Source organism: Bacillus australimaris (genome assembly GCF_001307105.1).
GTDB classification, from domain to species: Bacteria; Bacillota; Bacilli; order Bacillales; family Bacillaceae; genus Bacillus; species Bacillus australimaris.
Genome location: NZ_LGYN01000023.1, coordinates 1 through 230686, shown reverse-complemented (window position 1 = coordinate 230686; position 230686 = coordinate 1). Strand labels below are relative to the sequence as shown.

Sequence of the window (230686 nt, the reverse complement as noted above, 5' to 3'; positions counted from 1 at the left end):
ATTCAGGCCGAGGTTCACTTAGATGGTGCGCATCCGCTTATTATCCCAATCGCTTCGATCCAACAACAAAAGGGAGATGAATCAAACATGATCATTGTAAACAACCAGGTTAGAGTAGAAAAAGGCAGTGCAGACCACCTCGTCAAGCGTTTTAACAAACAGGGACAAGTAGAATTCATGGAAGGATTTTTAGGCATGGAAGTATGGGTCACACAGCAGACAACCGATTATGATGAAGTGACCATTCATACCCGCTGGAATCGAAAAGAAGACTTTGTGAACTGGACAAAATCTCAGGCGTTTGGTGATGCGCATGCTCATGGAAAAGCAAAACCTGAAGGCCTATTAAAAAACAAAATTACGTATTATGAAGTACAAGTCACAAGACCCGCATTACAGAAAAAAGCCTAAAACATGCACTCAGCGCTGCGACCCACATGCAGCGCTCTTTTTTTGCGATATTTTATTTTACGTCACATATTGTTGACAAAGTATTCAAATAACCGACACAATACCATCCAATTTTTAGGTAAAATTTACTTTATTTTTGAAGCGTATGGGTGTAAAGTACAGGTATAAATAACTAACCGAATGAAAATCAAGAGTAAAATTTCACCGAGTGAACCATTTCAAATGGGCTGTTATTTGTGAATCGTTGAACAAATAGTGAACATTTTGTGAAATGGTGAGCATGAATCGTTCGGCATGTGAAAGTAAGGGAGGATGTAAGGCTGTGAGTGAGCTGTTTTTAGCAAGATTTCAATTTGCTTCAACGACATTATTTCATTTTATTTTTGTTCCTATGTCAATAGGTTTGGTGTTTATCGTCGCATTGATGCAGACCCTTTATGTCGTCAAGAAAAAAGATATCTATAAAAAGATGGCGAAGTTTTGGGGTCATCTGTTCTTACTCAACTTTGCAGTAGGTGTAGTGACAGGGATTCTGCAGGAATTCCAGTTTGGGATGAACTGGTCAGATTATTCAAGGTTTGTCGGTGATGTCTTTGGTGCACCGCTTGCCATTGAAGCGCTTTTGGCCTTTTTCCTTGAATCTACATTTATTGGACTTTGGATATTCGGCTGGGATCGTTTGCCGAAGAAGATTCATTTACTATGCATTTGGCTTGTTTCCCTTGGTACGATCTTTTCGGCGTTTTGGATTCTACTCGCCAACTCATTTATGCAGGAGCCAGTCGGATTTGTCATGAAGAATGGCCGTGCAGAAATGAATGATTTTGGTGCTCTTGTGACGAACCCGCAGCTTTGGGTTGAGTTCCCGCACGTTCTGTTTGGTGCGCTAGCAACGGGTGCTTTCTTTATTGCAGGAGTTAGTGCTTATAAAATGATCAAAAAACAAGAAATCACCTTTTTCAAAAAATCATTCCAGATTGCCATGATCCTCGCTTTAATTGCTGGTTTAGGTGTGGCGTTCTCTGGGCATGATCAAGCGAAGCACTTAATGAAATCACAGCCGATGAAGATGGCAGCAAGTGAAGCCCTTTGGAAGGATAGTGGGGATCCAGCGGCTTGGACACTATTTGCCAACATTGACACAGATAAAAAAGAAAACTCTGCGGAGATCAATATTCCGTTTGCCTTAAGTTATTTGGCTTATTCGAAGTTCAGTGGAGATGTTCCAGGTATGCTGACACTTCAAAAAGAATATGAAGCCAAGTTTGGCCCTGGAGACTACATTCCGCCAGTGAAAACAACATTCTGGAGCTTTAGAATCATGGTCGGTGCCGGAATGCTGATGATTTTTGCTAGTATGCTTGGCTTGTACTTGAGCTTTAAAAAGAAACTCGAAACGAACAAATGGTATTTACGCTTTATGGTATGGATGATTGCGTTCCCGTTTATTGCGAACTCAGCAGGCTGGATCATGACGGAGATCGGGCGTCAGCCATGGACCGTCTTTGGCATGATGACGACGGCTCAATCGATTTCACCGAACGTATCGTATGGCATGCTATTATTCTCAGTCATTAGCTTTACGACGATGTATCTGATTCTTGCCATTGTGCTTGCCTACTTATTCATTCGAGAAATAAAAAAAGGTGCACATTCTGAAGAAAATACAGATCAAAAGGATGAAACGGACCTGTCTACAGATCCATTTGATGGAGGCGCATATCATGGCATATCTTAACGAGATTTGGTTTATTCTTGTCGCAGTATTGTTTGTTGGATTTTTCTTCTTAGAAGGATTTGATTTTGGTGTCGGGATGTCCATGCAGCTGCTCGGAAAGGATGCACACGAGCGCCGCATTTTGATTAATACGATTGGCCCTTTCTGGGATGCAAATGAGGTCTGGCTGATTACAGCTGGGGGCGCTATTTTCGCTGCATTTCCGAACTGGTATGCAACGATGTTCAGTGGATACTATATTCCGTTTGCGGTTCTTCTATTAGCGCTCATTGGGCGCGGAGTCGCCTTTGAATTTCGAGGGAAGGTTGAGAAAGCCTCTTGGATCAAGGTTTGGGACTGGATTATCTTCTTTGGCAGTCTGCTTCCACCGTTTTTGCTCGGTGTATTATTCACGAGTATTTTACGCGGGATGCCAATTGATCAAAGCATGAATATGTACGCTGGTTTTACGGACTTTGTCAATCTTTATTCAGTTATCGGCGGGGTAGCTGTGACGGTTCTTTGCCTTTTGCACGGATTGATTTTTATCACACTTCGTACAGAGGGTGAATTAAGAGATCGTGCAAGAAAGCTTGGGCAGCGTGTTCTGCTCATTGCATTGCCTGTTCTTGTTCTATTTGTCGGTGTGTCCATCATTGAAACAGACATTTATACCGTACGCCCGGTAATCACCATTCCGTTAACTGTGCTGATTGTCGTTTGTTATGTTGCAGCTCTTGTCTTGATGAGAAAAGAACGTGATGGCTGGACATTCTTATTCACTGGCGCAGGCATCATGGTGACGGTAGCCATGCTTTTCACTGCATTGTTCCCGCGCGTCATGATTAGTTCAATCAACCATGCGTTTGATCTCACGATTCAAAACGCTGCATCCGGTTCTTATTCATTAACGGTCATGACGATTGTTGCTATATCTTTGCTGCCCTTTGTGCTTGGGTATCAAATTTGGAGCTATTACGTCTTCCGTAAACGTGTAAGTGGCAAGGAGCCAATGACCTACTAATGGATAAACGTTTGCTTCAATTAAAAGGAATGAGAGGGCTTCTTGCCCTCTTAGGTATTGTGTCACTCATCCAAGGAGCAAGTATCATTTTCCAAGCACAGTGGCTGGCACATGCCATTACAACGCTGTTTGACGGGAAAAGCCTCTCGCAGGCAACGCCTTATGTCCTGCTGTTTCTTGCTGCCTTTTTGGTGCGGCACGGTCTTACCTTGATTCGGGAGAAGGTCATGTTTACCTACTCCTCCCGAATTGGAGCAGACGTCAGAAAGCAGCTGTTAGACCAACTCTTTCGTTTAGGTCCAGCGTTTACAAAGAAAAAAGGAACAGGAAAGCTTGTCACATTGGCGATGGAAGGAATTGCTCAATATCGGCAGTATTTACAGCTGTTTTTACCGAAAATGGTGAACATGGCGGTAATTCCAGCAATGGTCCTTATCTATGTTTGGACATTAGATGAAACATCTGCCGTCATTTTAATCGTGACACTGCCAATTTTAATTGTTTTTATGATTTTGCTCGGCCTTGTTGCTCAGCGTAAAGCGGCCAAACAATGGAGATCGTATGAGAAATTATCCAATCATTTTACTGACTCTCTCCGCGGGCTTGAGACGCTTCGTTACTTAGGTATCAGCAAAAAACATTCCCGAAACATTGCGGAGGTGTCAAAGCGATATCGAAAGGCGACCATGAGTACACTGAAGGTCGCATTTCTTTCATCGTTTGCCCTCGATTTCTTTTCCATGCTGTCGATTGCAGTCGTCGCTGTCTTTCTTGGCTTGAGATTAATTGAAGGAGAGCTTCTGTTATTGCCGGCTTTGACGGCGCTGATGCTGGCGCCGGAATATTTCCTGTCGGTACGTGAAGTGGGAAATGATTATCATGCGACGTTAAACGGAAAAGAAGCGAATGAAGCCATGCAGGTCATTTTAGAAGAAAAGGGCTTCCGCAAGCAGGAGACTCAATCTGTGCAGCTGAACGAGTGGGATGATCAAGCTGTGCTCACATTGCAAGATGTTTCTGTCCTGCATGATGAACATGCCCCATATTCCATTCAGGATGTAGACCTCACTGTCACTGGGAAGAAAAAAATTGGCATCATTGGTGCCAGTGGTTCGGGGAAATCGACGTTAACGGATGTCCTCGGCGGCTTTGTTGAACCGTCTTCAGGTCAAATCACGCTAAACGGCCAGCCGCTTGTTCATTTACAGATGAAGGAATGGCAAAAGGAAGTCGTCTATATGCCGCAGCATCCATATTTATTTCACATGACATTGAGAGAAAACATTCGTTTTTATGAACCGCATGCAACAGACGCAGAAGTTGAAAAAGCTGTACATGAGGCTGGTTTAACTCAGCTTGTCACGCAGCTGCCAAATGGTTTGGATGAGGTCATTGGAGAACAGGGAAGAGGGCTAAGCGGTGGACAGGCGCAAAGAATTGCGCTTGCTCGAACTGTGCTGGGACAGCGGTCCATTATGCTGTTAGATGAACCAACGGCGCATCTCGATATTGAAACAGAGTATGAATTGAAAAAAACAATGCTTCCGCTGTTTGAAGATAAACTCGTGTTCTTAGCGACACACAGGCTTCATTGGATGCCGGACATGGATGAAATCATTGTCATGGATCAAGGAACCATCGCCGAAATGGGGACACATGAATCATTAATGCAAAGAAAAGGCGTATATTATCAACTGGTACAGGAGCAAATGGGGGCGGTCACACATGGTCAATAAAGGCTGGTTTATACCTTATATTAAGGAGAATCAAAAGCTGTTTGCCTTGGTTTTATTTTTAGGAGCCATTGCGGTGTTCTCCGCTTCTATGCTGATGTATACGTCGGGATTTCTCATTTCAAAAGCCGCGACAAGACCTGAAAATATTTTGATGGTCTACGTTCCGATTGTGGCTGTACGAACCTTTGGTATTTCGCGCTCGGCCGCCCGCTATGCAGAAAGATTAGCGAGTCATCAGCTCATTTTGACAATGATTGAAAAAATGCGTGTGCGCCTGTATGACATGGCTGAACGCAGTGCCAAACAAACAAAACTGGGGACAGGTGAAATGCTTGGTCTCTTGTCAGATGATGTAGAGAGACTGCAGGACGCCTATTTAAAAACAATCTTTCCAGCCATCGGTGCACTGCTTTTATATGCCGCATCTATTGGGGCACTTGGTCTTTTCTCATGGCCTTTTGCGGGTCTGATGCTGCTTTATATGGCACTTCTCGTATTTGTTTTCCCATACGTCACAGTGCTCGTGAACCGTGCGAGACAAATTCAAATGAAAAAAGGCAGAAATGAACTGTACAGCCATTTAACAGATGCAGTCATGGGTGTTAGTGACTGGTTGTTTAGCGGCAGGCAGAAAGATTTTGTTGATGGCTATGAACAGAAAGAAGCGCAGCTGTTAGCGCTTGAAGCAGCCAAGCACCGATTTATCCGTCTGCGCCAATTTTTTGCACAGCTTATTATTGGAGGAGCTGTCGTGCTTGTCGTGTATTGGAGCGGCTCGGTCGTGCAGTCAGGGTCAATGTCACACACTCTGATTGCAGCCTTTGTGCTTGTACTGTTTCCGTTAACAGAAGCCTTTCTTCCGCTCTCAGATGCGGCAGGTGATATTCCAGTTTATCAGCATGCTGTCAGTAGATTAAATCATTATGAAAAGCTTTCATATGAAGAAGAATCTGAGAGCAAGACAGTGGATCAGTCAGCTGTTTCTCAAGGAGAAGCGGTCTGTTTTGACCATGTGTCCTTTCATTATGACGCGCATCACCATGTACTTCAAGATCTGTCGTTTTCTCTGAAGCAAGGGGAATCACTCGCGCTCTTAGGAAAAAGCGGTGCAGGAAAATCAACCATTTTGAAATTGCTAGAAGGGGCAGTCGTTCCAAATCAAGGGGCTGTCACCATTCAGGGAAAACCTGTTCAAAGCATTCAAGAAAAGGTGTCGGCCTATGTGTCTGTACTCAATCAACAGCCTTATTTATTCGATACATCTGTTTTAAACAATATCCGTTTAGGATCTCCAGAGGCAACAGAAGAGCAGGTAAAAGAAGCAGCAAGACAAGTGCAGCTGCATGAGTACATCGAATCTTTGCCAGAAGGTTATCACACAGGTGTTCAGGAGACAGGAGGACGTTTCTCAGGTGGAGAAAGGCAGCGTATGGCGTTAGCCCGGATTTTGCTGCAAGATACGCCAATTGTTGTGTTAGATGAGCCGACTGTCGGACTTGATCCGCGGACAGAGCGTGAATTGCTTGAAACCATCTTCCGTGTCTTAAAGGGAAAAACAGTCATATGGATTACCCATCATTTGACTGGCTGTGAGGCATGTGACCGCATCATGTTTATTGAGGATGGACGCATTGAGATGCACGGTCAGCATCAGGATTTACTAAGAGAAAACAAGCGTTATCAAAAGCTGTATGAGATGGATCGCCCGTTTTCTACAATATAAAGTAAAAGGAATGACAAGAACGTTCGGACAGAAAATTGCTGCCCGAACGTTTTGTGGTTTAAGGATTTACTTTCCCGACACCTGCATTTGAGATCACTTCTGATTTCACATTGTTCACGTTAAGCAAAGAGTAGTTATAAGGAGGGTTATACGTACCTGTTGAAGACGTTGGCAGACTGCCTGTGCTGTTAACGAAAGAGTTGTTGATGACATGCCATGTACCAACTTGACTGCTATCCCAGCTTCCAATGGCATTTTTGGTGTTTTCAAATACGTTGTGTTCAATTCTCATCTTCGCGCCCATACGTGAGTTAATCGCTGTTGCCAGGATGCCATTGTAATAGTTGTTATAGACGTGGCCTTGCCCGAAGCGCATCGACGGTACACGAGAGTTTAGGTTTTCAAAGCGGTTGTTGTGGAACGTAATTTTCCGATTGTAGTTATCGCTATCGGAGCTGCCCATAAGCATTGTTTTCCAGCTGTCATGGACGTAGTTCCACGAGAAGGTAATGTAATCAGAGTCATTCTTTACATCAAATAAACCATCATAGTCATCCTTCCCAGAATTCAATGTGTTGTAAAGTTCATTATGATCGACCCATATGTTTTTAGCGCCGCCTTCAACTCCGATGGCATCCTTATCACCAATTTTGCTATGATGGATTTTTAGGTTGCGGATAATCACGTTATTGGCCCGCCATACTTTAATGCCAATTCCATTGAATTCGCCGTTCGTACCTTTACCGACAATAGAAACATTGTTTGTATCTTTCACATCAATTTTATTGGCAGATGTATTAGAAGGGGTAATGGTCCCATCTACAACAATTTTTAATTTTTCATCCTTTCCTTTATTTTTGAGGGCGGCTAATAGTTCATTTCCAGTTTTGACGGTTACGGTTCTACCGCCTTCACCGCCCGTTGTGCCACCATTTAATGTGGAGAAGCCTTGTTGATTAAAGTTGGCCATAATAGAAGGGCTTTCTGGTAATTTGGCAGCTGCTTTTGCCTCCCCGTTTGGTGCGAATAATGAAGTCACGAGACCAACAGCTAACACACCGGCTAACATTGGAACTTTCTTCTTCAAAGTCAACATCTCCATTCCATTTAGTTTTAATGAAAACGTTTCCAAAATAAGCTGCGATTCAACCAATCCTCCTTCCTTCACAAGCATCGCCTCATTCGGAATGTAGGAAGAGCATAGCATGCAAAAAGGTATCATCGGCTAAGAATAGGCACAGTGTATTCCGTGATTTTCTAGGAAACTAAGGCAATGATTATTTCATTTTCTTCTTCATGAGATAAGGACCATTGACGATGGGTATGAGGATGACATCATGATTATGGAGGGGAGGCTCTCTGTTTGATAGAAAATCAAGATGATTACGAACATATTATTTTGTTAGAGAAGAAGGAATGCCATAATCATTACATAAGAAAAAAATGGATATCATGACCGGATCAACCGAAGAGAAAAGGAGACATGTTAAAAAATAAGGTCTATTTTGAACGATGTTGTCACCCGTGTCGTCTCATGAATGAGAGAAGAAAGAAAGGAGGGGCGTGTTTGGAGCAAAAAGAAGAGACCTCATTGATTCAGCGGGCAAAACAGGGCGATGATGCCGCATTTACAGCCCTTTATCGGTATCACTATTCCTTTCTTTACCGATATATAATGAAGCTGACGATGCAACAAGAGCTGACAGAAGAAATCATGCAAGAGACGATGCTGAAAGCATACATGAAACTTTCTTCATTTAGAGGAGATTCTTTATTTTCAACCTGGCTCATTTCAATTGCATCTCGACAATTTTTAGATCACCAGAAGAAAAGAAAACGTGAACAAATGAGAGAAGAAAAAGCAAATCAAGAGGCCATTCGCCGCTTCAAATGGGACGTTCAGCAAAAGGGCCATACATGGCATGAGATGTGGGATGTGTTAAATGAATTAAAGGCTCAGGAAAGAGCCCCATTGATTCTGCATTATTATTATGGCTTTACCTATCCAGAAATTGCTTCAATGCTTGGAATGAGAGAAGGTACTGTCAAATCGAGGGTTCATCATGGACTAAAGAAAATTCGAAAGGAGTGGCATTGATGAAGGATGATCGCTTTACCGAACGTTTAAAAGAAGAATTGCAGCAGTTAGATGAACAAATTGAAGTGGAAAAGCCAAGTGAGCATTCTGTTATGCTGATGCTGAAGCAGGCGAAGGAACAAGAGAAAAGGCGTTTTAAACAAGAAGTGCTGGCATACATTCTGATCAGTCTAACCATTCTTGCACTCTTTGCAGCTGCCATTACCCGTTTGCCTATCATCTTCATTCTTCTCCAAGCAGTGAGCGTGCCGATCTGCTTTGTTGTTGGCTACAAGGAATATCAGCACATCAAAGGGGGGTCTTCCTTATGAATCAGACGGAAATGATCATCTTATTATGCGCATTGCCGTTACTGTTTGCACAGGGCTTTCTTTTATTTATAGATGCAAAAAAAAGAGGGCGTTACAAGTGGTTCTGGGGCATTGTCGGTTTAATTAACTTTCCATCGTCCTCTATTTTATATTGGCTTTGTGTCGTGTTGCCTGATCGAAAAAGAGGCGATAAGCTCCGAAAAGATTGAGTGAACCCCATCAAACTTTCGACCCTTTTTTCGATGAGAAACCAGCTAGAAATTCATCATCATTCATGTGTTTGTCAAAGAAAGCGGGATGAGAGTAAAGTTCTGTTGTTTATTTCTAGCACATTAGTCATTGCTTGAGCGCTTATTTTGAAAGAAAATCGCTGCGGCTGCTTGATCTATCTCAATTCGGCATCATTTTCATCTGTTATCAATATTGATCAATTTTTACAATTGGTGTTAAATTAATCTCAATATGCGTTAGAAAATCTAACAATTAAATGTGTGAGATATATAGAAGGAGGCAGATGAGACATGTTGACCTTAGATCGAGCAGCACAAACAGCACAAAGCTATATCCACCGCGTGTTAGAAGAGGTGGAAAAACGAAATCCTGGTGAGGAGGAGTTCCAGCAAGCCGTAAAAGAAATTTTGGAATCACTCGTCCCAGTTTTTGCGAAGCATCCAGAGTATGAAAAACAGGGCATTTTAGAACGGCTTATTGAGCCTGAGCGGCTTGTGACATTCCGTGTACCATGGGTAGACGATGAGGGCAAAGTCCAAGTCAATCGAGGGTTTAGGGTTCAATTCAACAGTGCCATCGGTCCTTATAAAGGGGGCATTCGTTTCCATCCAACCGTCAATGCAAGCATTATCAAGTTTTTAGGATTTGAACAAATCTTCAAAAATGCACTGACTGGTATGCCGATCGGCGGAGGAAAAGGTGGATCAGATTTTGATCCTAAAGGGAAGTCTGATGGAGAAATCATGCGTTTCGTTCAAAGCTTTATGAGTGAACTCAGCCGATATATTGGTCCTGATCAAGATGTGCCAGCAGGTGATATTGGTGTAGGGGCACGTGAAATTGGCTATATGTTCGGACAGTACAAAAAAATGCGCGGTGCATATGAAGCTGGTGTGCTCACGGGGAAAAGCCCTGGGTTCGGAGGCAGCTTAGCGAGAAAAGAGGCAACAGGCTACGGACTGGTGTACTTCATGGAAGAAATGCTGAAAGCGCATGGACTCCAGTTTGAAGGGCGTTCAGTTGTGGTGTCGGGCTCAGGAAATGTGTCTATTTATGCAATGGAAAAGGTGATGGAGCTAGGCGGCAAGGTTGTGGCTTGCAGTGATTCAAGCGGAGCCATTTATGATCCTCAAGGGATTTCACTTGAGACGATAAAACAGCTGAAGGAAGTCGACAATCAGCGGATTGGGGCATATATAGATATTCACCCGCATGCTGAATTAATTGAAGATTGCGAACAAATTTGGTCTGTTCCATGTGATATTGCCCTGCCATGTGCGACACAAAATGAAATATCAGAGGCGCATGCAAAGCAGCTTGTGGCAAATGGTGTCATCGCTGTAGGAGAAGGAGCCAATATGCCATCTACTCTTCATGCAGTCAAAGTATTTGAACAGAATCGTATTTTGTTTGCACCTGCAAAAGCGGCGAATGCTGGTGGAGTAGGAGTCTCAGCATTGGAAATGGCGCAAAACAGCGCAAGAATGTCTTGGACATTTGAAGAAGTAGATAATCAGCTGAAACAAATGATGCAAACTATTTATCGTCAGTGCACAGAGACTGCAGATGAATATGGACACTCAGGGAACATCATAGTTGGAGCAAATATTGCAGGATTTCGTAAGGTGGCAGATGCCATGATCGCCCAAGGCGTGATTTAACTCCTGCTCTCCCGCACCTGTTTATTTCATAACAAGATGGGGAATTGTCCTGTAAGAATGACAATAAGGAGGCGCGGGAGAAATGAAAAAATGGCTGAAGCAAATAGTCAAATGGGCACCTGTGATTTATCCAGTCGTGAGAAAAATTTATAAAGAGCGAAAAGCTTCCAAACGTCGTAACGTATCAGCCGGATAATCCGGCTTTTTTTTATGAGATCAATCAAGCAAAAAAATATGCTGATCGAATGATCCAATTTAGATCTCTTTCCGTTTAGTACATAACAAACGGAAAGAGGAGGCACAACAAATGAAAATGAAAAAAGCTTTTTTAACCATCCCGCTTAGTGCAGCGTTATTACTTCCAACAGCTCAAATGGCAAGTGCACACGAAGGACATATGCATGGAGAGACAAAAAAATCTTCGGCATCTCAAGAAGTGTCAAATAAAGCAACAGATCTTCGGGCAGCACTAGATCAGCTGTTTTCAGAGCATGCTTATTTAGCAGTGATCACGATGCAAAAAGGGATTGACGGCAGTAAAGACTTTGATCAAGCAGCGGCGGCGTTAAATGACAACACGAATGATTTATCAGATGCCATCGCCTCCGTATACGGAAAAAAAGCAGGAAAACAATTCAAAGACATTTGGTCTAGTCATATCGGCTACTTTGTTGATTATGTACAAGCAACGGCAAAGAAAGATGAAGCAGGTAAAAAGAAGGCAGTCAAGCAGCTTGACCAATATCGCATGAAACAAGCCAATATGCTTGATCAAGCAACAGATGGAAGATTGAAAGCAAGTGAGCTTGAAGAAGGCTTAAAAATGCATGTCAATGAATTGCTGAAAGCTTTTAATAGCTATACAGAAAAGGATTTTGATACGACCTATGAAACCGTTAGAAAATCTATTCATCATATGTTTGAGGTAGGAAAAGGCGTGTCTTGGGCGATCACAGATCAATTTCCTGGGAAATTTGATCACAAATCTGTGGATACACCAGCCGCAGATCTTCGAGAGGACTTAAACTACTTATTCTCAGAGCATTTGGCACTCGCAGTAGTGGCCATGCAAAAAGGAAACGATGGCAGCAAGGACTTTGATCAAGCAGCAGCTGCCTTAAATGAAAATACAAATGATTTATCAGATGCGATTGCTTCTGTTTACGGAAAAGATGCAGGTAAACAATTCAAAGACATTTGGTCAAGCCATATTGGTTACTTAGTTGATTATGTGAAAGCAGATGCATCTGGAGACAAAGAAGCGAAAGATAAGGCTGTTAAAAACTTAGATGCGTATCGGATGAAGCAAGCGAAATTTTTAGATCAAGCGACAGATGGACGTTTGAAGGCAGCTGACTTAGAGGCTGGATTGAAAACACATATTGATGAGTTGATCAAAACTTATACGTCCTACCATCATGGTGATTATAATCAGCTTTATCCGACAGTGAGAGAGGCTTATGGTCATATGTTCATGGTTGGTCAGGATGTCGCAGCAGCGATTGTTGATCAGCATCCTGAGCTGTTCAAATCCAACATGCCTAATGAAATGCCGAAAACAGGTATGGGAGGCACAGCTGGTCCTTTAGGTATGTCCTATGAAGCATTTGCAGGAATGATTGCAAGTTTGATCCTTGCAGGTGGCGCAGTAGGTACGTTCTTCCTCATTCGCCGTAAGGCTTCAAATTAAGCGCGGATAAAGACAAGATGGGAACGTGCACAATCGTGCCGTTCCTTTCTTTAAAAGGAGGCAGACTAATTTGAAAAAATGGTTGTTTGGTCTTCTGATGCTTCTCATCATCACCGGCTGCGCATCAAAATCGCTGGATGAATCGTCATCCTCAAAAACCATCCCAGCATCTATGACCACAAATCAAGCCGAGAAACAAAGTCACTCACACGGAACATTAAAAGACGAGTCTTCTGGTATTGTTCCAGCTGAAATCGAGATTCCTGCTATTGATGTCAAAGCAAAAGTGGAGAAAACCGCTTTGTTAAAGGATGGCAGTATGGGCGTCCCCAAAAATACTGATCACACAGCGTGGTTTAAAGATGGTCCAAAGCCGGGAGATAAAGGGAATGCTGTCATGAATGGTCATGTAGATAATAAATGGGGTCCATCTGTTTTTTATCGATTAAAGGAGCTGAAAAAGGGAGACAAGGTGATCGTAACGTCCTCATCAGGAAAAAAACGAATCTTTGAGGTCATGAAAGTTCGAAGCTATCCGCGTGAAGAGAAGCCCAACGCGTTTTTCGGGTACGCCTTTACACGGAATCTCAATTTAATTACCTGTACCGGGACATTTGATCATGCAGCAGGTACGCATGAAAAAAGATTGGTTGTCTTTACTCAGCTCATCTCCTCATAAAGAAGGCGGATACACGAAGGTGTAGCGCCTTTTTTTCATGATTTGTGCAAGTATCTTCCAAGGAGAATCATAGGTCATTAGATATGGTTGGTTGTATAAATAGGGGCATTTGTCATATAAATGAGTTGGCAATTTTTATTTCTTTTCAGTAGAATATGAGTAATGAAGAGAACTGCAAGCGCTTACAACTTGTCCAGACAAGGCAGATTCTCCACTCTTACATAAGGAGGCCGATCTGATGCTGAGTAAAAGACTGGCGCATATTTTAAGTCAGCTCATGGCAGCTGAAACCCCGCTCACAAGCGCTGCGCTATCCGTCAGCTTGCAAGTCACAAGCCGCACCATTCGTACAGACATCAAGGAACTGAACGACCGTCTTGCCCCTTATCAAGCGGCTGTAACAGCTGTTAGAGGTGCTGGCTATGAGCTGTTAATCAACGATGAAAATGCCTTTCGCCGTTTTATGAAAGAGGAGGTCGAACAGGAAGAACCGCTGGCTGTTCTGCCGGAGGAGCGTGTGCGGTTTATTTTAAAAAGGCTCCTGCTTGCAGAGTCTTATGTGAAACTTGAGGACTTACAGGAGCAGCTGTTTATTAGTAAATCGACGATGAGTAACGATATGAAATGGGTCAAACGAAAGCTCGGGCCCTTTGATCTGCGGCTGGAAGCAAGGCCGAGTAAAGGCTGCCGGATAAAAGGATCGGAAATGAAAATCCGTTATTGTATGTCGGAATATTTATTCAATGAACGCCGTTCCTACCAAACGATGCTGAACACAGCCGTCACTATTTTGCCAAAGCATGAACTCGAATGGATTCAGAAAACAATGATAGATTATATCCATGAGGAGGGCATGAATCTATCAGACATCTGCATGAATAATTTAATCGTTCATGTCGCTATTGCCTGCAAACGAATTAGACACGGAAACTATGTATCTGTTCTTCCAGAGGAAATCAATGAAATTCCACGGGCAAAGGAATACAAGGTAGCTAAAAAAATGGTGGAGCGTCTTGAAGGGCTGCTGGATGTCTCATTTCCACAAGAGGAAATCGTCTATATCGCCATTCATTTACTAGGAACAGCCAAAATGGTACAGTCCTTATCTTCGAGCGGTCAAAAGCAAATTGTAGATGATGACACGAGTCGTCTTGTGCAGCTCATGCTAAAAGCCATTGATCAAAAATTACAGCTAGATTTAGCCGGCGATGCGGAACTCATGATTGGGCTGAGTCTGCACTTAAAGCCTGCCATGAATCGATGTAAATATGGCATGAACCTAAGAAATCCGATGCTTGATGAAATTAAAGCGGGGTATCCACTTGCCTTTGAAGCAGGAATTATCGCCAGCAGGGTCATTGAAGAAGAGAAGGGCCTAAGTATTCACGAGAATGAAATCGGATATATGGCGCTTCATTTTGGTGCGGCTTTAGAGCGGAGAAAAATGGAAATTCCGCCGAAGCGATGTCTCATTGTTTGTGCATCTGGTGCAGGTAGTGCAAGGCTGCTGCAGGATCGTTTGCGGTCACAATTTGGGTCAAAGCTGACCATTTTAGGAACAGCAGAGCTTTATTCGCTTCCACATGTCTCTTTGCATGCCTTGGATTTGATTATTACAACGATCCCGATTCATATGGAATTACCGATTCCAGTCATTCAAGTGAACACCATTTTGGGTGGCGGTGACTTTTTAAAAATTGAAGAAGCTCTGACGAATGAAACAAGAGTGACATTGGCCTCTCAATATATGAAAAAGGAATTAGTCTTTACAAAACAAGCCTTTCAATCAAAGGAAGAGGTCATCACCTTCCTCACGAAAAAAGTCATCGATATGGGATTAGCACCAGCTGAGCTCACAGCATCTGTCATGGAAAGAGAAGAGGCGGCACCTACCTCTTTCGGACATTATACAGCGATCCCGCACCCGATGACGCCGCTGACAGATGAGACGTTTTGGGCGATATGTACATTAGAAAAACCGATTCATTGGGGAGAGAAAAAGGTTCAATTTGTCTGCTTGCTGTGTGTCGAAAAAGAGAATGCCAAAGATTTAAGAGGGATGTACCGCCTGCTGGGTGAGCTTGTCCATAATGTGAAATTCATTCAGCACCTCATCACCTGTGATACATTTGAAGACATGCTGGATATCATGTACAAAAAGGCTCCTTCGTATAAGAACTAATTGTGTGATCTTAACTTTTTCCGCTTCCTAAAGGAAAAAGTATAGGTGTTTATGAAAGCGGTTTCATAATATGATGAATGTGTAAAGAGTAGCTTCACACTTTGAAAAGGGGGCGTTTACACATGAACATTTTATTGGTTTGCGCAGCAGGTATGTCAACAAGCTTACTTGTTACAAAAATGGAGAAAAGCGCACAAGAGCAAGGAAAAGAATATCGTATTTGGGCAGTATCTGGAGATTCTGCAAAAAATCATATTGATCAAGCCGATGTGCTTTTATTAGGACCCCAGGTTCGCTATTTATTACCACAAATGAAAAAGCTCGGAGAAGAAAAAGGGATTCCAGTAGACGTGATTAATACCGTGCATTATGGCATATGTAATGGCGCCGAGGTTTTAAAATCTGCTGAACAATTAGTGAACGGATAAAGGGGGCGGAGGGGATGAATGGATTCAACCGATTTCTAGAAGAGAAGGTCATGCCGTTTGCAGGGAAGATTGCCGCTCAAAGACATTTACAAGCATTGCGTGACGGAATTGTTTTAACCATGCCTCTCATTATTGTTGGTTCACTGTTTCTCATTTTAGCCAACCTTCCGATCCCAGGGTACAGCGATTTTATGGCAAGTATCTTCGGAGACGAATGGGCCACGAAACTATCCTATCCTGTTAATGCAACCTTTGACATTATGGCACTTGTTGCAACCTTTGGGATTGCCTACAGGCTAGCTGAAAAGTATGCCGTTGATGCACTATCATCTGGTGCGATCGCTGTTGCGGCTTTCCTTTTAGCTACACCCTATCAAGTCCCTTTCACACCTGAAGGCTCAACAGAAGCCATCCTAGTAGGCGGGGGGATTCCTGTCACACTGATGGGCAGTAAAGGTTTATTCGTTGCCATGATTATTGCCATGCTTTCAACCGAAATTTACCGCTTTATTGTACAGCGAAACATCGTCATCAAAATGCCTGATGGTGTACCGCCAGCGGTTAGTAAATCGTTTATCGCACTTATTCCAGGTTTTGTGGTCATCACGCTGATCTGGGTCGCTAGACTTTTAATTGAGATGACACCTTTTGAGAGTATTCATAATATCATCACGGTCTTAATTGGCACACCGCTTTCCATTCTTGGTGGAAGCTTAGGCGGCAGTATCGTTGCTATGGGTGTACAGATGCTCCTCTGGGCTTGTGGTATTCACGGAGCAACCATTGTCGGCGGTGTCATGGGTCCAATTTGGCTAGGGGCAATGGATGAGAACCGTCTTGCGTTCCAAGCAGGAGAAGTGCTGCCGAATATTTTCACAGCGCAGTTCTTTGAAATCTTCATCAATGTCGGCGGAAGCGGTGCAACACTTGCTTTGGTGCTGACCATGATCTTACGTGCTAGAAGTAAACAGATGAAACAGCTTGGCCGCCTTGCGATAGGGCCAGCCATCTTTAACATCAACGAACCGATCATTTTTGGAATGCCGATTGTGATGAACCCAATGCTTCTTATTCCGTTTATCCTTACGCCAATTATGATGATCATCACCACATATATCGGAATGAGTACAGGGCTTGTGGCAAAGCCAGCGGGGATCGCTGTCCCATGGACAATGCCGCCAATCATTTCAGGCTATCTCGCCACAGGAGGTAAAATCTCTGGTGCTGTCATGCAGCTGATTAACCTTGCGTTATCATTTGCTCTATACTACCCATTCTTTAGAATGTGGGATAAGCAGAAATTGAAAGAAGAAAATGAGCTTGAAACAAAAGCATCAACTGATGAAAATGTCGTCAGCATGTAATAGAGGGAACAAGGGGGATGCGGCCGATGGAAATGGAACAAATTGTGTTTCAACTCATCCTGCACGGCGGGAATGGCAGAAGCTCAGCAATGGAGGCCATCACATGTGCAAAGCAAGGTCACTTTGATGAGGCGAAGCAAAAATTGCAGGAAGCACAAGACGCGTTAAATGAGGCGCATCACGCACAGACAGAGCTGATCCAAGGAGAAATCAGGGGAGAAAAGACGGACATCAGTCTCTTAATGATTCATGCACAGGATCATCTCATGAACGCAATGACCGTCAAGGAGCTCGCAGCGGAAATCATCGAGCTCCATGAAAAAATGAAGAAACTCGGAGGTGTGAATTCATGAAAGACGGAATCAAAATTGTCACAATAGGCGGTGGGTCGAGCTATACGCCTGAGCTCGTCGAAGGGTTCATCAAACGATATCATGAATTGCCTGTAAAAGAATTATGGCTTGTGGACATTGAAGCAGGGCAGGAAAAGCTAAACATCGTGGGCGCTCTGGCGAAACGAATGGTCGAGAAAGCTGGTCTGCCGATTGAGGTACACCTCACTCTTGACCGCCGGGAAGCCTTGAAGGACGCCGATTTTGTGACGACACAATTTCGTGTAGGACTGCTGGAAGCACGTGCAAAGGATGAGAGAATACCGCTTAAGTACGGCGTTATCGGTCAGGAAACGAACGGACCAGGTGGTTTATTTAAAGGACTGCGGACCATTCCAGTCATTCTAGACATTGTGAAGGATATGGAAGAGCTTTGTCCGAATGCATGGCTTGTGAACTTTACAAATCCAGCCGGCATGGTCACAGAAGCTGTTTTACGCTACACGAATCTAAAAAAAGTGGTCGGTCTATGCAATGTGCCAATTGGGATCAAAATGGGGATTGCCAAGGCGCTTGAAGTGGATGTCGAACGCATTGAGGTGCAGTTTGCCGGCCTTAATCACATGGTCTATGGATTAGATGTGTATTTAGATGGGGTCAGCATTATGGACCAAGTGCTTGATGAACTAGGAAATCCGAATAGCCAATGGTCGATGAAGAACATTGAAGCGAAAAACTGGGAGCCTTCTTTTGTAAAAGGCTTAGGGGTTATTCCATGTCCATATCACCGCTATTACTATAAAACGAAAGATATGCTGGAAGAAGAGCAAAAGGCAGCTCAAGAAAAAGGAACACGAGCGGAGGTTGTACAGCAGGTCGAGCAGGAATTATTTGAGCTCTATAAAGATCCTGATTTATCAATTAAACCACCGCAACTCGAAAAAAGAGGCGGGGCCTATTACAGCGATGCGGCATGTAACTTAATCAGCTCCATCTATAATGATAAACATGACATTCAACCAGTTAATACAGTGAACAGAGGAGCGATTGCCAGCATTCCGGCTGAATCAGCGGTTGAAGTGAACTGTATCATTACGAAGGACGGACCAAAACCAATCGCGACAGGTGACCTGCCTGTAGCTGTGAGAGGACTCGTTCAACAAATCAAATCATTCGAGCGTGTGGCAGCTGAAGCGGCCGTGACAGGAAATTACGAGACGGCTCTTGTTGCGATGACGATCAATCCGCTCGTCCCTTCTGACGAAATTGCAAAGCAAATTTTAGATGAAATGCTCGAAGCGCACCGTGAGTATTTACCGCAATTCTTCAAATCAGTAAATGCATAAGCATAATGGCCCCTTTATGGGGTCATTTTTTATGATTACCCCATATGGAAACTGGAGAAAGAAGTGTATGATAGAAAAAACAGCATGTATGGCTTCAAAGAAAGGACTGTTGAAATATGGTTGCTATCGGTTTAATGCTTTACGGCTTTGTCGTTCAACCTCTGTTGAGTTATGGCACAGTGGTCTTGTTTTTGTATGGAATCATCGCTTCATTTATTGGTCTTATTCGTCATAGACAGTATGTGTGGATTTATATTCTTCGTCTGCTTGTTTGTTTCACCATTCCAGTGACCAACCTGTTGATGTATTTTGCAACCATCGGAGGAGATGAAAGAGATTTTGATTTTCAGCCGATGCCGCTTGCTTACAACCTCGTCTTTATATTAGAAATCATCATCATCTTGTTACCGGAGATCTTTTTATTGATCGAAAGAAAGCGGAGCGTGAAAGGGAAACTGTGGATATATGCAGGGGGCATTGTGGGTGTATCGATCTTGTTTTGGTGCACGATTTGATGAGAGGCTGACGGATCTTTCTTTCGGCTGACCTAAAAAAAGAACCCTTCATAAAATGAAAGGTTCTTCAGCGTGTAGACAAACCCTCGCATTCGGTGTCAGTCCTGCGCGCCGGTGCTCACGAATGTCAAATTCGCTCCGCGCCAGTGCTCGTCCTTCCTAGACTGCAAAGGTTTTCTATCACGCTGAAAAGAAGACAAAGGGCTAAAATAAAGATCATTTTAGCCCTTTGTCAACAATCTAAAGAACCCTTCATGAAATGAAAGGTTCTTTTACATGCTTATGCCTGCTTGACGACTGAGTCAACTTCAACTGTCCAGCCGAAGATGTCTGGCTGAGTCCCTTTTTGGATGCCAGTAATGGCTTCGTACAATTTCTTCGACACTTCACCTGTTTGACCATTTTGGATCACGTATGGCTGATCATGATAAATTAATTCCCCGACAGGAGAGATTACGGCCGCCGTTCCAGTTCCAAAGATTTCTTCAAGCTCGCCAGATTGATGTGCTTCAATTAACTCATCAATTGAAATTTTGCGCTCTGTCACTGGAATTTCCCAATGCTTTAACAGCTCAAGTACAGAGTTACGTGTGATGCCTTCTAAAATGCTTCCGTTCAACTCAGGCGTCACGATTTCACCGTTGATTTTAAAGAAGATATTCATGCTGCCGACTTCTTCAATGTACTTTTTCTCGATCCCGTCTAGCCAAAGAACCTGTGAAAATCCTTTCGTTTCAGCAACTTGCTGTGCTTTGAGGCTTGAGGCATAGTTTCCAGCTGTTTTGGCATTTCCTGTTCCACCCTTAACGGCACGGACAAACTCGTTTTCAACTGCAATTTTGACTGGATGGATGCCTTCTTTATAGTATGATCCCACTGGAGATAAGATAATGATCAGCTTATACGTGCTTGACGGTGCAACGCCTAAATACGGCTCAGTGGAAATAATGAATGGACGAATATACAAGGAAGTGCCCTCTGCATCAGGTACCCAATCCTTATCAATGCGAATGAGTTCATTTAACCCCTCTAACACTGTTTCTGAATCAATTTGCGGGATACACAGACGGTCATTGGATCTGTTTAAGCGTTCCATGTTCTTTTCCGGACGGAATAAGAGAATTTTTTGATCCTCAGAAACATAAGCCTTTAAGCCTTCAAAAACAGATTGACCATAGTGGTAGACCATCGAAGCTGGGTCCATAGGAATCGCCTGATAAGGAATAATTCTTGGATCATACCAGCCTTTATCAATTGAATAATCCATCACAAACATGTGATCTGTGAAGATTTTTCCGAATTCAAGTTGATCAGATTGAGGTTTTTGTTTTTTTGTTGAACTAAGTTCAACGCGGATGGGTTGTTTTGGCATTGTAAATCTCCTTGCTGTTTGATTATTTGAAAATTCTAATAATATGAAATAATTATGATTCTATTCTATACCTTCACAAAATATTAGCAATAGGTTTTCTGGAATTCAGACAAGAAAAATCTGTTAAAGCGCTTTCCTGCTCTCTGCCGTCAGTTTGGCCTATGTCACCCCTTTTTAAAAATAGAAATAAAATCCAATTTACCTAAATGACTGATTAATCTGACAATTTAAAAGCGGATGGTTTTCTTGTAAGATATTCTTTCAACCATACACCTTTTGACTAGTACATTGCAAGGGACATCGTCATATTTTAATCCTCTTTTTTTTAACCGATAAAGGAAGAAGAGAAGGGAAAGGAGCAAACAATAAGATGAAACGAGCGATACCAGGCATTTTACTTATTTTATTCATGACCGTGATCAGCTTCGGCTGTCAAGCAATGACAGAGGAGGCTGGCGCTAAGCAAAGTACAGCCTATTACGTAGCGGTAAACGGGAACGACAAAAACCCGGGAACGAAGCAAAAACCTTTCCGTACGCTGAAAAAAGCGGCCAGTATGGCTAAAGCCGGGACAACCATTTACATGAGAAGCGGTACATACAAAGAAAAATTGATTGTCCGCCATTCCGGAACAAAGAAAGCACCCGTAGTTTTTCAAGCTTACGGAAAAGAAAAGCCTGTGATTAGTGGGGCTTCCCTTAAAGGAAATCAAGCAGATGGGGGTCTTGTCACGATCAATCAAAAGAGCTATATCACCCTCAAAGGCCTGACGGTAGGACATCTTAAGACGAATAAAGAAGATTTGACACCAGTCGGTATATTCATTAAAGGGAGTGGCAAAGGCGTCAAGCTGCTCAATAACCGAGTGTATGACATTCAGACGAAACATAAAGATGGGAATGCACATGGAATTGCTGTTTATGGGACAAAAGCTCCTGAGGCTATTGAAGACATTGAAATCAAAGGAAATACCGTTGAAAAATTAAAGCTGGGCTTTAGTGAAGCCCTTGTGCTAAATGGGAACGTCAAAAAATTCCGTGTGACCCATAACACGGTCCGTCACACTGATAATATTGGCATAGATTTAATTGGGTTTGAAAACGTAGCCCCTTCCAAAAAGTATGATCAAGTCAGAAATGGCGTCGTCTCTAGAAACAAAGTATATGAGATTACTAGTGCAGGGAATCCAGCCTACGGCACCGACATCTCAGCTGGTGGAATTTATGTTGATGGCGGAAAAGACATTGTGATCGATCATAACATCACACATCACAATGACCTTGGGATTGAAGTCACGAGTGAACATAAAGGGAAAATGGCGGATCGCATTCGCATCGAACACAATCAAGTGTATTTGAACCGTTATACAGGCATATCAATTGGCGGTTATGATAAGAAGCGGGGCGGTACAACAAATACGACGATCTCACATAATATTTTGTACAAAAATGACACAGCCGGCTTAGAAGGCGGTCAATTGCTGATGCAATATCAAGCGGTGAACAATCGAATCACGAATAATATCATGACAGCTAGTGCCTCGCATTACTTAGTCGTAAACCTGTATCAAGTGAACCAAAAGAATACATTTCAGAAGAACGTTTATGATGACCGCAAAGGTGCGAAAGCATCACAGTGGGTATGGCGCGGAAAATGGCTGGAAGGATACAAAACGTATCTTTCTAAAAGCGGTCAAGATAAAGGATCAGCCCATCTCAATCCACAATTTGTGAATGAGAAAAAATATGATTTCCGTCTGAAAACATCATCACCTGCTAAGAAAATCATTGGAAGTTAATCATGTGCTGAAGCAAAAACACGTTATTTTAGAAATTTTCAAAAAAGTCATTGACATTGATGTGACAGCACATTAAAGTAAAGAAGACATTTCAACAAAAACAAATTTCATAACGGATCTCTTATCAAGAGAGGCAGAGGGACTGGCCCTGTGACGCCCGGCAACCGTTTCTATTTTAGAAATTGGTGCTAATTCCTGCAAAGCTGTGACAGCTTTGACAGATAAGAGAGGAAGACTTCCCGATACATGTTTCATGCAACGGTGATCAAGCCTCTCTTTCCAAGAGAGGCTTTTTTTCGTCTCTTTTTCGAATCAAATGATTTTTTTACAGGTATATTCCCACTTTTTTACCCAGTTTTCCGATGTGAAAAATAAAAACAACTTGAGGAGGAACAGCAATGAAGAGAAAGCATTTTACATCATTTCTTGTCTTATTAACTGCATTAACCGTTCTATTAACCGGCTGCGGCACTGGATCAAGTGCAGGATCAAAGGGAAATACGAACGAAAAGGTCTCCTTTGACAATGTACCGAAGCGATTTGCAAAGGGACAGGGAGCGAAAATTAAAGTCATCCGCAAAATTGGAGGAGACGATCATACAGCTCAGTTTTTAGCTGGGACCAAGGCTGAAGGTGAAGCGCTGGGCTTTAAAGTAGATGTCTACACGGCAAATGGAGATACAGCGAAGTTCCATGATGCCATCTCTCAGGCGCTTGAAGAAAATTATGATGGCTTTATCATCTCTCACGGGGACGATGAGGCTACAGTCGCTGATGTGAAAAAGATCACAGCGAAAGGCATACCAGTTGTAGCGTTTGATTCAAATCCTAAGCTGAAGGACATCAAAGGGGTGACAGTGACGTCTCAAGATGACGAACAATTGGCGAAAAAATCATTAGACGCGCTCGTATCTGATTTTAAAGGAAAAGCAAATATTGCATACCTGTGGGTAGATGGCTTCCCGCCAATGGTGAGACGCAACAAGGTCTATCAAGAAACACTCAAACAGCATTCAGGAATCAAGGAGCTTGACCGCTTTGGTGTTGCCTCCTCTGATACGTCTGTTCAAACGCAAAATGCAGTGGCAGCCATGCTGAATAAGTATCCAAAGGGTAAGCTGGACGCTATTTTTGCCACATGGGATGCCTTTGCCATTGGGGCAGCAAGAGCGTTAAAGGAAGCAGGAAGAACAGAAGTGAAGATTTACGGAATTGATGTATCAAATGCTGATCTTCAAGAAATGTCAGCGAAGGACAGTCCGTGGAAGTACACATCAGCGGTTGATCCGAAGCTCATCGGTGCAGTCGACGTGAGGATTCTTGCGAAGAAAATAGCTGGTGAGAAAACACCATCTTCCTATGACCTTGAGGCCTCACTCATCTCGCAAAAGCAGCTTCAACAAGCAGGAAAAGCCATTAATATGGTCAACCTTGCAGACGAGGTGAAGGGATTCGGTTCATCAACGGCCTTTGAGGAAGATTGGATGAAGACCTTGAAGAAACACTATACAAAATAAACGACGTGCACTCTCTTTCCATAGAGGGTGTTTCGTTTTTCAGATGATGATCGAGAGAAGGAGGACATCTATGACAGAGCCGCTTGTTCATATGAAGAATATTTCGATTGAATTCCCAGGGGTTAAAGCGTTAGATCAAGTGAATTTCACATTAAAAAAGGGAACGGTCCATGCACTGATTGGAGCGAATGGCGCTGGGAAGTCAACGTTAATGAAAGTTCTTTCTGGCGCTCATTCACACTTTGAAGGAACCATCTATATGAATGGCCAGACGACATCCATTCAAACCCCAAAAGATGCTTCCTCATATGGTGTGCAGACAGTCCATCAAGAAGTGGATACGGCGCTTGTTCCATACTTAAGTGTGGGCGAGAATATGATGATGCATGAGATTGAGAAAAAAACATTTGTCGGCTGGAAAGAGCTGCATCGCAAGGCAGCTCAACTATTAGAAGAAATGGATATCGACATCTCCACAAAACGCCTAGTCAGTGATCTGACCCTTGCCGAAAAACAGATGGTCCTCATTGCAAAGGCCGTTTCGATTCAATGCAGCATTTTAATTTTAGATGAACCAACAGCTCCGCTTAGTCATGCAGAAACAAGTAAATTATTCTCAATGATTGATCGGCTGAAACAGAATGGGACGGGGATCGTGTTTATCTCCCACCGCATGCCTGAAATTTTCACCATCTGTGATGAACTGACTGTGATGAGAAATGGAACCGATGTTGCAGCTCACCTTGTCAAAGACACAAATCCACAGCAGGTCATTGAAGAAATGTTAGGTGCGCCATTAGAGGAACAATTCCCGTCTCGCAAACCCTTGAAGGATGCACCAATTGTGCTAGAAGTGAAAGAGCTAAACGATCAGCATAAATTAAGCAATATTCATCTTCATGTGAAAAAAGGGGAGATTCTTGGGATCGCAGGACTTGTCGGTGCTGGTAAAACAGAATTGTGCAAAGCCCTTTTCGGTGCTTCAGAAAATAAGACAGGTACCGTGAAGCTGCATGGTCAAACCATTCGCATCACATCGCCTCATCAAGCTGTGAGAGCTGGCATTGCCCTTGTGCCGGAAGAGCGGAGAAAAGAGGGAATTCTCACAGAAGAGAGCGTGGGGTGGAACTTAACAGCAGCAAGTCTTCGTTCATTCTCACGGATATTCAGCTTCTTACATCGTTCGAAGGAAAAGCGGGAAGCAGGCGAAATCGTCAAACGACTTGGGGTGAAAACGCCATCTCTTGACGCAAAGGTGAAGCATCTATCTGGTGGAAACCAGCAGAAGGTTGCCATCGGAAAATGGCTGCTGGCTGAGGCGGATGTGTATCTCTTTGATGAACCAACTAAAGGTGTAGACGTTGGAGCGAAAAAAGATATTTTCACTCTCATTGCAGAGCTTGCTGCCCGCGGAAAATCTGTGATTTATGCGTCAAGTGAGCTGTCGGAAATTGCAGGTATCGCAGACCGCGTATACGTGCTATATGATGGGAGCATTACCCGGGAAATGACCGCTCCGACGACTGAAGAGGAGCTTTTATATCATTCAACAGGAGGACAATCATGAGTGAACAACAAATTCCAGCCCCTGTGCAGCAAATCAAAAAACAGAGGCCATCCTTACATCTGTTTGATTTCTTTTATCGATATGGCACGATTCTAACAATTGTCGTATTGATTGTCGTATTTGCGGCAGCAAATCCGGCATTTTTGCAATCAGGGAATATCATCAATATTTTACGGTCTATCTCCATTGTGACCATCATTGCAGTAGGTCTAACTATCTCACTGGCAGTAAACGGCTTTGATTTATCAGTCGGATCAGTCGCTACGCTATCAAATGCGATTGTCATTTCTATGTTTGTATGGTTCTCGCAAAACCCATTGATTGCAATTCTCTCAGCCCTGGCGGCTTCTCTCATTGTTGGTTTGTTAAATGCATGGATGATCGTCAAAATGAAAATTCCAGATATGCTCATGACCTTAGCCATGATGTTTATCATTCAAGGGCTGGCTCAAACGTATACGAAAGGGGCGACCATTTCTGAAAATATGGTGCTGCCTGATGGTACGTTCTCAACAGGAACAATCCCTGCCTTTTTCAGCAAAATCGGACAGGTGCCTTATATCATTCTCATTATGGCCGCCATTGTACTATTCGCGCATGTTTTCATGACCTACACAAAGCACGGCCGTTTCATGTACATCATCGGTGGAAATAAGGAAGCGGCTCGATTGTCTGGTATTCATGTGAACAAATACAAAATCGCGGCATATCTGCTCTCAGCTTTATTTGCAGCGATCGGTGGTATCGTGCTCGCATCAAGGGTGATGACAGCAGAAATTAATGCTGGTGCACCTTATTTAATGGATGGAGTAGCGGCTGCCTTTATCGGCTTTTCCGTCATGGGAGCAGGCAAGCCAAATGCATTTGGTACCTTTATTGGGGCTGTGCTCATTGGTATTTTGCAAAATGGACTTGTGATGATGTCTGTCCCTTATTATGCAATGGATATTGTCAAAGGATCTGTGCTGGCCCTTGCGCTAGCGCTGACATATTACAAACAACGAAGCTAACTGCGTCATTTTTAAAACCATTTGAGTTCTCTCTCCGTCTAGTAAACGGAAAGCGGTGCAGCCACCGTTTCCCAAAAGGAGATGACAAAGAGAATGAACATGTCAGCAACTCATGTAGAAGATTTGAAAAATGTCATGGAAGACTGGAAAAATGAACTATTAGTATATAAATTTGCATTAGATGAAATGGATACAAAGTTTTCGATTATCAGCCAGGAATATAATTTAATCCACGGACATAACCCAATAGAGCATACAAAATCACGGATCAAATCTTTTGAAAGTATTGTAAATAAACTCACAAGAAAAGGATGCGACATCACGACACAATGTGCCAAGGAGCATATCCATGATATTGCAGGTGTCCGCATCATCTGTTCTTTTATTCAAGATATCTATAACATTATGGATGTATTGAGGCAAAGAGAGGATTTGAAGATTCTTGAAGTGAAGGATTACATTCAACATCCGAAGCCAAATGGCTACAGAAGCCTTCATTTAATTGTGGAGATCCCTGTCTACTTAACGAATTGTGTGGAGCATGTGAAGGTTGAAATCCAAGTGCGGACCATTGCGATGGATTTTTGGGCGAGCCTTGAGCATAAAATCTATTATAAACTGCAAAACGATGTTCCTCATCAACTGACTGATGAACTAAAGGAAGCAGCAGATATTGCCCATTACTTAGATGAGAAAATGCAAAATATCAAACGAGAAATTGATTAGCACGTAAAAAAGCAGCTGTTTTGATCCCAGCTGCTTTTTTCATGTTAAGGGTTGGTTCCGCGGTCCCTCTTTTGCATGATGTCTTGAGATTGATTGTCTTTTTGAATGGAAGTACCAATAGAAACACCTGTTATCAAGAGCGTCAAAATCGCACTTGTGATGAACCATTTTTTCATCATAAATCACTCCATATTCTTAAGAAGTTTTTAAGGATAATGCCTTGTTCCTAAAATAAGAGGATTCTTCATGAAGCCCAAGATCCGTTAAGTAAGCTGCTGCATCCTGACAAATAGCTTCAAGGTCCACAAGGAAATTCATTGATTCTAACTGATCACAATAAGACTTGATTTGCTCAATCATGTTGTCTGGCTGAAGCATAAGTGTTTCTAAAATGGATAATTTAAGAGAAATGTTTCGTTGTTTTAAATTTTCTGCTTTTTGTAGTGAAAGCTGTACATAATAGTGGAACAAACCAGGCTTTTTTAGCTTAAATAGCGCTTTTGTGTAGGCATACATAGCAAGTAAATAGCCGCCTGGAGATGAAGTTTCGAATGTCTCTATCAATAAAGCCTTTTCTAAGAGCGGCACAGCTTCACTGTATTCATTTCTTAGACTTTTAATAAAGGCTGCATTGCAATATGCGTGACCAAGTAAATCTGGATCTTCCATCTTTTCTAGTGAATGAATCACTTCTTCAAATAACGATTCTGCCTCATCATATTTCGACTGATCCGCATAATTCAAAGCAAGCATCATTTGACAGCTGATTGATTTTTTCACATAACATGGATCTGCGTCATAAATAGATGAAGCCATCTTTAAGTGGTGGATGGAGAGAAGTGTGGACCTAATATTATAGTAAAGACACCCTGTTTTATAATGAAATTCTGCTTTTTCAATATCATCGTGCACGAGATCTAATTTATCCTCGGCCAATTTTAAATGATGAAATGCCGTTTCCTGATTGCCTCTGCGCATTTCATACATCCCTTTAAAGAAATAGAAATAATAGCTGAGCATGTCATCCGTACGGATCGCATTTTCATCAACGAAGAGACTATGATCTAACGAAGCTGTATCTTCTATAAGATCTTTAAAGCGGTACTCTAGCAGTTGATAGTAAAGTAAGACGTCTTGATTTTCTTCCATTCGATCAAATGCTTGAAGAATGTCTTCTTTTAATTGGATTGCACCCTGTATTTCTCTTTTTTTCATCATGACATACCAATCATTTAGCATATTCGCTACATCAACGGACGACAAAACAACTGTTTCTGCCAATTCATATCCTCCTTTCTTCATCTATCAAGATCCGTTCTTAAAATCAACTTTCCATATTCCATTATCTTCTTATATTTTAAGCTCTCCCTCGCGGTTTGTAAAACATGTTTTTTGATGTAAATTCAACCAGTAGTGAAAGAAAAAGGGATTCGATATCTATTTGTATACGCTTACATATTTTTAGGTAAAAAGAGGGTTTTTGAAAAGATATATTAAAATATCAATAATGAGAGGAAGGTAATTGTTGAATATGTATTCGTATACCGGAAAGAACCAGCGGTTTTCAAGGGGCTGATGCATTTTTTCGTAAGATTATCTCACATCATAATTGTGAATCCTGTTTCTTTTAGAATAAAATGAGTTATTCGCAAAAAAGTAAAATTTAAAGAGACTATTGATCTAGTATTGTATGGATCTTTGGTATTGATAAAAAACATCACACATCATAGCTTTAGCATGGTATAGTATGGTTATTATTGCGAATATTTAGACAAAACTGACAATAGGGGGTCGTATTTTATGAAAAAATCGATGTTATTGATCATGGGACTAATCGTTGTGCTTGTCATGGCAGCCTGTGGATCAAAATCTGACAGTGGTTCGGGAGAAGGCAAAGGGACATATAAAATTGGGATAGATACAACTTATCCGCCATTTGAATTTGAAAAGGGCGGTAAATATCAAGGGATAGACGTTGATTTAATTAACGCAATCGCGAAAGATCAAGATTTCAAAGTAAAGCTTGAAGCCATGGACTTCTCAGGTATCATTCCAGCAATGCAGGCAGGTCAGCTTGATGTTGGAATGGGCGGGATGAGTATTACAGATGAGCGTAAGAAGAAAGTAGATTTTTCAGATCCTTACTTCGATGCTGGTCTGACAGTTGTTGTGAAAAAGGACAGCAGCATCAAATCAATTAATGATTTAAAGGGGAAAAAGCTAGCTGTTAAAAATGGGACAACAGGTGCGAAATTTGCATCTGATAACGCAGATAAATATGGGTATGAAGTCGTTCAATTTAATGACAGCCCATCTATGTTCCAAGAAGTATCAAACGGAAATGCAGATGCCTTGATCGAGGATTATCCTGTCATTACGTATGCGATCGCACAACAAGATTTAAACTTGAAAACCGTTGGAGACCGCTTGAATGGAGACCAATATGGTATCTCTGTGATGAAGGGGAAAAATCAGGACTTATTGAAGAAGATCAATAAAGGACTGGAGAATCTAAAGAAAAACGGTGAATATGACAAAATTATCGATAAATATTTGAAGTCATAACACAAGCGAGGCGCGCTCCGAGCGCGCTTTCTTTATGTGTCAGCCGTATGTGAATTAGGGAGGGAGAAACATGGATACAATTATTAATGCATTTCCGTATTTAATGGATGGTTTGCAAACCACTTTATATATCTTTGTTGTTGCCATCATTTTAGGGTTTATCATCGGTTTAATTGTTGCATTATTCCGTCTGTCACCATTTAAAATCTTAAATTTCATCGCACTCGTCTTTGTCAATGCCATCCGAGGCACACCATTTATTGTACAGCTATTCTTCATTTATTTTGGTTTGAATACACTAGAATTCATTTCGCTAGATCGAGTGCCGGCAGGGATTATTACAGTAGCGATTAATGCAGGGGCTTATTTCTCAGAAATTATTCGTGCAGGAATTCAGTCCATTGATAAAGGACAAACAGAAGCTGCACGCTCTTTAGGCTTTACAGGGGGGCAAAACATGCGCTTTATCGTCCTTCCGCAGGCATTCCGCCGCATGCTCCCAGCAATTACAAACCAAGCCATCATCAGCTTGAAGGATACCTCTCTCTTATCTATTATCGGGATCGCCGATATTATGCAGCGAGGACAAGTTCAAGCATCGGCCACATTTGATCCTTTAAATGTCTGGCTCATTGTCGGTATCATTTATTTCGTGATCATTTATTTACTTTCTCTACTGGCTAGCTATGCAGAAAGGAGATTTGATATCAAATGAGTATGATTACGGTGAAAAACTTAAAAAAATCCTTTGGCGATCACGAAGTGTTAAAGGATATTAATGCAGTCATCGAGGAAAAGGAAGTCGTGTGTGTTATCGGTCCTTCTGGATCAGGGAAAAGTACGTTTCTAAGATGCCTCAATAAATTAGAAGATATCACAGCTGGAGAAGTCGTTGTCCACGGACATACGATTACAGACCCGAAGGTGAATATCAATAAAGTACGACAAGAAGTAGGCATGGTGTTTCAGCACTTTAATTTATTCCCTCATAAAACCGTTTTAGAAAACATCACGATCGCACCGATAAAGGTAAAAGGTATCGAGAAAAAGGCAGCGGCCGAAAAAGCGTTAGACTTGCTTGAAAAAGTGGGCTTAAAAGACAAAGCCCAAAGCTACCCTAACCAATTATCTGGTGGACAAAAACAGCGTGTCGCCATTGCAAGAGCGCTGGCAATGGACCCGAAAGTGTTATTGTTCGATGAGCCGACATCGGCTCTTGACCCTGAGGTCGTAGGGGATGTATTGGCTGTAATGAAACAATTAGCCGTCGAAGGCATGACAATGATTGTCGTCACACATGAAATGGGCTTTGCCAGAGAAGTGGGAGACCGTGTCATCTTTATGGATGGCGGATATATTGTCGAGGAAGACAAACCGGAAGCTCTCTTTGGAAACCCGCAGCATGAGCGTACAAAATCATTTCTTAGTAAGGTGTTATAAAAAGGAGTAAGGGCTATACATGCCCTTACTCTTCAGCGTGTTGAATTCTTTGTCAGGTCTGCGCTCCGGTACTCACCCTTCCTAGACTTCAAAGGTTTTCAAACACGCTGAAAAGAAAACAAGGGGCTAAAATAAAACCTTTGCCCAAAATCTAAAACGTCAGCAGTTGCTGACGTTTTTCTTTATGAATGAGTACATCGCTCCGCGGCCCCATTTCCTAGGAAATATTAGCGCTGGAAAAATTCAATCCATTCCTGGTCTGGTCCTCTGAAAAAGAAGTAGCAATATCCATTCGGTAATGTCGTGATTTCTTCATCAATTAATTCAATTTGCAGCTTTTGAATTCGGTTGAATTCAGCATGAATATTGTCTGTTGTGAAAGCGAGATGATGGACCTTTCCTTCAGATGGCAGGTCACTGCTGTAGCCTTGGATGAGCTCAATTTCCGTTTCTGTTTCATCTTTAAAACCGAGAAATGCAAGCTCAATGACCCCGTTTGTATGAGTGATGCGATCCTTTAATTTCATGCCCACCACTTTTTCATAAAAATCAATGGACTGATCAATATTCGAAACCATAATACCTGTATGATCTAAGCGTAATGTCGTCAAATGAAGTGCCTCCTATGTGTCATGTTGATATTTTTCTCCTCATCTTATCATAATAGAAGTAACGTATACATTCATATGGTAGGATAGAGAGAGTCAATTTAGGATAAGGATGACACAAATGAAAAAAATCTCATTAAAACAAACATTTGCAGAACAAGTGAAAAAGGGATATCCGCTCATATCCAAAGATGCAGTATCGCGTGTGAACGGTGTACGTGAAGGCGAGCTCATTGAATGGGTGGATGAGCGAGGCGCTTTTTTAGGAAAGGGCTATTATGGTGTCCAAAATAAAGGAATCGGCTGGGTACTGACCTTTGATGCAAACGAAAAAATAGATCAAGCCTTTTTCGTCTCTAAGCTTGAGCAGGCAGCAAAAAACAGAACGCATTTATTTCGTGATGCGCAGACGACTGCTTTCCGTGTGTTCAACGGAGAGGGTGATGGAATTGGCGGCTTTACGATTGATCATTATGACGGATTCTATCTCATCCAATGGTACAGCGAAGGAGTTTATACATTTAAGAAGGATGTATTGGCTGCACTTGAGCACGTATATCCAGATTACAAAGGTATTTATGAAAAGAAACGATTTGATACGTCTGGACAATATATTGAAGATGATGATTTTGTAAAGGGAGAGAAGGGTGAATTTCCTCTCATCGTAAAAGAAAACGGCATGAACGTGGCGGTTTACTTAAATGATGGCGCGATGACGGGTATTTTCCTTGATCAGCGTCATGTAAGAAAAGCGATTCGAGATCGTTATGCAAAGGGAAAGACCGTGCTCAACACGTTTTCTTACACAGGCGCTTTCTCAGTGGCAGCAGCGCTTGGTGGAGCGAGCCGCACGACAAGTGTAGATGTTGCAAACCGCAGCTTGAAAAAAACATCTGAGCAGTTTGAAATCAACGATATTGATGTGGACGCGCAGGATATCAAGGTCATGGATGTCTTTAAATATTTTCCGTTTGCAGCGAAGAAAGGATGGACCTACGATCTCGTCATCTTAGACCCGCCTTCCTTTGCACGAACGAAAAAGCATACATTCAGTGCGGCGAAGGACTATAAGAAACTATTAAAAGAAGCCATACAAATCACAGCTGAGAACGGCGTCATTGTGGCATCGACGAATAGCAGTGCATTTGGCATGAAGAAGTTCAAAGGATTTATTGCGCAGGCCTTTAAAGAATCAGGGAAAACCTATCGGATTCTTGAAGAATATACACTTCCTGAGGATTTTCGTACAACGAAGAGTTATCCCGAAGGAAACTATTTAAAGGTTGTCTTCATACAAGCATAAGAAAAAAAGCTATTTCCGATAAGGGAAATAGCTTTTTTCTATAAGGCAAACGATATGAGGATAGGTGCTGCACATAATGTAATAATGGCTGAAATAATCATTGATACACTTGAGATCGTGCCTGAGACGGAGCTCATTTCAAAGGCCTTTGATGTTCCTGCCCCGTGTGCACCTGTTCCAAGCAAGACGCCCATGGCAATATCATTATCAATGCGGAAATAACGGATCACCATTGGACCGATGATCGACCCAAACAGTGCGGTTAAAATGACAAACACAGCCGTAACGGACGGCATGCCGCCGATCATTTCTGACACACTCATTGCCACTGGGGTTGTGACCGATCTTGGGACAAGGCTCTCGATAAGGCCTGTGTCCAAATGAAACAACTTGGCGATAAATGCCGTTGATAGGATCGCGATGACAGAGCCGCAAGCCACATTCAAAAGAATTTCGACTGCATGCTTCTTCAGGATATGAAAATACTTATATAAAGGAATGGCAAAAGCAACAGTCGCAGGCTGAAGCATATTCGTGAGCCATTTCCCGCCCTGATTGTAAACATCGTAAGGAATGTTGACAATTAACAGCAGGACGACAAGGACAAGTGGAGTTACAAGTAATGGAGAGACATAGACCTTCGGATGCCGTTTGTACACCGCTTTTGATCCGAGATATAAAAGAACCGTTAAGATCAGAAATAGTCCGCCAACTAACATAGCTTTTTTCGCTCCTTTCGTTTCGCAATCATTTGCGTCATGATACCAGTTGAGAGCATGACCACAAACGTGCTAATTAACACAACAAGAACAATACTTGTGCCAGATTGAGAAAGTAATTTTCCGTAATCAATGACACCCACTGCTGATGGTATAAAGAAAAGCAGCAGTTCTCCGAGCAGCCATACGGCGCCAAGTTCTATCCATTTTAATTGAATGATCTTAAAATGAAGTAATAAGAAAATGACAAGAATGCCTAAGATCGTGCCCGGAATTCTTAAGTGCAAAAAGGCCGCCAGCACATTCATCAATTTCGCAAAAATAAACAAGGCCATAATCTGAAGGGCAGCAATCAGCGGCTTTTTGAGCAATTTCATTTTCTGTTCACTCCTTTTTCTATATAAATTGTTCACTGTTTCACAAAAACATGACAACGTTCCAGTTGATTAGCTTACTTTAAAGTGTACAGCACGTTTGATTATAGGTAAAATACATATATCGAATAGTTATTATTCCTTTTGTCTATAGGAAGGGTGAAGCATGTGGACATCAGACATTTAACATATTTTTTAGAAGTGGCGAGATTAAAAAGCTTCACGAAAGCATCCCAATCCCTTTATGTGTCACAGCCGACCATTTCCAAGATGGTCAAAAACCTAGAGGATGAGCTAGGGGTGCAGTTATTTTATCGAAATGGCCGGCAGGTCGAAATGACGGATGCTGGACAAACCATGTATACACAGGCGAGTGAAATCACACAATCATTTCAGAATTTAACGAGCGAACTAAATGATTTAATGAATGTGAAAAAAGGGCATATTCGAATTGGACTGCCGCCGATGATTGGGTCAAGTTTTTTCCCGAATGTCATGGGAGAATTCCGCCAGCAGTATCCAGATGTCACATTTCAATTGGTTGAGCACGGCTCCATTAAAGTCGAGGAAGGGGTCGAGGACGGGTCGCTTGATATTGGTGTCATTGTTCTGCCTGCAAATGATAAAATTTTTCATACGTACACCATTATTAAAGAGGACATGAAGCTTGTGACGCATCCATCCCATCCGATGGCTGGTCGCGAGGAGGTACATTTAGCTGATTTAAGGGAAGAGTCTTTTATATTCTTTAGAGAAGATTTTGTTCTGCATAGCCGGATTTTGAATGAATGTATGAATGCAGGATTCAGGCCGAATGTCATTTATGAAACGTCTCAATGGGATTTTATTAGTGAAATGGTCGCCGAAAATTTAGGGATTGGTCTTCTGCCAGAACGAATCTGCCGTGATCTTGATCCTGAAAAGGTAAAGGTCATTTCCTTAAACCCTTCAATTCCGTGGCATTTAGGTGTCATTTGGCGAAAGGACCGGTATTTGTCGTTTGCGGCAAGAGAATGGTTAAAGCATACTAAATCCTATGTATGGGATGCAGAGTAAAAGGAGGACGATACGGATGAAAACAAGCTACGCATCTTATTTATTGGAGAAGGTTCGAGCGGAAAATCCACTCGTTCATAATATCACCAATCAAGTCGTGACGAATTTTACAGCGAATGGACTGCTTGCTTTAGGCGCTTCACCAGTCATGGCAAATGCCAAAGAAGAAGTAGCTGAAATGGCGCAATTAGCGGATGCGCTTGTGCTGAATATTGGCACACTGACCAAGGAGACGGTGGAAGCCATGATCCTCGCTGGACAAGCCGCCAATGAAAAAGGTGTACCTGTTTTATTAGATCCTGTCGGCGTCGGTGCGACAACGTTTCGAAAGAACGCAGCGAAACAGCTGTTAGAGCAAGTGAACATATCGGTTGTCAGAGGAAATGCGGCTGAAGTGGCTCATTTACTTGGAGTGGATGGCTGGGAGTCCAAGGGCGTTGATGCAAAAGCGGCGAATGGGGATGCAGCGGCATTAGCCAAACAAGCGTCAATTGCACTTCAGACCGTAGTGGTGATCACAGGAAAGGTCGATGTGGTGTCAGATGGAGGTGAGGTGCTGTCCATTCATAATGGACATGAATGGCTCACCAAGGTGACGGGAACCGGCTGTTTGCTGACGTCTGTCATCGGGGCATTTTGTGCAGTAGGTGAACAGCCGCTCCATGCGTCTGCAGCTGCTTTGTTGTTTTATGGAGTTGCAGCTGAAAGGGCAGCTCAGCACACAAAGAATAAAGGACCGGGCACCTTTCAAATAGAATTGTTAAACGCACTATCACATACAAATGGTGATGATGTGGTGACACTAGGGAAAATAGGGGGAATTTCACATGACAAAGGCTGATCAACAGCAAATCAAACAGCAATTATCGGTTTATTTTATTATGGGAACAGCGAATACAACAAGACCGTCGCTTGATGTTGTGAAAGAGGCCATTCAAGGTGGAATCACCATGTTTCAATTTCGTGAAAAGGGAGAAGGAGCCTTGCAAGGTGAAGAGAAGAAACGCTTGGCTCGTCAAATTCAAGCGCTTTGCCAAGAAGCAAATGTGCCTTTTATTGTGAATGATGATGTACAGCTTGCGATAGACCTTGATGCAGATGGTGTTCATGTTGGACAGGAAGACACAAACGCACAGGACGTCAGACAAAGGATCGGCAATAAAATATTAGGCGTGTCGACACATAATCTTGATGAAGTGAAACAAGCCATGAAGGACGGAGCAGATTATGTTGGGATGGGCCCAGTCTACCCAACAGAAACAAAAAAGGATACACGCAGTGTCCAAGGGGTGTCTTTAATCACTGAAGTGCGTCGTCATGGTCTTCAAATTCCGATTGTTGGCATTGGGGGGATCACATACGACAATGCTGCACCAGTTATAAAAGCGGGGGCAGATGGCATTAGCATCATTAGCGCCATTAGCCAAAGCGCTGATCCAAAAAAAGCAGCAGAAGAACTGAAATCACTCATTGTATCAGAAAAAGCATCTCTTTGATTTAAGAAGACATGGATTGGCTCAATTCATGTCTTTTCTGTTGTCGGAGAAAATAGACAGGAGAGAAACAATTGTGTACAATCAAATAGTTCGAGTTTTTTCGAAATGACAGGTAAATAAAGGAGAATGAACATGGAAGTTCTCGATACATATTTCCGCCGATACGATGAAGCGGGAAAAGGACAGGAGCAAATGGATGAATTACTGGCATTGTTTTCTGATGATGTCATGATTGTCTTAAACGGCGACCAAAAGCCTGGCATCCAAGCGTTCACACAATTCTTGAATACATTTTTCCACGTACATGAAGACATTAAGCATATGTGGGATGGATGGATCAAAAGAGAAGACGGAAAGTATGAAACAAACTGGGCCGTTTGCGGAAAGCTATCGGATGGCCGTGTCTATACAGCAGAAGGAATTGATATTGCAGAGCTGGACGACAAAGGGAAGATCGTTTATTTAGAAAACGTTCCGAAAAACCCAGAGTTATTCCAGCGCTATTAAAAAGCCGGCTGAGAAGCCGGCTTTTCTTGATCAATCAGTATCCATATGCATGCCTGTATGTGCCTTTACTTGAATTTCCGTAAAGGTGTCTTCATCTGCTTTTTCAGACGAGAATATCGTGCCTAAGTAAGCGGCAAGGAATCCGAGTGGAATCGAGATAATCCCAGGGTTCGACAGTGGAATGAGCGGCTCCCCTGTGAAGATGGCTGCTCCCGATGGGTCCCAGACGCTTGGGCTGAGCGAGACAATGATTAATGCACTCAGAAGGCCTGTTAAGCTTCCTGCTATGGCACCCGTGGAGTTAAATCGTTTCCAAAAAACAGTGAAGATAATCAAAGGTAAATTCGCACTTGCTGCCACTGCGAAGGCAAGTGATACAAGAAAAGCGACGTTTAAGGACTGGGCAAATAATGCAAGAACGATGGAGAGAATCGCCACGCCGATTGAAGCAAAGCGTGCTGCCTTCACCTGTTCCCGTTCACTCGCTTTCCCTTTTCGGATAATTTGACTATAAAAGTCATGGGCAAATGCAGATGCAGCGGATAAAACAAGACCGGTCACTACTGCCAATATGGTCGCAAAGGCGATAGCGGAAACAAAGGCAAATAATAAATCTCCTCCAAGGGCTTGTGCGAGAAGTGGTGCGGCCATATTTCCAGCTGCATCTGCCGCTGTGATCGCTTCTGTTCCTACAAAGGCAGCAGCACCGAAGCCAAGGAAAACCGTCATTAAATAAAAAATCCCGATGATCCAAGTAGCGGAAAGAACCGATTTCCGCGCAGAAATCGCATCCTTGACTGTATAAAACCGGATTAAAATATGTGGCAAACCTGCTGTTCCAAGCACTAAGGCGAGATTGAGAGACAGGGTTTCTAAAGGTACATCATATTTATTTCCTGGCTGAAGGAATGATTCACCGAGCGGCGTCGCTGTTTTCATCTGTTCAAACATATTCAACAGACTAAAATCAAACTTTGCAAACACAAGCAGTGAAATAATTAACGTTCCAAGCATCAAAAGCACAGCCTTTGTAATCTGTACCCAGCTGGTCGCAATCATACCGCCAAATACTACATAAATGGTCATCAAGACACCTACGAGCAGCACCGCGATCCAGTAATCAATGCCAAGAAGCAGCTTAATTAATGCACCTGCTCCGACGAGCTGTGCGATCATATAAAAGGTGGAGACTGTGATTGTGTTAAAGGCAGCAACCCCTCGAATGGCAGGGCGCTTAAATCGCGCAGCAATCATATCGGCCATTGTATATTTTCCAAGATTTCGAAGCGGTTCAGCTACAACGTAAAGAACGACAAGATACGCGACTAGAAAGCCAATGCTATAGAAAAAGCCGTCAAATCCATTTAATGCGATCATTCCAGCGATCCCTAAAAATGACGCAGCAGACATATAGTCCCCAGCAATGGCAAGACCGTTTTGAAACCCAGTCAGACCTCCGCCTGCTGTGTAAAAATCACTCGCGTTGCTTGTTTTTTTCGCAGCAAAATATGTGATGACCAATGTGAGACCTACGATCGCTACGAACAAAATAAAAGCGGTCATGCTCATTCGTCATCACCTCTTGATTCAGTTTTTAAAGCGCTTACATAATTGTCGAACTTAGCTGCTTTTTTCGCATAAAGTCCACATAACACCCATGTCATGACAAATTGTGTGAGGGCGAATAACCAAGCCCATGAAACCGAGCCAATTGCTGGCGTGTTCAAAAAGGTGAAGTAGGATGTAGCAACCGGAAGTGAAAAGTAAAAGAGAAAAAAGAAAATCGTCATCGGTACGATAAATCTGCGTTTTTCCTCAAGAAGTTTTCGAAAATCCTCTGAAGCGGCAACCTTCTTATAATGAACTTTTTTGTCTGCCATTGTTTCCTCCTTTGTACGAAATAGGGACAAGGTACTCCAATGCATATGAGACGATCTGGTTGTTTATGACAGTATATCATAAAAAAGGCACCCGAAAAGGGTGCTTTTTATCGATAATTTTCAAGAAATGTTTCTCTCGCTGTTTCATATGCTTCTGCGTCGAAATGATCACCGCATTTATGAAGACACCAAGGCTCTTCTTGTCTTGCAATTCCGACCTCATAGCCCTTTTGCACAAATTCAAAGGACTGCGAGACATCATAAAAATGAAAGCCATCAAAGAGATCCTCACGCCACCTCACATCATACTGAGTCGCCATGAAAAGACCATCAATGGCCGAAGCCTTGATATAATCTTTCGCTTCAGATTGTGGACGGTCTTTTTCAAACGAAAGTAGCTGATAGGTGTCGTGGCGATATTCAATCACTTTCCCTCTGCAATCAGTACTCTCCCACCAAATCCCATTGTCAGGTACGCTTTCTGCTCCTATCACGCCAACCATGCCAAGTGATGGATTTTGTAAAAAAAGCGGGATGAGCTCAAGCAGCATATGCTGTTTGACAATCAAGGTATCCTGATGAAGGTAAATTTTAAACTGAGCTGGATGAGTGAGGGCTTCATTGTATGCGGAGGTCATGCTTGATGCATGTCTAATCGGTAAGACATCCACGTGATATCCATGAGGAGCCGGAAGTGAAGCGAGCTGCCGGAAGCATGCCTGAAACATGGACTCATCATTCACGCATAAAACAAATAGGATGGCAGGGTTACTCATTGAATGGAACCGCCTCAACCACATATTGATAAGCTGTAGCGGCCTCGTGAAAATCAGAACGAATGCCGTGTTTCATCAGTAATGCATGTAGGTCATTCAATACGTTTGTGTAGGATGGGTGCTGGACGCGAATGGCCTCGAGGCTGCGAATACGAAAACCTGCTGAATGAAAGAGTGCATGTATTTCATGAAGGGTAAAGAAACGTAAATGAGTTTGATCCATTAACCCTGCATCCGTATAAGTAAATCTGCCGGCCAGTAATTCTAAAACCGTTGAAATATGGCCGATATTTGGAATAGATGACAGAATAGCACCCTCTTTTTTGAGGAAGGGTTTCACCTTTTTTAAAACGGCCCACGGGTCTAATAAATGTTCGAGGACATCCCCGAAAATGATACAGTCAAATTGTTCATGTTCATAAGGAAGAGCCATCTGTTCAATATTTCCGAAGAGAACATGATCTAGTTCTTGCTCCGCCTCTTTTGCTGCATCCTCAAATGATTCAATGCCACAGATGGTCCGGCCATTTTGTTTCAGGACTTTGCCAAGCTTGCCTGTGCCGCATCCGATATCCAATAAAGACGTCCATTCCTCACGAATAAGGCTGACGATGACCGGGTTTACCCCATGATAATACTGATCCTTTTTTTGGTGATAATATGAAAGGGAATCTGAACTCACGCTCTACCCACCTTTCTGTTTTCTCGTTGTCTCATGCTTAATATATGGGGTGGCAGCTTGGTTTTATAACGAGAGAAGGACAATTTTCATGAATGGCAGCTAAAAAGGAATCGTATAAAGAACGGGAAACGGACTGTCCTCCTAATATAGAAAGACAGAACCCCATTGGTGGAAGGGATTGGTATGGAGAGGTGTGCATTTATTGTAGCGTATCGTCATGAAAGGATTTTCAAAAGGTCAATTGACAGGTTAGAACTTTTAGCCAAAGCAGTCTGAAAGACAAAGGATAACGGCGTTGATTTACGGTTTGTTTATCATCTTCTGATCACCGTTGGATGTTAAAAAAGCTTGTATTTCTTCGATGCCTAGTCCAATTTTTTTCGCTTCCTGAATCAAATAAACCCACTCTTCGTCAACTCTTCTTTTCACTTGCGTATCCATAATATCCTCCAGTTCAATAAGACATATTCACTGCAACCAATGACTTGAACAAACCGTCTAGTAACTGTACGTGTGGTTGAAAACAGCGCAAAATAGATTTTTGTCGAAAAATGATGACATTTAACCTATTTTGTAAAATCTATTACCTACCACGTCCCTAAAAAAATGACTAAAAAACCCAAAAATATTGATTTCGTCCTTCTAATAATAAACAATTGTAAAGTCAGTTGAAAGATTATAAATTAAAATAATGATAAAGACCTAAATCTTTTGACTTATATAAACCAATTAGGTTGACATCTGCCATCGAGTAGAACAAATTTCATCTTTGCAGGACATACATATTGTTCGTTTGGGAAGTTCTTCTCAAGATGGTATTCTAAAAGAAATAGAAATCAACAAGAAGGAATGAAGAAAGACATGTATAGCCTTTTTCAAAAGTACCGAGAAGTTGTCATGTATCTTGTGATGGGTGTGTGTACAACCATTGTCAACATCGTCAGCTTCTATATATTCGTTGAGATATTTTCCATGGATTACAAAATAGCTACGGTTGTTTCATGGGTATTTGCTGTTCTCTTTGCTTATATCACCAATAAGAAGTATGTCTTCAAGCAAAAGGCTCGTGATACAAAAAGCCTCATGCGTGAGCTTTCTTCATTTTTTAGTGTCCGTCTCATGTCTCTAGGTGTAGATCTGGGGCTGATGATTTTATTTGTGAGCCAAATGGCGCTCGATGAAACTGTCGCAAAAATTCTCGTCAACTTTGTGATAGTAGTGGTCAATTATGTCGCCAGTAAGTGGTTCGTCTTCAAGAAAACAAAAGAAGATGCGATTTAACACATTAAAAAGATAGGTGATGTGAAATGAGCAGCAGGCCAGACGACTTATATGATGCCATATATCAACAAACAGAAAAGCAGCATGAACAAGTGCTGAGGCTAGTCAAAGAAATGACCGCACATCCAGAAGCGTTTTCAGAACAAGAAAAGGAAAAGGTCAACAGAATGGACATTGCACTTCAAACAGCAACGGACATTTTAGAAAACTTAATGACCCCTGACACGCAAATGACCATTGTTTTAAGACAAGGGAGAATTCATGTTGACCTGACGAAAGCGTAAAAGAAGCAGCCGATGATGAAGCGGCTGCTTTTTATTATGCATCGCTTGTTTCCCGCAGTTGCTTTGGAGACATGCCGATTTTTTTTCGAAAGACTTTATTCAAGTAATTCGCATTTCGGTAGCCGCACTGTATGGCGATTTCTTCAATCGAATATTTCGTTGTTTTCAGTAACGTTTCCGCCTTTTCTAACCGAATATTGGTTAAATAGTGAATCGGTGTGAAGCCAGTGGCCTTTTTGAATTCCCTCGTAAAATGACTTTTGGATAAACGTGCCGCAGCTGCCATATCGTCTGGGCCGATTTCCTCGTGAAAATGATGGCTGGCAAACAAGGCCGCTTGGACGATAGGCTCAGGCCATTTCTCCATTTGTCCCTCAAGCTTTGGCAAATATGAATACAGTTCCATGACAAATTGATAAGCAAGGCTAGACCCCTCAAATGGATTGGTAATCCGTCTTTCACTGGCTTCATCATAAATTTTCTTCAGCAGGCGGATCGGTTTGGAATTTGGATGAAAACGCATGACCTGCTTGCCTTGATCTATAAATTGGTCAAAGCAAAGATCACAGGCTTCCCCATAAAGCGTCAAATAGAGAAATTCCCAATGCTCACTGTCCTCTGGAAAATAGTATTGATAGGCACTTGGACTTTTCACAAGAAAGGCTTGCCCCGGCAATACTTTGAACCTCTTCTGTCCGATTTCAATCATGCCATGCCCAGACAGTGTGAGCTGAAAGATGCACTTGCCCTGATCCTTCCGCTCCACACCATTCCAGCTGTATAACGAAGATGATTGAACTTCCCAGCCAACAGACCATATTTGTGCCGGCAATGTAACATCAGAATGGTGAAAACGAAATGCAAATGCTTCCTTCTTCAAATTGGACATCCTCCTTCACAGCAAAAAACAACCTTTTTCTATTTTGAATCATGGTAAACCTCATATCACATCGTACCATTCACAGCAAAAAAAGGGTATTTTTTAACGATTTTTTTACCATTGAACTTCCGTTATTTCGGCAACTAAAATAAGAGTATCAGAAGAGAAAAGGAGAATGGATATGATCGATACGTTACGCGCGGCATTTCACCAGCAGTTTGGAGTTAAAGAAGAACTTCGTTATTTTTTTGCACCAGGAAGAGTGAACTTGATTGGTGAACATACAGATTACAATGGAGGTCATGTTTTCCCTTGTGCGCTCACGCTCGGTACATATGCTGTATGTGCAAAGCGGTCAGATGGCCGCGTGAGAATGTATTCCTTAAATTTTGCTGACGATGGTGTGAAAGAATTTGACCTTTTTGAAATCGCTTACGTAGAATCAGACGGCTGGTCGAATTATCCGAAGGGTGTGTTCCATCAGTTTATAGAAGCAGGAATGAAGATAGAAGAAGGCTTTGACATTGTATATGGCGGCAATATTCCCAATGGTGCCGGTCTGTCTTCTTCAGCTTCGATCGAGCTTGTCACTGCCGTCTTCATCAATGAATGGCTTTCATTTGGCGTATCAAATGTCGATCTTGCCCTCCTTTCACAGCGTGCAGAAAATGAGTTTATTGGCGTCAATTGCGGCATCATGGATCAGTTTTCGATTGCTCTTGGAAAAGAAGATCATGCCATTTTGCTCAACTGCGACACCCTTGATTTTGAATACAGCCCATTTCGGCAAGAGGGGCTGGCGCTTGTTATTGCCAATACAAACAAAAAGCGGACACTGGCAGATTCCAAATACAATGAACGCCGGTCCGAGTGTCAATCAGCATTAAACGATTTACGAAAAGAAATTGACATTGCCCATTTATGTGAGCTCACTGCGGATGAATTTGCCGAGCATGCCCACTTGATTGAGGATGAAACATGCCGCAGACGTGCAAGACACGTGGTGACAGAAAATGAACGGACGATGAAAGCAGTCAATTATCTGAAAGATGATAGAATGGAAGAAATAGGTGCGCTTATGAAGGCTTCTCACCTTTCTTTAAAGAATGATTATGAAGTGACTGGATTTGAACTAGATACATTGGCAGAAGCCGCTTGGCTCCATCCTGGGACAATTGGTTCCCGTATGACTGGTGCTGGTTTTGGCGGCTGTACAATCAGCATTGTGAGAGAAAACCAGCTGGCTTCATTTATAGAAGAAACGGGTGCGATTTATCAAGAGAAGACGGGCATTCAAGCCTCCTTTTATACAGCTGGAATTGGAGGCGGCGCAAGAGAACTCACGAAGGAGGAAGTATGATGACCATTTTAGTGTGTGGAGGAGCAGGGTACATTGGCAGTCATGCGGTAGCGGCTCTTTTAGCGAAAGGTGAACAAGTGGTGGTAGTTGATAATTTGCAGACAGGCCACAAAGAAGCTGTTTTGGAAGGAGCAGTCTTAGAAGAGGGAGACTTACGAGATCAAGCCTTTTTAAGACAGGTATTTAAAACGCATCCGATAGAAGCGGTCATGCACTTTGCCGCAGATTCACTTGTCGGTGAGAGTGTGACAGACCCGCTGAAGTACTATGATAATAACGTTGGAGGAGCAACAGCTTTACTTCAGGTTATGAATGAATTTGATGTGAAACATATCGTCTTCTCTTCAACTGCAGCTGCGTATGGTGAACCAAAGCGTGTGCCGATTGTTGAAACGGATGAGACGAATCCAACGAATCCTTATGGAGAAACGAAACTGGCGATTGAAAAAATACTGAAATGGTCTGAGCAAGCATATGGCATAGAATACGTGGTGCTTCGCTACTTTAATGTAGCTGGCGCTCATACAGAAGGACTTGTCGGAGAGGATCATCAGCCTGAGACGCATCTTATTCCAATCATTTTACAAGTCGCTTTAGGGAAAAGGGATCAAATCATGATCTATGGTGATGATTATGAGACAGAGGACGGCACGTGTATTAGAGATTACATTCATGTCGTGGACTTAGTAGAGGCACACATCTTAGCTGTGGAAAGGCTACGCGCTGGAAAAGGAAGCGCAACATATAACTTAGGAAATGGAACAGGATTCTCCGTAAAGCAGGTAGTAGATGCTGTCAGAAACGTCACGGGGCATACCATCCCAGCACAGGTGGCTAAAAGACGTGCAGGAGATCCAGCAAAGCTGATTGCTTCATCTGAAAAAGCGCTGCAAGAATTAGGATGGACACCTCAATATGCTGACCTTCACACCATCATTCAAAGTGCGTGGGATTGGTTTCAGAAGCATCCAGATGGCTACCAGAGTAAATAACGCGTAACAGGCAGGCAAGAGAGGGGACAGAGGGAATGGCGATTGATATTTTTGAAAAGCTGGAACAGCTGATTCAATACGGAATCACACAAGAGCTGATCACATCACTAGATATCGATTATACGAGGAATCGACTGCTTGAGGTGCTTGGGCTCGATGACGCTGAAGCAAGAGTGGTTTCAGGTGGCGACGATCTTGAAGACATCTTAATGCCGATGCTGGATTGGGCAGTAGAAACTGGTCTTATTCCTGAGGGGACGGATACGTATCGTGATTTACTAGATGCGAAAATCATGGGCTGCTTGGTGGCGCCTCCAAGTGTCATCTATGCGAAGTTTGAAGAGAAACGACAGCATGAGGGACCTGAGGCGGCGACAAGCTGGTTCTATGAGATGCAGCAGCATGCACACTATATTCATACAGGCAGAATCGCCAAAAATGTACAGTGGTTTACACCAACAGATGATGGTGTACTGGAGATCACAATTAATCTATCGAAACCGGAAAAGGATCCAAAAGCAATTGCTGAAGCCAAGAAGCTTACTGAAAAGCAATATCCTCTTTGTCTCCTTTGTAAAGAAAACGTTGGGTTTGGGGGGCGGATCAACCATCCAGCAAGACAGAATCACCGGATCATTCCTGTGACACTCACAGATGAATCGTGGTTTCTACAATTTTCACCTTATGTGTATTACAACGAGCATTGCATTGTGTTTAAGGGTGAACATGAGCCGATGAGCATCACCAAAAAGACCTTTGAACGACTGCTTTCTTTCATATTTATATATCCGCACTATTTCATCGGATCCAATGCCGACCTTCCGATTGTCGGGGGCAGTATATTAAGTCATGACCATTTCCAGGGCGGTGCGCATGAATTTCCGATGGCGAAAGCAGAGATGGAAGATGTCTTTTCTCTTAAAGCCTTTCCGAATGTCAGGGCTGGCATTGTAAAATGGCCGATGTCTGTCATCCGCCTTCGCAGCAGCGACAGGCAGATGCTTGCAGACGCCGCAGACTTTATTTTAAACGAGTGGAAAGTGTATTCAGACGAAGAAGTAGGGTTGATCGCTCATACAGGAGAGACGCCGCATAATACGATTACACCAATTGCACGCCGCCATGGAGAAGACTATGAATTAGATCTAGTGCTTCGTAATAATCGTACAAACAAGCAGCACCCAGACGGAATTTTCCACCCGCACGAAGAAGTCCATCATATTAAAAAAGAGAATATCGGATTAATTGAAGTGATGGGTCTCGCGGTTCTTCCTGGTAGATTAGCAGAGGAATTAAGCCTATTAAAAGAAGCGCTTCTATCTAAAAACCCTCTTGAAGAAATCAAAGCCCGCCCTGCTATCACGAAACACGAAACTTGGGCAAAGCGTCTGCTTGAAGAGAACACCTTTACAGAGGACAATACAGAAGTCATTTTACAAAAAGAAATTGGCTTGATTTTTTCTCGTATTCTCTCACAGGCGGGTGTGTTTAAAAGAACTGAGCAAGGGAAAACAGCTTTTAAACGTTTCATTCAAACACTCCATATAGGCAGGTGATTAGATGATTGAACAAGTAAGAACCTTAATGGAAGAAAAACAGCTAGACGGTGTCTTGATTCAAAAGCGAAATAACTTCTCCTGGCTGACAGGCGGAAGAAGAAATCACATTGTGTTAAACACGCCAGAGGGCGTGTGCAAGCTGCTCGTGTTAAAAGATGATATCGTCCTCATTGTGAATCAAATGGAAGAAAAGCGGATCATTGAAGAAGAAATGGCGTATATCGATCACCCCTTTCAAGTGGTGACAATGGATTGGTTTGAGGATGATACGGCATACATTCAAACATTTACAAAGAACAAACGAATGGGGTCAGACATTCAAATGGAAGGGTTCGAATGGATCGAGCCAGATTTGTCGCATGCCCGATCGATTCTTCCCGCATCACAGCTCAGCCAATACGAAACGCTTTGTCATGAAACAGCGGTCATTGTAGAGAGTGTCTGTAAAGAAATCGTTCCGGGACAGACGGAGCACGAAATCGCTTCGCTTGTGGCTCAAAAAGCGATCGCGCAGGGAATGACAATAGAAGTGCTGCTTGTGGCGACAGATGACCGCATTCATCAGTACCGTCATCCGATTCCAACAGAAAAAGCACTTCAAAAGCACGCACTTGTTGTCCTTTGTGCTGAACGGCATGGACTCGTGGCGAATGTCACAAGGTCTGTTTACTTCGGTCAGCTTCCAAAGGAGCTTGAAGAGAACAAAGAGCGGCTTGCACGGATTGACACGGTCATGAATGCTGCCACGCGTCCAGGTAAGACATTGGGAGATGTACTGCAAGCAGGTATTGCTCAGTATGAAAAAGAAGGCTTCCCTGATAGCTGGAAAAAGCTTCATCAAGGGGGAAAGACAGGCTTTGTATCTAGAGAAATCATTGCTGTTCCTTCATCGAAGGAAGAAATTCAGCTTCATCAAGTGTTTACATGGAATCCATCATTGCCTGGATTGAAGTCAGAGGATACGATGGTCGTAGAGAAAGAGGGGACCCGCTTTTTAACTTATACAGGCAAGTGGACATACATTGACATTGAACATGAAGGGGAAATCTATAGACGACCAGATATTTTGGTTAGAAGTGAATAAATGCAGAATGCCGGCGCTGAGCCGGTTTTTTGCTGGAAGTCATTAGCGGGATTCCACATAATTCATCATGATTACCAATTCTTACAGCGCATAGACTGAGGATCGACACTTTCTTTTCTTGTCAACTTGCGTTAAAATAAGTAAGGTTTTTGTTAAATGTAGGGATACCTATTTTAAAATTGTTTACCTAGATAAAATTTCATTAAGTTAAATTGAAATTTGACCAAACTTTTTTATTGTGGTAAACCTAAATTTGACAAAGTTCTTGATTGTTTGTCCTTTGCCTTCAACTCTCAACTTTTCAAAATCCTAGAAATTTATTGTGTGTGCAATAATATAAATTTATGTCGAATTTATGACATTTTAAAAGAAATCTGTTGAAAAATAAATGAACTTTTGAAAAAAGGGAAGCTAACTCTAACAGATTTTGATAGCATTACAAAGGGAAGAAAAGTTTTCGAAGGCAGATGGCTTTTCACAATTATTCAGCAATTTATACATTAATAAAGGAAGGATGGTGATCTTCTTGTTCAGAGTAATTAAACCTATGCTTTTATTAGCGATGCTCGTGAGTGTTTTTGTATTAGGAGGTTGCAGCAATATCGCTGTTTTAGATCCTAAAGGACCAGTTGCAGCACAACAAAAAGACTTAATCCTTTTATCTATCGGATTTATGCTCTTTATCGTTGGTGCGGTATTTGTACTGTTTACCATCATTTTGGTTAAATACCGTGAGCGCAAGGACGTTGGAAACGCCTCTTATAACCCAGAGCTACACGGGAATACGCTTCTAGAAGTTATCTGGACAGTGATCCCAATATTAATCGTTGCTGCCCTTTCGATTCCAACTGTAAAAACAATTTACTCTTTGGAAGAGGCACCTCAAGCAACAAGCCATAAAGATCCACTTGTCGTTTATGCGACAGCTGTTGATTGGAAATGGATCTTCAGCTATCCAGAAGAAAATATTGAGACAGTGAACTACTTAAACATTCCAAAAGATCAGCCAGTTTTATTCAAAATCACTTCCGCTGATACAATGGCATCACTATGGATTCCTCAGCTAGGCGGGGAGAAGTATGCGATGGCGGGAATGGAAATGGAACAATATCTTCAAGCTGATCAAGTAGGCACATATCAAGGAAGAAACGCCAACTTTACAGGCGAGGGCTTTGCTCAGCAAAAATTCAAAGTCAATGCGATGACGCAGTCTGACTATGATAAATGGGTAAACAAAACAAAGAAAGAAGCACCAAAGTTAACGAAGAAAACGTATGACTATTTGATGCTTCCTGATGCTGCAGATGTGCAGACATTCTCATCAACACATTTATCCTTTGCGAAGCACGGAGAGGATTCTGAATACGCACTCCAAGCACGCAAACGTTTAGGTTATCAAGCAGTTTCTCCGCATTCCAAGACAGATCCTTTCGAGAATGTGAAGAACTATAAAAGAAAACTAGAAGCAGAATAAACTGACTAAGGAAAGGAGGAGGCCGTTATGCATTTAAAATGGGATGAGTTTTTTGTAACTGGAGACCCATTAATTCTTGGTGCGCAGATTTCTATCGCTCTTACTTCCATTGCCATCGTGTTTGTTTTAACCTACTTTAAAAAGTGGAAATGGCTCTGGAAAGAATGGCTGACATCAGTTGATCATAAGAAGCTTGGGATCATGTATATCCTTGCTGCTGTGATTATGTTCTTCCGCGGTGGGGTAGACGGACTGATGATGCGCGCGCAGCTGGCGCTTCCTAATAATACGTTTTTAGATTCAAACCACTATAATGAAATCTTTACAACGCATGGTACGATCATGATTCTATTCATGGCGATGCCGTTTTTAATTGGTTTAATCAACGTCGTTGTTCCTCTTCAAATTGGTGCACGTGACGTTGCATTCCCTTATTTGAACAACCTTAGCTTCTGGACATTCATGGTCGGAGCAATGCTGTTCAACATTTCCTTCGTTATTGGAGGATCACCAAATGCAGGCTGGACGAGTTACATGCCGCTCGCCGGAAATGATTTCTCACCAGGCCCTGGACAGAACTACTACTTGCTCGGGCTCCAAATTGCAGGTATTGGTACACTTATGACAGGTATTAACTTCATGGTGACCATCTTAAAAATGCGTACAAAAGGTATGACGCTTATGCGTATGCCAATGTTTACATGGACAACATTGATCACGTCTGTCATCATCGTATTCGCATTCCCTGTATTAACAGTTGCTTTAGCACTTATGACATTTGATCGTTTATTCGGTTCTGCATTCTTTACACTCGAAGCAGGCGGTATGCCAATGCTTTGGGCGAACCTTTTCTGGATTTGGGGACATCCTGAGGTATATATCGTTATCCTGCCGGCTTTCGGTATTTTCTCAGAAATCTTTGCGACGTTCTCAAGAAAGCAGTTGTTTGGTTACAAAGCGATGGTTGTATCGATTGTGGCAATTTCTGTTCTTAGTTTCCTTGTGTGGGTTCACCACTTCTTTACAATGGGGAACAGTGCAGCAGTTAACTCATTCTTCTCGATTACAACAATGGCGATTTCTGTACCAACAGGTGTGAAAATCTTTAACTGGCTCTTTACGATGTATCGAGGCCGTATCAGCTTTACATCACCAATGCTTTGGGCACTTGGTTTCATCCCGAACTTCGTAATCGGTGGTGTAACTGGGGTTATGCTTGCGATGGCAGCTGCGGATTACCAGTACCATAACACGTACTTCCTTGTATCCCACTTCCACTATGTATTAATCGCAGGTACTGTATTTGCTTGTTTTGCTGGTCTTGTTTTCTGGTATCCAAAAATGTTTGGTTACAAGTTAAACGAAAGAATCGGCAAATGGTTCTTCTGGGTATTCATGATCGGATTTAACATCTGTTTCTTCCCGCAGTACTTCTTAGGACTGCAAGGAATGCCAAGACGTATTTATACGTATGGACCAGAAGATGGCTGGACTGCACTAAACTTTATTTCAACAATTGGTGCATTTATGATGGGTGTCGGATTCATCATCCTTTGCTACAACATTTACTACAGCTGGAGACACGCGAAGCGTGAAGTGTCTGGAGACAGCTGGGGAGTAGGACGTACACTTGACTGGGCGACATCTTCTACAATTCCGCCGCATTATAACTTTGCAGCACTTCCAGAAGTGACAACACCAGATGCATTCCATCATTGGAAGCAAAACAATGTGGACGTTCATCCTGAAAAAGAATTCAAGAAAATTCACATGCCGCACAATTCAGGCAGACCGCTTATCATGTCTGCATTCTTCGGACTTGGTGCATTCGGTCTTGTATTTGAATGGTACTGGATTGGCGTTATTGGCTTAATTGGTGTATTCGCAACGATGATTTTACGTTCATTCGAATATGACAATGGCTACTATATTCCTGTTGAAGAAGTCATTGAAACAGAGAAAAAGAATAAGGAGGCGCAGAAGTAATGGGACATAATGATAGCAGCTATGCAAATGCACCGCTTGAATATCAGTCTGAAACCGGACGTTTAAACATCCTTGGTTTCTGGATATTCCTTGGCGCGGAAATCGTGTTATTCTCAACACTTTTTGCGACCTACTTTGTTCTTCATGGCAGAACAGCTGGCGGCGTTTTACCAGCTGATCTCTTTGATATGAAGCTTGTATTGATCATGACATTCCTGCTATTAGTTAGTTCATTTACATGCGGGATTGCCGTTCATGAAATGCGCCGTGGAAGTACAAAAGGGGTTGTCATTTGGACGATTCTCACACTGCTTCTAGGTGCAGGCTTCGTTGGATTTGAGATTTTCGAGTTCTTCCATTATGTACATGAGGGTGCCAGCATCCATACAAGTGCGTATTGGTCTGCATTCTTTGTACTCTTAGGAACTCACGGACTTCACGTATCGATCGGTATCTTCTGGATTACCGGGATCTTGTTCCAAATTAAAAAACGTGGATTAACTCCACAAACAGCAGCGAAGATATTCATCTCAAGTCTATACTGGCATTTCCTTGATGTTGTATGGATTTTCATCTTCACAGCTGTTTACTTGATCGGATTAGGGGGGCTTTTGTGATATGGCTGGAAAAACACATTCCTCAGCAGAGCACGAACACTTCCCTTGGAAACACGTAGTTGGCTTCATCCTATCTATTGTGCTGACAATCTTAGCATTCTGGATTGCCATTGGAGCTGAAATTGGCAGTTCCGCAAAACTATGGATTATCTTTGGTTTTGCATTCATTCAAGCATTCTTGCAGCTGTTCATGTTTATGCACATGACAGAGAGTGAGAACGGAACTGTTCAAGTCGGAAATACTTTGTTTGGTTTGTTCTGTGCGATTATCTTCGTCATTGGATCTGTATGGATCTTTGCGGCTCACTACAGCCACGGAGAGAACAGTAAAGACGGTTATTCACCGTCTGCGCCAAAGCAGTCTGAGCATTCAGAGAAATAATAAAAAACCACTCATCTCTCGAAGGTGAGTGGTTTTTATCATGATGGTGATAACGCTTCCAATAGTTGGGCGATATTTATCTGCTGCTGAATCTTTTGCGAATGAATGGAAGTCCGTAGATGAGGAACGCTGCAATGTGTGCCAAAATCACGTTAATGGCAAAGAATGCGATCATGAAGGTATGTCCTGCTGGAGATAAACTGCTTGTCATGTAAAGACCGAAGAAAATCCACATAATCATAATTGGTGGAATAGAAGCTAATGCAATTTTTCTGTTTTCCAGCCATAAAAACAGGGGTGTAGCCGTTGCAATACATAGGTACGCAAAGAACATATCCATCGTATCCAACTCCTTTGTAAGTTGATGTTCAAATCAAATAAGAGGTCAGGATGCAATTGTGTCTGTTTTTAGGAGATATTGTGAACATTTTGTTACAAGTATTATACCACAATTGACTTTGAAGTAAACGCAATAATTGGAAATTGGGTCTTATTCCATAGAAAATGGTTTTTTTCCTCATTCCTCCATGCAGCTTATGCTAGTCTGATGATTACTTGTCATATTGCCACATAGGTCATTGAATTTTCCCCTTAATATCTGTAAAATAATCTTTTTAAAGAACTTGAGATCGGTGAATGGTAAGAGAGTAGAGGAATTTTTTCCTATTGTTAGAATGAAAAGTATTTCATTTTTTGAAAAATGAATGGAACCTTTCGGATGTATTTTCCGTCATATTTAAGGTGAGTTGATTTTGTGAAAATTTCAATCTAATATTAATAAGGGCTTTTATGTTTTGTAATAAGGGTGGTTAGTTCATGAACAAGCAGAATACATCTCCTTACTATCAGGGAGATTTGATTTTTATATTTTTAGCTTTCTTTGCCATCAGTGTCATTTCTATATATGCTGCTGGTCAGTTTGGGCAGTACGGAACTGGTGCTTGGACCAGACAGATTATTTACTACATGGTCGGAGTTATATGTATTGTAGCCATTAATTACTTTGATTTGGAGCAATTAGAGAAGCTGAGCTTATATATATTTATAGGCGGCATTATACTGTTAATTCTTCTAAAAGTCGCTCCTGCACAGATCGGGGGACATCCTTTTGCCCCAACTATCAATGGTGCAAAAAGTTGGTTTGTTCTGCCGGGTGTTGGAACATTCCAGCCTTCAGAGTTTATGAAAATAGGTCTGATCATGATGTTGGCTTCGGTGATTGGCAAATCAACACCTAAAGAAAGACGGCGATTAGAAGACGATATTTATCTACTATTAAAAATTGCTGGAGTTTCAATAGTCCCAGTAGGATTAATTTTCTTGCAGGATGCAGGTACTGCTGCTGTATGTATGTTTATTGTAATGGTAATGGTATTTTTGTCTGGGGTTAATTGGAAGATAATCTCGTTGATTGGTTCTGTTGTTGTACTCTTAATAATCACGGTTCTTTCTGTAGTTTTATTATTTCCGGATTTTGCTAAAGAAAGTCTGGGTGTTAAGCAATATCAAATCAATAGGATTACTGCTTGGATTCCAGATAACTCTGCAAATTCTGAACAAACTAAATTACAAGATGCTACAAGTAGTGACAAGTTTCAGGTTGATCGCGCCATTATGGCCATTGGTGCAGGACAGATTTTTGGGAATGGCATTAAGAACTTAAAGGTCTATGTCCCAGAAGCACAAACAGATATGATTTTCTCGATTATAGGAGAAGCCTTTGGCTTTATTGGCTGTGCGTTTGTTGTGATCATGTTCTTCTTCTTGATCTACCGGCTGGTCGTACTGATTGACCGTATCCATCCGTATAGCCGGTTTGCGTCATTCTTTTGTGTGGGATATACAGCTCTCATTGTGATCCATACGTTCCAGAACATTGGGATGAACATAGGCGTGATGCCTGTAACAGGGATTCCGCTCTTATTTATCAGCTTCGGAGGAAGCTCTGTCTTGTCTGTTCTCATTGGATTCGGGATCGCGTATAACGCAAGTGTTCAATTAACGAAATATCAAAGTTATTTATTTAAATAAAACGGGTAAGGGCAGTCTAAGGATAGGCTGTCTTTTTTGATGCGAGTGATAATTTTTGAAAAGCCCTATGTCTTTGCCTTATGATAGTAGAAGTGAAGGAGGTCTTCGAGTTGAATAAAACGATAGAAACCATGTTAAATCATCGGTCGATCCGTTCGTTTACAGACGAGCGTTTGACAGAAGAAGAGGTACTGACACTGATCAAAAGTGCACAGGCTGCTTCGACATCAAGCTATGTACAAGCATACAGTATCATTGGTGTAACAGATCAGGAGAAGAAGGCCAAGCTTGCTGAACTGGCTGGAAATCAGCCATACGTTGAAAAAAACGGGCATTTCTTTGTCTTCTGTGCAGACTTGAAACGCCATGATCATATTGCAAAAAAAGCAGGGAAGAATCATCAAGAAGCGCTAGAGAATACAGAAGCCTTTCTCATTAGTGTGATTGATGCGGCTTTGGCTGCGCAAAATGTCAGTGTTGCTGCAGAATCAATGGGACTTGGGATCTGCTATATTGGCGGTCTGCGTAACCAGCTGAGAGAAGTCTCTGAATTGCTTGAAACGCCATCTTATGTGCTGCCGTTATTCGGTCTGGCTGTTGGACATCCCGCTAACCAGTCGTCGCAAAAAGAACGGCTGCCAGTTGAACTGATTTATCATGAAAATTCATATCAGCAAGATGAAGCGCATGTGGATCGTTATTTAAAAGAATACGATGATCGTATTTCAGCATATTATGAAGAACGAACAAATGGTGAGAGAAAAGATACTTGGTCTGAGCAGATGCTGCGAGGATTTAGTCAGCCAAAGCGTACCTTCCTCGGAGAATTTGTTAAAGAGAAGGGCTTTAATCGAAAATAAATAAGACATCCCCCTTTCGATTGAGAGAGGGGGATTTCTGTAAGAGGTGCAGCATGATGAAATTAAGTATACTGGATCAATCTCCTTTGATTGGAGGCGCAACGCCTGCTGAGGCACTGAAGCAGACGGTAGAACTGGCGAAGCAGGCAGAAAAGTGGGGCTATCACCGATTTTGGGTATCAGAGCACCATTTTTCAAACCGGCTGGCAGGATCGAGTCCAGAGGTGCTTCTCGGCCATTTATCAGCCGTCACGTCACACATACGCATTGGCTCAGGCGGCGTTATGCTTCCCCACTACAGTGCTTATAAAGTAGCAGAGAACTTCAGGGTGCTCGAAGCATTGGCTCCTGGCAGAATCGATCTTGGAATTGGACGTGCCCCGGGTGGTATGCCCATTTCTTCTATTGCCCTTCATCATGGTGAACGAAAACGTCTAGGTGATCAATATCCTGAGCAGGTAGAAGAATTGAAGGTCTATTTACATGATCTAGCCGATGAATTTTACCCGCTGCCTCATTTGACTGCTTCTCCGAAGGTAGAGACCGCGCCAGAAGTATGGATGCTCGGTTCCTCTGGAGGAAGTGCAAGGCTTGCGGCGAAAGCAGGTACAGGCTATACGTTTGCTCTTTTTATTAATGGTGAAGGCGGAGAAGATTCTGTCGAGCAATATATCAACCGGTTTGAGCCTTCAGCATTCGGTGATCAGCCGCGTGTCAGTCTGGCGGTCTTCGTTTTATGCGCCGAAACAGAGGAGCAGGCAGAAAAACTGGCTGTCAGCTTGGATTTATCTTTACTCGCTAATGAACAGGGTCTGAATCTTGGCAGCTTTCCTTCATATGAACAGGCGCAGGCGTATTCTTACAGTCCATATGAACAAAAACGAGTGACTGCCAATCGTCAAAGAATGGTTGTTGGAACGCCATCTTCTGTGAAAAAGCAGCTTACAGCACTAGCGAAGGCTTACCGTACAGATGAATTGATCGCTGTGACCATCACACATCACATGCAAGACCGGCTGACGTCGTATCGCTTATTAAAAGAAGCCTTTGATGCATAACGTATGTATATTTACCGTTAATCAAAAAGCCTTGATGAGCTTATCCGCTCATACAAGGCTTTTTTTGTGATTCTTGTTTATTCAGGATAAATCTCGAAAGGTTCCTTCGTTTGGACGGTGTCTGATTTCCCTTTCTGGCTCGCATATGCAAGCATTGTATACTCTCCAGCCTCAAGCTTTTGACCTTGATTGATCGTTCCATTCCATTTCACGCGATGTTCCCCTTTATCAACATGTTGATAAACACCTGCTTCACCTAAATACTCTCCATCTGTCGAGTAGACGAGGAAGGCGAGGTTCTCAGCACCGCCAGGCAGATAGCTGCTAATGACATAGCTTCCAGCACGGTTGTCAGGTTCTACAGAAACTGAAGTGACGCGCGGGTAATCCGGCTCTTTCACAATCAATAAAGTAGGGATTTCCGTGACCTTTCTGCCATTTTCACGAATGGTAATGCTTCCTTGGTATGTGCCTTTTTTGGTTTTTCCGTAATTCACCTGTACCGCTGAAGTAAAGGATCCAGTGGAATTCCCTTTGACGGTGATTTTTTTCGTTCCGTTTGTACTAATCCCATTGCCATTGAATTTGTAATCAATGGTATAGGTTTTCGGTGCTTTTGAAAGGTTCTCTACCTTGAATTTCTTTGTTTTGATTTGAATGCCTTTTTCTTTTAAGAAAGTGCCGTACGAATAGCTCGCATCAGAAACAATAGAAGATGCTTGGAGTGATTCGATGATTCGAACACTGCCTGTTCCCTGTGTGTTGTGAGGGAATGGATTTCCATTTACGTCAAAAAGCTTTTCTGCTGTATTCATCAGCAATGCTTTGATCTGCTCTGTAGAATAGGAGGGTTTTGCTTGTTTGATAATCGCTGCAGCTCCTGCAACATGCGGAGATGCCATACTTGTTCCTTGCTTAGAACCATACCCGTAAGGCTCTGCAGGATCATGCGTCGGAATTGTACTGATAATACTCACACCCGGTGCTGATAGATCAGGTTTGATCATCCATGTATCCACAACAGGTCCGCGAGATGAGAAGTCAGCTACTTGCTCACTAAGCTCTTTCACAAATTGAATAGAGAAAGTTGTTGTATTGTTTCCAGCCTCAATGTCCTTCACAAGCGCTGTTCCTTCAGCTTTTGACAGCTTAATTGTTGGAAGCGCGAGACCTGGTACATCGACTGGAATTTCCCCATCGGTATTGTTGTACATCACAACGCCGATTGCACCAGCGGCTTTTGCATTATCGACTTTATCAACAAAGGCAATGGCTCCTCGTTCAATTACGGCAACCTTCCCTTTCACATCAATGTCTTCAAATGCCTTTTCATCGCCGATTCCTGCTTGGACGAGTGTGACTTGTTGTTGGTCAATTGCTTTTAAATCGCTTTCTTGGTAATAGCCCATGATTTTTGCAGTAGAATAGTTCGGGAATTTCACATTGTATAGACTGTACGGGAGCTGAGTTGCTCCGACAGAAATGGCATCTCTTGACGTGCCGGGAGAACCAACTGTCCAGCTGTTCGGGCCGCTGTTTCCATTGGATGTAACAGCCACAACGCCTTCAGACATGGCCCAATCAAGTGCGGTGCTCGTTGCGTAATCAGGGTTATTGACACTGTTTCCAAGAGAGAGGTTCATGACATCTGCTCCGTCAGTAACAGCCCGGTCGATGCCTGCAAGAACGTTCTCAGTTGTTCCAGATCCACCTGGTCCAAGTACACGGTACGCAAGGAGTGTAGCATCCTTTGCGACACCTTTTATTTGCCCATTTGCCGCAATCGTTCCTGCGACGTGTGTACCGTGATCAGTGGATTCACCTCTAGGGTCTCCTTTAGGTGTCTCTTGCGGAGAATAATCATTATCAACAAAATCATAGCCTTTGTATAAACCGAAGTTTCCTTTTAAATCAGGGTGTGTATAGTCTACACCAGTATCAATAACTGCGACTTTGACTCCTTTTCCAGAATAGCCGGCATCCCATGCTTTTGGTGCACCGATAAATGGAGCGCTTTTATCCATAAGCGGGGAGACATCTTCATTTGGAAGCTGAACGCTTTCCTTTTTCACTTCATCTGTTTTATATGTAACATCCGGATAAACGGCTTTTACTCCGTCAACTGCGAGCAGCTTTGGAATTTCGTTTGCAGGAAGTTTCATAGAGAAACCAGAGAAGACTTTTTCATATTCTTGACGAACACTCGCTTTATCTAACTTTTTGAGTGCTGCGTTCTTTACTTTTGTTCGAGATTTTTTGAGGGAGGCTTTCGTTTGTGCTTCGCCTTCTTGCTTGGCTTCAACTAAGGATTTTTCCTTTAATTCAACAATGACAGTCGTTTGTTTTCCCGAGTTGACATTGATTTCGCCAAAGATTTCTGCTTTGTCTAGCTCTACCTTTTTGTTAGATGGAGCGGCAGCAGCCTGTTGACCTGTAAAGAATGTGGATAAAATAAAAATAGTGGAGAACAATAGAACAGAAGAACGAGAGATTACTTTTTTCATTAATTTTCCCCTTTCTAGCTGTGTTTTTAGGGAGATAGCCTTTCGTTGTGTGGATAAATAGGAAAGATTCACTGCCCGTTATTAAGTATTCAATACGTTGAAAACAATTCCTTTACTAAAATGGTCTTATTTTACATAGTGAAAAAGAACTATTTTGTTTATAAAGTCGCACTTATGCACAAAGGGTTGTTGATAACTCAATTTTTTAGATATATATATGGAAAATAAAAAATTCACATACACAAAATCTAGTAAGGGGATGTTGATATGTGGATAAAACCTGTTGATAAGATGTGCTTATCTTTGGGATAGTGTGTGAATAAAATTTTCATTGAAACTTCTAGTCACATGATCTTCTTCTGCACTTTTCAACAAAACTTCTGAAAACTAGTTTGTTTTTTCACCCAGATTGTGACAAACCTCTCTATTTTCTCGGGATATGATAGGAGCAGTTGTTTTGCTAGAACTGCTAGATTCTAAGAAAAGCGGAGGGATGTTCAGTGAAGACATTAAAAAACTGGTTAAGTGTATGGTTTGGTTTCATGATGAATGTGCTTGTGAATCCTGGTGTGATGATGAAGAAGCAAGGATTTCAGGCTGCCGCAGTGGATGCTGGTTTCTTTCAAGCAGTGGAAGAGAGAGAGCTAGAGAAGCTGGCAGAATTAAATAAGAAGAAACGCAGGACAGAGAAACAGTTTCAGCAAAGTCTGATGATGCTGAGTAAGAAGAAGACGAGAGAGGCGCGAGCGGGTCCGTACTTACCTTTACAGAAGCAGTGAAACAGGGTAAAATCCCACATAAGAAACGTTATCTGGTGGGAGAGGATACCCCGTGAAGATATATAAAATATTGAATAACAATGCAGTGGTTGTGAAGGAGGGTGATCAGGAGAAAATTGTGATGGGTCCCGGAATTGCTTTTCAGAAGGGGAAAAATGACGTCATTCCCGTTCATAAAATAGAGAAAATCTTTGTTGTGCGTGAAGAAAATGAGAAATTCAAACAAATTCTTGCCACATTGCCAGAAGCGCATATTGAGGTGGCCGAGCATATCATCAGTTATGCAGAGGGTGAACTGATGATGCCTCTCAGTGATCATATCCACATATCACTGACTGACCATCTGTCCTTCGCCATTGAACGCCTTCAAAAAGGCATTGTGTTATATAATAAATTGCTTGGTGAGATCAAAGTCTTATATAAGCAGGAATATGAGATCGGAAAGTATGCCATTCGTTATGTAAAGGAGCGGCTTGGGGTTGAACTGCCGGACGATGAGGCAGGATATGTGGCACTTCATATTCATACGGCCAAAATGAATACGGAGTCCATGAAAAAAACCGTAAAATATACAACGATGATCAAAGAAATGATCGAGCATATTGAAACCTATTTTCAACATTCAATTGATGAGAATAGTATTTCCTATCAGCGACTTGTGACACATTTGAGGTATGCATTAGGCAGGTTGGAATCGAATGAAGCATTTCAAGTGATGGACGATGACATGCTGATTTTTATCCAAACAAAGTATGATACGGCTTACCAGTGTGCACTTGGACTCGCTGATTTGTTAAAAGCTGAATATGGACTTCATCTCCCTGACTCGGAGATCGGCTACATCACGCTGCATGTCCAGCGTCTGCAGGAGGCCGAATTGGTTTAATGGTGATGCCTGCATGCAGGCTTTTTTTATGCACACTACTCGTACTAGTGTATATGGGTCATTGGATTCGAAAAAAGAGGTTGACGCATGTCACAGTCTTATACTATGATGAAAGCGTCATCAAAATTTGATATCGCGGGATTGTGACTGTCAGGCAGGCAAGACCTAAAATTTGCGTAACGAGGGGACGTGTATGTCCTTTGATCGTTGGTGAATTTTAGGTCTTTTTTGTTTTAAAAAAGGAGGAGACAACATCATGGATTATCAAAGAACAGCCAAAGAATTAACAAAACGATTAGGCGGCAAGGAAAATGTCATCAGTGCCACGCATTGTGCAACAAGACTCAGATTGGTGGTGAAAGATGAGGATTTGATTGACAAAGATGCCATTGAAGAACTTGAAGGAGTGAAAGGGGCATTCTCAAGTTCAGGACAATTTCAGATCATTTTAGGAACGGGATCTGTCAACAAGGTGTATGAGCCATTTGCCAGTGAGATCGGTCTTGAGGCAGACGACGAGAAACAAAAGCCTGTCAGCCATGATGAAGCAGTGAAACAAAAAATGAATCCACTTGCCCGTTTTGCTAAAACGTTATCGAATATTTTTGTACCGATCATTCCGGCAATTGTAGCAAGCGGTTTATTAATGGGCCTGTTAGGCATGATGAAAGCCTTCAAATGGGTAGACCCAAGCTCTGCGATCTTCCAAATGCTTGATATGTTCTCAAGTGCAGCCTTTATCATTTTGCCGATATTAATTGGGGTCAGTGCAGCAAAAGAGTTTGGTGGAAACCCGTATTTAGGAGCCGTTATTGGGGGGATTATGATTCACCCAAGTCTGCTCAATCCGTGGGGACTGACGGATGCGAAACCAGAGTATATGCATTTATTCAATTTTGATATTGCCCTTCTGGGTTATCAAGGAACCGTCATTCCAGTCTTACTGACAGTCTATATCATGTGTCTTGTTGAGAAGAATTTAAGAAAAGTGGTTCCGAATAGTATTGATTTACTTGTGACCCCGTTTGTGACGGTGATCGTGACTGGATTTGTGACGTTTATTGCAGTTGGACCGCTTGGAAGAATGCTCGGTACAGGAATTTCGAATGCACTGACATTTATTTATGACCATGCAGGGTTCTTAGCAGGACTCATTTTCGGCGGTGCCTATTCTTTAATTGTGCTCACAGGGGTTCATCATAGCTTCCATGCGATTGAAGCAGGCTTGCTGAATGATATTGGACGTAACTATTTGCTGCCAATCTGGGCAATGTCCAACGTCGCGCAAGGCGGAGCAGGGCTTGCTGTCTTTTTCTTAGCCAAACGTGCAAAAACAAAAGAAATTGCACTCCCTGCTGCTTTCTCGGCTTTCTTAGGAATTACCGAGCCTGTCATATTCGGAGTCAACCTCCGCTATCGTAAACCTTTTATTGCGGCGATGATTGGTGGCGCATTAGGCGGGGCATTCGTTGTCTTCACGAAGGTAGCCGCCAACGCTTACGGTTTAACAGGTATTCCGATGATTGCGATTGCAGCACCATTCGGTTTACAGAATGTGGTGAATTATATGATTGGTATGTTAATAGCTGTCGCTGTTTCATTTATTCTCACCATTATCTTTAAAGTAAAAGAAGTCGAAAAATAATCAAGGAGTGGTCACAATTATGACAACAATTGACGCAGTACTTCGTCAAAAGGTAGCAGAACGTATTCGAAACTATGAGCATTTGGTAAAAAAAGATGTGTACCGGCAGCATTTTCATTTGATGCCGCCAGTTGGTCTTTTAAATGACCCAAATGGGTTGATCCAGTGGAAAGGCATTTACCACGTCTTTTATCAGTGGCAGCCATTCAAAACGGGACACGGTTCAAAATTTTGGGGGCATTACACATCAACAGATCTAGTCAATTGGAAGCATGAAGAAGCTGCCCTTGCTCCAAGTGATTGGTTTGATCAAAACGGCTGTTATTCTGGCAGTGCATTTATAGACGACGGACACATGTATGTGATGTACACTGGAAACGTTCGGGATGAACAAGGAAACCGTGAGACGTATCAATGTTTAGCTGTTTCAGAGGATGGCATTCACTTTCAGAAAAAAGGTGTCGTGGCGACGCTGCCGGAAGGATTCACCGCCCATTTTCGTGATCCGAAGGTATGGAAGCGAAATGGCCAGTGGTACATGGTCCTTGGTGCACAAAGCTTAGACCTGAAAGGACATCTGGTCTTGTTTACCTCTGATACATTAGACAATTGGACATTTCAAGGCACGATTGCAGGCAGTGGAAAAAATGGGTTAGACAATTTCGGCTATATGTGGGAATGCCCAGATCTATTTGAATTAGACGGCCGGGATGTATTGATTGTGTCGCCGCAAGGACTCAAGCCTGATGGCTTAAAATATCACAATACACATCAATCAGGCTATTTTGTTGGCACATTGGATGATCGTTCTTATCAATATACACACGGAGCGTTTGAGGAGCTCGATCGCGGCTTTGATTTCTATGCGCAGCAAACCTTTCAAGACGAATCAGGCAGACGCCTTTTAATCGGATGGATGGGTGTTCCCGATCAAGGAGATGAGCATCATCCGACGATTTCTTATCAATGGATACATTGTTTGACGATTCCGAGAGAGCTCCATTTGGATGATGACGGACATCTGATTCAAAAACCAGTCACTGAGCTTCAAGCAATGCGGACGAATGAACAAGAGCATGTTTTTCATATCAAACGCTCTGTTCAATCCATCCCTGTAGATGATATTACGAGCGCAGAGATATACATTGATCAAATTGACACACAAAAGGGATTTGAATGCTGTATTCGAGCGGCTGCCCGGATCATTTATGATAAAGATGAGGGAAGACTGACTTTAGAGCGGGATCGATTCGAAGATCGATCAAAGGAAATTCGAGAAGTAGCAATACAAGAATTACACGACCTTCATATCTTTATTGATGCGTCGTCGATTGAGATTTTTGTAAACGGAGGCCGAGAAGTCTTTACTGCACGTTACTTTCCTTCCCCGGGAAATAAATCAATCTCCATCAGTGGAAGAAATGAAACAAAGCTGAAATTGAAGACATGGCATTTACAAAGAGAAGATTGATAGAGAAGGTGTGTTGTAGCATTTCTCCATCAGATAATTGAGGTGCGGGATATTGGGTACTCCATTACCGCACCTCGTTTTTCTTTAGCCCCATCACTTCACGGGCACGTCCTGTTAAAGCACCTTCCCCATGATTCATCGCTGTTTCGACATTATGAGCTGCTTCAGCCAAAGAAAGTCTTACTTCTTCAATAAGTGCAGTGCCATAGAACATTCCACTGATCATAAGTGGAATGTTTATTTTCATTGTTTTTTTGCTCTTGAACCAATGGTAACCAACGTCTACATCTTCCTCGCCATCAATTCCACCATTTGCTTAACTTTTCGTTTTCATTTAACTGCTTTTCTTTATTAAAAAGGTTTACTTTATTAATTATGAGTGATAATATACATTTAAATTATTGGTAATAAATATGACTATTATATAAAAAATAGTAATTTTTATTACGTGAGATAAATTTTAATTGAGGTTCTGTCTCTAGAATGAAAGTTGTTACAAATGATTGATCAATATCTCGGAGATAGAGGTTGCGTCATTCATTAATTTCAATTTTGAAAGCGCTATCTTATTGGTTTGTGTATGGCAGTGAATAAATTAAAAATTCTACTGAGTTGATTGTTTCCACTATCCAAAAAGAAGGGGTGTATTTACATGGGAGTATGGAATTTTAAAGGCGGTTCTATTTGGTCAGAAAAGGGGTTCATTCCAAATAAGTCTACAAGAATATCAGTTACTCAAGAGGATGATCGGGATATTCATTTATCTGAATCTAGCGTAATCGTACCGGGGTTAGTCGATTTTCATTGTCATTTATGGGCACCTGGAGCAGAAATCGGTGTGACAGATAAACAATATCTCTCCTCAGGAGTAACTACAGTTGGGGACGCAGGTACTTTTGGCTATGACGGATGGGAGGAAGCAAATCGTTATTGGGCAAACAGCCCGTTAACAGTACGTTCTTGGTTATCAGCCTTACCAGAAGGGCTAACCAATCACCCTAACCCTAACCCAACCAAGCCAGAAAATATTTCATTGGATCGAATTGTTGAAGTTGCTTCTTTAGCTGATGATCGTTTATTAGGAATTAAGATTCGCTTAGGTCAGGTGGACATAACGACTGACCGGTCTTTATTACGTTTAGCAAGAGAAGCAGCCGATCGAACTGATTTACGAATGATGGTTCATTTAACTGAAACTAAACTAGATATTGAAGAGGTAACACAATATTTTAATAAAGGGGACATTCTTACTCATCCATTTCAAGGAAGGGATGGGAACGTGTTAAATACTGGCGGAAAAGTAAAGAAAGAATTTATAGCTGCAGTGGAAAGAGGAATAGTATTAGATATCGGTCACGGTAGAAAACACTTTAATTGGAATGTTTTTTATAAATGCTTAGCTGAGGGAATAAAACCAGATACTATCAGTACAGATTTAACAAGCGCGTCATGGAGAAAATACCCTGTTTATAACATGAGCTACATCATTTCTAAAATGATTGTAGGTGGACTGTCTCGAGATGAAGCTTTTAGAACAGTTCTGGTAACAGCTCCTAAATTGTTAGGAATTGACGATTTTACTTTTACTCCAAATAATCTTGTGGTTCTAGATTCTACTTCTACTGAGACTGCTTTTCCCGATGTAGATGGAGAAACGGTGTTAGGTAACATTCATTATCAACCGAAACACTTAATATTTAACGGTATACCAGACATTGAGAGCGTTTCTAGTTGGAAATAAACGTTTTTAACACGATGAAAGAAAGTTTTATGACCAGATTTGATGTATTTAATTTTGTTCGCTGTCTTGAGGAAACAACAGAAGGGTAAATGGAGATACTCTTACACATCTTACAGAATCGTAAGAGTATCTCTTTATTTTTTAAATAAATGTAAGCGTTATCAAAATTTCTTTTTATTATTTTAAAAGGAGGAATTTGATTGGAAAATGCTCATTTGAATTTCGAAAAGAAGACAATTCGAAAGGTGACACGAAGAATAATCCCGTTACTATTTTTACTCTATATTATTTCTTATCTAGACAGGGCAAATGTGGGATATGCAGCATTGGAAATGAATGAAGCACTAGGACTAACAAGTAAAATGTTTGGTCTTGTGACAGGTATTTTTTTTATTGGTTATTTTCTCTTTGAAGTACCAAGTAATATTTTAATGCAAAAATTTGGGGCAAGAGTTTGGATTACTAGGATACTCTTTACTTGGGGAATTATCTCTATGGCAACTGGGTTTGCTCAGAATGCTACCCAGCTCTATATCATTAGATTCCTTCTTGGAATAGCAGAGGCAGGTCTATTTCCAGGAATTATTCTATACCTGACTTATTGGTTCCGAGCTAAAGAAAGAGCAAGTACAATTGCGATGTTTATGACGGCAATCGCTGTTTCTTATATTATAGGAGCTCCCGTTTCTACCTTGATTATTGATCATATTCATTGGATGAATGTACCTGGATGGCGTTGGATGTTTATTATCGAAGGCGCCCCTGCTGTTATTTTAGGGTTTGTAACGTATTTCTACTTAACAGACAGGCCTGAACAAGCAAAGTGGTTAACAGCCGAAGAAAAAAATTGGTTGATTTCAGAATTAAGAAAGGATGAGGAGCTAAGAGAAAAGCAAGGCCAACAAACCTCTAGTCATAAGACGGCTTTGACTGATCCTAAACTGTGGTACCTCTCCTTAATTTACTTTGTATATACTGCAGGTACACTGGGTGTTGGTTATTGGATGCCTCAAATTATTAAAGGATTATCTAGCTATTTAACAAACACCCAGATCGGCTTCATTGCTACAATCCCTTATATTATTGCTTCAATCGTCATGAATTACTGGTCAAGACGTTCAGATCGAACTGGTGAAAGACGTATTCACACAGCTTTGCCGTTACTCGTATCTGGTTTAACGTTACTTAGTGTAGGAATGGTGTCCAATCCATTTATTGCAATGATTTTCATCACCATTTCATTGGCAGCCATGTATTGTTTTAAAGGTCCTTTTTGGTCATTACCCACTATGATATTGAGTCCAGCCACAGTAGCTGTTGGGATTGCAGTCATTAATTCAATTGGAAGTCTAGGAGGTTTTGTTGGCCCTTATGCAGTCGGATGGCTAAAAGATGCTACAGGAAAAATGCAAGCCGGTTTGATTTTCTTAAGTATTATTTTAATGATCGCTTTTATATTAGTATTAGCAATGAAATTTGAGCAAAAAAGAACTGGCTTAAAGAGTCAGAAGGAAATAGGGGAAATCGGGCTTGAAAAATAATTTCTCTACAATCTGAGCAGATCCATGATCTGCTTTTTTCTAGTGAGATCAGCCTGTATCTAAGAGCCTATAGCGTGTATATACAAGGTTGGCCTGAAGCGGTTTGATGACGTTTTACATATATGATAATAGATGGAATTATGGTATCATTTTAAAATATATACAGCTGAGGCTGACGTTTATCCAAATGCGGTAGGACAAAAAAGGGGTTGTTTACTTGAATTCAAAACAGCAGCCGACGACTAGAAAACGCTTGGAGACAATGGCAGATCATGTTGAAGATAAACGTGAAGAATATAAAGAATTGCTCATTCAAGTTCAATCTATTCTCGGTGAACCTTCTTTAGAGCAGGAAGAAGTAAAAGAGAAGCTGTCAGATACGTATAAACAAATGAAAGAATATGCTTTATTTGTTGAGTCCATTGAAGCCTTTATTCGAAAAATGGCGCAAGAGTCCGATCAGCAAAAATAGGCATTCATGTATGAATAAAAGAGTGTACCTGCGTGCGGGTACGCTTTTTTGTTTCGGTCAGATGATGTAGAAATTAAAATGAAAGCGTTGACATTTCTATTGTCATGATAAATAATAAATAAAAAATTCATCTGAGCATGTACAGGAGGCACGATATGAACCATACAACCAAGAAATGCCTGATCACCTTTATTATTGTCCTATTGTTTATGAGTTTTCTTTTTCCTTCCGTTTCTTCTGCCCGAAATCATACGTCGTATTTTGCATCAACTGCTTCAGTCCCATCTGGTCAATATTATCGTTCACAAGAGGTTGCTCTGCATTCTCACGTTCAAAAAGCTTCTCTATATTACACAACAGATGGCAGCCAGCCGACAACTCAAAGTCAGTTATACAAAAAGCCCATTCATATTGAAACTGATACGACTTTAAAAGTAAGCGTTTACAAGAAAAACTATCGTCTTTCCACGTCTACGTACAGTTATCGCTTTGTTACACGAGAGGACATTGCATCATCTTTTTTATCTTTCGAATACCAAGGCATGCCTTATCGGCTGTATATTCCAAAAAACCGTAAGCGGGGTAAAGCCTATCCTCTAGTCCTGTTCTTACATGGAGGCGGGGAGAGGGGAACAGACAATCAAAAGCAATTGCTTGCGAATGATGGTGCAGCTTTATGGGCTTCCCCTGAAGTCCAAAAGAAACATCCTTCGTACGTACTTGCACCTCAAGCGCGAAATGCTGTGGATGGAGGCTTTGCATTAACAAGAAATTTGCAAAATGAAATCGATCTGACAAACGTGTTTCAATTTTCACCAGATTTACACAAAGCTTATGATGTCCTTCAGCATGTGTTAGCTTCTTATCAGATCGATCAAAAGAGGATTTATGCGACGGGCTTATCACAAGGTGGCTTTGGCACGTACCAGTTGAACATCACATATCCTCGTTTGTTTGCAGCGATGATTCCAATTGCGGGAGGTGCAGATCCAAGCAAGGCAAGAATTTTAGCACACAAACCAATATGGGCATTTCATGCAGAAGATGATTCCATTATCCCTATCAGTTATGCGAGAAATACAATTCAAGCTATTCAAAAAGCTGGCGGCCAGCCGCTTTATACGGAGTACGCAAGCAAGTATGGATATGACCATGCATCATGGACGCCTGCTTATGAGACGCCGGGCTTAACAGATTGGCTGTTTGCACAGAGACGCAGCTTTCGATAAACAAAAACCGATTCACCTACTAACAAGGCGAATCGGTTTTTTCTGTTCTATTTGTCAAAACGATGAGCAGAATGTTTTGTTGGTCCGATGTATTCGTTTAGCTGGAAAGAGCCTTTGATGGCAGCTGTGATGAATTCTTTTGCTGCGTAAATGGCTTCTTTCACGTCTGAACCATTCGCGAGTTCAGCTGTAACTGCTGCTGAGAATGTGCAGCCTGCACCATGTGTGTATTCTGTGTCGATTTTATCTGTTTCAAGGCGTTCGAAGGTTTGTCCATCATAAAGCAAATCGATGGCTTTATCTTCGCTTAGCTTACCGCCTCCAGTGATGACCACATACTTCGCACCAAGTTCGTGAATGCGTTTTGCTGCTTCTTCCATTTGTTCGATTGTTTTGATCTCGCCAATTCCACTTAATTGACCTGCTTCGAAAAGGTTAGGCGTGATGACGGTTGCCAGTGGCGTGAGCTTTTCGCGCAATGCTTCCGCGTGCTCTGGGTAAAGGACTTCATTCGCACCCTTACAAACCATAACAGGATCAATGACGACATTTTTTAGGTCGTATGTTTTGATGGTGTCAGCTGCAAGTTCAATCACGTCGACTGTAGGGAGCATACCTGTTTTCAGCGCATCTACACCAATGCCTTCTACAATGGTAGAAAGCTGCGCACGAATGGTCGCCGTATCAATTGGAAACACCTGATGATCCCAATGATTATGAGGGTCCATTGCAACGACAACGGTTAAAGCTGTCATCCCGTAGACGTTTTTTTCTTGAAACGTTTTTAAATCTGCTTGGATACCTGCACCGCCGCTTGAATCCGAGCCTGCGATGGTGAGTGCTTTATTCATAGACATAGTTGCTGAACCTCCAATGTGATGTGTAACAGTTACTGTTCTATCCCTTATTATAATCAGCTTTTCCATTTATCACAATGAAACGGCATAAAAAAGCGTTCTTCTCTTCGGAACGCCTCCATTCTATCCCTTTTACAAATAAAAATTCCCATTTTCCCGTTACATCAAACCGCCTTTTATATCATGAGAAGAAAGCCAATTTATGTTTTAATGGAAAAAGACGAATCTATTAAAGGAGTAAGCTGCATATGAAGATTTCCTTATTAATTGTGACACATAACCGGCTCAGCGCACTGTGTGAGCTGCTTGAATCCATTACAAGACAAACCGTACAGCCCTTTGAAATTGTTGTCGTCAATGATGCAGGAGAGCGAGTTGACATCATTCAGGAGCTCTATTCTGAGCTTCCGATCCGCTTAATTCATTTAGATGAGAACGTCCAGCACGTGAATGCCAGGAATGTGGGCTTGCGGGAGCTGACAGGCGACGTCATCATGCTGAGTGATGACGATGATTACTTTACACCTTGTCATATTGAACGTATGAGCAAGGCGCTGGAGGACGCCGATTTTGTTTTTTCTGATGCAGAAATTGTATCATTTGAAGAAAAAGGCGCGACCCGTTTCCCAGTGTCGAGACGTTTGTTTGCTTATACAGCGGCTATTGAAGATATGCGTGTCTTTTCTACATATGTTCCTTCCGGCAGTATGTACAAACGCTGTTTACACGATGAGATTGGCTGCTTTGATCCAGCGATGCATCATTATTGGGACTGGGACTTCTTCTTGCGTGTTTCACAGCATGCCAGAGTCAAACGGGTGCCAGCTGCCAGCGTGATCTATGCGTTCTTTGACGGCGGTGGAAATCAGTCTAGTGATCTTGGTGAAACAAGGAAGAACTATTTAGATGATCTTAGTGAAAAGCATGAACTGGGCGACCTGCCGACAGCCAACTTTGCTATATTATTAGAAGAACCAGCGATGAAAAAACGAGAATCAGAGAGTGAGATTGTGTGGGACGGAAAACCGATGATCTCCAGACTGGTACAGCAAATAGAAGGAGGACAACCACAATGAAGCCATTTTTAAATGATAGCTGGTGGGCTGTGATGAAAAGTGAATTTGAACAGCCGTATTATCAGGAATTACGTGAATGGATGAAGGAAGAATATCGTACACAGATTGTTTTTCCTAAACCAGATGACGTTTATCGTGCGCTGCATTTGACATCATATGAAAAGGTCAAAGTGGTGATTTTGGGACAAGACCCTTATCATGGCCCAGGGCAGGCACATGGATTAAGCTTTTCTGTTCAGCCTGGCGTGAAACATCCGCCATCGTTGAGAAATATTTTTCAGGAGCTCACGGATGATCTTGGCTGTCCTGTTCCAAACCATGGCTCACTTGTCAGCTGGGCAGAGCAGGGTGTGCTGCTCTTAAACACTGTGCTGACCGTGAGAAAGGGCGAGGCGAATTCGCATAAAGGCAAGGGCTGGGAACGTGTGACAGACCGTGTGATTGTTGTGCTAAATGAGCGTGATCAGCCCGTCGTTTTTGTATTATGGGGAAGACATGCTCAAAACAAGAAAGAGCGCATTGATCAAAACAAACATTACATCATTGAGTCACCTCATCCAAGTCCTTTTTCTGCAAGAAACGGCTTTTTTGGCAGTCGGCCTTTTTCAAAGGTAAACGCGTATTTAAAGCAATTAGGAATGGAAGAAATCAACTGGTGTATCAAGGATATCGAGTGAAAATAGGACGAGGGGAGAGCCCCTTCGTCCTGTTTATTTTAAAAATTTGCGGATCAAGTCGAGTCCGTTTTTTGCATTTGGATAACGGAAGGAAAAATCGAAACGGTTGGTTTGGCGCAGAACGCTTTTTTCATGGGTAAACGTAAAGAAGCTTTCCTTCCCATGATATCGACCCATGCCGCTTTCACCGACGCCTCCGAATGGCAGGTAAGGAGTAGCGACATGCATAAGCGTGTCATTGATACACCCTCCGCCAAAAGAGAGATTGTCTAGAATATAGGATTCGGTTTCTTTACTTGTTGTAAATAAGTAAAGCGCAAGCGGCTTCGGTCTTGCTTTGATTATATGCGCTGCCTCATGCAGAGAATCAAAGGTCATGACAGGCAGGATCGGCCCGAAAATTTCCTCCTGCATGACGGGATCTTCCCAAGTGATGTCGTCTAAAATGGTCGGAGCGATTTTGAGCTCCTGCTCATTACGCTGTCCACCGGTGACGATCGTTCCATTTGAGAGAAATTGTGTGAGCCTGTCAAAATGACGCTGGCTGACATTTTTCCCAAAGTGCGGATGTGTTTCGGGATGTTCACCATAAAATTCACGGATACAGGCTGTCATCTCTCTCAAAAGTTTCTCTTTGACGGATTCATGAACGAGCAAATAGTCTGGCGCAATGCAGGTTTGCCCTGCATTGGTGAATTTTCCAAAGGTGATTCGCTTCGCTGCCAGCTTGATGTCTGCATCCGGCATAACGATGCAAGGGCTTTTTCCGCCAAGCTCAAGTGTGACAGGGGTCAAATGCTTTGCGGCAGCTTCCATCACAACTTTGCCGACAGCTACACTTCCAGTAAAGAAGATATAATCGAATGGCAGCTTTAGCAGCTCTGTACTAACATCGACGCCGCCTTCGACGACAGCCGCATGGTCTTCTTGGAATACACGCTCCACAATAGTGCTGATCACTTGTGCAACTGCCGGCGTCAGCTCAGACGGTTTTAAGATCACGGCATTTCCTGCAGAAATCGCGCCGACTAATGGAGAAAGAGCCAATTGGAAAGGATAGTTCCAAGGGGCAATGATGAGCACACATCCATAAGGTTCCTTGATGATCATGCTTTTTGATCCGATATGAGTCAGAGGTGTTTTCGCTCGTGTTGGCCTTGCCCATTTGTGAAGATACTTGATGGTATGATTGATTTCTTCATACACCATCCCGATCTCTGTTGTATAGGCTTCCTGTTCGGATTTATGTAAATCATGGGCTAAGGCCTGTAAAATATCCTTTTCATGCTGTTTGATTTCTACTTTTAAGTCTTGAAGGATGCGGATGCGTTCTTGCACCGACGGCTTTTGAAAGACTTTTTGTTTCTGAAAAAGAGCAGTGAGCTTGTTCATTATTCAATCCTTTCATAGACGATTGTGTTTCTTTTATTATGTGTGAATGAGAATGAAGGGTCAAATAAGAGAGGCGGAGCGCACTGCTTTGAAAAAATGAACCCATTTGGTTTGTTCATTTGGTAAAATAATGTTGAAAACGAATTTTTAGATTGGAGGGTCTACCCTTGAATATTCATATATCAAGCCTGCTTCAAAAAATGGAGGAAGCGGTTCAAAAAGCAAAACAAAGTGGAAATGATGAAGAGGTGAAACGTCAAGTAGCAGCGATTTCTTCACTATGTGATGTCATTCTCGACGCACCATCACAGGCGCAGTTGCCGCAGTCGCCGGTTATCTCACCACCTCCATCGATACATACACCTTCAGCGCCATCTGTGTCTACAGATCAAGCCATGCTTGAGAAACTGATGGGTACAAGCGGTGCAAAGAAATTTCAACAAAATGATGAGGGGCAAAAGGAGAAGGACGGAAACGGCGACTCTATTTTTGATTTTTAATGGTCTTGTCACGACAAAGGGAAGGTGATCGGTTTGAAACTATTTTTGGGCGCCATTCAGTGGATGGCATTTTTTATCGCAGCTTCTATTGCCGTACCCATTGCAATTGCACAAGCATTTGAATTGAATCAAGTACAATCGGCGGAGCTGATTCAAAGTACATTCTTTTCACTTGGACTTGTCGCAATGGTGCAGTGTTTATGCGGTCATATGCTGCCAATCAATGAAAGTCCAGCAGGGCTTTGGTGGGGTGTGTATACTCTTTATGCCGGCATGACGGGAACAATTTTTGCGACGTATCCTGAAACCCTGCAAGCATTACAAGGGGCTTTAATTTTTAGTGCCGTTTTCTTTTTTATTTTTAGTTTATTTAAAATCATTAATTGGCTCGCGTCTTTATTTACGCCAGTCGTCACAGGCATATACTTGCTGCTGCTTGTTGTGCAGTTAAGTCAGCCGATCATGAAAGGGCTGATGGGCATCGGCTATCGGGGAAATCAGGTGGACGGGTTTGTCTTTTGCTTATCCATCTTGATCATTGTTCTTACCTTCATGATCAGCCGCTCAAAGTGGCATTATTTAAGACAATTTTCTGTATTATTCGCACTTGCAGGCGGATGGTTGTTATTCGCTCTACTCGGATTGGCGAAGCCGGTTCGAATTCCAGATCAGATCATTGAGTTCCCTAAGCTCTTTCCATTCGGTATGCCGGTCTTTGACAGTGGATTACTTGTCACGTCCTTTTTTATAACGATTTTACTCATTGTGAACATGCTGGCAAGTATTCGAATTGTGGAAAGCTCAGTGAAGGCATTTGGTGAACTGCGTGAGCGGCAGAGAGCACGTCCTGCCGGTTTTGTTGCAGCATTTGGTCATTTACTGAGCGGGCTGATTGGTGCGATTGCGCCTGTACCTATTTCAGGGGCAGCAGGATTTATACAGACAACCAAAATTCCATCGAGAAAGCCATTTTTCATCGGAAGTCTGCTTATTGTTCTCATTAGTTTGTTCCCGTTACTTATGAGCTTTTTCTCTGCCTTGCCATCACCTGTGGGGCTTGCTGTGAACTTTGTGGTGTTCTCTTCTATGATTGGGATTGCAATGTCAGAGTTTGATCAGTATGAGAAAGAAGAAATTCCCCGGATTCGTTTTGTCCTTGGAATTGCTGTTTTAGCAGGCGTGGGGGCAATGTTTGTGCCGCAGGAAGCCTTGAAAGGCATGCATCCGGTGCTCATTTCATTATTAAGCAACGGGCTTGTACTAGGCACGCTTATTGCGATCGTGGTCGATCAAGTCCTGTTACGAAAGAAAAAGAAATCCGACAATCTCGTGTCAACGTAAAGGGAAAGTTGAATGTCGTCTGTTACCCGCGCTATGATAAACATAATTGATGAGATAAGGAGAATGACGAATGAAACTATTTTTCATTTTAGGTGCCATTAACGCCATGCTTGCTGTTGGACTTGGAGCCTTCGGTGCACATGGTCTGGAAGGGAAAATCCCTGAAAGGTATATAGAGATATGGAATAAAGGTGTTCAATATCAGATGTTCCATGCCATTGGTTTATTTATTGTCGCCTTTCTTGCAGATAAGCTGTCAGGTGTCTCCTTGGTTCCTGCCGCTGGCTGGGTGATGCTTGCAGGCATCCTTTTCTTCTCAGGAAGCCTTTATGTGCTGGCATTGACGCAGGTGAAGATTCTAGGTGCCATCACCCCTATTGGCGGGTTGGCGTTTATCGCTTCTTGGATCATGCTGGTCATTGCAGCAGCAAAAAATTTATAAGCCAAAAAACCGATGCTCTCATAGAGGCATCGGTTTTTTTCTTAACTCCAGTAAGGGGTATAGTTGGGCGGTGCTTGATAATAAGGAACGTAGTGAGAAGGAGGGACAGGGTGCGTTTGGGCCTCTTCCTCCCTGTGGCAAAATGGTCCGATAAATATGCTTGGTTTCACAGGCTTTGTCGCCTGCTTCCACTGTGTTTCGTTCATGCAATAAGTATGTGCCATGATGTGAGAAGGCGTGAGCGTGAGAAGGTCTGAGCCTAGGATCACTTCAGGCGTAGATGCGTTAAAAATGGCTAACAAATGAGTTCTGTCCTGAAGAGCAACTTCATAATGCCACCAGCCTTGAGGCACGTTTGCCACCTGTCCAGGTGTGATGGTGTAGGTGTGCAGTTTTTTTGTAAATGGATTCAGCATTGATACGGCAGCAGAACCGGCTATACAATAAACGAGCTCTGCAGCATTTTGATGGTAATGGGGCTCTACGACTTTGCTTTTACTCAAATATATATCCAGCAAGGATACTTGATCCAACGAGTTTAATTGTTTTTTCCCTAACACATTAATCAGGTTATGCTGATCGTATTTCACAAGGGGGCTTTGATTCAGATCGTATGAAAATTTCACATTTGGTGATGTATAATCCAGCTCAACAGTCATTGATGTCACCTCTAGGCTTTTGATAAAAACTACTAGGCATCTTATGAGCAGCGCCCCAGAGGTGTGACAAAAACCTAGTCAAAAGAAAAAAGCAAGGGCGTCTGTGCCTTGCTTTTGCCATGCTTGACGTTATCTTGGAGAATATGTTGACATCGAATATGGATAGTCGTACTGAATTTCCCCATCAAATGTAATGTAATCAAGGTAGATTGTTAATAGTAAGTATCGTGTTCCTGTTTTGTTATCACTAATGATAATGTGGTCACGTCCTGCCGCTTCAATGACTCCTCTAAAAATCTTCGAATTCCATTCCTTACTCGCTTCAAACGTCATATAAATCGTGGCTACCTTGCCGCGGTTCAATCGTAAAATATTTTCAATATAGGACTGCTCAAGAGGCAGCTGTCCAGTGACATTCTGCTGATAAATCGGTCCAGAAGGAATTTGATACGGCTGCCCGCCGCTCTGCGTTCCTTGGCCTCCTTGTGAAGGACTAGTAGACGGCATTGGCGAAAACCCCTGTTGCATTTGACCCTGCGTTTGGGGAGGGACTGAATAACCCATCTGCTGCGCAGGATACGGATTTGCTCCATATTGTTGCTGGCGAAAATCTTGACCTTCGAAACCCGAACCTTGCCCAAATTGATTTTTCAATTTCATAACGTTCCTCCTCTTTTCTCATGTTGTTCTAAACAGAAGGCGTTTATACGCCTGTTGTTTCCATAGCATTCTTTCTCTCTTTCACACTATGAGACAGGAGAGGGGAATATGTACATTGAACGAAAAAAAGGAACTGCTCAACAGTTCCTAAAGCTTGTAGACAAACCCTCGCATTCACCCTAGTGCTCGTCCTTTTTACATAATCCAGTTGACAGCGCGCTGGACATCAAACAAAAGGGTCATGATGAGAAAAAACGCGGCGAGCGGTGTGATCACAATGATAAAGGCTTGCCATAATCTTAGCTTCATCACAGCGACAATGCCTAATACAGCCATTCCGAATATCCACGTCTTTGCATATGCATCCATAAGTGTCAAAAGATCGAGATAATACCATACTTCAAAATGCTGATCTAAATATGGTGAGATTTTGACAAATGTATACGGACCGAGCATTCCCACAGTAGAAATCCAAGTGAGTGCAAATAAAGCAGAAGGGAAAAAGACCGTCAAAGTGCAGGCCTTGAGTAAATTCCTATACGCCGTTTGACAGCCGAATAAGAGCCGGCCTAACCACTTGAGAATGAGTACACCGAAAAATAGAATCATATTGCCTGCCAAAATACCATATCCCGCTCCTTGTAACAGAATAAAAGGGAATGGAATATGATTGCCCATATACTCGCTAAAATACCCTTCGTAGATCCAGCCTGTACCGGCGATACTTGCAAGGAGCATCATCAGCCAAATTGGAATTTTGGAATGCCGGTATGAGCGAATAATCGTTTTTGTTGCGATGAAAATTTTAAAGAATCGAAAAAATCCAGTTGCTTCTACTTCTTGGGAGTGATCATTCTTCATAGCTTCCAATGTTCTTTACTCCTTTAATACACACAAATGATTACTTATATTACCAAAAAGTTCGCATTTTTCAAAGATAGATCAATAAAAAAATACAATTTTATAAAAAATAGGTCACTCTACAGTCTCTTTAAGAGGAGACACATATGATAAACATAGTTTGAAAGAGACTGAGGTGAAAACTTTGACAAAAGTAACTGTCATTTTGACAAGCTACAACAAGGCGGCTTATGTCGGAAGATCGATTAAAGCGGTCCTGCAGCAAACGCTGTCAGACTTTGAACTTTTTATTATGGATGATGGCTCAAACGAAAAAACCCTTGCTGCTATTGAACCGTTTCGCAAAGATCCCCGTGTTCACTTTATCCAAAGCGGTGTGAAAACGCTGGAAGAGAGAACAGCGAAAACCCGTTACGCCGTGCTGATTAATCAAGCATTGGAACTGGCAAAGGGCGAGTATATTTCATATGCCACAGATGATAATGTCTACGCTCCGGATCGTTTAGAGAAGCTGACTCGTTATCTCGATGCCCGCCCAGATGAAGATATTGTCTACTCTAGTTCTAAAGTTATCTATTTAAATAGCAAAAAAGAGCCAGTGAAAGAAACGATTCGGCCTGCGCATACGGTGCAATGGAATGCCCCTTGTGCCATTGATCATTGCTCGATCGTACATCGTGCATCCATTTTATCAAAAATTCATGCTGAATTTGGGTCCTACTGGGACGAGAGTCCGCATTTTTATCGAATAGGGGATGCCCGCTTCTTTTTTCGATTAAATCATTTTTATCCGTTTTATCCCTTTGACGAAATATTAGATACAAATTACATTACAGAACAGTCGATTCATTATCAGCTGGCAGCAGAAGAGAAAAGTGCCTTTATTCAAGCACTTCCCGAGCAGTCTACCTGTTGGGATCTCCGCAGCATATTAAAACAAAAATATGGGAGGTGACCTGAAATGTCGCACTATATTCATCATTATTGGCAGGTGTACTTTGAGTATGTGAATCTGATGAAGGATTTGTCCTACAAGCAGATTCCTCTTGGGTTGGTCAGTAATTTCTATCAATATATCAGTCCTGAATTGAGAGAACGGATGGAAGATGAAGCGTTCGGTCAAGAACTAACAACCGCTTGTCCAACGCCAAAAGAGATTCAGCCATTTTTTGATCAGCATAAGCAGCAGATGAAGCGTCTCACTTATCGTCCGGCGAATGGAAAGGTATTGCTTCACTTTGAACATTTGCGATTTACTGAACAAAATTATACGCGGTTCCATCCAGACCAAACGGTGGTGTTCGCTCGCTGGAAGAAGGCGGATTATTTCGGATTACCCGTCATCAGCAAGCCAGAATTAGCCGGAGAGGTTAATAAAGAAGCCCATGCTGAATATATTGAAAAAGCAAATGCTCTCCTTAAACCTTACGCACAACATCCTGTCTTTGGCAATGTCTTTTTTAGAGAAAAACTTCGCAAGGACATTGTGCAATTTATTGATGTGATTGACCAAACAGAAGTGCTATTTCACATGCAGCCGATTACAGCTGTCATTGTGGGAACGACAGAGGATGTATACAGCCGCGTACTCGCTTTACAAACAGTGAAACGCCAGCTTACGAGTATCTGTCTTCAGCACGGTGCGCTGATGGGAGATGAAGCCTTTTTACCAATTTTCACGACCTGCCACGGGGTGTTTGGAAAGTATGAAAAGGATTGGTATGTAGACAAAGGCTGTCAGCCGGAACAGATAGTAATCACAGGTCATCCGAGGTTTGATTTGGTAAAGGAGCGAACGCCGCTTCAACAGGAACTCATCTTTCGTAAATTGAACTTCAATCCGGCCAAAAAGACCGTGCTTGTGGCAACGCAGCCGTTTTCTGAGGCCTTCTACGGTGATGTTCTTAAAACGATTGCAAAGCGGAAAGACATTCAGCTGATCATGAAACCGCATCCGTGGGAAATAGCTCGAAATCGATTAAATGAGTATGTGTCCATTGAAAAAGCGGGAAATCATGTGAGATTGATTAAAAAAGAAATTGACCTGTATGACTTGCTGCCATATATGGATATGGTGATTACACTCACATCAACAGTCGGTCTTGAAGCCATGCTTTTTGAAAAGAGTGTGCTGATCGGGAAAATGACAGAAGGCAGAAGATACCCATATTACGAGTCGCTTGGCAGCTATCATATGGAAAACCCTGTTGAACTAGCTGAGAAAGCCATTCGTATTTTGTCGGATGAACAAGAGATGAAGCTGGCAAAACAGCAAGGAGCTCAGTTCATTAAACAACATTATCCACATGCGCGATCGACCGATGTTCTGCTTTCTCTGCTCAAAACAAAAACTGGTGTTGACTTTCAGAGATGAAGATAGGGGTGTGCAAGCGATATGGGAAAAAAGAGAGCACAATTTCTTCCTTATGCCCTGCCTTTCATTGCGCAGGAAGAAATTGATGAGGTCATTGGAACATTAAAATCCGGCTGGCTGTCAACTGGACCAAAGGTGAGACAGTTTGAAGAGGAATTTCAGCAGTTGACCGGTGCAAAACATGCGATTGCTGTCAATTCATGTACGGCTGCTTTATTTTTGGCCTTAAAGGCAAGAGGGATTGGGGCTGGGGATGAGGTGATTACAACGCCTCTGACATTCTGCGCAACAGCTAATACGATCATCCATACGGGAGCAGCGCCTGTATTTGTCGATATTGATCCAGCGACACTCAATCTGGATGCAGAGAAAGTAGAAGCGGCCATTACACCACATACAAAAGCGATCGTCCCGGTTCACTTTGCTGGTCAATCGTGCGATATGGACCGGATTTTAGCGATTGCGAAAAAGTATGAGCTGTTTGTACTTGAGGATGCCGCCCATGCTCTATACACAACGTATCACGGTCAGCCTATTGGATCGATAGGGGATGCGACCGCCTTTAGCTTTTATGCAACGAAAAACCTAGCCACTGGGGAAGGCGGCATGCTGACGACAAATGATGATGCACTTGCGGCTCGAATCAGAAGACTAGCGCTCCATGGGATGAGCAAGGGAGCGTGGAATCGTTACGGAGAAAAAGGTACGTGGTATTACGAGGTCGAGGAACCTGGCTATAAAATGAACATGTTTGACGTGCAGGCATCGTTAGGACTTGTTCAGCTAAGCCGTCTGGATGACATGCAGGCACGGAGAGAACAGATTGCGAAAGCATACAATCAGGCCTTTCAAAAAGAAGCGGGTCTAATCCTGCCGCCTGTCCATCAAGAAGGAAGACATGCATGGCATTTGTATGTACTTCAAGTGAATCCAAAAGAAGCATTTATCTCGCGTGATGAACTGATTGAACAGCTGCAAAAGGAGTATAAAATCGGCACGAGTGTTCATTTCATCCCTGTTCACTTGCATCCATACTATCAACATACGTATCACTATTCACCAGAGGATTTCCCTGAGTCACTCGCATACTACAAGCAGACTCTTTCACTGCCTCTTTATCCAAGTATGACAGATGAAGATGTGCAGGATGTCGTCACAGCGGTGTTATCTATTTTAAAAGAACAGAAGGCGTCTTTATGAAGGTTGTGCATGCAATAGATGATCAGGTGCTTGCCGATTGGCTTGAGAAACACGGCCAGCAAGCAGAACAAATGAACGGCTTCAAGCAGTTTGCCCTTGTCAGCGGCGCCCAGCTCAAAGCGGTGCTGTTATACGACTGGTCAAAATGGGAAAGCGGCATTTTTGATCAGCATATTTTCCATGTGAAGTATGTGGAAGCGGAGTCAGCGTCTGCTTTTCAAGAATTGATGGAGCGTTTCATCAATTGGATGAGAACAGAAAAATGCGATTTTTTCTTTTTACGTCTTGAAGTGTCTGATCTTGAAAAAAACCGTATCGTCCAAAGGCTGTCACATGTGTACTATGTGGGTGGTCTCACTCGTCTTGAAGCGCCGCCTGTTGAAATGGAATTGCCATCAACAGGTGAAGATGTGGTCATCAGTTCGCCGGATAAAAGGGAATACGATGAGGCCGTGTCACTTGCTCATCAGGCTTTTGTGAAAAGCCGGTATGCGCTTGATCCTTTTTTAGATCAGAATGTCGTTCAGCATTTCTATCAGGAATGGATGAGAAACAATTTGCATGGACGTGCAGATATGAATCTCGTGGCAAAGGTGAACAATGAAGTCGTTGGTTTGATTCAAGGGATGACAAAGGGCGATGAAATGGCGCTTGAGCTATTTGCAATAAGACCGGATATACAAGGAAAAGGGATTGGGAAAAAGCTGTTTATGGCGATGATGAATGCCTCTAATGAGAGAGGTCATCGTTTGATTTCTGCCGGAACACAGATGCATAACACGACTGCCATTCAGCTGTACGAAAAGATGGGCTTTAAAACGATAAATGCCTTCTTGTATTACCATGTGTGGCCGAAAAAAGGAGAGAGGTAAGATGGCGCATTTCTATATTGGAGATCGCAAAGTGGGGGATGGTGCGCCTGTCTTTATCATTGCAGAGGCAGGCATCAACCATGATGGAAAACTGGACCAGGCGCTTGCTTTAATTGATGTGGCAAAAGAAGCAGGTGCTGATGCGGTGAAGTTTCAAATGTTTCAAGCTGATCGGATGTATCAAAAGGAACCGGGATTGTACGAAACAGCCAAGGGGGAAGAGGTATCCATTTTTTCTTTAGTGGAACAAATGGAGCTGCCGTCAGAATGGCTGCCGGCGTTATTAACACGCTGTGAGGAAAAAGGGCTGATGTTTTTAAGCACAGTATGTGACGAAGAATCTGCGGATCTATTGAATCAAACCGATCCGCCGGCTTTTAAGCTGGCATCCTATGAAATCAATCATTTGCCTCTTTTGCGTCACACGGCTTCTTTTCAAAAACCCATCATTTTCTCTACAGCCGGGGCAACGATTGCAGATGTCCATGAAGCGTATGAGGTGATGACAAGCGAGAAAAATCATCAGATCGCCATTATGCATTGTGTGGCAAAGTATCCAGCACCTAGAGAATACACGAACCTGCGTGTGCTTCAAACTTTGGCTGCAGCTTTTCCTGAGGCAGTCATTGGTTTTTCTGATCATAGTGAACATCCAACTGAAGCCCCTGTTGCCGCAGTGAAGCTTGGAGCAGCGATCATTGAAAAGCATTTTACAATAGATAAAACGTTACCTGGGGCCGATCATTCCTTTGCTCTTGATCCTGAAGAATTGAAGGAAATGGTTCAGCATATTCGAGCGGCGGAAAAGCAACGGAATCAAACAGAAGCAGGCCCGCATTCTGTGCCAGAGGAGCTCCTTGGCAGTTCTTATAAAACGACCACAGCCATTGAAGGTCAGATTCGTGAATTTGCGTATCGAGGCATTTTTACGACAAAAGGCATTGCAAAGGGCGAAATATTGACCAGAGAAAATCTAGCCGTGCTGCGTCCAGGACAAAAAAGCCAAGGTTTGCATCCGCGATATATGGAGATATTACTTGGCGCTAAGGCTGTCAGAGATATTCCAGCCCATACAGGGGTTTCGTGGAAAGATGTGCTCATGCAGGAGTCTCCAAATGAGCAATGATGTACTCTTTGTCATACAGGCTAGAATGGGCTCCACAAGACTGCCAAAAAAGGTAATGAAACCGATCGGCGGTATGGCGCTGATCGACCTGATTGTTGAACGAGTAAAGCAATCAGATCATTACAATCACAAAACGCAGAACCTCATGATTGCTACAACAGTAGAGGCAGAAGATGATCTGTTGGCTCATTATTGTTTATCGAAGGGCTATAAGGTATTTCGCGGCAGTGAGGCAGATGTTCTGCAGCGATTTGCGCAGATTGTCCGTCATTTTGAACCGCAAACCATTGTGCGTTTAACGGGAGATAACCCTTTTATAGATCCGGCCCTTTTGTCGAAAATGCTTGAAAAACATAAACAAGAGAAGGCTGATTACACGTATACGAACGGAACACCACTCGGTATTTCCGGGGAAATGATCAACGCACCTATTTTAAGTGAGATCGACAATTTTCTCCTTACGCAGCCGGAGCGTGAGCATGTCACGCTCTATATCAGAAAGCATCCAGAGCAATTTCACCTGCAATTATTCACACCGCCCAAAGAACTTGCATATCCTGCTTATCGATTCACGATTGATACAGAAGAAGATTATGAGTTTGCCACCCGTTTACTAGAGAAAGCAGGGGGTTCGATTGCTGTACCTACAGCAGAACTCATCGCCATTTGCGAACAAGAGCCTGATATTGTTCGATTGAATCAATCTGTGAGACAGAAGGATGCTGAATGAATAAGAAAATCATGATTGTTGTGTACGGTGGTTTTTTTAGAGGGATGGGGCATGTCGTCAGAATGAAACGGATGGCAAACGAACTGTTTCAGGAAGGAAACGATTTATATTTCTATACAAATGAACAGGTTTGTGTAGAAATGCTCTCAGAACCACAATGGTACGTTCATATGGTGCAGGAGTCGATGGCATTCCTTCAAATAAAGCAGGACATAAAAAAACTGAATCCTGATCTTCTGCTGATTGATGTGCTTCATTGTGACCTCCAGTTTCTGCGATCTGTCAAAGCGTTCTCTGGCTCTGCAAGGCTGGTCTTATTCGAGGAAGAAAGAGAAGAAGCCTGTGAGCTTGCCGATGCTGTCGTGAACGGCATTTATGGGGGCTTTGACGAAAAGCACTTGCAGGTACATGGGACGGAATACTTTTATGGAGCACCTTATCTATTGTTAGATCACGAGATCAGTCGATTAAAAGACACATATGAGGTTCGAAAAGAATGCAAAAAGGTGGTTATAAGCTTTGGAGGCAGTGATCCGCGCGGATTGTTATTAAAGGCTGTATCAGCACTCCGCGAAGCTGGTCATTTACACATTTTAGCGGTGACAGGAAAAGCCTCCCGCATTGAAGAACAAATTGAAGCTGAGCATATTCAATTCATTCGTCATACAGATCAATTACCTGCACGTCTTGCGGAAGCCGATTTGGCGATTGTTGCTGGCGGAATGACGTTATATGAGGCAGTTTGTATCGGGGTGCCCAGCATTGTCCTTTCGCAAGTAGACCACCAAGCAGTGACAGCCACTCGTTTTGCGCAAAAGGGAGCCTGTCATCATCTTGGATTAGGTGACCTTGTGGATGAAAAAGATATTCGGTGTGCTGTTGAAAGACTAGCCAGCAGTTACTTTCTCCGCAGAAGCATCCATCTCAATGGACGTACACTCATTGATGGAAAAGGTACTGAACGAGTGAAAAACATTCTTATACACCTCATGAATCATCACCAAAAAGAACATAAGGATGTGTAGATGTGAAGGGAGTTATTTTAGCAGGTGGAAAGGGATCACGACTGGCACCTTTAACGAAGATTTTCAATAAACATTTATTGCCGGTTGGTCCATATCCGATGATTTATTGGTCATTGTTCAAACTGAAAGAAGCAGGGATTTTAGATGTGATGGTCATTTCACAAGAAGATCAAATCCCGCTGTTTCAAAAGCTTCTTGAAAACGATCAGGAACTTGGGATGAACATCGTGTATCAAGTACAGCCTGAAGCGTCCGGCATTTCGGACGGTTTATCCTATGCAAAGCCCTTTGTAGAAGAGGAGAAGTTTGTGCTCATGCTTGGTGATAATGTCTTTGAGGATTCGCTAAGTCCTTTTGTTGAAGCCTTTCAGCAGCAGGAAAGCGGAGCCAAGGTTCTTTTGAAAGAAGTGGCAGATCCAAAGCGATTTGGTATTGCAGAAATTGATGCCACCTGCCACCGGATTTTATCAATAGAAGAAAAGCCTGAGCATCCGCGTTCGTCCTACTGCGTCACTGGTATTTATTTTTATGACCAAGAAGTCTTTGAATATATTGAGAGAATCTCGCCGTCAGATCGAGGCGAATTAGAGATTACAGACGTGAATAATCTCTATATCTCAAATAGCCAGCTGACCTATGATATGTTAAAAGGGTGGTGGATTGATGCAGGAACACATGAATCTCTCCACCAAGCATCTGTGAAAATGTTTGAAACGATGAAGAAAAAAGAGGGATCCGAATGACAAAGTCTTATTTCATTACAGGCGGAGCGGGATTTATCGGACTGAATTTTGTGAAGCTGCTGCTTCAGGACACTGATGTCCGCATCACCGTTTTTGATAAATTAACGTATGCCAGCCATCCAGAGGAGATGGATGAATTATTAAAGTTGTCTCAATTTCGATTTATTCAAGGGGATATTACCCTTCAGCATGAGCTGGATCAAGCATTTGATGAAGTCTATGATGCCATCATTCATTTTGCGGCAGAATCGCATGTTGATCGCAGTATTGAATCAGCAGAACCTTTTATTCAAACTAATGTCCTCGGAACCTATCGTATGCTGGAAGCGGTCTTAAAGGGAAAGGCGAAAAAGATCATTCATATTTCAACAGACGAAGTATATGGAGATTTGGAACCGGATGATCCTGCTTTCACAGAACAAACACCACTTTCACCAAATAATCCTTATTCAGCAAGCAAGGCGAGTTCAGACCTGCTTGTGAAATCCTATATCCACACTCACCAATTACCCGCCATAATTACACGATGCAGCAACAATTACGGACCGTATCAGCATGAGGAAAAATTAATACCGACCATTATTAGAAAAGCGGTCAACGGAGAGAAGATCCCGATTTATGGAGACGGGCAGCAGATTCGCGATTGGCTGTATGTAGAGGATCATGCGAGAGCTGTGAAGCAGGTACTCGAAAGCGGTACAGCTGGGCAGGTCTACAATATTGGCGGCGGCAATGAGAAAACGAATCTCGATTTGACCAAAACCATTCTAACGCAGCTAGGGATCAGTCATGACCACATTTCGTTTATTCAAGACCGAAAAGGGCATGACAGACGCTATGCCATTGATGCCAGTAAGCTGAAAGGGGAGCTTGGCTGGACACAGAAGACGTCATTTGAAGAAGGTATTGAAAAAACGATCAATTGGTATCGAACCAAATACGATCAGAGCGAAGAAGGGTGACGGATGAAAGTTTTAATCACCGGTGCAGGCGGTCAATTAGGGAAAGAATTGAGCAGACAGCTCAAGGAAAAAGACTTGACCGTCATTGCCTTAACGAGGAGCATGCTCAATATCGCAGATCAGCAAGCAGTCAGACACGCGATGAGACACTTTCAGCCTGATATTGTTGTCAGTGCGGCAGCCTACACATCTGTTGATCAATGTGAAACAGAAACGGAAAAGGCGTATCTTGTGAATGGCATTGGCGCTTACTATACAGCACTCGAAGCAAAGCGCGCAGGGGCAGATGTGTTACATGTCAGTACAGATTATGTGTTTGACGGGCAAGCGGATTCCCCTTACAAAGTCGATGCACAAGCAGATCCTCAAACCATTTATGGAAAGAGTAAAAAGCTTGGTGAGGAATTGATTCAGCTTGTGTCAGACGAAGTGAAAATCATCCGTACATCGTGGCTCTACGGACATGGGGGACATAACTTTGTAAATACCATTCTTCGGCTCGCTGAAACGAAGGATCATTTACGCATTGTCAACGATCAAATAGGGTCTCCAACCTATACTAAGGATGTGGCAGATGCCTTGATTCATTTATTTGATCAGGAAGCAGGTATATATCATGTCAGTAACCGAGAAAGCTGTTCGTGGTTTGATTTTGCGTCAGAAATTGTGGCGAAAAGCGGCCTGTCCACCACCATTGAGCCGATTTCCACGGAAGAGTACGGCTTCCAAACACCTCGCCCCGCCTATTCTGTGTTAGACCTTCAAGCGATTGAAGCCACAGGCTGGCAGCCGAGACATTGGAAGGATGCACTTCACGAATATTTGCAGAAAGAAGGGAGATGGCATCAGCATGATTGATGGCGTTCAAACGAAAAAACTCATGAAACATTGTGATGACCGCGGCTTTTTTGCTGAACTCATTCGAGATGATGAACCGATGCTGAAACGCTTTGGGCAGGCGTCATGGTCGAAAAGCTTTCCGGGCGTGATCAAAGCCTTTCATTATCATGAAAAACAAGACGACGTTTGGTTCTTCCCAGCAGGTCATGCACAGGTCGTTTTATACGATATGCGTGAGGATTCTCCCACAAAGGGTCAAACCGATGTGTATTACATGGGAGAAGACAATCCTATGCTGCTTCTCATCCCAAAGGGTGTCGCGCATGGCTATCGTGTACTAGGTGAGACGCCGCTGCAAATTGTGTATTTTACAACAGAATCCTATGACCCGAAAAATCCAGATGAAAAGAGAATCGCTTGGAATGACGAGGCGATCGGATTTAATTGGGAAACGACATTTAAATAGAGAACGAGGGCCTTTCGCAGGAGAAAGGTCTTTTTTTGTTGAAATACATTCTATATGTGTCATTTTATGTATATGTACTAAGTTGATAAGAAAAGGGATGTGGATGAGTTTGTCTAAAAGAATTGCATTTGTAACAGGAGCAAGTACAGGGATTGGAAAGGCCATCGCTATCAAGCTTGCCGCTCAGGATCATGTAAAGGTCATCATCAATTCTAGAAATCAATCCTCACTAGAAGATGCAGAGCAGCACATTGGGCGTATGGCAGAAACAAAGGAGCCGGTGGCTCTTTTCTGTGGCGATATGTCACATGAAGAGGTAAGGGCGGAGGCTTTTATGAAAATAGAAAAAGAGTTTGGCAGACTGGATGTGTTGATTAATAATATTCCAGGAGGAAAACCAGATACTTTTGATTCATGTGATAGTGAGCAGATGCTGACCGCATTTTCTCAAAAAGCCATTGCGTACATAGATACGATGAAGCGTGCGGCAGCGATGATGAAAAGACATGAATATGGCCGGATCATTCAAATTGTCGGGAACCTATGGAAGGAACCTGGTGACCAAATGTTTACGAACAGTATGATGAATGCAGCGATTATCAATGCTAGTAAAAATGCAGCCACACAGCTTGCGCCTTCAGGGATTACAGTGAATTGTTTAAATCCGGGCTTTATTGCTACAGATCGATATGAACAATTTATCGGAAACATGATGCGTAAACAGGCAATATCACGGGAAGAGGCTGTACAGGCTGTAGCGTCAGGAATTCCAATGCAAAGAGTGGGCTCGGCAAGTGAAATGGCTTCATTGGCCGCCTTTGTCGCATCAGAGGAAGCCTCCTATCTTACAGGACAACAAATATCCGTCGATGGTGGTTCGATGAAAAGTATATAACATGAAAAAACCCGCTATATGCGGGTTTTTTGATTAAAGCGAATCGGAAGGATGCGAAGCCGGTCGATAAACAGGGCAAGCTGTTCAATTGGCGCAACCATTGAGATGCGGACGTGGCGTCTTCCGTGTGTTCCAAACACACCCCCAGGCGTGACAACGACATCTGAATGTTCGAGTAAATAATCGGCAAATGCATGAGAATCAACGAAATCATCAGGAATTGGAGCCCATAAATAAAAAGCGCCTGCTGGACGTTCAATAGACCATCCCAGCTGTTTTTCCGCCTGACGGATGAAGAAGTTTATTCGTTCAAGATAGACTTCTTTTAATGATTGAATGTGACGGTCATCACTTTGCAAGGCGACGGTTGCGGCTTGTTGAAACCCGCCATACATACTGACAAACACATGATCTTGGAAGGCGTTAATGGCTTGGATGATGTCCTCATTTCCCACAGCAAAAGCAACTCTCCATCCTGCCATATTAAATGTTTTGGATAGAGAATATAATTCTACTCCTACACTTTTTCCAAGAGGAGCATTCAGAAAACTTACTGGTTTTTGCTCATAATGAAATGAGCCATAGGCAAAATCATGAATCACATGCAGTCCGTGAGCTGAGGCAAAATCAGCAGCCTTTTCAAAAAAGGCTTCATTGGCCACAGCACCTGTTGGGTTATTTGGATAATTTAAGAAAAGAACCTTTGCCTTTTGTAGCACCTCCGGATCAATCGAAGAGAGATCTGGTAAATAGCCATTTTTCGATTCAAGTTTGATGCAGTAGGGCTTTGCGTCTGCCATCAAAATCCCTGAATGGTATTCTGGGTATCCTGGATCGGGGACGAGGGCAACGTCCCCAGGGTCAAGCAGACACTGACTCATGATATATAGGCCTGTTTTCCCTCCGTTGAAAAGGGCAACTTCTTTCTGCGGGTCAATCTCAGTGCCGAATTCTTTTTTGTAGAAATCTGCAATGGCTTGCTTGAAAAAATCGAAGCCTCTAAATGGTGCATATTGCTGGAACTCTAAAGTGCCTGCTGCTTCTTGAAGGGCGCTCACGATATGTTCAGGAGTCGGAAGATCAGGATTTCCCTGACCAAGGTTTATGATGTTCGCTCCGTTTTGTGCTTTATGCGCAATTTTCTCAAATACGGTTCCAAATTTCTGTTCTGGCAGCCGTTCAATTACGTTAGATGGTAAGATCTTCACCACGTTACCCTCTCTTTCTATCCCTTCACTAATTCATCCATTAACTGAATGGCAGCTTGCTTCTGTAAGTTGCGGATGGATGCGGCAACATCCTGTGAGGATGACCCTTTTAATTCAAGTGATACGATGCCGTTAAAGGCTTCAAATAAAGAGAGATCCACAAAGGTGCCTTTGGGTGGGACGGACTCACTAACGATCACAGTATCTCCAACTAAAGCGTCCTGCGGAATATGGACATGATCAATGGTGATATGTGCGGCCTCTGCCGGTATGTGTCCGCTCTCTTTGAAATGCTGAGGGTATAAATGGCAGTCTGCTATGTAATGCGTATGTCCAGAAAGCAGCTCTTTTGGCAGATCCGCTTGTTTTCCATCGACTAATACATCGATCAGCAGCTTGGCCATGTCCACCCCAAACACTTTTTTGATATTCGGAATCATGTTCCAGCCAGCAAACCTAGCTGCTGATTCGATCAGTCCCGTTTCTCGATTTTTCATGAGCTTAATCTCTGTATGGGTCGCACAGTTTTCAAGGCCAAGCCCTTCATTGGCCTTCTTTGCTGCCTCAATGATGATTTGCTGGGCTTCATTGTCTAGGATCGACGGCGTAATATGAGCCGTTTCTGTAAAACCGATTTGAGGGGTCTTATCATGAATGACAAAAGGGATATATTCTCCCTCCACGACTAACCCTTCTACACTGACATAATCAGAATAGCCTTCCTCTTGATACCAATCCTTGTAAGCACCCTCTAAGTACGTTTCTGCGACAAATGGTGCTTCATATGTTACAGCGTTTGGGACAGGAATCGTTTGCAAGTAGGATTGTACGTTTAAAAAGAGATCATCACTGCCGGCTTGGTCATGAAAAAGAGTCACGCCAATAGAGCTTGCTAAATATGTAGGCTTTAAAATAAGCGGTGTCCCGATATACTCAATAGCTTGCTGGAAATCAGCTAAAGTCGTGACAGGCTGAGTTTTCACCGATTTGACACCAGCAGCGTTGAAGGCCGCCCTCATTTGGCTTTTATCACGCGCCATTTCAGCTGCCTTTACCCCAGCGCCGCGCAGCCCAAGACGCTCAGCGGCTTTTGCCATTGGTGCAATGAATAATTCGTTATTGGTGGTGATGGCATCAGCTTTGAAAAAGGAAGCCACACGGACTAGGTCAGCTACCACCGCTTCCTCTGATTTTAGATAGTCATCATGTGCCCAGTAAATAGAATCAGGGTGTTCAAAAGAAGGATGTGTTTCAAAATAATCACGATCTTTGATGACGGCAATGGAGTATTTTTCTATTAGCTCAGCGTGTCCCTTTGTAATGGCAAAGGGTCTTGGGATATAAGAAACGATATGATAAGATGCAGCCACGCTTTCATAAAACATATGGGGCGGGCATCCTCCTAAGTCAGCAATGACAAGTACGGTTTTTTTACTCAATGAAAGCACTCCTTTTTATCTAGCGGTGTATCCGCCATCTGCTGTGACAACACTTCCAGTCATATAGCTGGATAGATCAGAGGCGAGAAACAGCATCACGCCTGCAATTTCTTCGGGTTTTCCGAGACGAAGCAATGGGTTCACCTTTGCTTTTTCCTTTTTGACAACCTCAAGACTTTCTGAATGATTGTCTAAAAAGGATTTTTCATTTAATGGCGTATCAATAATGCCTGGGGCGATACAATTCACCCTGATTTGATGAGCGGCATAGTCGATTGCCATCGATTTGGTGAGCTGGATGACACCGCCTTTTGTTGCATTGTATGCAGGAATGTCAGGCCATCCAACGAGACCTCCGACAGATCCGGTATTAATAATACTTCCGCTTTTCTTTTCAAGCATATGCGGCAATGTATGCTTACTCATGAGAAATACACCAGTCAGGTTGACCTGTAGAATGCGGTTCCAATCCTCCAGTGACATCTCGTGAATAGGTGAGACAATTTCGATGCCTGCATTGTTAATCAACACATCAATTGTCCCGAATTGGCTCAGCACGGACTGAACGGTTTTTTGACAGTCAGACTCATTCGTAATATCTGTTTTGAAAAAAGCAGCATGTTCATGAGGCAATGACTCAATGAGTTGTTTGCCGCTCTGTTCATTGATGTCAGCCACTGCTACTTTTGCCCCATGCTCAAGGAAAAGCTTGACCGCGGCAAGCCCAATCCCGGATGCACCTCCTGTAATGAGGACGACTTTTCCGGCAATGTTCATTTCTTCACCTTAGACGCTTTTGGCTTTAAGCGATTATAGCGTGGAGGGAAGAAGAGATTAATAGACTTTGATGCTTCTGGCTTTGGATTTATGGCGCCGTGATCTTCTTTTGGATCACAGAAATAGGTGGTTCCAAATTCCATCTTTTCTGTAAAGCCTTCAATCGTCATATCGTACCCACCGCTAATGCAAATCCCGATTTGTTCATTGCGGTGCTTATGAAAAGGCATTTCCCCGCCATTTCCCGGAATGTTGGCAATCATGAGCTCCATCCAATCTTCCACAAAAAAGGTCACTTCCATGCCAGGCAGTAAATCGCGTGTTTTGAAAATATCTAAGAAATAAGTAGGAGGAGCCGTATATTCTTCGCCATCTTTTAATCTCTTAATATCAATGGCGATCACTTCTTCATCTGTCAGATTCGATGCGCCGTGAGGGACAAATGGTGGTGCGATATAGGCTGATTCTAATGGGGTGAGCAATTGGGTCGATTGGCCGACCGTCATTTGAAGCTCGCCTTTTAATACGATGCCAATTTGTGCTTCTGGATGCTCGTGAGGTTCGATGATCGTATGAGCTGGGACGTATGAAATTAATACTTCTGTATCGCCTCTGACAGTCGAATATTGAATGACACCATTATCCCATTCTCGTTTTTTCGCTTGAGGAAAATATAATTCTTGCGCCTTTTGTTCAGTTTTCATGTTAAATCTCTCCTTTTCCAAATATAGACCAGCTCATAGGAATGCTTTTAAATGTTCGAATGAAGGTGAGGCCATATGTCGCTCTAGCCACCTCATTGGTTAAAGCGAAATCAAATTCGCCGTCTCTTACTTTTTGTGCGGCTGTACTTGTGGAATTGACAAGCTCAAATTCAGCATTTTGATGAATAAAATACTGAATCAAATTGACAGGTGCAGGATGAGAAACAATTTTTAATTGGTTGAGCATTTGCTCTTGAAATGGGAAATCTGGTCTGACAGCCAAACCATACATAGGCGTGTCACATCTGAATATTTGTAAAAGCTGCAGGTCAGGCCTCATGTAGAAGTGTTTGATTCCTTCGTATGCGTGTGGAACGAGAGTGTATTGGAGTGCGTTAGAGAGAGTATGTTCAATGCAAGTTTCGAATGTGTCATAAAGGGATAGTTTCGTATGAGTGCCGAGTGTAGTGGTGGAATGAGAGATGAAATGTTTTGCTGCATATTCACTGCTTGTCCCCTTAGGGCCTAGTGTATTGACTGTAAACATCTTAGGTGAAACGATGGGCTCTTCTTTGAAATGAAAAACATCATTCTTTAAGATCATGTTTACCATCCAATCTTTTTCAAATTTTTACTAGATTATAAGAAATAAAATTGGTAATTGTCAACAAAATTTATAAAAAATGTATTTTATGATAATATTAAAAATTGATCTAAAAAACTGCACATATCGAGATGTGCAGTGAAATGAGCTCACGTTTCAAATGTGTTTTTATGTTTTTGCTGTAAGGTTTTTTCACGTTTATAGCTGACGAAGCTAATGAGAAAACCAACAAGCGTAATAAGCGCACATACAAGTCCTACCGTATGATAGCCGAAATGGACATAAACAGGTCCCATCAGAGCAGACCCAAGCATAACGGCAAGATTAGAAGCAAGGCTGTAAAAAGCCATCACTTTGCCTCGGTGGGTTTGGGAGCAGTCGCTCAGGACAGTACTCAAAAGCGTGACGGATAAACTTTGCATGGCACCCCAAATAAATAAAGCGAAAATGAGCAATGTCCATGAGAATGGTGCATAAGGAAGTAAGGCAAGAACGAGCGTAATGCCGCCCAACACAAAGAAAAGAGATCGTGTTTTGCCAAACCAATCTGCTAATTTCCCGGTAAATATACTCATGGAAAAGCCAACGCCATAAGCCATGATTAGAAGTCCAGCCGTCGATTGTCCACCGGAAAATAGACTTTGTAAGTAAGCTCCTAAAAATGAATACATGCCATAAAATCCAAGCATGTTACAAAATGTCACGGTCAAATAGGCAGGGACTCGGTCGATTTTCAAAGCCCCCCATAAAGAGCCTGATTTCTCCCTAGCTTGAGGTGCCTTTGTATCAGCTGTGGCGACTTGTTTTCGAGATTCCAGTATGACGAGCAGCAGGACAACGAGACTCATCATGGCGAAAATCCAAAATGTCCAGCGCCAGTTTAAACTTTGACCGATAAAGGCGCCAATAGGCACACCAAGGACAAGAGAAAGAGACCAGCTCGATACAATGAGCCCCATCACTTTGCCGCGATATTCGTATGGAACCCGGTCGCCCACAAGAGCATAGGCTGTTGGCACAAATACTCCGGTCGCCAGCCCAGAAATAGCACGGCCTGCAAAAAAAACTGCCAAATTTGGGGCAGCAGCACACATCACAGTTCCAATCAAAAAGAAAGACAGCCCAATCATCAAACACAGCTCTCTTGAATACCGGTCCCCTAAAGGAACGAGCAGCGGTGCGCCAACCAGCACAGCTAACCCATAAATGCTGATGGAAAGTGCGAGAACATCAAGAGAGTGCTGAAAGGAGTTTGATAAATCAGGCAGCAGTGGTGAAATCACCAGTTCCTCTGATCCCGCCGCAAAAACGCCAAGTGTGAGTGCAATGGCAAGTGTGATGGGAAATGTTTTAGAAGCCTGGCTGTCTAAAGATTCTTTCATCAAGTGATCCCTCCATACTTGCTTTTTCATTCAATTCCGTTAAAATAAATTCTACCATTATTTAGTTTTATTTTACATTTCGCATCATAAGTATTATCATCAAATACTTTTCAAATGGAACGATTTTTGGATAGGAGAGGTACGAATGAAAATCACCGATGTAGATGTGCATATTTTAAATGAATTGAGAGAAGATGCCCGCTTATCCATGAGGGAATTGTCCAAACGAGTGAATTTATCAGCACCTGCAGTAGCAGAAAGAGTGCGTAAATTAGAAGATGCAGGGATTATCGAAGGGTATTCTGTTCAGGTCAATTACAAAAAATTAGGACTTCTGATTGACTGCCTGCTGGAAGTGACGGTGCTCAACGGGGAGTATCAGCGATTTGTGGCTTTTATGAATCAGCATCCACGCGCCTTTTTTGCTTATCGAGTGGCAGGGCAATCTTGCTTTTTCATTAAGCTGTCTGTTGCTTCTCTTGAAGAAATTGAAGCCTTTATTCAAGAAGTGTCTGGATTTACAAAAACCGTATCTCATATTGTCTTGTCAGAGCACTCTTTTTCCCATCCAGTTCAGGAACGTGTAAAACAAATAGAAGAGCCAGAAATGACTGTGGTGAAATAAAAAAGGACCTTCTTAGGTCCTTTTTACTCGCTTATCCGACTGATAGCTCATGATCGTAATGATGAGGCCAATCAATGTTACAGCTGCAGCAAATAACGGAACAAGCTGTAAATGTGTGATTTCGATAGCAAGACCGCCAAGTGCTGCACCGCCGGCATTCCCAATATTAAAGGCGGAATGACTGAGCGTTGATGCGAGTGTCGGTGCTTCATGTGCCATGTTCATCGTGCGGTATTGCAAGGTAGGAACAAGAATAAATGAAATGATTCCCCAAACAAAAATGGTCAGCACGGCAGGCACTTTGAATTCGGAAGTGATTGTAAACAATAACAGGACAGCGATCAGAAGAATTAGTGTCACCATAATACTCGGCATCAGCTTCCAGTCAGCAAGCTTTCCGCCAACTAAATTTCCAATAGTGACCCCAAGCCCAAAAAGGACAAGGATGAGCGTCACCCCATTTTCCTGAAAGCCAGTGACTTGCAGCAGGATCGGGCTGATATACGTAAAGGCTGTAAACACACCTGCAAACCCAAAGATGGTCATTGCAAAGGAAACGAGTACCTGTGGTTTTTTCAAAACGGATACTTCATTTCGAATATCCAATACTTCTTCCTTTGATTGATTCGGAACTAAGCTGATGATCCCGATTAAGGAAATGAGACCAATGACGGCAATGACTAGAAAAGACATACGCCAGCCGAATTGATTCCCGATAAAGGTACCGAACGGCACACCGAGTACATTTGCTACCGTCAGTCCTGTAAACATGAAGCTGATCGCACTGGCACTTTTCTCTTTAGGCACAAGCCGCGCAGCCATAATAGCTCCGACGCCAAAGAAGGTTCCATGAGCAAATGACGTTAAAATGCGGGCAGCCATTAACAGACCATAAGAAGTCGATACAGCGGCAGCAGCATTTCCTGCCACGAAAAGAATCATTAACAGAATGAGGAGGCGTTTCCTCGACATTTTCCCAGTCGATAACGTTAATATAGGTCCACCAACTGCGACACCAAGTGCGTATCCAGTAATCAACTGCCCAGAAGCAGAGATCGATACATGAAGATCGTTTGCGACGTTTGGCAAAAGTCCCATGATGACAAATTCAGTCATGCCAATCGAAAACGCACCTAGTGTTAATGCAAAAATAGCGATGGGGAAGTTTTTCATGATGTGATCACCTTTCTAAACAAATACATAAAAAAGCTTCGGAGAGATCCGAAGCCTTAAGAGTTTATCATACATGGAAATAAGACGCCAGCTGCTCGTTTGCTAATCGGTTTCCGACAAAGAAGGAACCAAATTCGCCATAGCGTGCACTGACTTCATCAAAGCGCATTTCATAAACCAATTTTTTAAATTGAAGCACATCATCAGAGAAAAGGGTAACGCCCCACTCATAATCATCAAAACCAACAGAACCTGTAATGATCTGTTTTACTTTCCCAGCATAGCTTCTGCCAATTAAGCCGTGGCTTCTCATGAGGGATTTACGCTCATCCATGGAGAGCATGTACCAGTTGTCATTGCCGGAACGTCTTTTATCCATCGGATAGAAGCACACGTATTGAGAAGAAGGAAGCTCTGGGTATAAACGTGCACGTACATGCGGGTTCTCGTAAGGGTCTCCGCCATCTCCGCCTCCTGCTAAGTAGTTGCTGAGCTCAACAACTGAAACGTACGAATAAGCTGGAATCGTAAACTCTGCTAGTCGTGTCTTATTGAATTCAAGTTCAATTTCACCGAGTTCTGCCATTGTCGGACGTAAAATCATGAGCATAATATCTGCTTTTTGGCCGACAATACTATAGATTGTTTGGGTTCCAGCCTTATCTTGCTCAGCTGTTTTCCATTTTTCCAATAGACCTGTGAACTCATGAATAATTGCTTGGCGCTCATCACTTGTCAGCAGCTTCCAAGCTGTCCAGTCGATCGTTCTAAAATCATGCAGCGCATACCAGCCATCTAGTGTTTGAGCTGCTTCATTTGTTGTATGTTGTTCGCTCATTTCTTTCACTCCTATTTACAGTTTTCCATCTGTTCCAACTATAACATAGTTTGTCCAAATGGAGATGTGATCAAAACTTGAACGAAGAAAACAGCTAATCAAAATTGATTAAATTAGTTTGAAAAATAAGAATTTAATTTGTAAGCGCTATAATATAAGTTGGTAGTTTGAATTTAGGTAGAAGAAGAGTATGCTTAAAAGAGAACGCTTTTTTTGTAAAATCAAGGAGGGTATTGTAGTGGCAGATATTTTTTCAACAGTTCAGGAAAAGGTTGCAGGTAAAGGAGTAAAGATCGTTTTTCCTGAGGGAATGGACGAACGCATTCTAACAGCCGTTCAAAAACTAGCAGATGGCAAAGTATTGCAGCCAATTGTTGTAGGTAAAAAACAAGAAGTTGAAGCAAAAGCAAAAGAATTAGGTCTTACACTTGATGGTGTTGACGTGTATGATCCTCATACATATGAAGGTTTTGAAGAGCTTGTACAAGCTTTCGTAGAAAGACGTAAAGGCAAAGCAACCGAAGAGCAAGCAAGAAAAGCATTACTAGATGAAAACTACTTCGGTACAATGCTTGTATATAAAGGTCTTGCAGACGGACTTGTGAGCGGTGCGGCACACTCAACTGCTGATACAGTACGTCCAGCACTTCAAATCATTAAAACAAAAGAAGGCGTAAAGAAAACATCTGGCGTCTTCATCATGGCTCGCGGCGAAGAGCAGTATGTGTTTGCTGATTGTGCAATCAACATTGCTCCAGACAGCCAAGATCTAGCTGAAATTGCGATCGAAAGTGCAAACACAGCAAAAATGTTTGATATCGAACCACGTGTGGCAATGCTTAGCTTCTCTACTAAAGGCTCAGCTAAATCAGACGAAACAGAAAAAGTATCTGAAGCAGTTCGCATTGCAAAAGAAAAGGCACCTGAGCTTGTACTTGATGGAGAATTCCAATTCGATGCAGCTTTCGTTCCTTCAGTAGCAGCGAAAAAAGCTCCAGATTCCGTTATCAAAGGCGATGCTAGCGTATTTGTTTTCCCTAGCCTCGAAGCTGGAAACATCGGCTACAAAATTGCACAGCGTTTAGGTAACTTTGAAGCTGTAGGCCCAATCCTGCAAGGCTTAAACCAGCCAGTAAACGATCTTTCTAGAGGCTGTAATGCCGAAGACGTTTACAATCTTGCGCTGATCACAGCAGCTCAAGCACTATAATTTGATGTGAAGACAGCCAGTACGCTAGATTCGTGCTGGCTGTTTTTTTGATCACAAATGTGTACAATATAGGGGGAAGAAAAACAATCTGATCGTAGATAAAGCCGATAGAATGGGCAGGTGCTATAATGGAAGATTTAATACATAAGCTTCAGCATAAGGTCGTGGGATTAACAGAGGCACAGAGGAGAATTGCAGATTATATCGTCCAAAACCCAATGGAGGTCGCTTTTTTAACTGTAGATAAATTGGCGTCAAAAGTAGGGACGAGTACAGCTACCATCATGAGATTCTCTGCTGCTGTAGGGTATTCCGGATTTTCTGAGCTTCAAAAAGAGCTTCAATCCAATATGAAGCATAAAGCTGCCCCGCAAACGAGACTTGAAGCGAACTTAAAGCATTCAAATAAGAGTAAGCTCCTGCATAACCATGTCGAACTGCAATTTCAAAATATCCAGTATGCATTAGACAATATCACGGAAGAAACTTTTCAGCATATTGTTGAAAAAATAGCCGGATCCCGCCAGGTTCTGTGTACAAGTGTCCGAAGTGGCAGACCTGTTGGCGAGTATCTGTCACTCGGAATCAATCGGCTATTGGGGAACTGTCAATATATTGATGCTGACAAAAGCGACTGGGTAGATGACCTCGTGCATTTTCATTCTGATGATTTTATTATAGCGGTCAGCTATCCTCGTTATGCAAAGCGTTTGAAGGACTTGCTGGAGGCAGCGAAGTCATATGGGGTGGAAGTGCTTTTAATTACAGACAGCTATAGCTCTCCACTAACCAAGTATGCACAATATGTATTACCATGTTCCTCAGCAAGTGTTGGTTCTCATAACTCTGTCGTATCTGCTATCTTTATCGTAGATTACATTTTAAGTGCCTTAGCCATCAATGATCCTGAAAGGACAAAACCACGTTTAGATCAAATTAATCATATGTTAACGAAAATGAGTTACCACACAACACATTAGTCGTGTGGTGACTCATTTTTTTATTTTAATTTTTTTGAAAGCGCTTTACTAAATAAAAACGAGGTGGTATGATCGTAACACGAAGGTAATATATATTACTTTTAATAAACTAAATGTCATGAATATAACTCGAAGGGGATGATGGGAAAATGAGTACTGTTCATTACGTGTCAAATGAGCTCATTGATCGAGCAAAAAAACTGAACTCGACCTTGCTGTCAGATGTGATGGGATGCACCGGAGCGATGGATCATCAAATTAAACCTGTTGCAAGAGGCATGAATATAGTAGGGACAGCTTTTACCGTAAGCTTACGGCCAGGGGATAATTTATTTCTTCATCAAGCGATCTACTCTGCTAAAGAAGGAGATGTACTCATTGTTGATGGAAAAGACCATAAGGGTCATGCATATTTAGGGGAATTGATGGCCCATTCAGCGAAGGCGGTAGGAATTGAAGGAATCGTAATTGACGGGCTTGTTCGCGACAAACTCTCTTTAGAGGAGCTGGCTTTTCCAATATACAGTAAGGGATTTATGCCAAACGGACCTTTTAAAGATGGTCCTGGGGAATTGAATCAAACCATCTCGTGCGGCGGTGTCAAAGTAGCACCAGGTGATTTAGTCATTGCTGACGATGATGGAGTCGTCATCGTTCCAAAGGAAAAGGCGGAACATCTGCTGACACTAGCGGAAGAGAAACAAGCGTATGAAAATCAGAGATTAAAAACGATTCAACAGTATGTGGACGAAGGAAAGCAAGACATCAGTCTTTTAGCACCGGCATGGCTGGATGGCAGAATGAAAAAATTTCAGGGATAGGGGAGAATCGGTGATGAAGATAGGCTTTATCGGTTATGGAGAAGCAGCATATGAGCTATCAACGGGATTGAAAACAGAAGGATTAGATCAATTTTACGCGTATGATGTACTATTACAGAATGAGAAATTAGCTGGCGCGTTGAAAGAGAAAGCATCGCAGACAGGAGTTCAATTAACCAGCAGTATCAGCGAAGTCATTGAGAAATCTGATATTGTGATTGCAGCTGTGCCAGCGAATAAAACCTTAGAAGTGGCACAATCTGTAACGGGAAGTTTGAAAAAGAATCAACTATATGTGGATGTGTCGGCATCAACACCAGACATCAAAAAACAAGTGGCAAACGAAATTGAAAAGCAAGAAGCTCTATTTGTAGATGCCGCCATGCTAGGGCCTCTTCCAGTCAACAAACACAAGGTTCCGATCACGGCAAGCGGCAGTGGAACTGACCAATTCATGAAAGTAATGAATGCTTATGGCATGAATATCACAAAAATCAGTGACCAGCCAGGAGATGCTTCGGCTTTAAAGCTGATCAGAAGCATTTATATGAAGGGGATCGTTGGTCTCATGATTGAATTTTTGGAAATTTCCAAAAAATATAATGTGGAGCATAAAGTGATTTCTTCACTAAGCAATACAATGGATAGCAAAAGTTTTGAAGAGACCATGAATCGTCTTGTAACAGGGAGTGCATTGCATGCGAAAAGACGAGCGGTTGAGCTTCTTGGCTCTATTGAAATGCTGGATTCAGCTCATATTGATGCAAGCATGTCTCGGGCAGCACAACAGAAGCTAGAGAGATTAGCAGAGTTTCAATTCGTGGAACGGTTTAATGGGAAAAAACCAGCCAGCTGGGAAGAAGTCATTGACGTGATGCATCAAGGGTAAAATGTAAGCGTTTTATTTAACAAAGGGGAGGCGAAGAAACGATATGGGTTTTATTGCATTGATTGTATTCATAGCTGTCATCATTATATGGAATGTCGTCGTGAAACGGAACATGGGAGAAGCCATGCTATTAGGCTTTATTGCGACCACATTATTTGGCGGATTGGATGCGTTAAGACTTTTCTGGGATGGTTTAATATTTGCATCCACATATGAGGTGCTTTATGCAGCCGTTGCATTTGTATTCATGGCCTATTTAATCGAAAAGTTGGAATTAATTCATGCACTCTTACGAATCCTGAATTCGGTTGTTGGCAAACTTCCTGGTGGAGCGGCTTATATGAGTACGTTAGGTTCAGCAGTCTTAGGTGCTCTTTCGGGTTCAAATTCGGCAAACACAGCCGCTACTGGTTCTATCACAGCCTCTTGGATGATTAAATCCGGGTGGAGCCGAACCCATACGGCCACGATTTTAGCAGGGAATGGAGGACTTGGGGCGGCACTGCCTCCGAACTCTTCAATGTTTATCATGCTCGGGTTTGCACCAATTGCAGCCCTTGTATCTGAGGGAGATTTATATATTGCGCTTCTAATAGGAGGGCTGTATCAAGTCGTATACCGATTTATTCTTGTGTATATTCTGGTGAAAAAGAATAAAATTCAGGCCATGCCGCCAGATGATATTCTTCCTTTTAGGGAAGCTGTGAAACAAGGATGGAAGTCGATCTTTATTTTTTTCGGTGCCTTGATTCCTATCATTATTACAATAGGTCCGCTGGCAAACTACTTAAAAAGTAATCCAAACATCGGACCGGAGGCAATGGATCAAATTTCTTTAATTACGTGGATTCCAATTCTTATGATGTTAATTAGTTTAACAATTGGGAGAAAAAAGGCATCTGCACTTGATTGGTCTCAGTTTTTCAAGTCGGCCATTCCTAAGTTTACAACGATCGGTGCCTTGATGCTGTTTGCTGTTGCGGCTAGTCAGGTGCTTGCTGAATTAGGATTGGCAGAAGATTTGACGCAAATCACGTCAGTACTTACCATTCCGAAGTGGCTCATGGTGCTCATTGTTGGTGTTCTTGTCACGCTGGTGGCTGGCCCATTATCTTCAACAGCCACATTAACAGCTGTTGGACTTGTCTCATTTTCAGCTCTAGTCTCAGTAGGTGTGGACCCAGTTGTGGCTGTTGTTGCCATTCTTGCTTTTTCGTCAACAGAAGGCGCTTCCCCTCCTGCATCAGGATCAATCTTCATTGCTTCTGGTCTTGCAGGAGCCAGACCGGAGAAAACATTTATACCGCTGATTCTCTACTATATGCTGCCGATCGTGGGAATTGGCTGGCTCATCGGAATGGGAATACTTCCAGTATAGAAAGGAGAAACACATGAGAGCATTAATGGAATTATTATTTAAAGTGCTGCTTGTCCTGTTCTTAACATCAGGAGCCCTGTTGGTATTCGGTCAAATACTAGGGATTCTGTTGCAAAAGGGAGATATGATTATTGCGAGTACGAATCTATTCAAAAACCCAACACTGGTGTTAAGTGCCTGTTTTAGTCTTGTTGGTTTCTCTCTCAATTATATTCCTGAAAAGAAAGACACCTCATTTAGCGATCATCCATCAGCATCAGCGGGTGATTCGCTTAAATAAGTATGAGAAGCTGGATTCAGTTACTGGATTCAGCTTTTTTGTGTGAAATAGGTATTAAAACCCAATACATAGGATTCATTTTTTGTCAATTCATTTTCAATCATATGCCTCTCGTTCTAGTAAATGGTAACATAACGGAGGACTAACTAAGGAATAGAGGTGTTTGACCATATCTGGAGCAATCATCGGTTATAAAGCAGCCTTGTATTCGTTAAAGGCAGATATATCTATAAAAAAAGAACAAATCATCGAACTCAACATGTGCCGCAAAGAAATCAAAGAGGCAAAATCAACCCTGTCAGATGCCAGCAAGAAAATCACTCATCCCAACCTGACATCACACACATGGTTTGGCCATTTGGCAGACACGTTTGATGATATTCGAGACGAAATGGCCTCCGCCAGTCAAGAGATCAAAGGTGTACAGCTAGCCAATTTATTAAATCGAATTGATGAGAAAATCAGTGACCTAACATCAGAGATCCATTCGTTAGAACATGAAATTCATTCGGTTGAAAGAAAAATAGAGAAAGAAAAACAGAAACAACTGGAAGAAAAAAGAGGGTAGTCACATGAGTAGAGAAATTAAAATAGATGTCAGTCAGGTCAAACGAGTATTAAAGCATGCAAAACAATCAGGTGCTCAAATGAATACAACACTTCCAACATCGATCAAAGGAAGAAATCAGCTCCCGACTGCAAACACATTAGAAAAAATCAATCAACAGCTGAACGAATTAAGTACGTCCTATATAGACATCCTTCAGAAACAGCTTGTACAAACTGAACGAGCGGTGAACACCATGATTGAAACGGACAAGGCGCTTGCTTCCAGCAGTAAAAGAAAATAAAGGAGAACGCAATGAAAACCCTTGACGCCTTTGCACTAATAAACGGAATTGATCAAACGCTGAATATGTTAAAGCAGAAGTCAGAGCAAATCCGCTCCATAGAAAAACAAATCAATCACATCATTTCACTCGATGGCGCTCTAAAGGGAGAGGCGGGACAAGCCATCCGTGCTTTTTATACAGACTGTCATATTCCCTTCCTGCAATTCTTTCAAGTCGTCATGGAGGAATACAGCGCTGCACTGAAAAACACAAAGCAGGCTCTTCACGCGCTAGAATCAAATGAGCACGGCTTTATATCACAAGCATTTATCGAACACGAGCTTGATCAAGGGTTAAAGAAAGCCGAACGTACGATTTCTGACATCGTATCAGATGTGAACCACGCCATCGGCAGAGTTGGTCATATTGTTCATTTGCCAAGTGTAGACGAATCAGCGTTTCAGCAAAACTATCAAAAAGCATGGCTCGAATCCTCAAGAACCATTGGTCTGCTTCATGCATTTGACAGAGAGCAAACAAGTGCTTTACATGAAACCAAAAGCTCCCTTCAAACAATGAAGCAATACATAGACACCTTGAGCACCATGTTCACCGGCCCAAAAATCGACATCACAAGCTATCAAAAAGGATCTATTTTCAAAGATGGAAAAGAAGAAAAATTAAGCAGCACCATCAGTGGATTGAATGACAAAATAGACAACCCGAAAGACAATCCAATGATGATCATGCTGAAGAAACTGAGAGAGCAAGAACAGGCAAATGTGGAGACGGTGGTTCGGAATGACACCTATAAAAACATCAGTAAACAAGTCACAGCAAACGATCCATCGCTTACGATATTGCAAAGGGAAGCCGTGAACGGGAAAAACAAAATTCATAGAGACATTAGGGTTGTAAATGGTAAACTATACAACATCAAAGGCATTAAAAAGTTAAAAGAAATCGATATTGCAGATGAAGTCGTCATGGACCCGTCAGATATTGATTTTATTGGCGGACGATACACTATTTACGCCAATAAACAAATCATCCGAACGTATATCGCAAACGGCAAAGTAAGAATAGAAGAAGTCGATAAAATTCCAGAAAGTCGCAGCCGGGGCAACGCTAAACGCATCTTAGATGGTGAAGTCGTCTCAACCACCGAAAACATCATTCTAGAATACAGCGGCATCTACGACGGCTACCGGGCTGTTACTGGCAAAGACCCAGAAACCAGCCAAAACATCAGCAGCACAGACCAAGCCCTATCCGCAGCCTCTATCATCCCAATCACGAAAATAGTGAAGGTTGGGAGATATGTTTTTAAGGTGGATCAAGGGAAGAATGTGAAGAGAATTGAGAAGACGGTTAAAAGTTCGAGTGAATTTAATAAAGGTTTAGCAAAAGCATATCTTAGAGATATAGAGGCTAAAACAGGACGTAAGGTTAATAAAGATCAGATTCATCTTATAAAAGAGGCCATGAGGAACAAAAAATACGAAAAATTAACGCCAAAAGAGACTGCTAAGCATAGAAGCAAATTTACATCGAGCTTGAAAGATAAATTGATTTCAGAGTGGGAAGAAAAAACCAAACAAAAGTGGCCAAGATATACAGAAGAAGTACTTGATAAGAATGGAGAGGTTGCTCGGAGTATTGGTCAACCGTATGATGCGCATCATATCATAGAGAACAATTTTGGCGGTGCTCATGAGTGGTGGAATATTCATCCAGCTAAGTATCCTAATGAACATCAAGCAGGGGTACATGGAAAAGGAGCTCCATCAGGTAAACTATTTCCAAGGAGGTAAAATAGCAAATGGCAGATTTTAATTTTATTAGTGAACTAGAAAATAAAACTTATAAGGTATCTGAAGATGATATTTTAAAAGCTGAACAAAGAATGGATATAAGTTTTCCAAATGATTTAAAACAGTTATATTTAGAAATTGGCTATGGTTTTATTAAAGGTCAAAGTGCTAATGCAATAAATAGAATAATGGGACCAGGGGCTGTAGCAGATATTAGATTAAGAGAAGGAATTTTTGAATTTGATCCAGATTTAGACGAATTTTTTGAGGATGAAAATAAACTTATTTTTTTTGAAGTAAACGAGGGTGTTTATATTTCATTAGATTTACAATTAATTAATAATCCAGTATATTTTTTTGATACTAAAATTGCTGAATCATTAGAGGATTTTTTCAAAAAGTTTCTCAATAATAATGAATATTACCTAGATTTACTTGAGGATTAGGTCTGTTGGATATCATTACCAAAATTTAATTAAGCTTTACTGGATATGAATTTCCTTTTAAGGTTTTTATCCAAGTAGGAGTCGAGCTAATTTGATTGGCCAAGAAGCATTTATTAAGATATAACTGATAAATGCATAAAAACAATGAAGTTGAAGACTTTTTGAATTGTATAATATCAGCCCTCTAATAAGAGGGCCTATTATATATTCAAGCAATAACGAAGCGATATTCACCTATGCTTATCTCTCCTGAAAAGGAATGACTATATGAACAAAAAACAACAACTAACAAAACAAATTCAAACGGTCATCAACATCCTAGAAAAAGACTATTCCCAAGAAATCAACCAGGGTATCCTCCAATTAATATACAAAAGATATAAGGATGCACAAAGGATCATCCAGAACAATGAAGATCTCCAAAAGATTTTGATCATTGGCGGGGTGAGAGCTTATTTGGATAGTTACAATGACTATTTAAACCCCTTTCTAGATGAATTACATAAAGCAGAAAGTTTGCTAAAAGAAATGTTGTAATAGATAGAATGGCTGTCTATAGTTTCGTAAATTGTTATAGGAACAGCTTTAATGAGAGGAGTTTCTTTCTCGGACGCTGATTATCGCGGTTTCCCTATTGATAGGCTAGTTCGGCACGGACATTATGCTTTTGAATTTCTAGTGTGGGGTTTTATCTTCGATGTGGCCATTTTCTATTTTCTTTTAAAGATGCCTTTTCGAATGTATAAAAGGGTCATGAAAAAATCAGCAGCTTAACATAGAGGAGGCTCTTAAAATGCTCAATTTACCTCAAATTCCAAATCTGCACGTGAACGAACCAGCAAGTGATATACATATTAAAGAGGCAGAATCTCAACTAAATATGGTGCTGCCCTATGCATATAAAACCTTGCTGAAACAGACAAATGGATGTTCTATTGGCGGCGATGTTCTGTTATACGGGACGGAGGACATGGTGGAACGCAATGCAACGTGGGAGGTTCAGCAATATGCAAGCGGCTATGTGGCGATTGGCGACGATGGCGGCGGACAAGTATTTCTCATGCGGCTGGCTGAAGAGGAGCAAAAAGTGTGGATTGTGGATGCTGGTGTAATGGATCCTCAGCATGCAGAGCTCCTGACCGAAAACTTGCTTAAATGGATAAGTGAAGGCTGTAACATAGAAGCGTAATCCAATAAAGGAGATGATCACATTGCCTTGGAACACATTCATCGCTGCCGGCATTATTATTGGGATACCTGTTATTTTGTTCGTTGCTGTTTATTTCTTCGTGAAGGGTAAGAATAAGAAAATCAAATCATCCAGCTGAAACGCTCTGTGACGCCAAATGTCATGGAGCTTTTTTAATGATCTCTCGTCATTCATCCCTTGCTCCTTCCATGGTATAATATACACAGTTTATGAACGAGAGGATATGCAGGAGATGAAAAATGAACCTATTGAGTTACTGACACAGCCGACATGGCGGATTATTGATCAGTCGAGCGTTGGTCTCTATGTAGACCCGAAGCAATCCTTTGCGATGGATGATACGCTTTGCGCGTCGGTGGGGAAGGGCCTTTCACCAGCGACAGCCCGTTCTTGGGTGCATCACAATACGATTGTGCTTGGGATTCAGGATACAAGACTTCCATTTCTTCAAGATGGCGTAAAGCTGCTTGAGGAAGAGGGATATCGTGTGATTGTGCGCAACTCAGGCGGTCTTGCTGTGGTGCTGGATGAAGGTGTACTGAATGTGTCTTTGATCTTTGCGGAACAAAAGAAGGGCATTGATATAGACCGCGGATATGATGCGATGGTGGACTTGATCCGCCGGATGCTGTCGATGTATGAGGTAGACATTGAAGCCTATGAAATTGTCGGCTCCTATTGTCCGGGCAGCTACGATTTAAGTATCAATGGAAAGAAATTTGCAGGCATTTCCCAGCGTAGATTACGTGGTGGGGTCGCTGTGCAAATTTATTTGTGTGCCGATGGAAGCGGACGGGAACGTGCCGACTTGATCCGCCGTTTTTATCACGCCGCTTTAAAGGATAAGAGGCAAGAAGTGAAGGCAGTGTTTCCTGATATAAAGCCGGATACGATGGCATCTTTATCAGAATTAATTGGTGAATCTATTGATTGTACGCTTCTTATGCGTCTATTACTAGAGGAGCTTCAAAAGCTTAGTGATCAGCTGACAGCATCAGGACTGAACGCAGAAGAACAGCTGGAATTTGAGAAAAACATGACGCGGATGATTGAGCGGAATGAAAAGGTGTTTTCGTAAACATCAGTCTTTTAATCTTGAAAAGCATAGAGGTGAAGTGATGGAAACAAAGCTTGTGAAAGCCATTGAACTTCGGAAAAGTGGACACCTTCTAGAATCAAATGAAATGCTCACTCACCTTGTGGTGGAGTATCCAGACGATGCCTCCACTCATTATCAATGTGCCTGGAGTTATGACCTGTTAGGAGAGGAAAGGCAGGCTGTCTTTTTTTATGAAAGGGCCATTGAGTTAGGATTGTCTTCTGAAGAACTAGAAGACGCTTTACTAGGATTAGGAAGTACGTACAGAACGCTAGGAGAATATGAAAAGTCAAAACGCATCTTCCTAAAAGGGATGGAAACTTATCCGGATAACAAAGCCCTTCAAACGTTCTATGCCATGACTTTGTATAATTTGAAAGAACATAGCAAGGCGATGGAAATATTACTGAACTGTTTAACTGAAACGACAAAAGATCCTGCTATTTTGAGTTATCGAAAAGCAATTGATTTTTATTCAAATCAGTTAGATACATTGTGGAAATAATCAGTTGATTTGGTTACTTAAATAGGTACGGAGGGGCAATGCAATGGAAGAATCCCCTCCTTTGATTTGAAATTTTATATGTGATGGTCATTTATGGCGTAAGAAAGAAGGGAAATTTGTTGTCATCATTCACCACGTATTACCCGCTATTCATGCTTTGCATTTTGTCTGTGTTGTATATGATGTATCGTATTCAGCCAATCGCTTCTACTGTGAAAAAAATCACCATTGTGCTTTGTGTGTTAACAAATGCCGCATATATTTGCTGGCGTCTCTTCTTTACACTGCCGCATGAAGGTACATTTAATATTGTGATGGGGATTTTGCTTGTGGCCTGTGAATGCATTGGATTTTTACAGCTGCTTGTGTTTTACACACTTGTTTGGAAGCCTTCAAATCGGAAACAAGTCATGATCAGTGATCTTGAAAGGCTGCCAACAGTTGATATTTTCATAGCTACATATAATGAACCGATTGAGGTGCTGAAACGAACGGTTGCAGGTTGTTTGAATCTCTCTTATCCAAAGGAAAGCGTCAAGATTTATTTATGCGATGATGGCAAGAGGGAGGCTGTAGAGCAGCTTGCTTCTGAGCTTGGTGTTCATTATCTGACAAGAACAGATAACAAGTTTGCTAAGGCAGGTAACTTAAACCATGCGATGTCTCAAACGAATGGGGAACTGATTCTTACTCTTGATGCAGATATGGTCCCTCTGCCAGCTTTTTTAGAAAAAACAGTGCCTTACTTTCATGATGGAGCGACTGCGTTTGTTCAAGTTCCGCAGGCGTTTTATAATGAAGATCCTTTCCAATATAATATGTTCTCTAAGGATCGAATTCCAAATGAGCAGGACTTCTTCATGCAAACCCTCCAAGCTGGTAAGGATCGGTTTAATGCCGTCATGTATGTCGGGAGTAATACTGTATTTAGACGAACGGCCTTAGATGAAATTGGTGGATTTGCTACTGGGGTGATTACAGAAGACATGGCGACAGGAATGCTTCTTCAAGGGAAGTTCAAATCTGTGTCTGTCGGAGAGGTATTAGCCGTCGGTCTGGCACCTGAAAGCTGGCTTGATCTGTTAAAGCAGCGAGACCGGTGGTCGAGAGGAAATATTCAGTGTGCCCGTAAGTTTAATCCTTTGAAGGTTCAAGGCTTAACACTGATGCAGCGCGTTCTTTATTTAGACGGTATTGTGTATTGGTTTAACGGTTTGTTTAAAATGATTTACATTCTTACACCGATTTTGTTTTTATTGTTTGGTATTCAAAGTTTCTGGGCGGATTTCCAGTCCATTTTCATGTTTTGGCTGCCGGCATTCTTCAGTTCGTATTTAGCGTTTAAACTTGTGTCGAATCGAAAAAGAAGTATGTTTTGGAGTCATATTTACGAAAGCTCTATGGCATTCCACCTAGCTGGTGTGGCTTTAAGTGAGCTGTTTCTAAAGAAGAGAGTTGAATTTCTTGTCACACCGAAGGGAATTCAAACGGACAAAAGACATTTTCATTTGAAAACGATGATTCCTCATTTGATCTTCTTGCTGCTCTCATTGCTTGTCCTTGTGAAAATAGGATACGAAGTGAAGGTAGAGGGGACGATGAATGCGGATCTGACGTTGATTAATATATTTTGGGTGCTTTATAACGGTGCAGGTCTATTTATGGCGCTGATTGTGGCGTTTGATCGTCCGCGTTATCGGAAATCAGAGCGATTTATCATTGAAAAAGAGGGGCATCTTCGTTCTGATCATCAAGATCAGTCGATTGCTTGTTTTCTGCTAGATATGAGTGATTCAGGTGCGCGTCTATCCATTCCATTGGATCAAGCTTCTTTTCTAAATCAAGGAAAAATGCAATTAATCTTTTCAGAGGATGAAAGTGTGGCATGTGACGTGGTCTGGAGTCATCAAGAGGGAGACCAGCTGATGGTTGGTGTTGCTTTTACTGACACACAAAAATCAGAGTATCTATCACTGATCCGCTTCTTATTCACACGAGAGCATGTAGCGATTACAGATCGTGAGAAAAAATCCTATGCTGTTCGGACGTTTCTCCGCTTTTTAAGAGAAACGGAGAAAGTGCCAAAGGCTTTGCAGCGCAAATGGATGAGAAGACCTTTGCAAGGTGTGACAGGAACGTTTTCCTATGAGGGCAATTTAGAAGAGAAGGTGCCAGTGATCATACATGATATCAGTTTATCTGGGTGCAAGATGGAATCTGAAGCTTCCATTGAATTACATGAGAAAGTGCTGATCACCATTGACTCTGAATCTCTGACCGATCAGCCGGCGATCGCGGTCTGGACATCACGAAAACGCGGCCGTACAATGGTTGGACTCAAGTTTGTTCAGCCTGAAATCAAGCAGATAGAAGAAAGAGAGGGAGTGGTTTCTTGAAATCCAAAAACGGCGGTTACCTCTATTTACTATGGCTTCCTGTCATCATAGGAGCCGGCTATGGCATTTCTCTTTTAGTGCCGTTTCTTCAGCCTGTACTGACACTTGGCATCGCCGGTCTTTATATTTTTATGTTTGGTGATTTTCAGGTGAGGCAGGTCAGGTATATCTTTATGTTCGTGTTTTTGATCAATGTTCTTTTTAGTGTGATGCTATTTTTGGATATTTAAAAAAGTGCTTCCCGCAGGTGGGGAGCACTTTTTGTTATTCTGCCATTTTTTCAAGGTTGCCGTTCCGGTCCATTTTAAAGGTTGGTGCGGCATTATCGTCCTCTTCAAACAAAACTAGTTTTCTTGCACGGTTCATGATCTTGACGAGTGTTTCATAATCTTCTTGAATCGTGAGCTGATCCTTTTCAAGCTTTTTCACTTCAGCTTCTAGCTGCGAAACTTGATGAGAAAGCTCGTTGTTTTCTCGTCTTAAGCGGCTGTTTTCCATACGTAAGGCAGTGGATTGCTGTCCATCGCCTTCATAGCGGCGTAAGAAATCAATGATATCTTCGATGGTTAGCTCCTGACGCTGCTGAAATGGATTGTCTTCTGGCTTTTTCTCTGCGGTATTTGCGGCATGAGAAGCCTGTGACAATAAATGTGATAAACTAGTTAACTCTTCATTGTAGCTTTTATCCACAAACTGAAGCTGTTCAGCTGTTTCAGCTGCGGAAGCAAAGGTCTCTTCCTGTGATGGCTCCAGTTCCTGTGAGAATTCCTCCTGTGGAATCGTATCTTCTACTTGCGGTTGATAGAGTAATCGTTTTTTTGCAGGCTGTCCATTGCCGAGTGCGCGCATCCGCTGTTTTCGTTGTTTTTTGGCTAGTGCCAACGCTTTTTCATATTGATGCCTCACGACAGCGTTCCATCTAAATCCGCATGCTGCGGAGGTACGATTCAGCTTGTCTCCAACTTCTTCAAACGCATTTAGCTGCGTGCTGCCTTCTCTGACGTGACGTAAGACGGTTTCTGCCAAGAGGAGATCATTTTCCTCTGACCAAGCATCTTGTCTTTGTTTTGACATGTGTTTAAACCCCCATATGATTTGATGGTATTAGATTAGCCAAGTTCAAGAAGGTTTATACAAGTTTGCTAAAAGGATAGTGGAAAATACTAGGTTTTATGTAAACGTGTCTCTGCATTGACGATGCATCTTGCAACTCCAGCCGCTTCGATGTACAATGTTGGGTGGTATATTATTCACGATTGGTTGTCCAGCTATTCATATAGAATGAAGTATCATCATTGAAAGGAAGCGTAAGACCATGGCTAATGAGTTTCGCGTATGTGACGATTGTGATGCGACGAACCTAAAGACGTTATTGCCTCGACTCAAATCGGTTGATCCTGATGCAAAAATTGAGATCGGCTGTCAATCGTATTGTGGTCCAGGACGAAAAAAGGCTTTTGCGTTTGTGAACAATCGCCCATTATCCGCACCAACAGAAGATGAATTACTCGAAAAGGTTCAAAAAAAAGTCAAATAAATGTCACTGAATATGTTCAGTCGACCTAAAAAGAGGTCCGTCCCTGTCAGGTCGGGCTTTTTACGTCCATGCAATCTTTGAGAACACATTCACCAGCAAATTCAAGAATGTTTTCGGGAAAAGTTACCCGATATAATAGAAACACGTCTTAAAAAAAGAGGGACGAAACGATGGCGTATCCAAAAGGGAAATTATCTGAGGAAAAGGTATTTAAAGATCCTGTGCACCGCTATGTTCACGTACGGGATGCATTAATATGGGATTTAATAGGAACAAGAGAATTTCAGCGCCTGCGACGAATTAAACAGCTAGGAACAACTTATTTAACGTTTCATGGGGCAGAACACAGCCGATTCAATCATTCGCTCGGTGTATACGAGATTGTGAGACGAATTGTGGATGATGTGTTTAAAGGGCGGCCTGAATGGGATGAAGGAGAGCGTGAGCTTGTACTTAGTGCTGCCTTGCTTCACGACCTCGGGCATGGTCCATTTTCTCATTCCTTTGAAAAGGTTTTCCACTTAGATCATGAATCTTTTACAAGAGATATTATTTTAGGGCAGACCGAAGTCAATGAAGTGCTCCGCCGGGTAAGTGATGATTTCCCGAAGCATGTGGCTGAAGTCATTGCCAAAACGTATCAAAACAAACAGGTAGTCAGTTTGATCTCAAGTCAAATTGATGCCGACCGAATGGACTATTTGCAGCGTGATGCTTATTATACAGGCGTCAGCTACGGCCACTTTGATATGGAACGTATTTTACGCGTGATGCGTCCGAGAGAAGATCAAATTGTGATGAAGCAGAGCGGGATGCATGCGGTTGAGGATTATATTATGAGCCGCTATCAAATGTATTGGCAAGTCTATTTCCACCCGGTGACACGCAGTGCGGAAGTCATTTTAACAAAAATCCTTCATCGTGCAAAAGAGCTGCATGAAACGGGTTATATTTTTACACATGCCCCTGTTCATTTTTATTCAATTTTTGAGGGGAATGTCACCACAGAGGACTATATTAAGCTGGATGAATCTATTGTCTTATTTTATTTTCAGGCGTGGGAAGATGAAGAAGATCACGTGCTGGCTGATTTGTGCCGCCGTTTTATGAACCGCCGATTGTTCCAATATACAGAGTTTAATCCGAATGAAGAAATGACGAAATATTTCAAGCTGACCGCCTTGTTCAAGGAGGCAGGAATTGATCCTGACTATTATTTAGTGGTCGACTCATCCTCTGACTTGCCCTATGACTTCTACAGACCAGGGGAGGAAGAAGAGAGGCTGCCAATCCACCTTTTGACGCAAAGTGGTCATATAAAAGAATTGTCGAGACAGTCAGATATTGTTGACGCCATTTCCGGTAAACGAAGAACCGATCATAAACTTTATTTCCCGATGGACTTAATTGTAGATATGTCGGAAAAAGCTGAAGAAAAGAAGGCGATCATGAAGCTGCTTGGATTGGGATAAGGAAGTACTGAAAAAGGAGATGTCGGGAATTTGTTGAAAGAGCATGCAAAGTTGATGAAGGTATTCTCTGAATCAGGGGAAATCGTTGGTCGGAAGAAGCTGCAAAAGATGATTTACATAGCAAAAAAGCTAGACTTGCCTTTTTACGAGAAATACGATTTTCATTTTTATGGCCCCTATTCAGAGGAACTGACGCTCAGAATTGAAGAGTTGTGTAACCTTGGATTCTTGGATGAAATGAAGGAAAAAAAGGGCGGATACTATCAATATCGCTATTCGCTGACGGACAATGGGAAAGAGTTTCTCGATCAGTGTGAAGTGGACATGCCTGACCTTAAAGTGCTGACGCAGCAGATGAACGAGCAATCGTCTCGTTTTCTAGAGCTCGTCTCAACGATTTTATACTTTGATGACCTGCCAGAAGATGAGGTAAAGGAAAAGGTCTTCACCATTAAAAGCAAACAGCGCTATACGGACGAAGAATTTGAAGCTGCACTTGCTTATATTGATCAGTTGAAGGAATTGAATTAACGAGAGGAACCAGTGTGTGATAGCTAATAGGCTAGAACAGACTGGTTTTTATTTTTGCACAAAAACAAGCCGACCGTATGGATCGACTTGTTTGTCATGATTGATGATAAGAAAATCTCGCTAAAAATTGTTTTGTCCGTTCTTCTTTCGTCTGTTCAAAGACTTCTTCTGGTGTACCGGATTCAACGATGACTCCATCCTCCATAAAAATCACCCTGTCAGCAATATCATAGGCAAAGCTCATCTCGTGCGTGACGATGATCATCGTGACCCCGGTTTGTGCCACCTGTTTAATGACATCAAGCGTTTCTCCTACAAGCTCAGGATCTAATGCGGAGGTCGGTTCGTCGAACAAAATGACTTCTGGATTCAATGCCAGTGCCCGTGCAATGCCAACTCGCTGCTGCTGCCCGCCAGATAATTGATGCGGATAGGCATCCTTTTTCTCTAGCAATCCAACCTTTGTCAGCAATTGGAGAGCTATGTCATAGGCTTGATCTTTCGGATGTTTACGGGCAATGACTAACCCTTCCATGACGTTCTCAATGGCTGTTTTATGAATAAATAGATCATATTGCTGAAAGACCATAGCTGTTTTTCTGCGAAGTGCCAGAATGTCTTTAGGTTTGGCTTGGTTGAACGTGACGGTCGTATGGTCAATGCTGATTTCTCCTTGATCCGCACGCTCAAGAAAATTTAAGCATCTCAGAAAGGTCGACTTCCCAGAGCCGCTTGGACCTAAAATGACAACGACTTCGCCTTTTTCCACCGTTAAATCAATTCCCTTTAGAATGTGGTTCTGACCGAATGCTTTGTGCACTTGTTTGATTTGAATCATGCCAATCGTCTCCTTTTGTTTTTGTGTCCATATTTCTCATATCCGGCTGTAATCGCTTCAATAGAAGCGCACAATGCCCAGTAAATGAGGGCAACGGCGATGTATGCTTCAAGATAACGATAGTTCACATTAGCCTTGATTAACGCGCCGTTTAAAATATCGACCACAGATACCATAGAGACGAGAGACGAGGCCTTGATTAAACTGATCAGCATGTTGTTCAGCAGTGGAAGGGCGATGGGAAAGACTTGCGGTATGATGACCCTTCGTAAGACCTGTCTGCTGGTGAAACCAACGGATAATGCCGCATCGAATTGACCCTTTGGAATAGCTGCAAGAGAGCTGCGGAATATTTCAGATAACCCGCTTACGGCATATAAAGTAAGGGAGAAAATAGCAATCCATCTTCTATCCAAATCACTGAACCGAATCGGAAGAGAAAGTGATGCAGCCAAGTGATCTAGCGAATCGGAAAAAAGAAGATAGGATACGAGCAAAATAAGGACAACTGGGATTGCTTTAAAAATCGCCACAAACCATTTAAACAATGGAGACAATACAGGCACTTGATAAAAACGGATAAGAGCTATGCCAAATCCAAAGACAGAGCCAAATAATAGCGGAAGAAAGCCTAATAGCAGTGTTGTCGGCAAATAATGAAGTGCGGCTATAAAGGCTTGCAGCATAAAGGCGACATCAAAATCCACTCAGATCGCTCCTTTCTTAAGATGTAGTAAAGTCTCCGCCCAATATTTTTTTAGACAGTTCAGCGAGTTTGCCGTTATCAATCAGCTTTTGTAAAGCTTGATCAATGTCTTTTTGAAGTTTCGTATTGTTTTTTTGATAAAGATAGTACGTTTTAGATACGTTCACAGGCTTTCCAGACGTCACAAGGTTGGCATTGAATTGTTTGTTTAGCTTATTGACGTCATATTTTGTGAGTAAGGCAGCATCGACCGTTCCATTCTGAAGGTTTTTGACTAAAATTTCGTTCCCGCCATCTCCGTAGACAATGTCAATCTTTCGATCATGCTTTTGATTATATTGTTCTAGTAAATAAGCGAAATTACTGCCAGTAGAGGCGTGCACTTTGTGTCCAGCTAAATCGTCCAAGCTCTGAAAGTCATGACCGGATGCTTTATCAACAACGACATAGCTTGTATAATCCGTGTAGCCAACTTTTCCATATAGGTATTTCTTCTGACGTTCATCATTGATTTCATATTGATGGGCGGCGAGATCTACTTTACCGGCATCTAAAGCAGGAAGAATATTTTTAAATTCAAAGGATTCATATTTAAATTGATATTGTGGAAGAAGTTGATCGACTTCATCTAATACTGCCTTCTCATAGCCAGTTAATTTGCCGTTTTCATCTAAGTAAACGAAAGGCTGGTAAGCGTTCCCTGTGCCAACGATAATTTCTTTCGCATCTGGGTCATTATTCGCTGCTTCCGCTTTGCTTCCACTCGATTGTTCTGCATTTCCGCAGGCAGCAAGCAGCAGTGAGCCGAGTGTAAGCAGACCGATAATGTGATATTTTTTGAATTGTTTGTTATTTTTCATGTGAATTCCCCCTCCGATTATTTTGCACGTTTTTCCACAGTGAAGACCGCTTCGGTTCTTTTTAAGGGAAGCAATGCTGTCTGACGCTGTTTTCTTGTTTTCGGCGTATTGATCCGCTTTTCCAATAGGTCAAACGCTTTTTCTAATACCATACTTAAAATGATAAATATAACGGCAGCAATAAAGTATCCTTCTAAAACGCGATAGTATAAAGCCCCTAATGTTTGAACCTTTCCTATAATGTCCATCACACCTAAAGTAAAGGCGAGGGAGGTGTTTTGTAATAAGTTGACAATGGCGACGCCAATATTCGGGAGTGCGATTCTCCCTGCTTGAGGAATGAGTGTCCTTCTATAAATCTGCCATTTCGTCATTCCAATCGAGGCAGCCGCTTCATATTGAGATGCTGGGACACTTGATAGGGCAGATCGGAATATTTCTGAAAAGTATCCAGCTGTATTAAGTCCATATGTAATATAAAGAAAGATCAATTTGTTCCACATGGAGATATCAAGGCCAATGGTTGCAAGCACTGCTGGCAGGCCGTAAAAGACAATAAACATTTGAACAAGTATAGGTGTTCCGCGAATAAATGAGACGTAGATTGCACTGAGCTGATGCAGGACAGGAATGCGCTCAATTCGAAAATAAGCAAGGATGAATCCAAGAAAGCTGCCAATCAAAGTGGCAAATAAAACAATCAGTAAGGTTGTTGGAAGGGCCGATAATACTTTAGGAAAGAGTGTGACCACGTACTCCCATTTGAAAAACTCACCCATGTTGATTCCCTCCTATGTAGAAGCCGTTTCGACTTTTTCTTCTTCGGGTGGTGTGCCTAAAATAGCGGCATCGAACCGTTCAGGGATGAGCACTTTATACATCAATACACCTAAATCGCCATTTTCGGTCTCACGTTCAATATATTTTGTATATCCTTTACGTTCGTACATTTCTAAAAGCCAAGGATGTTTCCGGCCAGAAGTGCCGAGTGTATATGCAGGCGCTTTATATGTCTGCCGAAGTAAGGTGTTTTCTACATAATCGAGCAGTTTATTACCAATCCCTTGACCAGCTAAATCAGGAGCTGTCGCAAACCACCAAACAAATGGATAGCCTGAGACCGGTTGAGTACTCTCCCAAGGAAATCGTATGGTGATGGTTGATATGAGCCGGCCGTCTCGTTCTAATACAACGGCAACGGACTGTGTAATGTTTTCTGTGACCATTTCAAGGGTGGCGTTCGTTGATGGCCAATCAATGCCCATATCCCCAAGTGGTTTAAATGCACTGGACAGCAATTCTAAAAAAGCTGGCGCATCTTCTTCGGTAGCGATGCGAAAAATATCTCGACTCATGACAAACCTCCATTCAAAATGTCGTTGTATAAAGTTAGCTTAACGCTTTGCGTAAAGTATCGATATCTGGGTTTAGCAATGCTTGATATACGTTGGAATCATGACTGATTTCCACTACAGGCACATAACGGACGCCGTATTTTTCCTCTAAAATGTTTCTGTAATCATCATGTTCTGTGACATCAATCGTTGAAAAAGGAATGTGCTGTTCGTTGAAGTAGGACTGAATGTCCTTGCAATAACTACACCCATTTTTGCTCCATAAAATGATTTTTTGATTGTTTGACATTAGACGATCACCTCTCGATTGATTTTTGTTGCTGCTGTTTGTTCATGGTTAAACGCATCTTTTAATGATGTGATAGACGCAATTCGTGCATCAATGTCTACTATCGGAGTTAGCACGATGAATTCATGAAGATCATATGTTTCGGCCAGTTCAGTCAGCCGGTGACGAACGGTTTCTTTTGTGCCAGCGGTATAGCCGGTTTTTTGAACGTGAATGCTGTAATGTTCCTTCTCCATTCCTTTCACCAGCTTTTCTGCTTCCTCTATTGATAGGACATTAAGCTTTCTTCCATCGGAAAAGGAGACCTTTATTGTTTCTTTTTGTTTGATGTGTGAGAGAGCTTGTTCTTGATCTTCGGCTACCGAAACGGTGATGGCGAGAAGGAACTGCTGGCGAGTGCCGGCTTTTTGATATCTTTGGAATGTCTCTCTTGCTTCTTTTAATAAGGCTTCATCTCCATTAATAAAGAAGGCAAACACAAAGGAGATTCCGAGTTTTGCTGCGAATTCAGCGCTCTCCGTACTTCCACCTAAAAGAAAGATGTCGGGTGACAAACGCGGGATGGGCTGAGCGTTCAATTCATTTGATTGTTCCGTCAGATAGGTTTTGAGATCCACTAATTTTTGAGAAAAATCCTTCCGCGACGGTTGATAATCCTCCTGTAGTGCTTGTGTCGAGAGGTTCAGACCTCCTGGCGCTTTCCCAACACCTAAATCGACTCTGCCAGGCGCTAATGATGCCAGTACATGAAATGTTTCAGCCACCTTAAACGGGCTGTAATGCTGAAGCATGACACCGCCAGATCCTATTCGTAAATTGCTCGTTTTTGCTAAAAGATAACCAGCAAGAGCTTCAGGGGATGAACCTGCTACTTGAGGGTTATTGTGGTGTTCAGACACCCAAAATCTGTGATAGCCAAGCTGGTCTGCTGCTTCAGCCAATCTGACAGTATGCTGAATACCCGTCTCTGCGTTCTCATTTTCACCGACAAGGCTTTGATCAAGAATACTAAGGGTGATTGACATTTGCTGTTCCTCCTATCAGATTTTGATATTGAGATAATGCGAGATTTAACCTATTTATAGCATCTGGATCAAGTAAATAATCACCTGATTCCTGCTTTGTGACCTGTTGATCCACGATATATACGCCAGGTTGAACAACCGTTGCGCCAAGTTGATGAATAATCGGTTTAAGAGCATATTCAATGACGAGCAGGTGACCATAAGTTCCTCCTAAAACGAGCGGAAGGACGGGTTTCCCTTGTAATGCTTTCTGAGGAAGTAAATCTAAAAACGTTTTTAAAATACCGGAAAATGACGCTTTGTAGACAGGCGTTAACACAATGACACCGTCACTTTCATTCACGATTTCAATCGCCTTGACAATCTCTTCGTTTGAAAAATCGGCGCCTATTAGTGCGCTGCTGGGCAGCTGGTGTACTTGAATGATTTGTACATCCAATCCATTGAATGTTAAATGCTGCTGAACATGCTGCAGGACACCGGTTAAACGAGATTGGACGGAATGACCTCCTGCTATAATCGTTACTTTCGTCAATTCGTCACCTCCACTTCATATAATTCCTTTTAAACAACTTGGAATAGTCAATAATATAAATTATAATAAGGCAAACCAATAGAAAAGTATAATTAGTAATCATAAATACACGATTCAGATATTTAAAATACAGGAAAAAGAGGGGTTTTCATGGAGATTCGAGCGATACGCACCTTTGCCACCATTGTGAAATACGGCAATTTTTTAAAAGCAGCAGAAGCGCTGAATTATTCTCAGCCAACCATCACTTTGCACATCAAACATTTAGAAGAGGAAATTGGAGAGAAGCTTTTAGAACGAGGGAAGACCCTAAAGTTAACAGCATCAGGACAGCTTTTTTATGAAAGAGCCAATTCTTTACTCAATGAATATGAGAAACTGACGAAAACGCTCCAAGACTTAGAGGTGGGCATTGCGGGATTAATTCGCATCGGTGTTTCTGAGCCCACAGCCAGTTTAGAGTTCCCGGCGCTCCTTGCAGAATTCAAGGAAAGGTTTCCGAATGTAGAATTTTCTGTGCAAGTAGCCGATGCAAATACACTGAGTTCCTTGCTTTCTCATGATGAGATTGATTTTGCGATTTGCGGCGCACCAGAGGCTTCGATGGAAAATAGCTATAAGCCGCTTTTTCAAGATGATATTGTTTTGCTTGTCCCGTCTTCTCATCCATTGGCGGAAAAAGATACAGTGGAGGTAACAGATTTAGAAAATGAGACCATATTATTCACGCCCCATAATTGCCCCATCCGTATCCAAATTGAACAACAAATCGTTGACGCTATTGGGACCAATTACAATAAGTTAGAGATTACGAGTAGCATGTCCCATAAACACTATGTTCAGGCTGGATTAGGAGTGTCTCTTTTTACACGAACGGCTCATTCTTTTACACTCCCAGGTACGAAGGTATTAGAAATAAAGGGCATTCAAGTTTCCCCGCCAGTTGGCCTATTAAGGAAAACAAATGATACGCCTGGAAGAGCTGTACTCCAGTTTATTGATCTTATTGAAAATCGATTGCATCGAACTTCATGAAAAGGGGCTAGCCATTGTGCTAACCCCTTTTCATGTTTATTTCACTGTTTGTTTCAGAAACTGATTCTTCTTAATAGGCAGACCCAAATTTTCGCGAAGGGTGTGAGCAGGATAATTTGGATCGTAATATCCTCTTTCAATTAATATCGGGATGACGTACTCCGTCCATTCGGATAAACCACTAGCTAAAATTGGAGCGCCAAAAATAAACCCATCGGCGGCGTCCTCTTCAATCCATTGAATCAATTGGTCTGCCACTTGTTCGTAAGTACCGAAAAAGGCACTTTTTGGGGTGGTCACTTGTAAAGCGACTTCTCTTAAGGTCAAATGTTGTTCTTTAGCCCTCTTTTTAATGGATTCTGTTGTAGATTGGAAGCTGTTTGAACCAGCGTCACCGATATCAGGGAAAGGTTCATCAAGCGGGAATTGACTGAAATCCAAATGATCAAAGAACCTGCCCAGGTAATGCAAGGCTTCTTCAATAGAGACCAAATGTTTTATGGCTTCATACTTTTCTTCAGCTTCTTCGACTGTTTTCCCTGTAATCGGGTGAATGCCAGGGAATATTTTAATATCAGATGGTTTTCGGCCAAACGCTTCGGCTCTATTTTTCACGTCGCGGTAATAGGCTTTTGCCTTTTCAAGTGAATCGGCATTTGTAAATACAGCGTCTGCTTCTTTTGCGGCTAAATCTTTTCCCGCCTCTGAAGCGCCTGCCTGGAAAATCACGGGCTGACCTTGTTCAGAGCGCTCAATATTTAAAGGGCCTTTGACAGAAAAGTGCTTGCCATGATGGTTTAATGTGTGCAATTTCTCTCGATCGAAGAACACACCTGTTGATCGATCTCTTATAAAAGCATCTTCTTCCCAAGAGCTCCAAAGCCCATTCACTACATGTAAGTACTCTTCTGCAATTTCGTATCGAAGCGAGTGGCTAGGATGCGAACGGATGATGTGATTTTCAGCAGAACCTTCTAATGGTGAAGTCACAACATTCCACCCTGCCCGGCCTTTACTTAATTTATCCAAAGAGGCAAATTGTCTGGCAATGGTAAAGGGCTCGCTGTAGGAAGTGGATACAGTGCCCACAAGTCCAATTTGTTTAGTAACCGCAGCAAGAGCAGATAAAATGGTTAATGGTTCAAATCGGTTCAAGAAATGAGGAATCGAATGTTCGTGAATATATAAGCCATCAGCGACAAAGACAAAACGGAAACCCGCTGCTTCTGCTTTTTTTGCCATCGCTTGATAATAATCAATGTTAACACTTGCATCTGCTGGAACTGATTCATCCTTCCATGCATTCATGTGACCTCCTGGACCATGTAACATTAATCCAAATTGTATGTGCTTTTTTTCAGACATGCAGATCGTCCCTTCTGTTTTGAAATAGCCATGTTTTATGTTCTTCATCATAAGGGAGAATCGCAAAGAAGTATAATTCGTATCAGTAAAGTGTGAATTTATCTTTTCTAATATCATTTTTTGTTTCTTTCAGATATGTCACTGGGTCTATGCCATCATTTCTTAAAACATGGGTGTTTACTAGGTAAATGGCCTAGACCAAAAGCGCTATTTTTCGATGAAATGTGTGTCAAAATATCCGAAAAATTAGTGAAAATGACGTAATTCGACTTTCTTCTTGTGCATCCAATTCCCTGTTTTTGACTGAAGAGAAGGAAAATGGTGAATTTTCAGTGAATATATAACTTTGTGAAAAACAAAGGAGGGATAGGAATGAAAAAGCGTTCAGTCTTTTTATCATTTTTATTGGTAGGTAGTTTGATACCGGGGGTAAGTTCAGCTTCAGCACCAGTCACGAGTGAAGGTCATGGGCATGATCATGGTCATGCGCCGTTCGAAACCCACATTGGTGAGGGGTTGCCAAAAGCAAACAGTTTTAAAGATTTGACGACAGCACCTTCAATTGAACAAGATGTGACAACAAAGGTATTAGATGAGTCTGGTAAGCAGGTAGGGTCTAGAACCTTTAAAGCAAATACAGGAGATTCTATTTCAACAAAAGCTAGTACAGGCAGTCAGAAAGTGACGGTCTATGCAGTAGCTGATGCGCAGTATCGTGCGAAATATAGTGACTGGCAAACACGGATTGTCAACATCATCGAGCAAGCAGATGTCACGTTTAACCGTGATCATGATGTGGACTTTGTCGTACAAGCAGTAGGATCTTGGACGTCTTCGGGATCAAATTCATCACAAATTCTTTCCAACCTTGCGCGCAGCTTTGATGGCAGAGGATACGATTTTGTCACTGGATTTACAGCAAATCCAAACTTTGATGCTGGCGGAATCGCTTATGTCTACAATAGTGCACCAAGTGGAAGTGCATTCGCCGTTAATCTTGACCAAGGAACAGCGAATACAGCAAAAGCGGCTACACATGAATACGGTCATAACTTTGGTTTGCCTCATGACCCTCAAGGCAGCGGCATTGTCTGCTTAATGAATTATGATTATTCCTACACAGTTGACTACTTTGATGCAGCTCATAAAAATCAAGTGAACCGTAATAAAGCTTGGTACAGATAAGGTAAGAGACAAAAGGACAAACACCGAAAAAGTGTTTGTCCTTTTTTTATGCTTACAGGTCGCTCATTCGCTTTCCTGCTACGGCATAGTGTTCTTTTTTCATTTCTTCAATAATGACAGAGACTTTTTCTGCACCTGCGCCTGTTGTTTCCACAACGGCATTAGTGACTTTCTCCACAAGGGCTCTTTTCTGCTCGTCTGTTCTTCCTTCAAGCATTTGAACGGTGATGATCGGCAATGTAATAACCTCCTTTTTCCTTTCATGCTACGCTTCCCTTTAGTTTAAGGGACTTCTTATAGTATACTGAATGAAGTAAATCATTGTATAGAAAGAAAGAGGGATTCATGCCTTTGAACCAATTTCTTGTTTATCCATTAGAACTTATTCCATATGTCGCTATTACGCTTGTTGTCGCATTTACGATGCACGAGCTGGCGCATGCATATGTTGCGTACCGTTTCGGAGACCCAACAGCCAAAAATCAAGGGAGACTCACGTTAAATCCACTGAAGCATTTGGATATATTCGGGACGATTTTGATCTTTGTGGCCGGGTTTGGCTGGGCGAGACCGGTACCGGTGAATCGTTATCATTTTAAAAACCCGCGCTTAGCAGGGATTTGTGTCTCCATTGCTGGACCTTTAAGCAATTTGATTTTAGCGTTTTTGGGCTTTTTGGTGTATGTGCTTCTTCAGAAGTTTGGCGGGGAATGGATCATGCGCTTTGAGCCGGGAGTCGATTATTTCTTCCAGATCTTTATTAACTTGAACGTCATCTTGTTCCTATTCAACTTATTGCCGCTTCCGCCGCTGGATGGATATCGTATCATTGAGGACGTGGTCAGTCCTGGTATTCGTGCAAAAATGACGCAATTTGAGCAATATGGGATCATCATTTTTCTCATTTTTGTGATCACGCCGCTAGGACAATTTGTTTTTGGTCCATTGATCGGAATGCGTGATCAAATCATACACTGGTTTAATCTTATTTTGAAGCCGCTGCTTTAGGAGGTTTAATGAATGGAAGGTAAAAAGAAGAAACCAATTGGTTTTAACATCATTAAAAAAACAGATGCAACCGACGGACATGGAGGCTTTGGGGCAGGTGCACTCAGCCTTGATAATATCTCGCCAGTCATCATTGATGTAGAGGAAAAGGAAGCTGTCATTGATATTGGTGCGATGCATGCAAGAAGTGCCGTCGAAAAAGGAATTAAATTCTTGAAAACAAAAGAAGAGGTGCCGAACGGAAAACCGTATTGGCTCGTATGGGTGACGATTGACCGCAGAGAAGAAGGTCCTTATTATGCTGGCGTGACGGCATGCGAAATGACCGTTGACCGTTCGATCCGCCGCGGGTATAAGTCACTCCCTGAGCATGTGAATCTTATGGATAAATCAATGAAGCGAAAAATCGTTGTCAGTCATATGGATGACGTATCGAAAAAGGTGCTTGCTGATTTCTTGAAGGGTCACAATGAAGCGCTATGGGAAGCATCCACAGATGAATTAAAAGAAGGTTTGGCTGTCCCTGAATAATTGTGAAATTTTTATGAAGAATGGCAGGTTTCTACCAAATCCATCCGTTTTTTGAGTAAACTAGTGTTAAAGCTAGGACATGGAGAATCCCGAGATGCAAATCTCGGGGTTTTTCATGTCCTTTTTAACGTTTCAGCCACTTTTCCCACCATTTCTTTGGCTGTTGATCTTGAACCGGGTCCTGCTCAGAGGCTTTGTCTTCAGCACCATAGCAGACACCTGTCGGCTCTGTTCCTTCTATAAAATAGGTGAATACTTTAGATTCACATCCTGGACCTGCGAGGTCGCCAGTTTTTGGATTTATATACACACCTTTTACACCGTCTGGCGGCATGAAGGAGGAGGCTGGCTGCTTCGAGAGGGCTGATTCCATAAAGGAAGCCCATAGTTTTTTTGCATAGGCGGTTTCTTCAACCGAGTCAATGGTGCGCCCTTTATCATAGCCCGTCCATACACCTGTGACGAGCTGAGGAGAGAAGCCGATCATCCAGCTGTCGGCTCCTGTCGTCCCCGATTTTCCACCATATGTTCGCGTAAGATCCTTCATAATGGTGCGGCCAGTGACACTTGTATAGCCGTTTAATTGATCATTGAACATGCCTGACATCATGTCGGTGGTGACAAAAGCTGCTTTTTCATCTAGGACTTGCTCTCGTTTTTGTTTCTCTTCAAAAAGCACGTTGCCTTTTGCATCGGTTACTTTCGTTATAAAGGTTGGTTTGACGCGTTTTCCTCCATTGACCAGCATGGCGTAAGCATTGGTCATTTCAATTGGTTTAACAGGAGATGTACCTAGGGCAAGAGATGGCACTTGATCTAGTTTTTCGTTGATTCCAAATGTCTTGCCAGCACGTACAAGCTGATCCATTCCTAAAAATAGATGGGTTTTTACTGCATAAATATTATCAGACAGTGCTAAGGCTTGAAGCATTGTAATGCCGTCATTGGCGTAATAGCCGTGATAATTGCTAGGCGAATAAGCAGCGCCGTTTCCTTGATCATCCAGCTCAAACACCGTTTCCTCACTGCGCATGACGGTTGCGGGTGTAAATCCATTTTGCAAGGCAATGTAATAGAGAAGAGGTTTCATGGTTGAACCTGGCTGTCTTTTTGCTTGTGTCACCCGATTGAATGGACTTTTCTCATAATCTCTTCCCCCAATGAGGGCAAGTACATGCCCTGTTTGGGGATGGATAGCAGTAAATCCGACTTGAATATCTGATTTGGCATTCATCGTGTTTTTTAGCGTTTTCTCGGCGATTTTCTGTAATTCTGGATTTAACGTCGTTTGGATGTGAAGTCCATAGGTTTCGATCTGTTCCTCTGTTAACCCTAAGCTTTGTTTCAACTCTCGAATCACATCGTCATAAAAATACGGAGCTTGCTTTGCTTTTAGCTGCTTCTGCTGCAAAGGGCGATAGGATAGTTTTTCTTTTGCAGCGTCAGCGGCTGCTTTTTTTGTAATCATGCCATCCTCTTGCATTTGCCTCAGAATCATATTCTTTCTTGCACCGGCTTTCTCTTCATTTACATAAGGGGAATAGAGAGAAGGACCCTTAGGGATACCGGCAAGCAGGGCAGATTCGGCGAGGGTTAAGTTCTTCGCTTTTTTCCCGAAATACAGACGGGAAGCCGCTTCCACGCCATACGCTCCGTGACCATAATAAATGGTGTTCAAGTATCCTTCTAAAATTTCATCTTTTGTATAGTTTTGCTCTAAACGGATCGTGTAAAAGGCTTCATTCCACTTCCGTTTCCACGTTTTATCGTGATCTAAATAAAGATTTCGTGCATATTGCTGGGTGATTGTACTGGCACCTTGTACCTTTGCCATGGCGCGAATATCGGCGACCGCAGCACCTGCCATCCGCTTTATATCAAAGCCATGATGCTCATAAAAGGTTTTATCCTCAACAGCTACAGCCGCCTGCCTGATATGAGGGGACATGTCCTTCAGTGGCACCCAATATCTCTTTTCTCCAAAGTTTGATTCTCCAAGCTTTGATCCATCGGCTGCATAAATCGTCGTGGATTGGGGAACTTGAACAGAAGGGGCACCTTGCCATTTAGCTATTAATAGAATCGTCAAAAAGACAGTGCCTGCAAATAGAAAAGCGAGCAAGCCGATAAAAAAACAGGCTCGAATCGTTTTCACGGTCATGCGGATTTTTTTATTACTCATGATTGTGTCCATGCAAAGCCCCCATTTTGACGGTTTTTTATCAGTATGGAACAAAGAAAACCGTTTTAAACAAGTGATTGCAGGGAGCGTGCATTAAAAATGAAGAGAACTCATGCGGTTCTTTACAATTTGATACGAATCCACTATACTTTTTTCTTGGACAATCGATATAGTCATAGCCGATAAAAGGCGCTAACAATAGATGTTTGTTTATTATTGGATGAGAGGAAGATGGACAATGAGCGAACTTTGGTATACAGAGAAGCAAACGAAGAATTTTGGTATTACATTGAAGGTGAACAAAACCCTTCACACAGAACAAACAGACTTTCAGCATTTAGAAATGGTGGAAACAGAAGAGTTTGGCAATATGCTGTTTTTAGACGGCATGGTGATGACATCTGAGAAAGACGAGTTTGTATACCACGAAATGGTAGCACATGTTCCTCTTTTCACTCATCCAAACCCGGAAAATGTTCTTGTCGTAGGTGGAGGAGACGGCGGTGTTATTCGTGAAATTCTCAAACACCCAAGTGTGAAAAAAGCGACACTTGTGGATATTGACGGAAAGGTCATTGAATACTCGAAGAAATTCCTTCCTTCTATTGCTGGGAAACTAGACGATCCTCGTGTAGATGTCAAAGTCGGAGACGGCTTTATGCACATTGCTGAAGCTGACAATGAGTATGATGTCATCATGGTTGACTCAACTGAGCCAGTTGGACCAGCTGTGAACCTGTTCTCTAAAGGATTTTATGCAGGAATCTCTAAAGCATTGAAAGAAGACGGTATTTTCGTTGCGCAAACAGACAACCCTTGGTTCACACCTGAGCTGATTACAAATGTTCAGCGTGATGTAAAAGAAATTTTCCCGATTACTAAGCTTTACACAGCGAATATTCCAACGTATCCAAGCGGTCTTTGGACATTTACAATTGGCTCTAAAAAATATGATCCACTTGCTTTAGAAGACAGCCGTTTCTTTGATATTGACACAAAATATTACACAAAAGAATTGCACAAAGCGGCATTTGTTCTGCCGAAATTTGTGAGCGACTTAATCAAATAAATGAAGCGAAATGAGAATGCGCAAATGACAGTTTGCGCATTTTTTGAAGCGTAAAAGGAGGAATCTTGCATGAGATTCGATGAGGCTTATTCAGGAAAAGTGTTTATTGGAAGTCAACCGACATGGGAGGATGCTAAGGTCATTTTATACGGCATGCCGATGGACTGGACCGTCAGTTACCGCCCAGGCTCACGTTTTGGGCCGAACCGTATTCGTGAGGTATCGATTGGTTTAGAGGAATACAGTCCTTATTTAGATCGTGAACTGCACGAGGTCCCATTCTTTGATGCTGGTGACATCCCGCTTCCTTTTGGAAATGCACAAAAAAGCTTAGATTTAATTGAAGAGTATGTCGACAGTATTTTAGAAAAAGGGAAGTTCCCATTAGGAATGGGCGGCGAGCATCTTGTGTCTTGGCCGGTTTTCCGTGCGATGCATAAGAAATACCCTGATTTAGCCATTATCCATATGGACGCACATACGGATCTTCGTGAGGAATATGAGGGTGAGCCGCTTTCCCATTCGACACCGATTCGTAAAGTGGCAGGACTTATTGGACCTGAAAATGTATACTCTTTCGGCATCCGTTCTGGGATGAAAGAAGAATTTGAATGGGCAAAAGAAGCGGGGATGCATATTTCTAAATTTGAAGTGCTGGAGCCATTGAAGCAAATATTGCCAAAGCTGAAGGGGCGTCCAGTGTATGTGACGATCGACATTGATGTGCTAGACCCAGCTCATGCACCTGGTACTGGAACGGTGGATGCTGGCGGTATTACATCAAAAGAGCTGCTTGCATCCATCCATGCGATTGCAGGATCTGATGTCCAAGTAGTCGGCGCAGACCTAGTCGAGGTAGCACCTGTATATGATCACTCTGACCAAACAGCGAATACAGCGAGCAAGCTGTTACGCGAAATGCTGCTTGGGTTTGTGAAATAATCAGTTGATAGAGGAGCTTGTCATCTCATGTGGACAAGCTCTTTTTTTACATTGGTCAAAAAATACAGGAGGCAGCTCATGTTTTCTTCAATATTGATGGTGTTCCTCGCTTTATGCGTGTTAGCGGCAGGCTTTCTCACACTGAAACGAGAGCTCGCAGCTGATCCGCCTGTCTTTGCTTCGAAAAAGGAAGCAAAGGAAGAGTTAGTTGGTTTATTTCAGGATCGAGGTTTTTTCTATCTGACGGCCATTGCGTTATTCATGCAGGTGGTATTTAAAAAGGATCAAATCGCACCATTTGATTTTTTTCAGGCATTTTTGGCAAGTTCAGGCATACAGGCTCTTTTTTATTTATTGAAAAGAAAAGACTTAGGCGTAAAGGCTGGACATGTGATATTGGTCAGTTTTATTTTTCTTTTTTTCTAAAGGAATGGCTGAAGATCAAAAACGGAGTTTAATCGTTGTGAAGAAGAGAAATGATGGTATGATAGGCGATCATGAATATGGTATACTATTTTAGTTAAACGGGTCTTAGCAAAGGAAGTGCAAAATGACACAAAACCAAATTTCAATTCATGTAAAGTCAGTGATGAAACCAGAGACGGAACCGGCTGAAACGATCGAATTCCGCACGACTGGAACGTATCAAGAGAAGAATGACAAAACGTATCTCACTTACCATGAAGAACATGAAATGGGTCAAGTAAAAACCGTTGTGAAAATGAGTGAAAAAGAAATTTTTGTCATGAGATCAGGGGCTATTCAAATGAAGCAGCGCTTTCTCATTGGAGAAACGACCGTCACCCACTACACGATGCCATTCGGTACACTTCAGCTTGATGTGCACACACATGGCATTGATTTCGATGTGGACAAGGGACTGCTGCACATTACGTACGATATGCTGACAGGGGAAGATCAAAAGCATTTACATACATTATCCATTTCGTATAAGGAGGATTTACGTTCATGAATATCGCAGAACAGGTCAAAGATGCGTTAAAAGAAGAAATTATTGCGGCAGTCGTCAAAGCAGGACTTGCTGATGAAAGCCAGGTGCCAGATGTCCTTTTAGAAGTGCCGAAAGACAAAACTCATGGTGATTACTCCACCAACATGGCAATGCAGCTTGCCCGCATTGCGAAAAAAGCACCTCGTCAAATCGCAGAGGACATCGTCAATTCATTTGATAAAGGGAAAGCTTCCATTGAAAAACTGGATATCGCAGGTCCAGGATTCATTAACTTTTATATGAACAATCAGTATTTAACAAAGCTGATTCCAGCTGTCCTTGAAGCAAAAGAAGCATATGGCGAAACGAATACAGGCGGCGGTCAAAAGGTGCAAGTCGAATTCGTCTCAGCCAACCCAACAGGTGACCTTCACCTTGGACATGCCCGCGGAGCAGCTGTAGGGGATTCTCTTTGCAACATCCTTGATAAAGCAGGGTTCGATGTGAGCCGTGAATACTATATCAATGATGCAGGAAATCAAATCAATAACCTCGCTTTATCTGTAGAAGTACGTTACTTTGAGGCGCTCGGTCTTGAAAAAGAAATGCCTGAAGACGGCTACAGAGGAGAAGACATCAAAGGCATCGGACAAAAGCTTGCGGATGAATTTGGTGACCGTTTCGTGCATGAATCGGAAGAAGAGCGGATGAAGTTCTTCCGTGAATACGGCTTGAAATACGAATTAGAGAAATTACGTGTAGACCTCGAGAATTTCCGTGTCCCATTTGATGTATGGTATTCAGAAACTTCATTATATGAAAACGGAAAAATCGAACCAGCGCTGGAAACACTTCGTGAAAAAGGCTATGTCTTTGAAGAAGACGGCGCAACGTGGTTACGTTCAACGGATTTTGGCGATGACAAGGACCGTGTCCTGATTAAAAAAGACGGCAGCTTCACTTACCTGCTTCCAGACATCGCATATCATAAAGACAAACTAGACAGAGGATTTGACCAGCTCATTAACATTTGGGGCGCTGACCATCACGGCTATATCCCTCGAATGAAAGCAGCCATCCAAGCACTTGGATATCCAGCTGGCAAGCTTGAAGTAGAAATCATTCAGCTTGTGCACCTTTACAAAAACGGTGAAAAGATGAAGATGAGTAAGCGTACAGGGAAAGCTGTCACAATGCGTGATCTAATTGAAGAAGTAGGCTTAGACGCCACTCGTTACTTCTTTGCGATGAGAAGTGCAGCGACACATATGGACTTTGACCTAGACTTAGCGATTTCTACGTCTAACGAAAACCCTGTGTACTACGCACAATATGCGCATGCGAGAATTTGCAGCATGCTGCGTCAAGGAGAAGAAAAAGGCTACGAACCAAACCTTGAAAAAGCCGATTTCTCTCACATTCAATCGGAAAAAGAATACGATCTTCTGAAAATCATTGGCAGCTTCCCAGAAGTTGTAGCAGAAGCAGCTGAAAAGCGTATTCCGCACCGCGTGACGAACTATATTTATGACCTTGCATCAGCCCTTCACAGCTTCTACAATGCTGAGAAAGTCATTGATGTAGAAAACGAAACAAAAACAACAGCACGTCTATCACTCATGAAAGCAACACAAATCACGCTTGCTAATGCATTAAAACTAATTGGTGTATCGGCTCCGGAAAAGATGTAAGAACACGCAGAAACCCACTCGGAACAGGAGCGGGTTTTTTGTCATTCAACGTTTAGATCATTTTTATTTCTCTGGAAAATCTCAATTTCATAATCCTCTAATGCTTGTTTAGGAAGTTTCTTTTCTAATACAGACTGCAAACCTGCTATATCCTTTGAAGTATTGATGCCGATGGAAATTGTGGGATCTGTCTTAACGATTTGATAATGTAACAAGCCATGCTCTTTCCATAACGAGTCTAATACTTGTATGACCTTTTTATCTAATTCTTCTTCAGAAAGAGTGAGATGATTTGGAGTGGAATTTAATACAAGAATACAAAGGGTAATAAAAAACAAACCAATCAAACGTTTTTTCATGATATCTCCTTCTATAGTTAAATTATTCCTTTTAATAGATTGTAACATCCAATTGGGTTTGTTTAAATATCTTACAGATAGATGCTCATAAAAGGCCTATTTTAAATTGACGATATTGAACATGTAAAAACCCGCTATCCTCAAGAGACAGCGGGTTTTTTACATTATCCAAGCGTATTAATCATGTTAGAAATAGAATCGAATAATTGGCTAAGTACATCAGAGAACATAGAGCGTATCCTCCCTTCAGAAAGCATGTAGTATGTGTGCGTTAAATGGAATTACCCAAGTGTATTGATGATGTTAGAGATAGAATCGAATAGTTGGCTTAGTACATCAGAGAACATGTTTTTGCCTCCTCTCTTTTCTTTTTACATCTACTTAACGAAGGAGGTGGAGGGTTGGATCACTTTTTCTAAAAAATTTAAAAAAGATTTTGCATAGAAAAAGCACCGCGTATTCGGGTGCTTTTTTGCCTTTAGTTATGCAAGAATACGCAGCTTCACGTCTCCATTTGTACACGCTAGCTGAGCGTTTCCGCCAATCGGTAAGGTGAAGACTGGCTGTGTATGTCCGATATCGACATCGTAGATCACTGGAATGTGTTGAAGCATTGGGTGCTTATCGAGAATGAACCTCAAATGTTCCTCTGTCATTTGGGATTTCTTTTGAAAGCGTCCGATGATCAGCCCTTTAATTGATTGTGCATGCTGCAAGAGGGAAGTAAGGTCTCTGGCGAACATTTCAGGGAACACCAGCTCATCATCCTCCACAAATAAGATGGCATCCTTGATTTGAGGCATAAACGAAGTCCCTTGCAGTAAGTTCAGTGTACAAAGGTTTCCGCCATACAAGGTGCCCTCAGCTGTTCCTTCCTGATAAATCCCCCATGTTGTCGGATGAAATTGCCTGTTTGCTTGATCAAGATACCACGTATCATCACTCCATTTTGTCGATGGAATCACATCAAATGGCTCACCGCCGTTCATCAAGCAGGCCTGAAACATCGCAGACTGCTCCTCCTGTCCCTGCTCCATTTGTAAGCTGGAGAAATGGGGGCCTGAATATGTCACCATATCACACTTAGCTGTAATGGCGTTTGCGAGTGCGGTGATATCACTATAGCCGCATAGAACCTTGGGATGCTGACGGATTAAGTCGTAATTAATATAAGGCAAAAGTTCATTGCAGTTGAAGCCTCCAATGGCTGTCAAAATACCATCGACTTCATCATCTGTGAACGCCTCATGTAGATCCGATAAACGGTGTTCAATAGAAGAAGAGGAATGCAGATCACATTCAAACACGTGTTTTCCGAAAGAAACAGTAAACCCTAATGATTCTAAACGTTTTTTGGCCTGAGCCATTCCTTCTTCTGATAAAATGCTGGCACTTCGGCTTGGAGCAATCACCCGAATGTGGCTCCCCTTTTTTAAAGCAGATGGTGTACGCATAAGTAATTCGTCCTTTCCTTCACATATTTTCCATTATATCGGATCAAAACGCTCTAGTCTGTAAAAGCTAAAAGAAAGCAGCCAACCGTGCGTTTCATACAAGCTGTGCAAAGGGTATGGAAGAGAAAAAGACAGAATGAATGAGGGCGGAGAATGTGAAAAAGAGGAGACTGGAATTTTTATTTTTATATTTTATGATATTCGGGGCATATATGGTGTATTGGTGGCCTGTACCGGCGTGGAGCGTTCAGCTGTACGCAGTGATTTATATCGCCATTATTTTATTTAGTATCATCTCACTCATGCTTGAGAACCGTACATCACAGCACACGTTGTTATGGATGTATGTGCTGATTTTTTTCCCGATCATCGGCTATATGTTCTATCTGTTCTCAGGGCAGCTCTATGTTAAAGGGCATTTATTCAAATCAAAGAGAATGTATAACCGTGAGAAATTAAGAAGAATATCTGAGCTTGAGAGCAAGCCGGATGAATCACGTTTAACCGATAATCAGCGTGCTTTTTTTCAATACACAGAAAAAGCAACAGGCATGCATGTGAATACCAATAGTGATATGGACATTTTAAAAAATGGAGAGGAGACGTTTCCCCGAATTTTTGAAGAGCTAAAAAAGGCAAAATCGTTCATTCATATAGAATACTATATGTTCAAATCCGATTTCCTCGGTCACCGAATGATGGAGATTTTAATTGAAAAAGTAAAAGAAGGGGTAGAGGTTCGCTTCATATATGATGCGGCAGGCAGCATTCGCTTCTCCAGAAAAGATATTAAACGCTTGAAGCAGGCAGGGATCAAGGTCGCTCCTTTTCTGCCTTTAAAATATGGATTCTTTAATCAAAAATTCAATTTCCGAAATCACCGTAAAATCGTCATTATAGATGGAGAGACAGGGTTTGTCGGTGGGTTAAATGTCGGTAAGGAATACGTTGGGCGGGATGAAAAGATCGGTTTTTGGCGCGATACACATGCCATGTTAAAGGGTGAGGCTGTTCAGACCCTTCATTCCGTTTTTATGCTCGACTGGGAGTATGTATCAGATGAAGTGTTAATTGATGATCCGAAGTATCATACGCCGCACGCTGTGACAGGCGAGGATGTCATTCAGGTTGTACCAACTGGACCTGATATGAAGGAAAGTATGAGTGATTTATATGATGCGCTCATTTCAAATGCGAAACAATTTGTCTGGATTGCCACACCTTACTTTGTACCAAATGAATCGATTCGCACTGCGCTAAAAATCGCTGCTACGAGAGGGGTGGATGTGCGGGTGATGGTACCGGAGATCAATGACGGCTTTCTCACGCAATATGCCACACGATCCTATTTTTCCGAGCTTCTAAAAGAAGGCATCAAGGTGTATCACTATCAAAAAGGGTTTATGCATCAAAAGGTGATGATCGCAGATGGAGAGCTTGCCTCCGTTGGCACCGCAAATGTGGATATGAGAAGTTTTCAGCTCAATTTTGAGGTTAATGTTTTCACAGCCGCAAAAAAGCCAATTGAGCAATTGATGGCCCACTATGAGGAAGATATGAAGGAATGTGAGCAAATGGGCCCTGTTCATTTTTATAAAAGAGGCTTAAAAGAACGATTGAAGGAATCATTTGCCCGGTTGTTTTCTGGTGTGTTATAAGATTTTCCAGCGGAAGAAATCATGACCTGATCTAGTATTTTGAAGAGGATTCCTCTATAATTGAAAACGATTATCAATTATAGAGGAAATGAGGTTCTTTTACATATGCTAAAACGATTTTTCGCCTATTACAGGCCCTATCGCGGTCTGTTCTTTCTAGATTTCTTCTGCGCTGTCGCAGTTGGATTGATGGAACTTGGTTTCCCGCTGATTGTGAACTACTTCATTGATACATTGCTGCCAACAGGGAACTGGACGATCATTGCCTGGACAGCACTTGCTCTGTTTATCATTTATGCACTCAGCTCGGTGATGCAATTTATTGTGTCGTACTGGGGGCACATGCTTGGCATCAATATTGAAACAGATATGAGGAAGAAGCTGTTTGATCATTTTCAGCGCCTATCCTTTAAATTCTTTGATAACAACAAAACGGGCAAGCTCATGTCAAAAATGACAAATGACCTCATGTACATTGGAGAGGTGGCCCATCACGGACCTGAGGATTTGTTTATTGCCATTATGACGATTCTTGGCGCCTTTGCGGTCATGCTGATGATTAACTGGCAGCTTGCCATTTTAACCTTCCTGATCATGCCTGTCATCATTTGGCTTGCCCTGCATTTTAATAAGAAGATGACGCAGGCGATTACCCAACTGAACAATGACATTGGAGACTTTCATGCAAGGGTTGAAAACAATATTGGCGGCATCCGTCTTGTTCAAGCCTTTGCCAACGAACATTTTGAGAAAAAACGCTTTGCTGAAAACAACAACCGCTTTCGGAAAGCAAAGCTTCTTTCATATAAAATCATGTCGGTCAATGGCTCAATCAGTTACATTCTCACACGTCTTGTGACATTGTTTGTCCTTCTGGCAGGTACATGGTTTGTATTGCAAGGGCAATTAACCGCAGGTGGATTTATCGCGTTTGTTCTGATCACAAACGTTTTATTCAGACCGATTGATAAGATCAACACAGTGATTGAAATGTATCCAAAAGGCATTGCGGGCTTTAAAAGCTATGTCGATTTGCTTGAAACTGAGCCGGATGTGAAGGATGCAGAAGGAGCTCGTGATGTATTCGGACTGAAGGGTGAAATTGAATATCGAAACGTCACATTTGGCTACGATGACCACAGCCATGTGTTAAAGGATATCGATTTGAAGATCAAACAAGGAGAAACTGTTGCGTTTGTCGGGCCTTCAGGAGCGGGAAAATCGACGATTTGCAGTCTGCTGCCACGTTTTTATGATGTGGATGAAGGGGAGATTACGATTGATGGTGTGAGTACAAAGTCGATGACCCTGTCTTCTTTAAGACAGCAGATCGGCATTGTGCAGCAGGATGTCTTTTTATTCTCAGGCACCATTCGTGAAAACATTGCGTACGGCAACTTAGAAGCCAGCGATGCAGAGATTTGGGATACTGTGCGGCGAGCGCATTTAGAGGAACTCGTTCAACGTTTCCCAGAGGGATTAAATACCGTTATAGGCGAGCGCGGCGTCAAACTGTCAGGCGGTCAAAAGCAGCGTCTGTCAATTGCACGGATGTTCCTAAAAAACCCTTCGATTCTGATTTTAGATGAAGCCACGTCAGCACTTGATACAGAAACAGAAAAAGCTATACAGGATGCACTCAGCGAACTGGCTGTCGGCAGGACGACACTTGTCATTGCCCACCGCCTTGCCACGATTAAGCACGCCGACCGTATCATCGTCGTAACAGAAGAAGGCATCCAAGAACAAGGCCGCCACCAAGACCTCATCCAAATGGGCGGCGTTTACAGCAGACTGCATGAAGCGCAGTTTGGTCATTGATAGTAAGGCGTAAATGAGTTCAGCTATTGAGTTGGACTCATTTTTTTACATGTGATCATAAAAAAGTGGTTCGTCCTGCAAATATTTAAATCACCAATTAAATGGAATTTTGATATAATTTGAGGAAATTAAATCCAAAAGGAGAGGGTTGTTTGAGTGAAAAAGCAAAAACATTCATGCTGAAAAGCATTCACTACGTGACTCTTGTTGGTTTATTTATATTGATCATTCCAGCTGGAATCAACCCAGTATTTTTTTACATTGGGATTATTTTATTTGGCATCCACCTTTTTGTAAACGTTATAGACAGTTCTTTAAGCAAAGTCAAAATATCAATAGCATTGATTATTAGTTTTACTCTCATATTACTTGGCCTTTTTAAAATATTTTTTTGAAAAGATTTTCATTCGTTCAGTAGCTCTTTTGATAAAGGGCTTTTTTTGTTAGGATAGAAAAAATGCGTGTAGGAAGGATCTGATGGAATGAAGAGGCTTCGGCGATTACAAAAGGGCGATAAGATTGGTATATTTTCACCTTCAAGTCCTGCATCAGCGACCTCGCCTCTTAGGTATGAGCGAGCGAAGAAGTGGCTTGAGCAAAAAGGATTCATTGTGATCCCAGGATCATTAACAGGGAAAGAGGATCACTACCGTTCAGGCACAATTCAAGAACGGGCGGATGAGCTGAATGAGCTGATGGCTAGAGAGGACTTGGCGTGCGTCATGTCGATGATTGGCGGGACAAATTCAAACAGCATGCTGCCTTATCTTGATTTTGAGCTGCTGAATCAACATCCGAAAATCATGATCGGCTATTCAGATGCGACAGCGATTCTTTTAGCTGCCTACGAAAAAACGGGACTGCCTGTTTTTTACGGGCCGGCGCTTGTTCCTTCCTTTGGTGAGTTTGAACCGTTTGTCACTTATACATATCAGTCATTTGAGAACATCTTGATGTCCCCTCAAACCATTCCTTATCAGATTGAAAAACCGCCTTTTTGGACAGATGAACGAATCAATTGGGAAGAAAAGACAGGGGATAAAGAGCAGCGTCCGAACGATTGGCTGTGCATCATAGAGGGACAGGCAGAGGGCAGATTGATTGGCGGAAACCTAAATGCTATGTACGGTATATGGGGAAGTGAGTTTATGCCAGCTATTCAAAACGGAGACATCCTCCTTATTGAAGATTGCATGAAAACCGCATCAGTTGTAGAAAAGAATTTCTCTTTATTGAAAGTAAATGGAGTATTTGAACGGGTATCAGGCATCCTTTTAGGAAAACATGAGCTATTTGATGATGAGGGTACGGGCAAAGAGCCTTACGAGATTTTACTTGAGGTGCTCGGAGAGACAAAAAGACCGATCATCGCCGATTTTGACTGTGCCCATACACACCCGATGCTTACCATGCCAATCGGGGCAAAAGTGAAAATGGATGCAGCTTCTAAACAAGTTTGGCTGACAAAAGAGTGGATATAAAAAAGAGCGGCCTGGGGCTGCTCTTTTTTATGAAACCTTTTCTTTTTCAAACGGCTGAAGGAGATCCTGTGCTTTTTTCCCCTCCACGACAATTAAGTAATCTGAATCTAAATGAGTGAGCCTAAAGGTTTCAAGCTCTACGATGTTCTTAATGTTGCACATTGTTTTTTTAGAATATACGTATAAACGATGCTGAGCCTGCTGGCACTTTTCATAAAGAGAAATAAGCCTATGTAAATTCAACGCTTTAGCAGCGATTCGGATTGAATAGATTTGAGACATCTTCATATCCTCCTGTTAATTACTTTCTCACAATAGCTTTGTTACCCCTATTTGCACAAAGGTAAACCTTTCTCTATGATTTCCACTCAATGGTTCCTCCGCCTGTTCGTTTATTGCCTCTTATCGCAGAGAGCTCTTCGACTAGACGAAGCAGAGCCTGATCCTTTAATTTTGCTTCAATCATAAAATCGACATCACGGCCATACGGTTTTAATGCTTGAAAAAGAGGTAAGACAAAGGCCATATCTACTCCATCTGCATGACTGCGTAGGGCTTTTTCTGATTTAGGTGAAGATAAGTGAATTTTGGGCGGAATGCCAGTGTTCGTCCAACTGTCGAACATTCTAGGCAGGATGTCATCAAGCGCGGCATCGTCATCTTTGTTTGCTATGTGATGATGGTAATCAAAAACAAATGGAATGTCATGCTTTTCACATACGCCGAGCGTTTCCAGCGCTGTATACGTTTTGTCATCATTCTCAAGCGTCATTCTCATCTTGATATGAGCCGGAAGCTGTTTGATATTTTCATCAAAGCGTTGAAGAGCTGATTCTTTATCACCATACGCACCGCCCACATGAATGTTCATATAGCCATCCTTTTCGAGCTTCATCGCCTCAAGCATCTGATAATGGTACGTCATATCGATGACAGCATTTTCAGTGATTGATGGTTTTGGGCTGGTAAACAAGGTGAATTGATTCGGGTGAAAGCTTACCCGTAATCCGTGCCGTTTCACCAGCTTGCCGATCTCGAGAAATTCTTTGTGAAAAGGTGTCACGAAGTCCCAGCGCACCTCGGGATGGGTCGCAAGCGGGACAATCGAGCTTGAAAAACGATAAAGTGGGATATCATGGGCAATGGCGAAATAGAGCGTTCTTAATGTATTCACGAGATTGGCCTTCGTTGTTCGTAATAAAGCCTCTTTTCTCTCTTCCTTTGACAGCTTGCTGTATCTTGCGAAGGTCAGCGACTTGGCAGGTGACGCTTCCCACAAGGTGACGGCATTGGATACATAACCAAATCGATAACGCATAGGTCATCTCCTTTATAAAAAATACGAAAACATGGCGGCAACCCACTCAAGCGGCCGTGTGAAAAGGGGACGCTTTGACAATGTTTCTTCTGTCATGATCTCAGACACTTCGATATGTTCCCGAATCTTTTCCTCTACGTGTGCAGTAAAGGCTGGATTGTCAATGGCCACATCTACTTCTTCATTTAAAAACAAGCTGCGTTTATCAAAATTGGCGGTACTGATCATACAGCGATTCTGATCAATTAGAATGGCTTTCGAATGATAAAAACCTTTATAAAAACGATAAACAAGGCATCCAGAGGCAATGAGGTCTTTCAAATAGTGAAAACCAGCCTCTTTCACAAGTGGATGATCTGCTTTCATTGGAATGATGATTTCAACAGTGACGCCCCGTTTTCGTGCATCAAGCAGTGCGTTCAGAAGAGGGGCGGATGGAATAAAATAAGGCGTACAGATGATGATCTGTTTTTTCGCCTGCTGAATATCTTTGAGAAATAAAGCTTCTAAAGAAAAACCAGCGGTCGCGCGTGTCGTGCATTGTAATGTTCCCGGTTCCAATGCAGGAAAAACCTCATATTGCAGTTGATGAATGCCGGACGATCGGTACAAATCATTCAAAAACACATGCTGGAGGTCTGCGACAACCTGTCCTGTCATGCGTAAATGATAATCCTTCCAAATGCCAAATCTGCCTTTCTTCCCAACATACTCATCACCAATATTAAATCCGCCAATATAGCCGATCTTCCCATCAATCACCGTGATTTTACGATGGTTTCTCATATTTAAACGATAAATCAAAAAAGGGAAACGAGGCTTATTGAGAAAGTAAAATTGAATGCCGCTTCTTTCTAACATATCAATCGACTTTTGATCAAATGAATAGGAGCCTAATCGGTCTGTCAGCAAAAAGACGGAAACGCCTTGTTCCGCTTTGGCCTTCAGTGCTTGTAAGACCCTTTGACCAATCTTGTCGTTCTTTACAATAAAGAACATCATATGAATAGAAGAAGAGGCCTGCTCAATATCAATGAGCAGCTGATCAAATAGTGGTTCGCCATCATGATAAAAGGCGGCATCACCGCTGGTTTGGTCAAAAGTTCGTTCGAAAGCGTGAGTAGAAAAGTACTTCTTTCCCATATAAAGGTCTAACAGTACGAGCAAAACGATGGCGATGAGTACGAGTAGGATGATCAATGCGATCATAAAGCTTCCTCCTTTTTTGCATATTTCAATAGTGTACCCAAACGCGTAAAAAATATTGACTGAATACTCATTCATTATTTATGATAGAGGTACAACATGGAAACGGAACAAAGAGGGTTTTGGGGAATGAAAGGGGGAGCAAGATGAATAGCCTTTTAATGATCAACTTGATCGCATTTGCGGCGGTGACCGCTTACGCTGTGTATTTGTTTGTTTATCTCATTCGAACACGAGCGGCGTATATTCGTCTTGGTAAAAAAGAAGAATTCCAACAAGACATGAAGAAACGCTTAGAGCGTGTCTGGATCAATGTATTTGGGCAAAAGAAGCTGTTGAAGGACAAGAAGAGCGGTATCATTCATGTGCTGTTTTTCTACGGATTTATCCTTGTACAGTTCGGAGCGCTTGATTTTATTTTGAAGGGACTGATTCCAGACAGCGGGCTTCCTTTAGGACCGCTGTACGGCGTCTTTACCTTTTTCCAAGAGGTGGTCACACTTCTCATTTTAGTGGCTGTTGTATGGGCTTTTCATAGAAGATATGTGGAGAAGCTTGTCCGTTTAAAACGAGGCTTCAAATCAGGTCTCGTCCTTTTATTTATTGGCGGCTTGATGCTGACAGTCTTACTAGGAAACGGCATGAACATCATCTGGCATGGACACTCTCTATCGCTATCAGAGCCAATTGCTTCTGGTATTGCTTTCTTGCTGGGCGGAATATCACCTCTTGCCGCTACGATTGTTTTTTATGCCGCATGGTGGGTGCATCTTCTTATTTTGCTGACATTCTTAGTCTATGTTCCGCAGTCAAAGCACGCTCATCTGATTGCAGGGCCGGTGAATGTATTTGTCAGCAGATTAGATCCGCCAGGAAAGCTGCAAAAAATCGATTTTGAAGATGAGACACAAGAGACCTTCGGTGTGGGAAAAATTGAAGACTTCCGTCAGTCACAGCTGATCGACCTTTACGCCTGTGTGGAATGCGGGCGCTGCACGAATATGTGCCCAGCAACAGGGACAGGGAAGATGCTGTCTCCAATGGATTTGATTTTAAGGCTAAGAGATCATTTAACGAATAAAGGGGCTGCTATTACATCGAAGACACCTTGGGTCCCGCAGCTTGCCTTCAAGCAGACAACAGGAAACCAGCTGGCGCTGCAGGCGAGAGGAGCAGGTGCAGAAGAATCGGCCGCAAGCTCTATATATCATTCTTCTCTTATTGGCGAAGTCATTACAGAAGAAGAAATTTGGGCATGTACGACATGCCGAAACTGTGAAGACCAATGCCCTGTCATGAATGAACATGTTGATAAGATTATTGATATGCGCAGATATCTTGTGCTGACCGAAGGAAAAATGGATGCGGATGCACAGCGTGCCATGACAAGCATTGAGCGCCAAGGGAACCCGTGGGGGTTGAACCGAAAAGAAAGAGAAAATTGGCGAGAACTGAGAGAAGATGTGCATGTGCCAACAGTGAAAGAGCTGAAAAAAGCAGAGCAACCCTTTGATTATTTATTCTGGGTTGGTTCAATGGGGGCATATGACAATCGCAGCCAAAAAATTGCGCTTGCCTTTGCAAAGCTTCTTAACGAAGCAGGGGTATCCTTTGCCATCCTGGGCAATAAAGAGAAAAACTCAGGAGATACACCAAGAAGACTCGGAAACGAATTTTTATTCCAAGAGCTTGCCGCAAAGAACATTGAAGAATTTCAGAAAAACGGTGTCAAAAAGATCGTCACAATTGATCCGCACGCCTATAACTTATTTAAAAATGAGTATCCAGACTTCGGGCTTGAGGCAGAAGTGTACCATCATACAGAGTTACTGGCAGAGCTGGTGAAAGAAGGGAAAATAACGCCTGTACATGAAGTGAACGAGGTAATTACCTTCCACGACTCTTGCTACCTAGGCAGATATAACGAGGTGTATGACCCGCCAAGAGACATTTTAAAAGCCATTCCTGGTGTGACGCTGAAGGAAATGGAGCGCCATCGTGAAACCGGTATGTGCTGCGGAGCAGGCGGGGGCTTAATGTGGATGGAAGAAGAGACAGGTACACGGATTAACACTGCACGAACGGAGCAGGCGTTACAGGTGCAGCCATCCATCATCAGCTCAGGATGTCCTTATTGCTTAACGATGCTGGGAGATGGAACGAAGGCGAAGGAAGTAGAGGACCAAATTGGCACATTTGACGTCGCAGAACTTCTTGAAAAATCAGTGTTTGGTGAGGCAGGAAAGCAGGTGTCGTAAACAAGACAGGCCGATGAATAGGATATTCATCGGCTTATATATGGCGCTGTCCCATCAGTTGCCTAATTGATATGTAAGCGGTAACAAACAGGGAGGGAACATACATGAGTACGACAGTCATTGTATCTGGAGCAAGAACACCATTTGGAAAATTGGGCGGAGCGCTCAGTAGTTTGACTGCCGCAGAACTAGGCGGTATAGCGATCAAGGCTGCACTAGAAAGTGTATCTGGATCGCATGAAGTAGATGAGGTCATTATGGGAAGTGTGTTGCAAGGAGGGCAAGGTCAGATTCCTTCAAGACAGGCTGCAAGATATGCTGATCTTCCATGGTCTGTACCAACACAAACCATCAATAAAGTCTGTGCATCAGGCATGCGCAGTGTGACCGCAGCAGATCAAATCATTCGAGCAGGAGATGCTGAGGTCATCGTAGCGGGTGGTATGGAATCCATGTCTCACGCTCCTTATTTGCTGAAAAAAGCCAGATGGGGCTACAAAATGGGTGATGGTGCAGTTCAAGATGCGATGATGTTAGATGGATTAACCTGTTCATTTACAGGCGTTCATATGGGTGGATATGGGAGCATGGCTGCAAAGGAACTTAACATCACGCGAGAAGAGCAAGACCTGTGGGCACTCAGAAGTCATGAACGAGCTATTGAAGCGCAGAAAAACGGTTTTTTTCAACATGAAATCACATCCGTCCCAGTCAAGACAAAAACGGGAGAACGACTCATCACAGAAGATGAATCTCTGCGGCGTGATACGTCATATGAACGGCTGTCAAAGCTCATGCCTGTTTTTGATCAAACGGGCACCATCACCGCTGGTAATGCACCAGGTGTCAATGATGGAGCAAGTGCGCTTCTTTTAATGAAAGACACTTATGCTGTGCAGCATGACGTAAAGCCAATGGCTGTCATGCTTGGTCATACTCAGGTTGCCTTAGAGGCGAAGGATTTCCCGAAAACACCAGCCTTTGCAATCGAGAAGCTTTTAAAGAAAACAGGAAAGCGTTTAGAGGATATCGATTTGTTTGAAATCAATGAGGCTTTTGCAGCTGTGGCTCTTGCATGTGAAAAAATAACTGGGCTCGACCGGCGGAAATTGAATATCAACGGAGGGGCGGTCGCACTGGGCCATCCGATTGGGGCAAGCGGAACACGTGTGATATTGACATTGGTTCATGCATTAAGACACAGAGGCGGAGGCATTGGCATTGCGGCGATCTGCAGTGGAGGCGGTCAAGGAGATGCCATCATGATAAAGGTAGACTAAAAGGGAGGCGTTTATTGTCATGAGTACAGAAGAGACCGTTATGGTCGTTGGAGCTGGTCAAATGGGCTCAGGCATTGCTCAAGTGTTTGCACAGTCAGGCTATACAGTCCTGCTCCATGATGCCGCAGAACAGCAGATTCATCGAGCTATTTCCTCCATGACCAAACAACTGACGAAGCGGGCAGAAAAAGGAAAACTACCACATCAGGCAGTCCGAGATATCACGCAGCGGCTTGCCGTTTCCACAGATTTAAAAGACGTTCAGCAGGCTCATTTAGTGATTGAAGCTGCATCTGAACAAATGAGTGTGAAAAAACAAATCTTTGAAACCCTCGATCAATTTGCAGAGCAGCAGACGATATTTGCGACAAACACGTCTTCCTTGTCCATCACAGAATTAGCGGCTGTGACGAGCAGGCCGGAGAAAGTGATAGGCATGCATTTTATGAATCCGGTTCCTGTTATGAAACTCGTTGAGGTCATTCGAGCGCTGCAAACAAGTGATGACACGTATCGAGTTGTTTGTGAAACGGCGAAGACTTTAAATAAAACCCCAATAGAAGTAGAGGACTTCCCGGGGTTTGTATCAAATCGCATATTGATGCCAATGATCAATGAGGCCATTTACACCCTTTATGAAGGCGTAGCAGATGCGGAAAGCATTGATGGTGTCATGACGCTTGGGATGAATCACCCTATGGGGCCGCTTCGTCTAGCTGATTTCATCGGACTAGATACATGTCTATTTATTATGAATACCCTTCACGAGGGCCTTGGAGACAGCAAATACCGACCTTGTCCTCTTTTGAAAAAATACGTGAATGCAGGCTGGCTGGGCAAAAAGACAAAGAGAGGTTTTTACACATACCACGACCACTCATAGGGGGAGTCAAGATGGATGTATTGCTTACAGATAAACAGCGTCTCTGGAAAGAACAGACAGCAGAATTTGCACGCCAGCGTGTGTTCCCCGAAGTGGAAGCCATGGAACAAGGCCATTTCCCGCGTGCCCTCTTAGGTGAAATGGGACGGCAAGGCTTTCTAGGGATTCCGATACCAGCTTCGTATCAAGGTGCAGGAGCAGATTTTACAACGTATATCATCACGATTCATGAATTATCGAAAGTGAGTGCGGCCATCGGTGTCATTGTATCCGTTCATACATCTGTTGTGACAATGCCTATTTTGACTTTTGGAACAAAGGAACAAAAAGAATCCTATGTCCCGCTGCTTGCATCTGGGCAGAAGCTTGGAGCCTTTTGCCTGACTGAACCGAAGGCTGGATCAGATGCCTCCAGTATTCAGTTAAGAGCAGAGCGGGAGGGCGGCGAGTATGTGTTAAATGGGACAAAAATCTTTATCACAAGCGGCGGAAAAGCGGAACTGTATCTTGTCTTTGCAGTAACAGACCCGACTTCTGCGAGAAAAAATATATCGGCGTTCATTGTTGAGAAAGATACGCCGGGATTTACGATTGGAAAAGATGAGAAAAAGATGGGACTGCACGGTTCAAAAACAGTCACGCTTCATTTTGATGGCGTGCGGATTCCAAAAGATCAGCTGCTCGGTGCAGAAGGAGAGGGCTTTCAAATTGCCATGTCCAGCTTAAATGCGGGGAGAATCGGAATCGCGGCACAAAGCCTTGGCATTGCAGAAGCCGCATTAACCGAGGCAGTGACCTATTTAAAGCAGCATCCAGCAGGTCTTGAAACGACCATTCGACTGGGCGATTTGGCGGCGAAGCTTGAGGCGGCCAAGCTGCTCGTCTATCAAGCCGCTTCTTACAAAGAGGCGAATCGTCCAGTCACAAAGGAAGCATCAATGGCAAAGCTATTTGCGTCAAAAACGGCGGTTGAGATCAGTACAGAAGCGATTCATTTGCTAGGCATAGATGGTTATACGAATCGTTATCAGGCAGAACGTTACTTTCGTGATGCGAAAATTTGTGAAATCTATGAAGGAACAAGTGAAATTCAGAGGCTGGTCATTTGTAAACAGCTAATATGAAATGAGGTGGCTCGTGATGCAGTTCCAATTAAGTGACGAACATGAAATGATTCAAAAAATGGTGAGAGACTTTGCGAAAAATGAAGTGGAGCCAACAGCAGCAGAGCGAGACGAAACAGAGACATATGATCCAACTATTTTTCACAAAATGGCGGAGCTCGGTTTAACGGGTATCCCTTGGCCGGAGGAGGCAGGCGGAATTGGCAGTGACTATTTAGCCTACGTCATAGCAGTTGAGGAGCTTTCAAGAGTGTGCGCATCTACAGGTGTCACCTTGTCCGCTCATACATCTCTCGCCTCATGGCCAATCTATACATTCGGATCAGATGAACAAAAGGAGACCTATTTAAAGCCGCTTGCAGAAGGGCGGAAGATAGGAGCATATGCTCTTACTGAGAGCGGTTCTGGTTCAGATGCCGGTGGAATGAAGACAACGGCTGTAAAGGCAGGCAGTGATTACGTCCTGAACGGTGCGAAAATCTTTATTACAAATGGAGGCATTGCAGATTATTATATTGTGTTTGCCGTGACAGACCAAGAAACTGCATCTCGAAATACGACCGCTTTTATTGTCGAAAAGGACACACCAGGCTTCTCGGTTGGCAAAAAGGAAAGCAAGCTCGGGATACGTTCATCGCCAACGACTGAAATTCGATTTGAAGATTGCCGAATTCATGAAAGAAACCGGCTTGGTCAAGAGGGAGAAGGATTTAAAATAGCCATGATGACGCTCGATGGCGGTAGAAACGGCATTGCTGCACAGGCTGTTGGGATTGCACAAGGCGCTCTTGATGCGGCAGTTCAGTATGCCAAGGAGCGTAAACAATTTGGCAAACCAATCATTCAGCAGCAGGGGATCGCCTTTAAGCTGGCCGATATGGCAACAGCGATTGAAGCATCAAGGCTGCTCACCTATCAGGCAGCATGGCTCGAAACGAAAGGGCTGCCGTATGGAAAGGAATCAGCCATGTCCAAGCTCTTTGCTGGTGATACAGCCATGAAGGTAACAACAGAAGCGGTTCAAATCTTCGGCGGGTACGGATACACAAAGGATTACCCAGTCGAACGATACATGCGTGATGCGAAAATCACTCAAATTTATGAAGGAACACAGGAAATCCAGCGTCTGGTCATCTCGCGGAAATTGCTAGATATGTAGAGAACAAGCAAAGACCACCTAAATGTGAGGTGGTCTGTTTTGGTTTTGTTTCATTCAGTTTTCAAATTTGAGGCGATTTCCAATATTGATCCATATGATCATGGCATTATGTTAAAATTGGAAAAAATAAATATGGAGGTAATGATGATGGCCATCTTAGCATTAGTAACTCTAGTTATTTGGATGATGGTTTACACCGAGCTTTCAAAATCTTCAAAGGAAGAGGAGAAAGAAAACAGCCGCAGAAAATTAATTGTGCTAACGTCTGCAGGTACTTTATTTACCATACCTGTCGTCATATCGTTCATTCAACATATCCAAATTTGAAATAAATCCTAGTTCAGTGATTTCATCAAAAAGAAAGACAAAAAAGCACATAAAATGTGTACACCACATAAGAACAAGTCCAATTCGTTACAAAAGATTGGCTTTAACAAACTCCCTACGAGAAAAAATCAAAAATTAACATCGATAAAGGTGGCATAAACTCCCCTAATTTGTTTATAATGAGAGGTATGGTTTGTCGTAAGAATAAGGTATAAATACTTATTATTTCACTGATAAATGGATACATACATGTAATAGAAAGGGAGTGTCTGACCTTGAGTTTGAAAGAATACTCACAGGAACAGCTCAAACAAATGTCTTTAGTTGAACTTGCATATGAAATTTTCAGAGACAGCAAAACACCCATTACGTTTTCCGAGTTAATAGATGAAATTGTCCGTTTGCAAGGAATACAAAAATCTGATCTTGATGATCGACTTGCTCAATTTTATACAGACTTAAATATAGATGGCCGCTTTATTTCGTTAGGTGATCAGAGATGGGGACTTCGCAGCTGGTATCCAGTTGATCAAATCGAAGAAGAAGTTCAGCCAGCTGTGAAAACAAAAGCGAAAAAGAAAAAATCAAAAGCAGCTGTCGTTGAAGAAGACTTCGATGAGATCGAAGAGGAAGATGAAATCGACGAGCTTGAAGAAGACCTTGATCTTGTTGAAGATGACGATGATCTTGACCTAGATGATGATGAAGAAATTGACGAAGAAATTGAAGACTTCGACGAAGATGATGATGAAGATGATGACGGCTTAACGGAAATCGATGAAGACGATTTAGACGATGAAGAGGAAGACAAATAACCCTCTCAAATCGGTCCTCAAAACAGGACAAAACCGTCTTGACTTTCGAGAGCGAACTATGTAGTATGTATTTTGGGCTCTCTAAAAAAGAGTACGTAAAGATACGTTCATTTACGCTCCCTTTCATTTATTTGAAAGGGAGCTTTCTTATTTTTCAAGAGATTTAGGGATACACTCTAAAAAGGATGAAGCTGTGCATGTCTAGTCATGCAAGGGTAAAAAAAGAGAGGAGCATACGAATGACAAAGTATATTTTTGTAACAGGAGGAGTTGTTTCCTCACTTGGGAAAGGGATTACGGCTGCGTCGTTAGGCCGCCTTCTAAAAAATAGAGGAATGGATGTCACCATTCAAAAATTCGATCCATACATCAACGTAGACCCAGGGACAATGAGCCCATACCAGCACGGTGAGGTATTTGTCACAGATGACGGTGCTGAAACAGACCTTGACTTAGGTCACTACGAACGTTTCATTGACATTAACTTAAATAAGTACAGTAACGTGACAACGGGTAAAATCTACTCTACTGTTTTGAAGAAAGAGCGCCGCGGCGACTACTTAGGCGGAACAGTACAGGTGATTCCCCACATTACAAATGAAATCAAAGACCGCGTGTACCGTGCCGGAAAAGAAACGGGTGCAGATGTGGTCATTACAGAAATCGGTGGAACAGTAGGAGACATCGAATCCCTTCCATTCCTTGAAGCGATTCGTCAAATGAAGAGTGACATCGGCCGTGAAAACGTGATGTACATTCATTGTACCCTCGTTCCTTACATCCGTGCAGCTGGTGAATTAAAAACAAAACCAACACAGCATAGTGTAAAAGAACTTCGCAGCCTTGGTATTCAGCCAAACGTCATTGTGGTCAGAACTGAAATGCCATTGGCACAAGACATGAAGGACAAAATTGCGCTATTCTGTGATATTGATACAAAAGCTGTAATCGAATGTCAGGATGCAGACACGCTTTACTCCATTCCGCTTGATTTACAAAAACAAGGACTAGACAAGCTAGTATGTGAACATATGAAACTTGACTGCCAAGATGCGGATATGACGGAGTGGACAGCACTTGTCGATAAAGTGCAAAATCTTTCAAAACAAGTCACAATTGGTCTTGTTGGGAAATATGTTGAGCTGCAAGATGCTTATATTTCAGTTGTTGAATCTCTTCGTCATGCAGGCTATGCATTCGATGCAGATGTTCAAATCAAATGGATCAATGCAGAAGAAGTGACAGCAGAGAATATCGCTGATTTCACTCAAGATGTAGACGGCATTATTGTTCCTGGAGGCTTCGGCGACCGCGGAGTAGAAGGGAAAATCATTGCCACACAATATGCTCGTGAAAACAAAGTGCCATTCTTCGGAATCTGCCTGGGAATGCAAGTTGCATCTATCGAATATGCGAGAAACGTACTAGGCCTTGAGGGAGCTCATTCAGCGGAAATTGATCCGGAAACAGCATTCCCAATCATTGACCTTCTTCCAGAACAGAAGGATGTAGATGATCTAGGCGGAACACTTCGTCTTGGTCTATACCCTTGTAAATTAAACGAAGACTCAAAAGCATATGCCGCATACAATGACGAAGTGGTCTACGAACGCCACCGTCATCGCTATGAGTTTAATAACGAATTCAGACAGCAAATGGAAGCAGCAGGCTTTGTCTTCTCTGGTACAAGCCCAGACGGACGTCTTGTTGAAATTATTGAGTTAAAGGATCACCCATGGTTCCTAGCTTCTCAGTTCCACCCAGAATTCATTTCAAGACCGACAAGACCACAGCCATTATTTAGAGATTTCGTTGGTGCTTCACTTCAAGCATCTGAATCAAAATAAAACAAAAAACTGCCGAGAATATCATCTTCTCGGCAGTTTTTTTATTCATATTCCTCTACGATTTCTTTCACAGTAAACGATAGAGCGTGGTAGACATATAAGCAGGTCATTAAAGCAGGATAACCAAACCTTGTTCCATCTTCAGCGGGAACAAGCGGTTTTTTGAGCTGGAAATCAATGTGGACATCACAATGCTCTTCAATCATTGACGGCTCCTTTTGTGCTGGCCCGACGCCTACAACGGGTGTTCCTTGTTCGTGCAGATCTTTTACAAGTGATTGAATCTCCTGATCTTCTGGATCTGAATAAAATAACAGCACCCTGTCACTTGGATGAAGTAAGCTGCGCTCCTTTTGATCGAGCGGCAAAACTTTTGCACCTGGAAATGGCTCCTTGCTTTCAGATGCCTCCAGGGCGACAGCAGCCAATTCATTTTTTCCATGAAAATATACCGCATGTCCACTGACCACGGCCTGTGCAAGAAGGCGTGCACCGTCCTCAATCGCTTCAGTCTGCTTTTCTCCAATACGTGAAAAAATACCTGATAACTGGGTCGTAAAAATTTTTAACAAGACTCATTTCCTCCTTCGGTCAGATCATTTTATAATAGAATATAAAGAGAATATTAGGAAAAATGCTCAGAAAATGTCGTAAAGTAAACTATTATAATTAAAGGAAATGTGAAAATCAAACAGAATTATTTAACAACTGCTCTTTTTATGGCGAAAAATGAAAGCAATGGGGTGTAACAGATGAATGAGAAAATTTTAATTGTCGATGATCAGTACGGTATAAGAATATTATTGAATGAAGTGTTTCATAAAGAAGGCTATCAAACCTTTCAAGCTGCCAATGGACTTCAGGCATTAGATATTGTGAAAAACCATAGACCAAATCTTGTCCTGCTTGATATGAAAATTCCCGGAATGGATGGTATTGAAATTTTAAAACGGATGAAATTAATTGATGAAGATATCCGCGTCATCATTATGACAGCCTATGGCGAATTAGATATGATCCAAGAATCCAAAGAGCTCGGTGCATTGACACACTTCGCTAAACCCTTTGATATTGATGAAATCCGAGATGCTGTCAAAGCATACCTGCCGCTTGAAACAAATGGCTAGATGGAAATGATTGAATCGAGTCATTCTGTTGCTGTTTTGTCGAATAATTGGTATTCTAGAAAAGAAGAAGAAAGCGATCTGACTTTGAAAGTTTACATATGGCGAGGAATTCTGGTCATGCTAGGGTGGAGAGCTTTTTTTAGCAAGCAAATTAGCTACATAGGGAGGATTTTTCATCATGCCTTTAGTTTCAATGACAGAAATGTTGAAAGACGCAAAGGAAAAAGGTTACGCTGTTGGACAGTTTAACTTAAATAACTTAGAATTCACGCAAGCGATTTTACAAGCTGCTGAAGAAGAGAAATCTCCTGTTATCTTAGGAGTATCTGAAGGAGCAGGACGCTACATGGGCGGCTTCAAAACAGTTGTCGCAATGGTTAAAGCGTTAATCGAAGAATATAATGTAACAGTTCCTGTTGCGATTCATTTAGATCACGGTTCAAGCTTTGAATCTTGTGCAAAAGCCATTCATGCAGGATTTACTTCTGTCATGATCGATGCTTCTCACCACCCATTCGATGAGAATGTGGAAACAACTGCAAAAGTAGTTGAGCTTGCACATTTCCACGGTATTTCAGTAGAAGCTGAACTTGGAACTGTTGGTGGGCAAGAAGACGACGTCATCGCTGAAGGCGTTATTTATGCTGATCCAAAAGAGTGCCAAGAGCTTGTAGAACGCACTGGTATTGACTGCCTTGCACCTGCATTAGGTTCAGTTCATGGTCCATACAAAGGTGAACCAAACCTTGGTTTCGCTGAAATGGAAGAAATTGGTAAAACGACAGGTCTTCCACTTGTTCTTCACGGCGGAACAGGTATCCCAACTGCTGATATCAAGCGTGCAATTTCACTTGGTACAGCAAAAATCAATGTAAACACTGAAAACCAAATTGCTTCTGCGAAAGCAGTTCGCGAAACACTTGCTGCGAAAACAGAAGAGTATGATCCACGTAAATATCTTGGACCAGCTCGTGACGCAATTAAAGCGACTGTTATCGGCAAAATGCGCGAATTTGGTTCTTCTAACCAAGCATAATTTGATGAGAACCGAAAGCCGCCTGAGTCACAGGCGGTTTTCTCCATATCTTGAGAAAGCGCAATCAAATTTACATTTCAGACAATTTATTGATAGGAGAGTGGCACAGTTATGTTATTTTTCGTAGATACAGCAAATATTGAAGACATCAAAGAGGCGCACGAGCTTGGCATTTTAGCAGGCGTTACAACAAACCCTAGTTTAGTAGCGAAAGAAAAGGACGTATCATTCCACGACCGCCTTCGCGAAATCACTGACGTTGTATCAGGTTCTGTCAGTGCAGAAGTCATTTCTCTAAAGGCAGAGGAAATGATTGAAGAAGGAAAAGAGCTTGCTGCCATCGCACCAAATATCACTGTCAAAGTTCCAATGACAACAGATGGCCTTAAAGCTGTCAAAGCGTTAACGGACCTTGGAATTAAAACAAACGTCACATTGATTTTTAATGCAAACCAGGCACTTCTTGCAGCTAGAGCTGGTGCGACGTATGTGTCCCCATTCCTCGGCCGCTTAGATGACATTGGCCACAATGGTCTTGATCTCATCAGCGAAGTGAAAACCATTTTTGATGTTCATGGTTTAGATACACAAATCATTGCTGCATCCATTCGTCACCCGCAGCATGTGACAGAAGCTGCACTTAGAGGCGCTCATATCGGCACAATGCCGCTGAAAGTCATCAAGCAGCTGACAAAACACCCATTAACGGATGCAGGCATTGAGCAATTTTTAGCAGACTGGAATAAATAAGTGATTGTGGCAGGCGGGATCGTCTCCCGTTTGCCGCAGTTTTCCTTATAAACGCTAAGAAATGTTTTGTGCAAAGAAGAGAACATCACAGCCTCGCAAAGCTTCGATTATTTTTCTTCCGACAAATTTCGTTTAACCTGTATTCTTTCTCTTGATATTGGCTAAATTTTGGACAAGACCTTTTAAAGCGCGACATCCACAAACAGTATAACTCCAACAGTGATCTTCTTTAAGAAGGGAGACAAATATGGAAAAGTTAAACATTGCCGGCGGTGACCCCTTGCGCGGGACCGTACATATTAGTGGTGCGAAAAATAGTGCTGTGGCACTGATTCCTGCCACGATTCTCGCTAATTCTCCAGTCACCATTGAGGGCCTTCCGCATATCTCAGATATTGACACATTACGAGATCTGTTAGAAGAAATTGGCGGAAAGGTCACTTTTGAAAAAGGTGAAATGGTTGTCAATCCTGTTTCCATGATCAGTATGCCGCTTCCTAATGGGAAAGTGAAGAAACTGCGTGCATCCTATTATTTAATGGGAGCCATGCTGGGCAGATTCAAGCAGGCTGTCATCGGACTGCCAGGAGGATGTCACTTAGGACCAAGGCCGATTGATCAGCACATCAAAGGCTTTGAAGCACTTGGAGCCGAGGTGACAAACGAGCAAGGTGCGATTTATTTGCGCGCTGAAAAATTAGTCGGTGCTCGGATTTACCTTGATGTTGTCAGTGTAGGTGCGACCATCAACATCATGCTGGCAGCCGTACTGGCTGAAGGAAAAACGGTGATTGAAAATGCCGCAAAGGAACCCGAAATTATTGATGTAGCGACACTGCTTGCAAGCATGGGCGCAAAAATCAAGGGTGCGGGCACTGATGTCATTCGAATCGAAGGTGTAGAATCGCTTCATGGCTGTAAGCATTCGATCATCCCTGACCGCATAGAAGCAGGAACATTTTTAATTGCTGGTGCAGCGATGGGAGATGAAGTTGTACTTGATAATGTGATCCCAACTCATTTAGAATCAATTACGGCGAAACTTAGAGAAATGGGGTTCACCATTGAAACGAGCAACGATCAAATGCTGATCGTTGGCAGAAACGAAGGACTCAAGCCTGTCGATATTAAAACCCTTGTGTATCCAGGCTTTCCGACTGACCTTCAGCAGCCGATGACAGCGCTGTTAACAAAAGCGAAAGGCACGAGTGTCGTCACAGATACGATCTACTCAGCCCGCTTTAAGCACATTGACGAATTGCGTCGAATGGGTGCAAATATGAAGGTCGAAGGAAGATCTGCTATTATTACCGGACAAACACAGCTTCAAGGAGCAAAGGTGAAAGCAAGTGATCTGCGTGCAGGCGCATGTCTCGTTGTCGCAGGATTAATGGCAGACGGTGTGACCGAAATCACAGGGCTTGAACATATAGACAGAGGATATAGTTTGCTTGAGGAGAAGCTTGAAGGCTTGGGTGCAACCATCTGGCGTGAAAAGCTGAATGACCAAGAAATAGAAGAACTTCAAAATTCATAAGGCTTTGACTGTGAGAGGAGATTTGGACAAAAATGGAAAGAAGTTTATCGATGGAACTAGTACGGGTGACAGAAGCAGCCGCATTAAAATCTGCTCGTTGGATGGGAAGAGGATTAAAAGACGAGGCGGATGATGCTGCAACAAGTGCAATGCGTGATGTATTTGACACCATCCCAATGAAGGGAACAGTGGTTATTGGCGAGGGAGAAATGGACGAAGCACCAATGCTTTATATCGGGGAAAAGCTTGGGAACGGATATGGACCTCGTGTGGATGTCGCTGTTGACCCATTAGAAGGAACAAACATTGTAGCAAGCGGCGGCTGGAATGCGTTAGCTGTCATTGCGGTTGCAGACCATGGCAACCTGCTAAATGCACCTGATATGTACATGGATAAGATTGCAGTAGGTCCAGAAGCGGTAGGCTGCATCGACATTGAAGCGCCTGTCATTGATAATCTTCGCGCTGTTGCAAAAGCGAAAAACAAAGATATTGAAGATGTTGTTGCGACGATTTTAAACAGAGATCGACATGAAAAAATTATTGCTGAACTGAGAGAAGCAGGAGCAAGAATTAAACTGATCGATGATGGTGACGTTGCAGGAGCCATTAATACAGCATTTGATCATACAGGTGTTGATATTCTATTTGGTTCAGGCGGAGCGCCTGAGGGTGTACTTTCTGCTGTTGCGTTAAAGGCACTTGGTGGTGAAATCCATGGTAAGCTTCTTCCTCAAAGTGAAGAAGAACTGAGACGCTGTGAGAGAATGGGACTGGATGTTGGAAAAGTCCTCAGAATGGAAGATCTCGTAAAAGGAGATGACGCCATTTTTGCAGCGACAGGTGTAACGGACGGCGAGTTACTGAAAGGTGTTCAATTCAAAGGCTCTGTTGGCACAACACATAGTGTTGTCATGCGTGCGAAATCAGGTACTGTTCGTTTTGTAGACGGCAGACACAGCTTAAAGAAAAAACCGAATCTTGTTATTCGTCCGTAATATGAAAGCGGGTATTCATTACCCGCTTTTCATATAGGTGTCAAATGTATATCATTTTCTTTTTAAAGTTGAATATTCTCTGCAAATGAGGTAAAACTAAAGAGTGCTGCGAAATTTTCTGCGAATTTACTTCTTTTTAAGCTTCAACAAGTTTAAATACTGCCGCATCATGACGATATACTCATTATCCTTCTCTATGTTAAAAAAGCTCTATTTCACATTGTTCCTATCCTTCACGATAAAACGAGTGGGAGCGTTACCATGAGAACGAGGTCATTCCAACAACAACGGAATTAAAAGCTAATCAAATACAATGGTCATGCATTTGTAATGAAATACATTGACTAGAAAAGTGTGGTGTCCATATTGAAAGATGTTTCGATTTCATCTTTGGAAAATATGAAATTAAAAGAGCTGTATGAGTTAGCAAAACGATACAAAATCTCTTATTACAGCAAACTAACAAAAAAAGAATTAATTTTTGCCATCTTAAAGGCGAACGCTGAGCAAGAGGATCTCTTATTTATGGAAGGGGTTCTTGAAATTATTCAGTCTGAGGGATTTGGTTTCTTAAGACCGATTAACTACTCTCCAAGCTCAGAAGACATTTATATTTCTGCTTCACAAATCAGACGATTTGATTTACGAAATGGAGATAAAGTGTCTGGAAAGGTACGACCTCCAAAAGAGAATGAACGCTACTATGGCCTCCTTCATGTAGAAGCGGTAAATGGGGACGATCCAGAGTCAGCAAAGGAACGTGTTCACTTTCCTGCACTCACACCGCTATTTCCTGATCGCCAAATGATTCTTGAAACACAGCCTAACCACCTGTCTACTAGAATTATGGACATGATGGCGCCAGTTGGTTTTGGACAGCGTGGTTTAATCGTTGCACCGCCTAAGGCTGGGAAAACGATCCTGCTCAAAGAAATTGCCAACAGCATCTCTGAAAATCACCCAGAGGCAGAGCTGATTGTCCTTTTAATTGACGAGCGTCCAGAGGAAGTAACAGACATCGAACGTTCTGTTGCAGGGGATGTTGTTAGCTCAACCTTTGACGAAGTACCAGAAAACCACATTAAAGTAGCAGAGCTTGTGTTAGAACGTGCGATGCGTCTTGTTGAACATAAAAAAGACGTTATTATCTTAATGGACAGCATCACAAGACTTGCTCGTGCATACAACCTTGTGATCCCGCCAAGCGGCCGAACACTTTCTGGCGGTATTGATCCAGCTGCTTTCCACCGTCCGAAACGCTTCTTTGGTGCTGCGCGTAACATTGAAGAAGGCGGAAGCTTGACAATTTTAGCCACTGCGCTTGTTGATACAGGATCACGTATGGATGATGTGATTTATGAGGAGTTTAAAGGAACTGGGAACATGGAGCTTCATTTGGACCGCGCTTTGGCTGAAAGAAGAATTTTCCCAGCGATCGACATTCGCCGTTCTGGTACGAGAAAAGAAGAACTGCTTGTGCCAAAAGAGCATCTTGATCGTCTATGGGCGATGAGAAAATCGATGTCAGATACACCTGACTTTGCTGAGAAGTTCATGCGCAAAATGAGAAAAACAAAGACAAACCAAGAATTTTTCGATATTTTAACGCAAGAATGGAAACAAGCCAATATGTCTGCATCAAGAAGATAGTTTCCTGAAAAAATACATTTGCAATCATAGACTCACACTGTTATAATTTTATCATGTGCGTTTCAGAAATTTATTTCTGAGATATTAACTCTGTTTCCGAATTGGATTCAGGGCGGAAGGAGATGACAGTAGATGAAAACAGGAATTCATCCTAACTACAAAAAAGCTACAGTCAAATGCGCTTGTGGAAATGAGTTTGAAACTGGATCAGTAAAAGAAGAGATTCGCATCGAGATTTGCTCTGAGTGCCATCCTTTCTATACAGGCCGTCAAAAATTCGCTTCTGCTGATGGACGTGTTGACCGCTTTAACAAAAAATACGGTCTTAAGTAATAATAGATACAATAAACAGGCAGGAATCCGTTCTTGCCTGTTTTTTTACGTGTATTGATGGAACTTTAAAACGGGGGAGAAGACTTTATGTATGTGATGAAACAAAGCGGTTGGCTTGAAGTCATCTGCGGTAGTATGTTTTCTGGAAAGTCGGAAGAATTGATTCGGAGAGCCAAAAGGGCCACCTTTGCCAAACAAGAAGTAAAAATATTCAAACCAGCGATTGATAACCGATATAGTACAAGCTCAGTTGTGTCACATAACGGTTCATCATTAGATGGGATTGCAGTAGCCTCACCAAAAGACATAATAACGCACATATCAGAAAGAACCGATGTCATTGGCATAGATGAGGTGCAATTTTTTGATGAGACAATCATTGATATTGTCACTCAATTGGCTGACCAAGGCTACCGAGTCATTGTTGCAGGCCTGGATCAAGACTTCAGAGGAGAGCCATTTGGTGTTGTTCCGCATTTAATGGCATGTGCAGAGCTTGTAACAAAACTTCAAGCAGTTTGTTCGGTATGCGGCTCCCCAGCGAGTAGAACACAACGCTTGATCGACGGTAAACCCGCATCCTATGATGATCCTATTATTTTAGTAGGTGCGCAGGAATCATATGAAGCACGATGCAGACATCACCATGAAGTACCAAAACTTGATGTTGGTACAACACTTGACAATTAAAAAATAGCAAATGCCGCTGTGTTTCGTTTTAAGAGATTTTGGCTGAACACCCATCATTTGTACTTAAATAAATTAAATAACACTACGATTAAATTATCTAATTTTCAACGCTTGCGTTTTGGTATAAGCAGGCATAAAATGACTAACTGTAGTGTAAAGCATTTAAACGAAAAGTTCGATTTCTTGTCATAATTTTTTTGATTAAGGATTTTTCTCCTTAATCGTTCTTTGGATTAATAGTTCACTTTATTTATATTTTAGAAAGAGGGTAGTTTTTGATGAACAACGTGAAGAAAACAAAAGAAGGGTACCTCGAAACCACTTTGACAGGTAAAGATGTATTATCGATTCCAACGTTGAACAAAGGCGTTGCTTTCTCTGAAGAAGAAAGACAAGAGCTTGGACTAGAAGGATTACTTCCTCCAACGGTTCTTACTTTAGAGCAGCAAGCAGAGAGAGCGTACAAGCAATTTCTAGCGCAGCCAGATCGTCTTCGTCAAAACGTATACTTAAGTGATTTGCAAAACCGTAACGAAGTATTGTTCTACAAGCTTCTAACAGAAAAGCTTCGCGAAATGCTTCCAGTTGTTTACACACCAACTGTTGGTGAAGCGATTCAAGAATACAGCCATGAATACAGAAGACCTCATGGTGTCTATCTTTCAATTGACGACATTGATGGAATCGAGAAAGCATTTGAAAACTTGCACGCAACTGCTGGAGATATTGATCTCATCGTTGCAACTGACTCTGAGAGTATTCTTGGAATTGGTGACTGGGGTGTTGGTGGTATCAACATCGCAATCGGTAAATTAGCTGTTTATACGGCAGCAGCAGGTATTGATCCTAGCCGCGTCATTCCAGTTGTATTAGATGTTGGAACAAACAATGAGAAATTATTGAATGATCCATTATACATCGGGAACCACCACAAACGTGTACAAGGTGAAAAATACGAAGAATTCATTGATGCTTATGTGAAAGCAGCACTTAAATTCTTCCCGAAAGCATTGCTTCACTGGGAAGACCTTGGCAATAAAAATGCGCGTAACATCATGAAAAAATACAACGATAACATCTTAACATTCAATGATGATATTCAAGGTACTGGTGCCATTACTTTAGCGGGTGTTCTTGCAGCTGTCAAGAAAACTGGTACTCAATTGAAAGATCACCGTGTTGTTATTTTCGGAGCTGGATCAGCTGGTATCGGAATCGCAGATCAAATGCGTGACACAATGGTCCTTGAAGGTCTAACTGAAGAAGAAGCAAACAATGCATTCTGGACATTAGACTACAGAGGATTGTTAACAGATCAATTTAAAGATGAAGTGCTTGATTTCCAAAAACCATACCTTCGTTCTTCTGATGAAGTAGAAGGCTGGGCACGAGATGAAAAAGGACAAATCTCATTTGCTGAAACTGTTCGCCAAGCGAAGCCGACAATCCTTATTGGTACATCAGGTCAAGGCGGCGCATTCTCTGAAGAAATCATTAAAGAAATGGCAGCTCATACAGAACGTCCAGTGATCATGCCAATGTCTAACCCAACACCACTTGCTGAAGCAGTGCCAGAAGATCTATTCAAATGGACAGACGGCCGTGCACTTATTGCAACAGGAAGCCCATTCGAAAACGTTGAGTATAACGGAATTGAACATGAAATCGGACAATCAAACAATGCGTTCGTTTTCCCTGGACTTGGTCTTGGTTCAATCGTTACAGAATCAAAAATCATCACAAAAGGCATGTTCGTTGCTTCTGCGAATGCAATTGCTGAAATGGTTGATCATGAGAAACCAGGTGCTGGTCTTCTTCCAAGTATTGATAAATTGCAAGAAGTGTCAATTCATGTAGCTGTTGAAGTAGCGAAAGCAGCAATTGAAGATGGTGTCGCAAGAAAAACGCCTGACAATATCGAACAAGCTGTAAAAGATGCAATGTGGATTCCTGAATACAAAAAAATTGTAAGAGCATAATAAAATGTGTAATGCGGCATTGCTTCGGGTAATGTAAGCAATGCCGCAATAAAATAAGAAACATTTAAAGGATTTAAGGAGGAATAGTAAGATGGACTTTTTAAATATTTTGATCCTCCTAGCACCGATTTTTTTCGTTATCGCGCTGGGTTGGTTCGCAGGTCACTTTGGCAGCTATGACGCTAAATCTGCAAAAGGGGTAAGTACACTTGTTACAAAGTATGCTTTACCAGCGCACTTTATCGCCAGTATTCTGTCAACACCAAAAGATAAATTCTACAGTCAAATTCCATTTTTTGTTGCATTGATTATCGGAATCGTTGGTTTTTATATCATTATCCTTTTAGTTACGAAATTTGCTTTTAAATATGATTTAACAGATTCATCTGTTTTCTCATTAAACTCAGCACAACCGACCTTTGCATTTATGGGGATTCCGGTCTTGGGCAGTTTATTTGGGGCTCAAGAAGTTGCAATTCCGATTGCAATTACCGGAATAGTTGTAAATGCAATGCTCGATCCAATTGCAATTATTGTGTCAACTGTCGGTGAAAAAACAAAAGGAAAAAACAAAGACGGCGAAAGCTTCCTCAAAATGACGATAAAAGCGATTTTACACGGTTTATCAGAGCCACTTGCGCTTGCGCCGTTAGCTAGTATCATTCTTGTTCTTTTAGGATTTAAACTTCCTTCACTCGGACATGAAATGTTAGAGGAAATTGGTAGTGTTACATCAGGGGTTGCGCTATTCGCAGTCGGTGTTACTGTTGGTATCCGCAAAATTAAATTAAGCTTGCCAGCATTCAGTATTGCATTGCTAAAAGTAGCTGTACAACCATTACTTATGTATTTTATCGCCGTTATTATGGGTCTTTCGGCTGATGAAATTACAAAAGCTGTATTGTTAGTTGCCTTCCCAGGTTCAGCTGTTGCAGCGATGATCGCCACTCGATTTGAAAAACAAGAGGCGGAAACTGCATCCGCATTTGTGATCAGTGCCATCATGTCACTCATCACATTACCAATCATTATTGCACTTACCGTATAATATAGTAAAAAGGCAGCCTTATAAGGCTGCCTTTCTTAACGAAATGAATGAAACAGAGGGAAGAGCACACGCTTTTTTTTCATCTCAGGGTGGGCGATTTCCTTTTCTTCTGCTACTTGTGCAGGTTGTTTCAAGGATGCGGTGAGGCGTTCAAATTTAGTAGATAAATCTTCAATTTCTCTGCGATGCTGGAGCAGCTGATACGATACACCTTCGTCCGCCTTTTTAGCCAGTTTTCGTTCGAGCTCTTGCAGACGGTCTTCTACTTCAGTGATTTGTAATTGCTGTTGAATCAGCTGTCCTACTTGCTTTTCTAATGCTTCAATCCGCTGTATAGAAGAGACATCAGTTTCGACAGCGGGTGCTGATTGACGAACGGTTTCCTTATGAATGGGCAGTTGAATGTCTTGGAGGATTACACCTTCATTCATTTGGTGTTTGACCTCTTTGAGCAGCTGCACAATTTCTTTGTGAAAATCATAATGTCCAAGTTCATTCCGGGCGACAGGGATGTTGAGCTGTTTGACCCAACGCTGAATCGTTTTTGAAGAAACACCAATTTCCTTTGCAACCTCATTTGTATTCAAACCAAATGCCCTCCCTTTTTTCAATTATAATTACCATTCTCTTTGAGGAGGAACTGTTCCTTCACGTTAGACAAAACAAGTAACCAATCGCCAAAGATCGTGTTTTCTAGCGGAAAATTGCAGAAAATCAATTGTTTTGGAAATTTTTTTGACTGTCATACCCCGCTATACTATAATTAGACTGTTACGCACAAAACAGAGGTGAAGACCATGTTAGACCGTTTAAAATCAATTGAAGAACGCTATGAAAAGCTAAATGAATATTTAAGTGACCCTGAAGTGGTGAACGACCCTAAGAAGCTTCGTGAATATTCGAAGGAACAATCTGATATTCAAGAAACTGTTGAGGTATATAGACAATATCGTGCGGCATATGACCAGCTGAAAGATGCGAAAGCAATGCTGGAAGAGAAGCTGGATGCCGAGATGCGCGACATGGTCAAAGAAGAAATTTCAGAGCTCACTGAGGAAACGGAACGTTTAGAAGACGAGCTGAAAATCTTGCTGATTCCGAAAGATCCAAATGACAACAAGAACGTTATTGTGGAGGTTCGTGGTGCAGCGGGCGGAGAAGAGGCTGCTCTTTTTGCAGGTAACCTTTACCGTATGTATAGCCGTTATGCTGAAATGCAAGGCTGGAAAACAGAAGTCATGGAAGCAAGTGTCACTGGCACAGGCGGTTATAAAGAAATTATCTTTATGATCAGCGGGAAAGGCGCATACTCCAAACTAAAGTTTGAGAATGGCGCACACCGCGTACAGCGTGTTCCTGAAACGGAATCAGGCGGACGGATTCATACATCAACTGCGACAGTCGCGGTATTACCTGAGGCTGAAGAAGTTGAAATTGATATCCATGAAAAAGACATCCGTGTAGATACTTTCACATCAAGCGGACCTGGCGGACAGAGTGTAAACACGACCATGTCTGCTGTTCGATTAACTCACCTTCCAACAGGAGTTGTTGTATCCTGTCAGGATGAGAAATCACAAATTAAAAACAAAGAAAAAGCCATGAAAGTACTGCGTGCGAGAGTTTATGATAAATTCCAGCGTGAAGCACAGGCTGAATATGATCAAACGCGTAAATCTGCTGTTGGAACAGGGGATCGTTCAGAGCGTATACGTACGTACAACTTCCCGCAAAACCGTGTAACAGACCACCGCATCGGATTGACGATTCAAAAGCTTGATCAAATTTTAGAAGGAAAACTTGACGAGGTCATTGATGCATTAATTATGGAAGACCAATCAAGAAAGCTTCAAGATGCAAAATAAAGAGCGAACAATCTTTGAAGCCCTTAAATGGGCTTCTTCTTTGTTAACGGAAGCAGGCAGAGACCAAAATGCAGCAGAACTCCTTTTGATGCATGTACTCGGCTGGAGTAGAAGTGAGCTTCTTGCGCGTTTTCATGATCTGTTGCCAGAGGAGCAAGATCAACTGTTCAGCGAATTTGTTACGCAGCATAAGACGGGTGTGCCTGTTCAACATTTAACCGGTGTAGAATTCTTTTACGGACGTCCCTTCGAGGTGAACAAGCATGTTCTCATTCCTCGTCCTGAAACGGAAGAAGTTGTTTTGGCGGCGCTGAATTTGGCGGGTGACGTTTTCCCGGAAGATCAGCCCCTCAAAGCTGTTGACGTAGGCACAGGAAGCGGAGCTATTGCGATTACGCTGGCTCTTGAAAAAAAATCACTATCTGTCACAGCGACTGATATTTCACTTGAAGCACTTGCGGTAGCAAAGCGGAACCGGCAGGCGCTTGGTGCAGACGTTCAGTTTTTACATGGAGACTTACTTGAACCAGTGATAGCTCAAGGCATCAAAGTGGATTTGTTTATTTCCAATCCGCCTTATATTGCAGCAGAAGAAATGGACAGTTTGTCAGAGGTTGTGACGAAGCATGAACCGGTGAATGCGCTGACGGACGGACGTGATGGCTTGTGGTTTTATCAGCGTCTTATTCGAGATCTTCGCAGCGTACTCAGCGAACAGGCGGTTGTTGTATTTGAAATTGGACACACGCAAGGTCAAGATGTTACAGCGCTTCTCTTGCAGGCATTCCCTGCAGCGGATGTCCGTATCGTCAAGGATATTAATGGGAAAGACCGAGCTGTTTGCGCACATATTCAAAACGGAAAGTCCGGCTGAATAAAGCCGGACTATTTTATTATGTAAAGATGAAACTTATGGTAAAAGAGAAACGTATATATAGAAGAATGAACATTCTGATCATGATTTTTTACATAAATTTGTTTTGAAGGAGCGAATGGTGTGAACAGAAGGTATACGATGGTGTTGGTCATCGTCAGTGTACTATTGATTGTGAGTGCTTGTGGTAAACCGAGCTTTAAAAAAGAAGCAGCAGCATTTGGGGAAAGCTATAAAAAAGCACAATACACAGTGAATCGAACGGATGACCTATCTGACATGAAGGAGAAGCTGAAGCTTTATTTAACCGATCATGAATATCAAGAATATACACAAGACAGCATGTTCCCGAGCGTATTAGAGGCAGCGAAGGATCAAGATTGTCAAATTAAGCTGAAGAAAATTACGTTTACGCCTTCAGATGAAAGCGATGACAGAGTTGATTTTGACTATGAAATGTTGATTCAATTTATTGACCAAAAAGGAAAGGTCAAAAAAGAAATCGAGAAAAAAGGTGCGATGACTGTCATTAAAACAGAATCAGGCTTTAAAATTAGCCGAGATTGGGACGGGAGACTATACCCTTCTGATTACCAATCCTCACTCCGAAGTCGTTCTTAATAGAACGGCTTTTTTTAATTGAACTCATAATCTATTAAAAAAATCATATTTGCTGTTTATGAAATGGGTTTCCTGGCCACAATGTTTGTAGCAAAGAGAAAAAGTGGGGGGAACACATCATGCTCAAAAGTAAAATGATGATTTGTCTTTATATGTTTCTATTATTATGCGGTGCTTTTGCAAACCTTGGCAAAGAGGAGACAGCGGCTGCTTCTGCAAATCAGGCTGTTGTCATACCAGATGAAGCGATTCGATTACGCATTTTAGCAAATAGTGATCGTTCAGCGGATCAGGATGTGAAAAGAAGCATTCGAGACGAGGTCAATGCCAATATGACGGAGTGGGTCAAAGACCTCACCTCCATTGAAGAAGCCAGACGTGTGATTCGATCGAAGCTACCAGAAATCAATCGTATCGCCAAAGCGAAATTGAAGGAACAGCACATCGATCAATCTGTATCAGTTAGTTTTCAAAAAGCCTCATTTCCAACAAAGCTTTATGGAAACTTTGTCTATCCTGCTGGGAAATATGAAGCCATTTTAATTACGCTTGGAGAAGGGGACGGAGCCAACTGGTGGTGTGTGTTATTCCCGCCGCTCTGCTTTATCGATTTCTCAAATGGGGAAGCCATCGCAACGCCAGAAGGGGATGAGGATCAACAAGTGGCAGCGCAGCAAACCGAAGTGTCTGTCAATGAAGTGGTGAAAGAAGGGGAAGAAGAGACAGGTGAAGTGAAATTCTTTTTGCTCGAATGGATCTCTAGTCTTTTCTCTTAAATAAGGTATAAATCTGTTTTTGCCTCATAGAGTTGAAATAAGAGATCAAAAAAGAGGTGAAAGCATGTATTATCAATTAAGAATAGCCACAGAAGAAGATGCTGAGGCGATCAATGCTTTTCTGGAAAAGGGACAAGCGAAAGGCGGAGTAACGATTGCAGAGCGCACGACATTTGTTTTGATGGAGGATGCTGACGGTCAGCTGGCAGGCTGCTTAGGTCTTGAACAGCTCAATGAACAAGAGGGGCTGCTGCGGTCTCTAGTCATATCAGATAAGCTTGGTCAGGGACATATTGTATCTTTGTTTCAGAGTGTTCAAACGCTCGGAGAGAAAATAGGTGTGGACACTTTTTATGTCGTCGCAAACCATTCCTCCTCACATGACTTTTTGGCATTAATGGGCTTCACACCTTTAGAGGAAATTCCAGAAAGCATGTGGAAATCTGATCATGCAAAAGAGACATTGGGGAAAGAACAGGCTGTGGTTCTGCAAAAAAAAGGCAGTTAAGCACAAAACACGGGACTTATACACATACTTATCCACTATAAAACAAGCGTTATCCACAAATTGTGGACAACGCTTGTTTTATTGATGATCATCTTTTATACTTTCAAAAGGATAATTGAGATATATCAACAGTTTTATCTTTTTTAAAAGGAGTTTGTATGATGTTAAATACAAAAAGGTGGTCTGTGGATTTAGAAAAGGATTTATCCACATACTATCCACAAATTAAACAGGCGGCTCTGCTGCTGCAACAAAACGAAGTGGTCGCTTTCCCGACAGAGACCGTTTACGGACTAGGGGCAAATGCGAAAGAGACAGAAGCTGTCATGAAAATTTATGAAGCAAAAGGGCGTCCAAGTGATAATCCGTTGATTGTCCACATTGCCGAGGTTCAGCAGCTTCATGAATTTGCGCAAATTGAAAACGAAAAAGCGAAGGCGCTGATGGATGCTTTTTGGCCAGGCGCTTTGACCATTGTTCTTCCATGTAAGCCGGGCGCTTTATCAAAGCAGGTCACAGCGGGTTTATCCACAGTAGGTGTGAGAATGCCTGACCATCCTATTGCGCTTGAGCTCATCCGGGCAGCTGGACTGCCAATTGCTGCACCAAGCGCCAACCGCTCAGGAAAACCTTCACCGACAGAGGCTGACCATGTAGTGAGTGATCTGGATGGAAGAATTGCCGGGATTGTAGATGGCGGTTCAACTGGAATTGGCGTTGAATCAACTGTTGTCTCCTGTGTAGATGAGATCCCAGTGATTTTAAGACCAGGCGGAATTACAAAAGAAGCCTTAGAAGAGGTAGTGGGGACGGTGAGTGTGGACCCGGGACTGACGAAAAAGGACGAGGCACCTGTATCGCCGGGGATGAAATATACTCACTACGCACCTGAAGCCCAGATGTATATCTTTCATGGAAGTGATGAAGACATGCAGCGTCACATTCAGAAATACAAGGCTGAAGGTTTAAAAGTTGGAGTGCTGACAACAGAAGAAAAGAAAGCATTGTTTGCGGCGGATGTTGTTTACAGCTGTGGATGGAGAGAAAAACCTGAAACGGTTGCTGCAAACCTCTATCGTGTATTGAGACAATTTGATCAAACGGATGTAGATGTTATCATTTCAGAAGCCTTTTCAGAGCAGGGGGTTGGTTCTGCCATTATGAACCGTCTACAAAAAGCGGCAGGAGGGCGTACACTCCCTTCGTTCAAATAGTTCTAACCCTTCTTGGACAAACATAGGTTAAAGGAGAATGCGTGTCCAAGGGGGATTTTCATGAACGAATTAGCTGGCGAATTGCTGACACTCAGCATCATGGCTTTTGCACTTGGGATGGATGCTTTTTCGGTTGGACTTGGTATGGGGATGATTCAGCTGAAGTTCCGCCAGATCATTTATATTGGACTTGTCATTGGGATATTTCATATGTTTATGCCGCTTTTTGGCATGCTGACAGGTCAGCTCTTATCTGGCTGGCTCGGTCTTCTTGCTTCCTATATTGGCGGAGCGCTGCTTTTGGTGCTGGGGCTGCAAATGATCGTTGCTTCTATCCGTAAAGAGGATAAACCATTTATCGCACCTGTTGGAGGTGGTCTCGTTCTTTTTGCCACAAGTGTCAGCTTAGACAGCTTCTCCGTTGGATTAAGCCTCGGAATTTACGGCTCTCGAGTGTGGATGACTATTTTGTTGTTTGGTTTTTTTAGCATGATCCTCACATGGCTCGGATTATTACTCGGAAAACAGGTTCGGTCATGGGTTGGTTCATATAGCGGGGCGCTTGGCGGAACCATTTTACTAGCCTTTGGTATCAAATTATTATTTCCGCTCTAGTCAGTCTCTTTACATAACATATAGAATGAAATGCTATATAATAGAAGAAAAGGAGGGCGAAAGATGAAAATCTTATTTGTTTGTACTGGAAATACATGCAGAAGTCCAATGGCTCAAGCCCTTTTTGCTTCAATTGCAGATGAACAAGGTTTAGAGGTCACTGTAAAATCAGCAGGTATTTTTGCCTCCGATGCAGGGAAGGCTTCTCCTCAAGCAATCGAAGCATTATTTGAGAAAAGCATTCCACTAAATCACTCATCATCAAAATTGACAGAGGATCTTCTACGCGAAGCTCATTACGTATTTACGATGACTTTACAGCATAAACAGTTGATTGCAGAGCAATATGCACATGCAAAAGGCAAAGTCTTCACTTTAAAGGAATTTGCGACAGGAACAAAAGGCGATGTATCCGATCCGTTTGGAGGAAGTCTGTCTGTTTATCAGGAAACACGTGATGAATTAGAAACCTTGCTGTATCAGCTGGCTGAGAAATTGAAAAAGGATCATCATAATAGATAATCTGTAAAACCGTTGCGTCAACGGTTTTTCTGCTTTTGTTTGCAAATCACTAGGCAGAGGTTAAAATATAACTGTAAATAAAAAATGAATGTAAGACATAACAGATCAACTCACCCTTAGGAGGAATTGTCCGATGAAAGTAGCCATTGCATCCGATCACGGCGGAACGAATATTCGTGAAGAAATCAAACAACTGATGGATGAATTGAAGATTGAATACATTGATATGGGTTGTGAATGTGGGTCAGGTTCTGTAGACTATCCAGATTACGCTTTCCCTGTAGCCAATATGGTGGCAAACGGAGAAGTTGATCGCGGCATTTTAATTTGTGGGACAGGCATCGGCATGAGCATCTCAGCAAACAAAGTAAAAGGGATTCGCTGTGCGCTCGCGCATGATACATTTAGTGCAAAAGCGACTAGAGAACATAATGATACCAACGTCCTTGCAATGGGAGAGCGAGTGATTGGACCGGGATTAGCACGTGAGATTGCTCACATTTGGCTGACAACAGAGTTTACGGCAGGACGCCATGCTGTGAGAATCGGTAAAATTGCTGATTACGAAGAAAAGCACCTATAAGGAGCGCTTAACATGAACATTGGTCAAGATTGGCTTGAAATGTTAAAAGAGTTTCATCAAACGGTTGAACTGCGCGCCGGCCAAATTCTAGTGATTGGCTGCAGTACGTCAGAAGTGGCTGGTGAGCATATTGGGACTGCAGGAAGTGAACAAATTGCGGCGTCTATCTATCAAGAATTGGATCGGTTAAGACGAGAGACTGGTATTGAGCTCGCCTTCCAATGCTGTGAGCATTTGAATCGTGCCCTTGTTGTTGAAGAAGAAGTGGCTTTCCGTCTTAACCTAGAGATTGTGGCTGCAGTCCCTGTCCGTAAAGCGGGTGGGTCGATGGCAGCTCATGCGTATCAGCAAATGGAACATCCTGTGCTGGTTGAATCCATTGAGGCGCATGCCGGAATTGATATCGGTGACACGTTGATTGGAATGCACTTAAAAAGAGTTGCAGTCCCTGTTCGCCTCAGCTTCCATCAATTAGGACAAGCGCATGTCACGTTTGCAAAAACACGTCCGAAGCTGATTGGCGGAGAACGAGCGGTTTATACAAGATCATAGCTTTGATATATTTCTAATATAATGTTGAATGATGAAGACGCTTCACCACTTGAATATTCGGGTTTTCATAAAAAAGAAGTCGTTTTTCCAAAAAAAACTTTTACATTTCACTCAAAAACCGTGTACAATGAGATGGTGAAAACATCGAATGGAAATAGATTGGAGAGGATTTCGCTGATGAAACATTTACCTGAGCAAGACGCACAAGTATTCAAAGCAATTCAACTAGAGCGGAAACGCCAGCAGGACAAAATCGAATTAATTGCATCAGAAAACTTCGTAAGCGAAGCAGTCATGGAAGCACAGGGCTCTGTATTAACAAACAAATACGCTGAGGGTTACCCTGGTAAACGCTACTATGGCGGCTGTGAACATGTAGACGTTGTAGAAGATATCGCACGTGACCGCGCAAAAGAAATTTTTGGCGCTGAGTATGTGAACGTACAGCCTCACTCAGGTGCTCAAGCGAACATGGCCGTATACTTTACAATTCTTGAGCATGGCGATACAGTGCTGGGCATGAACTTATCACATGGTGGGCATTTAACACACGGAAGCCCTGTAAACTTTAGTGGTGTCCAGTACAACTTCGTTGAATATGGTGTAGATAAAGAAACTCAGCATATTGACTATCAAGATGTACTTGAAAAAGCACGTGAACATAAGCCGAAGCTGATCGTTGCAGGTGCAAGTGCATACCCACGTCAAATTGATTTCAAAAAATTCCGTGAGATTGCTGATGAAGTCGGTGCTTACTTTATGGTCGACATGGCTCACATTGCAGGTCTTGTTGCAGCAGGTCTTCATCCAAATCCAGTTCCTTACGCAGATTTTGTGACAACGACAACACATAAAACATTACGCGGACCTCGCGGCGGAATGATCCTATGCCGTGAAGAGTTTGGTAAAAAGATCGACAAATCGATCTTCCCTGGTATTCAAGGTGGACCATTGATGCATGTCATCTCTGCAAAAGCTGTTTCTTTCGGTGAAGTATTGAACGGAGATTTTAAAACATATGCACAAAATGTCATTGATAATGCAAAACAACTAGCTGAAACTCTTTTATCTGAAGGTATTCAGCTTGTATCTGGCGGAACAGATAACCATCTTGTTCTCATCGACTTGCGCTCTCTTGGCATCACAGGGAAAATTGCAGAAAACGTTCTTGATGAAATCGGCATTACAGTGAACAAAAATGCCATTCCTTATGATCCAGAGAAACCATTTGTCACAAGTGGTGTACGTGTAGGGACAGCAGCAGTAACAAGCCGCGGCTTTGATCAAGAAGCGATGAAAGAAGTCGGTTCCATTATTGCGCTTGCTCTAAAACATCATGAAGATGAAGCGAAATTAGAAGAGGCGAAAAAGCGTGTATCTGATCTTACAGCTCGTTTCCCTCTATATAGTGAATTAGATTATTAAAAAACAGACCCATCTGCCTATTTTTGGCATGTGGGTTTTTTTCTGTAGGATTTGCGAATCATATTGAAAGATGATGTCTTTTTATGTAGAATTGTAGGAAGTGTGCAAAGTTCACCGGAAGATGACAGAAAAGGAGTTGTAGCAAGCAATGGCAAAGGTTTATGTATTTGATCACCCGCTTATTCAGCACAAACTTACATATATTCGTGACGTTCATACAGGAACTAAAGAATTTAGAGAGCTAGTGGATGAAGTCGCAACATTAATGGCATTTGAAATCACAAGAGACTTACCACTTGAAGAGGTAGATGTAGAAACACCTGTACAAGTAGCGAAAGCAAACGTGATCTCAGGGAAGAAACTCGGTGTTGTGCCAATTTTAAGAGCAGGTCTTGGAATGGTAGACGGGATTTTGAAACTCATTCCAGCTGCTAAAGTGGGACATGTCGGTTTATACCGTGATCCGAAAACATTAAAGCCTGTTGAATATTATGTGAAGCTTCCATCTGATGTGGAAGAGCGTGAATTTATCGTAGTAGACCCAATGCTTGCAACTGGCGGTTCTGCAGTCGAAGCGTTAAACAGCTTGAAAAAACGTGGCGCGAAAAACATTCGCTTCATGTGTCTGATTGCTGCCCCTGAAGGTGTAGAAGAAATGCAAAAGCATCATCCAGATGTTGATATCTACATTGCGGCATTAGATGAAAAATTAAACGAAAAAGGTTACATCATCCCAGGTCTTGGTGACGCTGGTGACCGTATGTATGGAACAAAATAAGAAAGTCTGAATAAAAGCCCACATGCAAACGTGCATGTGGGCTTTTTGAAATATATGACAAACGGTTGATATCGTTCTTAGAAAAATCAATGTATACTGAACATTGGCTGTTTTTTTCAATGAATGTCACATCTCTCCTAAAGTTTGATGAAATTGTGAACATTTTGTGTGCTCTATCATTATAGAAAAGTTTTTTAACTTTCAACGGATTGACACATCATAGACGCTATTGTATGCTAAACGAGGGTATTATGGTAAGGTTTTCATAGCCTGTAGCACTCTACTAATCCTCATTGTGAACCCTTTAATATCAGGGTTTGTATCAGCGAATGAAGCAGCATCCCATAGATCTAAAGATTCCAAGTCTGATTGTGCAATTAGACCGATGGGTGATTGATTTTTTTCGAACAGGACGGCTTTATCAAAAGCGTCTTCTACGCAGTTTTCATCACCATTTATCACCTTTTTTACAATACTTTTCATCGGGAGTCAGATGAATGAACGATCCAAACGCGATTTTCCGCAGACAGAGTAAATACATGTTCTATCTATTGGCAATTTTTGTGTTTGGCTATGCCATGCCTGGTTTTAAACCACTATTTCTTGGTTTGATTATCGGCACAATTTTTGCTTTCTTTAATTTATTCCTACTTATACGGAGAATGCACGCTTTTGATCGGGCAGTTAAAAAAGGAAAATCCATTCGTTCAATGGGAAGTACAGCCAGGTGGGCCAACGCAATTCTTGCAGTAGCGATTGCTTGGCGTTACCCTAATGAAGTTCATCTGGCAGGTGTTGTTATAGGATTAATGACAATTTATCCTGTCATTATGATAGATTCCTTCATTCAACTTAAACGTTCTACTATGGAAGAGAGGTGAATACTCTTTGGGTCACAGTTCAAAAACTACAGAATTTTTAGGGTTAACGTTCAACTTATCCAATGTTCTCATGATTACGATTGCTAGTATCATCGTTCTTCTCATAGCGGTGCTGACTACTCGTGTTCTGTCTATTCGTCCGACAAAGGCGCAGAACTTCATGGAATGGATCGTTGATTTTGTTCGAAATATCATAGGTAGTTCGATGGACATGAAAACAGGAGCCCCATTTCTAGCGCTTGGCGTTACATTACTCATGTACATATTTGTTTCAAACATGCTTGGACTGCCATTCTCGATTACGGTCGATCACAATTTATGGTGGAAATCACCAACAGCAGACCCTGCAATCACAATGACACTAGCGATTATGGTCATGGGATTGACACATTTCTATGGTGTCAAGGCAAAAGGAGTCAAGGAATATACGAAAGACTTCTTAAAGCCAATCCCATATTTAGTGCCGCTGAAAATTATTGAAGAATTTGCGAACACGTTAACACTTGGTTTGCGTCTTTACGGAAATATTTTCGCTGGAGAGATTCTTCTTGGTTTGCTTGCAGGACTTGCGACCAATTTCTACACGCAAAACATTGCGCTAGGTATCGTTGGTACATTAGGTGCCATCGTGCCGATGATTGTATGGCAGGCATTCAGTTTGTTTGTCGGAACAATCCAGGCATTTATCTTCACCATGCTGACAATGGTGTACATTTCCCATAAAGTCAGCGACGAACACTAAAAAATTGAGAGTCCAAAAAGGACGTTATTTTAAAGGAGGAGCTTTTTAATGAATTTAATAGCAGCAGCAATTGCAATCGGTTTAGGAGCACTAGGAGCAGGTATTGGTAACGGTCTAATCGTATCTAAAACAGTTGAAGGAATCGCTCGTCAGCCAGAAGCTGGTAGAGAACTAAGAACACTTATGTTCATCGGGGTCGCTTTAGTTGAGGCACTTCCAATTATCGCTGTCGTTATCGCATTCTTGGCATTCTTTGGTTAATATGTGAGAAGCGTTCTAATATGAATTTTAATGGCGAAGATCAGATTAGTTCGAAACTTCGCCATTCCTTTATGTTTTGTTTCTTAACATATTATTTAAAGAAGGGAGTTGCCGTACTAAATGTCTCAGTTACCAGTGGTTTTAGGAGCAGGGGGCTTAAGCTTCAACGCCGGTGATATGTTATTCCAGCTTATCGCTATGCTCATCTTGCTTGCACTTTTAAAGAAATTTGCGCTTAAACCTTTATTAGGGATTATGAAACAGCGTGAAGATTATATAGGAAATGAAATTTCAAGTGCTGAACAAAAGCACGTTCAAGCTGAAAAGCTTCTTGAAGAACAACGTGAATTATTGAAAGAAGCACGCGAAGAATCACATACTCTCATCGAAAATGCGAAAAAGATTGGTGAGAAACAAAAAGAAGAGATCATTCAAGCAGCACGTCAAGAATCAGAGCGCTTGAAAGAATCTGCTAGAACTGAAATCGTGAAAGAAAAAGAACAAGCTGTGGCTGCACTGCGTGAGCAGGTTGCATCACTATCTGTGCTGATTGCATCTAAAGTGATTGAAAAAGAACTTGATGAGCAAGCGCAGGAGAAATTGATTCAAGAGTACCTTAAAGAGGCAGGCGAAAGCCGATGAGCGTGACTATTGTCTCTAAGCGTTACGCTTCTGCTCTTTTTGACATCGTTCTTGCTTCTTCGGCAGTAGACGAAACTGAAAAAGAGCTGAATGAGATCAAAAAAGTTCTAAAGGCTGACCAAGAATTGAACGACTTTCTTGTTCATCCAAAGATTACAGCAGACAAAAAGAAGCATCTGATTGCAGAAGCCTTCAAAGGTGTTTCAACGTATGTTTTGCACACAATGTATTTATTGATTGACCGCGGACGCACGAATATTTTCTCTGAAATGACGTCTGAGTTTGTGAAACTTGCAAACCGTACGAAACAAATAGACGATGCGATCGTGTATTCAGTGAAACCGCTGAGCGGGGCTGAAATTCAATCTTTATCTGAAGTATTTGCCAAAAAAGCCGGAGTCACATCACTGCGTGTTGAAAACGTGATTGACAAGGATCTAATAGGCGGAGTGAAAATCCGTATCGGAAACCGCATTTATGACGGCAGTGTCAGCGGAAAGCTTTCCCGCATTGAACGTCAGCTTGCAGGCGAAAATCGTTAGAAGGGGTGAAACCTTAGTGAGTATCAAAGCTGAAGAGATTAGCGCGCTGATAAAGCAGCAAATCCAAAACTATCAATCAGAAATTGAAGTAAAAGATGTCGGTACAGTCATTCAAGTAGGGGACGGTATCGCGCGTGTACATGGCCTTGACAACATTATGGCAGGAGAACTGGTTGAGTTCTCTAACGGTGTAATGGGTATGGCTCAAAACCTTGAGGAGTCTAACGTAGGTATCGTTATTTTAGGACCTTACAAAGATATCCGCGAAGGTGACGACGTAAAACGTACAGGTCGTATCATGGAGGTTCCAGTAGGTGAAGAGTTAATCGGACGTATTGTGAACCCACTTGGTCAGCCTGTTGATGGACTAGGTCCAATTTTAACAAGCAAAACACGTCCAATTGAAAGTGAAGCACCAGGTGTTATGGATCGTAAATCGGTACATGAACCGCTTCAAACAGGGATTAAAGCAATTGATGCCTTGATTCCAATCGGACGCGGACAGCGTGAATTGATCATTGGTGACCGTCAAACAGGTAAAACATCTGTTGCAATCGATACGATCCTAAACCAAAAAGATCAAGACATGATCTGTATTTACGTAGCGATCGGGCAAAAAGAATCAACGGTTCGTGGTGTTGTTGAAACGCTTCGTAAGCATGGTGCGCTTGATTACACAATCGTTGTGACAGCTTCTGCATCACAGCCAGCTCCACTTCTTTACCTTGCTCCTTATGCAGGTGTAACGATGGGTGAGGAATTCATGTATAACGGCAAGCACGTACTTGTTGTATATGATGACCTTTCTAAACAAGCGGCAGCTTACCGTGAGCTTTCATTATTGCTTCGTCGTCCTCCAGGTCGTGAGGCATTCCCTGGTGATGTATTCTATCTTCACTCTCGTTTATTAGAACGTGCAGCGAAGCTTAGTGACGAAAAGGGTGGCGGTTCTATCACGGCATTGCCTTTCGTAGAAACGCAAGCTGGCGATATTTCTGCATATATCCCAACAAACGTTATTTCAATCACAGATGGACAGATTTTCTTACAATCTGACCTCTTCTTTTCAGGCGTACGTCCAGCTGTAAACGCAGGATTGTCTGTATCCCGTGTAGGTGGTTCTGCACAAATCAAAGCGATGAAAAAAGTAGCAGGTACACTTCGTTTGGATCTTGCTTCTTATCGTGAGCTTGAAGCATTTGCTCAGTTTGGATCTGATCTAGACCAAGCCACTCAAGCAAAATTAAACCGTGGTGCAAGAACAGTTGAGGTCTTAAAACAAGACTTGAACAAACCGCTTAAAGTTGAAAAACAAGTAGCGATTCTTTATGCACTTACTAGAGGATACTTAGACGATGTAGCGATTGCTGATATTAAACGCTTTGAAGCTGAGTTATTCATGTACATTGAAGAAAACCATAAAGGCTTGTTTGACACAATCTCTCAAACAGGAAATATGCCTGCTGATGAAGAGTGGAATACAGCAATCGAAGGCTTTAAACGTACGTTTGCACCAAGCAACTAATTAGTAATCTTTCCGAGAGAAAAAGATTCTCTTTTTCTCTCTTTTCACGTAAATGAACACGGATTCCTGAAAAAAGGTGGTGAAATCTTTGGCCTCATTACGCGATATAAAGTCAAGGATCACGTCAACGAAAAAATCGAGTCAGATCACAAAAGCGATGCAAATGGTATCAGCTGCGAAACTGAATCGTGCTGAAAACAATGCGAAGTCTTTTGTTCCATATATGGAGAAAATCCAGGAAGTGGTTGCTGCAATCGCAACTGGAACAAGTGCTAAGCACCCAATGCTTCTTTCAAGACCTGTCAAGAAAACAGGGTATCTCGTCATTACATCTGATCGAGGGCTTGCAGGACCTTTTAACAGCTCGATTTTGCGTGCCGCTTACCAAACCATTCAATCTCGTCATCAGTCCGCTGATGAATATGCGGTGATTGTCATTGGTAAAATCGGACGCGACTTCTTCAAAAAGCGCGGTATTCCAGTTATTTCTGAAGTAACAGGGCTTGGAGACGAAGTAGCGTTTGCTGATATTAAAGAATTAGCAAGCAGTACAGTTCAAATGTTCTCTGATGAAGCGTTTGATGAACTTTATATGTTCTACAACCACTTTGTCAGTGCGATTTCACAAGAAGTAACAGAGAAGAAATTATTGCCGCTAACGGACCTTTCGGCCGCAGCGACATCAAATAAACGTTCCGCATCTTATGAGTTTGAGCCTTCTGAAGAAGAAATTCTTGAAGTTCTCCTTCCTCAATATGCAGAGAGTTTGATTTTCGGTGCGCTTCTTGACAGCAAAGCCAGTGAACATGCTGCAAGGATGACAGCAATGAAGAGTGCAACAGACAACGCAAAAGAATTAATCGACAGCCTGACACTCTCTTACAACCGTGCTCGTCAAGCAGCGATTACACAAGAGATTACAGAAATTGTCGGCGGAGCAGCTGCCTTAGAATAGAAATAATTGTCAGGAGGGAATGCAATGAAAACAGGACGCATCAGTCAGATCATGGGACCAGTCGTAGACGTTCGTTTTGAAGACGGTCACTTGCCTGAGATTTATAATGCGATCAAAGTTTCGCATAAAGCGGAAAGCGAAAGTGAAGTTAATATCGACTTAACTTTAGAAGTAGCACTACATTTAGGTGATGATACAGTGAGAACCATCGCAATGGCATCAACAGACGGTGTGAAGCGCGGTATGGAAGCTGTAGACCTTGGAAAACCAATTTCAGTACCAGTTGGTAACGTAACACTTGGACGTGTATTCAACGTACTGGGAGATAACATTGATTTAGATGAGCCACTTGGTGTGGAAGCTCAAAGAGATCCAATCCACAGACAAGCGCCTTCATTTGATCAGCTTTCTACAGAAGTTGAAATTCTTGAAACAGGTATCAAAGTTGTTGACTTGCTTGCTCCTTACATCAAAGGTGGAAAGATCGGTCTATTCGGTGGAGCCGGTGTAGGTAAAACCGTTCTGATTCAAGAATTGATCAACAACATCGCACAAGAACACGGCGGTATTTCTGTATTCGCTGGTGTTGGAGAGCGTACACGTGAAGGAAACGACCTTTACTACGAAATGAAAGATTCTGGCGTTATCGAAAAGACAGCTATGGTCTTCGGTCAAATGAACGAGCCACCAGGTGCACGTATGCGTGTTGCCTTAACTGGTTTGACAATGGCTGAGCATTTCCGTGATGAACAAGGTCAAGACGTATTGTTCTTCATCGATAATATCTATCGCTTTACACAAGCAGGTTCTGAAGTATCAGCCCTTCTTGGACGTATGCCTTCAGCGGTAGGTTATCAGCCGACACTTGCAACAGAAATGGGTCAGCTGCAAGAGCGTATCACGTCTACAAACGTAGGATCGGTTACATCGATTCAAGCGATCTATGTACCTGCGGATGACTATACGGATCCAGCTCCAGCAACAACGTTCGCTCACCTTGATGCAACGACAAACCTTGAGCGTAAGCTGACTGAAATGGGGATTTACCCAGCGGTTGATCCTCTTGCTTCAACATCTCGTGCGCTTGCACCTGAGATCGTTGGCGAAGAGCATTATGCGATTGCGCGTGAAGTGCAGCAAACATTGCAGCGCTATAAAGAATTACAAGATATCATTGCCATTTTAGGTATGGATGAATTATCTGAGGACGATAAACTTGTGGTACACAGAGCGCGTCGTATTCAATTCTTCCTATCTCAAAACTTCCACGTAGCAGAGCAGTTCACTGGCCAAAAGGGTTCTTATGTGCCATTGAAAGAAACTGTTAAAGGCTTCAAGGAAATCTTATCTGGTAAATACGATCACCTTCCAGAAGATGCATTCCGCTTAGTTGGACGCATTGAAGAAGTGATTGAAAAAGCCAAAGAGATGGGTGTAGAGGCCTAATCTGGTCCTTAGGAGGGTAAAAGCATGAAGACCGTTCAAGTCAATATCGTTACTCCCGACGGCCCAGTGTATCAAGCGGATGTGGAAATGGTCAGTGTCAGAGCAGAAAGCGGTGAGCTTGGTATTTTAGCTGGCCACGTTCCAATGGTTGCTCCGCTAAAAATCGGTGCAGTTCGCTTAAAACATAGTGGATCAACTGAATTGGTTGCAGTAAGTGGCGGATTTGTTGAAGTTCGCCCTGAACAAGTAACCATTCTTGCTCAGGCCGCTGAAACATCAGACAAAGTTGATGTCGATCGTGCTAAATCAGCGAAACAGCGTGCTGAGGAGCATTTGAGCCACCCGAATGAAAGTGATGTACGCCGGGCGGAACTCGCATTAAAACGGGCGTTAAACCGTTTAAATGTAGCAGGGAAATAAAACAGAAAATCCTTCTTATCACTGTGATAAGAAGGATTTTTTTTAGGATGACATGAGAGATTGATACATCGACACATAAGGATGAGATGCTTGCTTTTCTAGATATAAGTTCTCGCAAAATTGCGTACTACTATGCCATGTTTTGTTGTTTCTGCGCAAGCCAAGGGTATATTGATGCGAAGAGTCCATATAAGGCCGTACGACCCAGTCAGCATCTGAATGATGACTGATGACAACCTCTCCTATATACACGCTCATCATCGCTTCTAATGCATCTATTGGCATTTTCCACTCAGCAAACAACTGCTTGGTCAATGCATCAAAGTATAGTGATTCTAACTGATACAGGCTTTCCTCAGAATAATCCAAAGAAATGTTATGAAAATGACACAATTGTGCTAATTCTTCTAGCTGTGTCTGTCTATAATCAAAGTAGAAAGCAATGGCCTCCCATTCATGATCAAATGAGGGAACCAATTCTCCGTACAAATCAACAAAGTCAGGAAAAGAATCGTTCAATGTGTTCAGCTCCTTCCACACGCAGTATATCATCTCCTTGGCACGAGGATAAGAGGGGATTCACACTAAATGTAGCTCTTTTTTCCAAATGATTCATCTTTCCGATTTTCGAGGATATAATGAAAGGGAGTTTTCCTTTACAGAAATAAATAAAAGGAGGATTCAACTGTATGGAAGACGTAGGACAACAAGCAATCGTGAGTATTGTGATCCACTTATTTTTTATTGCAGTTACATGGTGGGCATTGCTTGCCATAAATATTGATCCACTGATTAAAAAAGGAAAAATCATTCAGGCAAGGTTGCTGATGATGCTCATTACCATTGCCATCGCATCTGCGGTCAGCAATTTCTTCCTTGATTATTTAAATTTCTCCAGACAAATTCCTTATATGTTTTAACATAAAAGGTTTGGTTACTGTCTTCTGCGGGAACGTAAAAAGAAGGGTCAAAAGTATGACCTTTGATGACTTTTTCCACGTATGCATTGACCTCCTTGCGGCAACACTTGTAGCAAGGGGGAATGACAAGTGAGAAAGTATTTGAAAGGTTGGCCATTATTTGCGTTTATTCTTTTTTTTGTTCTAATGATTCAAGGTGTTCGTGCGGAAGAATCTTCTCCGCTCGCGCAAATAGCAGAAGGTCTGAAAAACCAGCAAATCCAAGTCGATGGATGGACCCTTCATGCCAAAACAAATGCAGACATTTCATCCGAACAATTTTCAAAAAAAGTGAAACGTTTAAAAGACGAACTACGACAGTATGAGTGGACCGAAAAAAAAGAGAAACATGTCTCCAAAGTCACAGGAATTTACAAAGATGAAAAAAATGATACAGTATCGAAAATTTTACTCGTGAAGACGGACACAAAATCAAATCAAAAGTCGTATTTATTATATGAGCAAAAAGGTGCTCGCTCACTGAATACCTGGGAGCATACATATGATCAGTTCGTACGTCATGCAAAAAGCATATTACAAGAGAAGTTTGTAATTTTTACTTGTCTCGATGGTCATGTAAATGGTATGATGGATGTTGTTTTGCAAAAAAAAGCTGAAATGTTAGCAAATGAATTTCAAGCAAAACCAGTTGAGTATCTCGTTGAGTCTAATTTTGTGTCGCTTTCCGCTTACACAGATAAGTGGGAACAGTTCATTATGACTTCAAATGATAAAATGAATGTTCAAATTGCCATCAGAAGTTCGGAAATGAACGAAAATCATACGATTACGGTTGGCACACCAATCGTAACGACTGAATATTAATATAGAGAATTTGGGACGCGGAGGGGAAGACCTTGGAAAAAATCATCGTCCGCGGCGGTCAAAAGTTAAACGGCACAGTTAAAGTAGAAGGCGCAAAAAATGCCGTTTTACCAGTTATCGCTGCATCTTTGTTAGCAAGTACAGAAAAAAGCGTAATTTGTGATGTACCTACGCTCTCCGATGTATATACAATCAATGAAGTGTTACGTCATTTAGGAGCAGAAGTACATTTTGAAAATAACGAAGTATCAGTTGATGCATCTCATGCACTAGAAACTGAGGCTCCGTTTGAGTATGTCCGTAAAATGCGAGCATCCGTGCTTGTCATGGGACCACTTTTAGCAAGAACAGGTCATGCAAGAGTTGCATTACCTGGAGGCTGTGCGATTGGTTCAAGACCAATTGATCAGCATTTAAAAGGCTTTGAAGCAATGGGAGCTAAAATTCAAGTAGGTAATGGTTTCATCGAGGCTGAAGTAAATGGCCGTTTAAAAGGTGCAAAAATCTATTTGGATTTCCCAAGTGTAGGGGCAACTGAAAACATCATCATGGCAGCAGCATTGGCTGAAGGAACGACAATTTTAGAAAACGTAGCAAAAGAACCTGAAATTGTTGATTTAGCAAACTACATCAATGCCATGGGCGGTAAAGTTCGCGGTGCTGGTACTGGTACAATCAAAATCGAAGGTGTGGAAACACTTCACGGTGCAAAACATAACATCATCCCTGACAGAATTGAAGCAGGTACTTTCATGGTGGCAGCAGCTATTACAGAAGGAAATGTTCTTGTAAAAGGCGCAGTGCCAGAGCACATGACATCACTTGTTGCAAAAATGGAAGAAATGGGTATTCAAATCATTGAAGAAGAAGAAGGTTTAAGAGTCATTGGACCATCTGAGCTCAAGCCAATCGATCTAAAAACAATGCCGCATCCTGGGTTCCCAACGGATATGCAATCTCAGATGATGGCGCTATTGCTTTGTGCGAACGGAACAAGCATGATCACAGAAACGGTATTTGAAAACCGCTTCATGCATGCTGAAGAATTCCGCCGCATGAATGGCGATATTAAAATTGAGGGTCGCTCTGTCATTATCAATGGGCCGGTTCAACTTCAAGGTGCTGAAGTGGCAGCGACTGATTTAAGAGCAGGAGCAGCACTTGTACTTGCTGGATTAGTGGCAGAAGGTCATACACGTGTCACTGAATTGAAGCATATTGACCGTGGCTATGTGAACTTCCACCAAAAACTTGCAGCAATCGGTGCAGATATTGAAAGAGTAAACGATAAATCTGCAGATGTGACACAAGAACAAGTTGTATCAGATCTGAACGCGTAATCATAAAGAAATCAGTGTGTCCATTGGGGCATGCTGATTTTTTTATTAGAGTCATAGAATGCTTCATTTTTTAAAAGCTTATCATTAGTGTATCCAGCCATCATACATTTTATTCATAAAGACGAACTGTAAAATCAATCGATAAACAGCATGATACCTTCATGAAAGACTTGTCCAATAAATGAAAGAAGCTGTCATATTAGCTTGTCCCTGCCCATAGGATAAAAGAGATTCAATGACAAATGGGGGCAGCCAAATATGAAACCAATGATATGGACAATCGCAGGAATATGCATCATCATTTTAATGATTCCAACATTACTTGTGTTGCCGACGTTCCAAGGCAAACCAGCGGCAAGTCAGCACGTAGCAGCGGAACCATCAGTCAAAAAAGAAGTGAAGGGTTCAATCAAATTAAAGCAATCACCCGTCGCTATCCCCGTCTATCGCTCAGCTCATCAGCAGGTAGAAAACATTCCCTTAGAAGAGTATGTGATTGGTGTCGTAGCTTCTGAAATGCCAGCAGATTTTGAAATGGAAGCACTCAAGGCACAGGCACTCGCAGCAAGAACGTATATTGTCAGACAAATGATCATTGATAAGACCGTCAAATCACCAAAGGGTTCTCTTGTAGATGACACCCAAATGTTCCAAGTCTACAAAAACAAACAGGAACTCAAGAAGATCTGGGGAAAAGCGTACAATTGGAAATTAAAAAAGGTCACAGAAGCTGTCGCCAGCACACAAGGAAAAGTGTTGACCTATGACGAGAAACCAATTGATGCTTCATTCTTTTCAACAAGTAACGGGAAAACTGAAAATGCCGAAGCATATTGGAAAAACGAAATCCCTTATTTGAAAAGTGTCTCAAGTAAATGGGACGAAAAATCCCCAAAATTTCAAAACAAGAAAACCATCTCAGTTAGTGAATTTCAGCAAAAATTAGGTGTGACGCTCACTCATCAGGCGCAGGTAGGACATATTGTAGAACGGACACCGGGAAATCAAGTAGCGAAAGCCGTGATAAACGGTAAAACACTGACAGGTCGAGATATTAGGGAATCACTGGGCCTCCATTCAGCCGACTTTACATGGGAGCGCCAAGGCCAGCAAATTATCATCACAACAAAAGGATATGGTCATGGTGTAGGCATGAGTCAATATGGTGCACATTATATGGCACAGTCAGGAAAAAAAGTAGAGGCCATCGTGAAACATTATTATAAAGGAATTCAAATTGAATCAGCTGATCGTTTTCTCAACACATATATGGCTAAAAAATAAAGCAAAGGTGCCTCAGAAAAGGGGCATCTTTTTCTGTGTTCAAAAAGGTTTGAACAGAATGTGACAAATTGCGACTTAAGACGCACCTCAGGAAATCTTAAACAAATACGTCCCGACAAGAACGGATGGCCGATACAAAGCCCCTCGAAAGGAGGAGAAAACGAGAGGATAAATGACACGTTAGGTGAAATTATCTAGACATCTGACAGAATTTTAGTGATTTTGATGAAAGAGAAAAAGGGACCGAGTCCTATACCATTCCAAGACAGAATATTTTACGATTAAGATGTTTCAATCAAATACATAAGGAGGAAGGAAAATTATGTTGAAAAAAGTATTCTCACTCGTAACCTTAGCTGTATTGACATTATCTATGTCAATCTCTTCACCAGTATTTGCGGAAGCATCTACAGTCAAAAAACATAACAAAGATGTAAGAGTTACAATCTTACTTGATGCAAGTGGAAGCATGGCAAGAAAAGTTGAGGGAGAGCGCAAATTCGACCTCGCAAAACAAGAGGTATTTAAATTTGCTCAATCACTTCCCGAAGACGCTAAAATTCGTATGAGCTTGTTTGGTTCTGAAGGAAACAATAAAAATTCAGGTAAAGCTCAATCATGTGAAGTCATTAGAGGTGTATACGGCGTACAGCCTTATGAAAAGGACAGCTTCGAAAACTCTTTAAACGGACTTGGACCAAACGGCTGGACACCGATTGCACGTGCACTTGAAAATGCAAAGCAAGCGGATGAGCAGCTTAACGAAGGAACAAAACATATTGTGTACTTAATCACTGATGGTGAAGAAACGTGTGGCGGAGATCCTGTAAAAGTAGCAAAAGAATTGCATAACTCAAAAGGATCAACTGTTGTGAATGTAATCGGATTAGACTTTAACGATGGTTATGAAGGTCAATTGAAGCAAGTAGCGAAAGCTGGTAAAGGCCATTACTACCAAGCAAGCACTGGGAAAGAAATGGGTTCTATCTTTACAGCAGAGTCATTGAAATTACACGAATAACTTGCTGAACAAGAGGGAAACGATTGATTTATGCTTTCGTTTCTCTTTTTCTGTACAAAAGTAAATAGGGAGGTTTTTTGATGAAAAGAAATATCGTATTAACCATTTTGGCTAGTCTTGTCCTGCTTCTTTCTTCACCAGCTCATGCTGTAACAAAACAGGAGCCTGCTCATGTGGTGATATTACTCGATTTAAGCGGCAGCATGGCACAATCAGTTGAAGGCGAAAAGAAAATCGATATCGCTAAGCGTTCTATCCAAAGCTTTGCGAGTATTTTATCAGAAGATACACAAGTTCTGCTTCGTGTATTTGGTCATGAAGGAACCAATAAAAATGCAGGGAAAGCTGTTTCTTGTTCAAGTTCTGAAGCTGTTTATGGATTTGGGGCATATGAACCATCAACATTTCAGCAAGCACTGAACGTGTACAAGCCAACCGGATGGACACCACTTGCAAAGGCATTAACAGACACGAAACAAGATTTTGAAGATCACCAGGCTGAAGGGAAAAATATTGTATATGTTGTCAGTGATGGTGAAGAAACTTGTGGTGGAAGCCCTTCACAAGCTGCAAAGGAATTACATGAAGACGGAATTGATACAATCGTCAATATCATTGGCTTTGATGTGAATGAAAAAGAAGCAAAAAGTCTAAAATCTGTTGCAAAAGCAGGTGGAGGACAATACCAACCGGCTGCAAATGCCGAAGAGCTAAACCGCATTCTTCAACAAGAAGCGAACGCTTTTGGTCGGTAGAGAGTAAAAAGCAGCTGGGAAAGCAACCCCAGCTGCTTTTTAAATTGATGATCAATTCAAAGTCGTTTCTAATTCATCAATTCGTTTCTCCACGTAATGCTGATCCTTTCTTGCATGGAAGGTTTCGGCTTTTTCTAATATGGCAGCCGTATTATATTCGGGAATCTGTGAGTAGCTCTCATATACACCTTTAGGAATTAAAACGTTTCCTTCAGGCCAATAAACCGCAATATTGCCACGTCTCAACTCTCCGAATTGAGCCACTCCTTGATAGGACCCATATTGATTAAAGAGAACAACTGGATCACCTTCTTGGACGTAAAGCTCTTTTGCATCTTCTTCATTCATTAAGATAGAATGCCGTTTTCCACCATTAAAGGCATCCTTTTCACTATAGATCATGGAGTTGAATTGCTTTCCTCTTCTTGTCGTGATATTAAAATGTCCTTCGGTTTTTCGGTATTGAGGCAATTGGGCAGGAAGCAGATGTCCCTTGCCGTCCGGTGTTGGACAAACCCCATCTTCACAAAGCCATGCGCCTCCCCATTGAAAAACGTCTCCTTTTTGACGTAAATGCTGGATGCCATCATAGTTTCGATTTGCGATCGCAATCTCACGGCGAATGTCTTCAGCTGTTTCAAAATGAATCAGCGCAGCATCTTCTGGCCGCACCCTTTTCGCAAGATCAATATAAATGTCCCATTCTGCTCTGGCTTCCTCAATACGGGGTCCTTCAATTTCCGGACTGAAATATACCATGCGTTCCGTACTTGTGGATGTGCCGCCGCCTGGTTGTTCATACCTTGTCATAGCAGGCAGAATAATTACTGCCTCTTCAGCGTCTACCAGCGTGGAAGTATTCAAAATGATATCTTGATGGACACGGAGTTCAAGCTCAGATAATGCTTTTTCGATTGCTTCTGGATTTGGCATCGTTTCTAAAAAGTTTCCACCGCTTGTAAACAACATTTTGAGTTTTTGTGGATGATCTTTTGGGAGAGCCATCTTCTCAAAGGATTGCCCAATGGTGTCACCATGCCATTTAGGAATGTCAAATCCCCATATCTGTTCAATTCTACTAATATTTTCTTCATCAAAATCACTTCCCGGCAGAACAAATGGGTCAGCACCCATTTCACCGGAACCTTGGACGCCACTATGTCCTCGAATCGGCATGACACCACAATGTTTCCTGCCAATAAATCCACGCAGCATGGCAAGGTTAGCCACCTGTGATATATTATCAGTTGCAAAGCGGTGCTGGGTAAGGCCCATACTCCAAATAAAAACACCTGAATTGGCATTGGCAAGGAGTATTGCAAATTCCTTCATTCTTTCTTTTGATAAACCTGATGATGCTTCTAGGTCCTCCCACTTCAACTGTGCGACATGCTGCTTTAAATCTTTTATGCCTGTTGTATGGGCTTGAATAAATTCATGGTCAAGAGCGGAATGGGGAGCATGCTGCTCCATGTCAAACCAATGTTTGATGACGCCGTTCATAAACGCAATATCGCCGCCTATATTGACTTGGTAAAAATCATCCGCGATTTTTGTACCGAATAAAGCACTTTCTGGAATAGAGGGAACCCAGTACTTTTCCATCGCGGGCTCTTTATACGGATTGATGACGATAATCTTGGTGCCTTTCTTTTTAGCAGCGTACATATATTTAGTAGAAACAGGCTGATTGTTTGCTGCGACAGATCCCCAAAATATTAATACATCCGTTCCAATCCAATCACTGTAATTACAGCTGGAGGCACCTATGCCAAGGGATCGTTTGAGAGCGGTTTTACTCGGTGAATGGCAAATGCGAGAAGCATTATCGATATGATTGGTTCCTATAAATCGAGCTGCCTTTGCCGCGGTATAATAAACCTCATTTGTAATTCCTCTAGCGGTTAAATAGAAAGCAAGCTGCCGTTTATCAATTGTTTTGATTTTAGCTGCGATTTGATCTAATGCATCATCCCAAGAAATACGTGTAAAGGCATTGTCACCTTTTTTTCGGATGAGTGGATAGGGAATACGCCCAAGCTTGCGAAGAGAGGTGCTGTCCATTTGCTTTAGCTGCTGAATATCTTCAAACCATTTTGGGTCAATAGCTGGCATCGTGTTAAGACGAAGTACATTTAGTCTCGTGGTACATATATGAGGTCCTGCGAGCGTTTGATCATATAATCCAGAAACACCAAGGGCACAGCCGTCACAAACGCCCTGCGTTAAAATACGGTACGCGTAAGGAAGGTTATCTTTGTTATCCCAAGCTACTTTCATCGTATCTCGAATGTGTTTCGGTTTCACTTTGCCAAGCCCCATTGGTGCAAAAGAGGCCCATAGCTTTGGTGAGGGTTTTTTATTGAGTTTAACAGGCCCCTTATGTTTTGTTTTTCCCATGATATCATCACCCTCCTATAGCTTTGTGAAGCGTTTTCATATCTAAAAATTACCTTTAGATTGTGATTCTGTCAAATTCAAATCAAGGCTGGGCTGAAACAGAAGAAGTAGCAGCAAGGTTTGTTTCTCTCAACTGCTGAATATCCTTCCGAATGAGAAGGGATATGATAAAAGCGATGAAAAATAACCCTGAGAACACCATGAGACTTTGTGTGTAATTACCTGTTATATCTCGAATGAAGGATGAAAATAAAGGTCCTGCTAAACCCGCAGCTGCCCATGCGGTTAGAATATAACCGTGTATTGCACCAAGCTGCTTTGTACCAAACAAATCCCCAATATAGGCTGGAATTGAAGCAAATCCTCCTCCATAGCACGTATAAATGACCGCCATCACGATTGAAAAAATGAGCGGTTCTTTTAAGTAGGGAAGTAAAGGAAAAGCAATGAGCTGGATACTAAAAAAAATCGTATACGTATTCGGCCTTCCGATATAATCTGAGAACGAAGCCCAGCCAATCCGCCCTAAACCATTAAAAGCACCTAAAATGCCGACAAGAGTAGCGGCAGCACCTGCAGTGAAACCAACACTTTCTTGAGCAAGAGGCGATGCTACTGAAATAATGGCAATCCCGCACGTGATATTAATGAAAAGCATAAGCCACAAATAATAAAAACGTCTTGTTTTGATCGCTTCATTTGCTGTAAGCTGTGATAAATCTTGAGGGATTTTTCTTTGATTTGTTTTTAACACGTCAAATTGTTTGACGTCATCGCGTGTTGGTGGTGATAAATAAAGAGATGAGATGACCATGATTATAAAATAGGAGAGTCCAAGAATATAAAAGGTATTTGCGATATTCACTTTTTCAATGAGAAATTGAATAATTGGACTACAAATAAGAGAAGCAAATCCAAATCCCATAATGGCTAAGCCGGTTGCAAGTCCTCTTCGATCAGGAAACCATTTGACTAGTGTTGAAACAGGTGCAATATAGCCTACGCCTAAACCTATTCCAGCGAGTACACCATAAAATAAATAGAGAAGAGGCAGTGAGGACAGGTGGACAGCGAATCCTGAACCAGTCATTCCGATGCCGAAGAAAATAGCTGAGAAGAGCCCTGATGCTCTTGGGCCATACTTTTCAACGAAATGTCCCATGAAAGCAGCAGATAAACCTAAAAAAAGAATAGCAATACTGAAGGTTAGACTTATTTCTGTTAATGACCACTGAAAGGCTTCATGTAAAGGATTAGTAAAAACACTCCAAGCATAAACAGATCCAATAGATAAATGAATTCCTACAGCACTTGTTGCAATGAGCCAGCGATTTTTCGATTTGTTCATTTTGTTCCCCCCATATAAAGCAATCAAGAAGTTTGATAAGATAGAAATATGTTGCATTTTTATGACTTTTTAAAATAATATCACAATTTGATTCGATCATATAACTAAATTTGTGCTGAAAGGAAGAACATACAATGAATCCTTCTGTTAAAAAGAAACGAGTCATACACCAATATCGTGAAGGCCAGTTTACCTGCAAAACGGATGAAGTTGTAGAAGAATTTCCTTTAACTGTGATGGTGAATGGAGAAGAATTTGTGACACTCGTTTGTTCACCAGATCATCTTAAGGAATTAGTTATCGGTTTTTTAGCTTCAGAAGGAGTTATTCGATTTGAAAATGAGATTAAAAGGTTTACAATAGATGAAAGTATGGGCTTTGCCTATGTTGATTTAGTTCACTCAAGTGGATTTCATTCATCAAATTATACAAAGCGAGTGATTGGTTCATGCTGCGGGAAAGGAAGACACTTTTACTTTCTCCAAGATGTGAAGACGGCAAAAACAGCCATTGACCGAATCAGTATTTCTGCTGAAACCTGTATGCATCTAATGAAGTGTTTGCAAGAAGAAAGCCAATTATTTCAACATACTGGTGGTGTGCATAATGCTGGACTATGTGACACAGAGAAGCTATTCATCACTAGAACTGATATAGGAAGACATAATGCATTAGATAAAATCTATGGGCATTGTTTACTTCACCGAATACCACTTAGAGATAAAATCCTTGTGTTTAGCGGCCGGATATCGTCGGAAGTACTATTGAAGGCAGCAAAACTAGGAGTGTCTATCGTGATTTCAAAATCAGCACCTACTGAGCTAGCGCTTCAAATGGCAGAAGAATTAAATATGACGACAGTTGGATTCGTCAGAGGAAAATCCTTTAATATCTACACTCACCCTCAGCGTATTACAGAATAGGAGGCAAAGTATGACCAGTATTTTGGATAAGAGACATCGACCATTGCGCGATTTAAGAATATCAGTAACTGATCGCTGTAATTTTAGATGTACGTACTGTATGCCTGCTGAAATTTTTGGACCAGATTATCCTTTTTTAAATAAAGAAGAACTGCTTAGTTTCGAAGAAATTGAACGACTTGCCACCCTTTTTGCAATGAACCTAGGTGTGGTGAAAATACGCATCACGGGCGGAGAACCTTTAATGCGAAAAGATTTGCCTGTCTTAATAGAAAAGCTCTCAAAAATTCCAGGGATTGAAGACATTGCGATGACAACCAATGGAACGCTTTTACCTGTATATGCTGATCAGTTAAAGAAGGCAGGTCTTAATAGAGTCACCATTAGTTTAGATTCATTAAATCCCGATCGTTTTAAGCAAATGAACGGAAGACATATTTCTATCCAAAAAGTGTTTGATGGCATTGAGGCTGCAAAAAAGGCTGGACTTGCTATCAAGATCAATATGGTTGTTCAAAAAGGTGTGAATGATCAGGATGTCTTACCGATGGCAGCTTACTTTAAAAAAGAAGGACACGTTCTTAGATTTATCGAATTTATGGATGTCGGTAATACGAATAAATGGAATCTAGAGCATGTCATGACAAAGAAAGAGATCATTAAACTAATTGATTCAACGTATCCCATCAAACCAGAACCACCTCAATATGCAGGTGAAGTAGCCAACCGATTTTTTTACAAAGATGGATCAGGAGAGATAGGCATTATTTCTTCCGTTTCAGATGCTTTTTGTGGATCATGTAATAGAGCAAGGCTATCTGCACGCGGGGAATTGTTTACATGTTTGTTTGCATCATCAGGTTTTGATCTGAAACAGATGATTCGTTCGACAAAAGATAATGAAGAGTTAACGAACCTATTAAAGGAATTATGGTCGAATAGACATGATCAATATTCAGCTGAGAGAGAGCAGAAAAAAGATCAGAAAAAGGTTGAGATGTCATACATCGGTGGGTAGTGACAACAAAGTATCATGATTAGGTATTTTTGAAAAGAAGAGAAAATGGCATAATCATTGTTAAAACTCCTTTTTTGAGAATAGGTCAATTTATCTCATGAACTTAGTCATTATAAAAACCAGCAGAATTTCTGCTGGTTTTTAAATTGTTATTTTGCACCTCAAAAAGGTTGAGATAAGACTTGAAAATAGATTTTTCATCGTTTTGTGCTGCTTTACTTTACAGAGTGCTGTGATAAGATCAAATCACTCTTTACCAACTCGATTTTTTCACCCCAGGGATATGACCCTTATAGGCGAGTTCACGAAAAGCAATCCTAGACATTTTGAATTTTCGTAAGTAACCTCTCGGGCGACCCGTTAATTCACAACGATTTTTTAAGCGGGTAGGGGAAGAGTCCCTAGGTAATTTCCGTAAAGCTTCATAGTCACCTTTTTCTTTTAACTCTTTCCTTAATTCTGCATATTTCAATACAAGCTGCTGTCGTTTTTTTTCCTTAGCAATCTTAGATTTCTTTGCCAATTAAAACCCTCCTGGCCTAATTTTGTATTTTCCATTGAAAGGGGTCCTCAAATGTAGTCCAATCTTGATCAAATTCCTCAGGTGTGAGTAAGCATTGATCAAGCGTGCGAATGATATGTGCTTTAGGCAAGTCCACACCGATAAACACAAGTTTTGTATGTCGATCACCAAACTCTGCGTCCCACTCATCAAGAAGCTCTGGTTCCTGATTTAATATCCGTGCTTTCTCTTGATCGGGCAGAGCAGCAATCCAGTATGCAATTGGTTCAATTGCAACAGATTTCCCAGCCTGTGAAATTAAAATGGTTAAATCATGATGTGTAGCCAGCCAAGTAAAACCTTTCGCCCGAACGATCTGCTCGGGCATTTGATCTAACCAATTATTCAGCCTGCCGGTATGAAAAGGAAGTCTTCTTTCGTAAACAAAGGATGAGATTTGGTATTCCTCTGTTTCCGGCGTATGCTGAGAATGTCCAGCGTTGATTTCTTTGATCCATCCAGCAGAAGCACTGGATTTTTCAAAGTCGAATAAACCAGTATTCAAAATGTCATCTGGCTGTACTTTTCCTTTTGAGGTTCTGATAATAGATGCTTCCGGCTGTAGTTTGTTCAGCACCTGCTCAAGTCGATTTAATTCTGAGGGTGACACGAGATCACATTTATTGATAACTAGAACGTCACAAAATTCAATTTGATCAATGAGTAAATCAGAAATTTCTCGTTCGTCGTCTTCGGAAACCGCTTCTTTACGATCTAATAAACTCTCTCCTGACTGGAAATCAGTCCAGAAACGATTTGCATCTACTACTGTGACCATCGTGTCTAGCCGACAAAAACGTGTTAAATCTATGCCCATTTCTTCATCAATGTAAGAAAAAGTTTGAGCAACAGGAATTGGTTCACTAATACCAGTCGATTCAATGACAATATAATCGATATTACCCGCCTTACAAAGTCGTTCTACTTCAATTAACAAATCTTCTCTCAATGTGCAGCAAATACAGCCATTAGATAATTCAACTAGTTTTTCATCTGATCGAGAAAGCTCGCCACCTTGTTTGACTAATTCTGCATCAATATTAATTTCGCTCATGTCATTGACGATCACAGCTACTTTTAATCCTTTACGATTTTGAAGTACATGGTTTAGTATCGTTGTTTTTCCTGCTCCTAAAAAGCCGCTTAATACTGTAACAGGTATTCGCTTATCCATTTGTTTTTGTCCTTTTGAAAACGATCATTTTGTTTTCCGCCTCACTTAAAATGTAATGATTACGATTTAAAACACAAAAAATTTATTTTGTTTCTCTATGAAGGGTATATTTCTTTAATCTAGGAGAATATTTTTTTAACTCCAATCGATCGGGATTCGTTCTTTTATTTTTTGTTGTGATATAGTTTCTGTCACCTGTTTCAGTACAGGCTAAAGTAATTTTCACGCGCATAAGTATTATAATCCTCCTTTAATTCGTAATAGTTACGATTTGTATTTTAAAATGATCGAGACTGAATGTCAAGTTTAGCAGGATGATCAAAGTCAAATGATAAAACAAAAGGGGTATCGAACATTTGATACCCCTCTCCAGTTAATAAAAATCACCGAGTTCTTGTTCGTATTCACCTTCGTATTGCTGGACATCATAAGGAATCTCTTGGAGGATGGCTAACCCGCCTAGTATAAGCATCAAAACGATAGCGATGAATGAGAGAATGACTGCGGCAATACTTGATATGGCAAACAGTGTCTGCATTTTCATCATCTTAGCATATTGCTCTAATAAGTCTTCATAAGGGGTATCTGGTGCTTGAATCAGTTGTTCAGCTGCTTTTACAGATTTTTGTACATGGATTCCCATCATAATGAGGAAGACGCCAAGGGCAGCAGGAAGAACAAGCCAAAAACCAATAAGAATAGCGAATCCGCCTGAAATATAGAGAAAGATACTACCAACCTTTCCCCACTTTACAATTGAATGAAGAGATTGAATGATTTTCTCAGTCTGTTGCAATGGTGTTCACTCCTTTATGTATTCACTCTTTATCATACTTGAGTAAGTAGTGCTTTAGGAAGAGTGAATGTTAGATATTTAAAATGTTTCTATCTTCACTTCACTATTTAAGGATAAAAAAATTATTTTCAAATAAGAAAAAAGTAACATTTACTATGGTTTTAATCGACAAATTATGTCATAAATAAGATCAATAGTTAAAAATAATTAGTAAATTTATCAAAATATGTTGTTAGTTGTCTTGTAATTGGTTATTATTGTGTTGTATTACCATAAAAATTGGAAGGTGGAATTCATATGTTAGATCGTTTTTTAAACAAAATGACCAATGTTCAACCTGCAGCTGCAAGATGTATTTTGCAAAGATTAGTCACTTCATGTAAATCAGCACCTACTTGTTTCCTTCAAGGTGTTGGTACTTTCCGTTACTACGTGGATCGTGACACAGGTGAGATTTGTACTAGCCAAGAACGCGTTAGATGTGGCTGCTAAATCTAAGGATCTTATTTAATAGGATGTGAACGCATGAGCATATCTTCAATTTCATTTTTAACAAATGCTATGCAGACGTCAAATAGTCGTCAAGTGGGTCAAACATCAAATTCTTTTTTAACCCAGGCTGCTCAAATTGTTCAAGGCGACCATTCTCCAGAAGAGAGAAAGGCATTATTTCAACAACTGACTTTAGTTCAGCAAGGAAAAGATTTAGAGCTTCATGTTTCTAAATTAAAGGAACTAGAGAGAGAGATTCAAAAAGAGGCGTCTTCTTCGTCCATTACTGTGAATCAGCATGGTGACCAAGTAGACATTTCAAATGAGGCTCGCAGTGAGTTTGAACAAGCTGAAGAACAGGCTTCAAGTGAAGCGTCCGAAGTTGCTGCAGGGGAAAAAGAACAGGATGTTCAGCCAGATCCACAATAAAAAAATGAGGCGTGTGTTTGATATTCTTCACATGCCTCATTTATCTTTATTTTGCAGGAATTCTTGAATAAAGACCATCGGGAAAAGGTGCCGCATATGAGATGGTTTCATCTTCTTCTACCATGATGTAATACGGAAACTCTTCAATTTGGAATTTGTCTATCATTTGTTCATCCACTGGGATAATTCGCATGTTGGTTTGGCTATCACGATATAATTCTTGATCCTCTTTTTGCCCATTCTTTAGCAGAATACTAAATGAAACGTTTAAGTTGCGCTGCTTTTTCATTTCTAGGAATTGTTCAAGTGATGGGATGCAGTGCGGACATGCTGTATCAGTGAAAATAAGCAGTTCCTGCTTACTTTTGGTGTGCAGTAATTCACTCATTTGGATAGGTGATGGTTTTTCAAGAAGTGGATGCATAAGTTTTTGTCCAGCATACTGGATCGGCAGGATGATCAGTTCCATCTGGTGTTTTAAATAGATGATCATTCCGATCGTCAATAATAGGCTGCAAAGAATAAGAGTGAGTTGTAAAAGTAATATTGAATTCATCGTATATCGTCCTCTCAGAGTGAAGTTTACGCAAAGCTATCATAATATAAATATCAAAAATATGTCAATTATACTAAATGGTGTAAGGTGGAGCGTTTGATGAGTACAGTGAACCATTGTTTATATGCAATCTCCTATACTTGGAAAAAGAGTCGATCCTATCTTCTTTTAACTTTGTTGATCCAAGTGATCGTTGGTTTTATGCCTTTAGCTAGTGTCTGGATCATTCAAACCTTGATTAATGAAATTATTTTATTTATGACTTCTTCTGGAGACATTCAAAAGGTCTTGTGGTTATTCGGTCTGCAAATGGTCATTGTGGTTTTAGGATATGGGCTTCAATTCATTCTTCAGCTTAGCCAGCAGAAAGCGACAAATGTAATTGGTTTGCATTTGAAGGGTGAATTGCTTCAAAAAGCAATCAGGCTGCCGTTTATTACGTTTGAACACCCTTCTTTTTACAATGAAAGTCAACGTGTGATGAACAGTCATCAGCATGTTCTGAGTATGGTTAGAAGTATTTTTACAATCATGAGCGCATTGATTACTGTTGTATCACTTCTCATTTATATGATCGGTATCCATTGGGGCTTGGCGGTCATTCTGATCATGTTTACCCTGCCTGTCTTGTGGATTGAGCTTTTCTTTGGAGGAGCACGTTATCAATTAAACCGCATGTTAACTGCCAATGACCGAAGAGAAATGTATGTGTCCGATCTTGTTGCACAACGAGACTCATTGAAGGAAATTCGTTTATATGGAATAGGGAATTATCTTCTTCAAAAGTGGAAAGGTCATTATGTAAAAAGTGCAGATGAAAAATATAAACTGCTTAAGCGGCAAGTTCGCTGGGAGATGGCGGGCGGATTGCTTATGACATTTGCCTATATATGCTGCGGTCTTTTTATTGTCTTTCTTATTTTCCAAAAAAAATTAGCAGCCGGGACGTTTGTTGCTGTGCTGCAAGCAGTGCAAAATATTCAAAGTGGTTTTCAGGACTTAACGAGGGAATGTTCTAGTTTATATGAAACGAGTCTTTATGTTGATGAAATGAGAGCTTTTCAAAAGAGAAAAGAAGAAATTCATGAGCATCCAGAAGAGGGGGCATCGCTTCGAAAGATTGAGCGTATTCAATCCATTACACTTGATAATCTCTCTTTTACTTACCCAAATATGAAAACGCCTGCCATAGAACATATACATTTTCATATGAATAAAGGTGAACGCATTGCATTGGTGGGGGATAACGGATCAGGTAAAACGACCTTAATCAAATGTTTGACCGGTTTATATAATCCAGATCAGCCGAATACGCAAAAAGTCAATGGTGAGTCCATGTCTACCATTCATAAAAAGTCTTATCATGCGAGAATGGCGGTTCTTTTTCAAGATTATATGAAGTACGAGTTCACTGTGAAAGAAAACATCGGGTTTGGCTGTATTGATCAAATTGATGAGGAAGAGCGCATGATATCAGCTGCCCGGCAAGCAGGCATAGAGAAAAAAATTCAACAAATGGAAGAAATGTATGATGCACAGCTTGGGCGATTTTTTGAAGAAGGTCATGAACTGTCTGGAGGACAATGGCAAAAGCTTGCGATGGCGAGAACCTTTTTTAGAGAGAGTGATTTTATCATTTTAGATGAACCTACTTCTGCTCTTGATCCAATATCGGAGATTTCACTCATTCGAAAGCTATTCGATCACACACAGGATCAAGGTGTCTTGTTTATCACGCATCGAATGGGAGCAGCTCGTTTAGCAGACCGTATTATTGTAATGAAAGACGGTGCTTTTGTTGAAGAGGGGAACCATGATGAGCTGATGGTGCTAAATGGAGAGTACAAAAGGCTTTACGAGGCACAATCTCAATTATTTCAACAAAAGGAGATGGCGTAAGGTGAGTGTCTTTTATTTCATAGGTGTCTATTTACTAGGTATTATTTTTGCGGGTACATGGCTTGATAAAGTGAAAAAACAAACAGCGCATATACAGCAGATGAATGCTTACCGGCTGCTGCCTCCTTCTTTCACAGCACCAATGTTTTATTTGTTTTTAACCGTTGAATTGGTTTGTACTGTTTTTTTGTTCATATGGCATATGTCTCTCGTACCTGCAATTGGTCTCACAGCACTTTTATGTATCTATACCGGAGCAGTGGCGTTCAATTTATTGAGAGGGCATCGTGATATTTCATGCGGCTGTGGTGGGTTGCTTGAAAATGAACGCCTTCACTGGGGGATTGTAATTCGTAATGTGTTGATGCTGGCTTTTGTGAGCGGATTGTTTTATGTACACCCCTATGTAGAAAGCATTCCATGGCAAATGAATGTCATTTGTTTGCTAATTGCTGTGGCTGTCTGTTTCATTATAGCTGTGGGTCAAGAGGTCATGTTGTTCAAAAGAAAGTGGATCAATCAATTTGAATCATTTATAGAAGGAGACCAAGTGAAATGACAGATATTCTATTAATTATTGTACTATTTATTGTCATTGCTCAGCTGGCTGTGGTGTTTTTGCTTGCCCGTTTTATCGGGAAATTTATGAATAAAATTAAAACCCTTGATGGGATTGAATTAAAGGAAGCAGATGTTGGTGATCCGGCGCCGCTATTTCGAAGCTATACTCATTTAGGGAATAAGGTCATCTTAAAGGAATATTTTCAAAGCGGGAGCGCCGTGATGCTGTTATTTGTGAACACTACTTGTATGACGTGCAAAAGCATATTGGCTGAAATGCAGCAGCAAATCTCTAACAATGATACTCGATTCATTTTTATCAATGGAGACGAACAAGCGGATGATACGCCACTCCTTGAGTTGCTGCCGTCCCAGGCTGTGTATACTCGCTCTTCGCAAATCATGGAGCTGTATGGTGTAACTGTTGTTCCGCAAGCAATTCTTATTGATGAGCAAGGGATCATTCTGCAAAGAAAGTCTCTTCAAAATGCGAAACAGTTTGAACAACTGTTACATGCTTCATAAAAAAGCGTCTCTTTGCCGAAGAGACGCTCGTTTTATAATTCTTTTCCTAGAATATCTAAATCGTACCTGCTGCCGTCCATTTCTGCGATGCGAGGCAGGTGACCCCATGTCTCAAAGCCATGCTTTTTAAATAGTCGAATGCTTGCTTCGTTGTGCCCGAAAATAAAGGCAAGTAATGTTCGAATGCCTAATGAGGGTGCCAGCTCAATGGCTTCTTGTAAGAAAAGTGATCCTAAGCCTTTTCCTCGATCATCTTGGTTCAAATAAATACTCATTTCAACGGTTCCGTTGTATGCAGGTCTTCCGTAAAACGTTTCAAAGCTGAGCCAGCCGTAAATATGTCCATCCTCATCTGTTTTCACATAGAGAGGTCTTTTCTCTGAATGGTTCAAAAACCATTGCCGGCGGTCTTCGACAGAAACTGGTTCTGTATCAGCGGTCACTTCTCTTGAAGCAATGGTTGAATTGTAGATATCAACGATCGCTTTGAGGTCATCTTCTGTTGCTACACGGTTGAAAGTTTTCACAATTAAGTCCCCCATCTTTTTTCATTTATCATACATATTATTGATGCGATTGCGCAAAATAAAAAGAAAAATAATTTCATGTGTATATATTTTTTGAAAAGTGTTCAGAATGTTGCTGAGGTGATGAAAAATGAGAGAGGAAGAAAAGAAACGTACTTCCAAAATCACAAAAGTTCAGCAATTTTTCCGTAAGCGCTGGGTATTCCCTGCTATTTACTTGGTCAGCGCAGCGGTCGTGTTAACAGCCGTTCTTTGGTATCAAGCTGTATCAAAAGATGTGAAAGACCAACTATCTGATGGAAATCAAACAGGGCAAGAACAGCGTGATGATGCCGTTGAAGTTGGAAAGCCAATTGAAAATGTTGCAATGCCGGTCCAGAATTCTGAGAATGTTTCTGTCGTGAAAAAGTTCTATGAAGCAGATGCTGATCAAAAAGAAAAAGAAGCAGCACTTGTAAACTATAATAACACCTATACCTTGAGCAAAGGTATTGATCTTGCAGATAAAGATGGCAAAGTGTTTGATGTCACAGCTGCTCTTAGTGGAACAGTGGTTCAAGCGAAAAAAGATCCAGTTCTCGGTCACGTCGTTGAAATTGAACATGAAGGTGGACTATCGACTGTTTATCAATCGTTGTCACAAGTGAGTGTCAAAGAAGGCGATGAAGTGAAGCAGAATGATGTCATTGGTGCTTCTGGGAAAAATCTTTATGGTGCTGAAAGCGGCAACCATGTGCATTTTGAAATTCGTATGGAAGGTTTAGCGCTTAATCCACTTAGCTTCATTGACAAGCCTGTTTCTACGATTGAAAAAGCAGCGCAAGAAGTAACGGAACAAGCAAAAGAACCTGCTCAGCCTAAGGCTGATGAAAAAACGAAGGAACCTGCTGCTGAAGATAAGGCCAAGGAGCCTGCTGGAGAAAAATCTGAAGAAAAGTCTGATGAGAAGGGGAAATCCTCTGATCAAGAAAAATCTTCTGATTCCTCTAAAGACAGCAGCCAGTTAGAAGAAACCAAACAATCTTAATGTCTGACAAGATCCTCTGTGTATGTGAATATGCAGAGGTTTTTTTCTGCTTAAAAAGATCCTCCGCCACTTGGCGGAGGATGAACTATAGGGCGGCAGGTCCTTCTTCACCTGTCCGAATGTTGATTGTATTCTCTATTTCATATATAAAAATTTTCCCATCCCCTGGTTCGCCTGTACGTAGTACCTTTTGAGCTGTTTCCACGACCTGTTCGACAGGTACTTTGCTTAGGACGATTTCAATCTTTAATCGTTCGTACACGTTGCTTTCCTTTTTGACCCCGCGGTATAGCTCTGTATGTCCCTTTTGTAAGCCGCAGCCGTGTACATTAGAAAAGGTAATCGAGGTGACACCAATCTTTCCAAGCTCTACCTTTAATGTTTCAAAATTAGCTGGACGTGTGACAATCTCCACTTTATACATTTTGCTCATAGAGACACCCCTTTTTCTTTAATCTTGATAAGCTTTTTCGCCGTGCATGGTTAAATCAAGACCCACTGATTCTTCTTCTTCGGTTGCACGAATTTTGAAGAAGAGATTGACCACTTTAATGATCACGTATGTTACAACGGCAACAAAAGCGTAAGTGGCAGCTATGGCGACCACTTGCTTCCAAAGTAAGCTAGGATCTCCGTAAAATAAGCCGTTGGCTCCGCCGTCATTGACAGATGTTGTTGCGAAAAGTCCTGTTGCAATTCCGCCCCAAGTCCCGCCAATTCCGTGAAGGCCGAATGCGTCTAGTGCATCATCATAGCCAAATTTGGCTTTGAGTGAAAAGACTCCCCAGAAACAGACGATCCCGCCTATGAATCCTATTATAATAGAAGCAAACGGTGTGACAAAGCCTGCGGCTGGTGTAATGGCGACAAGACCTGCGATGGCTCCAGAAATTGCGCCGAGCATTGTCGGTTTTTTGTTGATCATCCACTCTACTAACAGCCAGCCGATGATTCCTGCAGCAGCAGCTGTATTGGTGTTGATAAAGGCAAACATGGCCACACTGTCTAATGTAAGAGCACTTCCCACGTTAAAACCAAACCAGCCAAACCAGATGACGGCTCCGCCAAGAAGAGTGTAGATCAAGTTATGTGGAGAAGAGCTTGCTGCTTCTTTACGCTTGCCGAGCACAATCGCAACGACGAGACCAGCAACACCGGATGAGATGTGAACCACGTTTCCGCCTGCGAAGTCAAGCGCACCCATCTCGCCAATCCAACCGCCGCCCCATACCCAGTGTGCGACTGGAGCGTATACAAATGTGACCCAAAGGAGTGTAAATACGACAACTGCTGAGTAGCGAATCCGTTCAGCAAAGGCTCCTGAGATGATGGCTGTTGTTAAGACGGCAAAGGTCATTTGGAACATCATGAACAATGAATGTGGAATGGTATCACTATAGGAACCAGGCTCAAAGCCCACGCCTTTTAGTCCAATCCAGTCTAATCCACCAATCCATGCATTTCCTGGCGCAAAAGCCAAGGAATAGCCGAACACGATCCATACGATTGAAACGATCGCTAGTGATGTTAAACTGTGCATGGTCGTGCTCAACACGTTTTTACTTCTCACGAGTCCTCCGTAGAATAAGGCTAAACCCGGTGTCATTAACCACACGAGTAGTGTGCAGAAGAACATAAATACTGTATCACCCATTTGCATGCTGCATTCCCCCGAATCATTCAGAATTAATTGATTTCTTAATTCTTCATTATAGAGAGAAAAGTCATATATAACATATACATGTAAGTTTATCTGACATGGTTTTTGGTTAAGTTCAATATAAATGGATGAAAAGTTCGTAAAAAATGAGCAAAAACGTAAGCTAAACACTAAAAACAAAGGGCGTTTGACCTATAAAATGGAGCTGAGAAAGAGTTTTGTTCGTTCCTCTTGAGGAGAATCAAACAATTCCGATGGGACGCCTTCTTCGACGATGCGGCCTTCATGCATATAGACGACACGATCGGCGACTTCTTTCGCAAAGCCCATTTCATGTGTGACAATGACCATAGTCATGCCTTCTTTTGCGAGACTTTTCATCGTTTGCAGCACCTCTCCTACAAGCTCTGGATCGAGGGCAGACGTAGGTTCGTCAAATAACATGACATCAGGCTTCATGGCGAGGGCTCTCGCAATGGCCACACGCTGTTTTTGGCCGCCTGATAGTTTAGAAGGATACACGTAGGCTTTATCCGCAAGTCCAACTTTTTCTAACAAAGTGCTGGCTTCAGCGATGGCATGTGCTTTTTTTGTTTTTTTCACCATGACAGGTGCTTCAATGATATTTTCAAGCACGGTTTTGTGCGGGAAGAGATTAAAATGCTGAAACACCATTCCTATTTTTTGTCTCATTTTGTTTAATTGATCACGCTTTGGATGAACTGGAATGCCTTCAATGGCTATTTCTCCATCAGTCTTTATTTCTAAAAAATTCATACAGCGGAGCAAAGTGCTTTTCCCAGAGCCGCTTGCCCCAATCAAGACAACGACATCATTTTCATAAACGGTGAGATCGATATCCTTTAAAACATGCAGCTCTCCGAAGTGTTTATTGAGTTTTTCAACACGAATGATTTCCTTAGATTCTGTCATGCTTCTCCTCCTATTGGTCACTGGCTGATAGTTTTTTCTCAAAGGTTTGAACAGCAAATGTTAACAGCAGGACAAGAACTAGGTAATAGACGGCTACAACAAGTAAATACGTCATATTGTCAAAGCTGTTAGAGCCTTGAGTGGTGGCGACGTTAAATAGTTCGTTGACGCTGATGAAGGCGGCGAGTGATGAGTCTTTTAAGCCGATAATGAACTGGTTGCCAAGAGGGGGGAGGGCGCGCCGCATCGCTTGCGGGAAAATGATCCGCCTCATGGTTAAAAAGCGTCCCATGCCAAGAGAGCGTCCTGCCTCTTTTTGTCCCTGATCGATGGATTGGATAGCGCCTCTGAATATTTCAGCTATATAGGCGCCGTTATGAAAGGCGAGTGCAATGGAGGCAGCCCAGAAGTCCGGTATATTTAATTCCGTGAGTCCGAAATAGAGGATGAAAATTTGAACAATAAGTGGTGTTCCACGTACAAGAAAGATATAACCATTGGCGATATAACCAAAAACGGCAACGTGGGAAATTTTCAGTAAAGCAAAGAAGAGCCCGATGAACATACCGATGAAGATGCTGATGACGGTCAGCTGTAAAGTGAGCAGCATCCCTTCTATGAAAACGCCTCTAGAATCAATCAGTGTCTGAAAAAAGTGTGACAGGGTAGGCAAATCAATCATCTCCATTTGAAGAAAGTGCGCCTATGAAAAGGGCGCACAATCGTGGTTTTAATCTTGTTTGACAGTGATGTCTTCGTTAAAGTACTTTTCACTCATTTGTTTTAATGTTCCGTCTTTTCTCAGTGCATCAATGGCGTCGTTGATCTCTTTTATGAGTTGTTCATTATCTTTTGATACAGCGATTGCCTGCTCACTTTGTCCAAGTCTTTCCTGCGCTTCGATTTTTAATTTTTTCTTCATGGCTTCTGCGCCTGTGGCGAAATCTGTCACGACTGCATCGTGTTTCCCATTGGCTAGTGCTTCTAAAGCGACGACATCACTATCGTAATATTTTGGTTCTTGCCCGCTATGTTCCTTTGCGATATCAGCGTAGGACGATCCTTTTGATACAGCAATTTCTTTGTCTTTTAAGTCATCAGCATGTTGAATGTCTGCTCCTGGTCTTGTGAAAATTTGCGGACCGGAGTAGTAATAGGGCTTAGAAAAAAGGACGTGTTTTTTTCGTTCCTCATTGATGGTATGGCTTGCAACTGCTGCATCAAATTTACCTGCTTTCAGGCCTTCGACGATGCCTGCGAATTTATATTTTTTCTGTATAGGTTCGAGGCCTAGTTTGTCACTAATCGCATTGCCTACGTCGATATCAAAGCCGGACATCTGATTTCCATCCATATAACTAAATGGATGAAATTCACCTGATGCTGCAAAAATAAATTTTCCATCCTCCAAAATTGGCGACCCTTTCGCTGTAGAATTACGTTTATCTCCGTTCCCATTTGTTTCATTTGAACCGCACGAAGACAGAAGTAATACTGCAACTGAGAAAAGGGCTGGGATCCAAAACCGTCTTTTTTTAGAAATAAGCTTCTCCTCCTTTTCAGCCGTACTCCCTGTAAAGAGAAAGTAGGCTTTTAAAATATGAAGTGAATATTACCATTAATACCTCATATTCTCAATTTTATATGTGTTTTTCCAACACTCGCCCTTTTTAAAATGTATGTCTTCATTTCCTGAGAGAGAACTCGAATTGATAAGGGTAAAAAAGGGAAATGAATCTCATAATAACGGAAGAATGGGTAAAGAACATGCCAGAAAGAGGAGTAGTGTATGAATAAGTGGAAAGACAACCGAAAAGTTTTTTTAACCGCTATTGCCTTTGGGACGATGTTGAATCCACTGAATTCATCGATGATTTCTTTGGCCTTGCATCAAATTCAGCATGAATTCGGTTTGTCGTTTACGACCGTATCTTGGCTTATTTCTTCTTTTTATTTAGCCAGTGCTGTGACGCAGCCGGTGAGCGGCCGGATCGGGGATCATGTGATGAGCCGGAGAACGTTGTTTTTATTCGGGCTCGTTCTTGTAGCGGTCTCAGCCATCTGTGCGCCGTTTGCCCCGACGTTTGCCGTTTTGATTATGATCCGTCTGTTACAGGCGATCGGTAGCAGTGCCATTTATCCTTCTGGTGTCGGTCTTATTCGGGATCATATTCAAGAAAGACAGGCTTCGGCGTTAGCGGTGTTATCCATTTTTGCTTCAGCAATGACGGCGCTTGGACCGACGCTAGGAGGATTTCTGATGACCATCGGCGGCTGGCCGGCTATCTTTTTAGTGAATCTGCCTTTTATTTTCATCAGTTTCTTTCTTGGGCTATCTTTGTTTCCGAAGAAGCAGAAAAAGAGAAAGCTGCGTATAGGCGAAATTGTGCGAAAGATCGATTTGCCAGGAATGCTTCTTTTTACCGTTTGTATTGTTCTTCTGCTCTCCTTTTTATTATCACTTGGTGACGGTATTCAATATGTACAAGGCATTCTTTGTCTCCTGAGCGCAGGCGCTTTTATCTGGTGGGAGTATCAGGTAGATGAGCCGTTTATTCAAATACGGATGTTCAGACAGGAGCAGCGGCTGTCACTTGTGTATGTGCAATTTATCATCTTAAATATATTTTTCTATTGTCTCTTTTTTGGTTTGCCGAGTTATTTCCAGGATGAATTGGGCTGGCGTGTGGAGATGACGGGTCTCTTTATGTTGTGTATGTCAGGGGTGAGTATCATTGTGTCTCCGCTGACAGGAAAGTGGGTGGATCGCGGGGATGAACGCCATCCAGTGTTAGCGAGTGCAGTATTGATGCTGGCTGGAGCGTCTGCGATGACTTTCTTTTTCATTTCTTCGCCGTTATGGGGGAAAGGGGTTATTCTCGCGCTGCTTGGGCTCAGTTATGGGATTGGGAATGTCGCGCTTCAAGCTGCGATGCTCAAGGCAAGTCCTCAGCAAATGATTGGCACGACCTCTGGACTTTTTCAAACATGCCGATACCTTGGTTCTATTTTGTCGTCTGCCGTGCTGGGCATGTTGTTTGGGGATGAAATTGCTGGCTCTCATTTTGCGCAGTTAGGATGGACATTGATCATCATTTCTCTTATCGGTATTGGTGTTAGTCTTTATTTTTCAAGTATGGTCAGAGGGAGACAGCCAATAAAAAAAGCGGTGCGATAGGTGGAAGAAGAATCTTCATCACGTTATCGCAAGCCGCTTAAGAGTTGGACAGGTCAGAGCCTTGATCCTTTGTCTTCCTTCTAAAAATCTTCCCTACAATGGTCTCGTAAAATGTCACGATGCGATCAATTGGAGAGTCAAAAAACTTCCATAATTTATTCATGATAAAGACAACCACAATCGAGACGACCAAGCTGCCTAAGACATCGAATGGATAATGGTGACCGACCCAGATGCGGGAGAATCCTGTGAGTAATCCAAAGACGAGCAAGATGTTGCCGAGCTTTTTATTACGAGATCTAATGGCTAATGAAAGAGCCAGTGCACCTGTTGTATGGTCACTCGGAAAGGAAGCGTCTGCCGAGTGCGGGATGAGTGTGTCGACTTTATGCGCCACAAACGGCCGCTCTTCATAATGAAACAATGTAATGGCAAAGTTGACGATAAGTGCTACAATGCCTGTTACACCGGAAAAGAAGACATGCTTCTTAAATTTGTGATTTCCTAAAAACCAGCAAATCAATAAGACAAGGGCATACACAAGAAGGGCCTTTTTCGTAATGAATATCATGGCCTGATCTAAAAACTCAGAATGGTGAGCCATCCCGTGTATGACTTTAAATAATTCGTAATTCAAAACATCACCTATACTTTCGCTTAATACCAACTATTTTTCAAAAAAGCCTGTATGCTCTATTTGAAATATCCTATATTTTAGCATGTTTCAGGCGAAGTTTAAAATAGTATCCTCTTATTCTGAAAGGGAGACCTTTTGTGCTTTTGCTTCTTGGGGTTTTCGTTCGCTCCAATAAAAAACAACCATGCTCAGCAAGACAACAATGCCTGCAATGAGATACACATTTGAAAAGTCTGTGAAGCTGACAAGGAGTCCAAAGACAAAAGAGCCAGCGGCAATACCCGTATCATACAGGGTGAAGAAAGTAGCCGTCGCATACCCTGTACGGTGAGCTGGTGAGTGCTGAATCGCAAGTGTTTGTAAACATGGCACCAATGACCCGTAGCCAAGACCAATCACAGCACCTGATAGAAGAAGCATTGTCGCTGAATGCGTTGCTGTCAGCATCCATAAACCGATGGCAAAAAGGGCAATGGATGGATAGATCACAATGTGAGCTCCTACTCGGTCAAAAAGTCTGCCTGTAAATGGGCGTGAGCCAAGCATTGCTGCCGCAAATACAATAAAGAAATAACTGCTTGCACCCATCAAGTGGAGTGAATTGGCATAGACTGAAATAAATGAAATGATCGGTGAATAACAGAAGGAAATAATAATACCGACTGCCGCTGTTTTTAATGCGCCTTTTTCAAACAGATGAGAAAAAGTGAACCTGAAAACGATGCTTCCTCCATTTTCAGGCTCTGGCTGTCTAATTAGCACCGTAAAAGCAGCTCCGATGGTCACGATAATGGAAAAGAGAAAGAACAAGGAATGAAATCCTATTTTCCCTACTTGATTCAGTGCGATAAACGGACCGATGACAACAGCGAGGTTCATGGACATCACAAAGTATCCAAGTCCTTCCCCGCGTTTATGTTTCGGGATCATATCAGCCGCAATGGCACTTGCTACTGTCGTCAAAATGCTAAAAAAGATCCCATGTACGAAACGCAGTATGAGAAGCGTTTGGAATTGATCAATCGGGATGTATAAATACGTGAGCAAGGCAAAGGCCATTGAAGAGAAAATTGCCATTCGTTTTTTGCCGAATTTCTCAATAATGGCTCCAGAAAACGGTCTTGTCACAATGGCGGACAATAAGAAGACCGTCACGAGGAGGCCGCCCTGTGATTCTGTTCCATTTAGTTCATCCATTGTGTAAATGGGCAGTAATGTCAAAAGAGCATAAAAAGAGGTGAACGTAAATAAATTCACCAGGACGATCATGATAAAGTCTTTCGTCCAAATGCGTTCGTTCATGATGTATGTCACTTCCTATTCAGTTGATAATTTGTGTAAAAGTGTATGGAGGAGTTGTTTTTCTTCGTAGGTAAAATCTGAAAGACATTCTTCTTCAAATTGTTCCATCTTGCGTTTGATTTCTTCAAATCGGGCTTTTGCATCTTCTGTCATCACGATCAGATTTTCACGTTTGTCTTTTCCTTGTACACGTTTCACCCATCCGTTCGTTTCTAAACGGGTGACGGTTCGGGTGATGGTCGGTGCTTCGACGTTCAAATATGTCCAGATGTCTTTTTGGGTTTTTGGGCCAAATGTATCCAAACAAAAAAGTACAGTCCACTGGGACGTGTACAAGTCATAAGCAGCAAGCGCTTCGTTCGCCTTTTTAGAAAGCAGCCGTGCGCCTTGATGTATTTGATGTAAACATTCTCTATTTAACGTATCCATATGCTCACCTTTATTTAATATTTAGCTAGGTAAATAATTTCACCTTTTCTATTTTACGTGTTGAATCCATTCTTGTAAAGTAGAAATTTTCGCGCGTCGAAATGATTTTTTGTTTTGCCTTTTCTGATAAATCCCTTGTCCCTTCTTCATTTTTAGCATATTCCCTATTCAATGCTAATACACTGTTACAAACCTGACAAAGAGAGTGTTTGAGGTGAGGGATCGTGTTTGGCATTTACTACCTAATGGATGAGAAATTACGACGAACAAGTGACGCTGAAAATGGATAATCTTCATACGGATCTCATTTCACACTTCTCACATCCATTTTAGGGAGGTCGAGTGGTGTGCACGATTACATCAAAGAGCGAACAATCAAGATAGGAAAGTATATCGTGGAGACAAAGAAAACCGTTCGTGTTATTGCGAAAGAATTTGGAGTCTCTAAAAGTACTGTACACAAGGATCTAACAGAAAGACTGCCAGAAATTAATCCAGATCTGGCTAATGAAGTGAAGGAGATACTGGATTATCATAAATCAATCCGCCATCTGCGAGGAGGAGAAGCCACCAAGTTAAAGTATAAGAAAGAAGAAATTTTAGAAGGCGAGCCTGTGAAACAGTAAGCTTAGTTCTTTGTTCATAAACATGATATATATATCTTCCTCATATCGGTAGTTTCTAACCACAAATTTTGTAAAAGACTTTTGTAAAGAAATATCTTTTTTTCTGCAAATTATGATAGAATATATAATTAGGGCAGAATGTGGTATTTGCTATGGAAACAGATTTTCAAGGAGGATATATATAGATGTTTGCTAGGGATATTGGAATTGATCTTGGTACTGCCAATGTACTGATTCATGTCAAAGGAAAAGGAATTGTGTTAAATGAACCATCTGTGGTAGCTCTTGACAAAAACAGCGGAAAAGTTCTGGCTGTTGGAGAAGAGGCTAGACGTATGGTTGGACGTACGCCTGGGAATATTGTTGCGATTCGTCCATTAAAAGATGGCGTGATCGCTGATTTTGAAGTAACTGAAGCGATGCTCAAGCATTTTATTAACAAATTAAATGTGAAAGGGCTGTTCTCTAAGCCACGTATGCTCATCTGCTGCCCGACAAACATTACATCTGTTGAGCAGAAGGCGATCAAAGAAGCTGCTGAAAAAAGCGGCGGTAAGCATGTATTTCTTGAAGAAGAGCCAAAAGTAGCAGCAATTGGTGCTGGTATGGATATTTTTCAGCCAAGTGGAAACATGGTCGTAGATATTGGAGGCGGAACGACAGATATCGCTGTCATCTCAATGGGTGACATTGTAACCGCCTCTTCTATTAAAATGGCTGGAGACAAATTTGATCTGGAAATTCTCAACTACATTAAAAAAGAGTACAAGCTGTTGATCGGTGAGCGCACGGCTGAGGATATTAAGATCCAAGTTGCAACGGTATTCCCAGACGCACGTCACGAAGAGATTTCGATTCGTGGACGAGACATGGTGACAGGATTACCAAGAACGATTACCGTCACAAGCAAAGAAGTAGAAGAAGCATTGCGTGAATCTGTATCTGCGATTGTTCAGGCTGCGAAGCAAGTTCTTGAGAGAACACCGCCTGAATTATCAGCTGATATTATCGATCGCGGCGTCATCATTACAGGTGGCGGAGCTCTTCTAAACGGGCTTGATCAACTGCTTGCAGAAGAGCTGAAAGTACCAGTTTTCGTTGCTGAAAATCCGATGGACTGTGTAGCAGTTGGTACTGGCGTGATGCTTGATAATATGGACAAGCTGCCAAAGCGTAAACTCAGCTAATGATTTCCCTCATTCTTTTTAGAAAGAATGAGGGATTTTTATTAAAGAACCCTGCAAATTTGCCGATATATTTCATAGAAGATTGTGTTTAGGTCATGTGAAAGAATTTTAATGAGGTGAGCACGTGTTAAAAGGACTATACACCGCAACATCTGCCATGATCGCTCAAGAGCGGCGGACAGAAATGCTTTCAAATAATATCGCAAATGCGAATACACCAGGATATAAAGCGGATGAAGGGGCCATGCGTGCATTTCCAGAAATGCTGCTAAGCCGAATGGAATCAGGTCGTTTCCAAACATCTTCTGGAAAAGGCTTTAGTGTACCGTTGCAAACGCCGATTGGCGGAATCAATACTGGGACGTATATGCAGGAATTGATTCCTCAATTTACACAAGGAACTTTAAAAACAACAGATCAAACAACGGACGTAGCACTAGTTGAAAATAATGTGCCGATTAACCCGGAGACCAATCAGAAATCAGCGCTATTTTATGCGGTCAACACACCAGAAGGCGTTCGTTATACGAAAAGCAGCTCAATTACATTAAATGAACAAAATCAGTTGACCATCAATGGCCGCGCTCTTCTTTCCGTGACGGGGCAGCCAATTACGGTTCAGAGTGAGAATTTCAAAGTGAATGCAGATGGTACTGTCAGTGAAAATGGGCAAAATCTCGGGCAGATCGATGTACGTGTTGCAATGGATACAAGAAACTTAGCGCGTGAAGGAAATGATTTATACCGTACAGCTGACAATCAGCCTCTGCCAAGTGCAGTCAATAACGGTCAAATGTCTTATACGTTGAGCCAAGGGGTATCTGAGCTATCGAACGTAGATGTAACGAAATCTTATACAGAAATGACAACCGCCTATCGAGCATTTGAAACAAACCAAAAAGTGGTTCAGGCGTATGATAAAAGCTTAGAAAAAGCAGTGAATGAAATTGGAAGAGTGTACTAATCAAGAAATGAAAAGAAAGGAGGATTCTCATGCTTAGAACGATGATAAATGCAGCTGTATCGATGAATGAAGTGCAAAAGCAGCTTGACATCATCAGCAACAACATCGCGAACAGTGAAACAACAGGATATCGTGCGAAAAACACACGTTTCTCAGAGCTGATTAGACAGCAGTTTAATCAGGTAGATGAAAAGAATGAGCAGGTGGAAAACAGTCGTCTGACACCTGCTGGTTTAAGGCTCGGAACGGGGACAATGGTCAATGCATCCATTAACTCGCTGCAAGGCTCTATTAAAGAAACAGGGCGTGATCTTGATGTTGCATTCGGAGCGCCATCGCAGTATTTGCAGGTCAATGCCGGCGGTAATATTCGTTATACAAGAGATGGTTCTCTTTACTTACAGCCAGGTAATAACCGTAATCAAGTGCAGCTTGTCACGAGCGAAGGCTATCCTATTCTTGATGAAAACGGAAATACGATCGTCTTAAATGCGAATTTCCGTGATATTTCAATCGATAAAAATGGACGGCTTACGGCGATTTCAAGAGATAATCAACCGAATCAGCAGGTGAATTTAGGCGTTGTACAAGTCAATAATTCGTCAGCACTTGTCTCTGAAGGAGATAATTTGTTCTCGGTCGACGGTACCTATCAAGGTGCATTAACGGCACTAAATGGAGCAAACCGCCAAGCGATTCAGCTTCAGCAAGGTGCACTGGAAACGTCGAATGTGGACATGTCCAAGGAATTAACGGATCTTATGACAACGCAGCGTTCCTATCAGTTGAACTCGAGATCCATTACGATGGGCGATCAGATGCTGGGATTAATTAATACCATTCGATAATCAGCAGGCTCGTATCAGCCTCTCATGATAAAAAAGGCGGCTCGCTCAAAGTCGCCCTTTTTTTTATAATAATCTGAGACATCGGCAAGCAGATCCTCAAGATCAATCCAGGCTTCTTTTCGTTCAAGACATGTGACGAGCGTGGCGATCTGCTCATCTGCCTTTGGCGTTTGGCTATAGAGAAGGGATAAAATTTGAAACTTCATTCTTAATATATCAAACTGGGAAGCGACGGCTTCTTTTAGCCCTTTTTGAATATACTTCATTCCTTCATCTGTTAAATTTTCTTTAAAACAGGAACGTACTGTTTCATATAGGCACGATACATAGGAGTGTGCTGACTTTCGGTATGCTGGGAGACGAAGCGCTTTTTTGAAGTATTCCAGCGCTTCCTTGTGACGGTTTTGTCTCGACTGAATAAAGCCAGCGTCATAATAAACGATGCCGAGCAGCTCTTGATCATCCATCATTTTCACGTAATCAATGATCTCAATGAAAATAGCTTCTGCTTCCTCATATTTTTTTTGGTCGGTATAGTTAAGAGCAAGCACAATTTTACACCGATTGATGCTGTGGATATCTCCGTGCTTTGCAAAGATATCCATGGCTTTTTGAACATGACGAATCGATAACAACGAGTAACGGTTGTTATAATAAACACCACTTGTACGAAAATGGAACTCTGCTTCCTCCAGCTCATCATTAAGTAATGGCAGTCGTTCCTCTGCCTTTTCGAGGTAATGAATCGCATCATTTTGATCGCTTTTTAAAGACTCATATAGTCCGAGAAAGAAGTAAAAGTAATATTGCAGTTCTTCGTTCATTTCGTCTTTGCGCGGCATTAGTTCATGCTTAATTTTTTCTAAGTCCTCTGTCTGATTCATCCAGAGCTGATGACGAAAAAGCATCAGATGATAATGGAGATAGAGGTCCTGTTTTTTTGATAATTTGCGTTTATGTTTTAGTAGCGTTGTTTTGATTTCTTCAGCCTTCGAAAAATGTCGATGCTTTAGCATTGTATACCACGAATGGAGAAGTTTTTTAATGGATTTATCACTCATAAAAATCATTTTTACCCTCTTATTCAATCTATGATGTAATATATTTTACCATATTTGTGAAAAAACAATGAGTGTAGTGTGGATTATATTTGATGACAATTGGTAATAGTAGATTCTATTTTTTACCATTAACGTAAGGCGGACATTGAAAAATGCCAGCATTCATAATATACTTCTATAGGAATCAAATGAAGATCAGCGATATAGAAAAAAAGGAGAGATCAAGATATGCTTGATGCTCAGCAAATTCAAAACATTATTCCACATCGTTACCCATTCTTATTGGTCGACCGTATTTTAGAGGTTGATGGAGAGAAAAGAGCGGTTGGGATTAAAAATGTCACAGTGAATGAAGAATTTTTTAATGGTCATTTCCCAGGATACCCAGTCATGCCGGGTGTGCTTATTGTAGAAGCACTCGCACAGGTTTTTGGTGTGATTATGTTAGGCAAGGAAGAAAACAAAGGGAAAATTGGTTTGTTTGCAGGGATTGACGGCTGCCGATTTAAAAGACAGGTTAAGCCTGGCGATCAGCTTCGTTTAGAAGTGGAAGTGACGCGTCTCCGTGGTCCCGTTGCAAAAGGAAAAGCAGTAGCCACAGTAGACGGTGAAGTTGCATGTGAAGCCGAACTGACTTTTTCTATCGGTCCTAAAGTATCGTGATTTACTTAGCGGTTCATCAAGGATGAATCGCTTTTTTATGTCGATACGGTCAGTTAGAACGGACAAGGACTTGCAATTTTGACAAAAAAACGTCATATTAGACAAAAAAAGATGAAGGTGATAAAAGATGCTAAAAGAATTTAGAGAGTTTGCCGTCAAGGGAAATGTAATTGACTTGGCTGTAGGTGTCATCATTGGGGGAGCATTTGGCAAAATTGTCACTTCTCTTGTGAATGATTTGATCATGCCGCTCGTTGGTATTATTATCGGAGGACATGACTTTAGCGGTTTATCCATTAAAATCGGAGCTGCTCAAATTTTATATGGAAACTTTATTCAAACCGTGGTTGATTTCTTGATTATCTCGTTTTCCATTTTTATCTTTATTCGTTATTTGAATAAATTAAAGCGGAAAAAGGTAGAGGAAGAAGAAGTAGTAGAAACGCCGGATCAAACGGAAGTTTTACTAACTGAAATTAGAGATCTATTGAAAAATCAAAGCCAATCGAAAGATGTGCAATAGAAAAAGAGCGGCTAATCCCGCTCTTTTTTATGTGTTTTGTTTAAAAGCATCCAGTAGTTTTTCTCCTGACAGCCCCTCTTTGACGAGGTCTTTTAATACTTCTTCGGTTTCTGTTCTATAACGATTTGTAATCATTTTACCATCAAGTAACACAGAAATGTTTTCTTCTAAGGCAACGATGTTTTTGACTTGGACAGATAAATGAACAGGGCGGTTGTTTTCTTTAGTGATCGTCACAAGAATCTTCACTTCTGTGTGCTGCTGAAAGAGCACCTCAAACACCTGTCTATGCTTCTTTGGAATGAGTGCCTCGATCATCCAGTGATTTTCACCGTCTTCTTTATTAATGATTAAGCCGTCACGAAGGGGAATGCTGGACATTTTATCTTGCTCTGGATCAAGTTCAATTTTTAAATCAATCAGCCTAAAGGTTTTCATATTTATCACCTCACAAGCGTTCATTATTCGTAAGTATTATTATAGCATACAACATCTGTATTAATGAAACCGCTGCCTGCAAAGAACTAGCTGCACATGAGTGAAAGGAGTTGTTTTATGGAATCCTATCTACTGCGAAATATACATATTGGTAAGGAGAAGGCAACGAGCGATATGCGCGTTTATTCATGGGGAGACATTCTTTCATTTTGTGATGTGTACATGGAAGAAGGTGAGTCACTCACGTTTCAATACGTCACCGAGGATCGAATGGACTGCTTTGAGTTTCAACTGTCGATTCATGATGGCCGGCTTTGTTTTTATTGGTTTGCGTGGGACGGATCTGATTATATTCACATGCCTTCTAGTAATTGGATTCATTCAGACGTTTTTAATCAATTTATGAAAAATAAGTATTTTATCAAACAAAACAAGATGATGTTTTATACGCAAGCAGTAAAAAACAGAAATTAAAGAGGAAATAGAGAATTTGAAGGTCTATTTTGCTATTTTCGTGTTTTGTCATATACAGCTTTTCTCAGTAGACTAGGGGCAGTTGAAAGGAAAGGAGGCAAGTCCCGAATCAAAAGGTAACGTCTAGCATCTGACAGCCCCCCTCTAGCTAAAGCTGATAGACGCTGCCTTGTGCATAAGAACACTGCGTAATAGAACCAATGCTTCTTTGAATAGGCATGTGTCCCCTATGAATCCCCTTGTGTGTATCCGGTCACTTATCGTGGCCGGGTACCCTTTTATTCACTGTTCAACCGCTCAACTCTTGCAATTAGTGGTTACTCATTTCATACTTTTATTTATGGTAGGTCGCTTGAAAATAAAGACAAAAAGGAGAAAACGATGACAAACATTCAATTAATCGCAACGGATTTAGACGGAACTTTATTGAACAGTGAACACAAAGTGAGTCAGGAAAACGAGCAGGCATTAAAGGAAGCAGCGGCGAACGGAATTGAGATTGTCGTTTCAACAGGAAGAGCGTATTTTGATGTGAAGTCTATTTTTGATCAGCTTGGTATGAATACATGGGTGATTAGTGCCAATGGAGCTGTGATTCATGATCCAACGGGCCACGTGTACCATTCAGCTGCTTTACAAGAAGAGAAGGCACAACACATATTGTCATGGCTAGAAGAACGTGATTATTATTATGAAGTTTTTACAAACGAAGCTATTTTCACACCGAATCGCGGCAGAGAGCTTCTTGCAATTGAGATGGACCGCTTAAAAAGTGCAAATCCAGAAACGGATCAAAATGTTCTAAAACAAGCAGCAGAGGTTCAATACAGCCAGTCAGGGTTTGCTTATATTGATACATATAAAGAATTGTTTCGTGAGGAGCGAAAGCTTTCATTTTACAACATCTTAGGTTTCTCTTTCTTTCAAGACAGATTGAAAGCCGGATGGGATATGTTTGGTGATGATTCAGACCTAACATTGGTCAGCTCGGCTGATCATAACTTTGAAATTGGTTCCAAGGATGCATCTAAAGGACAGGCATTAACAAGATTGACAGAAAGACTAGGTATTCCTTTAAGCCAGACAGCGGCTGTAGGAGACAGTTTAAATGACGAATCGATGCTTCAAGCAGCTGGTATTGGGGTTGCGATGGGCAATGCGAGACAGGATATAAAAGAAATCGCTGATCATATCACGTTAACAAATGATGAACATGGTGTGGCGCATATGATTCGAAACCTTTTGAAGTAATTGAATCGAATGTAATTGTATAAACCTTATAGGATTAAGCGCATTCTACAAAAGAGGAATTCAGAACTACTTCTATTTACACCTGATGTGGAACATCATATAATTTAATTATGAATATAACCCGCTTGTAAGGCACTTAAGGAGAGTAAACGAATGGCGCTGGAATCTTATAAGTCCGAAAATCTGCATTTAATCAAGGAAGCCTTGGACTATACTCAGGTTGGCCTGACGGTGACGGACCCGTCTTTACCTGATAATCCTTTAATATATGTGAACAAGGGCTTTTTAGATATGACAGGCTATCAAGAACCCGAAGTATTGGGAAGGAATTGTCGTTTCCTTCAGGGAGATGAAACCGAGCAAATCGTTCTCAAACAAATTAGAGCAGCCATTGAGAACAAGGAGGCTGTCACTGTTCAGTTGAAAAATTATAAAAAATCTGGACAAATGTTTTGGAACGAGTTAAGTGTGGCTCCTCTTTGGATTGACGAAAATGAAGGGAAACGTCTTTATTTCGTTGGTCTGCAAAAAGATGTCACGAAAGAGAAGGAACAGCAGGAGCTTCTTGAGCAATCAATTGATGAAGTGCTGAATATTTCAGTCCCAATCGTACCTGTAAAAGATGGTATATCTGTATTACCGATCATTGGTACATTAACAGCGCCAAGATTTGATAAGATCATTTCAACGGTCTCCACCTATATTTCTCAATCCAAGGATGATTATTTTATTGTCGATCTGTCTGGTTTATTAGAAGTGGATTCATTTGTGGCAGATGCGATCTTTAAGCTGAACGATTTAATTTTAATGACGGGTACTGAACTCATTGTGACCGGAATTAAACCGAATCTGGCGATGAAAATGGGAGAAATGAGAGAGGACTTCCGTGAATTAAATACGTATATGAACGTGAAATCTGCATTGAAAAAGCTGAACATTTAATACGTTCTTATGAAATTAAAAAAAGAGGACTTTTCTCAAGTTTCATGAAAAGTCCTCTTTTTGCTGTGATTAAGATGATTGAGCAGCAGCACTTAATGTAAATAAATCTTCTAGTTCGTTCGTCGAGAGCTCTGTAATCCAGCTTTCACTTTGGATGATTTGATCATTTAACGTTTGTTTTGTTTCGAGCATTTGATCGATTTTTTCCTCGATCGTGCCCGTTGTGATCATCTTATGGACGTGTACAAATCGTTTTTGTCCAATTCGATAAGCTCGATCTGTCGCTTGGTTTTCCACAGCAGGATTCCACCATCTATCGTAGTGGATGACATGGTTTGCGGCGGTTAGGTTGAGTCCTGTGCCTCCTGCCTTTAAAGAAAGAATTAAGATGTTGAATTCTTTCTTTTGGAAGCGGTCTACCATTTTGTCCCGCTCCTGTTTTGACAGGCTGCCATTTAAGAATTGGACTGGTTCTCCAAACATCTTTTCTGCCAGCTGCTTGATCATGTTGCCCATTTCAATATACTGAGTAAAGATCAGACAGCTTTCTCCTTGCTCATGTATGGCTTTTAACAGCTCTGCGAGTTTATCCATTTTTAATGAACGTTTCAGCAGTTTCACATCTGTTCCACTCTCTTTTAAATAGAGAGCAGGGTGATCGCAAATCTGTTTGAGTCTGCCAAGCATACTTAAAATAATCGCTTTTCGCTGCATCCCTGTTAATGACGCCATGTGTTCAAATGTATCCTTCACGAGCTGTTCATATAAAGATGCCTGCTCAGCGGATAGCGGAATAAATTCTTTTTCTTCAAGTTTCTCAGGCAGGTTCAGGGCAACCTCTTCATCTTGTTTTGTTCTTCTTAGTAAGAAAGGCTTGATCAGCTGCTGCAGCTGTTCAATTCTTTTCTCTTCACGGTCTTTTTCAATCGGAAGGACGAATTTCTTATGAAAGCTGGTCAGGCTGCCAAGATATCCTTTGTTAACGAAGTCGAATATGGACCAAAGCTCCGTCAAACGATTTTCCATTGGTGTCCCGCTGAGGGCAATGTGATGCTGCCCTTTGAGCTGTCTAATCGCTCTTGATTGTTTCGTATGGGCGTTCTTGATATTTTGGGCTTCGTCTAAACAAATGGTATTCCACTTTGCTGACGTTAATTCATCACGGTCAGAATGAGACAGTCCGTAAGACGTCAGCACAATATCTGTTGACTCGTATGCCTTTGTAAAGTGTTCCCCTTGAGGCCGTGATGGGCCGTAATGCAGGGCAACATTCAAATGCGGAGCGAATGTTTCAAGCTCTCGCTGCCAGTTTCCTAAAACAGAGGTTGGCGCAATGATGAGAGATGGAGCGGCATTTTGCTCCTGCTCCTTCAAATAGGTGAAATACGCAATCATTTGAATCGTTTTTCCAAGACCCATATCATCTGCTAAACAAGCCCCAAATCCATGAGATCTTAAAAATAAAAGCCAGTTGACGCCGTGCTGCTGATACGGACGCAGTGTGCCTTTAAAGGACTCACTCATTTCGTAGGAAGGCAGCTCATGCGTATCATTTAACTGATGGACAAGCCCTCTTAATTGCGACGAAAGTTCAAATTGAATATGGGCAAATGCTGAACTGTCTAGCAGCTCTGGAACTGATTCAGAGGATGCTTCATGATCTGCCAGTTCACGTGACAAAATATCAGACATGTGAAGCCCTTCATTTTCAGCACGCTCCATCCACTTTTTCATTTGCTGGATGAAGGTCGGGTCTATTTTAATCCATTGTCCTCGAATGTTGACAAGGCGCCTCTTACTTTGGACAAGCTCATTGAACTCATCTTCTGTCAGTTCGATGCCGTTTGTAGCAAAGCGCCAATTAAAGTCCATTAAGGCATCCATTCCAACATGCGATTCGCCTCGCGGTGTTGATGAAATTCTTGCTTTTAGCATCATCGTGCTATCTTTGACAATTTGCCACCACGATGGAAGGAGAATTTCAATGCCCATATTCACAAGTGTTTCACTTGCTTCAGATAAGAAAAGCCATGCTTCTTCTTCTGACATGAGCGTGGTGCCGGATGTGAAAGAAAGCCAAGGCACAATTTGACTGAATCGTTCCAGCTCTCTTGAAATTTTATCTTGATACGGATGCCAAGATCTTTTCAATGAGCGGATGCCTTCAAAGAAGTGAAGGTCACTGTTTTTCTTGTCACGCAAAAACATTTCGATTTTCCAATCATCTCCGTCAAAATCCGGCTCATTTAAGCGTAAACCGACAGTAAACGGTGTCTCGTCATCAATCCACCCAATCGTCTCTAAGAAATCCTGCTCATCTAGAAAATGCCCTTGGAAGGATGCGAGTGCAGGTGATTGTGAGGTCATACGGTTCCATTTGTGCTGCAAGGCATCATCATACTGAATGTAATCCTGTACGGCAAAGGAGAACCAATCAGCCGTATAACCATCTAATAGACCTTCTTTGTCTTTAAACCGAAGCTCGCCTTTTGTCCATGCCTCGTAATCGGGAACATAATCTTCATCCTCAATGAATTCATAAATGGTTGAGGCTGTTTTCATCAGCGGTTCTGTTTCATCTGTTAATGACACATGACTAAATGTATTAAATGAATTTTTTCCTAGTAATTCAACGGTCATCCAAGGGCTTAACAGGAAGGCGGGTGTGCCAATAAAGCTCACATCTTCTAAGAATGTTCCGTAGAAAGAAGATTCGTGCCATTGGAAAAGCTGCCTCTTCATTTCATTAAGCGGAACAGGGTGTCCGTCCTCTGCTTGCGCTGAAATGGTGAAAGAGAAATCTTCTGTTTGTTCTGCATGAATGACAATTTGTTTATGGCGTGTCATTAATCAATTTTCCTTTCTTCATTTCCTCTTGGAACGCACGCAGCCGTTTTGTTGAATCTTGCAGCTGCTTAACATATCTTTCCCAAATCGCGTTTTTTTTCGTTTTATGATAAAGCGTGCGCAGCTTCTTTAACATTTTCACAGATTCTCGATAAGCACTTCGATTCTTTTGATCAAGAAGCAGTGAAATCTCACGATGGTACGATGGAATAAGCGCTTCGGGCTCCTCTTTTGCAATCTGTTTGATCAGATCCTTCTCAAGCTCACTGATCGAGAAACCAACAAGGCTGTGAATCTCAATCCATTCCGCATAGCGCTGCTGTGCATACAAGAGCTGACTGTATTCTGTAAACGCATAGGGCATACAGATTTGAAGGTAGCGTTCATATAAATGATGATCCTTCGTCTGCTTAAAGTATGCATCTAAATAAAAGAAGAAATCACTGACAGCTCCCCGCAGTTCTCTGTAGGAAAGGTCGAGCTGGCAATATTCCTCTAATATATAAGTAATTTCGTGATACCAGAGCTTGAGCCGCTTCCAGTCCTTTCGGCTCGTCAGATCCTTCAGCCAATTGAGCACATTTGGCAGCATATCTGCATTGAGCAGCTGTAATTGTTGAAAAAGGCTTTCGTCTTCTTTCAGTAAATAATCCATGTGCATCAGTCCGATGGTACGTTCAACCGTTTGTTTTTGCTGCTGGGCGTTCTTTAGTAATTCAGTTTCTTTTTTGACCCATTTCCCTCTATTTAATATGGTGCCCCAAATCTCCATAAAGACCGCTACTCGTTCATGCTGGAAAGGTCCATTGATTTGAAGAAGTGTGCGAACGGCAGTTGGTGTGTTTTCAAGAAACGGATCGAGGGAAAAGGAAAGGGCGTATGTCTTCAAGTGATCCACTGAATCGAAAATGGTGTTCATGAGCTGTTCTACATATGGATTCATGGAATAAAAGTCCTTTTCGGCATCAAGCCGGCCAAGGTCGATCAGCTCATGAAGCCTTAACCATACATCAATCGACGTATGAATCGCATACAAACTCTTGAATTCAGGTGAAGCAGGTGCATGTTTTTTTAGGATTGATAAATAGCCGTAATACAAATGCTGCGGTGTTTGCTGGTGCTTTGGTGTCCGTTTCAGCCAGAGGTTAAATTCCTCTTGGAAAAAAGTCAGCCAGCTTTGGAGTGATTGTTCGTCTGGGCGCTTCACTTGGAAGTGCTGGCGAATCAGTTCTTTGCTGCGCTGTACTTCATCCTTTTCTGACCAATTTTCTGTAAATCCGGTCACACTCTCTACTTGAGCGTATAGCGAAAAGAAGACAGCGAGAATGTGTTTACAAAGTCCATCTGCTGGACATGAGCAGCTGCTTCTCACGGGAAACAGCACATGAAGGTTGACTCTTGCTGCCACAACGTCATGTACATAAGCTGACCATTCGGTATCAGACTCTTGCTTGAGACGATACACACTGTCCTGTCTATAAGTAATCAATGCTTTTTTGATGAGTTGTTTGTTTTCATCTGTTGAAGGAAGAAGTTCTTTGATCTGTTCGGCTGTTTGTTTGATTTCTTCTTCGTTGATGTTGTGCTGAAGCATTTGATCCGCTCCTAACCAAGTAAAAGATTCCAATTCTTTTATTATAGCTCAATGGTGATTTATAAAAAAGTTTTTCATGAAAATGGTCATAAATTTCAAAAGCTGTCGAATGATGTAATAGAGTATTGCATAAACCAACCTTACAGCATATAATAATGAAATTAGTGGAATCGAAAGGATACAGACATGGATAATAAGGGTTTAAATCAAGAAGAGTTTTTAAAGATTTTGATGTACGCTCATGATATTGGTGAAAATTCAAATGATGTCACAACAAAAGAAATGCTTGAAAATCTGATTGCTCATATTCGAAATGGTCTTGTTTCATAAAAGTGACCCCCTGCTAGTGACGGCAGGGGGTTTTTGTATGCTTTTATGAATGGAACGAAAACTCCCGGCATACGATGTCATTACAAGCATAAGGAGTATGGGGAGCTGATGGTGTCATGAATATTGCGATTGCAGGCTGTGGATATGTAGGGCTTGTTACAGGTGTGTGTTTAGCGGAGGCAGGACATGATGTGGCGTGTATTGATATTGACCGGCGAAAGGTCATGCAGCTGAAGCATGGAAATCCGCCAATGTATGAGCCGGGGTTAAAAGAGCTGCTGAAACGCAATCTTGAGCAAGGACGAATTCATTTTCACATAAATGGAGCGGAAGTCTACACGAAGGCAGATGTATTAATGATCGCGGTCGGCACCCCGCAGCAGGCGGATGGCCAAGCTGATTTACAATATGTGTTTCAGGCTGCAAAAGAGATGGGCATAAAAGCAAAGTCAGGTGCAATTCTTGTGGTGAAAAGTACGGTGCCTGTCGGAACGGGTGATCAAATCGATCAGCTCATCCATCAAGAATTAGGACGGCGTGAGCCATTAGCTATTGCATCTAATCCAGAATTTTTACGGGAAGGCTCTGCCATTTCAGATACATTGAGGGCGGATCGGCTTGTGATTGGAGCTGAAACAAAAGCCGTATTAGACCAGCTGGAGGAAATGTATGCTGATTTCCACCTTCCAATGGTCAAAACAGATCGTAAAAGTGCTGAAATGATCAAGTATGCATCAAATGCATTTCTTGCGACAAAAATCAGCTTTATGAATGAGATTGCTTCCATTTGTGAAAAAACAGGTGCTGATGTTGAATGGGTGGCGCAGGGGATGGGGCTTGATCAGCGAATCGGTTCTTCCTTTCTCAGAGCGGGCATTGGCTACGGAGGTTCTTGTTTTCCAAAGGATACAAATGCACTCGTCCAAATTGCGGGGCATGTGTCGCATGATTTTGAGCTGCTAAAGGCTGTCATCAAGGTAAATAATGAGCAGCGAGCTGGTTTTATCCGAAATATTCAGGAGCGGCTGGGGGCAAATCTTGAAGGGAAGCGAATTGCGCTTCTTGGTCTGTCCTTTAAACCGAATACAGACGATATGAGGGAGGCACCGTCTGTTCCGATCGCTCATGAGCTCCATCGATTAGGTGCGGAGCTTGTGGCGTATGATCCTGTAGCTGCCCGCCGTGCAGCTCGTGAACTTCCGGATCAAGTCTTTTTTGCTCAAACGATTGAAGAAGCGATCAAGGATGCACATGCAGTCTGTCTATTAACAGAATGGGCGGTTATTCAGTCGTTTCCACTCTCGTCTTATAAGGAATGGATGAGGCAGCCGCTTATTTTCGATGGACGAAACTGTCATACACTTGAAGCGGCAGAACAAGCAGGGGTCGAGTATCATTCGATTGGGCGCAGATCAGTTACTCCTATTTATATGTAAAAGAAAACCGATAACATGTCCTGTTATCGGTTCAGCGTGTAGGCAAACCCTCGCATTCGGTGTCAGTCCTGCGTGCCGGTGCTCACGAATGCTCAATTCGCTCCGCTCCTTGTCCTTCCTAGACTGCAAAGGTTTTCTATCACGCTGAGAAGAAGACAAAGGGCTAAAATAAAGTTCATTTTAGTCCTTTGTCAACAATCTGAACCGATCACATTTCTTGTTATCGGTTTTTATTAATGCGGCAGAATGAATCCGCCATATAAAAATGCAGCCATAATAAGAAAGGCAGGATGCAGCTTGAATTTGGTCATTAAGAAAAAGGAGATTGCGGCAATGGCGAGCGATTGCGTCCAGCCGATGGCTTTCACTGCATCTCCGCCGATTTCCCATGTTAATAAAAGCATCATGATTGCAATGACAGGCTGAACGGATAAGGTCATGCCTTTTACGACGGGAGATTGACGAAAACGGTCAATGAGCTTGAGCAATAAAATCAACCCAGCAGCGGACGGAAGTACAGTTGCAAGCAGTGCGACGATAAATCCTGGCCAGCCCATGATGTCATAGCCAACATATGCTGCAATCTTTGTAGCGATTGGACCCGGAAGTGCATTGGCTAAAGCAAGCATATTGGAGAATCCTTCGTTCGTCATCCACTGAAAATGATTGACGATTTCTTCATAGTTGAGCGGAATGGATGCAGGGCCTCCGCCATATCCTAATAGATTGGACAAAAAGAATGCCCAGAATAAAAAGAGAATCAGCATCATGAGGACACTCCTTTCTCTTTATTTGGCCGATTCCACCGATTTTTCAGTTTGAAATGAAAAGCGCCATAGAATAAAAAGATGATCACAATGATTCCTGGATGAATGGACAGCACCTTCAGCCCGATAAAGGCAAGAAGGAATAGAGCGATCCCGAAGATCATACCAAAGCCTTTCAGCGTTTTTTGACCAAACTCATATGCCATGATGCCTAGCAGAACGGCAATGACTGGTGTCACAGCGCCAATCATATTTTGAATGATTTGGGAGGAGCTTAAGACGCTGACAAGTGTGACAAGTGCCACCATGGCGAGACAGGTCGGTAAAATATGAGCAGCTGTTGCGACAATTGCGCCAGATACGCCCTTTAATCGATAGCCGAGATATGCTGACATTTTGGTTGCGATCGGCCCTGGTAATGCATTGGCGATGGCGAGTGTTTCTCCGAATTCATCATCATTGATCCATTTGTATTTCACCACCGCTTCATGGCGAATAAGCGGTATCACGGAAGGGCCTCCGCCAAAACCGAGGATACCGGTTCGCACCATAGCAATAATGAGTTCGATATATGAGTGCAAGTGGTTCAACTCCTGTCTACAATTTCATGCCCATACGGCTTTTGTATCGTTTAATAAGCATTTGGCAGTCCACACTGACGACGCCTTCTAGCGGATAAAGCTTTTTTGTCAGAAATGTCTCCATTTCCTGTTCATCCTGAAAAATGCCATGCATATGCAGCTTACTTGGTCCTGTCATGTGATAAAGGCTTGTGACAGCTGTTTCTTGTTCAAGCTGAAGGGCCACCGCTTCTAAAAATTTCGGTTCTACCTCTACATTAAAGAAGACAGATACATGAATGCCGACCTTAACGGGGTTAATCACAGCGGTGAATCGTTCAATGACCCCTGCTTCAATGAGCTGCTGAATGCGGGCTTGTACGGCAACACGGGAAAGACCGACTTGTTTTCCGAGATCTGTATAAGACATCCGCCCGTCCTCGTGTAATAGGGATAAAATTTGTTTATCTCTTTCGTCTAATGTTAGGTTTGGAATGCTATAGTCTTGTGACATCGTATAACCACCTTTCTTCTGCTGACATTCTATCATATTTTATTACGAATAGAATGAAAGGATTTTAATTTGCTAACGAAACGAAAATTTCATCGATGAGAAATAGTCTTTATGCATAAAAAAACACCCCGGGTCAACGGGGTGTCGTCGTCATTTATTGATCTGGGCTGCTTTCCGCACTGGCAATTTGCTGTGCAAGGTCTGCTCGATCAATGTCTGCTTGGAAGAATTCCTGCGTATTTGGCAGGTGTAAATTCATATGACGTTTTTGAGAAATGCGGATGGTCACTTGATCAACGGTGTAATCAAATACGTGTCCGCCTACACTTCGATCATCATCAATGAAATGAAGATGATATCCACTCACCGCAATGCCGTGCGCGTACTGCGGTGTACGGAAGCCTGCGATCGTTCCTTGAATATCCTCGAAATCGAAAATCGGCTGTGATTTGACTGCTTCCACCATCGGAACATAAGGTTTTTCCTGTTTTTCGACCGTACGTGTTTGAACCTTTTTGAAAGACCCATCAATACGGATGGCATAAAAAACATTCTTACTTGGTAAAATGCGGTTGATTTCTTCTTCTAGCTCTTTGGACGTCATGGGTGCATCAATTCGATGCACGATATCTGTTTCAAAGAATGCTAGAGAGCAGAAAGGTGAATAATCTTGATCGGTGACCGGTGTCGCTGTTCCATCCGAGCGCAGTCGATAGAATGCGCCGTCAAAGCCGATCAGCTCTCCATCTAACTGATTGAATGTACCAATACCGAAATCACCGTGTTCAGGAATATGCGAGAGGGAGAAATCTCCATCATATACGGCTTCCAGCAGGGAGGTCATCGTCGATACTTGATAGACCTCTTGCTGTTTATCATGTTGTCTTGTGTCGTTCTGTTGATTCATTGGGTGCATCATACCCATATCCGCTCACTCCTTTGTCATGTATCTGAAGTCTTATCTGATGTTCATTGTGTGTTTTCCGCGAAAGACTTCTGGCCATTTTTGACTGGCGAGGTCAGGGTTGTCTTGGTAGTCAATCGGGATATCAATAATAACGGGTCCTTCTATGTTTATACCCTTTTGAAGGACAGTTGAAAGCTCATCAGGTGAGTTGACCCGCAGTCCAGTCGCTCCAAAGCTTTCCGCATATTTCACTAAATCGATCTGCCCGAATTCAACGCAGGATGTGCGGTCATATTTCATTTCCTGCTGAAACGCAACCATGTCGTATGTGCTGTCATTCCATACAAGGTGAACGAGGTTTGTTTTCTTGCGGACAGCTGTTTCTAATTCCATTGCGGAGAAGAGAAAACCGCCATCACCTGAGACTGAAATAATCTTTTCATCTGGATTCAATATAGAAGCCGCAATCGCCCATGGTAATGCGACGCCTAATGTTTGCATACCGTTACTCACTAGGAATGAGTTCGGTTCATAGACGCGGAAGTGACGGGACATCCAAATCGCATGAGAGCCGATATCACATGTGACCTTCGTGTCATCAGGAATCAGGCGTCTCAATGTATGAATGACATCTAGCGGGTGAGATAGATGACTTTCTCTTTCTGGTGTTTTTTCGATGTCATTTAATAACTCCTGTAAATCAGTGACTAATTCGATGTTTTCTTTGCATAGAGAAATTGGAACACTGTCATGTTCTAGATGTTTGACAGTCTCACAAATATTGCCTACGAGCTCAAGTGCAGGTTCATAAAAATGGTCAATATCTGCCTGCATGTCATCAACATGGATGATCTGACGCTGCTGCGGCTGAACATTCCAATGCTTCGGATCATATTCAATTGGGTCAAAGCCGATGGTCAAAAGGACATCTGCTTGTTCAATGAGAAGATCGCCCGGCTGATTACGGAATAAGCCGATTCTGCCCACATATTGAGACTCGAGCTCTCTTGAGAGAACGCCGGCTCCTTGGTATGTTTCGACAAATGGGATACCAAGTGTTTTCAACAATGTTCTTGTAGCGTTTGCAGCAGCTGGACGACTAGCTTTCATTCCCACAATCGCAACAGGTAAGTGTGCATTTTGAATTTTGGCGATAGCCGAACTGATGAGAGCATCTGGTGCAGGACCTAATTCTGGAGAAGGGTGAGCAGACACTGGTGTTTGTGTGGTGTGTTCTGTCACGACATCTTGTGGAAAGCTGATAAATGCTGCTCCAGCCTGCCCTTTTTGTGCCGCGCGAAATGCATTTGTTAATGCTTCTGGTATATTATGAACGTCTTGTACTTCAACACTATATTTTGTGACTGGTTTGAATAATGCCGCATTGTCGAGTGATTGATGTGTTCGTTTCAGACGATCCGCACGAATGACGTTTCCAGCGATAGCGACAACAGGATCACCTTCTGTATTGGCTGTTAATAGACCTGTTGCTAAATTAGATGCACCAGGACCTGATGTGACAAGACATACACCTGGTTTGCCAGTTAAACGACCGACAGCAGCTGCCATAAAGGCTGCATTTTGTTCGTGTCTGCATAGGACAAGCTCTGGACCTCTGTCTTTTAATACATCAAATACAGCGTCAATTTTTGCACCTGGAATGGCAAAAACATGGGTCACTCCTTGAGCAATCAGCGTATCAACAATCAACTCTGCTCCTCGTCTTGTTAGGGGTTGTGCTTGAGAATTCATTTACCCCGCACTCCTTTCGGCAAGTAAAATTTTTTATGAAAATATATTTTCATGATATGATTTACTATACATTTCACAAAATAAATTTTCCAATATATGTTTAACGTGGTTTTAATATGTTTCACGAATAAGTGTGCAAGGAGTGAAAGGATGGAACTGAGACATTTGCAGTATTTTGTCACAGTAGCGGAGGAGCTGCATTTTGGCAGAGCAGCCGCACGGTTGAATATGACACAGCCTCCACTCAGTCAGCAAATTAAGCAGTTTGAGGAAGAATTAGGGTTTCCTTTATTTCACCGGTCGAAGCGAGTGGTGGAGTTAACGGCTGCTGGAAAGGTCTTTTTACAAGAGGTTAGGGGAGTGCTGCAACAGCTGGATAAAGCCATTGATCATGCCCGTCATACAGCAAGGGGAGAGCTGGGGAAAATCATCATAGGTTTTGTTGGAACTGCGACGTATGATATTCTGCCGCCCGTTGTACGTGAATTCAGAGAGCTGTATCCCTCTGTCAGTATTGAGCTGAAGCAGCTTTCAGTACCGCAGCAGCTAGGAGCGCTTTTAAAAGGAGAAATTGATATCGGTTTTTTACATCCTACATCGCCTCACGAAGGACTAGTCAGTCGTTTGATGAAGCAAAGTGAATGTATTTTTGCGATTCCAAACAATCATCGATTGGCTAAAAAAGAGACAGTAACGATTGAAGATATCCGTGATGAACCGATTATTTCTTTATCAAAGGAATCGTGGCCGTCCCTTTACCAGCACTTTATCATGCTATGTGAAAAGTACGGATTTTGTCCAAATATTGTCCAAGAAGCGGCGGAATATCAAATGGTCATTGGTCTTGTCACAGCAGGAATTGGCATTGCGGTCATTCCAAAATCAGCCCGGCGTTTATTTAATTTGGATGTTGTGTATCGATCCATTGAGGATGAACAGCTTTTGGCGGAATGGACCATTTCCTATAGACGAGAAAATCATAATCCTGCTTTATTTCATCTTGTCCATCATATCCTGCATCGCACCGAGCAAGAATAAGAGGTATAGGGAACGAGGTATGGTATGATGTCGTTACATTCAAAGGAGGCGTTCTTGAATTGATTACATTGCTAATGGATCAGCTTTCACGAAAAGAGGCTTATAAATTATTATCTGGTTCTATCGTTCCAAGACCGATTGCGTTTATTACAAGTCTGTCTAAAGAACATGTTGTCAATGCCGCACCGTTTAGTTTCTTTAATGTCATCAGCGGACACCCGCCGCTTATTGCGGTTTCTATCGGACGACGAGAAGGTCAGATGAAAGATACAGCGCAGCATATTATCGACAGGAAAGAGTTTGTTGTTCATGTAAGTGATGAAGGCATGATCGAAGATATTAATCAAACGGCTGCTACGCTGCCGCAGGAGGAAAGTGAGCTGGATCGTACCGGTCTTCATCAAGTAAAAAGCCATGTGGTTTCAGTGCCGGGGATCAAGGAAGCGCGCATTCGTTTCGAATGTCAGCTAGAAAAGCATCTCACCTTTCAAAATGATGAAGGAGAAATCACGGTTGACCATATCATTGGCCGGGTTGTATGTGCACATTTAGATGAGTCAGTTTATGATGCGGAAAAAGGCTATGTTTTTACGAATGAACTGAAGCCAGTCGCGCGTTTAGCCGGAAATGATTATGCACATTTAGGCACGCCTTTTGTGCTGAAAAGACCAGAATAAGAGGAAAACCCCCGGGCGATGCTCGGGGGTTTTCCTCTTATTCTAATTTATTTTAAGAAATAACTGGTTGAATTGCTGCAACGTATAATTAGAAAACCAGTTCTGTGAATTATATCTATTATATAATAAAGTCGCAATTTTATGAAAATTTATCATTGAATAAAAGGATATATTTCTCGACAGATATCATCCTGACTAAGGTCAGGGTGAGACAGTGAAAATATTAATTAAAACAGATGTATCGTAGAAATGGAAAGGTGACAGTCAAAAGATTTAAATAGCACCGCCGTCATACCAAGAGAAATGAGGAATAATGGGTGGTATGTTCTATAAAATAAATTAAAATTTTAATGACTTGAAAAGAATTGGAGCTAATAATGAAAAATCTAAATTTGTTATAAAATCCTTTATATTACTTAGTTGTCTAAATTAAAATAATTTAAATTAAATAAACTTTATAAGATA

The 230686-nt window shown here is 42.0% G+C and carries 242 protein-coding genes and 1 riboswitch (1 of these 243 cut by a window edge); of the genes, 168 read left to right on the top strand and 74 right to left on the bottom strand.

Annotated features, from left to right (window positions below; all coding sequences use genetic code 11):
• From isdG to cydC, 5 genes are all read left to right on the top strand, one after another.
• Nucleotides 1-411, top strand: partial view of a heme oxygenase gene (gene isdG, locus AKG37_RS19320; protein WP_275574797.1) — the 3' end only. It extends 705 nt beyond the left edge of the window; 411 of the gene's 1116 nt are visible here — the last part of the coding sequence; its start codon lies beyond the left edge, outside the window; it ends in the stop codon at nt 409-411.
• Between the two features lie 322 nt (nt 412-733).
• Nucleotides 734-2149 (top strand): cytochrome ubiquinol oxidase subunit I, encoded by a 1416-nt coding sequence (locus AKG37_RS10545; protein ID WP_060698763.1) that lies wholly within the window; start codon nt 734-736, stop codon nt 2147-2149.
• Complete coding sequence (gene cydB / locus AKG37_RS10540) at nt 2136-3152, top strand: cytochrome d ubiquinol oxidase subunit II (protein WP_060698762.1); 1017 nt, start codon at nt 2136-2138, stop codon at nt 3150-3152. Before AKG37_RS10545 ends, cydB begins: the two co-directional genes overlap by 14 nt.
• Nucleotides 3152-4888 (top strand): thiol reductant ABC exporter subunit CydD, encoded by a 1737-nt coding sequence (gene cydD, locus AKG37_RS10535; RefSeq protein ID WP_060698761.1) that lies wholly within the window; start codon nt 3152-3154, stop codon nt 4886-4888. Before cydB ends, cydD begins: the two co-directional genes overlap by 1 nt.
• Nucleotides 4878-6611, top strand: a complete 1734-nt coding sequence (gene cydC, locus AKG37_RS10530; RefSeq protein ID WP_060698760.1) for a thiol reductant ABC exporter subunit CydC — start codon at nt 4878-4880, stop codon at nt 6609-6611. Before cydD ends, cydC begins: the two co-directional genes overlap by 11 nt.
• A gap of 58 nt (nt 6612-6669) precedes the next feature.
• On the opposite strand, the gene AKG37_RS10525 is transcribed toward cydC, so the two are convergent.
• On the bottom strand, nt 6670-7707 hold the full coding sequence (locus AKG37_RS10525; protein ID WP_060698977.1) for a pectate lyase family protein: 1038 nt from the start codon (nt 7705-7707) through the stop codon (nt 6670-6672).
• 471 nt (nt 7708-8178) lie between these two features.
• Here AKG37_RS10525 and sigY point away from each other — a divergent pair, with 471 nt between their 5' ends.
• From sigY to AKG37_RS10465, 13 genes are all read left to right on the top strand, one after another.
• A complete protein-coding gene (sigY, locus tag AKG37_RS10520) occupies nt 8179-8709 on the top strand; it encodes an RNA polymerase sigma factor SigY (protein ID WP_060698759.1) in 531 nt (176 codons plus the stop codon).
• Nucleotides 8709-9020 (top strand): YxlC family protein, encoded by a 312-nt coding sequence (locus AKG37_RS10515; RefSeq protein WP_060698758.1) that lies wholly within the window; start codon nt 8709-8711, stop codon nt 9018-9020. Before sigY ends, AKG37_RS10515 begins: the two co-directional genes overlap by 1 nt.
• A complete protein-coding gene (locus AKG37_RS10510) occupies nt 9017-9229 on the top strand; it encodes a hypothetical protein (RefSeq protein WP_060698757.1) in 213 nt (70 codons plus the stop codon). Before AKG37_RS10515 ends, AKG37_RS10510 begins: the two co-directional genes overlap by 4 nt.
• 312 nt (nt 9230-9541) lie before the next feature.
• Nucleotides 9542-10912 carry an NADP-specific glutamate dehydrogenase gene (gene gdhA, locus AKG37_RS10505; protein ID WP_060698756.1) on the top strand — a complete coding sequence of 457 codons (1371 nt, stop codon included), beginning with the start codon at nt 9542-9544 and terminating at the stop codon, nt 10910-10912.
• 82 nt (nt 10913-10994) lie between these two features.
• Nucleotides 10995-11108, top strand: coding sequence for a hypothetical protein (locus tag AKG37_RS19210; protein WP_223250414.1), 114 nt, complete (start codon nt 10995-10997; stop codon nt 11106-11108).
• A gap of 111 nt (nt 11109-11219) precedes the next feature.
• A complete protein-coding gene (locus AKG37_RS10500) occupies nt 11220-12602 on the top strand; it encodes a hypothetical protein (protein WP_060698755.1) in 1383 nt (460 codons plus the stop codon).
• 70 nt (nt 12603-12672) lie between these two features.
• Complete coding sequence (locus AKG37_RS10495; protein ID WP_060698754.1) at nt 12673-13281, top strand: class F sortase; 609 nt, start codon at nt 12673-12675, stop codon at nt 13279-13281.
• 238 nt (nt 13282-13519) lie between these two features.
• Nucleotides 13520-15463, top strand: coding sequence for a BglG family transcription antiterminator (locus AKG37_RS10490; protein WP_060698753.1), 1944 nt, complete (start codon nt 13520-13522; stop codon nt 15461-15463).
• A gap of 122 nt (nt 15464-15585) precedes the next feature.
• Entirely contained in the window at nt 15586-15891 is a 306-nt protein-coding gene (locus tag AKG37_RS10485) for a PTS sugar transporter subunit IIB (protein ID WP_060698752.1), read from the top strand.
• Nucleotides 15892-15905: 14 nt separating this feature from the next.
• Entirely contained in the window at nt 15906-17255 is a 1350-nt protein-coding gene (gene celB, locus AKG37_RS10480; RefSeq protein ID WP_060698751.1) for a PTS cellobiose transporter subunit IIC, read from the top strand.
• Nucleotides 17256-17281: 26 nt separating this feature from the next.
• A complete protein-coding gene (locus tag AKG37_RS10475) occupies nt 17282-17608 on the top strand; it encodes a PTS lactose/cellobiose transporter subunit IIA (protein WP_060698750.1) in 327 nt (108 codons plus the stop codon).
• A complete protein-coding gene (locus AKG37_RS10470; RefSeq protein WP_060698749.1) occupies nt 17605-18933 on the top strand; it encodes a 6-phospho-beta-glucosidase in 1329 nt (442 codons plus the stop codon). Before AKG37_RS10475 ends, AKG37_RS10470 begins: the two co-directional genes overlap by 4 nt.
• A 116-nt stretch (nt 18934-19049) precedes the next feature.
• Entirely contained in the window at nt 19050-19448 is a 399-nt protein-coding gene (locus AKG37_RS10465; RefSeq protein WP_060698748.1) for a hypothetical protein, read from the top strand.
• A gap of 280 nt (nt 19449-19728) precedes the next feature.
• Here AKG37_RS10465 and AKG37_RS10460 read toward each other — a convergent pair whose 3' ends face one another.
• Nucleotides 19729-20820, bottom strand: a complete 1092-nt coding sequence (locus tag AKG37_RS10460; protein WP_060698747.1) for a branched-chain amino acid aminotransferase — start codon at nt 20818-20820, stop codon at nt 19729-19731.
• 370 nt (nt 20821-21190) lie between these two features.
• Between AKG37_RS10460 and AKG37_RS10455 the strand changes: the two genes are divergently transcribed.
• The 5 genes from AKG37_RS10455 (at nt 21191) to ywaC (ending at nt 27438) form a co-directional block, all read left to right on the top strand.
• Nucleotides 21191-22618 (top strand): DUF1565 domain-containing protein, encoded by a 1428-nt coding sequence (locus AKG37_RS10455; RefSeq protein WP_060698746.1) that lies wholly within the window; start codon nt 21191-21193, stop codon nt 22616-22618.
• A 118-nt stretch (nt 22619-22736) separates the two neighbouring features.
• Nucleotides 22737-22846, top strand: a riboswitch (SAM riboswitch).
• Nucleotides 22847-23016: 170 nt separating this feature from the next.
• Nucleotides 23017-24135, top strand: a complete 1119-nt coding sequence (locus AKG37_RS10450; RefSeq protein ID WP_060698745.1) for a sugar ABC transporter substrate-binding protein — start codon at nt 23017-23019, stop codon at nt 24133-24135.
• 70 nt (nt 24136-24205) lie between these two features.
• A complete protein-coding gene (locus tag AKG37_RS10445) occupies nt 24206-25702 on the top strand; it encodes a sugar ABC transporter ATP-binding protein (RefSeq protein WP_060698744.1) in 1497 nt (498 codons plus the stop codon).
• On the top strand, nt 25699-26712 hold the full coding sequence (locus AKG37_RS10440; protein WP_060698743.1) for an ABC transporter permease: 1014 nt from the start codon (nt 25699-25701) through the stop codon (nt 26710-26712). Before AKG37_RS10445 ends, AKG37_RS10440 begins: the two co-directional genes overlap by 4 nt.
• A gap of 93 nt (nt 26713-26805) precedes the next feature.
• Nucleotides 26806-27438, top strand: a complete 633-nt coding sequence (ywaC, locus tag AKG37_RS10435; protein WP_060698742.1) for a GTP pyrophosphokinase YwaC — start codon at nt 26806-26808, stop codon at nt 27436-27438.
• A 44-nt stretch (nt 27439-27482) separates the two neighbouring features.
• Here ywaC and AKG37_RS19315 read toward each other — a convergent pair whose 3' ends face one another.
• Nucleotides 27483-27614 carry a hypothetical protein gene (locus AKG37_RS19315; RefSeq protein ID WP_273700891.1) on the bottom strand — a complete coding sequence of 44 codons (132 nt, stop codon included), beginning with the start codon at nt 27612-27614 and terminating at the stop codon, nt 27483-27485.
• Nucleotides 27615-27633: 19 nt separating this feature from the next.
• A complete protein-coding gene (locus tag AKG37_RS10430; protein ID WP_060698741.1) occupies nt 27634-28719 on the bottom strand; it encodes a Rap family tetratricopeptide repeat protein in 1086 nt (361 codons plus the stop codon).
• Between the two features lie 519 nt (nt 28720-29238).
• Between AKG37_RS10430 and AKG37_RS10425 the strand changes: the two genes are divergently transcribed.
• From AKG37_RS10425 to AKG37_RS10415, 3 genes are all read left to right on the top strand, one after another.
• Entirely contained in the window at nt 29239-30003 is a 765-nt protein-coding gene (locus AKG37_RS10425) for a transporter substrate-binding domain-containing protein (RefSeq protein WP_060698740.1), read from the top strand.
• Nucleotides 30004-30073: 70 nt separating this feature from the next.
• Nucleotides 30074-30718 carry an amino acid ABC transporter permease gene (locus AKG37_RS10420; protein ID WP_003215015.1) on the top strand — a complete coding sequence of 215 codons (645 nt, stop codon included), beginning with the start codon at nt 30074-30076 and terminating at the stop codon, nt 30716-30718.
• Nucleotides 30715-31443 (top strand): amino acid ABC transporter ATP-binding protein, encoded by a 729-nt coding sequence (locus AKG37_RS10415; protein ID WP_039182423.1) that lies wholly within the window; start codon nt 30715-30717, stop codon nt 31441-31443. The genes AKG37_RS10420 and AKG37_RS10415 overlap by 4 nt, the downstream gene beginning before the upstream one ends.
• Nucleotides 31444-31670: 227 nt before the next feature.
• Here AKG37_RS10415 and AKG37_RS10410 read toward each other — a convergent pair whose 3' ends face one another.
• Nucleotides 31671-32054 carry a VOC family protein gene (locus AKG37_RS10410; protein WP_024423854.1) on the bottom strand — a complete coding sequence of 128 codons (384 nt, stop codon included), beginning with the start codon at nt 32052-32054 and terminating at the stop codon, nt 31671-31673.
• 118 nt (nt 32055-32172) lie between these two features.
• On the opposite strand from AKG37_RS10410, the gene AKG37_RS10405 reads away from it, so the two are divergent.
• Complete coding sequence (locus AKG37_RS10405) at nt 32173-33354, top strand: class I SAM-dependent rRNA methyltransferase (RefSeq protein WP_060698739.1); 1182 nt, start codon at nt 32173-32175, stop codon at nt 33352-33354.
• A gap of 38 nt (nt 33355-33392) precedes the next feature.
• Here AKG37_RS10405 and AKG37_RS10400 read toward each other — a convergent pair whose 3' ends face one another.
• Both AKG37_RS10400 and AKG37_RS10395 read right to left on the bottom strand, forming a co-directional pair.
• Nucleotides 33393-34073 (bottom strand): CidB/LrgB family autolysis modulator, encoded by a 681-nt coding sequence (locus AKG37_RS10400; protein ID WP_060698738.1) that lies wholly within the window; start codon nt 34071-34073, stop codon nt 33393-33395.
• Nucleotides 34067-34450 (bottom strand): CidA/LrgA family holin-like protein, encoded by a 384-nt coding sequence (locus AKG37_RS10395; protein WP_060698737.1) that lies wholly within the window; start codon nt 34448-34450, stop codon nt 34067-34069. The genes AKG37_RS10400 and AKG37_RS10395 overlap by 7 nt, the downstream gene beginning before the upstream one ends.
• Nucleotides 34451-34615: 165 nt before the next feature.
• Between AKG37_RS10395 and cidR the strand changes: the two genes are divergently transcribed.
• The 4 genes from cidR (at nt 34616) to AKG37_RS10375 (ending at nt 37506) form a co-directional block, all read left to right on the top strand.
• Nucleotides 34616-35503 carry a cidABC operon transcriptional activator CidR gene (gene cidR / locus AKG37_RS10390; RefSeq protein ID WP_060698736.1) on the top strand — a complete coding sequence of 296 codons (888 nt, stop codon included), beginning with the start codon at nt 34616-34618 and terminating at the stop codon, nt 35501-35503.
• 16 nt (nt 35504-35519) lie between these two features.
• Entirely contained in the window at nt 35520-36344 is an 825-nt protein-coding gene (gene thiM / locus AKG37_RS10385; protein WP_060698735.1) for a hydroxyethylthiazole kinase, read from the top strand.
• On the top strand, nt 36331-36999 hold the full coding sequence (thiE, locus tag AKG37_RS10380; protein ID WP_060698734.1) for a thiamine phosphate synthase: 669 nt from the start codon (nt 36331-36333) through the stop codon (nt 36997-36999). Before thiM ends, thiE begins: the two co-directional genes overlap by 14 nt.
• A gap of 132 nt (nt 37000-37131) precedes the next feature.
• Entirely contained in the window at nt 37132-37506 is a 375-nt protein-coding gene (locus AKG37_RS10375; protein WP_060698733.1) for a nuclear transport factor 2 family protein, read from the top strand.
• A gap of 30 nt (nt 37507-37536) precedes the next feature.
• Here the strand turns inward: AKG37_RS10375 and AKG37_RS10370 are convergent, their stop codons facing one another.
• From AKG37_RS10370 to AKG37_RS10350, 5 genes are all read right to left on the bottom strand, one after another.
• Nucleotides 37537-39075, bottom strand: coding sequence for a solute symporter family protein (locus AKG37_RS10370; RefSeq protein WP_060698732.1), 1539 nt, complete (start codon nt 39073-39075; stop codon nt 37537-37539).
• A complete protein-coding gene (locus AKG37_RS10365) occupies nt 39072-39386 on the bottom strand; it encodes a DUF485 domain-containing protein (RefSeq protein WP_060698731.1) in 315 nt (104 codons plus the stop codon). The genes AKG37_RS10370 and AKG37_RS10365 overlap by 4 nt, the downstream gene beginning before the upstream one ends.
• Nucleotides 39387-39493: 107 nt before the next feature.
• Entirely contained in the window at nt 39494-40162 is a 669-nt protein-coding gene (locus AKG37_RS10360) for a glycosyltransferase family protein (RefSeq protein WP_060698730.1), read from the bottom strand.
• The gene (locus AKG37_RS10355; protein WP_060698729.1) at nt 40155-40844 is read right to left on the bottom strand and encodes a class I SAM-dependent methyltransferase; all 690 of its coding nucleotides are present in this window, start codon (nt 40842-40844) and stop codon (nt 40155-40157) included. Before AKG37_RS10355 ends, AKG37_RS10360 begins: the two co-directional genes overlap by 8 nt.
• A 300-nt stretch (nt 40845-41144) precedes the next feature.
• Complete coding sequence (locus AKG37_RS10350; protein WP_008345506.1) at nt 41145-41285, bottom strand: anti-repressor SinI family protein; 141 nt, start codon at nt 41283-41285, stop codon at nt 41145-41147.
• Nucleotides 41286-41741: 456 nt separating this feature from the next.
• On the opposite strand from AKG37_RS10350, the gene AKG37_RS10345 reads away from it, so the two are divergent.
• On the top strand, nt 41742-42125 hold the full coding sequence (locus AKG37_RS10345; protein ID WP_060698976.1) for a GtrA family protein: 384 nt from the start codon (nt 41742-41744) through the stop codon (nt 42123-42125).
• Nucleotides 42126-42151: 26 nt separating this feature from the next.
• The gene (locus tag AKG37_RS10340; protein ID WP_060698728.1) at nt 42152-42409 is read left to right on the top strand and encodes a hypothetical protein; all 258 of its coding nucleotides are present in this window, start codon (nt 42152-42154) and stop codon (nt 42407-42409) included.
• Between the two features lie 34 nt (nt 42410-42443).
• Here AKG37_RS10340 and AKG37_RS10335 read toward each other — a convergent pair whose 3' ends face one another.
• The gene (locus AKG37_RS10335) at nt 42444-43289 is read right to left on the bottom strand and encodes an AraC family transcriptional regulator (protein ID WP_007497828.1); all 846 of its coding nucleotides are present in this window, start codon (nt 43287-43289) and stop codon (nt 42444-42446) included.
• Nucleotides 43290-43470: 181 nt separating this feature from the next.
• Here AKG37_RS10335 and AKG37_RS10330 point away from each other — a divergent pair, with 181 nt between their 5' ends.
• The 8 genes from AKG37_RS10330 (at nt 43471) to qoxD (ending at nt 52743) form a co-directional block, all read left to right on the top strand.
• Entirely contained in the window at nt 43471-44649 is a 1179-nt protein-coding gene (locus AKG37_RS10330) for a galactokinase (RefSeq protein WP_060698727.1), read from the top strand.
• A complete protein-coding gene (gene galE / locus AKG37_RS10325; protein WP_060698726.1) occupies nt 44649-45641 on the top strand; it encodes a UDP-glucose 4-epimerase GalE in 993 nt (330 codons plus the stop codon). Before AKG37_RS10330 ends, galE begins: the two co-directional genes overlap by 1 nt.
• A gap of 35 nt (nt 45642-45676) precedes the next feature.
• Nucleotides 45677-47197, top strand: coding sequence for a UDP-glucose--hexose-1-phosphate uridylyltransferase (gene galT, locus AKG37_RS10320; RefSeq protein WP_060698725.1), 1521 nt, complete (start codon nt 45677-45679; stop codon nt 47195-47197).
• Nucleotides 47198-47201: 4 nt separating this feature from the next.
• Nucleotides 47202-48284 (top strand): M24 family metallopeptidase, encoded by a 1083-nt coding sequence (locus AKG37_RS10315; RefSeq protein ID WP_060698724.1) that lies wholly within the window; start codon nt 47202-47204, stop codon nt 48282-48284.
• A gap of 517 nt (nt 48285-48801) precedes the next feature.
• Nucleotides 48802-49758, top strand: a complete 957-nt coding sequence (gene qoxA, locus AKG37_RS10310) for a cytochrome aa3 quinol oxidase subunit II (RefSeq protein ID WP_149865085.1) — start codon at nt 48802-48804, stop codon at nt 49756-49758.
• A 27-nt stretch (nt 49759-49785) separates the two neighbouring features.
• Nucleotides 49786-51744 carry a cytochrome aa3 quinol oxidase subunit I gene (gene qoxB / locus AKG37_RS10305; RefSeq protein ID WP_060698723.1) on the top strand — a complete coding sequence of 653 codons (1959 nt, stop codon included), beginning with the start codon at nt 49786-49788 and terminating at the stop codon, nt 51742-51744.
• On the top strand, nt 51744-52361 hold the full coding sequence (qoxC, locus tag AKG37_RS10300; RefSeq protein ID WP_060698722.1) for a cytochrome aa3 quinol oxidase subunit III: 618 nt from the start codon (nt 51744-51746) through the stop codon (nt 52359-52361). Before qoxB ends, qoxC begins: the two co-directional genes overlap by 1 nt.
• 1 nt (nt 52362) lies before the next feature.
• A complete protein-coding gene (gene qoxD, locus AKG37_RS10295; protein ID WP_007497818.1) occupies nt 52363-52743 on the top strand; it encodes a cytochrome aa3 quinol oxidase subunit IV in 381 nt (126 codons plus the stop codon).
• A gap of 76 nt (nt 52744-52819) precedes the next feature.
• On the opposite strand, the gene AKG37_RS10290 is transcribed toward qoxD, so the two are convergent.
• Nucleotides 52820-53083 (bottom strand): spore morphogenesis/germination protein YwcE, encoded by a 264-nt coding sequence (locus AKG37_RS10290; protein ID WP_008345491.1) that lies wholly within the window; start codon nt 53081-53083, stop codon nt 52820-52822.
• 476 nt (nt 53084-53559) lie between these two features.
• On the opposite strand from AKG37_RS10290, the gene AKG37_RS10285 reads away from it, so the two are divergent.
• From AKG37_RS10285 to AKG37_RS10275, 3 genes are all read left to right on the top strand, one after another.
• Entirely contained in the window at nt 53560-54774 is a 1215-nt protein-coding gene (locus AKG37_RS10285; RefSeq protein WP_060698721.1) for an FtsW/RodA/SpoVE family cell cycle protein, read from the top strand.
• Between the two features lie 110 nt (nt 54775-54884).
• Complete coding sequence (nfsA, locus tag AKG37_RS10280; RefSeq protein ID WP_060698720.1) at nt 54885-55634, top strand: oxygen-insensitive NADPH nitroreductase; 750 nt, start codon at nt 54885-54887, stop codon at nt 55632-55634.
• A 53-nt stretch (nt 55635-55687) separates the two neighbouring features.
• Nucleotides 55688-56692 carry an LLM class flavin-dependent oxidoreductase gene (locus tag AKG37_RS10275; protein ID WP_060698719.1) on the top strand — a complete coding sequence of 335 codons (1005 nt, stop codon included), beginning with the start codon at nt 55688-55690 and terminating at the stop codon, nt 56690-56692.
• Nucleotides 56693-56769: 77 nt separating this feature from the next.
• Here AKG37_RS10275 and AKG37_RS10270 read toward each other — a convergent pair whose 3' ends face one another.
• On the bottom strand, nt 56770-59196 hold the full coding sequence (locus AKG37_RS10270) for a S8 family peptidase (protein WP_060698718.1): 2427 nt from the start codon (nt 59194-59196) through the stop codon (nt 56770-56772).
• Between the two features lie 500 nt (nt 59197-59696).
• Here AKG37_RS10270 and AKG37_RS10265 point away from each other — a divergent pair, with 500 nt between their 5' ends.
• From AKG37_RS10265 to AKG37_RS10250, 4 genes are all read left to right on the top strand, one after another.
• The gene (locus AKG37_RS10265) at nt 59697-59975 is read left to right on the top strand and encodes a hypothetical protein (protein WP_060698717.1); all 279 of its coding nucleotides are present in this window, start codon (nt 59697-59699) and stop codon (nt 59973-59975) included.
• 52 nt (nt 59976-60027) lie between these two features.
• Entirely contained in the window at nt 60028-60861 is an 834-nt protein-coding gene (locus tag AKG37_RS10260; protein WP_060698716.1) for a PRD domain-containing protein, read from the top strand.
• A 256-nt stretch (nt 60862-61117) separates the two neighbouring features.
• Complete coding sequence (locus AKG37_RS10255; RefSeq protein WP_060698715.1) at nt 61118-62506, top strand: sucrose-specific PTS transporter subunit IIBC; 1389 nt, start codon at nt 61118-61120, stop codon at nt 62504-62506.
• 19 nt (nt 62507-62525) lie between these two features.
• Complete coding sequence (locus tag AKG37_RS10250; protein WP_060698714.1) at nt 62526-63977, top strand: sucrose-6-phosphate hydrolase; 1452 nt, start codon at nt 62526-62528, stop codon at nt 63975-63977.
• A 64-nt stretch (nt 63978-64041) separates the two neighbouring features.
• Here the strand turns inward: AKG37_RS10250 and AKG37_RS10245 are convergent, their stop codons facing one another.
• Nucleotides 64042-64281 (bottom strand): glutamate synthase-related protein, encoded by a 240-nt coding sequence (locus AKG37_RS10245; RefSeq protein ID WP_275574796.1) that lies wholly within the window; start codon nt 64279-64281, stop codon nt 64042-64044.
• Between the two features lie 348 nt (nt 64282-64629).
• Between AKG37_RS10245 and AKG37_RS10240 the strand changes: the two genes are divergently transcribed.
• The 4 genes from AKG37_RS10240 (at nt 64630) to AKG37_RS10225 (ending at nt 68960) form a co-directional block, all read left to right on the top strand.
• Entirely contained in the window at nt 64630-65718 is a 1089-nt protein-coding gene (locus AKG37_RS10240) for an amidohydrolase family protein (RefSeq protein ID WP_060698712.1), read from the top strand.
• 200 nt (nt 65719-65918) lie between these two features.
• The gene (locus AKG37_RS10235; protein WP_060698711.1) at nt 65919-67259 is read left to right on the top strand and encodes an MFS transporter; all 1341 of its coding nucleotides are present in this window, start codon (nt 65919-65921) and stop codon (nt 67257-67259) included.
• A gap of 217 nt (nt 67260-67476) precedes the next feature.
• Nucleotides 67477-67731, top strand: a complete 255-nt coding sequence (locus AKG37_RS10230) for a hypothetical protein (RefSeq protein WP_060698710.1) — start codon at nt 67477-67479, stop codon at nt 67729-67731.
• Between the two features lie 155 nt (nt 67732-67886).
• The gene (locus AKG37_RS10225) at nt 67887-68960 is read left to right on the top strand and encodes a chitobiase/beta-hexosaminidase C-terminal domain-containing protein (protein ID WP_060698709.1); all 1074 of its coding nucleotides are present in this window, start codon (nt 67887-67889) and stop codon (nt 68958-68960) included.
• Nucleotides 68961-69007: 47 nt separating this feature from the next.
• On the opposite strand, the gene AKG37_RS10220 is transcribed toward AKG37_RS10225, so the two are convergent.
• Nucleotides 69008-69817 carry a bifunctional hydroxymethylpyrimidine kinase/phosphomethylpyrimidine kinase gene (locus tag AKG37_RS10220; RefSeq protein ID WP_024426411.1) on the bottom strand — a complete coding sequence of 270 codons (810 nt, stop codon included), beginning with the start codon at nt 69815-69817 and terminating at the stop codon, nt 69008-69010.
• 248 nt (nt 69818-70065) lie between these two features.
• Between AKG37_RS10220 and AKG37_RS10215 the strand changes: the two genes are divergently transcribed.
• Together AKG37_RS10215 and AKG37_RS10210 are read left to right on the top strand one after the other, a co-directional pair.
• On the top strand, nt 70066-70893 hold the full coding sequence (locus AKG37_RS10215; protein ID WP_060698708.1) for a glycosyltransferase family 2 protein: 828 nt from the start codon (nt 70066-70068) through the stop codon (nt 70891-70893).
• Nucleotides 70890-71570, top strand: coding sequence for a uracil-DNA glycosylase (locus AKG37_RS10210; RefSeq protein WP_060698707.1), 681 nt, complete (start codon nt 70890-70892; stop codon nt 71568-71570). Before AKG37_RS10215 ends, AKG37_RS10210 begins: the two co-directional genes overlap by 4 nt.
• Nucleotides 71571-71603: 33 nt before the next feature.
• Here the strand turns inward: AKG37_RS10210 and AKG37_RS10205 are convergent, their stop codons facing one another.
• Entirely contained in the window at nt 71604-72962 is a 1359-nt protein-coding gene (locus AKG37_RS10205; protein WP_060698706.1) for an aldehyde dehydrogenase, read from the bottom strand.
• A 167-nt stretch (nt 72963-73129) separates the two neighbouring features.
• Here AKG37_RS10205 and AKG37_RS10200 point away from each other — a divergent pair, with 167 nt between their 5' ends.
• From AKG37_RS10200 to AKG37_RS10190, 3 genes are all read left to right on the top strand, one after another.
• Nucleotides 73130-73462 (top strand): YwdI family protein, encoded by a 333-nt coding sequence (locus AKG37_RS10200; RefSeq protein ID WP_060698705.1) that lies wholly within the window; start codon nt 73130-73132, stop codon nt 73460-73462.
• Between the two features lie 33 nt (nt 73463-73495).
• Complete coding sequence (locus AKG37_RS10195; protein WP_060698704.1) at nt 73496-74803, top strand: purine/pyrimidine permease; 1308 nt, start codon at nt 73496-73498, stop codon at nt 74801-74803.
• A gap of 70 nt (nt 74804-74873) precedes the next feature.
• On the top strand, nt 74874-75245 hold the full coding sequence (locus AKG37_RS10190) for a DUF423 domain-containing protein (RefSeq protein WP_060698703.1): 372 nt from the start codon (nt 74874-74876) through the stop codon (nt 75243-75245).
• Nucleotides 75246-75286: 41 nt separating this feature from the next.
• Here AKG37_RS10190 and AKG37_RS10185 read toward each other — a convergent pair whose 3' ends face one another.
• The 3 genes from AKG37_RS10185 to AKG37_RS10175 all read right to left on the bottom strand — a co-directional run bounded on the left by AKG37_RS10185 (nt 75287) and on the right by AKG37_RS10175 (nt 77425).
• On the bottom strand, nt 75287-75904 hold the full coding sequence (locus AKG37_RS10185) for a cupin domain-containing protein (protein WP_060698702.1): 618 nt from the start codon (nt 75902-75904) through the stop codon (nt 75287-75289).
• Nucleotides 75905-76033: 129 nt separating this feature from the next.
• The gene (gene gerQ / locus AKG37_RS10180) at nt 76034-76564 is read right to left on the bottom strand and encodes a spore coat protein GerQ (RefSeq protein ID WP_060698701.1); all 531 of its coding nucleotides are present in this window, start codon (nt 76562-76564) and stop codon (nt 76034-76036) included.
• A 195-nt stretch (nt 76565-76759) separates the two neighbouring features.
• The gene (locus tag AKG37_RS10175; RefSeq protein ID WP_237697736.1) at nt 76760-77425 is read right to left on the bottom strand and encodes a hypothetical protein; all 666 of its coding nucleotides are present in this window, start codon (nt 77423-77425) and stop codon (nt 76760-76762) included.
• 184 nt (nt 77426-77609) lie between these two features.
• Here AKG37_RS10175 and AKG37_RS10170 point away from each other — a divergent pair, with 184 nt between their 5' ends.
• The 12 genes from AKG37_RS10170 to AKG37_RS10115 all read left to right on the top strand — a co-directional run bounded on the left by AKG37_RS10170 (nt 77610) and on the right by AKG37_RS10115 (nt 88658).
• The gene (locus AKG37_RS10170; RefSeq protein ID WP_060698974.1) at nt 77610-78380 is read left to right on the top strand and encodes a glycosyltransferase family 2 protein; all 771 of its coding nucleotides are present in this window, start codon (nt 77610-77612) and stop codon (nt 78378-78380) included.
• 6 nt (nt 78381-78386) lie between these two features.
• Nucleotides 78387-79799, top strand: a complete 1413-nt coding sequence (locus tag AKG37_RS10165) for a capsular polysaccharide export protein, LipB/KpsS family (protein WP_060698699.1) — start codon at nt 78387-78389, stop codon at nt 79797-79799.
• Nucleotides 79800-79820: 21 nt separating this feature from the next.
• Nucleotides 79821-80999, top strand: a complete 1179-nt coding sequence (locus AKG37_RS10160; RefSeq protein WP_060698698.1) for a DegT/DnrJ/EryC1/StrS family aminotransferase — start codon at nt 79821-79823, stop codon at nt 80997-80999.
• Nucleotides 80996-81871, top strand: coding sequence for a GNAT family N-acetyltransferase (locus AKG37_RS10155; RefSeq protein WP_060698697.1), 876 nt, complete (start codon nt 80996-80998; stop codon nt 81869-81871). The genes AKG37_RS10160 and AKG37_RS10155 overlap by 4 nt, the downstream gene beginning before the upstream one ends.
• Before the next feature lies 1 nt (nt 81872).
• Nucleotides 81873-82997 carry an N-acetylneuraminate synthase family protein gene (locus AKG37_RS10150; RefSeq protein ID WP_060698696.1) on the top strand — a complete coding sequence of 375 codons (1125 nt, stop codon included), beginning with the start codon at nt 81873-81875 and terminating at the stop codon, nt 82995-82997.
• Nucleotides 82987-83727, top strand: coding sequence for a cytidylyltransferase domain-containing protein (locus tag AKG37_RS10145; RefSeq protein WP_060698695.1), 741 nt, complete (start codon nt 82987-82989; stop codon nt 83725-83727). The genes AKG37_RS10150 and AKG37_RS10145 overlap by 11 nt, the downstream gene beginning before the upstream one ends.
• Entirely contained in the window at nt 83724-84752 is a 1029-nt protein-coding gene (locus tag AKG37_RS10140; protein WP_060698694.1) for a PseG/SpsG family protein, read from the top strand. The genes AKG37_RS10145 and AKG37_RS10140 overlap by 4 nt, the downstream gene beginning before the upstream one ends.
• A gap of 2 nt (nt 84753-84754) precedes the next feature.
• Entirely contained in the window at nt 84755-85495 is a 741-nt protein-coding gene (locus AKG37_RS10135) for a sugar phosphate nucleotidyltransferase (RefSeq protein WP_060698693.1), read from the top strand.
• On the top strand, nt 85492-86457 hold the full coding sequence (gene rfbB, locus AKG37_RS10130) for a dTDP-glucose 4,6-dehydratase (protein ID WP_060698692.1): 966 nt from the start codon (nt 85492-85494) through the stop codon (nt 86455-86457). Before AKG37_RS10135 ends, rfbB begins: the two co-directional genes overlap by 4 nt.
• Nucleotides 86458-86460: 3 nt before the next feature.
• A complete protein-coding gene (gene rfbD / locus AKG37_RS10125; protein ID WP_060698691.1) occupies nt 86461-87315 on the top strand; it encodes a dTDP-4-dehydrorhamnose reductase in 855 nt (284 codons plus the stop codon).
• Entirely contained in the window at nt 87308-87763 is a 456-nt protein-coding gene (locus AKG37_RS10120; protein ID WP_060698690.1) for a dTDP-4-dehydrorhamnose 3,5-epimerase family protein, read from the top strand. Before rfbD ends, AKG37_RS10120 begins: the two co-directional genes overlap by 8 nt.
• A gap of 103 nt (nt 87764-87866) precedes the next feature.
• Nucleotides 87867-88658 (top strand): SDR family oxidoreductase, encoded by a 792-nt coding sequence (locus AKG37_RS10115; protein WP_273700890.1) that lies wholly within the window; start codon nt 87867-87869, stop codon nt 88656-88658.
• 14 nt (nt 88659-88672) lie between these two features.
• Here the strand turns inward: AKG37_RS10115 and AKG37_RS10110 are convergent, their stop codons facing one another.
• From AKG37_RS10110 to AKG37_RS10085, 6 genes are all read right to left on the bottom strand, one after another.
• Nucleotides 88673-89866 (bottom strand): pyridoxal phosphate-dependent aminotransferase, encoded by a 1194-nt coding sequence (locus AKG37_RS10110; protein WP_060698973.1) that lies wholly within the window; start codon nt 89864-89866, stop codon nt 88673-88675.
• A gap of 17 nt (nt 89867-89883) precedes the next feature.
• Nucleotides 89884-91305 (bottom strand): alanine--anticapsin ligase, encoded by a 1422-nt coding sequence (locus AKG37_RS10105; protein ID WP_060698688.1) that lies wholly within the window; start codon nt 91303-91305, stop codon nt 89884-89886.
• A gap of 15 nt (nt 91306-91320) precedes the next feature.
• On the bottom strand, nt 91321-92082 hold the full coding sequence (locus tag AKG37_RS10100; protein ID WP_060698687.1) for a glucose 1-dehydrogenase: 762 nt from the start codon (nt 92080-92082) through the stop codon (nt 91321-91323).
• Nucleotides 92079-92786 (bottom strand): 3-((4R)-4-hydroxycyclohexa-1,5-dien-1-yl)-2-oxopropanoate isomerase, encoded by a 708-nt coding sequence (gene bacB / locus AKG37_RS10095; protein WP_060698686.1) that lies wholly within the window; start codon nt 92784-92786, stop codon nt 92079-92081. The genes AKG37_RS10100 and bacB overlap by 4 nt, the downstream gene beginning before the upstream one ends.
• 1 nt (nt 92787) lies before the next feature.
• Entirely contained in the window at nt 92788-93390 is a 603-nt protein-coding gene (locus AKG37_RS10090; RefSeq protein ID WP_060698685.1) for a type 2 periplasmic-binding domain-containing protein, read from the bottom strand.
• Between the two features lie 149 nt (nt 93391-93539).
• On the bottom strand, nt 93540-94772 hold the full coding sequence (locus tag AKG37_RS10085; RefSeq protein ID WP_060698684.1) for an MFS transporter: 1233 nt from the start codon (nt 94770-94772) through the stop codon (nt 93540-93542).
• Nucleotides 94773-94917: 145 nt separating this feature from the next.
• Here AKG37_RS10085 and AKG37_RS10080 point away from each other — a divergent pair, with 145 nt between their 5' ends.
• Nucleotides 94918-95397: an Lrp/AsnC family transcriptional regulator gene (locus tag AKG37_RS10080; RefSeq protein ID WP_060698683.1), complete on the top strand. Its 480-nt coding sequence runs from the start codon at nt 94918-94920 to the stop codon at nt 95395-95397.
• Nucleotides 95398-95409: 12 nt separating this feature from the next.
• On the opposite strand, the gene AKG37_RS10075 is transcribed toward AKG37_RS10080, so the two are convergent.
• Nucleotides 95410-96570 carry an MFS transporter gene (locus AKG37_RS10075; protein ID WP_060698682.1) on the bottom strand — a complete coding sequence of 387 codons (1161 nt, stop codon included), beginning with the start codon at nt 96568-96570 and terminating at the stop codon, nt 95410-95412.
• Nucleotides 96571-96637: 67 nt separating this feature from the next.
• Nucleotides 96638-97408, bottom strand: a complete 771-nt coding sequence (hemQ, locus tag AKG37_RS10070) for a hydrogen peroxide-dependent heme synthase (protein ID WP_060698681.1) — start codon at nt 97406-97408, stop codon at nt 96638-96640.
• A gap of 238 nt (nt 97409-97646) precedes the next feature.
• On the opposite strand from hemQ, the gene pta reads away from it, so the two are divergent.
• The 16 genes from pta to AKG37_RS09985 all read left to right on the top strand — a co-directional run bounded on the left by pta (nt 97647) and on the right by AKG37_RS09985 (nt 111499).
• The gene (gene pta, locus AKG37_RS10065; RefSeq protein WP_024423792.1) at nt 97647-98618 is read left to right on the top strand and encodes a phosphate acetyltransferase; all 972 of its coding nucleotides are present in this window, start codon (nt 97647-97649) and stop codon (nt 98616-98618) included.
• 128 nt (nt 98619-98746) lie between these two features.
• Nucleotides 98747-99598: a MurR/RpiR family transcriptional regulator gene (locus AKG37_RS10060; RefSeq protein WP_060698680.1), complete on the top strand. Its 852-nt coding sequence runs from the start codon at nt 98747-98749 to the stop codon at nt 99596-99598.
• 149 nt (nt 99599-99747) lie between these two features.
• Entirely contained in the window at nt 99748-100419 is a 672-nt protein-coding gene (locus tag AKG37_RS10055; protein WP_060698679.1) for an RraA family protein, read from the top strand.
• 13 nt (nt 100420-100432) lie between these two features.
• Nucleotides 100433-101308: a prephenate dehydrogenase/arogenate dehydrogenase family protein gene (locus AKG37_RS10050; RefSeq protein WP_060698678.1), complete on the top strand. Its 876-nt coding sequence runs from the start codon at nt 100433-100435 to the stop codon at nt 101306-101308.
• Between the two features lie 43 nt (nt 101309-101351).
• Nucleotides 101352-102686 (top strand): TRAP transporter large permease subunit, encoded by a 1335-nt coding sequence (locus tag AKG37_RS10045; RefSeq protein WP_060698677.1) that lies wholly within the window; start codon nt 101352-101354, stop codon nt 102684-102686.
• A gap of 13 nt (nt 102687-102699) precedes the next feature.
• The gene (locus tag AKG37_RS10040) at nt 102700-102966 is read left to right on the top strand and encodes an O-succinylhomoserine sulfhydrylase (RefSeq protein ID WP_060698676.1); all 267 of its coding nucleotides are present in this window, start codon (nt 102700-102702) and stop codon (nt 102964-102966) included.
• Between the two features lie 169 nt (nt 102967-103135).
• The gene (locus AKG37_RS10035; protein ID WP_060698972.1) at nt 103136-103534 is read left to right on the top strand and encodes a YwqH-like family protein; all 399 of its coding nucleotides are present in this window, start codon (nt 103136-103138) and stop codon (nt 103532-103534) included.
• 4 nt (nt 103535-103538) lie between these two features.
• Nucleotides 103539-103817: a YwqI/YxiC family protein gene (locus AKG37_RS10030; RefSeq protein WP_060698675.1), complete on the top strand. Its 279-nt coding sequence runs from the start codon at nt 103539-103541 to the stop codon at nt 103815-103817.
• Between the two features lie 11 nt (nt 103818-103828).
• Nucleotides 103829-105613: a T7SS effector LXG polymorphic toxin gene (locus AKG37_RS10025; RefSeq protein ID WP_060698674.1), complete on the top strand. Its 1785-nt coding sequence runs from the start codon at nt 103829-103831 to the stop codon at nt 105611-105613.
• Nucleotides 105614-105621: 8 nt separating this feature from the next.
• Complete coding sequence (locus AKG37_RS10020; RefSeq protein WP_060698673.1) at nt 105622-106059, top strand: SMI1/KNR4 family protein; 438 nt, start codon at nt 105622-105624, stop codon at nt 106057-106059.
• A 267-nt stretch (nt 106060-106326) separates the two neighbouring features.
• Nucleotides 106327-106596 carry a hypothetical protein gene (locus tag AKG37_RS10015; protein WP_060698672.1) on the top strand — a complete coding sequence of 90 codons (270 nt, stop codon included), beginning with the start codon at nt 106327-106329 and terminating at the stop codon, nt 106594-106596.
• 238 nt (nt 106597-106834) lie between these two features.
• Nucleotides 106835-107248, top strand: a complete 414-nt coding sequence (locus AKG37_RS10005; RefSeq protein ID WP_275574795.1) for an SMI1/KNR4 family protein — start codon at nt 106835-106837, stop codon at nt 107246-107248.
• A 253-nt stretch (nt 107249-107501) separates the two neighbouring features.
• Complete coding sequence (gene lipL / locus AKG37_RS10000; RefSeq protein ID WP_060698670.1) at nt 107502-108347, top strand: octanoyl-[GcvH]:protein N-octanoyltransferase; 846 nt, start codon at nt 107502-107504, stop codon at nt 108345-108347.
• A 40-nt stretch (nt 108348-108387) separates the two neighbouring features.
• Nucleotides 108388-108873, top strand: a complete 486-nt coding sequence (locus AKG37_RS09995) for a tetratricopeptide repeat protein (protein ID WP_060698669.1) — start codon at nt 108388-108390, stop codon at nt 108871-108873.
• Between the two features lie 119 nt (nt 108874-108992).
• The gene (locus AKG37_RS09990; RefSeq protein ID WP_060698668.1) at nt 108993-111269 is read left to right on the top strand and encodes a glycosyltransferase; all 2277 of its coding nucleotides are present in this window, start codon (nt 108993-108995) and stop codon (nt 111267-111269) included.
• Nucleotides 111266-111499, top strand: a complete 234-nt coding sequence (locus AKG37_RS09985; protein ID WP_060698667.1) for a DUF5970 family protein — start codon at nt 111266-111268, stop codon at nt 111497-111499. Before AKG37_RS09990 ends, AKG37_RS09985 begins: the two co-directional genes overlap by 4 nt.
• Nucleotides 111500-111533: 34 nt before the next feature.
• On the opposite strand, the gene AKG37_RS09980 is transcribed toward AKG37_RS09985, so the two are convergent.
• On the bottom strand, nt 111534-112343 hold the full coding sequence (locus AKG37_RS09980) for an RsfA family transcriptional regulator (RefSeq protein ID WP_060698666.1): 810 nt from the start codon (nt 112341-112343) through the stop codon (nt 111534-111536).
• 241 nt (nt 112344-112584) lie between these two features.
• Between AKG37_RS09980 and AKG37_RS09975 the strand changes: the two genes are divergently transcribed.
• The 3 genes from AKG37_RS09975 (at nt 112585) to AKG37_RS09965 (ending at nt 114809) form a co-directional block, all read left to right on the top strand.
• The gene (locus AKG37_RS09975; RefSeq protein WP_003215259.1) at nt 112585-112806 is read left to right on the top strand and encodes a YuzB family protein; all 222 of its coding nucleotides are present in this window, start codon (nt 112585-112587) and stop codon (nt 112804-112806) included.
• Nucleotides 112807-112976: 170 nt separating this feature from the next.
• Complete coding sequence (locus AKG37_RS09970) at nt 112977-114278, top strand: HD domain-containing protein (RefSeq protein ID WP_007497716.1); 1302 nt, start codon at nt 112977-112979, stop codon at nt 114276-114278.
• A gap of 30 nt (nt 114279-114308) precedes the next feature.
• Nucleotides 114309-114809, top strand: a complete 501-nt coding sequence (locus AKG37_RS09965) for a YwgA family protein (protein WP_060698665.1) — start codon at nt 114309-114311, stop codon at nt 114807-114809.
• 94 nt (nt 114810-114903) lie between these two features.
• On the opposite strand, the gene AKG37_RS09960 is transcribed toward AKG37_RS09965, so the two are convergent.
• Genes AKG37_RS09960 through ssuE form a run of 8 tightly spaced genes read right to left on the bottom strand, consistent with a single transcriptional unit; the run spans nt 114904 to nt 120417 of the window.
• On the bottom strand, nt 114904-115647 hold the full coding sequence (locus AKG37_RS09960) for an amino acid ABC transporter ATP-binding protein (RefSeq protein ID WP_060698664.1): 744 nt from the start codon (nt 115645-115647) through the stop codon (nt 114904-114906).
• Nucleotides 115644-116354, bottom strand: a complete 711-nt coding sequence (locus AKG37_RS09955) for an ABC transporter permease subunit (protein ID WP_077233712.1) — start codon at nt 116352-116354, stop codon at nt 115644-115646. Before AKG37_RS09955 ends, AKG37_RS09960 begins: the two co-directional genes overlap by 4 nt.
• A gap of 16 nt (nt 116355-116370) precedes the next feature.
• Nucleotides 116371-117213 (bottom strand): transporter substrate-binding domain-containing protein, encoded by an 843-nt coding sequence (locus AKG37_RS09950; RefSeq protein WP_060698663.1) that lies wholly within the window; start codon nt 117211-117213, stop codon nt 116371-116373.
• Between the two features lie 17 nt (nt 117214-117230).
• Nucleotides 117231-117992, bottom strand: a complete 762-nt coding sequence (locus tag AKG37_RS09945; RefSeq protein ID WP_060698662.1) for an amino acid ABC transporter permease — start codon at nt 117990-117992, stop codon at nt 117231-117233.
• 12 nt (nt 117993-118004) lie between these two features.
• Complete coding sequence (locus AKG37_RS09940) at nt 118005-118568, bottom strand: GNAT family N-acetyltransferase (protein WP_060698661.1); 564 nt, start codon at nt 118566-118568, stop codon at nt 118005-118007.
• 34 nt (nt 118569-118602) lie between these two features.
• Nucleotides 118603-118857 carry a glutaredoxin family protein gene (locus tag AKG37_RS09935; RefSeq protein WP_060698660.1) on the bottom strand — a complete coding sequence of 85 codons (255 nt, stop codon included), beginning with the start codon at nt 118855-118857 and terminating at the stop codon, nt 118603-118605.
• Nucleotides 118857-119882 (bottom strand): LLM class flavin-dependent oxidoreductase, encoded by a 1026-nt coding sequence (locus AKG37_RS09930; protein WP_060698659.1) that lies wholly within the window; start codon nt 119880-119882, stop codon nt 118857-118859. The genes AKG37_RS09935 and AKG37_RS09930 overlap by 1 nt, the downstream gene beginning before the upstream one ends.
• A complete protein-coding gene (gene ssuE / locus AKG37_RS09925) occupies nt 119866-120417 on the bottom strand; it encodes an NADPH-dependent FMN reductase (RefSeq protein WP_060698658.1) in 552 nt (183 codons plus the stop codon). Before ssuE ends, AKG37_RS09930 begins: the two co-directional genes overlap by 17 nt.
• Before the next feature lie 150 nt (nt 120418-120567).
• Between ssuE and AKG37_RS09920 the strand changes: the two genes are divergently transcribed.
• A complete protein-coding gene (locus tag AKG37_RS09920) occupies nt 120568-121452 on the top strand; it encodes a LysR family transcriptional regulator (RefSeq protein WP_060698657.1) in 885 nt (294 codons plus the stop codon).
• A gap of 36 nt (nt 121453-121488) precedes the next feature.
• Here AKG37_RS09920 and AKG37_RS09915 read toward each other — a convergent pair whose 3' ends face one another.
• Nucleotides 121489-122817 (bottom strand): LLM class flavin-dependent oxidoreductase, encoded by a 1329-nt coding sequence (locus AKG37_RS09915; protein WP_060698656.1) that lies wholly within the window; start codon nt 122815-122817, stop codon nt 121489-121491.
• Nucleotides 122818-123189: 372 nt separating this feature from the next.
• On the opposite strand from AKG37_RS09915, the gene AKG37_RS09910 reads away from it, so the two are divergent.
• Nucleotides 123190-124002 carry a zinc-dependent metalloprotease gene (locus tag AKG37_RS09910; RefSeq protein ID WP_060698655.1) on the top strand — a complete coding sequence of 271 codons (813 nt, stop codon included), beginning with the start codon at nt 123190-123192 and terminating at the stop codon, nt 124000-124002.
• A 52-nt stretch (nt 124003-124054) separates the two neighbouring features.
• Here AKG37_RS09910 and AKG37_RS09905 read toward each other — a convergent pair whose 3' ends face one another.
• Nucleotides 124055-124240, bottom strand: coding sequence for a 2-hydroxymuconate tautomerase (locus tag AKG37_RS09905; RefSeq protein ID WP_060698654.1), 186 nt, complete (start codon nt 124238-124240; stop codon nt 124055-124057).
• Between the two features lie 113 nt (nt 124241-124353).
• On the opposite strand from AKG37_RS09905, the gene AKG37_RS09900 reads away from it, so the two are divergent.
• Both AKG37_RS09900 and AKG37_RS09895 read left to right on the top strand, forming a co-directional pair.
• Nucleotides 124354-125010, top strand: a complete 657-nt coding sequence (locus tag AKG37_RS09900) for a site-2 protease family protein (protein WP_237697733.1) — start codon at nt 124354-124356, stop codon at nt 125008-125010.
• 12 nt (nt 125011-125022) lie between these two features.
• Nucleotides 125023-125541 carry a YwhD family protein gene (locus tag AKG37_RS09895; RefSeq protein ID WP_060698652.1) on the top strand — a complete coding sequence of 173 codons (519 nt, stop codon included), beginning with the start codon at nt 125023-125025 and terminating at the stop codon, nt 125539-125541.
• 124 nt (nt 125542-125665) lie between these two features.
• Here the strand turns inward: AKG37_RS09895 and AKG37_RS09890 are convergent, their stop codons facing one another.
• Nucleotides 125666-127735 carry a transglycosylase domain-containing protein gene (locus AKG37_RS09890; protein ID WP_060698651.1) on the bottom strand — a complete coding sequence of 690 codons (2070 nt, stop codon included), beginning with the start codon at nt 127733-127735 and terminating at the stop codon, nt 125666-125668.
• A 226-nt stretch (nt 127736-127961) separates the two neighbouring features.
• On the opposite strand from AKG37_RS09890, the gene speE reads away from it, so the two are divergent.
• The 5 genes from speE (at nt 127962) to argS (ending at nt 132377) form a co-directional block, all read left to right on the top strand.
• Nucleotides 127962-128792 carry a spermidine synthase gene (gene speE, locus AKG37_RS09885; protein WP_060698650.1) on the top strand — a complete coding sequence of 277 codons (831 nt, stop codon included), beginning with the start codon at nt 127962-127964 and terminating at the stop codon, nt 128790-128792.
• 69 nt (nt 128793-128861) lie between these two features.
• Nucleotides 128862-129734 carry an agmatinase gene (gene speB, locus AKG37_RS09880; protein ID WP_060698649.1) on the top strand — a complete coding sequence of 291 codons (873 nt, stop codon included), beginning with the start codon at nt 128862-128864 and terminating at the stop codon, nt 129732-129734.
• A 78-nt stretch (nt 129735-129812) separates the two neighbouring features.
• Nucleotides 129813-130160 carry a hypothetical protein gene (locus AKG37_RS09875; RefSeq protein ID WP_060698648.1) on the top strand — a complete coding sequence of 116 codons (348 nt, stop codon included), beginning with the start codon at nt 129813-129815 and terminating at the stop codon, nt 130158-130160.
• A gap of 124 nt (nt 130161-130284) precedes the next feature.
• Complete coding sequence (locus AKG37_RS09870; protein WP_060698647.1) at nt 130285-130707, top strand: YwiB family protein; 423 nt, start codon at nt 130285-130287, stop codon at nt 130705-130707.
• Nucleotides 130704-132377 (top strand): arginine--tRNA ligase, encoded by a 1674-nt coding sequence (argS, locus tag AKG37_RS09865; RefSeq protein WP_060698646.1) that lies wholly within the window; start codon nt 130704-130706, stop codon nt 132375-132377. The genes AKG37_RS09870 and argS overlap by 4 nt, the downstream gene beginning before the upstream one ends.
• Before the next feature lie 41 nt (nt 132378-132418).
• On the opposite strand, the gene AKG37_RS09860 is transcribed toward argS, so the two are convergent.
• A complete protein-coding gene (locus tag AKG37_RS09860; RefSeq protein ID WP_060698645.1) occupies nt 132419-132736 on the bottom strand; it encodes a YolC/YozM family protein in 318 nt (105 codons plus the stop codon).
• Nucleotides 132737-133218: 482 nt separating this feature from the next.
• Nucleotides 133219-134190 carry a S66 family peptidase gene (locus AKG37_RS09855; RefSeq protein WP_060698644.1) on the bottom strand — a complete coding sequence of 324 codons (972 nt, stop codon included), beginning with the start codon at nt 134188-134190 and terminating at the stop codon, nt 133219-133221.
• A 155-nt stretch (nt 134191-134345) separates the two neighbouring features.
• Here AKG37_RS09855 and cls (AKG37_RS09850) point away from each other — a divergent pair, with 155 nt between their 5' ends.
• The 4 genes from cls (AKG37_RS09850) to AKG37_RS09835 all read left to right on the top strand — a co-directional run bounded on the left by cls (AKG37_RS09850) (nt 134346) and on the right by AKG37_RS09835 (nt 139150).
• Nucleotides 134346-135848 carry a cardiolipin synthase gene (cls, locus tag AKG37_RS09850; protein WP_060698643.1) on the top strand — a complete coding sequence of 501 codons (1503 nt, stop codon included), beginning with the start codon at nt 134346-134348 and terminating at the stop codon, nt 135846-135848.
• Nucleotides 135849-135953: 105 nt separating this feature from the next.
• Nucleotides 135954-137669, top strand: coding sequence for an ABC transporter ATP-binding protein (locus AKG37_RS09845; RefSeq protein WP_060698970.1), 1716 nt, complete (start codon nt 135954-135956; stop codon nt 137667-137669).
• A gap of 152 nt (nt 137670-137821) precedes the next feature.
• The gene (locus AKG37_RS09840) at nt 137822-138064 is read left to right on the top strand and encodes a hypothetical protein (protein ID WP_060698642.1); all 243 of its coding nucleotides are present in this window, start codon (nt 137822-137824) and stop codon (nt 138062-138064) included.
• Between the two features lie 87 nt (nt 138065-138151).
• A complete protein-coding gene (locus AKG37_RS09835) occupies nt 138152-139150 on the top strand; it encodes a S66 family peptidase (protein ID WP_060698641.1) in 999 nt (332 codons plus the stop codon).
• Nucleotides 139151-139177: 27 nt separating this feature from the next.
• On the opposite strand, the gene AKG37_RS09830 is transcribed toward AKG37_RS09835, so the two are convergent.
• The 3 genes from AKG37_RS09830 to cls (AKG37_RS09820) all read right to left on the bottom strand — a co-directional run bounded on the left by AKG37_RS09830 (nt 139178) and on the right by cls (AKG37_RS09820) (nt 141677).
• Complete coding sequence (locus tag AKG37_RS09830) at nt 139178-139432, bottom strand: hypothetical protein (protein WP_060698640.1); 255 nt, start codon at nt 139430-139432, stop codon at nt 139178-139180.
• Nucleotides 139433-139505: 73 nt separating this feature from the next.
• Nucleotides 139506-140468 carry a UV DNA damage repair endonuclease UvsE gene (gene uvsE, locus AKG37_RS09825; RefSeq protein ID WP_060698639.1) on the bottom strand — a complete coding sequence of 321 codons (963 nt, stop codon included), beginning with the start codon at nt 140466-140468 and terminating at the stop codon, nt 139506-139508.
• Between the two features lie 12 nt (nt 140469-140480).
• A complete protein-coding gene (gene cls / locus AKG37_RS09820; RefSeq protein WP_060698638.1) occupies nt 140481-141677 on the bottom strand; it encodes a cardiolipin synthase in 1197 nt (398 codons plus the stop codon).
• 143 nt (nt 141678-141820) lie between these two features.
• Here cls (AKG37_RS09820) and AKG37_RS09815 point away from each other — a divergent pair, with 143 nt between their 5' ends.
• The 8 genes from AKG37_RS09815 to pyrG all read left to right on the top strand — a co-directional run bounded on the left by AKG37_RS09815 (nt 141821) and on the right by pyrG (nt 151367).
• Complete coding sequence (locus tag AKG37_RS09815; protein WP_060698637.1) at nt 141821-143932, top strand: heterodisulfide reductase-related iron-sulfur binding cluster; 2112 nt, start codon at nt 141821-141823, stop codon at nt 143930-143932.
• A gap of 104 nt (nt 143933-144036) precedes the next feature.
• The gene (locus AKG37_RS09810; RefSeq protein ID WP_060698636.1) at nt 144037-145212 is read left to right on the top strand and encodes an acetyl-CoA C-acetyltransferase; all 1176 of its coding nucleotides are present in this window, start codon (nt 144037-144039) and stop codon (nt 145210-145212) included.
• A gap of 19 nt (nt 145213-145231) precedes the next feature.
• Nucleotides 145232-146095 carry a 3-hydroxybutyryl-CoA dehydrogenase gene (locus AKG37_RS09805; RefSeq protein WP_060698635.1) on the top strand — a complete coding sequence of 288 codons (864 nt, stop codon included), beginning with the start codon at nt 145232-145234 and terminating at the stop codon, nt 146093-146095.
• 11 nt (nt 146096-146106) lie between these two features.
• Nucleotides 146107-147219, top strand: coding sequence for an acyl-CoA dehydrogenase family protein (locus tag AKG37_RS09800; RefSeq protein ID WP_060698634.1), 1113 nt, complete (start codon nt 146107-146109; stop codon nt 147217-147219).
• Between the two features lie 16 nt (nt 147220-147235).
• Nucleotides 147236-148378 carry an acyl-CoA dehydrogenase gene (locus tag AKG37_RS09795; protein WP_060698633.1) on the top strand — a complete coding sequence of 381 codons (1143 nt, stop codon included), beginning with the start codon at nt 147236-147238 and terminating at the stop codon, nt 148376-148378.
• Between the two features lie 147 nt (nt 148379-148525).
• Nucleotides 148526-148705 carry a hypothetical protein gene (locus AKG37_RS09790; RefSeq protein WP_237697716.1) on the top strand — a complete coding sequence of 60 codons (180 nt, stop codon included), beginning with the start codon at nt 148526-148528 and terminating at the stop codon, nt 148703-148705.
• Nucleotides 148706-148980: 275 nt separating this feature from the next.
• Nucleotides 148981-149520: a DNA-directed RNA polymerase subunit delta gene (gene rpoE / locus AKG37_RS09785; protein ID WP_060698632.1), complete on the top strand. Its 540-nt coding sequence runs from the start codon at nt 148981-148983 to the stop codon at nt 149518-149520.
• Nucleotides 149521-149759: 239 nt separating this feature from the next.
• Nucleotides 149760-151367, top strand: a complete 1608-nt coding sequence (gene pyrG, locus AKG37_RS09780; RefSeq protein ID WP_060698631.1) for a glutamine hydrolyzing CTP synthase — start codon at nt 149760-149762, stop codon at nt 151365-151367.
• 41 nt (nt 151368-151408) lie between these two features.
• On the opposite strand, the gene AKG37_RS09775 is transcribed toward pyrG, so the two are convergent.
• Complete coding sequence (locus AKG37_RS09775; RefSeq protein ID WP_060698630.1) at nt 151409-151939, bottom strand: DUF2529 domain-containing protein; 531 nt, start codon at nt 151937-151939, stop codon at nt 151409-151411.
• 180 nt (nt 151940-152119) lie between these two features.
• Here AKG37_RS09775 and AKG37_RS09770 point away from each other — a divergent pair, with 180 nt between their 5' ends.
• The 10 genes from AKG37_RS09770 to AKG37_RS09725 all read left to right on the top strand — a co-directional run bounded on the left by AKG37_RS09770 (nt 152120) and on the right by AKG37_RS09725 (nt 162515).
• Nucleotides 152120-152494, top strand: a complete 375-nt coding sequence (locus AKG37_RS09770) for a response regulator (protein WP_060698629.1) — start codon at nt 152120-152122, stop codon at nt 152492-152494.
• Between the two features lie 178 nt (nt 152495-152672).
• Nucleotides 152673-153530 carry a class II fructose-bisphosphate aldolase gene (locus AKG37_RS09765; RefSeq protein ID WP_060698628.1) on the top strand — a complete coding sequence of 286 codons (858 nt, stop codon included), beginning with the start codon at nt 152673-152675 and terminating at the stop codon, nt 153528-153530.
• A 111-nt stretch (nt 153531-153641) separates the two neighbouring features.
• On the top strand, nt 153642-154280 hold the full coding sequence (gene fsa / locus AKG37_RS09760; RefSeq protein ID WP_060698627.1) for a fructose-6-phosphate aldolase: 639 nt from the start codon (nt 153642-153644) through the stop codon (nt 154278-154280).
• A 247-nt stretch (nt 154281-154527) separates the two neighbouring features.
• On the top strand, nt 154528-155817 hold the full coding sequence (locus AKG37_RS09755; RefSeq protein ID WP_060698626.1) for a UDP-N-acetylglucosamine 1-carboxyvinyltransferase: 1290 nt from the start codon (nt 154528-154530) through the stop codon (nt 155815-155817).
• A gap of 32 nt (nt 155818-155849) precedes the next feature.
• Nucleotides 155850-156815 (top strand): class II fructose-bisphosphatase, encoded by a 966-nt coding sequence (glpX, locus tag AKG37_RS09750; protein ID WP_039182142.1) that lies wholly within the window; start codon nt 155850-155852, stop codon nt 156813-156815.
• A 366-nt stretch (nt 156816-157181) separates the two neighbouring features.
• Entirely contained in the window at nt 157182-158465 is a 1284-nt protein-coding gene (rho, locus tag AKG37_RS09745) for a transcription termination factor Rho (protein ID WP_060698625.1), read from the top strand.
• A gap of 132 nt (nt 158466-158597) precedes the next feature.
• Complete coding sequence (gene rpmE / locus AKG37_RS09740) at nt 158598-158798, top strand: 50S ribosomal protein L31 (protein WP_034318270.1); 201 nt, start codon at nt 158598-158600, stop codon at nt 158796-158798.
• 87 nt (nt 158799-158885) lie between these two features.
• The gene (locus AKG37_RS09735) at nt 158886-159488 is read left to right on the top strand and encodes a thymidine kinase (RefSeq protein WP_048237655.1); all 603 of its coding nucleotides are present in this window, start codon (nt 158886-158888) and stop codon (nt 159486-159488) included.
• A gap of 278 nt (nt 159489-159766) precedes the next feature.
• Nucleotides 159767-161467, top strand: coding sequence for an oxaloacetate-decarboxylating malate dehydrogenase (gene malS, locus AKG37_RS09730; RefSeq protein ID WP_060698624.1), 1701 nt, complete (start codon nt 159767-159769; stop codon nt 161465-161467).
• 91 nt (nt 161468-161558) lie between these two features.
• Nucleotides 161559-162515, top strand: a complete 957-nt coding sequence (locus tag AKG37_RS09725) for an AEC family transporter (RefSeq protein ID WP_060698623.1) — start codon at nt 161559-161561, stop codon at nt 162513-162515.
• Between the two features lie 35 nt (nt 162516-162550).
• On the opposite strand, the gene racA is transcribed toward AKG37_RS09725, so the two are convergent.
• Entirely contained in the window at nt 162551-163102 is a 552-nt protein-coding gene (gene racA / locus AKG37_RS09720) for a chromosome-anchoring protein RacA (protein ID WP_060698622.1), read from the bottom strand.
• 210 nt (nt 163103-163312) lie between these two features.
• On the opposite strand from racA, the gene prfA reads away from it, so the two are divergent.
• From prfA to AKG37_RS09610, 21 genes are all read left to right on the top strand, one after another.
• Nucleotides 163313-164380 carry a peptide chain release factor 1 gene (gene prfA, locus AKG37_RS09715; protein WP_060698621.1) on the top strand — a complete coding sequence of 356 codons (1068 nt, stop codon included), beginning with the start codon at nt 163313-163315 and terminating at the stop codon, nt 164378-164380.
• Nucleotides 164370-165254, top strand: a complete 885-nt coding sequence (gene prmC, locus AKG37_RS09710) for a peptide chain release factor N(5)-glutamine methyltransferase (RefSeq protein ID WP_060698620.1) — start codon at nt 164370-164372, stop codon at nt 165252-165254. The genes prfA and prmC overlap by 11 nt, the downstream gene beginning before the upstream one ends.
• 141 nt (nt 165255-165395) lie before the next feature.
• A complete protein-coding gene (locus tag AKG37_RS09705) occupies nt 165396-165875 on the top strand; it encodes a hypothetical protein (protein ID WP_060698619.1) in 480 nt (159 codons plus the stop codon).
• Nucleotides 165876-165994: 119 nt separating this feature from the next.
• Nucleotides 165995-166651, top strand: a complete 657-nt coding sequence (gene spoIIR, locus AKG37_RS09700; protein ID WP_060698618.1) for a stage II sporulation protein R — start codon at nt 165995-165997, stop codon at nt 166649-166651.
• A gap of 64 nt (nt 166652-166715) precedes the next feature.
• Entirely contained in the window at nt 166716-167159 is a 444-nt protein-coding gene (locus AKG37_RS09695; RefSeq protein ID WP_060698617.1) for a GNAT family N-acetyltransferase, read from the top strand.
• 161 nt (nt 167160-167320) lie between these two features.
• On the top strand, nt 167321-168373 hold the full coding sequence (locus AKG37_RS09690; RefSeq protein WP_078061002.1) for an L-threonylcarbamoyladenylate synthase: 1053 nt from the start codon (nt 167321-167323) through the stop codon (nt 168371-168373).
• A gap of 60 nt (nt 168374-168433) precedes the next feature.
• Nucleotides 168434-168988: a manganese efflux pump MntP gene (locus AKG37_RS09685; protein WP_060698615.1), complete on the top strand. Its 555-nt coding sequence runs from the start codon at nt 168434-168436 to the stop codon at nt 168986-168988.
• 63 nt (nt 168989-169051) lie between these two features.
• Nucleotides 169052-169510: a low molecular weight protein arginine phosphatase gene (locus tag AKG37_RS09680; RefSeq protein WP_060698614.1), complete on the top strand. Its 459-nt coding sequence runs from the start codon at nt 169052-169054 to the stop codon at nt 169508-169510.
• Between the two features lie 133 nt (nt 169511-169643).
• Entirely contained in the window at nt 169644-170093 is a 450-nt protein-coding gene (rpiB, locus tag AKG37_RS09675) for a ribose 5-phosphate isomerase B (protein ID WP_003214714.1), read from the top strand.
• Nucleotides 170094-170105: 12 nt separating this feature from the next.
• On the top strand, nt 170106-170645 hold the full coding sequence (locus tag AKG37_RS09670) for a TIGR01440 family protein (RefSeq protein ID WP_060698613.1): 540 nt from the start codon (nt 170106-170108) through the stop codon (nt 170643-170645).
• 177 nt (nt 170646-170822) lie between these two features.
• Nucleotides 170823-172070, top strand: coding sequence for a serine hydroxymethyltransferase (gene glyA / locus AKG37_RS09665; RefSeq protein WP_060698968.1), 1248 nt, complete (start codon nt 170823-170825; stop codon nt 172068-172070).
• A 148-nt stretch (nt 172071-172218) separates the two neighbouring features.
• Entirely contained in the window at nt 172219-172848 is a 630-nt protein-coding gene (gene upp / locus AKG37_RS09660) for a uracil phosphoribosyltransferase (protein WP_060698612.1), read from the top strand.
• A 497-nt stretch (nt 172849-173345) separates the two neighbouring features.
• Nucleotides 173346-173729, top strand: a complete 384-nt coding sequence (locus AKG37_RS09650) for an ATP synthase subunit I (RefSeq protein ID WP_003215321.1) — start codon at nt 173346-173348, stop codon at nt 173727-173729.
• 7 nt (nt 173730-173736) lie between these two features.
• On the top strand, nt 173737-174471 hold the full coding sequence (gene atpB / locus AKG37_RS09645) for a F0F1 ATP synthase subunit A (protein WP_060698610.1): 735 nt from the start codon (nt 173737-173739) through the stop codon (nt 174469-174471).
• A gap of 48 nt (nt 174472-174519) precedes the next feature.
• Nucleotides 174520-174732 carry a F0F1 ATP synthase subunit C gene (gene atpE, locus AKG37_RS09640; RefSeq protein ID WP_003214968.1) on the top strand — a complete coding sequence of 71 codons (213 nt, stop codon included), beginning with the start codon at nt 174520-174522 and terminating at the stop codon, nt 174730-174732.
• Between the two features lie 120 nt (nt 174733-174852).
• Nucleotides 174853-175374, top strand: a complete 522-nt coding sequence (gene atpF, locus AKG37_RS09635) for a F0F1 ATP synthase subunit B (protein ID WP_060698609.1) — start codon at nt 174853-174855, stop codon at nt 175372-175374.
• A complete protein-coding gene (locus AKG37_RS09630; RefSeq protein ID WP_024423729.1) occupies nt 175371-175916 on the top strand; it encodes a F0F1 ATP synthase subunit delta in 546 nt (181 codons plus the stop codon). The genes atpF and AKG37_RS09630 overlap by 4 nt, the downstream gene beginning before the upstream one ends.
• Nucleotides 175917-175932: 16 nt before the next feature.
• The gene (atpA, locus tag AKG37_RS09625) at nt 175933-177441 is read left to right on the top strand and encodes a F0F1 ATP synthase subunit alpha (RefSeq protein WP_060698608.1); all 1509 of its coding nucleotides are present in this window, start codon (nt 175933-175935) and stop codon (nt 177439-177441) included.
• Nucleotides 177442-177529: 88 nt separating this feature from the next.
• Nucleotides 177530-178396, top strand: a complete 867-nt coding sequence (locus AKG37_RS09620; RefSeq protein ID WP_060698607.1) for a F0F1 ATP synthase subunit gamma — start codon at nt 177530-177532, stop codon at nt 178394-178396.
• A gap of 24 nt (nt 178397-178420) precedes the next feature.
• The gene (gene atpD, locus AKG37_RS09615; RefSeq protein ID WP_060698606.1) at nt 178421-179842 is read left to right on the top strand and encodes a F0F1 ATP synthase subunit beta; all 1422 of its coding nucleotides are present in this window, start codon (nt 178421-178423) and stop codon (nt 179840-179842) included.
• A 24-nt stretch (nt 179843-179866) separates the two neighbouring features.
• Nucleotides 179867-180262, top strand: a complete 396-nt coding sequence (locus tag AKG37_RS09610; RefSeq protein WP_060698605.1) for a F0F1 ATP synthase subunit epsilon — start codon at nt 179867-179869, stop codon at nt 180260-180262.
• Nucleotides 180263-180304: 42 nt separating this feature from the next.
• On the opposite strand, the gene AKG37_RS09605 is transcribed toward AKG37_RS09610, so the two are convergent.
• Complete coding sequence (locus AKG37_RS09605) at nt 180305-180781, bottom strand: hypothetical protein (RefSeq protein ID WP_060698967.1); 477 nt, start codon at nt 180779-180781, stop codon at nt 180305-180307.
• A 170-nt stretch (nt 180782-180951) separates the two neighbouring features.
• On the opposite strand from AKG37_RS09605, the gene AKG37_RS09600 reads away from it, so the two are divergent.
• The 6 genes from AKG37_RS09600 to AKG37_RS09575 all read left to right on the top strand — a co-directional run bounded on the left by AKG37_RS09600 (nt 180952) and on the right by AKG37_RS09575 (nt 186446).
• The gene (locus AKG37_RS09600) at nt 180952-181182 is read left to right on the top strand and encodes a DUF1146 family protein (RefSeq protein ID WP_060698604.1); all 231 of its coding nucleotides are present in this window, start codon (nt 180952-180954) and stop codon (nt 181180-181182) included.
• Between the two features lie 129 nt (nt 181183-181311).
• Nucleotides 181312-182046, top strand: a complete 735-nt coding sequence (locus AKG37_RS09595) for a YwmB family TATA-box binding protein (RefSeq protein WP_060698603.1) — start codon at nt 181312-181314, stop codon at nt 182044-182046.
• 32 nt (nt 182047-182078) lie between these two features.
• Complete coding sequence (murA, locus tag AKG37_RS09590) at nt 182079-183386, top strand: UDP-N-acetylglucosamine 1-carboxyvinyltransferase (protein ID WP_060698602.1); 1308 nt, start codon at nt 182079-182081, stop codon at nt 183384-183386.
• Nucleotides 183387-183644: 258 nt separating this feature from the next.
• Nucleotides 183645-184670: a stage II sporulation protein D gene (gene spoIID, locus AKG37_RS09585; protein WP_060698601.1), complete on the top strand. Its 1026-nt coding sequence runs from the start codon at nt 183645-183647 to the stop codon at nt 184668-184670.
• 322 nt (nt 184671-184992) lie between these two features.
• Nucleotides 184993-185691, top strand: coding sequence for a VWA domain-containing protein (locus AKG37_RS09580; protein ID WP_060698600.1), 699 nt, complete (start codon nt 184993-184995; stop codon nt 185689-185691).
• Between the two features lie 80 nt (nt 185692-185771).
• Nucleotides 185772-186446: a VWA domain-containing protein gene (locus AKG37_RS09575; protein ID WP_060698599.1), complete on the top strand. Its 675-nt coding sequence runs from the start codon at nt 185772-185774 to the stop codon at nt 186444-186446.
• Between the two features lie 51 nt (nt 186447-186497).
• Here AKG37_RS09575 and AKG37_RS09570 read toward each other — a convergent pair whose 3' ends face one another.
• Entirely contained in the window at nt 186498-188846 is a 2349-nt protein-coding gene (locus AKG37_RS09570; RefSeq protein WP_060698598.1) for an FdhF/YdeP family oxidoreductase, read from the bottom strand.
• 82 nt (nt 188847-188928) lie between these two features.
• Nucleotides 188929-190194: an L-lactate MFS transporter gene (locus AKG37_RS09565; protein ID WP_060698597.1), complete on the bottom strand. Its 1266-nt coding sequence runs from the start codon at nt 190192-190194 to the stop codon at nt 188929-188931.
• 134 nt (nt 190195-190328) lie between these two features.
• On the opposite strand from AKG37_RS09565, the gene fdhD reads away from it, so the two are divergent.
• Together fdhD and moaA are read left to right on the top strand one after the other, a co-directional pair.
• Complete coding sequence (fdhD, locus tag AKG37_RS09560) at nt 190329-191117, top strand: formate dehydrogenase accessory sulfurtransferase FdhD (protein WP_060698596.1); 789 nt, start codon at nt 190329-190331, stop codon at nt 191115-191117.
• 10 nt (nt 191118-191127) lie between these two features.
• A complete protein-coding gene (gene moaA / locus AKG37_RS09555) occupies nt 191128-192135 on the top strand; it encodes a GTP 3',8-cyclase MoaA (protein WP_060698595.1) in 1008 nt (335 codons plus the stop codon).
• A 253-nt stretch (nt 192136-192388) separates the two neighbouring features.
• Here moaA and rpsN read toward each other — a convergent pair whose 3' ends face one another.
• From rpsN to AKG37_RS09535, 4 genes are all read right to left on the bottom strand, one after another.
• Nucleotides 192389-192658 (bottom strand): 30S ribosomal protein S14, encoded by a 270-nt coding sequence (gene rpsN, locus AKG37_RS09550; RefSeq protein WP_025093900.1) that lies wholly within the window; start codon nt 192656-192658, stop codon nt 192389-192391.
• A gap of 16 nt (nt 192659-192674) precedes the next feature.
• Nucleotides 192675-193871 carry a GTP-binding protein gene (locus AKG37_RS09545; RefSeq protein WP_060698594.1) on the bottom strand — a complete coding sequence of 399 codons (1197 nt, stop codon included), beginning with the start codon at nt 193869-193871 and terminating at the stop codon, nt 192675-192677.
• An 82-nt stretch (nt 193872-193953) separates the two neighbouring features.
• Entirely contained in the window at nt 193954-194103 is a 150-nt protein-coding gene (rpmG, locus tag AKG37_RS09540) for a 50S ribosomal protein L33 (protein WP_003214771.1), read from the bottom strand.
• A gap of 141 nt (nt 194104-194244) precedes the next feature.
• On the bottom strand, nt 194245-194667 hold the full coding sequence (locus tag AKG37_RS09535) for a hypothetical protein (protein ID WP_060698593.1): 423 nt from the start codon (nt 194665-194667) through the stop codon (nt 194245-194247).
• Between the two features lie 525 nt (nt 194668-195192).
• On the opposite strand from AKG37_RS09535, the gene AKG37_RS09530 reads away from it, so the two are divergent.
• Nucleotides 195193-195588 carry a hypothetical protein gene (locus tag AKG37_RS09530; protein ID WP_060698592.1) on the top strand — a complete coding sequence of 132 codons (396 nt, stop codon included), beginning with the start codon at nt 195193-195195 and terminating at the stop codon, nt 195586-195588.
• A gap of 46 nt (nt 195589-195634) precedes the next feature.
• Here the strand turns inward: AKG37_RS09530 and AKG37_RS09525 are convergent, their stop codons facing one another.
• Complete coding sequence (locus AKG37_RS09525; protein WP_060698591.1) at nt 195635-196144, bottom strand: hypothetical protein; 510 nt, start codon at nt 196142-196144, stop codon at nt 195635-195637.
• A gap of 99 nt (nt 196145-196243) precedes the next feature.
• Between AKG37_RS09525 and AKG37_RS09520 the strand changes: the two genes are divergently transcribed.
• The 3 genes from AKG37_RS09520 to AKG37_RS09510 are packed head-to-tail and all read left to right on the top strand — an operon-like array spanning nt 196244 to nt 199129.
• Nucleotides 196244-198043, top strand: coding sequence for an ABC transporter ATP-binding protein (locus tag AKG37_RS09520; protein WP_060698590.1), 1800 nt, complete (start codon nt 196244-196246; stop codon nt 198041-198043).
• Between the two features lies 1 nt (nt 198044).
• Nucleotides 198045-198602 (top strand): MauE/DoxX family redox-associated membrane protein, encoded by a 558-nt coding sequence (locus AKG37_RS09515; RefSeq protein ID WP_060698589.1) that lies wholly within the window; start codon nt 198045-198047, stop codon nt 198600-198602.
• Nucleotides 198599-199129 carry a TlpA family protein disulfide reductase gene (locus AKG37_RS09510; RefSeq protein ID WP_060698588.1) on the top strand — a complete coding sequence of 177 codons (531 nt, stop codon included), beginning with the start codon at nt 198599-198601 and terminating at the stop codon, nt 199127-199129. The genes AKG37_RS09515 and AKG37_RS09510 overlap by 4 nt, the downstream gene beginning before the upstream one ends.
• Before the next feature lie 32 nt (nt 199130-199161).
• Here AKG37_RS09510 and AKG37_RS09505 read toward each other — a convergent pair whose 3' ends face one another.
• Nucleotides 199162-199671 (bottom strand): GNAT family N-acetyltransferase, encoded by a 510-nt coding sequence (locus AKG37_RS09505; protein WP_060698587.1) that lies wholly within the window; start codon nt 199669-199671, stop codon nt 199162-199164.
• A gap of 115 nt (nt 199672-199786) precedes the next feature.
• Here AKG37_RS09505 and AKG37_RS09500 point away from each other — a divergent pair, with 115 nt between their 5' ends.
• A complete protein-coding gene (locus tag AKG37_RS09500; protein WP_060698586.1) occupies nt 199787-200683 on the top strand; it encodes a stage II sporulation protein SpoIIQ in 897 nt (298 codons plus the stop codon).
• Between the two features lie 85 nt (nt 200684-200768).
• Here AKG37_RS09500 and AKG37_RS09495 read toward each other — a convergent pair whose 3' ends face one another.
• The 5 genes from AKG37_RS09495 to AKG37_RS09475 form a co-directional block, all read right to left on the bottom strand.
• A complete protein-coding gene (locus AKG37_RS09495) occupies nt 200769-201116 on the bottom strand; it encodes a P-II family nitrogen regulator (protein ID WP_007497589.1) in 348 nt (115 codons plus the stop codon).
• Between the two features lie 18 nt (nt 201117-201134).
• A complete protein-coding gene (locus tag AKG37_RS09490) occupies nt 201135-202343 on the bottom strand; it encodes an ammonium transporter (protein WP_060698585.1) in 1209 nt (402 codons plus the stop codon).
• Between the two features lie 192 nt (nt 202344-202535).
• Nucleotides 202536-203276 (bottom strand): amino acid ABC transporter ATP-binding protein, encoded by a 741-nt coding sequence (locus AKG37_RS09485; RefSeq protein WP_060698584.1) that lies wholly within the window; start codon nt 203274-203276, stop codon nt 202536-202538.
• A 10-nt stretch (nt 203277-203286) separates the two neighbouring features.
• Nucleotides 203287-203964 (bottom strand): amino acid ABC transporter permease, encoded by a 678-nt coding sequence (locus AKG37_RS09480; RefSeq protein ID WP_078061001.1) that lies wholly within the window; start codon nt 203962-203964, stop codon nt 203287-203289.
• Nucleotides 203965-204006: 42 nt separating this feature from the next.
• Nucleotides 204007-204819 carry a transporter substrate-binding domain-containing protein gene (locus AKG37_RS09475; RefSeq protein ID WP_239686113.1) on the bottom strand — a complete coding sequence of 271 codons (813 nt, stop codon included), beginning with the start codon at nt 204817-204819 and terminating at the stop codon, nt 204007-204009.
• Nucleotides 204820-205065: 246 nt separating this feature from the next.
• Between AKG37_RS09475 and AKG37_RS09470 the strand changes: the two genes are divergently transcribed.
• Nucleotides 205066-206454 (top strand): MFS transporter, encoded by a 1389-nt coding sequence (locus tag AKG37_RS09470; RefSeq protein WP_060698581.1) that lies wholly within the window; start codon nt 205066-205068, stop codon nt 206452-206454.
• A gap of 37 nt (nt 206455-206491) precedes the next feature.
• Here the strand turns inward: AKG37_RS09470 and AKG37_RS09465 are convergent, their stop codons facing one another.
• The 3 genes from AKG37_RS09465 to AKG37_RS09455 form a co-directional block, all read right to left on the bottom strand.
• Nucleotides 206492-207091: an undecaprenyl-diphosphatase gene (locus tag AKG37_RS09465; protein ID WP_060698580.1), complete on the bottom strand. Its 600-nt coding sequence runs from the start codon at nt 207089-207091 to the stop codon at nt 206492-206494.
• 114 nt (nt 207092-207205) lie between these two features.
• Nucleotides 207206-208393 (bottom strand): MFS transporter, encoded by a 1188-nt coding sequence (locus AKG37_RS09460; protein WP_060698579.1) that lies wholly within the window; start codon nt 208391-208393, stop codon nt 207206-207208.
• 15 nt (nt 208394-208408) lie between these two features.
• On the bottom strand, nt 208409-208822 hold the full coding sequence (locus AKG37_RS09455) for a MarR family winged helix-turn-helix transcriptional regulator (protein ID WP_060698578.1): 414 nt from the start codon (nt 208820-208822) through the stop codon (nt 208409-208411).
• A 347-nt stretch (nt 208823-209169) separates the two neighbouring features.
• Here AKG37_RS09455 and spoIIID point away from each other — a divergent pair, with 347 nt between their 5' ends.
• The 4 genes from spoIIID to AKG37_RS09435 all read left to right on the top strand — a co-directional run bounded on the left by spoIIID (nt 209170) and on the right by AKG37_RS09435 (nt 212447).
• Entirely contained in the window at nt 209170-209448 is a 279-nt protein-coding gene (gene spoIIID, locus AKG37_RS09450) for a sporulation transcriptional regulator SpoIIID (RefSeq protein ID WP_008343327.1), read from the top strand.
• A 185-nt stretch (nt 209449-209633) separates the two neighbouring features.
• Nucleotides 209634-210635, top strand: a complete 1002-nt coding sequence (gene mbl, locus AKG37_RS09445) for a cell shape-determining protein Mbl (RefSeq protein ID WP_007497573.1) — start codon at nt 209634-209636, stop codon at nt 210633-210635.
• A gap of 124 nt (nt 210636-210759) precedes the next feature.
• A complete protein-coding gene (locus AKG37_RS09440; RefSeq protein WP_060698577.1) occupies nt 210760-211599 on the top strand; it encodes a flagellar hook-basal body protein in 840 nt (279 codons plus the stop codon).
• Nucleotides 211600-211628: 29 nt separating this feature from the next.
• Nucleotides 211629-212447, top strand: a complete 819-nt coding sequence (locus tag AKG37_RS09435; RefSeq protein WP_060698576.1) for a flagellar hook-basal body protein — start codon at nt 211629-211631, stop codon at nt 212445-212447.
• A gap of 14 nt (nt 212448-212461) precedes the next feature.
• On the opposite strand, the gene AKG37_RS09430 is transcribed toward AKG37_RS09435, so the two are convergent.
• Nucleotides 212462-213517, bottom strand: a complete 1056-nt coding sequence (locus AKG37_RS09430) for a tetratricopeptide repeat protein (protein ID WP_060698575.1) — start codon at nt 213515-213517, stop codon at nt 212462-212464.
• A gap of 219 nt (nt 213518-213736) precedes the next feature.
• Here AKG37_RS09430 and fabZ point away from each other — a divergent pair, with 219 nt between their 5' ends.
• Nucleotides 213737-214171: a 3-hydroxyacyl-ACP dehydratase FabZ gene (fabZ, locus tag AKG37_RS09425; protein ID WP_060698574.1), complete on the top strand. Its 435-nt coding sequence runs from the start codon at nt 213737-213739 to the stop codon at nt 214169-214171.
• 127 nt (nt 214172-214298) lie between these two features.
• Nucleotides 214299-214694, top strand: coding sequence for a large conductance mechanosensitive channel protein MscL (mscL, locus tag AKG37_RS09420; protein ID WP_024423693.1), 396 nt, complete (start codon nt 214299-214301; stop codon nt 214692-214694).
• 27 nt (nt 214695-214721) lie between these two features.
• On the opposite strand, the gene AKG37_RS09415 is transcribed toward mscL, so the two are convergent.
• Nucleotides 214722-215132: a YwpF-like family protein gene (locus tag AKG37_RS09415; RefSeq protein ID WP_060698573.1), complete on the bottom strand. Its 411-nt coding sequence runs from the start codon at nt 215130-215132 to the stop codon at nt 214722-214724.
• 117 nt (nt 215133-215249) lie between these two features.
• Here AKG37_RS09415 and AKG37_RS09410 point away from each other — a divergent pair, with 117 nt between their 5' ends.
• The 3 genes from AKG37_RS09410 (at nt 215250) to ytvA (ending at nt 217799) form a co-directional block, all read left to right on the top strand.
• On the top strand, nt 215250-215606 hold the full coding sequence (locus AKG37_RS09410) for a hypothetical protein (RefSeq protein WP_060698572.1): 357 nt from the start codon (nt 215250-215252) through the stop codon (nt 215604-215606).
• A gap of 390 nt (nt 215607-215996) precedes the next feature.
• Entirely contained in the window at nt 215997-216857 is an 861-nt protein-coding gene (locus AKG37_RS09405) for a Cof-type HAD-IIB family hydrolase (RefSeq protein ID WP_212123483.1), read from the top strand.
• 153 nt (nt 216858-217010) lie between these two features.
• Nucleotides 217011-217799, top strand: a complete 789-nt coding sequence (gene ytvA, locus AKG37_RS09400) for a YtvA family blue-light photoreceptor (protein ID WP_060698570.1) — start codon at nt 217011-217013, stop codon at nt 217797-217799.
• Between the two features lie 69 nt (nt 217800-217868).
• Here ytvA and AKG37_RS09395 read toward each other — a convergent pair whose 3' ends face one another.
• Nucleotides 217869-220646 carry a DEAD/DEAH box helicase gene (locus tag AKG37_RS09395; RefSeq protein WP_060698569.1) on the bottom strand — a complete coding sequence of 926 codons (2778 nt, stop codon included), beginning with the start codon at nt 220644-220646 and terminating at the stop codon, nt 217869-217871.
• Complete coding sequence (locus AKG37_RS09390) at nt 220633-222240, bottom strand: SWIM zinc finger family protein (RefSeq protein ID WP_060698568.1); 1608 nt, start codon at nt 222238-222240, stop codon at nt 220633-220635. The genes AKG37_RS09395 and AKG37_RS09390 overlap by 14 nt, the downstream gene beginning before the upstream one ends.
• Before the next feature lie 186 nt (nt 222241-222426).
• Here AKG37_RS09390 and AKG37_RS19005 point away from each other — a divergent pair, with 186 nt between their 5' ends.
• On the top strand, nt 222427-222570 hold the full coding sequence (locus tag AKG37_RS19005) for a YwzD family small protein (protein ID WP_003214884.1): 144 nt from the start codon (nt 222427-222429) through the stop codon (nt 222568-222570).
• A 116-nt stretch (nt 222571-222686) separates the two neighbouring features.
• Complete coding sequence (locus AKG37_RS09385) at nt 222687-224006, top strand: UDP-glucose dehydrogenase family protein (RefSeq protein ID WP_060698567.1); 1320 nt, start codon at nt 222687-222689, stop codon at nt 224004-224006.
• Nucleotides 224007-224239: 233 nt separating this feature from the next.
• On the opposite strand, the gene AKG37_RS09380 is transcribed toward AKG37_RS09385, so the two are convergent.
• From AKG37_RS09380 to alsS, 5 genes are all read right to left on the bottom strand, one after another.
• Nucleotides 224240-224773, bottom strand: a complete 534-nt coding sequence (locus AKG37_RS09380) for a chromate efflux transporter ChrA (RefSeq protein WP_060698966.1) — start codon at nt 224771-224773, stop codon at nt 224240-224242.
• Nucleotides 224773-225354: a chromate efflux transporter ChrB gene (locus AKG37_RS09375; RefSeq protein ID WP_078061000.1), complete on the bottom strand. Its 582-nt coding sequence runs from the start codon at nt 225352-225354 to the stop codon at nt 224773-224775. The genes AKG37_RS09380 and AKG37_RS09375 overlap by 1 nt, the downstream gene beginning before the upstream one ends.
• A gap of 16 nt (nt 225355-225370) precedes the next feature.
• Nucleotides 225371-225847 (bottom strand): chromate efflux transcriptional regulator ChrS, encoded by a 477-nt coding sequence (locus tag AKG37_RS09370; RefSeq protein ID WP_060698566.1) that lies wholly within the window; start codon nt 225845-225847, stop codon nt 225371-225373.
• A 154-nt stretch (nt 225848-226001) separates the two neighbouring features.
• Nucleotides 226002-226772 carry an acetolactate decarboxylase gene (gene budA, locus AKG37_RS09365; RefSeq protein ID WP_060698565.1) on the bottom strand — a complete coding sequence of 257 codons (771 nt, stop codon included), beginning with the start codon at nt 226770-226772 and terminating at the stop codon, nt 226002-226004.
• Nucleotides 226773-226805: 33 nt separating this feature from the next.
• A complete protein-coding gene (gene alsS, locus AKG37_RS09360) occupies nt 226806-228506 on the bottom strand; it encodes an acetolactate synthase AlsS (protein WP_060698564.1) in 1701 nt (566 codons plus the stop codon).
• A 150-nt stretch (nt 228507-228656) separates the two neighbouring features.
• On the opposite strand from alsS, the gene alsR reads away from it, so the two are divergent.
• Complete coding sequence (alsR, locus tag AKG37_RS09355) at nt 228657-229544, top strand: acetoin biosynthesis transcriptional regulator AlsR (RefSeq protein WP_060698563.1); 888 nt, start codon at nt 228657-228659, stop codon at nt 229542-229544.
• A gap of 74 nt (nt 229545-229618) precedes the next feature.
• Nucleotides 229619-230221 (top strand): flavin reductase family protein, encoded by a 603-nt coding sequence (locus AKG37_RS09350; RefSeq protein ID WP_060698964.1) that lies wholly within the window; start codon nt 229619-229621, stop codon nt 230219-230221.
• The last annotated feature ends 465 nt before the right edge of the window (nt 230222-230686 follow it).

What these genes read in the sequence shown, in the direction of transcription:
- cydB (WP_060698762.1), top strand. Translation starts at nt 2,136, where the DNA reads ATGGCATATCTTAACGAGATTTGGTTTATTCTTGTCGCAGTATTGTTT.
- cydD (WP_060698761.1), top strand. Translation starts at nt 3,152, where the DNA reads ATGGATAAACGTTTGCTTCAATTAAAAGGAATGAGAGGGCTTCTTGCC.
- cydC (WP_060698760.1), top strand. Translation starts at nt 4,878, where the DNA reads ATGGTCAATAAAGGCTGGTTTATACCTTATATTAAGGAGAATCAAAAG.
- AKG37_RS10525 (WP_060698977.1), bottom strand. Translation starts at nt 7,707, where the DNA reads ATGTTGACTTTGAAGAAGAAAGTTCCAATGTTAGCCGGTGTGTTAGCT.
- AKG37_RS10515 (WP_060698758.1), top strand. Translation starts at nt 8,709, where the DNA reads ATGAAGGATGATCGCTTTACCGAACGTTTAAAAGAAGAATTGCAGCAG.
- AKG37_RS10510 (WP_060698757.1), top strand. Translation starts at nt 9,017, where the DNA reads ATGAATCAGACGGAAATGATCATCTTATTATGCGCATTGCCGTTACTG.
- gdhA (WP_060698756.1), top strand. Translation starts at nt 9,542, where the DNA reads ATGTTGACCTTAGATCGAGCAGCACAAACAGCACAAAGCTATATCCAC.
- AKG37_RS19210 (WP_223250414.1), top strand. Translation starts at nt 10,995, where the DNA reads ATGAAAAAATGGCTGAAGCAAATAGTCAAATGGGCACCTGTGATTTAT.
- AKG37_RS10500 (WP_060698755.1), top strand. Translation starts at nt 11,220, where the DNA reads ATGAAAATGAAAAAAGCTTTTTTAACCATCCCGCTTAGTGCAGCGTTA.
- AKG37_RS10490 (WP_060698753.1), top strand. Translation starts at nt 13,520, where the DNA reads ATGCTGAGTAAAAGACTGGCGCATATTTTAAGTCAGCTCATGGCAGCT.
- AKG37_RS10485 (WP_060698752.1), top strand. Translation starts at nt 15,586, where the DNA reads ATGAACATTTTATTGGTTTGCGCAGCAGGTATGTCAACAAGCTTACTT.
- celB (WP_060698751.1), top strand. Translation starts at nt 15,906, where the DNA reads ATGAATGGATTCAACCGATTTCTAGAAGAGAAGGTCATGCCGTTTGCA.
- AKG37_RS10475 (WP_060698750.1), top strand. Translation starts at nt 17,282, where the DNA reads ATGGAAATGGAACAAATTGTGTTTCAACTCATCCTGCACGGCGGGAAT.
- AKG37_RS10470 (WP_060698749.1), top strand. Translation starts at nt 17,605, where the DNA reads ATGAAAGACGGAATCAAAATTGTCACAATAGGCGGTGGGTCGAGCTAT.
- AKG37_RS10465 (WP_060698748.1), top strand. Translation starts at nt 19,050, where the DNA reads ATGGTTGCTATCGGTTTAATGCTTTACGGCTTTGTCGTTCAACCTCTG.
- AKG37_RS10460 (WP_060698747.1), bottom strand. Translation starts at nt 20,820, where the DNA reads ATGCCAAAACAACCCATCCGCGTTGAACTTAGTTCAACAAAAAAACAA.
- AKG37_RS10455 (WP_060698746.1), top strand. Translation starts at nt 21,191, where the DNA reads ATGAAACGAGCGATACCAGGCATTTTACTTATTTTATTCATGACCGTG.
- AKG37_RS10450 (WP_060698745.1), top strand. Translation starts at nt 23,017, where the DNA reads ATGAAGAGAAAGCATTTTACATCATTTCTTGTCTTATTAACTGCATTA.
- AKG37_RS10445 (WP_060698744.1), top strand. Translation starts at nt 24,206, where the DNA reads ATGACAGAGCCGCTTGTTCATATGAAGAATATTTCGATTGAATTCCCA.
- AKG37_RS10440 (WP_060698743.1), top strand. Translation starts at nt 25,699, where the DNA reads ATGAGTGAACAACAAATTCCAGCCCCTGTGCAGCAAATCAAAAAACAG.
- ywaC (WP_060698742.1), top strand. Translation starts at nt 26,806, where the DNA reads ATGAACATGTCAGCAACTCATGTAGAAGATTTGAAAAATGTCATGGAA.
- AKG37_RS19315 (WP_273700891.1), bottom strand. Translation starts at nt 27,614, where the DNA reads ATGAAAAAATGGTTCATCACAAGTGCGATTTTGACGCTCTTGATAACA.
- AKG37_RS10425 (WP_060698740.1), top strand. Translation starts at nt 29,239, where the DNA reads ATGAAAAAATCGATGTTATTGATCATGGGACTAATCGTTGTGCTTGTC.
- AKG37_RS10420 (WP_003215015.1), top strand. Translation starts at nt 30,074, where the DNA reads ATGGATACAATTATTAATGCATTTCCGTATTTAATGGATGGTTTGCAA.
- AKG37_RS10415 (WP_039182423.1), top strand. Translation starts at nt 30,715, where the DNA reads ATGAGTATGATTACGGTGAAAAACTTAAAAAAATCCTTTGGCGATCAC.
- AKG37_RS10405 (WP_060698739.1), top strand. Translation starts at nt 32,173, where the DNA reads ATGAAAAAAATCTCATTAAAACAAACATTTGCAGAACAAGTGAAAAAG.
- AKG37_RS10400 (WP_060698738.1), bottom strand. Translation starts at nt 34,073, where the DNA reads ATGTTAGTTGGCGGACTATTTCTGATCTTAACGGTTCTTTTATATCTC.
- AKG37_RS10395 (WP_060698737.1), bottom strand. Translation starts at nt 34,450, where the DNA reads ATGAAATTGCTCAAAAAGCCGCTGATTGCTGCCCTTCAGATTATGGCC.
- thiM (WP_060698735.1), top strand. Translation starts at nt 35,520, where the DNA reads ATGAAAACAAGCTACGCATCTTATTTATTGGAGAAGGTTCGAGCGGAA.
- thiE (WP_060698734.1), top strand. Translation starts at nt 36,331, where the DNA reads ATGACAAAGGCTGATCAACAGCAAATCAAACAGCAATTATCGGTTTAT.
- AKG37_RS10375 (WP_060698733.1), top strand. Translation starts at nt 37,132, where the DNA reads ATGGAAGTTCTCGATACATATTTCCGCCGATACGATGAAGCGGGAAAA.
- AKG37_RS10370 (WP_060698732.1), bottom strand. Translation starts at nt 39,075, where the DNA reads ATGAGCATGACCGCTTTTATTTTGTTCGTAGCGATCGTAGGTCTCACA.
- AKG37_RS10365 (WP_060698731.1), bottom strand. Translation starts at nt 39,386, where the DNA reads ATGGCAGACAAAAAAGTTCATTATAAGAAGGTTGCCGCTTCAGAGGAT.
- AKG37_RS10360 (WP_060698730.1), bottom strand. Translation starts at nt 40,162, where the DNA reads ATGAGTAACCCTGCCATCCTATTTGTTTTATGCGTGAATGATGAGTCC.
- AKG37_RS10350 (WP_008345506.1), bottom strand. Translation starts at nt 41,285, where the DNA reads ATGGATACGCAAGTGAAAAGAAGAGTTGACGAAGAGTGGGTTTATTTG.
- AKG37_RS10345 (WP_060698976.1), top strand. Translation starts at nt 41,742, where the DNA reads ATGTATCTTGTGATGGGTGTGTGTACAACCATTGTCAACATCGTCAGC.
- AKG37_RS10340 (WP_060698728.1), top strand. Translation starts at nt 42,152, where the DNA reads ATGAGCAGCAGGCCAGACGACTTATATGATGCCATATATCAACAAACA.
- AKG37_RS10330 (WP_060698727.1), top strand. Translation starts at nt 43,471, where the DNA reads ATGATCGATACGTTACGCGCGGCATTTCACCAGCAGTTTGGAGTTAAA.
- galE (WP_060698726.1), top strand. Translation starts at nt 44,649, where the DNA reads ATGACCATTTTAGTGTGTGGAGGAGCAGGGTACATTGGCAGTCATGCG.
- galT (WP_060698725.1), top strand. Translation starts at nt 45,677, where the DNA reads ATGGCGATTGATATTTTTGAAAAGCTGGAACAGCTGATTCAATACGGA.
- AKG37_RS10315 (WP_060698724.1), top strand. Translation starts at nt 47,202, where the DNA reads ATGATTGAACAAGTAAGAACCTTAATGGAAGAAAAACAGCTAGACGGT.
- qoxB (WP_060698723.1), top strand. Translation starts at nt 49,786, where the DNA reads ATGCATTTAAAATGGGATGAGTTTTTTGTAACTGGAGACCCATTAATT.
- qoxC (WP_060698722.1), top strand. Translation starts at nt 51,744, where the DNA reads ATGGGACATAATGATAGCAGCTATGCAAATGCACCGCTTGAATATCAG.
- qoxD (WP_007497818.1), top strand. Translation starts at nt 52,363, where the DNA reads ATGGCTGGAAAAACACATTCCTCAGCAGAGCACGAACACTTCCCTTGG.
- AKG37_RS10290 (WP_008345491.1), bottom strand. Translation starts at nt 53,083, where the DNA reads ATGGATATGTTCTTTGCGTACCTATGTATTGCAACGGCTACACCCCTG.
- AKG37_RS10285 (WP_060698721.1), top strand. Translation starts at nt 53,560, where the DNA reads ATGAACAAGCAGAATACATCTCCTTACTATCAGGGAGATTTGATTTTT.
- AKG37_RS10275 (WP_060698719.1), top strand. Translation starts at nt 55,688, where the DNA reads ATGATGAAATTAAGTATACTGGATCAATCTCCTTTGATTGGAGGCGCA.
- AKG37_RS10270 (WP_060698718.1), bottom strand. Translation starts at nt 59,196, where the DNA reads ATGAAAAAAGTAATCTCTCGTTCTTCTGTTCTATTGTTCTCCACTATT.
- AKG37_RS10255 (WP_060698715.1), top strand. Translation starts at nt 61,118, where the DNA reads ATGGATTATCAAAGAACAGCCAAAGAATTAACAAAACGATTAGGCGGC.
- AKG37_RS10250 (WP_060698714.1), top strand. Translation starts at nt 62,526, where the DNA reads ATGACAACAATTGACGCAGTACTTCGTCAAAAGGTAGCAGAACGTATT.
- AKG37_RS10240 (WP_060698712.1), top strand. Translation starts at nt 64,630, where the DNA reads ATGGGAGTATGGAATTTTAAAGGCGGTTCTATTTGGTCAGAAAAGGGG.
- AKG37_RS10225 (WP_060698709.1), top strand. Translation starts at nt 67,887, where the DNA reads ATGAACCATACAACCAAGAAATGCCTGATCACCTTTATTATTGTCCTA.
- AKG37_RS10220 (WP_024426411.1), bottom strand. Translation starts at nt 69,817, where the DNA reads ATGTCTATGAATAAAGCACTCACCATCGCAGGCTCGGATTCAAGCGGC.
- AKG37_RS10215 (WP_060698708.1), top strand. Translation starts at nt 70,066, where the DNA reads ATGAAGATTTCCTTATTAATTGTGACACATAACCGGCTCAGCGCACTG.
- AKG37_RS10210 (WP_060698707.1), top strand. Translation starts at nt 70,890, where the DNA reads ATGAAGCCATTTTTAAATGATAGCTGGTGGGCTGTGATGAAAAGTGAA.
- AKG37_RS10205 (WP_060698706.1), bottom strand. Translation starts at nt 72,962, where the DNA reads ATGAACAAGCTCACTGCTCTTTTTCAGAAACAAAAAGTCTTTCAAAAG.
- AKG37_RS10190 (WP_060698703.1), top strand. Translation starts at nt 74,874, where the DNA reads ATGAAACTATTTTTCATTTTAGGTGCCATTAACGCCATGCTTGCTGTT.
- AKG37_RS10185 (WP_060698702.1), bottom strand. Translation starts at nt 75,904, where the DNA reads ATGACTGTTGAGCTGGATTATACATCACCAAATGTGAAATTTTCATAC.
- gerQ (WP_060698701.1), bottom strand. Translation starts at nt 76,564, where the DNA reads ATGAAATTGAAAAATCAATTTGGGCAAGGTTCGGGTTTCGAAGGTCAA.
- AKG37_RS10175 (WP_237697736.1), bottom strand. Translation starts at nt 77,425, where the DNA reads ATGAAGAATGATCACTCCCAAGAAGTAGAAGCAACTGGATTTTTTCGA.
- AKG37_RS10165 (WP_060698699.1), top strand. Translation starts at nt 78,387, where the DNA reads ATGTCGCACTATATTCATCATTATTGGCAGGTGTACTTTGAGTATGTG.
- AKG37_RS10160 (WP_060698698.1), top strand. Translation starts at nt 79,821, where the DNA reads ATGGGAAAAAAGAGAGCACAATTTCTTCCTTATGCCCTGCCTTTCATT.
- AKG37_RS10155 (WP_060698697.1), top strand. Translation starts at nt 80,996, where the DNA reads ATGAAGGTTGTGCATGCAATAGATGATCAGGTGCTTGCCGATTGGCTT.
- AKG37_RS10150 (WP_060698696.1), top strand. Translation starts at nt 81,873, where the DNA reads ATGGCGCATTTCTATATTGGAGATCGCAAAGTGGGGGATGGTGCGCCT.
- AKG37_RS10145 (WP_060698695.1), top strand. Translation starts at nt 82,987, where the DNA reads ATGAGCAATGATGTACTCTTTGTCATACAGGCTAGAATGGGCTCCACA.
- AKG37_RS10140 (WP_060698694.1), top strand. Translation starts at nt 83,724, where the DNA reads ATGAATAAGAAAATCATGATTGTTGTGTACGGTGGTTTTTTTAGAGGG.
- rfbB (WP_060698692.1), top strand. Translation starts at nt 85,492, where the DNA reads ATGACAAAGTCTTATTTCATTACAGGCGGAGCGGGATTTATCGGACTG.
- rfbD (WP_060698691.1), top strand. Translation starts at nt 86,461, where the DNA reads ATGAAAGTTTTAATCACCGGTGCAGGCGGTCAATTAGGGAAAGAATTG.
- AKG37_RS10120 (WP_060698690.1), top strand. Translation starts at nt 87,308, where the DNA reads ATGATTGATGGCGTTCAAACGAAAAAACTCATGAAACATTGTGATGAC.
- AKG37_RS10115 (WP_273700890.1), top strand. Translation starts at nt 87,867, where the DNA reads ATGAGTTTGTCTAAAAGAATTGCATTTGTAACAGGAGCAAGTACAGGG.
- AKG37_RS10100 (WP_060698687.1), bottom strand. Translation starts at nt 92,082, where the DNA reads ATGAACATTGCCGGAAAAGTCGTCCTCATTACAGGAGGTGCATCCGGG.
- bacB (WP_060698686.1), bottom strand. Translation starts at nt 92,786, where the DNA reads ATGAAAACTGAACAAAAGGCGCAAGAATTATATTTTCCTCAAGCGAAA.
- AKG37_RS10090 (WP_060698685.1), bottom strand. Translation starts at nt 93,390, where the DNA reads ATGATCTTAAAGAATGATGTTTTTCATTTCAAAGAAGAGCCCATCGTT.
- AKG37_RS10085 (WP_060698684.1), bottom strand. Translation starts at nt 94,772, where the DNA reads ATGAAAGAATCTTTAGACAGCCAGGCTTCTAAAACATTTCCCATCACA.
- AKG37_RS10080 (WP_060698683.1), top strand. Translation starts at nt 94,918, where the DNA reads ATGAAAATCACCGATGTAGATGTGCATATTTTAAATGAATTGAGAGAA.
- AKG37_RS10075 (WP_060698682.1), bottom strand. Translation starts at nt 96,570, where the DNA reads ATGAAAAACTTCCCCATCGCTATTTTTGCATTAACACTAGGTGCGTTT.
- hemQ (WP_060698681.1), bottom strand. Translation starts at nt 97,408, where the DNA reads ATGAGCGAACAACATACAACAAATGAAGCAGCTCAAACACTAGATGGC.
- AKG37_RS10060 (WP_060698680.1), top strand. Translation starts at nt 98,747, where the DNA reads ATGGAAGATTTAATACATAAGCTTCAGCATAAGGTCGTGGGATTAACA.
- AKG37_RS10055 (WP_060698679.1), top strand. Translation starts at nt 99,748, where the DNA reads ATGAGTACTGTTCATTACGTGTCAAATGAGCTCATTGATCGAGCAAAA.
- AKG37_RS10050 (WP_060698678.1), top strand. Translation starts at nt 100,433, where the DNA reads ATGAAGATAGGCTTTATCGGTTATGGAGAAGCAGCATATGAGCTATCA.
- AKG37_RS10045 (WP_060698677.1), top strand. Translation starts at nt 101,352, where the DNA reads ATGGGTTTTATTGCATTGATTGTATTCATAGCTGTCATCATTATATGG.
- AKG37_RS10040 (WP_060698676.1), top strand. Translation starts at nt 102,700, where the DNA reads ATGAGAGCATTAATGGAATTATTATTTAAAGTGCTGCTTGTCCTGTTC.
- AKG37_RS10030 (WP_060698675.1), top strand. Translation starts at nt 103,539, where the DNA reads ATGAGTAGAGAAATTAAAATAGATGTCAGTCAGGTCAAACGAGTATTA.
- AKG37_RS10025 (WP_060698674.1), top strand. Translation starts at nt 103,829, where the DNA reads ATGAAAACCCTTGACGCCTTTGCACTAATAAACGGAATTGATCAAACG.
- AKG37_RS10020 (WP_060698673.1), top strand. Translation starts at nt 105,622, where the DNA reads ATGGCAGATTTTAATTTTATTAGTGAACTAGAAAATAAAACTTATAAG.
- AKG37_RS10015 (WP_060698672.1), top strand. Translation starts at nt 106,327, where the DNA reads ATGAACAAAAAACAACAACTAACAAAACAAATTCAAACGGTCATCAAC.
- lipL (WP_060698670.1), top strand. Translation starts at nt 107,502, where the DNA reads ATGAAAAATGAACCTATTGAGTTACTGACACAGCCGACATGGCGGATT.
- AKG37_RS09995 (WP_060698669.1), top strand. Translation starts at nt 108,388, where the DNA reads ATGGAAACAAAGCTTGTGAAAGCCATTGAACTTCGGAAAAGTGGACAC.
- AKG37_RS09980 (WP_060698666.1), bottom strand. Translation starts at nt 112,343, where the DNA reads ATGTCAAAACAAAGACAAGATGCTTGGTCAGAGGAAAATGATCTCCTC.
- AKG37_RS09975 (WP_003215259.1), top strand. Translation starts at nt 112,585, where the DNA reads ATGGCTAATGAGTTTCGCGTATGTGACGATTGTGATGCGACGAACCTA.
- AKG37_RS09970 (WP_007497716.1), top strand. Translation starts at nt 112,977, where the DNA reads ATGGCGTATCCAAAAGGGAAATTATCTGAGGAAAAGGTATTTAAAGAT.
- AKG37_RS09960 (WP_060698664.1), bottom strand. Translation starts at nt 115,647, where the DNA reads ATGATTCAAATCAAACAAGTGCACAAAGCATTCGGTCAGAACCACATT.
- AKG37_RS09950 (WP_060698663.1), bottom strand. Translation starts at nt 117,213, where the DNA reads ATGAAAAATAACAAACAATTCAAAAAATATCACATTATCGGTCTGCTT.
- AKG37_RS09945 (WP_060698662.1), bottom strand. Translation starts at nt 117,992, where the DNA reads ATGGGTGAGTTTTTCAAATGGGAGTACGTGGTCACACTCTTTCCTAAA.
- AKG37_RS09940 (WP_060698661.1), bottom strand. Translation starts at nt 118,568, where the DNA reads ATGAGTCGAGATATTTTTCGCATCGCTACCGAAGAAGATGCGCCAGCT.
- AKG37_RS09935 (WP_060698660.1), bottom strand. Translation starts at nt 118,857, where the DNA reads ATGTCAAACAATCAAAAAATCATTTTATGGAGCAAAAATGGGTGTAGT.
- AKG37_RS09930 (WP_060698659.1), bottom strand. Translation starts at nt 119,882, where the DNA reads ATGTCAATCACCCTTAGTATTCTTGATCAAAGCCTTGTCGGTGAAAAT.
- AKG37_RS09920 (WP_060698657.1), top strand. Translation starts at nt 120,568, where the DNA reads ATGGAGATTCGAGCGATACGCACCTTTGCCACCATTGTGAAATACGGC.
- AKG37_RS09915 (WP_060698656.1), bottom strand. Translation starts at nt 122,817, where the DNA reads ATGTCTGAAAAAAAGCACATACAATTTGGATTAATGTTACATGGTCCA.
- AKG37_RS09910 (WP_060698655.1), top strand. Translation starts at nt 123,190, where the DNA reads ATGAAAAAGCGTTCAGTCTTTTTATCATTTTTATTGGTAGGTAGTTTG.
- AKG37_RS09895 (WP_060698652.1), top strand. Translation starts at nt 125,023, where the DNA reads ATGGAAGGTAAAAAGAAGAAACCAATTGGTTTTAACATCATTAAAAAA.
- AKG37_RS09890 (WP_060698651.1), bottom strand. Translation starts at nt 127,735, where the DNA reads ATGGACACAATCATGAGTAATAAAAAAATCCGCATGACCGTGAAAACG.
- speE (WP_060698650.1), top strand. Translation starts at nt 127,962, where the DNA reads ATGAGCGAACTTTGGTATACAGAGAAGCAAACGAAGAATTTTGGTATT.
- speB (WP_060698649.1), top strand. Translation starts at nt 128,862, where the DNA reads ATGAGATTCGATGAGGCTTATTCAGGAAAAGTGTTTATTGGAAGTCAA.
- AKG37_RS09875 (WP_060698648.1), top strand. Translation starts at nt 129,813, where the DNA reads ATGTTTTCTTCAATATTGATGGTGTTCCTCGCTTTATGCGTGTTAGCG.
- AKG37_RS09870 (WP_060698647.1), top strand. Translation starts at nt 130,285, where the DNA reads ATGACACAAAACCAAATTTCAATTCATGTAAAGTCAGTGATGAAACCA.
- argS (WP_060698646.1), top strand. Translation starts at nt 130,704, where the DNA reads ATGAATATCGCAGAACAGGTCAAAGATGCGTTAAAAGAAGAAATTATT.
- AKG37_RS09860 (WP_060698645.1), bottom strand. Translation starts at nt 132,736, where the DNA reads ATGAAAAAACGTTTGATTGGTTTGTTTTTTATTACCCTTTGTATTCTT.
- AKG37_RS09855 (WP_060698644.1), bottom strand. Translation starts at nt 134,190, where the DNA reads ATGCGTACACCATCTGCTTTAAAAAAGGGGAGCCACATTCGGGTGATT.
- AKG37_RS09845 (WP_060698970.1), top strand. Translation starts at nt 135,954, where the DNA reads ATGCTAAAACGATTTTTCGCCTATTACAGGCCCTATCGCGGTCTGTTC.
- AKG37_RS09835 (WP_060698641.1), top strand. Translation starts at nt 138,152, where the DNA reads ATGAAGAGGCTTCGGCGATTACAAAAGGGCGATAAGATTGGTATATTT.
- AKG37_RS09830 (WP_060698640.1), bottom strand. Translation starts at nt 139,432, where the DNA reads ATGTCTCAAATCTATTCAATCCGAATCGCTGCTAAAGCGTTGAATTTA.
- uvsE (WP_060698639.1), bottom strand. Translation starts at nt 140,468, where the DNA reads ATGCGTTATCGATTTGGTTATGTATCCAATGCCGTCACCTTGTGGGAA.
- cls (WP_060698638.1), bottom strand. Translation starts at nt 141,677, where the DNA reads ATGATCGCATTGATCATCCTACTCGTACTCATCGCCATCGTTTTGCTC.
- AKG37_RS09815 (WP_060698637.1), top strand. Translation starts at nt 141,821, where the DNA reads ATGAATAGCCTTTTAATGATCAACTTGATCGCATTTGCGGCGGTGACC.
- AKG37_RS09810 (WP_060698636.1), top strand. Translation starts at nt 144,037, where the DNA reads ATGAGTACGACAGTCATTGTATCTGGAGCAAGAACACCATTTGGAAAA.
- AKG37_RS09805 (WP_060698635.1), top strand. Translation starts at nt 145,232, where the DNA reads ATGAGTACAGAAGAGACCGTTATGGTCGTTGGAGCTGGTCAAATGGGC.
- AKG37_RS09800 (WP_060698634.1), top strand. Translation starts at nt 146,107, where the DNA reads ATGGATGTATTGCTTACAGATAAACAGCGTCTCTGGAAAGAACAGACA.
- AKG37_RS09795 (WP_060698633.1), top strand. Translation starts at nt 147,236, where the DNA reads ATGCAGTTCCAATTAAGTGACGAACATGAAATGATTCAAAAAATGGTG.
- AKG37_RS09790 (WP_237697716.1), top strand. Translation starts at nt 148,526, where the DNA reads ATGGCCATCTTAGCATTAGTAACTCTAGTTATTTGGATGATGGTTTAC.
- pyrG (WP_060698631.1), top strand. Translation starts at nt 149,760, where the DNA reads ATGACAAAGTATATTTTTGTAACAGGAGGAGTTGTTTCCTCACTTGGG.
- AKG37_RS09770 (WP_060698629.1), top strand. Translation starts at nt 152,120, where the DNA reads ATGAATGAGAAAATTTTAATTGTCGATGATCAGTACGGTATAAGAATA.
- AKG37_RS09765 (WP_060698628.1), top strand. Translation starts at nt 152,673, where the DNA reads ATGCCTTTAGTTTCAATGACAGAAATGTTGAAAGACGCAAAGGAAAAA.
- fsa (WP_060698627.1), top strand. Translation starts at nt 153,642, where the DNA reads ATGTTATTTTTCGTAGATACAGCAAATATTGAAGACATCAAAGAGGCG.
- AKG37_RS09755 (WP_060698626.1), top strand. Translation starts at nt 154,528, where the DNA reads ATGGAAAAGTTAAACATTGCCGGCGGTGACCCCTTGCGCGGGACCGTA.
- glpX (WP_039182142.1), top strand. Translation starts at nt 155,850, where the DNA reads ATGGAAAGAAGTTTATCGATGGAACTAGTACGGGTGACAGAAGCAGCC.
- rpmE (WP_034318270.1), top strand. Translation starts at nt 158,598, where the DNA reads ATGAAAACAGGAATTCATCCTAACTACAAAAAAGCTACAGTCAAATGC.
- AKG37_RS09735 (WP_048237655.1), top strand. Translation starts at nt 158,886, where the DNA reads ATGTATGTGATGAAACAAAGCGGTTGGCTTGAAGTCATCTGCGGTAGT.
- malS (WP_060698624.1), top strand. Translation starts at nt 159,767, where the DNA reads ATGAACAACGTGAAGAAAACAAAAGAAGGGTACCTCGAAACCACTTTG.
- AKG37_RS09725 (WP_060698623.1), top strand. Translation starts at nt 161,559, where the DNA reads ATGGACTTTTTAAATATTTTGATCCTCCTAGCACCGATTTTTTTCGTT.
- prfA (WP_060698621.1), top strand. Translation starts at nt 163,313, where the DNA reads ATGTTAGACCGTTTAAAATCAATTGAAGAACGCTATGAAAAGCTAAAT.
- prmC (WP_060698620.1), top strand. Translation starts at nt 164,370, where the DNA reads ATGCAAAATAAAGAGCGAACAATCTTTGAAGCCCTTAAATGGGCTTCT.
- AKG37_RS09705 (WP_060698619.1), top strand. Translation starts at nt 165,396, where the DNA reads ATGGTGTTGGTCATCGTCAGTGTACTATTGATTGTGAGTGCTTGTGGT.
- spoIIR (WP_060698618.1), top strand. Translation starts at nt 165,995, where the DNA reads ATGCTCAAAAGTAAAATGATGATTTGTCTTTATATGTTTCTATTATTA.
- AKG37_RS09695 (WP_060698617.1), top strand. Translation starts at nt 166,716, where the DNA reads ATGTATTATCAATTAAGAATAGCCACAGAAGAAGATGCTGAGGCGATC.
- AKG37_RS09690 (WP_078061002.1), top strand. Translation starts at nt 167,321, where the DNA reads ATGTTAAATACAAAAAGGTGGTCTGTGGATTTAGAAAAGGATTTATCC.
- AKG37_RS09685 (WP_060698615.1), top strand. Translation starts at nt 168,434, where the DNA reads ATGAACGAATTAGCTGGCGAATTGCTGACACTCAGCATCATGGCTTTT.
- AKG37_RS09680 (WP_060698614.1), top strand. Translation starts at nt 169,052, where the DNA reads ATGAAAATCTTATTTGTTTGTACTGGAAATACATGCAGAAGTCCAATG.
- rpiB (WP_003214714.1), top strand. Translation starts at nt 169,644, where the DNA reads ATGAAAGTAGCCATTGCATCCGATCACGGCGGAACGAATATTCGTGAA.
- AKG37_RS09670 (WP_060698613.1), top strand. Translation starts at nt 170,106, where the DNA reads ATGAACATTGGTCAAGATTGGCTTGAAATGTTAAAAGAGTTTCATCAA.
- glyA (WP_060698968.1), top strand. Translation starts at nt 170,823, where the DNA reads ATGAAACATTTACCTGAGCAAGACGCACAAGTATTCAAAGCAATTCAA.
- upp (WP_060698612.1), top strand. Translation starts at nt 172,219, where the DNA reads ATGGCAAAGGTTTATGTATTTGATCACCCGCTTATTCAGCACAAACTT.
- AKG37_RS09650 (WP_003215321.1), top strand. Translation starts at nt 173,346, where the DNA reads ATGAACGATCCAAACGCGATTTTCCGCAGACAGAGTAAATACATGTTC.
- atpE (WP_003214968.1), top strand. Translation starts at nt 174,520, where the DNA reads ATGAATTTAATAGCAGCAGCAATTGCAATCGGTTTAGGAGCACTAGGA.
- atpF (WP_060698609.1), top strand. Translation starts at nt 174,853, where the DNA reads ATGTCTCAGTTACCAGTGGTTTTAGGAGCAGGGGGCTTAAGCTTCAAC.
- AKG37_RS09630 (WP_024423729.1), top strand. Translation starts at nt 175,371, where the DNA reads ATGAGCGTGACTATTGTCTCTAAGCGTTACGCTTCTGCTCTTTTTGAC.
- atpD (WP_060698606.1), top strand. Translation starts at nt 178,421, where the DNA reads ATGAAAACAGGACGCATCAGTCAGATCATGGGACCAGTCGTAGACGTT.
- AKG37_RS09610 (WP_060698605.1), top strand. Translation starts at nt 179,867, where the DNA reads ATGAAGACCGTTCAAGTCAATATCGTTACTCCCGACGGCCCAGTGTAT.
- AKG37_RS09600 (WP_060698604.1), top strand. Translation starts at nt 180,952, where the DNA reads ATGGAAGACGTAGGACAACAAGCAATCGTGAGTATTGTGATCCACTTA.
- spoIID (WP_060698601.1), top strand. Translation starts at nt 183,645, where the DNA reads ATGAAACCAATGATATGGACAATCGCAGGAATATGCATCATCATTTTA.
- AKG37_RS09580 (WP_060698600.1), top strand. Translation starts at nt 184,993, where the DNA reads ATGTTGAAAAAAGTATTCTCACTCGTAACCTTAGCTGTATTGACATTA.
- AKG37_RS09575 (WP_060698599.1), top strand. Translation starts at nt 185,772, where the DNA reads ATGAAAAGAAATATCGTATTAACCATTTTGGCTAGTCTTGTCCTGCTT.
- AKG37_RS09570 (WP_060698598.1), bottom strand. Translation starts at nt 188,846, where the DNA reads ATGGGAAAAACAAAACATAAGGGGCCTGTTAAACTCAATAAAAAACCC.
- AKG37_RS09565 (WP_060698597.1), bottom strand. Translation starts at nt 190,194, where the DNA reads ATGAACAAATCGAAAAATCGCTGGCTCATTGCAACAAGTGCTGTAGGA.
- fdhD (WP_060698596.1), top strand. Translation starts at nt 190,329, where the DNA reads ATGAATCCTTCTGTTAAAAAGAAACGAGTCATACACCAATATCGTGAA.
- moaA (WP_060698595.1), top strand. Translation starts at nt 191,128, where the DNA reads ATGACCAGTATTTTGGATAAGAGACATCGACCATTGCGCGATTTAAGA.
- AKG37_RS09545 (WP_060698594.1), bottom strand. Translation starts at nt 193,871, where the DNA reads ATGGATAAGCGAATACCTGTTACAGTATTAAGCGGCTTTTTAGGAGCA.
- rpmG (WP_003214771.1), bottom strand. Translation starts at nt 194,103, where the DNA reads ATGCGCGTGAAAATTACTTTAGCCTGTACTGAAACAGGTGACAGAAAC.
- AKG37_RS09530 (WP_060698592.1), top strand. Translation starts at nt 195,193, where the DNA reads ATGAGCATATCTTCAATTTCATTTTTAACAAATGCTATGCAGACGTCA.
- AKG37_RS09525 (WP_060698591.1), bottom strand. Translation starts at nt 196,144, where the DNA reads ATGAATTCAATATTACTTTTACAACTCACTCTTATTCTTTGCAGCCTA.
- AKG37_RS09520 (WP_060698590.1), top strand. Translation starts at nt 196,244, where the DNA reads ATGAGTACAGTGAACCATTGTTTATATGCAATCTCCTATACTTGGAAA.
- AKG37_RS09510 (WP_060698588.1), top strand. Translation starts at nt 198,599, where the DNA reads ATGACAGATATTCTATTAATTATTGTACTATTTATTGTCATTGCTCAG.
- AKG37_RS09505 (WP_060698587.1), bottom strand. Translation starts at nt 199,671, where the DNA reads ATGGGGGACTTAATTGTGAAAACTTTCAACCGTGTAGCAACAGAAGAT.
- AKG37_RS09500 (WP_060698586.1), top strand. Translation starts at nt 199,787, where the DNA reads ATGAGAGAGGAAGAAAAGAAACGTACTTCCAAAATCACAAAAGTTCAG.
- AKG37_RS09495 (WP_007497589.1), bottom strand. Translation starts at nt 201,116, where the DNA reads ATGAGCAAAATGTATAAAGTGGAGATTGTCACACGTCCAGCTAATTTT.
- AKG37_RS09490 (WP_060698585.1), bottom strand. Translation starts at nt 202,343, where the DNA reads ATGCAAATGGGTGATACAGTATTTATGTTCTTCTGCACACTACTCGTG.
- AKG37_RS09485 (WP_060698584.1), bottom strand. Translation starts at nt 203,276, where the DNA reads ATGACAGAATCTAAGGAAATCATTCGTGTTGAAAAACTCAATAAACAC.
- AKG37_RS09480 (WP_078061001.1), bottom strand. Translation starts at nt 203,964, where the DNA reads ATGGAGATGATTGATTTGCCTACCCTGTCACACTTTTTTCAGACACTG.
- AKG37_RS09470 (WP_060698581.1), top strand. Translation starts at nt 205,066, where the DNA reads ATGAATAAGTGGAAAGACAACCGAAAAGTTTTTTTAACCGCTATTGCC.
- AKG37_RS09460 (WP_060698579.1), bottom strand. Translation starts at nt 208,393, where the DNA reads ATGAACGAACGCATTTGGACGAAAGACTTTATCATGATCGTCCTGGTG.
- AKG37_RS09455 (WP_060698578.1), bottom strand. Translation starts at nt 208,822, where the DNA reads ATGGATACGTTAAATAGAGAATGTTTACATCAAATACATCAAGGCGCA.
- mbl (WP_007497573.1), top strand. Translation starts at nt 209,634, where the DNA reads ATGTTTGCTAGGGATATTGGAATTGATCTTGGTACTGCCAATGTACTG.
- AKG37_RS09435 (WP_060698576.1), top strand. Translation starts at nt 211,629, where the DNA reads ATGCTTAGAACGATGATAAATGCAGCTGTATCGATGAATGAAGTGCAA.
- AKG37_RS09430 (WP_060698575.1), bottom strand. Translation starts at nt 213,517, where the DNA reads ATGATTTTTATGAGTGATAAATCCATTAAAAAACTTCTCCATTCGTGG.
- fabZ (WP_060698574.1), top strand. Translation starts at nt 213,737, where the DNA reads ATGCTTGATGCTCAGCAAATTCAAAACATTATTCCACATCGTTACCCA.
- mscL (WP_024423693.1), top strand. Translation starts at nt 214,299, where the DNA reads ATGCTAAAAGAATTTAGAGAGTTTGCCGTCAAGGGAAATGTAATTGAC.
- AKG37_RS09415 (WP_060698573.1), bottom strand. Translation starts at nt 215,132, where the DNA reads ATGAAAACCTTTAGGCTGATTGATTTAAAAATTGAACTTGATCCAGAG.
- AKG37_RS09410 (WP_060698572.1), top strand. Translation starts at nt 215,250, where the DNA reads ATGGAATCCTATCTACTGCGAAATATACATATTGGTAAGGAGAAGGCA.
- ytvA (WP_060698570.1), top strand. Translation starts at nt 217,011, where the DNA reads ATGGCGCTGGAATCTTATAAGTCCGAAAATCTGCATTTAATCAAGGAA.
- AKG37_RS09395 (WP_060698569.1), bottom strand. Translation starts at nt 220,646, where the DNA reads ATGACACGCCATAAACAAATTGTCATTCATGCAGAACAAACAGAAGAT.
- AKG37_RS09390 (WP_060698568.1), bottom strand. Translation starts at nt 222,240, where the DNA reads ATGCTTCAGCACAACATCAACGAAGAAGAAATCAAACAAACAGCCGAA.
- AKG37_RS19005 (WP_003214884.1), top strand. Translation starts at nt 222,427, where the DNA reads ATGGATAATAAGGGTTTAAATCAAGAAGAGTTTTTAAAGATTTTGATG.
- AKG37_RS09385 (WP_060698567.1), top strand. Translation starts at nt 222,687, where the DNA reads ATGAATATTGCGATTGCAGGCTGTGGATATGTAGGGCTTGTTACAGGT.
- AKG37_RS09380 (WP_060698966.1), bottom strand. Translation starts at nt 224,773, where the DNA reads ATGCTGATTCTCTTTTTATTCTGGGCATTCTTTTTGTCCAATCTATTA.
- AKG37_RS09370 (WP_060698566.1), bottom strand. Translation starts at nt 225,847, where the DNA reads ATGTCACAAGACTATAGCATTCCAAACCTAACATTAGACGAAAGAGAT.
- budA (WP_060698565.1), bottom strand. Translation starts at nt 226,772, where the DNA reads ATGGGTATGATGCACCCAATGAATCAACAGAACGACACAAGACAACAT.
- alsS (WP_060698564.1), bottom strand. Translation starts at nt 228,506, where the DNA reads ATGAATTCTCAAGCACAACCCCTAACAAGACGAGGAGCAGAGTTGATT.
- alsR (WP_060698563.1), top strand. Translation starts at nt 228,657, where the DNA reads ATGGAACTGAGACATTTGCAGTATTTTGTCACAGTAGCGGAGGAGCTG.
- AKG37_RS09350 (WP_060698964.1), top strand. Translation starts at nt 229,619, where the DNA reads ATGGATCAGCTTTCACGAAAAGAGGCTTATAAATTATTATCTGGTTCT.